A 230,686-nucleotide genomic window follows, 5' to 3' on the forward strand; every position below is an offset into this window, starting at 1 on the left:
TGGTACTTTATGCGTTGAGTAATATTTCCAAAAACATCGGTAGCTTCAATCAAACGATCAAATGAGTCATAATAATAGGTCATAAAATTGCCGTTAGGATATAACACATCTGTCAACTTCCCTGAATTTGTCCAATAATACCAGGATTCTGATTTTCTGGGATTATCACAATTTGCCTCCTGGTAACCCACGTATTCAGGATATCCTCCCCAGGAAACACCTGTTTTTGTTATAGATTTGTTATAGGGCTTATATGCAGAAACTTCATAGAATTTTTTCGAATAAGCCAAATAGGTTTCGATAGTATCCACAGATAAGTCTCGGTTAATTCTAATCTTCATAGATGGAACTGAAACGCTATCGTTAATCATCTTGTATATCGTCTGTTCTCCATTTATCAGAGTACTATTATAATAATTCTTCGTACCTATAGGTGACAAATTAAAATACTTTGTAGTTTGGTAGGCTGTTGCCGAAGCACGATAATCATCAAAAGGATATTCATAAACTGTTCTCTGTGTTTTTCCTAAACGACTTTTTGCATGACCTGATATGACGTTAATCCATGATCGATGACTATATGGAAGACTTAACGGCAGAGATTTTAATGTATATTCATAGTTGTCGGTATTTGTTTGCTGATGACTACCTATGTATGTCGTGGTTTCTTTTGCCAATAAGTTAAATTTAGGAATATCATAATAATATATGCTACCCGTGTAAAAAGGCGTAACATAAGAATTAGGCTTATTCCAGATTAAATCTGTTGTTTGTATTTTATCAATAATGGGATTCTTCGTATAGGAATAGACAGCTTTCTCTATTAACTTCCCGTCCGATGAGTAGGTTGATTCATCAAGGATCTTGCCATACAAATATGAATGGTCTGTTCGGGTAGGTGGTGTACTTCCCCAAGTTCTGCCAGGCATAATATTTGGATAGTCTGAAATATTCGAATAATGATAACAATTAGAGGAATGATCAGCTTCAGTAACTGTAACATAACTGTATCCTACATGAGGACCGAAAGTATTAGATAAGGGTACAACTGATGTATTCTTAGAAAAAGAAGTAGAAGTGCTAGCTCGAAATGAATAAAGCGGTAAAGCACACAACTGGCCACTTGATCTTTCTGAGCCGGGAATATTATATGAGAAGATACGCTTTCTTACCGGTGACTTATTCATGCCATCAAAATCGCATATTTCTTTAATTCTTAACCCTCCAGTAAAAGTTTTTTTAGCAGCAGGTTCAATTAAATGATTCGTATAATTATCACAATACGCTCCATAAGTATTATGTTCGAATAAGAATGTTGTATATCCACCAGTTGGATAATACAGAGTCGTTAACTGACCATTTGACGAGCAATCGTTTACTTCCTTATTAAAATTATTATAAGAATTACTGTTCATGCCATTATAATACCCCCAATGATCAGAAGCCTGTGACAAATAATCGTTTGGCAAATGATGAAAATTATTATACACCATCTGGTAACTCATAGACTCTTTTCCATAGATAATTTTTACTTCATCTAAATGCATTCGGTTATTATAATTATATTTCAATTCGATACTATACGTTGGAAATTTAATCTTGTCCAACACCTTTAACCTTGTGTATTTAAGAATGGTTTTATCTTTTATGGTATACGGTCCTCCGTATCTAAACTGAGAATATTTACTGCCATAGCCATTATAGCAAAGGTACATAAATAGTTCTAATCCGGAATTAGCCGGAGTTTGACAGACAGGATGATTGTTTAGGTTTAAGTTGGGATATAATTCATCTGTAGTCAGCGGAATATAACTAGATTCAAAAGTAGCTAAGGGCTCTGACTCACCAGGAATAATACTTTTAAGATATACGGGAGAATTTAACATGCCGCCATAGGGAAAAATAGCATTTGACTCGAGACTACTTGCAAACATAGTGCCCGTTAGTCCACCATATTCGGCATTATCATTCGTCAACAGAGAATTATATGAGTTGATAAATTGTGCAATAAAAGGCCCTCTTTCATAGTTGAAACGAAAAACGGTATTTCCATATTTGTCTTTTATTTTTGTTAAATACCATGTTTTTGCTATAAAAGAATCGTTTTGATTATCTTGTACTTGTGAGAAAAAATTAATTCCGTAATCGATGCACGAATTGTCACCACCAAAGATATAGACATAGCCTTTATCATCTCTCAGCGTAAAGCCCTTAATACACTTTGGTACTGCTTTTACAGAAGATTTGCAGGGATAGTTAGGTATAAATGGACTTATATAGTTACTTTCGTCTTTTACATCAAAAAGAACATCTATGTTATCTTCTGATATCACTTTCCATTGGCCATCATTACCATATATAAATTTACCGGTTTTGCCTTGAAAATTGAAAACGAAAACATCTGGCTCTAAATCGTACGTTTTAAAATCATCACTAAATGTTACATCACTGACAGGGTCGCCTTCATTGATACGATTAGGGTTTTCAAAATAATTATGAAATTCACCATACTTAGTACGTTTTTGCTGTTTCCACTCATCGGGTACATTTTTTTGGATTCTAGTGATAGAACCACCTGCTATCAATGTCCAGTTATGTCCAGTCCAGCCTGGAAGTGAATTAACTAAAACTCCACAGGCATCATATTGAAGGTAAATGGATAATGGATAACCTTTAAAATAATATGTATTTAGCGGTATACTTATATTAGGCTGGCCAGTAAAATATGAAACTGGTACTTCACCATATTTACCTAAATCGCTTGCGTTAGGAGTTGGTATATCACGAGTAATCACGTTCTGTGCATGTAATGATAAACAACAGAACATCAATAAAGAAAGTAGAATTCTAGCCATTATATATTTACTTTTTCACTATATATTTTTCCGTTTACATTAATATAGAGCACATATTGTCCTTGTCGTAGTCTGGAGCAATCTATGCTGGATGAGTATCCATTACCCAAGGATTTATTCCATTCTTTTCGCCTGTAAATAATACCCATAGAACTGGAAATCATAGTTACAATATGGGCATCATCATCCAAATTATAATTTAAAATGACTGTCCCATTATTGACATGGATAGAATAATGGAAAATATCTTTTGAGAGCTGGTTCTGGTGAAACTGCGTAACAGAATCAGAATGTAATATTTCCTTGTTGATGGAATCGTTTATTGTTCGTTGGTTTTCTGGCAGATAACAATACGCTTGGTATGTTGTTCCGATAGGCGACATGTTCGCATAGCTGGTACTGATTATGGTTTCTATCAAGGGATAACGATAACCTCGAGCATACCATTCATAATGCTCTTCGATAATTTGTTTCATCTTTGCTGTGTCCAAAGCTTCAGCATTCATGTCCATGCTCATGTAATATGACTTAATACTATTCAGTCGGAGTACATTTCTTATGGTATCATCCTCCGATAAAATTAATGAGCCGAAGGCATCTGCTTTAACAGAGACTGTTCCATCCTCCTTATAAAAATGATTACCACAATAGAGTCCTATACCAGAGAAGGTAGATCCTGTAGAATCGCCATAACATAAAGGATATTTTACTTGAAGAGGAGGTTTGCTATATATTATTTTTTTCAGTGGACTTTCATAACTAGTTAGGAATAAAGAATCTGAATGAAGTTGATAATACTTGATTTGCTTTTGATCCCTCTCATGAAAATATTGAGCAGAGTCTCTATAATGGTAAACTAGATTTTTCCTGGAGTAATCAAGATAATCCGAAATATTCCATAATTTATTTTCACCACCTTCACCTGGAGCAAAATAATCTATTGGTATCTTATTCAAACTGTCTGTTAGCATTAAGTGATTTTCACGGCACAAAACATTTTGGGCAGATAGTGAAGTACTCATTTTTCCTATTAGTAAAAATAGAAGAAAAAGGTACACATTGAGATGATGTAAAGTCTTCATATTAAATTTCATCCGTATTTTATTTATTCATGATTATTAAGTTTACAAAAACGGTAAATGTATTTTACGATAGTTATTTGCTTCAAAGGTACTACGTAAAGCAATATGTTGTACTTTTTGATTAGATATTTTTACCTATATAACATAAATTATACTCTATTGATATATAATGACTGATTCATATATTCGTTTTCGTACTGTAACTGCTCAGCATAGTTAAAAGCGTATACCTCATTGCTATCCTATCATGCAAGGATGGAGAAATATGTTAAAGAAACTAATTATTTAAAACATGATTTCTTGTTTAATATTTTTTTGTTATATTCGCAAAGAAATAGAAACTTTAGTAAACGATTAATGACTATGAAAAAGAAACTATTATTTTTTGTATTTCTTCTTGTTAGTTTACAAGGAAAAGCACAACAGACCATAACATGGGACAGCGATATCGATTCTGTAACACTTGCGTACCCTATTATATTTGTTGATGGTGTTGAAATTGGTGATGAAGATATGGCTAAAATAGATACAGCTGATGTTGTTTCTATAAATATATTGAAAGATGGACCAATCTATGACTTAGTAGCACCTCGCACGGGAAAAATAGTTATGGTAAAAACGAAATCTAAAATTTTTCTAAAGCAGTGGCTACTGAGAAAGCAGTTCATAGATGATATGTATAAGAGAAAACAAGAGAAAACACATCAGAAAGGAATTGTTATAAGGTAAACCATCTGAAACGAGATTAGCTGATAGCTTACTATGTTCGCTCAGATGATGTTGCTCATACCAAGATATGAATTAGAATGATTAACTTTTTTGGTACCCGTAGATTAATATTCGCATTTTTTTTGTATCTTTGCAGACTGAAAAGTCGAATAGGTTAGCTATTTAAGAGAAAAAGATGCAAGAAGGTAATGTACAAGAGCAACGGGGTCGCAGTTTCCAAGTGTGCCCCGCCAAGTTGGATGAGTTATGTTCCCAAGTAAAGTATGAACTATTAGCTCAAGAGAAGTATAAAGAACCAGATTACTCTATTGACAAATTAGCTTACGATTTGGGTACATGCACCAGATATGTCTCAGCGGTTTTCGCAGAGCGCTTTAACTGTAGCTTCAGATCTTTTCTCAATCATTGTCGTGTTGAGGCCGCAACAAGTCTCATGGAAGACGAGAAATATCAAGATAGTAAAGTGGGAGATATCTATCAATTGGTCGGATTTGCGAACCGACAGTCTTTTTACAACTGGTTCACCAAATTTATGGGGTTGACTCCTCGTCAATATCACTTGAAATGTTGGGAGTAAAATGACAAAAAGGTATATCAGATACGTCTGATATACCTTTTTTAGTGTTTCATCTTACTATTTTTTGATTTAAATGTTAACAGAGGTTAATATATGCATATTTCTGTGTATTTTGGTTGTTTGGTAGGTAAATAAAATATATATTTGTAAAAACACATCAATATATCGAAGAAATTTCGAGTTTTCGCAATCAAACAATCTAAAGACATAATAAATGGTTACAACATTAGTATTGATACAATTAGTTTTAGTGCTCGTCTGCATTTTTATTGGGGCCAAAGTCGGGGGCATCGGCATGGGTATCTATGGAATGGTAGGAACGCTCATCTTAGTTTTCGGTTTTGGACTGGCTCCAGGAGCTTTGCCAATAGATGTCATGCTTATTATCGTATCAGTAATAGTGGCTTCTGCTGCCTTACAGTCTACAGGTGGATTAGATTATCTGGTAGGCCAGGCTGCTAAGTTCTTACGTCATCATCCTGAACATATTACTTTCTATGGACCACTTTGTTGCTGGCTCTTCTGTTTGGTAGCCGGTACAGCCCATACCTGTTATTCGCTATTGCCTATTATCTCTGAAATCGCTCAAGCTAAGAAAATCCGTCCTGAGCGACCTCTGAGTGTTAGTGTCATAGCGGCGTCGCTGGGTATTACAGGTAGTCCGGTGAGTGCTGCTACCGCTGCCATTATCAGTGCAGATATATTAGGTGGTAAGGGTATCGAGCTCGGTGATGTGATTCTGGTATGTGTGCCGGCATCTTTTATCGCCATTGTAGCAGCTGCCTTCGTTCAGAACCATATCGGTAAAGAACTTGCTCAAGATCCTGTATATTTGACTAAAGTGAAGTCGGGCGAAATAGATCCAGTTGCAGATGAACAAAATCTGCATCAGGCAGAAACGCATCCGAACCCACAGGCGAAGTATGCTGTTTGGGCCTTTTTCTTGGGTGTAATAGCAGTCATCTTCTTCGGATTCTTCCCAGAATTTCGTCCTCATTATGTTGATGCAAATGGACAGTTGACTGTGGTTTCTACGAATCATATGATAGAAATGATTATGATGAGCGATGCTGCTCTTATCTTGCTTGTAGGAAAAGGCAGCATTCAGAAAACTGTTTCTGGCAATGTGTTTGCTGCAGGTATGAATGCCATGGTCAGTATATTCGGTGTAGCCTGGATGGGAGATACCTTCTTTAAGAATAATCAGGATTTCTTCGTCAACCATTTTTCGGGTCTTATCCAGAGTGTTCCTTTCTTATTTGCAGTCGTACTGTTTGTCATGAGTATTATGCTTTTCTCTCAGGCTGCAACTGTTCGTACCATCTATCCTTTAGGCATTATGCTGGGTATCAGTCCTTTATATTTACTTGCTATGTTTACAGCGTGTAACGGATATTTTTTCCTGCCTAATTATCCGACTGAGGTAGCAGCTATTGGCTTCGACAGAACGGGCAGTACTCGTGTGGGACGATATGTGGTTAACCACTCTTTCCAGGTGGCTGGGTTCATCACTACGGTCGTTTCTATCAGTGTTGCCTTCGTGATCATCCATTTGCTCTAATGGCCTATTATAAGACAGTATTATCTAATAGTATAAAAACTTAAAACTGCAAAATTATGAAACATTTACGTCTATTATTACTTATGGTATTTAGTTTTTTGGTGGTCATTGCTTTTGCCAAACCAAAAATTCATATTATTGCTACTGGCGGTACAATAGCTGGTGTTGCTACATCTGCTGCTTCTTCAGCTTATAGCGCAGGTCAGGTGGGTATACAGACATTGCTGAATGCTGTACCAGAAGTGAAAGAATTAGCAGATATCGATGGTGAGCAACTTAGTAATATTGGTAGTCAGGACATGAACGACCAGGTTTGGCTGAAATTAGCGAATCGCATTAACCAGCTGCTCAATCAAGAGGGATATGATGGTGTGCTCGTCACTCACGGTACTGATACGATGGAAGAAACCGCTTATTTCTTGAGCTTGACCGTTCACTCTGATAAACCTGTTATCTTGGTGGGTAGTATGCGACCATCTAATGCCATCAGTGCAGACGGTCCGGCTAACCTTTACAATGGTGTTGCTGCCCTTTGTACACCGGCCTCTAATGGGCATGGAGTTATGGTATGTATGAACAATGAACTTTTCGCTGCTAAAGATGTAATCAAGATGCATACGACTGATTGCGCAACATTCAAGGGCGGAATTAATGGTGAAGTCGGTTATGTCTATAATGGTAAAGCTGTATATCTCAAGGGTGCTCCGCTTACCAAGTGCGGTACTCGTTCTGAGTTTGATGTTACTCATCTTACCAAACTGCCACAGGTAGGTATCGTTTATGGTTATGCTAATGCTTCACCACTGCCGATGCAGGCTTTTGTAGATGCGAAGTTTGATGGTATCGTTTTAGCCGGTGTAGGCGATGGAAACTTCTATAAAGATGTATTCGAGGTAGCGCTTAAGGCTCGCAAGGCCGGTATCAATGTCGTTCGTTCAAGTCGTGTAGCTACAGGTCCTACCAATAAGAATGCTGAGGTTGACGATGATAAATATGAGTTTGTCGCTTCATTGGGGGCTAACCCACAGAAGGCACGTGTACTTCTGATGTTGGCTTTGACCAAAACCAGAGATTGGAAGAAGATTCAGACTTACTTTGATGAGTATTAATGGATTTTTTATTCGTATAGTATTGGTTCATCATCACATTCAAATTTGAAAATTATGAAAACGAGAAAATATTTTATGGTTGCCGCTTTACTAAGTTTAGCGATGACTGCTCATGCACAAGGTAATAATACTCGTAATGGTGGCCCTGATGGAGACTATGAAAGTTTGGCGGAACGAGTAGCTAAAATCGAGAAAAAAACGGATGCCTTCAATGTTTATTTTAACTATGCTGCCAGTGCACAGATCAATGACTTCTCGGGTGATACGGGCGACAAATGGGGAGCAACTTTTAAGAATAAACAGGCTCGATTAGAAATTAAAGGTAATATTACCGACAAACTCTCTTATCGTTTTCGTCATCGTCTCAATAAGAGCAATGCTGCTAAAGATGATAACTTTGCTAAAGCGACCGACATCTTGATGGTTGGCTATCAGTTTAATGATAAGATAGGTGTTCAGGCTGGTAAGATGTGTCAGATCTGGGGTGGCTTCGAATTTGATGAAAACCCGATGTACATCTATCAGTATTCTGATATGGTAGACTATATGGACAATTTCCAGGTTGGTGCTGTCGCTTCTTTCAAACCTGTACCAACACAGGAAATTGCGGTGGAAATATCCCGTACCGACAATGACCGTTTGGAAGATATCTATGGCGAAGGTGCTAAGACTTTAAGTACTAGGGGGTTACGCGATTTGAAGCAGGCTAAGACTCCACTTACTTATATTGTCAACTGGAATGGTAGTTTCTTCGGAGATAAGTTCCAGACCCGTTGGGCATGGGGCTTGCAGACGCAGGCAGAAGGTCATTACAGTCGTATGCTCACGCTTGGTCAGAAGTTAAATCTTGACAAGATACAGTGGTATTTCGACTATATGGGCGAGTTTGACGATCTGGATCGTTTGGGCATCGCTACTTCGGAATTGGTGACAGCGCCAGGTGTTCATCTCGGTAAAGTACACTACAACAGTTTTATTACCAAGTTAAACTGGCAGTTTGCTCCACAATGGAATCTGATGCTCAAGGGATGTTATGAGACAACCACAGTAAAGGGTGGTAATTTCGATAAATATCGTAAATCATGGTTATATGCGGGAAGTGTAGAATACTATCCTGTGAAGAGTCAAGATTTCCGTGTATTCCTGGCCTATATCGGAAGAAGCTGCAAGTATACCGAACAGGCGAAGGCTCTTGCAGATCTGGATAACTACAATACCAATCGAATAGAACTCGGTTTCATGTATAGAATAAAAGTATTTTAATTTGTACGAATAGAATTAGAAACTTTCAACATTATCAATATAATAATGAATAAAGAAATGACAAAAGAAAAAAAGTATCGTGTAGAGTCTGATTTATTAGGTGAACTTAATGTTCCTATAGATGCTTATTATGGCGTACAAACTCAGCGGGGTATTAACAACTATCGCATCTCGTGCATGAAGATGTACGACTTCCCAGATTTCATCGTATCTTTTGCTTTCGTAAAGAAGGCTGCAGCGATGGCTAATGCTGAAGTCGGTGCTCTTGATCCTCATATATCAGAGGCTATCTGTCAGGCCTGCGACGAAATTATCGGTGGCGCATTATGGAAGAATTTCCCTATCGACTTGATGCAGGGTGGCGCCGGTACTTCTGTGAATATGAATGCTAACGAAGTTATTGCCAACCGTGCCATCGAGATTTTGGGTCATGAGAAGGGTGAGTATCAGTATTGTATGCCTAATGATCATGTCAATTGTGGTCAGAGTACCAATGATGCTTATCCTACCGCTATCCGCTATGCCGTCATTCGCATGAATAAGAAGTTGGTGGTATCACTGGAGCGCCTCATTACGTCTTTCCGTAATAAGGCTGAGGAATTTAAAGATGCTATCAAGATGGGTAGAACACAGCTTCAGGATGCTGTGCCTATGACGTCAGGACAGGAATTTGCGGCTTTTGCGAATAATCTGGAAGAAGAGGTGCTCAATATTGCACGTAATGAAGTCTTGTTGCACGAGATCAATATGGGTGGTACAGCGATAGGAACAGGTCTGAATGCTGCTCCTGGATATGCTGATCTTTGTACAGCTCATTTGAGTGAGATTACGCATGAGAAGTTTGAAAAGGCTTCTGATATGATTGAGGCAACTCCTGATACCGGTGCTTATGTAAGCTATTCTGCCGCATTGAAGCGCTTGGCGGTCAAATTGTCTAAAATTTGTAACGACCTTCGACTCATGGCGTCTGGTCCTCGTTGTGGTCTGGCTGAAATCAATCTTCCGCCGATGGCTCCAGGTAGTTCTATTATGCCAGGTAAGGTGAATCCTGTTATTCCTGAGGTAACTAATCAGGTATGTTTTAAAGTTATCGGTAACGATACCACGATTAGTTTTGCTGCAGAAGCAGGTCAGTTACAGTTGAATGTCATGGAACCGGTTATTACTGAGTGTTTGTTTGAGAGCATTACTTGGTTGTCTCATGCCATGGATACTTTGCGTGAAAAGTGTGTAGACGGTATTACTATCAATGCCGAACATAATCTTGAGATGGTTCGCCATAGTATCGGTATTGTTACTGCCCTCAACCCATACATCGGTTATAAGAACAGTACCAAGATTGCGAAGGAAGCCCTTGCCACCGGTAAGAGTCTGGTTGATATTGTTCTCGAAAAACAGTTGCTCTCGAAAGAGCAGTTAGATGAAATTCTTGATCCTAAAGCGATGCTTCAGGTACACAAGAAATTTAAATAAAATGGTTATAACGATGAAACCTTTGGATTAAAAAAAAGGATAGGGCAGCGGCTCTATCCTTTTCTTTATGATGAACGAGAAAAAATTACTTTTTATTGCGAAACTCGATAGGTGTACACCCTAAATGTTTTTTTACATATTTACCAAAGAAACTCGTATTAGGGAAACCTACCGCATTACTAATTTGTTTCATGCTCATTTCTGTATTTTGTAGGTAATGCGTAATATCAGCCAGCGTATACTCGGTAATCCACTGATTAGGAGTTTTACCACTGTTCTTCTTACAGATTTGCGCCAGATATTTCGTAGAGATACAGAGTTCACTGGCATAATGCTCCACCGTCTGGTGCTTGATTTCAGCATGTTCAAGAAGTTCAAGGAACAAGTTAAAATAAGACGCATGATGGTGAGGCTTATCCACCAGCACATCCGCCTGTTTGCGAATCGCATTACAGAGCGACAACAGACAAGCACGCATCATACTTTTGAATATTTCGCGACGATAGCCATTCTCTATTTCATCATCCGTTTTATTCAGACAGTGCTTGAATATGTTGTCAAAGCATTTACTGCTGTTTTCATCATATTTCTCAGCATTCACGATACGTATTTTCTGTACATACGTAAACTGGTTCCATACATTCATATAAGACCCCAGGAAGAATTTAAGCATACGGTTAGATATGCCCATAGAGAAATATCGAATGTCGGGCGAAACCATAATATTCCCCAGTGTAATACCAGTAGGAAGAATAAGTACCTGATTATCGTGAATAAATAAAGTTTCCCCATTCACTTCTGCCTGCATTTTTCCTTCGACGATAAAGCAGATCACATTTCCATCGATACGTTGTGTGCCCGATTCTTCTAGAAATTTCACATTATTGATTAATACGAAGTCATCCTCGAAAAATTCTACACCGTCAATATCGGCTATCTTTTCCATGAAATCCGCTTTATCCTTAAATGTATATTCTCTTTTTACCATCTTCTAATTCCTTTTTGGTGCAAAAATACAAGTTTTTTTGCGATATTCTATTGCTCTTTTGCGAAATCTTTAGGTTGAAAAGGTATGAATGTATAAAATAGAACATATATTCGCACAATTAGAACATGCTTAATTGCATTTAATATATTACTTTTGCAACCGAAAAGGATATTATTGCGATTATATCGCAAACGTTAAATTTAATAATTTCCAACTTATGCAAGTACATTTTCTGTAAAAAATATAATTGATAATAGGAAAATATTTGCTATTTTTGCAGCAGATAAAAGAGGTGTATATTATATTGATTTAAAATTAGGAAGAATCAAACGATTTTGTAGTAATAATTATGCTAAGTAAGAAGGTTGGTTTAGTAGTTTTGTTTTTGTTGACAATACTGCAGATGCAGGCGCAAATCACAGGACAAATTTTGGATGGTGAGGACGGTTACCCTATACCTTACGCTTCTGTTTCATATAAAGGTCATCATGTTAGTGTAGTTTGTGATGCTGAAGGTAAATTTACGATTGAAGCCCATAAGGGATGGGTGCTTACTTTCAGTTCTATTGGTTATAAGTCTCAAACGCATACTGTTAATTTGGCTCAGGAGGAAATTAATATCAAGCTCAATGCTCAGGGTGTACAGGTGTCAGAAGTTGTAGTTCGTAGTAAACGTAAGCGTTACAGTCGAAAAAATAATCCGGCTGTAGAGTTAATGCGCCGTGTTATAGAGAATAAGAAAAAGGCTAATCTTGAGAACCATGATCAGTATCAGTTTATGAAGTATCAGAAGCTCACTTTTGCTCAGAATGACTTAGATAGTTCTAAGCTTGATAAGTCTTGGTATAAGCAGCAGATAGAGCTTTCACCTTATAATAATAAGTATGTTTTGCCTCTTACTGTCGACGAAACGGTAACACAGCATTTGTATGATAAGTCGGATGCTCGTAATCGTGATATCGTTCTTGGTTTGTCGAGTAAGGGTCTTAATAAAGTGATGCAGACGGGTGATATCTTGAATAATGTATTGAAGGAGGTATTTCAGGATGTCGATATTTATCAGGATTACATTCGTTTGGTACAATATCCTTTCCCGAGTCCGTTGGGTAGAACAGCGATATCTTTCTATCGCTATTATATCGTCGATACCGTAAAAGTGGCTAACGATAGTTGCTATCATCTTCGTTTCTTCCCGAATAACCAGCAGGATTTTGGTTTTACGGGCGAACTTTATATTATTAAGGATAGTACACTGCAGTTGAAGCAGGCTGTGCTCAATATTCCTAAGAAGAGTACGGTTAACTTTGTACGTGGTATGCGTATCGAGCAGGAGTTTGATCAGCTTTCTGATGGTCAGTGGGCATTGTCACGTGATGATATGTGGGCTGAATTAGCGATTGTTTCTTCTCATCCGAAATGGCTTGTATCTCGATACACCCGATTAGGTGATTATGATTTTTCTCCTATCGACAAACACTTGTGGAGGGGTAAGGCTGATAAGGTAGAATCGCCTGATGCACGTATCAGAAATGAGAAGTTCTGGGATGAATATCGTCCTATACCATTGTCGTTCTCAGAGCAGAATATGGATAAGTTTGTGGCTAACATGACCAAGCGTAAGGGGTTTGGCGTGGTGATTACTGCTTTGCAGTTGGCCATGGAGAATTATATCCAGACTTCTAAAATAGGTAAGCCGAGCATGTTTGATATCGGACCAGTAACCTCTATGCTCAGTAAGAACTATGTAGATGGTTATCGTTTCCGCCTGTCAGCCCGTACCACAGCCAACTTGCTGCCACATCTTTTCTGGGATGGTTATGTTGCTTATGGTAACCATAGTCATAATACCTATTATGGTACTACGATAACGTATGCGTTGAATGATAAGCAATACTCACACTTCGAGTTCCCTCGTCGTAATATCGTCTTTGATACCAGTCGTGATATTGCCAGTTTCGCCGATCGTTATCTTACCAATAATAGGGATAATATCTTCATGACGTTTAAGACACATCAAACAGAAAATATGTATCTGTATAATCGTCAGAAGGTATACTTTGAATACGAAACAGACTGGGGCTTTAATGCTCTCGCTGGTTTCAAGTTTGAGAGTAATCGTCCGGAGGGCTTAATGCACTTTATGCCGGTTGATGGAAGTCCGGAATTGTTCCGTCTTCGTACCACCGATCTGATGGTAGGGTTTAGTTTGGCTCCTGGTAAAACTTATGTCAATACCAAGCAGCGCCGTGTTCCTGTAAACCACGATGTGGCTGAGTTGGAGCTTACTCATGATATGGGTCTGAAGGGCTTTATGGGTGGCCAGTATGCCTCTAATCTTACCACATTCAAGGCTTATAAACGTGTATGGTTGGGTAGTTATGGTTATTTGCAGCTTTATCTCCGAGCTGGAGCACAGTGGAATAAAGTTCCATTCCCATTGCTGATCACTCCACCTACCAGTATGACGCTGTTCCAGGAGAATGTGAATTCCAACTTTAATTTGCTTCGCGATATGGAGTTCTTGAACGACCGTTATGTGATGTGGAACGCAGCATGGAATCTGAATGGTAAACTCTTTAACCGTATTCCGCTGATTAAAAAGTTGAAGTGGCGTGAGTATATCAGTGTAAAGGGTATGATCGGGCATCTTACCGATAAAAATAATCCATTTAAGAATCCTACAGATAGCCGATTGTGGCAATTCCCTTCGGGTAGCCGCATCATGGGCAATACACCATATTGGGAAATGATGGTTGGTGTTCATAACATCTTCAAGTTCTTTGGTGTTAACTATGTACGTCGTATCACGTATCGCGATTATAGTGGGGTTGACAAGAACGGTGTTCGTTTCTCCTTTATGATGTCTTTCTAAAATAAAACTTCTCTCAACGAGATAAATTCTATTTATGATTTGATGGGTCATCGAGCGTAGATGACAGAAAAGCATGTGTCAAGTGAATTTTTGGCGCATGCTTTTCTCCTTTTTGACGCATTTTGAAGGAAAAACGACTTGACATGAGGCGTTATTTTATATATATTTGTGATTGAAAGATAGCAATATTTGATGTTTTTAATAGACATATATTTTTGCATACAGACATATAAAATGGCTTAAAGCTATTCGCATCAGACTCTAAATTTCAAGAAGTAGTTAGTTGATTTAAGTGTTAAAAAGATTGTCAGGTAGAAAAGACAGTAGCTCGTACGAGCTCTGTCTTTTTCTTGTTCATAGCAGTTAACCGTTTTTTTTTTCTTGTTTTTTAATCCCTTTTCGATAAACCGTAGCCTTTTCTTTTCGATTACGTCGTCGAAATAAAGCTACGCCCTTCACCTTTCTTGCGAACTTCTATTTTCACAGGTATACGGTCGTAAAGCTCTTCACGGTGTGAGATAATACCGACACGGCGATGGTTTTGTCCTGCTATATCCTGTAGTTTTTCGAGCGTTTCCATAACACTGTCCAGACTCTTTTCGTCGAGCGTTCCAAAACCTTCATCGATAAAGAGAATATTCACATTCATATCTGGTCGATTCAGACTAGATAGAGCCAGGGAGAGTGATAAAGAAATCATAAACCGTTCACCTCCCGACAAGACGGTAGCACTTCTTACCTGATTCTTGTTATACCGGTCGAGAACCAAAATACTCAGTTGCTCGTTTTCCTCGCTGCAGGTTAATTCATATCGGTCAGTAATTTGGCGCAGATATACATTCGCATTATTGAGCAATGGGCGAAGGATATATGACTGTACCAATGTACGGAATTTTGTTCCACCGAAATATTTATTGATGATATCCCATTTTTTCAATCGTTTTTCAGCCTGTTGCATTTCTTGCGTAATCAGAGCAAGTCTTTCCCGATTTTCCTGATTCTTCTGTAGCGCCGTCTGAATACCTCCCATCTGTTCTGCCCGTTTCTGAATAGACGCAGACATATCATCACGCTGTTTTACAAGAGTAGACATATCCAGCCCTTGATATTCATTCTTCAGGATATCATTTACGGTGCGTACTCTTTCTGCATGCGATTTCACCAGAGCATAGAATTTTGTCCACACATTGATCATATCCTCAGTACCATACGATTTCGGTTCCAGGCCATCCGTATTCCAGTCAGCATATAGTATCGTTACGTCTTGTTGCGTTTTCAGTATTTGCTCCATGCAAAGTTGCAGTTGGTAAGATCTCGCGCGAGCGCGATCCAAATTCCCTTTTTTGTCGCCATACTCCTTGGCATCAGCTTTCAGGCGAAGCGTCGTTTCGTCTATCTGTGTCTGCCAGTCAGCATACCAACGATCCAGATGCGTATGCAGTTGCGTATCGAGCACTTCTACATCGTGTGTTATCGTTTCGATCTGCTGTTTCATATTTTTCAGCATCTCCAGATGTCGTGTAAGGGCAGTGACACATTCCCCCTGTTGAGCAATCGCTTTTTGATAGCCAACATCGAGCGGTTTTTTGTCCTCCTGGATTTGATCAATCTGCTTTCTTAACGATTCCACCTGTTTTTGTTGCTGCTTCAGCTCTTCCATCTTTCGATCCATTGCCGTTATCACAGATGGAATTTCGTCAGCCAGCGATTTTCCTTCAAGTGCACAAGACCGTGCGAGAGCTTTTATTTTTTCTTCCGTCGTTTTATTCGCCTGGTCAGCCTTATCGGCTGCAGTCTGCCATGTTTGCAATTCGCCATTTTGCCGGTCGTATACACCCTTTTCCCGAAGATATAGATCGTGCGCATACGACAAAGCCTGTTGAGCTGCTGCCTGATGCTGTTGCAGTGGACTGAGTATTTCGCTAAAATCAGTATCCATGAGATGGTCTGTCAGCGGTTGACCGCACAGCGGACACGTATCCGCATGTTCATCGTGCAATCTTTTTCGCAGTTCCATGATTTTATCGTCCATACTCATTTTCATGGTTTGCAGCAGCGTCTGAGCTTTTTTGTTATTCTCATCCGCAAGTGTATAATCCGTGTACGCTTGCTTCAACTTCTCTTTTTGCTTATCTATCTGTAGCTGTGCCTCATGCATACGAAGTTTCAGCTGCTGTGCTTCGGCACGGTCTTCCTGTAATCTATGGAGTAAGGTCTGCAACTGCTGGAGTGCTTCTTTGCGTTGATGAAGCGCATCCATCTGCTGTACGATCTCTTCAGGATGAAGAGCAGAGAGTTTCCCTTTCAGCTGATCGATAAGCTCTTGTAGCGCTTCCACTTTCTGTTTTGACGTTTTTAAATCCGAATCAGCCACATTTTTGGTACGTTCAAGAAGTGTCGTCTTTTTATTTTCAGCCTCCAGACCTTCTGCCAGTCGTCTGCCATCGTCTTTCTTTTTGCGCCATTGTTTTAGTCGTTCCGAGATCAGGTCTACCTGCGAATATACCCCTTCACGCTCTTCATGGTTTTTCAACCAGGTTTGAAGTTCTTGTATATATGAATCCGCTATTTGCAACTGTTGTTGGCGATACAGGATATCAGCAGAAAGTATTTTGAAATGGAGTCGGTATTCCGTCAACTGCTTATTCAGCTGCTCTTTTTCATCCTTTGCCGCCAGATAATTTTTCAGTACAGTAATTTGTCCTTCTAACTGTTGACGCTTTTCCGCCTCCGCTTTCTGCTGTTCAGTAAGTAGCTTCAGTTGATCGTTCAACTGCTTCACCTCATCCTCCGCCATGGTATGTTCTTTCTCGGCTTTCAGTTTCACCTCTACCGTTTTTCGGTTCGCTTTAGCCTGGTCATAAAGATTCTTGATGGCTTCACCATATTTCGAGAAATGTGCAGTATCCGTCAACTGTTCGAGTATAGTCTCACGCTCCGTCTTATCACCCGTGAGGAAAGCAGCAAACTGTCCTTGTGCCAGCATCGCCATCTGACCAAACTGTTTAAAGTTTAGACCGATAGCCGTCAGAATCGGTTCACCTGTGTTTTTATCGACATTCACCCAATCCTCAGAACCCATTTTCGCCTCCCATTTAGGCGTATTATGTTTCAGATGCCGTTGTCCATCGGCATCCGTTCTACCCAAATAAATGCCGAGTGTAAGGCGAGCGCGACATTCCAGCCCCTCATTACTCTCAAAGACCACCTCACTGTAACATTCATCTTTAGGCGAGATACCCAGACGCGTATACTGCTCAATACTATTCACACTGATATTTTCGCCATCCGTATTCGTATAGTTATTCTTGCTTCGATTCTTTACCCCCGCCAATCTTGGTGTATTTTTATAAAGCGCCATCGAGATACCATCGAGAATAGCCGATTTTCCGGCACCGGTATTTCCGGCAATCAGAAATGTACGAGCTTGTTCGCCTATGATAGGGTCTACCAGATCGTGTTCAAAATCAATATCCGCACGTTCGATAGATGCAATATTTCGTAAATGGAGTTGTTTAATTTTCATCTTTTCGTTTCATTTCCAATTTTACTTCTTCGAAAGCTTCACGCAGTTCTTCCAGGTCAAGGCCGGGATAGTTATCGATGGTTTGTGCGATAAAATGCATCGGATCTTTCATCTGTTGCAGTTCAGCGATTTCTATCTTAGGCCGGTTCGAATCACCCTCTTGCGCTGTAGGTTTCCCTATCCATATCAGTTTCGGATTATATCGTATCTCATCGTGATAGGCATCAATCACATCATATACCATTTGGTTAAAATTGGAAGGTAAAGCCACCTGATAATCCATTTTCAATCGAATATATCCCGACCGGTGGGTCTCAGCCCATTGCTTGATGTCGGCTATAGCGGCTTCTGCATCGGTGTAGCAGTCTTGGTCTTCGGGTAATATATAGAAGTGGCGAAGCTGGTCTATTCGCAATTGCTTGATATGTACTAGGCCACCGTGCTTATCGATATCTACCAGACTCACCGTATGCGGGTAAGATTCATCACAACTTACATGAAGTGCGCTGCCGCTATAGCGAACCACCGGGGCAGGGTAGGTAACCTCTTCCGTCATAGCATCCTCCTGATGCCCGATCGTTTGTGGCTTATGGATATGGCCCAAGGCCAGATAATCATAGCCTTCGCCCAACTGGTCTATTGACAGCGTTTTAAGCGTACCGATTTCAAAATCATGCCCTTTCAGATCCAGTCCAGCTACCGCAGTATGAGCCATCATCACCACCGGTAGATGCGCTATATTGTCAGTTTCAACGCAATGAAGCAAGTGTTGCCATTGCTCCTGTCTGTCACCAGCCATATATGGCAACGCCACCACATATCCAGTAGGCAGTTTTATGATATACTTCTGTTCCCACCCTTCTTGCGCATCGTAGGCAGGAGAATTTCCGATTAATACCGTCTGAGCCATATCCCAGATTACATGGTCAGCCTGAATGCGCGAAGCAGAATCATGATTACCAGCCGTCATGATAATTTTCATAGACGGACAGGAACGGTGTATTTCGGCGAAATACTGATTAAAGCAAGCTTTGGTTGCAGCAGAAGGCTGTTGAATATCAAATAGGTCGCCACTGACCACCAAAGCATCTGGCTGATATTGCAGACACCACTTTTTCAGCTGTTTGAAGTAATGATCGTGCTCATCTCTTCGTTCATAATTCTGATAGATAATTTGGCCCAAATGAATATCGGCCGTATGTAGTATTCTCATATGGATAATAGTCGTATCTTCCTTTAACGTCTGTTTTTAATTATTGCATCTATTTACCTCCATAATGGTTCCGTTTCCCATCCCTGCGGAAAGCCGAGAGCTTTTAAGTCAATTTCGGGAAACCGAATGAACAACCATGTTAGTTTGGATTGCATATCATTATTGGGGGATATAACATTAAGAAAGTACTTGATGATGCAAAGATCAAAGTAAGCACGCATGGAATCTGTTGGCTGCGTTATCCATTCTCCTGCGGGACTATTGGGAATTGCTGGCTGAATAGCATTCTGCTTGTTCCATACTCTTGAATGATGACCACAGGCATTTCGAGTAACAGCAATAACCGTGAGCCATGACTCAAACACATTGATAGGCAACCCAAAACGTTTGGCAATACGCTTGCGTATGCGATTTTGTTTAATGTTGCGATAAATGGCATTGACGTTTCCAATAGTAAGCAGTTCTCCTAAAATCCACGATGGTGGGTAAGGTTCTGAGTAGGTTCGTTTGAAATGGAGAATGAACTCCTCCTTGGATTTGCTATATTCCTTGGATATAGCTCGCATTGTTTCATTAAACTTTGAACTATCCAAGAAATAAGAAGAGTCAGTAAGCCAGAAAGGATTGCCTGTCATATCTGCTGTTATTTGCATCACCGCACGTCTGATAGCAATTTCAATCTTTTCTATTTCATTGAACATGAGCAGTCTCAGTTTCTTGTCAAAGCGATAAAGCATCATCACCTTTTTGAATGTTGAACCTTCCTTATACAAATGTGCTGTTTTGGGCATCTTCAACAAAGGATACATATAAGCAGACAATCTGTAATAACCAATGTTGTCAAGGTATTGTATGGCTTTGTTTCTATCACAAATTTGTAAACCTCGAGATTCAAGCAAATTAATGAGATTTTCAGAAGATTCAAACCGTTTTGTAAAGGGGATAAGATTCGCCATGTTCAAATGTGTATAAACAAAAAACGCCTCGCACGATTTGAGCATTGTTAAGAGGCTTGGCGAGGACTGACGCTGTAAAGATACGAATAATCATTGATAACACAAACTTTTTAGCAGAAAAATCACGCAAAAGTAGAATTCTTTGACATATTTATTTTTAATAATGTTAAATCGGACCTTGAAATCATACTTTACCAACCAAAGTGGTTTTCAAGGTAAAAGTATTATCTTTGTAACGTCTATACCCATACCGAAAGCCCCGATGGGCAGAGGTTGGGCAGACATACATATGGTAGCTTTTTTTATTTTCCCAAAAATATGATGCTTATAAACAGTAATATGGTGCAATTCTTGTACAAATCGTAGAAATATAGTAACTTTGCACATTGAGTAATGAATAGAAGAATTACACGTTAATATTTTAGTATATAATTTAAGTAAATGAACCTCATACTCCGTGAGGACTATCAGGTTCAGCAGCCAATTAATGATCAATGATTACCTTGAAATGACATCATAGACTCCTGCTTTAGCTGGGGTCTTTTTTCATAAATAGCTTTTTTTTCTCGTATTTTGCTTACATTTTTATAAAATACAAACGGCAATAATTACATATTGTAAGTTATGTAATATTTCTTGTATCATTTTGCTTGTTTATGTTGCAATATCTTGGCAATTTGTTTAACTTTGCATTTGTAAAAAAGCAATTAGACATACTTTAGTAAATAGAACTAACACAAACACTTCTTTTATTTATATTTGACTTTCAACGAGAGAGAAAAAAAAATTCTGAGTTACTTGATGGCGTAATGCCATAAGTACTCAGAATATTTATTACCATCCTTTTGGGCCTCTACCGGTATTACCGCCAAAACCACTCTGACCGTTACTGCTATAGGTGGAAAGGGATACGGTAGAACCGCCAGAAACCGATGCATCGAGTACTCCTGTACCGCCAAATATTTCAGTACCGCCAGATACGGTTACACCCGACTTGAGGGTTGGGGTAGAGGAGGCCGATACAACCATCGTAGTACCACCACTAGAAGGAGTCTTAAAGGCGAAAGTTGTAGAACCATAAGTCATGGCATACCAAGTGTTCTTGCTCCATGAAGAAGTAGAGTAACAACTCTGACTCAAACTGGCACCCGACTCAAGTCCGCCGATAGCAACAAGGGTACCACCAGTAAGATATACTTTCTTTTGCGACTCAGAGTTGGCATCGACAGCCAGTTCTGGAGAAGAACTACCGTTGGCAAAGATTAGTCCGCCCTTAATATACAGATTACCATTAGCGTCTATACCGTCATTATTGGTAGAGCGTGCATAGACATATCCCCCATTAAACGTCATATCTTGCGATGAATTGATACCATCATCATAAGAATTGACAGTAACATAACCACCATTTACCTCTATGGTATTCTTGCTCTCGATACCCTCAGCATTATAGCCGGACGTGGTAACATTGATGGTGCCACCACTGATAACGATTCCACCGGTAGAGGTATCACTGTCACCGGCCTTGATACCCTTGGCAGCACAGTAATAATCAGAACTGATATTATCCGTATTACCCGTATAAGCCTTGTTTTCAGTAGTACCATTATTATAATAGAGCGCACCGGTGGTAGTGACATCTACAGTACCGCCAGTGGTCGTGAAGATACCATCACACTTGATACCGCGACCGCCGGAACCCGTTGCTTTCATCGTAACAGTGCCGCTGGTTATCGTAATATCGCCATCAGCATTCAGACAAGATGTACCTTTGGCTTCGTTATCGTCACTGTCCCATGAACCACAGGCAGAAGAATTCACTGTAATCGTTCCGCCATTGATATAAGCATTACCGCTATCCTCATCTTCATGATCTGTCGTCTCACCAGAAGAAGTATCCCCATCAAGATCTACCTGAATGCCATCATCATTCGGATTATTGATATGAAGAGAACCACTCTCCATAAGGAAATACTGGGCACAGTTGATACCATCGCCGCCAGCAGCACCAAGAACATTTATCGTTGCATTTTTCAAAGAGAAGTATTCGCCCGTCTTAATGGCATGTTTCAGATTACCCGTTACATTAAGCGTACCCTTCTGTTTAAACTCCGCATGCCCCTTAATATAAAGAGCACCCTTCTGCGAACCGCTGGCTGCATCGACAAGTGTATTTTCGGTACCCGTAATCACCTTCACGTTGATACGCTTACCATTCTGAATATGAACAGCTGCACCGGAATATACGGGGGTAACATTGGTAAGCGTAATACCATCGAGTTCGATAGTAGCTTTATAACTGCCCTCCATATAAAACTCGCCGTCGGTAGATGTACCGGTAAGATTATAGGTGATTTCACCCACATTATCGTCAACCTCCTCACTCTGAACCAGTTTGACATGGGCGCCGCTTATCGTAGGAACAATATATTTGGCAATATTTCCTGACACCTTGACCGAAGCCGAAGAACCAGAATAAGACACCTGAACCGTATTATCTGTCACTTCACTGTCGTCTACATAAATACGACTGACATCAGCCAGCGTAAATGACTTGTCGACAATCGTAAGTGTACTACCATCGGTATAATTCATTTCACCAGCCTGAGTTGCCGGAAACATATAGGTGGTATTGCCGACGACTACATGAAGAGTCTGGGCTGAAAGATTTAATACCAGCAAAAGCAGGGATATAACGCATATTATTCTTTTCATTGTACAGCAACTTGAATAGATTTCTTGTTCGACTTGATAACATAAATTCCTTTGGTGAGAGCTTTCATCGCCTCTGTCTGCGATGCAAATTGACCGACATGAATACCGTTCATGGTATACACATCTACTTTCTGTGACTCCGTATCCGAGCTAATGTCGCTGATACCCGTAGATGAATTGGAAAAATACATCTTGACTAAGTCAGCAAGTTGAAACGATTTTGTTTCTTCTGCATTCGTGACAGAGAGCGTAGACCCTGACACTGTCATGGATAAAGATGTGACTGACATGGTGGTAGAATTACCATTTTGGGTTAAAAAGGTTAGAAACGGAAACGTTGTTTCAGCCTTAGTGTTTTGGAAAAAGGTTAACATCAGAATACATGCACTGACGACCTTACTGAATTTTTTCATAAGCGTATTTGTTATGTTAGATTGTACATTTCCCTCATGATAGGTAAGTTATCTCATGACACAACAAAATTACAATAAGCCCTTTGAGGTTACAATTATTTTCAGCAAAAGCTAAGTTTTCTTCAATAAACGCTCTGATTATTTGGATGTTACCAAATTGAAACTCTTACTATTTTGCCATCTTGTGGACAGCGTTGACAAAGGATGACAAGTGGCACTTCTACGGCTATGCGTATCTCCTTGCCTGTTTCCCAAGGAGTGAACGTTTGATAATCCAAACCTATCACTTCGTTGTCAGGAAACAGCGGCTTGTAGTGCTCACTTTCTGTTGCACTACCGCCTTTGCCGTGTATGTATATTACTGCGTTCATTTTTAATTATACGGTTTATCATCCAGCGGACGAGTACATCCCCAACTCTTGGCGAAGTCTTCAAAGCCCTTATTGACCTTCTTCAGGAATAGCAGGCTCACCATCTTACGTACCAGCCAAGGGTATTGCTCTGGGCCTGTGAACTTCTTTGCTTCTGGGATGAGGAAGTTGCCGTTCTGCGCAAACAGCCGTCCCATCTTTTCGTAAGGAGCAACAATCTTGGCTTTTACAGCATCCTCTCTGGTTCGGATGCCAAAACTACCGCCATGAATCAGCGTGCCGCCATAGCTGCAACCGAATTGTGCGGGCAGCTCTTGCAAGATACGCTCACAGAAACGGAACTCATTACCTTCTTCCATGCCTCCATGAAGGAGGAAAGACAACAGGGCAGGCTGCTTGCGCTCTGATGGCAGCGTTTCAAGAAATTCCAGCATCATACTGGGCATGCACTCCACATAGAGCGGGAAAGCAATGAGTATGTGCTTGTTTGTAAGGAAGGCTTCACGTGCTGTTTCCCATTCCTTGCGGCTGGATAGATTGTGAAGTTCCCAAGTGCTGCCTGCTTCTTCCAACCCTTTGACAAACGAATGAATAATCTTGTCCGTATTGCTGAACTTTGCCACACGTGGACTGCCGTTGATGATGAAGACATGCTTTGCTCGGCCAGTAATGACAGGCATTGCTTCCCTTTCACCAACGGATTGTTTCGCATTAATGCCGAGAGCTATAGCGCCAAGTGAATGTCCACCTATTTTTGCTGCCGTACGCTTGCACCAATCTTCCATTATCGCCTGATCGGCATCGCCTTTGTATAGGAGTCCGATGTTGAGTGGATGGTAACGCTCCTCATGACGCATCCTGCCATCGCGTAAAACTATTGTCATGTTCATCATGGGCATAATACGATCCATCAGCCGCTTGCCTTTATAATCCAGAAATCCGAAACGCGTATCGGATACGATCCACAGGTTTTCTGTCTCTACCAGTTTCTTGATAATCTCTTCGTAATCGTCTTTTATGGCACAGATGCCAGGCATCTTCAGCCAGCATTGGTTACAGCCCATGCAATGCGCAATCTTCATGCCCGAGGTATCGACGATCTCAATCTCTTTATCTTTAATCAGAGCCTTTATCTGCTCTGTATAGTCATTACCTAATGTGTTTAATACTAATGTTTTCATTTATCATTGAAATTAAAAAAGTCATTTATTATTCGATTGGTATCTGAATGACAGAGAGCCATTTCTCTGGGTCGTCTTGGTTCCAGGCACCATCGATGTAACAGATACGATGCTGGCCAGTTGCTTTATAACCATTTTCTTCCATATAGCGAAATAGCTCGGTGAAAGATTCGTAGAAATGTTCGTAAGGACCAACATGCTTCATACAGAGCACCTTGGGGATAGCAGGCAGACGTTTGAACTGGATGATGGAACTATCTGTACCCATTTCCTCAACTTGTTCGCAATACTCTATGTCGATATCGGTGGGGGTGTACTCCTTGTTGTGCTCCATAGTGAAGCAGTAACCTGGTGGCGGACACTTGCATCCTAAACGTTGCATTTCAGGACCAATCTTCTCGACACACATAGGGCTGATAGCGGCGTAGTTAGGAATTACTTCACGATGACTTGCCACGATGATTTCGGGCAGAGATTGAATACTAATCTTTTCCATTGTCTTCATTTCTTTGCGAACGTTCCTCCAGTCGAGCAGTTGGTTACGACGGGCAATCAGTAGTTTCAGCTCAGCCTCTGTTTCCTTTATTTTCTCAGTAAGCTGTCGGATGGTTGGAGTGTGAGAATATGAATCGCACAGGTCCTTAATCTCATCCAGCGAGAAACCGAGATGTTGTAGGTCACGTATGGTCTTAAGCCGTTGCATCTGGTCGATGCTGTAATAGCGATAGCCCGTCCACTCGTCCACCTCGTCAGGCACAAGTAGTCCCTTCTGCTCATAATGACGCAGGGTTTTAACTGTTACCTTCATCAACTGTGAGAACTCTCCGATTTTTAATTTCTTTTTTAAATTCATAATCGCGCGATGTATTTGCTAAGCGACTGCAAAGATAAGGCATGCCCTTAGGGACGAGTCAAGAGAAATGAATACTTAAACACGGATTTAACACATTTTTGCACTTTCTTTTACTCCCGGCCAGTAGCACCATGCGATAATGGCGGGAATGAGGGATGAGATACATTGTAGCCAGGTGAAATCATTGATACAGCTAATGCCTCCAGCCAGTAATAGATGGACGATGTAGGCTCCGTAAGCCCGAGCGGCACACCACTGCCAGAACTTACTGTTCCAATTGCCGTACTCACGAAACAGCCAGAGCAGTCCGAAACTAATGAATATGCAAAGTAACGACTCGTAGATGCCGAACCACTGAGCGACAAAGTCGTTTCATTCTTTGTTTCTAATTTCCAGTCTCAACACTCTAATTGGCCTATTCTCACCTTGATACTGATTCGCATCGATGCAGGTTCCACCTGTAGGGACGAAGCCACATTTCTCCATCAGGCATGATGGTGACCTGGCACTGATGCTGACAGATGAAGTCGTGACCTACTTCCTCGCTGACAATCAGATCCACTTCTGGGCGAAGGATGTAGGTAGGTGCAGCCCAACTTGTAATTGGGTTATTAACACCCCACTCGTAATAGTCGTCCTCACGCTGTGGCATTAGTTCAATAAACCGCTTCAAATGTCCACGAAGCTTTCTTGCTGCCATCATCAAGCACAGCCACGAATCACTCCCCGTTTCTCGCAGTAACATGGCGCAGATAAAGACCGCCATCAAAGGCCTATAATGAGGGCCTTACTCTTTACGATTTCCCTTATGAGAACCTAAGTTCAAGATAGAAGTGCATGCAGAAGAACTGATTATGACTTTATAGAATATGAAAGAAATGATAAAATAGGATTTGTTTCTACCCGTAGCCTTTCCCGCCTTTTTTTCTCCATATTATTATATCTTACAGACCGTCCATTGTGGCGGTCTTTTTGGGAGATAATACACAGAAATTCAAACTAAAAGGATGCTATATAGAAAAAGTTTTGTAACTTTGAACCCAAAAGTATATGAAGTATGAGAACGGAGCATTTAGACTTTATCACCTTCTGTGTTGGCAGCCTGTCGGATGCGCTTAATAAGAGTGCGTCGCAGGTGTATGGTGCGCTGCGGTCGTCGGGAGTACTGAACGACTATATTGTGCCCTGCTATGACGTGTTGCACACGTTCAGCAAGGACTATCTTGTAGAGGAATTGACTGAAGTGTTAAAAGAAAGGGGAGCGCTGGCATGAGACTCTATCACGCATCGACCTCGATAATTGAAAAGCCCGACGTGCTGCATTCACGCGACAAGTTGGACTTCGGAAAGGGGTTCTATCTGACAGCCATTGCTCGACTATGTGGCCATTTGCAGGAAGGGAGAGAAGCCGCAGCAGACGTATGATGCCGTGGCTGGCGGCGTAGCAAACGACAAGGTTTTTAATACCGTTGACCTCTATTTCGCGGGAGTCATTTCCAAGGACGAAGCGTTAGGCAGATTGAAATACGAGAAGCCGAACCACCAGTTGTGCATTCTGAACGGACTGATGCTTGACCGTCATCTTCATTTCATTAAAGCTGAAAGGATTTAACTATGGAAGCCAACAAGACGATACTTCAGATGAAATATGCAAGGATAGTGGCTATCTTTGCAAAGGAATCAGGCTTGTCGCTTGAGGATGCCTTGGCTTTCTTCTATGATTCTGACACGTATAAACTCATCAGTGAGGGTGTGGCCGACATGCATTGCCGCAGTGATGAGTATCTGGCTGACGAGTTGATGTTGGAATACAAGGAGCAGGTTTGCAGCCAGTAAACAAAAGAGCTTGAAAAGAACTGTCTTTTGAATATTATTGGGTTAGAGAATAGGATCAGTATTTAAACTTGACATTACATATACCGTTTCATTTCCTCGCCCTATTTTAACCTTTTCGATAGAGTTTGCAGAATACTTGTGGATATCGCTTTCAGTCGGTTTTGATGGTATTTCCAAAGGAATGCGGGCACGTCCTTTTGTCATGTCACAACCGTCTGCAATAAGAATGATACCAGCTTCAACGGAATGGATGGGATGAGTAGCCATGTGTCCGATGATGCCCTCTATTGCGATGGAACGGATGATAGTCCGCCTCAGGATATCACAGTCTTCAGGAAGGAGTTGCGTTATTAATGTGAATCCTGCATTTGTTATTTAATTGTAAGTAATCGTAGTATTATGTCTTAGCTTGTATGTTTTTAAATATAAATTTTATGCACTTAAAAAATAATTTATAGAAGGGAAATATGCAGGCACTCTGAAACTCTCACCTTCCCATAAAACTCAAATACTCTCTGCATTTTCCCAATAACAATATGTCGAGAGGGTTATCCTTCTTTCCGATTCCCTCGTGAGGGAGTAATGAGGGGGTAATGAGGGAGTAAATTTGTTCGCTGAACATTTATCTTTGGGAAAAAGAATTTCTCGCAAAGTACGCAAAGATATTAAAGAGTATGAAGCCTCTAAAAAATCTCTCCGTCTGTATCCAGAAAATAAGAGATATTCTTAAACTCTTCGCATCCTAAAACAGCTTTGCGTCTTTGCTCTCTTTGCGAGATAATTTACATCAACAGCTCTGTAGCTTGCTTATTCGTGACAGTTATGCAGGAGCAAGTATCTTTGTGAAAAAGAATTTCTCGCAAAGAGCGCAAAGACGCAAAGTCTGTAAGAATATGAAGTTTATCTGATCAATCCATATGTCTCTACAAAATAAGAGATATTTTTGAACTCTTCGCGCACTAAAAAAACTTTGCGTCTTTGCGCTCTTTGCGAGATAATTTACATCAACAGCTCTGTAGCTTGCTTATTCGTGACAGTTATGCAGGAGCAAGTATCTTTGGGAAAAAGAATTTCTCGCAAAGAGCGCAAAGACGCAAAGTCTGTAAATTGGGTAACAAAATAGTAACATTTCTGAAAACGATTTTAGATAATGCACCATATTGGTGATTGTGGGATGAATATAGTGAATTGCTTACACGCTTAGCCTCAATTGAACTAAAAAGCAAAGAAAATGGCTGCATTTTGTCATATTTTTGCTTATTCTTGCACGTTTTACATGAAAAATTAGTATTTTAGCTGCATTAAATTTTGTATAATGGCAAAAAAAGACCTCAACAGATTGAAAGTGGTGCTTGTTGAACAGCACAAAACAGCAAAATGGTTAGCAGAGCAAATGGGAAAAGACCCTGCAACTATTAGTAAGTGGTGTACCAACAAAGCACAGCCTTCATTAGAGACAATCAAAAAGATTGCAGAAATCCTACAGGTTAAAATGAGCGACCTTGTAAGCAATGAATAACCTTTATAATTGAAGCAAATGACTGAAAAGATAAATATTCGCAAACTGGAAGCTGACCTTTGGGAGTCGGCAGACTTGCTTCGTGCAGGGAGTAAACTGACATCGAGCCAATACTGTATGCCGGTATTGGCATTACTGTTTCTAAGATACGCCTATAGTCGCTTCAAGATGGTTGAAGCAGAATTGCTGAAGAATCGTCCAAGCCGTGGTGGTCGCGTAATGCCTGTTGAACCAAGTGACTTTGCGGCTAAAAGTGCGCTCTACCTTCCTCGTGAGGCTCAGTTTGACTATCTGGTAAATCTGTCGGATGACCAACCTTTGGGCGAAGCTGTCAATCGCGCTATGACTCTGGTCGAAGAACAAAGCGAACAGTTGACAGGTATTCTGCCTAAATCATACACTATGTTCAGCGATGAACTGTTGCGTGAACTCCTTCGTATCTTTAATAACAAGACACTCGACGAAATCGGTGGCGATGTTATAGGTCGTATTTATGAGTACTTCCTCAGCAAGTTTGCTAAGGCTGTAGCATCAGACGATGGCGTGTTCTTCACTCCTAAGTCTTTGGTAAAGATGCTCGTAAATGTACTGGAGCCAGAACAGGGTGTAATGCTTGATCCTGCTTGTGGCTCGGGAGGTATGTTCGTTCAAACTGGCGACTTTGTGAATGCTGGTGGTATGAATGCCAATACACAGATGACCTTCTACGGTCAGGAAAAGGTGGAATACAATGCCCAACTCTGTCTGATGAACATGGCAGTACACGGTTTGAATGGTAGGATTGTCTCTGGTGATGAGGCCAACTCTTTCTATCATGATGCACACAACCTTGCAGGAAAGTGTGACTACGTGATGGCGAATCCTCCATTCAATGTTGATAAAGTGAAAGCTGAGTCCGCATCTGCTGCTGGTCGTCTGCCATTCGGCTTGCCTGGTGTTAATGCTAAGACAAAAGAGATTAGTAATGCCAACTATCTCTGGATTTCATATTTCTATGCCTACCTCAACGACCATGGTCGTGCAGGATTCGTGATGGCATCATCGGCAACAGATAGTGCCAACAAGGATCGTGACATCCGTGAAAAACTTGTTTTAACAGGCGATGTGGATGTTATGGTAAGTGTGGGCAACAACTTTTTCTATACCCTCTCGCTCCCTTGCTCGCTGTGGTTCTTTGACAAGGCAAAGCGTTTAGAGAATAAGAATCGTGTACTTTTCATCGATGCCCGCAACTATTATACCGTTGTTGACCGTACTCTTAATGAGTGGTCAGAGTGGCAGTTGAAAAACCTGCAAGCTATTGTACACCTCTATCGTGGTGAGCAGGACAAGTATAAGGCACTTATCAATGAGTATTGGAATGCACTTAGCGAACATGCCGAAAGACATGATAGCGTAGCTTGGCAAGATCGTGACATGACTTTCGAGAAAGCCCTTGGTGTGCTCAACTCCGAGGAGGCGATGTACAAAAAATATATCAAAGACCAACAAGGTGCCCTCAAAAAGACAAAAGGGAAAAAGGAGAAGGATGAACTGAAAGCTATCATTGCCTCCAATGAGGCGGAACTTGCTGTTACTCTTGAAGCCAAGGATATGGTAAACGAAGCCATTTGGCTCACTTCAAAGTTCGGTCTTGAAGGCGAATATCAGGATGTGCTTGGTCTTTGCAAAATTGCAACCATCGATAAAATCAGTGAGAAGAACTATAGCCTTACCCCCGGTGCATACGTGGGTGTTGCCGAAGTCGAGGACGATGGCGTTGACTTCCATGAGCGTATGAATGAAATCCATACAGAACTCGCCTCTCTCAACAAAGAAGCCAACGTGCTGATGAGTGAGATCATGAAGGAATGGGAAACTCTTAACACGAAGTAAATCATGGCAAACGAGATAAAACCAATAATGTCAACCGAACGACAATTACAGAATATCTACGGACACAAAGGCTTTGATGTGAAAAGCTTGTATCGTCATATGCAGTTCGCAACCCTTTTTCCTGATTCTCAGTCTATGACTGAACTGCCTCCGCGCGATGTTCTCATGCAACAGATACAAAAGTCCCTTGAAGTTGCAAAAGCTAAATGGGGAAATGAAAGAAAGGAGGATGAGGTATGAGTGAGTTTTTGTTGAATGAAGTCTGTGAACTCATTGTTGATTGTCCTCATACAACAGCTAACGATGAAGGTAAAGGGTTCCCATTAGTTCGTACTCCCAACATTGGTAAGGGAAGACTGGTCTATGATGGAATGCATCGTGTTTGTGAGGATGTTTACAACAAAAGGAATGCCCGTGCCATTCCGCAAGAGAATGATTTAATCTTTGCCCGTGAGGCCACGGCTGGCAATGTCGCATTGATTCAAAAAGGAGAAAAGGTTTGTCTTGGGCAAAGGACTGTACTTATTAGGCCTAATCAAGAAAAGGTTAATCCAGCATTCCTAACCTATTTCCTTTTAGCCCCTAAACAGCAATATAATCTCTTGAGTACTGCAAATGGAGCAACAGTAGCTCATGTCAACCTTCCAACCATAAGAAACTTGAAGATTGACTTGCCAGAACTACCTACTCAGCACCGCATCGCCTCTATCCTTTCTCGCTACGACTCATTGATAGAGAACTATCAAAAGCAGATAAAGCTATTGGAGGAAGCAGCGCAGCGACTCTATAAGGAATGGTTCGTTGACCTCCACTTCCCCGGTCACGAAAACACCAAGATTGTTGATGGTGTGCCTGAGGGGTGGACTCCCTCTCAGTTGGGGCAGCTGGCTGAATTCAAGCGTGGAAAGACAATAACCAAGAAAGACGTTATTGACGGTGATATTCCAGTTGTTGCTGGTGGGCTTGAACCTGCATATTATTGCAATAAATCAAATACGGCTGAACGTGTAATCACCATAAGTGGTTCTGGCGCAAATGCAGGCTTTACAAGGATGTATTTCGAAAAAGTTTGGGCATCAGATTGTTCATTTGTTGATGCATCTGTAACTCCATTTTTGCATTTTGTATATTGTTACCTAAAAGACAATAAGACAACAATAGATAATATGCAGAAGGGAGCAGCACAGCCTCATGTATATGCAAAAGACATCAATTCGTTGGGTTTATGTATTCCCATCGAAAGCATTCTCAAATCTTTTGAGGGAAAGATCTCTAAGTATTTTGATTCAATATCTTCTCTCCAATCTCAAATCCGTCTCCTCATCGAAGCTCGCGACCGCTTGCTTCCCAAGTTGATGAGCGGAGAAATTGCGGTATAAAGAACTAATAGATATGAGTACTTACGAATTTATAACAATTACCATTGCAGTCCTCAGCATTATCGCCTCTGCGATATTGACCTTCTTTTCAATTAGGTCAAGCAATCAGTCTACCAAACTATTGACAAGAGTGATGCGAGAAAACAGTCGAATGACTAGCAGTGAACATCTTTCACTGTATCGAATAGAAGCATTTTACAATGCTGTGGCTATCAGAAATTTGGAGTTTGAAATCAAAGTTATTCAAGACAAATTACAAACAACTACTAATGACCATAAAGAATTGGAGATAAAGTTGAAACAATTGCAAATGAATCATCAATTCATGAAGATTCGAGAAATGCGACTTATTCAAAACGATTTTTCGCTTCAAAAAGAATTAAGTGAACTTCATAAAGAGGTAAAAGTATAGTTTCATTATGGCAAAAGACTATAGCGAGGATCAACTAATACAGAAATCAAGTTCGCCTCCTCACCGAAGCTCGCGACCGCTTGCTTCCAAAGCTGATGAGCGGCGAGATAGAAATATAAAAACGAATAATAACAAAAAAAAGATAAGGATATGCGTAGAGTTACTATTAACAATTTTCGCTGCTACGAGAGTAAATCGATAGATTTCCGTCGTGGCATAAATCTGCTTATCGGTGATAATTCCGTAGGTAAGACTTCTTTGCTACGAGCTTGCAACCTTGTCATGAATGCTTTCTTTTGCGGATACAGTGACGAGAACACAAAATGGAAAAGTGCCGAGGACGACGATTTCAGAGAAATCAAGAATGACGATGTGGCAACTGATGAATTGCCTATTAATATAGCATTCGAATTAGATGAAATAGATTGCCCTGAGATTACATTGGCAGATGGTTCTGTAAAACACCTCTATGACAATGAGCTTCTTTTAGGAGAATTTGGATATCCTGCATTATATATAGAGAAGAGATCTAAGAAGAATGCGCGTAATCTAGTCTCTGGACTACTCCCATTGAGAAATTATGCATCACTTCTTCAAAAGAATTCTCATTCCATTATTGACGGTACAGCTGTACAGCGAAATGCCTTACCACTATTTGCTTACTTCACTACAGAGGATATTCATACAATTCGAAAATTTGATAAAGAGAAAAGGTCTTTTAAAAAATATCCACAGAAACCTTCTTTTGGATACTTTGAAAACTTCGACTGTAAGGGATTGCTGGATTGCTGGCTTAAACGTCTGCTGGTGCTGAAAGAAGCTAAAAAGGGCGAACAGGAAATAGAATGTGTAAGGAAGGCTGTTGCTAGCGCATTGGGTCCTGATGGATGCAGTATTATAGAGGATATGGAGGTTAGAGATAACGACAATGAAGTTTACTTCATTTTCTGTGATGGCAGAGAGGTTCGCTCAGACCTTCTGTCTGATGGTTATCGCCGCCTCGTCAGCATTGTCATTGACCTTGCCTTTCGCTGTGCATTACTGAACAAAGTAATGTATGGTGACGAGGCATATAAACAGACTCACGGTACTGCTATCATTGACGAGATTGACGAGCATCTGCACCCTGCACTCCAAGTATGCATCCTAAAGGCTTTGCACAACACGTTCCCAAAGATTCAGTTTATTGTCAGTACTCATGCGCCATTGGTAATGTCATCTGTAGAAAATACTCCAGAGAACGTGGTGTATAAGTTGGAATACAAGGATGGCATATATAGTCACAAAGAACTTAATACTTACGGTTTGGATGCGTCTACCATCATGCAGGTCTATATGGACCAGCCCCCTCGCGATTTAGCTGTTGACAATGAAATAAAAAATATTGAATCATTGATTGATGCTGAAAAATACTCTGATGCCAGATCTGCATTAGAAAAAATGCAGGAGCGACCAGGAAGTGATGCAAATCCTGAACTGTCTAAAATTGACGCTACTCTATCTTTTTACGAAGACTGATTATGATACTTATTCAAAAGAAATCAGAACCCAAAAAGTGGCAGGAATATAGATGCACTCCTGGGGTTGATTATAACTCAATCCCGGAACTTGTTGATGCCCTTTTAGAAGAGCAAGGCTACATTTGTGCCTATTGTATGCGACGTATTCCTCACAAGGACAGACTATATAAGAAAGATGGTATAAACTATGTCCTTACAGATGAAGATCATCGAGTTGAACATATACAGAGTCGTGAAAATCATGACGATAAGAAATTGGATTATTCTAATATGGTGATTTGTTGCCCTGGTCATATTGGAAACGAGGAACATTGTGACCGACTGAAGGGTAGTAAGGATATTTCGTTTACTCCACTTGATGCAAATTTCATAGCAACGCTGTCTTATAAAATGGATGGGGAAATTGTTTCTTCAAACGAACAATATAATAAGGAAATCAACGATATTCTGAATCTCAACACCCCTATTCTTAAAGAGAATAGGAAGAACACTTGGGAAGCTGTAAAAAAAGAACTGATTGCACATAATGGAGGAAAGCCTTGGAACAAGGCTGTTCTTTCAAAGTATATTGAGAAATACAGTTCAAGGCATATAAAAGATGGAAAGTCAAGATTGATTCCGTATTGCGGCGTGGTATTGTTCTTTCTTCAAAAGAAACTGAAACAAATGGCATAAATCATTATTTTGGATAATTATGGCAAAGGACTATAGCGAGGATCAACTAATACAGAAATCAACAGCCGAACTCTTGGAAAAAGAGCTTGGCTGGAAGTCTGTGTATGCTTTCGACAATGAGGTACTTGGCGAACAAGGTACGCTGGGACGCAAGACACAGAGCGAGGTCGTACTGACACGGCATCTTCGCTTGGCTTTGAAACGTCTGAATCCATGGATGACCGACAAGCAGTTGACAGAAGCCATCGAGCGCATGACCAGCTACATGAGCTCGCAGACGCTGATGCAGATCAACGAGGAAAAGTATGGTTACGTGCGTGATGGTGTGCCTGTTACTCGCCTTAAACCGAATGGCGAGACGGAGTTGGTACGTGCCAAGGTTATGGACTTTGCCAATGTGGATAACAACGAGTTTATTGCCGTCAGGGAACTATGGATAAAGGGACCTATCCACAAGCGCAGAGCAGATGTGGTGTGCTTCGTGAATGGTCTTCCGCTTATCTTCATCGAATTGAAGAATCATGACCAGGACATACAGAATGCCTATACCGACAACTATCGCGACTACCTTGATACCATACCGCATTTATTCCACCACAATGCCATGATTATGCTGAGCAATGGCATGGAAAGCCGTGTGGGTACAGTGGGCGCAAAATGGGAGTTCTTCCATGAGTGGAAGCGATTGACAGAGTTGGATCATGGTAATATCGAACTGCCAACAATGCTGCGTGGTATCTGTAAAAAGGAGAATCTGCTGGATTTGCTTGAAAATTTCATTCTCTTCGACCACAGTGGAGGTTCAACTGTCAAGATTCTGGCACGCAACCATCAGTACCTGGGTGTAAACCAAGCAGTGGAGATGTATCGCCATCGAGAGGAAATGAAGGGTAAGCTGGGGGTGTTTTGGCACACCCAGGGCTCTGGTAAGAGCTATTCGATGGTATTCCTGGCTCAGAAGATCAGACGTAAGTTTGAAGGTTCACCAACGATTGTGGTGCTGACCGATCGCGATGAGTTGAACAAACAGATAAGTGACACCTTCGAGAATTGCGGACTGTTGGGAGGATTGAAAGCCAAGCAGTTCATTGCACATAGCGGTGATGATCTTCGGCAGAAGCTGACCGGCAATCCTTCGTTCATCTTTTCGCTGATACAGAAGTTCAACAAGGCAGATGCCGAACCAATCTATCCTGATCATGACATCATCGTGATGAGTGACGAAGCACACCGTACACAGAATGGTGTTTTTGCCGACAACCTCATGCACATGTTGCCAACAGCAAATCGTATTGGTTTCACCGGTACGCCTTTGTTGCGAGACGATAATATCACAACTCGTACCTTCGGGCAGTATGTATCTGTGTATGACTTCAAACGTGCCGTAGAGGATAAGGCAACGGTTCCTCTCTACTATGAGAATCGCGGTGAGAAACTTCAAGAGTTGAAGAATCCGGAAATCAATGCAGAGATTGCCGCTAGATTAGATGAAGAGGACTTGGACCCTTCACAGCAAGCTAAGCTGGAGCGTGAGTTTGCACAGGAGGTACATCTGTTGACCGCCGAGAAACGACTGCGAGTAGTGGCACAGGACTTCGTGCGTCATTATAGCGACTTGTGGACAAGCGGTAAGGCTATGATGGTAAGCTTCAACAAGGTGACTTGCGTCCGCATGTATAACTACGTGCAGGAGTATTGGCAAAAAGAGATAAAAGTTCTGCGCAAGCGTATAGAGCAAGATCCTTGTCAACAGGAAGTTCAGGAGATGAAGCGTAAACTGCAATGGATGGAAGAAACCGAAATGGCAGTTGTTGTATCGCAGGAGCAGAACGAGATACAGACATTCAAGAAATGGCAACTTGATATCACTCCACATCGTGAGAAAATGGAGAAAAGGGAGCTGGATAAGGAGTTCAAGGATGCCAACGGCAAACTGCGCGTGGTCTTTGTCTGCGCCATGTGGCTGACTGGTTTTGACGTAAAAACGCTGTCATGCCTTTATATTGATAAACCCATGAAGGCGCACACCTTGATGCAGACCATTGCCCGTGCTAACCGTGTGGCGGAAGGAAAGTCGAATGGTCTTGTAATTGACTATATAGGTATTGTGAAAGCACTCCGTCAAGCTCTGGCTGACTATACAGCTAATCCTGACGGCGGAGACGGCGGCAACGACCCGACAGTCAACAAGGAAGAACTGATAAAGAATGTTTGGGAAATCATAGCGACAGCGGAAACATTTCTGCATGATAAAGGTTTTGAATTGCAGGAACTCATTGATGCAATGTCATTTGAGAAACTGTCACTTCTGAAGAAGGCAGCAAACCAGCTTTGTGATAAGATTGAAACCCGTAAGTCGTTCTGCACATTTGCGACTACCTTGCTCAAACTTTGGAAATATCTCGATCGTGAAGATATAACTGAAGACATGCGCAAAAAGAAAGATGCTCTGGAAGCCATCTACAAGGAATTGCAGAAAAAGCGTAAGCACGCGGACATCACAGACCTGAGTGTAGCAATCAATGATATTGTCAATGAGCATCTTGAAATAGATTCCAATGCTGTGATGGTTGCTGATGGTGGTGGACGTAGATTTGACATCAGCGGTATCGACTTCGATTTATTGCGAAGAGAGTTTGCCAAGCGTGAAGACAAGAATCTCGTACTAAGAGACATTCAAGACTTACTTCAGGAACGTCTGGCTCGACTATTAGCAGAGAATCCATCCAGAATTAACTTTTACGAAAAGTATCAGGAGATTATTCAAGCGTATAACCAGGAGCAGAATCGCGCAACGATAGAGAAGACCTTCGAGGAGTTGATGCATCTGTCTCAATCTCTCAGCGAAGAAGAGAAGCGTTATGTACGAGAAGGATTCAAGAGTGATGAAGAGCTCTCGCTCTACGACCTCCTATTGAAAGACAATCTGTCAAAGACAGAAGTCAAGAAGCTGAAGGATGTAGCCATAGAGTTGCTTGCCAAAATAAAGGAACAGTTGGCTGGTATGGATCATCCATTTGATAAGCCAACGACTCGTGCTACTCTTATTATTACCATACGTGATGTTTTGTGGCAAGAACTTCCAGAGAGTTATAGCGAAGAAAGTATAAACTACTACCGAGATACCATTTACAACTATGTTAGTCAAAGATATGGTGGTGTGGTATAAAACTAAGATCGATCCGTCTGTATCTAGAAAATAAGAGATATTCTTAAACTCTTCGCGCTCTAAAAAAAACTTTGCGCCTTTGCGTACTTTGCGAGATAATTTACATCAATAGCTCTGTAATTGGCGAATTCATCGCAGTAATGCAGGAGCAAGTATCTTTGGACAAAAGAATTTCTCGCAAAGAGCGCAAAGACGCAAAGATATTAAATCAGCTTGAGCAAGAAAAAAAAAACATCGGATACATATCATTGATATGTACCCGATTGTCTTTCAAAGCACTGCTATGTCGACTTCATCCTCTCTCTTTGTCGACTTCATAAGCGAATATCGTGGAAGTACGATTTAATACACAAAGAATTTAAACTTCTTGATGCTCCCCGGTGCTCCTTGTTCTGCTCTTGGCAGATATTCCAAAGCCGATACCTGCTGTACCTGTCCCATGTCGATAACCAGGAGGTGAGGGAAACTGGCACTCGTTTCGGTTTGCCAATATGTCGATTCCTGTAAGTCAAACATCTTATCCAGCGTATGATTGCCGCGTTCACTGTCTGCATATTTCGCTACCCAGTTATTCCGATCGATACGTTTACCCGCAGCATCTTGTACATAGATTTCAGCAATAGCACTTGGCGCATTGGCGTCTTGATTACTTTCTATCTGGATAGCAAGGTAGCGACCTTTCACTGTGCCAGGCAATGCAAGTGTCTGCCAACCGTTTCCAGCTTTTACTTCAGTTTGTAAGACAGGTGTTTGAGAATTGAGGTCAGGACGGTCACCTATGTTATTATGCTTATTCGACTTCTCCAAGTTGAGTTTATCAAGTTCAGGTTTATCCTGTCCCCAGACATGAGATTTTTGCGGACCCGTGATATCGAGCACCACAACCTCGTTACGACCTTTCTTGAGCCAACAGCCTGGGACATAGAGCGTTTGCTGAGGACCAATAGACCAGATACGTCCCATGGCATGCCCGTTGACATATACCTGTCCCTTGCCCCATGTTTCGAAATCAAGGAACGTATCACCCACCTTCTTCAGGTTAAAATAACCCCGATAGTAGCCACGCTTGCCCATGATAGGGGTATCCTTTTCAGTATGCTTACGAGCAGCCGATAAGGCGCGTACAGCCGTCTCGTAGCTGTCGTCGATATAAGAACTTTGCCATCCCTTAAGCGTATACTGTATCTCATGCTTCCCCTGTTGGGTCGTAATGGTTACATCGTTCGTGATACCCTTGAAATCTTTAATGGCTCTACCAAAGTTGATACGGCCCATGGCTTCTACCAGAATCGTCAGTGTACTACCGGCCTTCACAGCAGGGAGTTCGATACTTTTCTCATTACGTACACGGTCTACTTTGCCGATATACTGGTTGTCAATCCATATCTGTCCGTAATCATGTATGTCGTTCAGATGAAGTGTAGTACCGGCAGGCAGTTCTGGCAGCGTATTGCGATATACAGCATAGCCCCATCCTAAATCGTGAGCCTCAAAGGTCAGATCGTCTGAGTGGGTTATCGGCGTTTGACCTTGATACGCTGCTTCGAGAGGAGCAAACTCCTGGAGCTGGAATAGGGGTACACGTATCAGTGGAGCAGGGGCTTGGGGTACTGCGGGTAGTCGTTTATCGCTATACTTCTGGAGCGTATTGCGCAGTAACTGATATTTTGCTGTAGCCTGTCCGTACTCATTGATCGGGGCATCATAATCGTAAGAGGTCACATCTGGCTGGAAACCTGGACTGTTGGCGCCTGCCCAATGGCCGAAAGAGGTTCCTCCATGTGTCATATATAGAGAAAAACTGATTCCTTTGCTCAGCATTTCATCGATATTGTTGACCATATCCTGGGCAGGACGTGTCTCGTGTCGGGCTCCCCATTTATCAAACCATCCACTCCAAAATTCCGAACACATCAGTGGTGCATCGGGACGAAGGCTTTTCAGTTTCTTAAATTGGTTATCGATATTGGCACCTGTACCAAAGTTCATCGTCCAGATGAGATCGTCCAGACCGTTATGGGTAAAATTGCTCGACCAGTCACACTGGAACATTTTAACATCGTTGCCCCATCCCTGACGAAGCATATCACGAATTTCACCGACATACTGTTTGTCGATGCCATAAGAACCATATTCGTTTTCTACCTGTACCATAATGATTGGTCCACCTCGCTGAATCGTCAGTGGAGCCAACTGTTCGGCCACTTTATCTTCGAATATTTTAACGCGCTCCATAAAATAAGGATCACGTTCGCGCAGTTTAATATCTTTCTTCTTGAGAAGCCACCATGGTAAGCCTCCCATTTCCCATTCTGCACAAACGTAAGGACCAGGGCGTACAATCACATACATACCGTTCTTCTGTGCCAAGCGACAGAATTCGGCAACATCGTTATTACCGGTAAAGTTGAACTCACCTTCTTTCTGTTCGTGGATATTCCAGAAAACATAGATACATATCGCATTCATACCTAAGGCTTTACACATCTTGATGCGATGTTCCCAGTAAGGACGAGGAATACGAGGATAATGCAGTTCGGCTGCCTTAACCGTAAATGGTTTACCGTTTAGTAAGAAGGTTTTATGGCCAATATCAAAAGACCCTTTGTCTGCACCATAACTTATCGTTGGTGCGCCTAAGGTAAGGGCTAACGACAAAAAAGCGATCTTTGCGAAAGTTTTTTTCATATGATAAATTGTATTACAGCGTTATCTCTTATTACTTAATGATTTCTAGTTGATGAATGATTTTTGTTGTTTCGTTCTTGATGTTACAGCGTTTCGGATTGTTTACTGCGCAACAAAAGTCGTAATCGATTTCGGTTCGAGTCGGGTGCTGTGGCTGATGGTGCCAACCGGTTTCAAACTTTCACCTTCTACATCGCTCGTGCGATATGCTTTCCACACTTGTTTTCCCTGAATACCATCAATGGTGAAGGATTGAGCAGATTCGCTATAATTGATGGCCACCATCACCCATGAACCGTCTATGTTGCGATATGCAGAAACCATGACACCACGCGGATCCGTTTCGCCATCCTGAACGATCTGTCGATGCTCATCGAGTAATGTCACCGGATATCGTGTAGCGCCAGGACGAATAAATCGACTGAAATTTCCTATGCACCACATCAGTTTGCTTGGTATAGCCTTACCGCTTTTCCAGTTATCGGTACTATATACACGGATAAGACCGTCTTTGTAATCACTTCCCATCGCGCGCCACCACGACCAACTTTTAGCCTGACCGTATACCAAGTCGTGGTGCATGATACGGGCTACATAGAGACCTGTACGCATCGAGAAGTCGTAATAGCCGCCACCACCAATTTCCTCGTCATTCCCCATGATACAGGTTTCGGTCTGCCAATAGTCTACCTGATATTTTTTTAATGTATCACGAAGTTCCTCGCGTATTTGGCGCATATAGCTTATAGGGGTATTGGTCCAGTAGCTGTGAGCCATGACCACGCGCGGTATACCGTAGCTTTTGCCCAGATAAGTCGCCGTGCTGTCCGGGTTCCAGAACGCACTCACCTCATAGCCCCGTTGCCAGTCGGTTTCGTGGGTACCTAAAAGACAGCGTAAGTCACTGCTTTCGTTGGTCATAATCTGAGTCGTTATTTTCTGTTTCTTGAATTCCTTGGAAATCGCTTTGGCCAGTCGGGCTACTTCGCGATTTGTCGCCGGCGACCCTTCTTGCTTGGGTCCCGTCCAGTTCCAGTGCCCATCCGGTTCGTTAACCGGACAGAGGTAATCGAAGTGAATCGAATCGTGTGCCTCGATACCCTTCATCGCTGTTGCTGCGAAACGGGCCACAGCATCGTAGCTATCATCTTTCAGGTTGATGGTACCCCCGCGCCCCGTATTCGTGGCCAGTCCGTTCTTGGTGAAATATACAGGGCACGAATTCATGAATGCGAGAAAATGCTTCACCCCACGCTGTTTCGCCAACTTCAGAAATCTGCGCTGACCTAACTGCTTGTTCCAGTCGTACGTACCATCTTGCTGTAGAAAGCATTCTGTACGAGTACCCGGTTGTATCTGTGAAGAATCGCCCTGTTCACTGCTACCAGCACCTAAATTGAAGCGCCATATCGACAATCCTATTCCTCGTGGTTGTCCTTGTGCATCGTTTTCAGAAGAGAAGAGCCAGTCTGCTATCTCCTCTTGTTGTGCTTGTGGCCATAGTCCTGTAAACTGCATACTCCAGGCATCTGAAGCTCCAAAGTGCAGGATTTGTTGTTGTGGGTTATCGGTATCAATGTGATAGATGCGTGTCTGCTGTGCTTGTGATGTCATCGTCATCAGCGACATGATGAATAGATGTGATAAACGCATAATTGATGTGATCGTTAATGGATAATCATTTTTTTACCTTGTTTGATATATATGCCTGCTGGCAACGATTGCAGACTTGTATCTGTCTTCTGTCCGGTAATCGTATATACGGCATCGTCTGCAGTGTGCTTGGTGTCGGCATCAGCTATCGTCAAGTGCTCTATTCCTGCGGTAGGACTGATGGATAATACGACCGTAGTAACCGTACCTTTGGCCACGTTGAAAGTCTCGTCAGCAGCGTAGCTAGCGTGTTCCAGATTCTGAGTTTCTGAAGTGGTGTAGGTATCTATATGGCTTATGCTATAACCGTCGATATCAAAAGAGAGGTTGCGTCGGGTATAGCCCATATTGACAAACACACAGACCATCTGGTCTTGGTTGGGTGAGAGATAGGCGGTGCCCATCAAACCGTTGATTCCCAGATTGCTGGCCTCCAGATTGATACGCTGATACCCCGGACGGATAAATCGACTATAATTGCCCAATACCCATAAACTCTTACTGTCTTCTATCGTACCGCCCTTGCGGATATCGCCATAGCTCTCACCACCATCCGTATCATCAGCATCAATCAGACGAAGCAGATAAAAACGGTTTTTCTGGCTCCATTTTTCCTGCGCCATAGCAGTCCAGTAACTCCAGGAAGTATTGTTGGCATAGACAATATCGCTATAGATGAGTTTACCCATATACAGCGCGATGTCCATATATGTGGCTGCATCATAACTGGCCGGGAACCCTGCTTCGGTAGAGGGCTCTGCATCGAGCATGCTCCATTCTGTCTGTGCTGTTTCAAGACCATATTCTGCAGCTTTAGTAGCCACTTGGCTTCGGATATTTTGCAGATCGTCGTTGGTACGGAAAGTCCAATAGCTATGTCCGGCAGCGATTTTTGCCAAATGAGCGACGTCGCCGATATACGTATCGGTATGAGCGGGATTCCAGAATGCTTCTATCTGGTTGCTCGCTCTGCCGTTATAGTCTGAGCACTGCTGATAAAGCCGGTCCCACGAGCTGGCTTCTGGTATTAAGATCTGTGTAGACAGATTACGTGAGGTCAGCGATTTATCCAGTTCACGTACCAACTTGCTTACCTCTGCATTTTGCCACGGTGTACCTTCCTGACCATCTGTCCAGTTGAAAGCCGGTTCGTTAACGGGGTCGATGTAGGTTATCGGATACCCCTTTTCCGTAAAGTGCTTCACACACTCCGCCAAGTATTCCGAGAAGTCATCATAATAGGCAGCACCGAGATTAGAGCCAGCGGCATTACTCTTATTATTCGCCAGTCCGTTTGTGGTGTAATAGATCAGTGGAGAATTAGTAAAGAGCAGGAAGTCATTTACGCCATACGTCTTGGCCTGATTCATAAACCACTGTTGCCCCGGACAATGATTCCAATTATAGGTTTGGCCGTCAGATTCCAGATAACAATCGGCGCGTCTTGTTTCGTCATCGATATTACTATTGGCACCCTGAGTACTGCTGCCAGCACCCAAGTTTACACGCCATTGTGATAGGGCAATACCCAGGGGATTTCCTTGAGCATCCACTTCAGACGAAAAGAGCCATCTTGCCGCATTTTGTCGTTGGGTATCACTGAAATATTGCGCCACATATTCAGCAGTCCAACAGTCGCTGGCGCCAAAAGAGCGCATAGTCTGATAAGTTTTAGAAGGGTTAATCGTTACCTTAGTATTACTCTGTGCACTGATTCCCATACAGAGCGAAGCGAAAAAAAGTGAAGGTAGTATTCTTTTCATATGTTAGTAGATTTAACAGATTTCATAGCTTATCTTTAGTTGGTGGAGGGAGACCACACTATTGGCTCCCCCCACAGTTATACCAATTAAGATTAATTATATCCGGGATTTTGCTTTAACGAACCATTCGACATAATAATCTCAGAATTAGGGATAGGATAGAGCTCATCTCTACCTTCTTTGAAATTAGCCCCCTTATCAGAGCTTTCTTTCTGATTACTTATCTCGTATTCGTCAGTACTCTGTTCCAGATTATACTTCACAAAACTACCATTGCTACCCATGACATTGCAGATGGCCTTCTTGCCATTGTCATCTGTCCAGCGACGCAAATCGAAAAGACGGTTACCCTCCAGAGCGAGTTCCAGACGACGTTCCTTACGGATAGCATCGCGAAGTGCTGTACCGGTAGAAGTAACATTTTTAAGTCCTACGCGTTTACGCACCTGGTTAAGTGCATCCTGAGCCTCGGCATCTTTCCCTAAGGCGTTCTCTACTTCTGCATACATCAACAGAACATCAGCATATCGCAGAATACGATAGTTCAGTGGGATATGAGGTGCATCGTATGGATCAGGACGCTTAGCCAGCGGTATATAGAGTTTCATGTTGGCACGTGCGCTCTTATGCTTACTTGGTGTAATGATATATGGATTATCCTCGTTATAGGTATCATCATTCGGAATAAAGGTCTGGTTATGGTGCAATATCGTCCATAATCTACGTACCGAGTCGCCTTCTTCCTCAAAAGCCTTCTCCAGATTGCTGGTAGGAAGTCCCCAGCTCCATCCTGAGTCATCACGGCTACCTACAACGACAGAGATACGTTCGCCCAGATTATAGCTGATATCACTATTGGTCTGATATTCGAAAAGACTCTCCTCAGAGTTGTTGTGATCCATGCTCCATACATCACCAAAGTTATCCAGCAGTTTATATTCCTTACTATTAATCACTTCTTGTAATTGAGCTTCAGCCTCTTTGTATTTTTCCTGATACAAATATACTTTTGCCAACATACCTTGAGCTGCTCCCTTGGTGATACGACCGATCTCAGCACTGCTCTGCTCTGAGCGGAGTGGGAGATTAGGGATAGCAGCCAACAGTTCCTGTTCGATAAACGCATAGGTATCTTCTGTTGAAGCACGCTCGATACCAGCCGCTTCGCTCGGCATTGTTATCGTCGTCAGAATAGGCATACCACCAAAACTTCTCACGAGTTCGAAATATTCGAAAGCACGGATGAAACGAGCCTCAGCCATCAGTCTGTTTTTCAGATTTTCATCCTGGAAGATGACTCCTGCAGAACGGTTAATAGTGGCATTACACTGGAAAATACCCTTAAAGCGATACTGATAGAAATTCTGCACACCATTACCAGCTTCTACCGTGTTACCCGTATAAAAAGCCAGCGGCTTATAGTCGCCTGGATCCTGTGTGGTGTTACCCATCCACTCATCGTCGGTAACGACATCGTTCATGACATAAAATTTGTAGATCTGCCACCAGTCATCGAAGGCGAGGGTCTGATAACAACCCGTTACTTGTTGTTCTACCTCTTCCTCTGAAGTATAGTAGTTTTCTATCGTCTGTTGTCCACGAAGAGGTTCTTCCAGGAAACTCTCAGAACAACCTGTCAAGGTTAGGGCGCCAGCGAGACAGGCGCTACCCAACCATAATCTTCTGTTCAGAAATATATTTGATTTTATCGTTTTCATATCCGTACAATTTAGAAGTTAAGATTCAAACCTAAGAGTATGGTACGAGGATTAGGATAACCTGTCCAGTCGATACCAGCCTCTGTTGCACTACCCATTGAAGCGGTTTCTGGGTCCATGCCAGAATAACCGGTGATGGTAAAGAGATTTTGAGCAGAGAGAGATACACGAAGTTGTACATTGCCCATGACACTCTTTGGGAGGGTATAGCCTATCTGGAGCAGTTTACAGCGGAAATAGCTTCCACTCTCTACAAAGTAACTGCTTGGCTTGGTATAGTTACCATTTGGGTCGTCCACACTAAGTCTTGGAATATCATAGCTGGTTCCTTCTCCATGCCATGCTGCATGGAGTGTGCCTGCCAATACATTCGAACCGTTCAGACCGAAATAACGTTCTTTATTCAGATTGTAGATGTCATTGCCAAATGTACCATAGAACTGTGCCTGGAAGTCGAAGCCCTTATAGGCTGCGTTCAGGTTGAAACCTACCATAAGGTCTGGGAACGGATTGCCGATATAGGTCTTATCGTTCTCATCAATCTTACCATCTAAGTTGATGTCTTTATATCTGAAGTCACCTGGCTGTGCGTTAGGTTGCATGGCCTCACCATATTCATTCGTATACGAAGTCACTTCGGTTTGGTTCTGGAAGAGACCGTCTACGACATACCCATAAAACTGGCTGATTGGGAGACCTTCTTCGTTACGGATGATATAGTCGCCATTGTGACTACCGGTATAGATATAGTTACCATTCAGATTCACAGCTTTGTTGCGTACACTTGACAGATTCAAAGAAGCGCCATAAGTGAAGTCTTTAATCTGGTCTTGCCAGTTGAAGCCGAGTTCCCATCCCGTAGCCTTCATGCTACCGATGTTTTCCCACATCCGACCGTTCCAGGCAGGAAGACCCAATACGAGCAGATTTTCTTTCTGCATCAACATATCATGGCTCTTCTTGGTATACCAGTCGGCGGTTACCTTCAAGCGATTTTTCAAGAAAGCCATATCCACACCGATATTAAAGTCTTCTACAGTCTCCCAGCGTACCTGAGTATTACCGATTCTGTTGACAGCAGTACCTACTGTGGTGGTTGCATCTGTACCAAATACATAACGTGTGGTACCTACCGAAGAAATATAGGCATCATTCGAGATATTCTGGTTACCTACCTTACCCCAACCGAGACGAAGTTTCAGGTCATCGAATACTTTCTGATTCTTCATGAAGTTCTCGCCGGAGATACGCCAGGCACCACTGACAGAAGGGAATGTGGCATATTTGCTGCCACTTGGGAATTTACTACTACCATCCACGCGCACACTTGCGGTAAGATAATAGCGCTCATCGTAATTGTACATCAGTCGACCGAGATAGGATACCAGTGAATTGTAGGAAGCGACACCGCTGACCTGCTGATTGGTAGTACCTGCGTTGATATAGCGCATTTCTTCGATAGAAGATGGCACATCGTCGCGACTGCCGTATAACTGATAGTCCTGGAAACGCTCTACGGTATAACCAGCCATGACATTAAGATTGTGCTTCTTATTGAAAGTCTTCATGTAAGAGAGCGTGTTGGTCCAGTTCCAGTCGATCCAGTTTTCATGCGAACTGGAAACGGTAGATGGATTCTGCTGTTCCAGGTTGTCGATGAAGAATTCCGGTACAAAACTGTTGGTCATGCGGAAACGAGCATTCACACCAAACTGAGTGCGGAAAGTAAGTCCCTTGATCGGAGAGATCTGTACAAATGGAGTAGCAAGGAGTGCATATTCGTCAGCACCGGAATCGAGACGATTCATAGAGGCTACCGGGTTCCATTCCTGGTTATTATGTGAGCGAGCATAGTTGCTATAAGGATTAGAAACCCATTTATCCTCATCATTCATAACAGGAGTAGTAGGGTCCATCGCCATGATCGCACCAAGCAGAGAAGGAGTATCATCCCAATTCTCATATCGAGGTGTAAAATCTATACCTGCTTTAACAATCTTATTGAAATTGTATTCCATCGAGAATCGGGCAGAGAGTTTCTGCCAGTTGCCCGTCTTATACTGTGAGTCTTGACGATAGTATCCGATACTTGCACTATAGATATACTTATCGTTACCGCCAGAGAAACCAAAGTTGTAGTTCTGCTGCAAAGCGACATCACGCATGGTTTCGTCCCACCAGTCTGTATTGCCCAAAGAAGAGCGACCGTCATCACTTGTCTCATTGAAAATACTGGTATGACCATCGTTGGTATAGCGGGTATTAAATACCTGACGATATTCGTCTGCCCCTGCGATATCTGGTTTAGAGAGGGTCTGGAAGCCCCATGTAGCCGAAGCATTAAACTTAGTCTTGCCTGCTGCACCCTTCTTGGTTGTAATCAGGATCACACCATTACTACCACGCGTACCATAGATAGCAGAAGCAGAAGCATCCTTCAACACCTGCATGCTTTCGATATCATTCTGATTCAGGAAGTTGATATTGGTACCTACAGGCATACCATCGACGACATAGAGCGGGTCAGAACCATTAATGGTACTGATACCACGGATGATAACGCGAGGAGAAGCACCCGGTCCACCGGCGTTACTAATCTGTACACCGTTCACCTGTCCCTGCAATGCATTCATGACATTACCCGTAGACATATGCTCCAGTTTATCACCTTTGATGGCAGAAATACTACTCGTCAGATCACCCTTCTTGACCGCACCATAACCGATGACCACCACCTCATTCAAGTCGGAAGCCTCGTCTTTCAGTGTAATATTAAGAGTATGACGATCCTTTACCGGAATTTCTTGAGTAGCATAGCCGACACAGGAAATAACCAGCGTAGCCTTACCACTGACCCCTTTGAGCATATACGTACCGTTTAAGTCGGTAACAGCTCCTGCTGTGGAACCCTTTACTTTGACATAAGCACCAATAATAGGCTCCTGGTCACTCTCTCCGATAACCGTACCTGTCACATCGATATTTTGAGCGTGAAGGCTAAAGGTAAGAAGAGATATAAATAGGAATAATATATATCGTTTCATATGATTAATGATATTGATTAATGTTTATTGTCGATTATTTCACCAAGGTAATCCGTGAACGTAAGAGGGCATAGTCGAACTCGAAGAGATATGTGCCATCTGTCTTTACGGTGACAGATTTCATGTTATCACCACCATTGAGCACGTTAGCCTCGTTCTCATCGCTACCATCAAAACGCCAGAATGGCTGTGGCCACCAACCCCACCAGTGTGTCTGTGAAATGGTAAACGAAAGGGTTGTTCCTGCCGTAAGCTTCATTTCGCGATAGAGTCGATATGGATTGGTCTTATCCTGATAGAGGATAAAGGCACCATTATTCTGATTCGTAGTCCAGTTGGCTGTACCTGGTAAACCTTCACCGGCGAGGCAGATTTGAGCAGGTTGGTCGCCTGAGTCATCTTTAAAGTTCACGGTAGTAGTACCATCAAGTGTCATCGCAGCAGTAGTAGGTGTCCACTTCTTCATATCCCATTCGCCCGTAACCGTATTCAAGGTAAACTCATAGTAGCCCGTCTCTTGGAGCTCTATTGGGTCGCCTGCACTCGGATCACTGGTTAGCAAGCCTGTATTAGGGTCTACACTGAAGCAAATAGGTTGGAAGTCTGTCTTCTGAGGGATAAAGCGAATCTTGGTACCAGCAGCCTTATTATAATAATGTGCGCGGTACTGATAAGCCCCTGTGTGCTCAATTAACATCGGTACGCCATACAGGTCGGAACTCAAGTCTGCGGCATCGTCTACATCAGATAAGTACATTCTACTGAAATCTGGTAGTTCGCTGACTTTAACCACGCTTTGAGTGCTTGTTGTGTTTCCACCTTTATCACCAATAGTAATGGTCATGTTATACTCTGCTTCTGTGGCAGGCAGTTCGTATGCCTTCTGCAGCGTATAACTTGTTCCGGTTAGCGCGATGCTGTCGTTGACATGGACAGCAGGAATAGAAATTTTAATGTAGCCGAGTTCCTTGTTGTCTGCTACGGTCGTGTTTAACGTTAGCTTCGGATTTTGAAGCAATACTGTAAGATTTGGAGACGGAGCAGTAGTAAATGTAGGAGCAGAGAAATCGCCTGCAGTGCTGACGTTTGCTGTTGTCGTGAACGTATGCCCCATTACATCTTCTACTGTAATTTGTATTGGGAAAGATTCGGTTCCTGTCCATGTTTTATCACCGTTATACCCATAGTTGAGGTGATATTCATGGAGTAGAGAGTCTGGATAATAGGTTAGGAAATCAATGGTCTTATCCAGATAAAGATCATCATTGACGAGTCGGATAGACTTTAATCCATCGGCATCCTTGGCGATACCTTCTATTGTGAAAGCACGTCCCGGTTCTGTGAGGATGGTCGATTGACTCAGCAAGAGAGTCGGATCAGCATTGTCAACTGCTGTGAAGTTGTCAGAATCGCTACAGGATTGTAGTGTCATCGTGGCAACAGACATCATACTGACGAGTGTTAATCCTTTTAGGTAGTTAGATATTCTTACCATAATTTTAGGTTTTAGTTGTTCTTCTTGTTAGGTTTCTAATTTAAAAAGTATCACAAATTTACTTATTTATGTTTAATAAGACAATAATAAATCGTTCAAAAAGGGTATATATTTCGTTCATCGAACGATTTGTAGTCCTATTTTGACTGAATTTCGTGTGTTTTTTTGTATCTTTGCGCTTAATTAAGATCTATTGAGAATATACATGATAAAATACATACTAATACTGACCTCTTTTATATTGGACTTATGTTTTCTTCAAGCCCAAACCATTCAGGTGAAACAACTTGGACAAGAACATGGTTTGTCTAGCGACTTTGTGATGAGTATGGCTAAAGATAAACAGGGATTTATATGGGTCGCTACAGAGCAGGGGCTAAATCGCTTTAATGGTTCTCAGTTTATCTCGTTATATAAAAGAGGTACTCAATCTATCTCTGGTAACGATCTTAATTGTTTGCTCGATGATCCGAAAGAAAAGAAGATGTGGATAGGTACACAGCGTAACGGATTAGATGTTTACGATTATGAGAGCAATACTTTTCGCTATTATCTGCACGATGCCAAGAATATTCATAGTATAGCTACCAATGATATCACGTCTTTGGCGCCTAGTCTGGATAGCAGTATCTGGATTACGACCTATTGGAATGGTATCGATTATTATGACCGGCAGCATGATCGGTTTATTCATTATAATCAGAAAACGGTAAAAGGTTTGCATACCAACAGCAACTGGTGTGTTCTCGATGTGGGGGGTGGACTGATTTATGCAGGTCATGTGCGAGGTGGATTCAGTATTATCGATACCCATAATCGTACTGCTCATACTTTCCGGCATCAGGCGAATGATCCTTATTCCTTGTCGGGCGATGATGTACATTGTATTTTCCGTGATAAAATGGGGAACATCTGGATTGGAAGTGATGGTGGACTCGATTTATTTGATGCTGTGCATGCCCGATTTGTACATTATGGTAAAGGGGTGGTTGGTAATTATTGTATCTTCGATATCAAGCAGTTGAGTGATGGGAGACTGTGGATAGCTACCGAACTTAATGGTGTGGTAATTCTTCATCTGCAGGCCATGTTAGGGGCAGGTATGCTATATCCACAATTTCAGTTTATTCGTGAGGGCGATTCCGATCATGATCTTTCGGGATCGAGTGTACGATGCATATTAGAAGATGACTATCATAATGTATGGTTGGGCTTATATGGTGGCGGCGTTAACTTTATCGCGCATCGTAAACCCTTATTTTCACAGATCCTTTATTCCCCTGTTAATCCGAAACAACATCTGTCTATCAAAGCGGTCATCGGTATGGCTTTCGACCGTCAGGGGCGTCTCGTTGTCGGAACGGATGGCGATGGGGTTAACGTATTTGATAAGAATGGCTATCGTGTAGCTTGTGATATCGACTTGCCAGGCCGGTCTGTTCAGGTGATTCATCGGGATAGACAGGGTAACTTATGGTTGGGTTGCTTTAATGATAATCTCTATGTGCAAAGTGCTCATGGAGGTGGTTTGCGACGCATTTTTTCTGAATCACAGGATATCCGGTGTATGTACGAACTGTCCGACAGGATGTTAGTGGGTACGAGCAATGGTCTTTTTGTGATTAAGAAAGCAAGCTATGAGGTCATCGCCAGGGCACAACTCACCGAAAGTTTGATTCGAAGTATCGACAGAGATCGTCAGGGTAACTATTGGATAGGAACTTTCGGAGGCGGTGTCGTGATTTGTTCACCGCAGTTCAAGCAGCTTAAAAACCTTACACTGCAAGAAGGATTACCTTCTAATACGGTCAATGACGTGCATCTCGCTAAGAATGGACACATGTGGCTTGCTACCAGCAGTGGACTGGTGGAAGTTAGTCATCCTGAAAAACCGCAGTTTGTGGTGTACAGCCATAACAATGGTTATGCCGATAATAATGTGCGGGCACTGGCTGAGGATAGTCGGGGGAATATCTGGATGAGTACGGTGAAGAGTATCAGCTGCAAATTGGCAGGTAGAAAGTCGTTGGTAAGTTACGATTATCGCGACCATATTACGATGGGCAACTTTAATCCCTCTAGTGTGGCCATATCTCCAAAAGGGTTACTCTTCTTCGGTAGTACACAGGGGATAACCTATTTTGATCCAACGCGAGTATTGCGAAAAGAACAGGCCCCACAGGTTTATCTTACGTCGATGCATCTTGCAGGCTGTAATGGGGTCGCTGATAGTATCGTTCTATTGATGAATAAGAAGGCGGTAGATCTGAGGTATACTGACAATACTTTTACCGTAATCTTTAACAGCCTCAACTATGCCCTGCAAGGCGAAGTGGAGTATGCTTATCGCCTGAAAGGCTTATCGGATGACTGGACGACGATAGCAGATAATCGGGTTACTTTCCGCAATTTACCTTACGGCAATTATACCCTTGAGGTAAAATGCAGATTACATAATCAGGAGTGGTCTCGTCATCTCTCTTCGATAGATATATGTGTTAATCCTCCGTTCTGGCTCTCCTGGTGGGCTAAGATGATATACTTGGTTATTTTCGTCTTGGCTGTCTTCTATATCGTCTATTCCTATCGTAAGAAAATTCGTCTGGAATATCTGTTATCGGCCGAACAGCATAAGCATGAACAGGAACAGTTGCTCAATGAGGAGCGTATGCGCTTCTTTACCAATATTACGCACGAGTTGCGTACACCACTGACCTTAATTATCGGTCCTCTTTTAGATATGAGTAAGAGCATCGATATTCCTATCAAGGAAAAACATCGCCTTCATATTATTCTCAATAGCGCCGAACGACTTCGTAAGCTGATTACCCAAATCCTGGAATTCAGAAAAACAGAAACGGATACGCGTGAACTCTCGGTAACAAAAGGTAATATCGTCGAGGCGGTAGAAAATATTACCCGGAAATATATAGAATTAAATCAGAACCATGAAGTCCAGATACGGTTTGAAGCTCCTGAGTCTGATATCGAAGCCTATTTCGATAGAGATATGTTGGCTATCATCGTTGACAATCTGATGTCGAACGCCTTAAAATATACGGAGCGTGGCTCTGTTATATCGCGTGTCGCGCGTCGTCGTGAGGGTAATCAGCATCTTATCGATATCATCGTAGCCGATACGGGGTATGGTATAGCAGAAAGTGCTCTGCCGCATATCTTTGAACGATTCTATCAGGAAAATGGTAAACATCAGGCTTCTGGTACGGGTATCGGTTTGTCGCTCGTCAAAAAACTCGATACCTTGCATCAGGGTACTATTCGTGTGGAGAGTAGTGTGGAGAAGGGGAGTACCTTTACTGTAACACTTGACGAAAACAATATTTATCCTTCTGCCATTCATGGTGTAGAACCCGCTGTTATGCTGGAGGATAAGACGAACAGCGACAGTTCTGCTGACACCGATAAGAAGCGTGACAAGGCAATCGAAACCGATGAAACCATTCTGGTTATTGAGGATAATGCAGGTATCCGCCAATACATCGCCGACTCCCTCTCTGATCGTTTCACGGTGTATCAGGCTGCCGATGGGCGGGAAGGGTTGGCCAAGGCCCTCGATCTGATACCAACCATCGTTATCAGCGATATCATGATGCCTGCTATGGATGGCAATGAACTCTGCAAGGCGCTGAAGACAGATATGCGTACCAGTCATATCCCTGTCATTCTTTTAACGGCCAAGGATAGTAATCAGGCGAAGGAAGAAGGGTATGAGGCAGGAGCTGACAGTTATATCACGAAGCCATTCAGCCGTTCGCTGCTTGTGACTCGTATCGATAATCTTATCGCCCAGCGCAAGCGTATTATTACATCATTTTCTTCGCAGTCGGTTGATAAGACATCGTCCATGGATGAAAAGCATAAGATATTCATGGAATCCATGAATAAGAATGACCAGCAGTTCTTTGAGCGTTTTCATGCTTTAATCGATGAAAATATGAAGGGTACACTCGATATGGATTATCTTACCGGCAAACTCAATATGAGCATTTCGAGTATGTATCGTAAAATTAAAGCGCTTACGGGTATCGGTACTAATGAGTATATCCGGCATTACAAGATGCATTATGCTGAAAAACTCCTGCTCGAGAATAAATATACGATTAGTGAAATCGCTTACGAAGTGGGGTTCAGTAGTTTACCTTATTTTAGAAAATGCTTTAAAGATGAGTTTGGCGTAAATCCTAGTGACTACTTAAAAAAGATAAAATCATGAGAAAAAGTCTGTTGACCGTATGTCTCTTGAGTGCGGTTTGTCTTACTGTATATGCACAGAAGCGAGAAAAATATGAGTTCAAGCGTAATCTTCCCGTTTATGCCGAACAGTTAATCGCTGATTTAGATTATCCTTTATCATGGGAAAATAGTGGTATCAAGAACTTTAATAAATGGCGAAAGAAAGCACGTCAAAAAGTGTTCGACTGTATGTTGATGCCTCCTCCTGCACCGTCTCATGGCTATGAGACGAAAGTGCTCTATGAAGAACAGCGTGATGGCTATAAGGCGAGAAAGATAGAGATTCGTTTATCTCGCTATTATACCGTGCCGGCTTATGTCTTAATACCTGATGGTAAGGGACCTTTTCCTGCTGTCAATGCCCTGCACGATCATGGGGCACACCTCTTTATCGGTAAGGAGAAGATGATTCGCCCCTTGGCTTGTGAGACGGATGAAGTGAAGCGTGATGCCGAAGAATGGTCTGCGGGATATGGTGGTCAATTCTTAGGCGACTATCTTGCCAAGCATGGCTATGTTGTCTATTCTGCCGATGCACCGATGTGGGGAGAACGTGGACAGATGGAAGGTGCCCGTCGTGATAAATATGATATGATAGCCGGCAACATGATGATGTATGGTATCGATCTCTCTGCCTGGATGACGTATGATGATATCTCTGGTACAGAGTTTCTGGCTCAAATGCCGGAGGTAGATAGCAAGCGTATAGGGTGTGTTGGATGGTCTATGGGAGGGTATCGTTCGTGGATGTTGGCTGCGTTGAGCGATCGTATTCAGGCGAGTGCCTCTGTCTGTTGGATGGTAACGACCGACGAACAGATGAGTTTTAAGTATAAGCGTACAGAGAATGGTGGTTTTGCCAACTGTCTTCCTGGTTTACGTCGTTGGTTAGACTATCCTGATATAGCCAGCCTTGCTTGTCCGAAAGCCATGCTCTTGATTAACGGAGAAAAGGATAAACTCTTCCCTGTTCCTGGTGTAAAGAAAGCATTCGACAAGCTGCATGCGATATGGAAAAGTCAGCATGCCGAAGATAAACTGCAGACTGAACTATGGGATATTCCTCACAGTTGCGATAAGAAAGCACAACAGACGATACTTGAGTTTTTTCAGAAACACTTGTAAATGGCGTGTTTCAATCTGTCGTCTTCATCATGAAAATACGGATTAATCAAACGGAAAAGCCTGATGTATTATCATACACCAGGCTTTTCATTTTTTCAAATAATCTGATAACCCAAATGTTTGCTGGCATCAAAAGTACCTTGTCCAAGAGTAGAAGCACAGTTGAATGCTTTCCATCGACTTTCGAGGGTCTTGGTGCGTGCCAAATCTTCCCATCGATGACTTTCGCCTATCAGGTCACGAATATGAAAGTTACCTATTGAGTACAAAAAAAAGTTAAAAAAATAAACAATGTTTCTAGTTTATATATAATTTTGTAAGAAAATTAATCACTTATTTTTTATATATCTGATTAAGTCGTATAACTTAATTCTATTATGGCCAAATGAATTATCATGAAAACAAAAAGATGGAAATATAAATTCTGGTAATCGTGGTGAATTTAAGGAGAGGTATAACGGCAAAGAATTTGACCGTTCGAATGGTCTTGATACTTATGACTATTTAGCTCGCATGTATGACCCTTCATTGGGCAGATTCAAGAGGAAATATAATCATGAATGAAACGAATGCGTTATATTAGGAAAGGATCTCAGAAATCCAAAAAACAAATAATATATTTAATCATTACAGGGTTGTCTTTAATATCTTGCAGACAGTCCCTTTTTGAAGTAATTACCCATAACAATGTTGGATATTGGTCACGATATGACAATGGAGTAATCACGGAGTATTCTAAAAGAGATTCTTCTGTCAAATTTCTTGATGATGATTGGACATATCATACGCATGTACCACAACTATGGGGCCTTAAATTCAAAATAACGAACGATACAATGTTCTTTTATACTATTAGAAGAGGAAATATAATCATGGTTGATACAACACATATTGTTGGTTATAATAAGAACACTTTATTTATAAAAAACAAATTATCAGAAGATGTCATATGGCATCGTAGAATTAAAAAAAGACAACGATGAACCCCGTCTTTTAATCTTATTACGGCTACCACGACTAAATGAAGCTTTGACCTATCATTACTAATGTCAAGGATCATTTTAATACACCTAAAATTTACAAAAGATGAAAAAAGTTTTATTTATATTTATTGGAATAGTAATAGGGGCAATTTGCACAACTTTTGTTTTCATGTTTAATTATAAGAAGGATATTTCTTGTGCAAATAGAACTTCTTTAATAGAAGATAGTTTAAAGCAACAAATTGTAAAATATGGTAATCATGATGCCTATTATGAATTATATGCATTGTGTTTTCCTGATGATGAATTATGTTTCCCAACCCAAAAGCATTATGATATTTTATTCTATGATTTGCTTATGGCAGAGAAATATGATGATATGTATGCATGTTATGAGGTTTATTATTTATTAGTCGGATATGAAGATAACATGTTCGCTAATAGTAAAAATACTGAGATAAAAGAATTGGCACTTTATTATCTTAGAAAAGGATCAGATTTAGGCCATTATAATTGTGCAGATATAATATATAATCTTCTCAAAGATAATAAACTTCCTCGCCAAGATTGGAAACCAATGCAATATTATAAGGAAAGAGCTGATTCTTTGCGTTCTGTAATGCTGTCCCCAGAAAATCTAGAATAGACTTCTAATTTGTTCACCGACCGTACCAGCCTTCGTGACATCGAGGCGACACAGAAAGCGTTCTCTGCTAAGCTGTATCACTCTGGCCTGAAGTTTATTCCTAAGTACACACTTGCGTATATGGACGAGACAAAGGACTGGCCTATTTAATACACCTAAAATTTACAAAAGATGAAAAAAGTTTTATTTATATTTATTGGAATAGTAATAGGGGCAATTTGCACAACTTTTGTTTTCATGTTTAATTATAAGAAGGATATTTCTTGTACAAATAGAACTTCTTTAATAGAAGATAGTTTAAAGCAACAAATTGTAAAATATGGTAATCATGATGCCTATAATGAATTATCTTACTTGTGTTTTCCTGGTGATGAATTATGTTGTATGCCAACCCAAAAGCAATATGATATTTTATTCTATGATTTGCTTATGGCAGAGAAATATGATGATATGTATGCATGTTATGAGGTTTATCGTTTATTATTCGGATATAAAGAAAACAACATGTTCGCTAATAGTAAAAATACTGAGATAAAAGAATTGGCACTTTATTATCTTAGAAAAGGATCAGATTTAGGCCATTTTAATTGTGCAGATATAATATATAATCTTCTCAAAGATAATAAACTTCCTCGCCAAGATTGGAAACCAATGCAATATTATAAGGAAAGAGCTGATTCTTTGTGTTCTGTAATGCTGTCCCCAGAAAATATAGAATAGACTTCTAATTTGTTCACCGACCGTACCAGCCTTCGTGACATCGAGGTGACACAGACAGGGGTGTGCTTCATTTGAAATTATTAACAATAAAATATCAACTTCTTTATTTTTACAAGAATGCGTTATATTAGGAAAGGATCTCAGAAATCCAAAAAACAAATAATATATTTAATCATTACAGGGTTGTCTTTAATATCTTGCAGACAGTCCCTTTTTGAAGTAATTACCCATAACAATGTTGGATATTGGTCACGATATGACAATGGAGTAATCACGGAGTATTCTAAAAGAGATTCTTCTGTCAAATTTCTTGATGATGATTGGACATATCATACGGAGGTATGGGGCCTTAAATTCAAAATAGCAAACGATACATTGTTCGAATATACTATTAGAAGAGGAAATATAATCATGAATGAAACAATACCAATTGTTGCTTATAAAAAGAATATTATTATTTTAAAAGGTGATACATCAGAAAATGTCATATGGCATCGTAGAATTAAAAAAAGACAACGATGAACTCAGTGCTTATCCAATTTAGACTCGTTATGCCTATCAGAAAAAACAGTCTTCTCTCAGCTGATGGATTTTGTTCCAAAGTATGAGTTGAGCTACGCTCTGTTCACCGACCGTACCAGCCTTCGTGACATAAATAGTTAGAAAATGAAAATTTTCATAAATACGATTGCCGGCATTGCTTTTATTGGACAATTGATAGCTTTCATATTTAATTGTCTGACTCTACAGAAACTAGAAAGTATTGTAGATGAATTATTTAACTATGCTCTATTTGCCGGATATTTATGTTCTTTATTATCTGTTGCTTTCTTTGTAATAATATATAATTTCAATCTTTGTTTTTTGCGGAAGAAGATGATCAATATACTTTTCCTAGCAATTGTATTACTGGGAGGATATGTTCTTATCTCCCAATTGTTTGTTCAACATGATTTTATTCTTACATCATGTTTGTTGCTATTATTTGATATATATATTGTTAGAAAAGTTCTTCATATCTTATGCACTGCGTCAACAAAATCCGGAAAAGCCTGATGTATTATCATACACCAGGCTTTTCTTTTTTCAAATAATCTGATAACCCAATGAATCAGTATGTATTCGATGATCGGGTATCCATACTACTAATATCCAGGATTTTGCATAGCTTCTTTTTGAGCGTCTGTCAGATTGCTGCCATCTTCATTTGTGATTCCGTCTAAGAACGACTGTGGAATCGGGCGATAGTAATGTTTGCTGGCATCAAAAGTACCTTGTCCAAGAGTAGAAGCACAGTTGAATGCTTTCCATCGACTTTCGAGGGTCTTGGTGCGTGCCAAATCTTCCCATCGATGACTTTCGCCTATCAGCTCACGGGTACGTTCATTCAGGATGAAACACATGACTTTGTCGTATTCTGACGATAGATCCAAAGCTTGATAGATAGGGGTGTCGGTAGGAGAATTCAGAATATCATCTATCGAATTCAAATGCATCTCGCTCTTGGTCGATTCGGTGGTTTCTGCGATATTGTTCGACTCATAATAGGTATTGGTCTCACAATAAATAGCAGCAGTGGTACCGCTACGACCAGCTGTTCCTCCAGAGCAGTATGGATTGTTTTTATACGCCTGTCCACCGTCTACATGCTTACTTCTATTTTCACCAGACGCATAGCCGGCACGGTCGCGCACCTTATTGAGGTAGGTGATGGCATTCGTATAGTCTTTCTGTCGGGCGTAGGCTTCTGCCACCATCAGCACATCGTCAGCTGAGCGGGCGATGATAGCATCTCGAGTACCAAACTGTGAACTGTAATCTACACGATAGCCATCACGAAATTTGCTGAGTGCTACTGATCGGTTAATGGCAGGCATCAGATTATAATAGTTACCCGTGGTATTGCTGCTCGAAATATTCCAACTGAAGTTCTCGCCTTTGTAGTAGCGTACAAAACAGTGCTGTGGAACGAGTTTGCCATCCTTGAGCACAGCATCTTCCGATTTCTTTCCGGTAAAATCGGTATAGCGAGTATCACCCGGATTGTTGACAATATACTTGATAGCGATATCACCCGAACCAAAGCGCTTTTCACCGACAGCTGTTCCTGCAGGAGCTACGCCAGCAGCCACGGCTGTAGAGTCATAGCTTGGTGCACCCGACGCACTGTTACAGTTATAGGTAGTGATGAAACTCTTCCAGAATCGGGAGTCGTTTACCCGATCGAACACTTGCATACTATACTCGGTAGCGCTGACATAGCAAAACTCACGGTCGCCGGATATATCACGAAGACATCCGCCAAGGTTTTGATATACACTTGGATAATAGAGGTGCATCTGGTTGCCATATCTTCCCCAAGTGTCGTTATCGTCAGAGAACTGTGCTGCCAATACGACCTCGCTTACATTTTCGTTATCACCATTCGGTGCCTTGTAATCCCAGAGTTCTACGAAGTCATTGCAAAGGGGATGAGCGTCGATGACTTCCTTGCCATATTTGATAACAGCCTGAAGGTCAGCTTCCTGGTAATTCGTATTCCAACTGCTGTACAGTTCTGAGGCACGGAATAGATGTGCTTTAGCCAGGAAGTGTGCTGCAGCGCTCTTCGTAATTCGGCCTGTAGCTTCGCCCTTCTCTGGTAACAGCTCATAAGCCTTTTCGAAATCAGAAATGATTTGCGCATAACACTCTTCTTCGCTGTTTCGGGTAAAGTAGGTTTCTACACCTGTAGAAGGATTGAGTTTGAGAGGTACACCACCAAACTGCTTGACGAGTTCGAAATAGCCATAGGCACGAAGGAAATAGCCTTCGCCAAGACGGGTGTTATAGGTAGCCGACGAGCTACTGTAGTATTGCGGTACATTGTTGATAATGATATTAGCCGGTTCTATCAGACCGTACATATTATCCCACAGCGGTTGGTTAGCGCCGGTCTCACTGGAGTTAAGACTGGTAGAATACGCATTCCAGCCCGTCATATTGTTAGCACCACTGGTAAATTCATCGACACCCATATTGTAGCACTCTATGCCCCAGATGTAGTTAAACTTAAATTTGAGTTTACTATACGCACCTGTTACCAGTTCGTCGATACCATCCTGTGTGGTATATACCTGTGTGCTTTTAGATGTCGTTAGATTTTCTTCCAGAAAAGAGTCTCCGCATGATGTTAAGGCTAATGCGGAAGTGAGCGCTATAGAAGCGATATATTGATAATGTAATTTCATGATGTTTTTTTTATTCACGTTAATAGGATACATGAAGTGGAGTAGTGGGTTAGAAACCGATGTTGAGGCCTACTACCCAACTGCGAATGGTGGTATACGAACCATAAGATGTGCTATTGTTATCATAGTTGATCAGGTCGGTATCCAGCCATTTCACCTTCTTGTAAATCGTAAAAGGATTTTGTGCCTGTACATACACTTTCAGACTGTTCAATCCGATTTTCTTGAGTTGACGCTGACTGAAGTTGTAACCCAAAGAGATATTACGCATCTTGATATACGAACCATCCTGGTAGTTCATGGATGAAGAGTAGGTATCAGCAGCACCGATACCGTTACTACCTGGTGCATAGTATTCAGCATCCTCGTTTTCACCTGCTATCCAGTAGTCCACATCACGCATCATGTACATACCGCCCAGTGTTTCTGCACCCTTGTTTACCGTGAATTTCCATCGGCTATAGATGAAGAAGCTCAGCTCCCAGTTTTTATAGTTGAACGTGTTATTCCAGCCAGCCGACCAGCGTGGACGTATTCGGCCTACTATCCGTCGGTCGTTGGCATCGATCTTGTCATCCTCGTTCATATCTTTTATCTTGATCTGTCCCGGTTTGCGGTCATACTTAGCCGCCTCTTCTGCCTCAGATGTTTTCCAGATACCATCGTATACATAGTCATAATATACACCGATTTCTTCGCCTACAAACCATCTGTTGTTGACATCCTCGGTTACACCATTCGCCAGCGCCGTAATCTTATTACGGTCGAGCGACCAGGTAAGTGTGCTGCTCCATGTAAAGTCGCGTGTCTTTACTGGTATCGCATTGAGCGACAAGTCGATACCCCAGCCGGAGGTAGCGCCCACATTGGCGTAAGTAGAGGTGTAGCCTGTAAGCGACGGTATCGTCATAGCCATCAGCAGGTCGCGCGTTCTGCTGGTATACACATCGAGCGTACCATTGATGCGATTATTCAGGAAACCGTAATCCAGACCGAAGTTCCATTGGTAGGTTCGTTCCCAACCCAAATCCTGGTTTGCCATCTTGTTCGGGCTCTTCGCTGAAGCATCCGATGGAACAGAACCGAGTGAGGAGGTGTCTGATCCCCAGTTATAATATAATGTCTGTACAGCGCCTTTGGTGCCATAGGCAGAAATCGCATAGTTGCCTGATATACCCCAACCTACGCGTACTTTCAGGTTGCTTACCCAGTCTACCTTGCTCATAAAAGATTCCTGGTCTACTCTCCATCCTAAAGAGAATGATGGGAAACTGGCCCATTTATGTCCTTCGGAAAGACGGGAACTGCCATCCCAGCGAATACTTGCCGTAGCCAGATATTTGTCTTTATAACTGTAGTTACCTCTTATCATATAAGACGCCAGCTGATCTTCGGATAGACCGGTAGAGTAGGTCAGTGGGTCGGCATTCGAACTCATATTATACCAGAGCTCTTCTGATGTAGCTACATTCGCCTTCAGCGTAGCGGTTTCATAATGCGAAGAAGAGGCACTTTGCAACAGCGTAAGACCCATCTTGTGGTGTTGAGCGAAGGTCTTGTTATAATAGAGCAAGTTATCCAGTGTCCAGGCTACACGCTGGTAAGGCGTATATTGCGCCACGTTGTTTCCTGCACCATTGATACCTTCTTCATCGTAGAATGTACCCTGGCGATAGTATTGCAATTCGGGACCAAACTGGATACGATAAGAAAGACCCTGGAGGGGTTCCCACATTTCACCGAAGTCAAGCTGTGCGAAAGCACTACCATTGATACGGAAGTTTTTACGTTTATTGGTCGTGTAATTGATCTCCTCGATAGGATTTTCGAGTGTTGCATTATAGGCGAATGGAGTCGTCACCAGATTGCCATTACTGTCATAAGGTACCGTCCATGGTATCATAGACCGCATCGCACTGTAGTAGCTGCCCGCACCCGTCGTACTCTTGGCATAGTTATAGCCATAATTCTGATCACCGTACGAAGCATTCATCGTAACTCCCATAGCAAACCACTTCAGCGGTTTGATATCGACAGAATTATTAAATGTAAATCTCTGATAAGACTGACCTATTTCTGTACCTTTCTGATTCAGGTAGCCGAAAGAGCCGTATGCTTTGATCTTATCCGTACCTCCCGACACACTCAGGGTATGCTCATGCGTTATACCCGTCTGTTTGGCTTGCGACGTCCAGTCATACGACCCCACCTTGCTGGCATCGTAGGTACCATTACTCCAGGCCTGTTCGATGTTTGACCATCCGGCAGAACTGCCAAAGAATTTGTAGTCCAGGTCGTAATCAGGTGCAAAATCGCTGCTCGAATTATAGCTGCCTGCATTATAATACGCATAGCGTGCATACTGCAACCATTCAGCAGCCGTCATCCAGTCTGCCACGTCAGACAGTGTCGAAACGGTGAGCTTACCAGAATAATTCACAGAAACCTTACCCTCTTTTCCTTTTTTTGTCGTCACGATAACCACACCGTTAGCACCACGGGCACCATAGACAGCGGTAGCCGAAGCATCCTTCAGTACCTCGATACTTTCGATATCGTTAGGGTTAATACCGTCAATACCATTATTCTGGATAATCATACCATCTACGACATACAGAGGCGAACTGCTTGCGCTGATACTGCGCTGTCCGCGAATCGTGATCGAGCCCACAGTACCCGGTCGTTGTGAGTTGGTAATGTCCACACCAGCCGTTTTACCCTGCATACCCTCTAAGGCATTACTCACCGGCATCGCTGTAAGATCCTTACTGTCGATATGAGCCAGCGCTCCCGTCACATCACTTTTGCGCTGTACACCATAACCTACCACAACCACCTCATCCAGAAGTTCGTTATCTTCTTTCAGGGTGATATTAATACTCGCACGACCGTTTGTAGATATATTTTGCGGTTTATATCCCACGTACGATATACTTAATGTAGCCTTGTCAGCTACATCTTTGAGGATGTATCGACCGTCAAGATCGGTCACCACTCCTTGAGATGTGCCTTTCACGAGTACGCTTGCCCCAATAATAGGCTCTCCATTCGTGTCAGTCACGGTACCCGATATTGTTTTTTGCGCCATAGCATAGCCAGGGCATAGCGTTATCAGGCTTAGCAAAGTTAGTTTGGCACCATAATGGTCCCAATTACCACAATTCAATTGCTTCATGTTTTTAGTACTTTTATTATTTTTATTTAGGTTTGAAAAACAAATCTTTTAATTAACCAATTATAAGAGAAATGTACTATCCGTCGCGGACATCAACATCTTATCTCAGAAATAAGAAGTTTGTGTTAAATAAAAATTCTGTTTATCTCAGTGTTTTTTATGGGATTATATCTCATTTTTGTGTTTCGATGCAAAAGTATCAGTTTATCAGGCATATCAACTTTGAATTATGATATTCAGTCTATAATATTTGATTTTTTTCTCTTGCCATAACACCACTCGGTGCAAAAGATGCTATTTATATTTTACATGGTAATTGAAAAGTGTACCACTTTCCAATCGTCAGCAAAAATACTTTTTTTTCAGTAAACGACCAAGTATAATCTATAAATACATAGTTTTCTGTTATTAAATTCCTGTTTTTCTTCAATCTGCGATTCTCCGTTCACTTGTGGTCATTGCCGACGCTCTGGCCAAACGTGGCCTTGCCACACTTCGCTATGACGATCGCGGTTTCGGGGAATCAAAGGGCGATCCGAGCGTATATGTCTTGTTTTATACACTGAAAACAAGACAATTATCATTTTTTTTCTTTTTTTTTTTTTTTTTGAAAAAAGATTAATTTTATTAATTATTTTTTATATATATTTGCAACAGAGATAATATTCGCAACAAACAAACTATTATTTAAATTCACATTCGCATCATGAAAAAACGGTTAAATCTGAATACTATCGGAGTAAAATCGATGGCCAAATTCCATTTGCTGTTTATAGCGTTCATGTCTATAGGCACGTTACCGGCCTTAGCCCAGGATAGCCTTCGTGACTATCAGCGTGGCTGGTATGTAGGTCTTGGTGGTGGCACCTCGTTTGGTCAGGCCACGTTCCGTAGCATCACCGAGAGGCAGACACATGTTGGTTTTCAAGCCGGTGTCTTTGGCGGCTATCAGTTCAGCCGCTTGTTCTCCTTAGAAGCCCTCGCCACGATGGGCCGTCAGAAACAGACCTCGCTCGATTGCGATCCGTTCTGGCTGTCTACCGACGGTGATATCAGTTTTGCTCCTGTCTTAGGCAAGCAGGGCAACTACTATCGTGACCTGGAGGCCAAGACCTCGTGGATACGCTTCGGTCTGCAGCCTAACTTCGATGTGTTGTCGCTTTTCACGAAGCCTACGACTAAGTGGTCGCTCAACCTCTCTCCACAGGTGTCAGCCGTTACAACCCGTACCAAGCATCTTGCTGAAGGATATGAGAACGAGTTCAAGCGTCAGTGGCATTTCGGTGTTGGCGGTCAGGGTTCCTTGGGCTACCGTGTTGCAGAGAACTTCGGTCTTCAACTCTATGGCGGTATTACGTGCCTCACTGGCGACCGATTCGACAATATTCCTAAGTACAAGCACAAGAGCAACCTGATCTATGAGGCAGGTCTGAAGTTGGCCTACCACTTTGGCAAATCGATCAAGTCTAAACCTGTATTCGAGGCTCCAGTCATCGCTACAGAGCCAGAACCGGTCGTAGAACAACTGCCTGTAGTCGAAGAACAACCGGGCATCGAGAAGCAACTTGTTGTGGAGGATCAGCCTGTAGAAAACGCTACACCGAAGGCTGAAGCTGCCGCCGATTTACCAACAATCTACTTTGCTCACAACAGTCACCGTTTGACACAGAAAGAGGCCGATAAGCTCAATGCTGTGGCAGAGATGCTGAAAGCACAGCCGGATGTAACACTGAGCATTAACGGATACGCCTCTGATACGGGTTCTGCGGGTTACAATCTTCGGTTAACCCAACTTCGTGCCGATACCGTTAAGATGTTGCTCAAGCGCCTTGGCATAGACGGTCACCGTCTGCATCCTGTCATCGGCAAAGGTATCGACCGCAAGGCACCAACCGGTAAGGAGGCCCGCCGTGTAGAATTGATGATGAACGAAAAATAACACATGAGCTTATGAAAACATCTATTAGAAAGAGAATAAAGACGGCTCTTATATCTAACATTTTAACTCCCCTTCTTTTGGGAGGGGTAGGGGGAGGTCTTCTCACTGCCTGTTATCACGACAAGCATGAGTTCCAGCCCAATGAGTACGACGGAGAGTCTGTGGGATATGTCACTCCCCAACTTCTTTGGGAAAATGAGTCCGACTCAGCAGCCATCAGTTCCATTGATCATCTTTCTTTCCAGATAAAGGGCAATAATGGTGTCACCCGTTCCCGCTCCTTCTCCTCTGTAAAGGGAAGTGCAGACTGGCTGCAGCAGTTGCCGGCAGGGGAGTATGATATTCTTGTCACGGCCGATATGGACGAATCATCCGGCTACCAGTTGGTCAGCAGCGGTTCTTCTTCATCCAATAGCCTCACTCCAACCAGCGTATCATTGCAGGATTTCGCCTCGTCTCCCCGCCAGTCGTGGTATGCCGTGACCCACGTCACCATCCTCGACGGGCAGATCACCGTGGCAGACTTTACGTTGCAACGCCTGCTGTCTACGCTCACCGTCAACGTGACGGGTGTGCCTTCAGGTACCAAGGTGGCTATTGCCGTGGAGAAGGTCGCAGCAAGTGTCATGCTCACCGAGAAAGATGCCAACGGGCGCTACGGTGTGCCGATGTCAGAGCAGACCATTGCCGACTTCGGCTCCCTTTCTCCTACAGCCGATGATGCCACCACGCTCCGTCTGGACGGCAAGCGCCTGCTTCCTACAGCAGCCGGCGAGAGCCGTACACAGTTTCGTATCACCACCACCGCTGCCGATGGCAATGTGCTAGTATCTACCGCCGACTGTCCACGTATGGAACTTGGCATGTACTACACTATGAACTTCGATTATGCCTCCCTTGCTCCTTATATGCGTTTCGAGGCTATGACCATCAACGACTGGCAGGAGGGCTGGAGTTTCACTGGCGAAATACTTAATCCAACTAATAATTTAAGATAACTAAAAGCATATAACAAAATGATTAAAGCTTTAAGAATTATCCCATTCGCTGCTCTCGGTCTGTTGACCGTGGCATGTAGCAGCGATGACGCGACTTCTGCTGGGCAGCAAGCCGCCAAGAATATCACCATCGAGGCGAATATCGGTGCTATGACCCGTGCCACGACCACAGGCAACACCACGGTGTTCGACACGGGTGATGGTGTCAGTATCTATGCCTGGACAGGCTCTGCCACAGCCGTTCCTGCCAACCGTGTGGTAGATGGTGTAGTAAACAGTCTCGGTGCCGACGGCAAGTGGACACCTGCCACGCCTATGCTTTGGGCCGACATGGTGACCGCCCACTATTTCCTCGGTATCTATCCTGCACGCACAGTGACCGACTTCACTGCCGACCTTTACACGGTGGACAACACCAAGTATGAGCAGAGCGACCTGCTTGTGGCACGCCAGATGAGCGGACTCGTGGCCATGCAGAACCCCGTTTCGCTGACCTTCGACCACGCTATGTCGAAGCTCTATGTCAATCTGAACTTCCGCAACCAGTGGGACGCAGCCCCTGAAGTGGCTTCCTGCGAGGCCACGGCTGCCAAGACCTGTACCATTGACTATCTGGCCAAGACCTACGCTGCCGGTGATCAGGCAGCTGTCGCCCTTGCCGCCAAGGACGCTGCCGAGGGCTATGCCCGCAGCTTCAGCGGCATCATGATTCCGCAGACGGGCTTCCGCACCGTCACGCTCACCATCGACGGTCAGTCCTTCACCTACACCCACGACGCTGACATCCCCCTCGAGGCCGGCAAGTATACCACACTGAACCTCATCGTTGGCCGCAACAAGATTGAGGTTGGCGAGGTGAGCATCAACGACTGGACCGAAGGCACCACCATCAGTGGCGGACAGGCACTTCAGTAAGAGCCCCACTTTTGCCTCTCTGGCGAGGAGGGCTCCCATCTACAACAATTCAATATTTTTAATTTAAAGCAATACCATTATGAAAATCAAAAACATTTTCTTTGCAGCTGCAGCAGCTATGGCGCTGACGGCATGTTCCAGCGACGATGCTATCGAGACCGTACAGCAGCAGTCGCAGTTCCCTGAGGATGGTGTAATCCGCTTCACCACCAACTTGAATGATGCTGCAGATGCAGAAACCCGCGCCAGCATCACCAGCAGTGATGTGAACCAGAACGGTCAGCAGTTCCAGGTGAAGATAGTCAACCCCGCATCGGCCACCTACAGCTACTTCAATACCGTACAGTACGACGGCACTGAGTGGACACCCATAAACCGTATGCTCTGGCAGAACGACTATCAGAGCATCTTCGTGACCGCTGCCTACAAGCAGGGCAAGACATTCACCGACGGAGAGTTCGTCAACGGTGCCAGCCTCACCGTGGCTGCCGACCAGAGCACCGAGGCCCTTCTGAAGCAGCAGGACTTGTTGACCATGCCGACTAAGACCATTGCCAACCCTTCTATCGAGCAGACACTGCTGCAGAACGGCAAACTGGTCATCAACTTCTATCACGCACTGGCGAAGCTCGACGTGACGCTCGACCTGGCCAACGAGTTCTATAAGGTAGATCCGAAGCTGAACAAAGCCACCGACATCACCGAGTTCACCATCAGTGGCACCAACGCCGGCTACCAGTTCAATGCCATGGAGACTGCCAACGAGAACTACGGCACCGTGACCGCTGCCACCACTCCCGTTGCTGCCGACATCCTCGCTAACCAGAGCGCTTTCACTGCAGCCACCGAGACGAACCAGCACAGCACGGCCACCTACGAGAGCATCGTAGTGCCACAGCAGATTGCCGCCGGTGCCCTGACCATCTCGTTCAAGATCGGTACACGCTCGTTCTCTTGGACCAACATCGAGGCCATCACCCTGGAGCAGGGCAAGCACTACACGCTGCCTCTCACCGTAGGCTATGACACCGTGACCCTCAATGCCCTCGCCTTCAGCGCCAGCCCATGGGAAGACCAGCTTGGCGATAACCTCGGCACAGAGTAAGTTTTAACAGGTCAAAATGTTGTGATAACGATATAACGTAATAACGAAAAAAGAAACAATCAATATGAAAGCAACAAAATATCTTTCCATGGCAGCCCTCGCCCTCATGGGTGTACTCGCTAGCTGCCAGAGCGACGATGAGGCTGTTAGCATCACCCGTCCGAATAATGCCGTGAGTGTTAACTTCTCCGTAGGCTCGCTCCAGGGTACTACCCGTAGCAATGCCGCTGCCACCGACGACACGCAGCGCCAGTTCAACCAAGGCGACCAAATCAGCGTCAGCACCAACGATCAGGAGGCCGTCATCTTCCACTGTACGTCAACCGAAAACCAGACTTGGACTGAGGCCGAGGCCAATAAGTTCCTCCTCTGGACACAGCCTATGCTCTCCTTCTCGGCTTACTATCCTTTAACCACTGGCACGTCGATGACCGGCTTCACCCTGCCTACCGACCAGAGCAGCGTGGAGAATATCGCCCTCGCTGACTACATGACCCGCCAGAAGATCATCTCCCGTCCTGAGGGCGGCAGCGACATCCAGATGCAACTGGAGCGCAAGATGGCGCGCGTCATTGTCCGCATCAGCGGCTTCGGCGACCAGTACGATGACGACGAGAAGACCGTCAGCAACGTAAGTATCTACAGCGAAGCCAGCGGCATTGAAAACGGCTATCCCACGGGCAGCAGCACCGAAATCCTGCCATACGCACAGGGCAACGGTGGCTTGAACACCACCTACACCGCCCTCGTCGTGCCTGGCTATGGTGACGGCTCCGCCGACTTCATCGCCCTGACCGACGGCGAAAGCAGAACCCTCCTCGTGAAGGGCATCCCTGAGATGCAGGCAGGCCATAGCTACACCTTCGACCTCGTAGTGGGTAAGAACAAGATTGAGGTGGCAAGCGTCACCGTACAGGACTGGGCCACCGGCGAGATACTCGCAGGAGGACAGGCTGAAGAAGAGGTCAGCGTCATTGTCCCAGCCACCATCACCGTAACGTGGAACAAAGATGATATAACCGGAACCGGCTATGGAAAATCTTTCACCAAGGACGGTGTCACTATAACTGCCGAGGATATAGACTTCGAGTATAAGAATTTCATGCATGGCGGAACAATCTCCACCACCCTCGGCAACTTCACCAAGATTGAAGTAACAGCTGATGATATTCATGAATTTTCAGGCACAGGCTGGTCGGGCAGCAATAAAAAACAGACCTGGACCGGCACTCCTGCCTCCAGCGTATCGTTCAGCGGCAATATTATAGGTATGGTGCCGTATAGCGGCAATATTAATTTTGTGTTCACCATTGAGCCGACGAACTGAACGCTCCCCGCTCGGGTTCTGTACCACGCGTGAGGTAAACGATATCGTTCTTTGAACAAATGTGACAGATTCTTGCAAGCACAATACCGTCTGACGGCACAGGCTCGCCAGACGGTAAGGGCAAAGTCACAGCGTGATGTGGGAGCAACCCTCACATCACGTGACCATAGCAAGCACGACCAAGCCGCTCGGAAGTCCTCATGAGAAGATTCCCGGGCGGCTTTTAACAAAATGATTAAAGCTTTAAGAATTATCCCATTCGCTGCTCTCGGTCTGTTGACCGTGGCATGTAGCAGCGATGACGCGACTTCTGCCGGGCAGCAAGCCGCCAAGAATATCACCATCAGTGCCGGACAGGCACTTCAGTAAGAGTCCCACTTTTGCCTCTCTGGCGAGGAGGGCTCCCATCGACAATAATTCAATATTTTTAATTTAAAGCAATACCATTATGAAAATCAAAAACATTTTCTTCGCAGCTGCAGCAGCTATGGCGCTGACGGCATGTTCCAGCGACGATGCTATCGAGACCGTACAGCAGCAGTCGCAGTTCCCTGAGGATGGTGTAATCCGCTTCACCACCAACTTGAATGATGCTGCAGATGCAGAAACCCGCGCTAGCATCACCAGCAGCGACCTGAACCAGGCCTACCAGCAGTTCCAGGTGATGATTATCAACCCTAACTCGGGCATCTACAGCTACTTCAATACCGTAGAGTACGATGGCACGGAGTGGACGCCCCTGGAGCGTATGCTCTGGCAGAACAACACGCAGAGCATCACCGTGACCGCCGCCTACAAGCAGGGTAAGACATTCACCGACGGAGAGTTCGTCAACGGTGCCAGCCTCACCGTGGCTGCCGACCAGAGCACCGAGGCCCTTCTGAAGCAGCAGGACTTGCTGACCATGCCGACTAAGACCATTGCCAACCCTTCTACCGAGCAGACACTGCTGCAGAACGGCAAACTGGTCATCAACTTCTACCACGCACTGGCGAAGCTCGACGTGACGCTCGACCTGGCCAACGAGTTCTATAAGGTAGATCCGAAGCTGAACCACGCTACCGACATCACCGATTTTACCATCAGCGGCACCAACGCCGGCTACCAGTTCAAGGCCATGGAGACTGCCAACGAGAACTACGGTACTGTGATCGTCACCGCTTCGACCGCTGTCGACATCCTCGCTAACCAGAGCGCTTTCACTGCAGCTACCGAGACGAACCAGCACAGCACGGCCACCTATGAGAGCATCGTCGTGCCTCAGACCATCGCCGCCGGCCAGCTGACCGTATCGTTCAAGATCGGTACACGCTCGTTCTCTTGGACCAACATCGAGGCCATCACCCTGGAGCAGGGCAAGCACTACACGCTGCCTCTCACCGTAGGCTATGACACCGTGACCCTCAATGCCCGCGCCTTCAGCGCCAGCCCATGGGAAGACCAGCTTGGCGATAACCTCGGTACAGAGTAAGTTTTAACAGGTCAAAATGTCGTGATAACGATATAACGTAATAACGAAAAAAGAAACAATCAATATGAAAGCAACAAAATATCTTTCCATGGCAGCCCTCGCCCTCATGGGTGTACTCGCCAGCTGCCAGAGCGACGATGAGGCTGTTAGCATCACCCGTCCGAATAATGCCGTGAGTGTTAACTTCTCCGTAGGCTCGCTCCAGGGTACTACCCGTAGCAATGCCGCTGCCACCGACGACACGCAGCGCCAGTTCAACCAAGGCGACCAAATCAGCGTCAGCACCAACGATCAGGAGGCCGTCATCTTCCACTGTACGTCAACCGAAAACCAGACTTGGACTGAGGCCGAGGCCAATAAGTTCCTCCTCTGGACACAGCCTATGCTCTCCTTCTCGGCCTACTATCCTGTGACCACCGGCACGTCGATGACCACCTTCACCATGCCCGCCGACCAGAGCAGCGAGGCAAAGATAGCCCTCGCCGACTACATGACGCGCCAGCAGAACATCTCCCGTCCTGAGGGCGGCAGCGACATCCAGATGCAACTGGAGCGCAAAATGGCCCGCGTCATCGTACGCATCAGCGGCTTCGGCAGCCAGTACCGTGATGACCAGAAGACCGTCAGCAACGTAAGCATCTACAGCGAAGCCAGCGGCATTGAAAACGGCAATTCCACGGGCAGCAGCACTGAAATCACCCCATACGCACAGGGCGACGGTGGTCAAGGCTCTACCTACACCGCCCTCGTAGTGCCTGGCTATGGTGACAGCGGCGCCCGCTTCATCACCCTGACCGACGGCGAAGGCAGCACCCTCCTCGTGAAGGGCATCCCAGAACTGGAGGCAGGCAACAGCTACACCTTCAACCTCGTAGTGGGTAAGAACAGGATTGAGGTGGCAAGCGTCACCGTACAGGACTGGACCACCGGCGAGATACTCGCAGGAGGACAGGCACAGGAGGTCAGCGCCAGCGTAACCGCCATCACGCTCAACAAGACCGAGACGCAGCTTGGCGTGGGTAATACTGAAACGCTCAGCGTGAGCAGCGTTACGCCTGACAACGCTACCGACCAGACCGTGACATGGTCAAGCGACAACCCTTCCGTCGCCACCGTTGATGCCTCGACGGGCGAAGTGACTGGCGTGGCCAAGGGTACGGCCAACATCACCGCCACGGCCAACGACGGCAGCGGCGTATCGGCCACCTGTGCAGTCAATGTCTCCACACTGGCTGCTGCCTTCGTCAACGGAGCCGTCATCAAGGTCTACTTCAAGTGGGACGGTAATATCGCAGGTGATTACGTCCAGGGCACCTATGGCTATGGTTCGTTTGAAGCCGACAAGGGCGGCAACAAATGGAGCCTTGACGACGACGCCGTCTACAGGGTAGTGAAGAGCGGCAATAACATCACCATCAGCGCAGGCTTTTATGATTATGAGTATGAAGGCATGGAGTGGACGTTCAATGCCGCCAGCGACACCTATACCTATACTCCTGGTCTCTATGTCAGCTCAGAGCCTAACGACTATGGTCTCATTTCTGTCACACTGAACGGCATTGACATCACCGACAAGCTGACGAAGCAGTGATCCCGCTCGGTCGGATTTGCCGCTCCAGCTCTGCTGGCTTGCTACCGAAGGGACGCAAGAATCCGACCGCAGTGAATATAAGTATTTGAAATGCGATTTTGCGGACTGTAAGTCCTGATACTCGTAGCAGTCGGATTTCAAATCCGACTGAACCAAACCCAAGGTGGGCGGCCCCGTCGCCACGGCGCACGGACGGCCGTCCTCCCTTCTGAATAGCGACAAGAACAGCGTTCTTTGGGCTTCGCCCGAAAAACACCATCGCCTCAGCATAGCGCGAGCAAGCTCGGCTCTGCATTGGATAAATCGCTCACGCTCGGCAATTTGAGAGCGCGCTCTCACTGCCCTCGCTTAATCGCGATTTTCGGCTCAAGTGTTCTTTGAATAAATGACACAGATTCTTGCTGGGCACAATACCGTCTGACAGCACAGGCTCGCCAGACGGTAAGGGCAAAGTCACAGCGTGATGTGGGAGCAACCCTCACATCACGTGACCATAGCAAGATGCAACGACGCCGCTCGGGAGTCCTCATGAGAAGGCTTCCGGGCGGCTTTTTCGTGTCTAAGCGTCACAGCTGCTTCGTCTTGACGAAGACACCTTCCATGCGCTGACGATAAACACCAGTAGCATACAGCTTCACGAAGAAGCCATCCCTCACTTAACTCTCTAAAAAGTGACAACCTTTTTCCGTTAAGGTCATAGGATTTGACACATTCGTTTGAAAAAATGCGTTGAGATAGTGGTTATTCGTTTGAAAAAATGCGTTGAGATAGTGATTATTCGTTTGAAAAAATGCGTTAAATAGTGATTATTCATTTGAAAAAGTGCGTTAAGATAGTGATTATTCGTTTGAAAAAGTGCGTTGAGATAGTGGTTATTCGTTTGAAAAAGTGCGTTAAGATAGTGATTATTCATTTGAAAAAGTGCGTTAAGATAGTGATTATTCGTTTGAAAAAGTGCGTTGAGATAGTGATTATTCGTTTGAAAAAGTGCGTTGAGATAGTGATTATTCGTTTGAAAAAGTGCGTTGAGATAGTGATTATTCGTTTGAAAAAGTGTATCCAGACATCACTGGGCTTCCGATGGAAGGCAATGCCAAGGACAATGTTTTCAAAGTCTATATGTCCGATATTGGCTTGCCTTTCGTATAGAAAATATGGGATTTTACTGAGAAAAAATGGCTTTCCGCTGAAATTGCAGCTTTGTCCATTTTACTTTTTCATCTTTTTCCGGTCTAATAGATTGTAAGCCGCAAGCATACGGCACAATGTATTCACGTGTATTTATAAAATGAAAGGAAAAACGATGATGAAAAAGATGATGTTAACAATGGTAGCTCTCGCTACAATGACGATGGCAATGGCACAAAACGACTTCAACGGAGATAACAATAAGTCAGGCCGTAAACCGTTTACTGTAAAGCAGCATACGGAGATGATGGCTGAAGTGCTGAAACTCTCGGATGACCAGAAAGCACAACTTTTATCGCTGAATGAAGCGTATAAGGATGTAATCAGTAGACCCGGTAGAGGAGGCGGTCGTCCTAAAATGGATAATACATCCAACTCTGAGCAACAGCGTCCTGAAATGACGGAAGAGATGAAGGCTAAGATGAAGGAGATGAAAGAGAAACGTCAGGAGTATGATACGAAACTCAAGTCTATCCTTACCGAAAGTCAATACAAGTCTTACCAGGAAATGCATCAGAAACGTGGTGGCAAAAAACACGATAAGCGTAACGATGCTTAATGATTCCTGTGGAAAAACAGCGCATCGGTTATCGCTCCGATGGCTGTTTTTCTCCATTAATATATACGTTATCTAATAAAATATTTCTGGTACCGATAATCATGTTGTGTTCAGGCATTGATACGTTATCAAACCTGCAATTTTTCATGTAGATATTTTCCACTTGGGCTGTACCCTCATGGCCGTCGATATGAAGCGCATATTTACTGCCACTGCTTTTCACATTTTCGAAATAGAAATCATGGAAATAAGGCATATAAGGACCAGTAGGAGTATACCAATATTTCTGTTCGATACCCAGTACAGCTAAGTCGCAGACACCTACTTCTACATTTCTGACATATAGATTTTTCACTTCACCGCCTCGTTCTGGATTCGATTTGATACGGATCACACGAGTCAGATTCGGACTGTCCATTTTACAGTTTTCCACCCAAACATTTTCGCATCCGCCGGTAATCTCGCTACCGATACCTACACCGGCATGTCCATCCTTCATTTCGCAGTTGCGAATAATGATATTCTTGCTGGGTATATTCCATACTCTACCGTCTTCATCCTTACCACTCTTAATCGCAATACAATCGTCGCCTGTGTTGAATCGGCAGCGCTCTATCAGTACATTTTCGCACGATTCCGGATCGCAGCCATCATTATTTCGGCCGTGACTATCGAGGTTGACATCGCGTACGATTACATTCTTGGAGAGTAGCGGATGGAGTATCCAGAATGGAGAACGATTAAAGGTAGGTCCTTCGATCAGTACATTTTCGCACTTATAGGTATTCACAAACTGAGGGCGCATACCCATCATTCCCTCGAACCGACGCTGTTCTATCGGGGTGCGGTTCACCTTATATTCTAAGAGCAGGTTTCGCTCACCGATTTTTCCTTTACTGTCCTTTTGAATATTACGACGTTCCTTCTTTTGCCAGTTGGTTTCGTCAGACTGTCCGTCCATAATACCTTTACCCGTGATAGCGATATTTTTTTCGCCATACGCATAAATCAGCGGTGAAATATTATAACAGTCGATACCTTCTTCGCGGGTCAGTACGGTAGGGAAGATGCGGGGATCGGTCGAAAAGAGGAGGTGAGCCTTATCGCTCAAATGCAAATCCACATTCGATTTCAGTCTAATCGGGCCTGTTTTCCACGTGCCGTCAGGGATAATGACATGACCACCCCCTTGTTGAGAACAGGTATTAATCGCTTCGTTAATTGCTGCGGTATACAGACTATCTGTACCGTTATAATAATCGAGCATCTGATATTCCCGATTCGGAAATTTTGGTTCATGGATAGCGCGAAGCACTTTCTTCATCTGCTTAAAAGGATTTTTAAGCTGACTTTTGGCTGATAGTTGCAGCGTAGTTAATGCTAATGCTAACACGAGTATTGTCGTAATCTTTCTTTTCATAACTTATAGACGATTCTCTTGCGGTTTTGTCCTCAAATCTATTGGATATTGGTCGAATGATGAATGTTTTTGTTTGCTTTGTGTATTTATATATTTAATTATTTATATTACACCCTGTTTTCGCCAAGGATGCCAAGATACTTGTTCCAGTACAGCTATGTCGAATAAATAAGTTACAGAGTAGTTGATGTAAAATATCACGCAAAGAACGCAAAGCCGCCAAGTTTTTTTAGTGCGCGAAGAGTTTAAGAGTATCAAATCTCACGCCAAGTACGCAAAGACGCAAAGTTATTTTAGAGCGCGAAGAGTTTAAGAGTATCAAATCTCACGCCAAGTACGCAAAGGCGCAAAGTTTTTTAGGATGCAAAGAGTTTAAGAGTATCAAATATCACGCAAAGAACGCAAAGCCGCCAAGTTTTTTTAGAGCGCGAAGAGTTTAAGAGTATCAAATATCACGCAAAGAACGCAAAGACGCCAAGTTTTTTTTAGGATGCAAAGAATTTAGGAATCTTTTTTTGTAGAGGCTTCATACTCTTTAATATCTTTGCGTCTTAGCGTACTTTGCGAGAATTTTTTTGTCCAAGATACTTTTTCGGCATAGTTGCGTCGAATAAATAAGTTACAGAGCTGTAGATGTACTAAATCTCACGCAAAGAACGCAAAGACGCCAAGTTTTTTAGGATGCAAAGAATTTAAGAATCTTTTTTTGTAGAGGCTTCATATTCTTTAATATCTTTGCGTCTTAGCGCTCTTTGCGAGAAATTCTTTTTCAATGAGGATGAGTATTGATCATTTAATTACGCGCTGCTGTTCTTTTGATTTCAGTACACGGGGCATAACAACCTTGTTGTTTTCTCCTGTTACAAGTTCTGGCAATATGGGCATTTTATAGCCGTATTTCTCTCCGAGATGCTCATAGTCTGCCGTTGCCCAGAAGATATTGGCTCCTGTGGTATGGTCACGCAATAATGCCTCCAACACTTCTGCGCCAAGTGTCAGGATGTCATTCTCGTTTATGTTAGGTTCAAAGTTCACGTTACAAATTGTTTATACTATGGCAGCGGCACGAAAACAGTCCACGCCAAGCTTATCTTCTATTTCCGCAACTGATTTGAAAGAGAAGTTTACCTTCCCCGATAAAATCTTGCTTACATATTGTGGGCTGACCGCCAGACGCACAGCCACGTCGTTACGTGACAGACCGTTGTCCTGCATATAGTCAATGATGGCCAGAGCGACACTACGAGAGCGTTTAAGCCACGCTTCGTTCTCTCTCCTCCATTGAGCATCAGCCTCAAACGTGGATTGCTCGCCCGACTGGTGAGCCTCCAAAAATTGTACTGCTCTTGACTTCATAATTCGTCCTCCTCGGTTAATGATATAAAACTATCTGAATCAAAAACACCGTTGTCCACAAGGAACTGTCGGCAGGCATTGAGCCTGTCAAGCTGTTCCTGGGTATGGGGGCGTTCCTGCATCGTTCTTGTCAATTTGATGGCACCACCTGTTATAACGAAGACATTTTTCTCCAGACGGATTGCATAGATACGCAGCCAACTGGCATGTCCCATTCTGTCCCAGTTACGTGCTTTCTCCCTCGTCAGTTCCCTGATGGTCATATCGGTTTGGCCAAGTGGTTTGAACAACTCATCAAGATTCTCTGTGTAGGGTATGTTAAGAATAAGCCTCTCCAATTGCTCTGCATCATCCATCGTATCATCGATGGCATCAGAGATACGTTCGATGTGAAAATATGATTTCAAATCTTCAAGGTTATCCATGAAGAAGTCCATAAGGTAGCCGAAGTCATTCCACGAATCGAACAACAACGCTAATTCATTCTTGGGCTTGCTCATGTCACGTACAGCCCAAAGGTGGTCTTTCCCTTCAAGGATTCTTTCAAATACCATATATCGCTATCGCTTTACTGCTGTAAAAGTACGATTTTATTCTCAATTACGCAACTTTTAAGTTGCAAATTTTAATTAAATGCCTTGTTTTTACACAGATTTAACTTTTCAATGGGATTTTGCTATCCCTAATAGGCAAAATTACATTAGTAGAAGCCCATAATTGACGAAAGACCAAGTTACTTTTATCTCTTACAACGAGAAAAAAGATGCTATCTTGGCTCAAACTGGGAACAACTTGCCCTACGAAATATAAAATACCTACTTATAATCAACACTTTAGGCTATAGTCGATTCATGCAAGGTCGATGAACAACCCCTTTGAACACGTTTTCAAGCCCATCTTTCTTCTTTCCCTTTCTTCAATCATGGAACTTACCCCATGAAGGACGAAAGTAGGGAAGAAAAAATAGTGTGCCATCACTCAACATTTTGAGGTTACGGAACATGAACAATCGGCGAAAAGTTGCTTCGCCATCATATTGCAATGACATCGCCATTATTGAAACTCACCTCCTGTGTCTGGTAGGGAAAGGGGGCTACTGGCGTTTGTGGACGCTTGCGTTTCATCGTTCCAGGTTTTAGGGTCAGTGGAAATGACATCCCACGCTGTTTAAATATTCCTGTGATGGAGTCAACTTTATTTATACCTTCGTAGCTGGCATTGATTGAGGAAACGGAAACTTTGATACCTGTCTCTGTGCGCTCCAATTTAGCAGGAACGCCCTTGATGCCTTGGTCTGGTGAGTCTAATGTACAGTTTTCATCGTTTAGATGGAACACGAGTGTTAGTTTCTGGCCAAATACATTCAGCTGTCCTGACCATTCACCTTTTGCATCGCCACTTTGTGCTTTGGTAGCGATAGTGGTGATACAAAGTATAAATAATAAAAACAGTTTTTTCATAATTTCAGATAACTCTTTAACGATTCAACATACTCCTCAAAAGCTTTCAGACCAGCTGGAGTGATGCGGCAGAGGGTACATGGCTTCTTGCCTTTGAAAGTCTTCTCCACCTCAATGTATCCCGCTGCCGAGAGCTTGTCTATCTGCACACTCAGATTGCCCGCTGTAGCTCCCGTCTGTTCTTTGATGTAGGGAAACTCAGCTTCTTCGGCACTGATAAGCAGCGACATCACAGCCAGTCGCAGTTCGGAGTGGAGTAGTGGGTCTAATGGTTTGAACATGATAGTTCCTCCTTATTTTTGATTTTGCAAGAGAATTGCCAATCCAGGTACAATCAATCCAATAATTGCCACGACAGCCATCACATAGAGTTGTGCATGACTTGGGAAGTGCAAAGCTCCGAAGAATCCGCCGATGCCCGCTACAAGACCGCACACCTGAATGACGCGGTTTCGGATGACGAGACCCGTGATGGTTGTGCCCATTCCAAAACAGAGCGAGATAATGCTTGTGATGCAGCCGAAGATATACACCTTGGGCATAATTAGTTCCATCGGTAGCATTCCGCTACCGATAAAACCGAATATCATGCCTACGCCACAGCAAAACACACCAAATGTTGCCCATACATGTCCGATGGTCTTCCCTACAAAGGTTGTCGGTACGCGCTCTCTTCGCTTGTCAATGAGCCAGTTGCCTGCATATCCTACCAGCCACAATACAGCCCATAGCATATTCCATACTGGTCCACCATGATTATTCCACAGGTAAGCGATAATTAACGAGAATAAGACAACGCAAATTCCCCACCAAATGAGTGGTATTGCAGAGTTCTTGTTGATAGTACGCTGGCTTCGCTCAATAGATTCCCTAATGATCTCCAGACTGCGCTCGGCAGTCATATTATACTTTTCTTCCATTGTTTTTTCATTTTTTTAATGATGTTCTACTTTTGGTTTACTACTCTCTGGCCTTATCCGTGCTCCTGCAGAAAGCACATCAAAGTCCAATCGTGTCCGGTTCACGGTGCAAATATAGAGAAGTTTATAATATAAACAAGATTATATCGTAAATATTTTGCTTTAGAAGCTGATATTTAATATTTATTAAGAGATAGTGTAGATGTAATAGGGTGATTTTGATATATTCGAATTCTTTCTATAGTGAAAGAGATTGCGGGATATGTTTGTCCAAGATACTTTTTCGAGCATAGCTATGTCGAATAAATAAGTTACAGAGTTGTAGATGTACTAAATATCACGCCAAGAACGCAAAGACGCAAAGTTTTTTTAGTGCGCGAAGAGTTTAAGAATATCAAATCTCACGCAAAGAACGCAAAGACGCCAAGTTTTTTAGGATGCAAAGAGTTTAAGAGTACTAAATCTCACGCAAAGAACGCAAAGACGCCAAGTTTTTTAGGATGCAAAGAGTTTAAGAATCTAATTTTTTATATTCTTCATATTCTTTAATATCTTTGCGTCTTAGCGCTCTTTGCGAGAATTTTTTTCAACGAGAATCTTTTATGATATTATATATAAGATACGCGAAGCACATTAATAATTTAATCGCTAAATTAAACTAAAACTTTATAGAAGTGTGAGTTGTTCAGATGGAAAATGATTATTTTTGCAGTATAAACACGTATTGATTGATAATAATAACGATATTATGGCATTATTTGATCAGATTAACGAGGACATTAAGTCTGCGATGAAGGCTCGCGACAAGGTGCGTCTGGAGACGCTCCGCAACATTAAGAAAGTGTTCCTTGAGGCAAAGACGGCTCCTGGAGCTAACGACACATTGGCTGATGCTGATGCATTGAAGATTATCTCAAAACTGGCTAAGCAGGGCAAAGAGACAGCAGCAACCTACACTCAGGCAGGACGTCAGGACTTGGCTGATGCTGAATTGGCACAGGTAGAGGTATTGGAGAGTTATCTGCCGAAACAACTTTCCCAAGAGGAGATAGAGGCAGAGGTGAAGAAGATTATTGCTGAAGTGGGAGCCACAAGTATGAAGGAGATGGGAAAGGTAATGGGCACAGCCAGCAAGCAGTTGGCAGGAAAGGCTGATGGCCGAGTCATCTCTGAGATTGTGAAGAAACTCTTGGCATAAACTTTAATTCTATGTCAAAATTAGTGGCACAATATTGGCACAATGTGCTGTAACTCGCTGTGAATCAGTACATCCTTTAAACTTCAACGAGGATGAGTATTAGAGCCTCGTATTAGGCTTAGACCATCTAAACACCAGCGTGATAAACAATAATTGTTTGTCTCGCTGGTGTTTTTATTTGGGTATGTTGAAACCAACCTTTGCTAATATTTGCACAAGTTAGTTAGGTGTGTATTGACAAAAAATGCGTATTTACGCAAAAAAAGTAAGTGAATTTTAGTGCGCGAAGAGTTTAAGAATATCAAATATCACGCAAAGAACGCAAAGACGCCAAGTTTTTTTAGTGCGCGAAGAATTTAAGAATATCTCTTTTTTAGAGGCTTCATACTCTTTATTATCTTTGCGTCTTAGCGCTCTTTGCGAGAAATTCTTTTTCAATGAGGATGAGTATTAAAGGATAGTTTTTTATCTAATCAATTAAATATCAGCGAGATAAGCAAATGTTATGTCCGTTATTGCTTGTCACGAAGTCTTTCTCCTGTAAGGTAGAAAGACTTCTTTGCACGGCACTGGCAGAGTTGAGATGATATTTTCTGATAAACTGTCAATATTCCAATTATACAAATCTGCGTTACGCATTTTTGTATAATCAGCAATAATAATAAGGATTATGCTAATCGTTCGGAATATCCGATTGGTCCAATAGTGTTTCCTCGAAAGATATCACTCCTCCAGCCAGACTTACAACGAAGTCCACTTTGCCTTCTGCTGCCAGTATGAGTCCGATGGTGCCGCCCTCGCTATCCTTGCAACAACTTTCCCTATGTGATCATTTAATTTTCAAAACAAGTCGGGAAATGTCGCTTTTGATGCTCGAAATGCACTTTAAACTATAAAAGTTTGGATAATTGGAAATATATTTTTACCTTTGCAACAACAGTTCCCGCCACGCCTCTTAACAATGCGTACCACGGCGGGACTTCGTCATTTTAATAGTTATGAGATACAGCAAACAGCCCACAGACATACCAGACCAGTTGGCTTTGCTGAAGCAGCGTGGGATGATTGTCAATAACGAGAATGCCGCTCTTAGACAATTCAAAGAGAAGTTGTTGAGACTTATCGATGCTTATCCAAGTGTAAGTCTAAAGCAGATGGGCTTTCCAAGAGACTGGAGACAGCAACCACTTTGGCTGTGATAATGGTATTATATTCTAGATACATACGGATCTATTTTTTATAGGCTTCATATTCTTAATGACTTTGCGTCTTAGCGCTCTTTGTGAGAAATTCTTTTTGTCCAAGATATTTTTCCAGCATAGCTATGTCGAATAAATAAGTTACAGAGTAGTTGATGTAAAATCTCACGCAAAGAACGCAAAGACGCCAAGTTTTTTAGGATGCAAAGAGTTTAAGAAGCTAATTTTTTATAGGCTTCATACTCTTTAATATCTTTGCGTCTTAGCGCTCTTTGTGAGATTTTTTTTAGCATGAGATTTTCCACACTGGTATTTTGTTAAATCATTTGACAAAAAACAGGGTCGCGAAAAATCGTCATCTAGCTCAAAATATTCAACTTTTGGTCAGCTCATTTGGTATCTGTCGACAGTAGTTTATGCCCGCCTCCGGCAAAACCCAAGCTCCTAGGGTGTAAAAGCTTAGGGTTTATCTCGTAAAGTCATAGGTCTTATCGAGTAAACTCTAAGGTTTCGACCCCTAGGAGCTTGGGTTTTGCCACCCATTTTCCAATTGGTTAAAACAACATGGTGTAACCTGTTGATAATCAAGTAGATATAAACTACTGCAAAATTCGCGTATTTAAGTCATTCCAGCACAGCTGCGACAAATTCGCTAATTACAGAGCCGTTCATGTCAAAAATTCTCGCAAAGAGCGCAAAGACGCCAAGTTTTTTAGGATGCAAAGAGTTTTAGAGTATCAAATCTCACGCAAAGTACGCAAAGGCGCAAAGTTTTTTTTTAGAGCGCGAAGAGTTTAAGAGTATCTCTTTTTTGTGGATACATACGGATCTCTTTTTTATAGGCTTCAAACTCTTTAATATCTTTGCGTCTTAGCGTACTTTGCGAGAAATTCTTTATCCAAGATATTTTTCCAGTACAGCTATGTCGAATAAATAAGTGACAGAGCTGTAGCTGTAATAAATCTCACGCAAAGAACGCAAAGCCGCCAAGTTTTTTTTAGAGTGCAAAGCGTTTAAGAATCTAATTTTTTGTAGAGACTTTATACTCTTTAATATCTTTGCGTCTTAGCGTACTTTGCGAGAAATTCTTTATCCAAGATATTTTTCCAGTACAGCTATGTCGAATAAATAAGTGACAGAGCTGTAGCTGTAATAAATCTCACGCAAAGAACGCAAAGCCGCCAAGTTTTTTTTAGAGTGCAAAGCGTTTAAGAATCTCTTTTTATAGTCTTCATACTCTTTAATATCTTTGCGTCTTAGCGCTCTTTGCGAGAAATTCTTTATCCAAGATATTTTTCCAGTACAGCTATGTCGAATAAATAAGTGACAGAGCTGTAGCTGTAATAAATCTCACGCAAAGTACGCAAAGACGCAAAGTTTTTTAGGATGCAAAGCGTTTAAGAATCTATTTTTTTATAGACTTCATACTCTTTAATGACTTTGCGTCTTTGCGTTCTTTGCGAGAATTTTTTATCCAAGAGACTAGTTTGTGAAAAAAAGAGTGAAAATATTGCAAAAATTCCGAGTTTATTAATTCTGTTTTAAGAAAAATAGCTAGTTTTGTAAACCAAACTTTATAAAATAGCACAATTCTTATTAAGTATAGTTTATATGAGTATCAGTAAAGAGGTTATCAAACAGTGCTTGATCAGTAAGCAACGCGAAGTGGATGAGGCGGTAATAGTGAACCGTCCCACAGACTTTGAAGAGAACGGCAATTATGTGATAGTTGGCGTGAGACATGCTGGTAAGTCGTACCTGCTGTATCAGCGTGTACGTCAGTTGCAGGCTGCCGGAATGGGATGGGACGAGATATTGTTTGTAGACTTTGAGGATGAGCGTTTGGCGGAATTCCAGACGGAAGACTTCAACAGTTTGCTGGAGGCTCATCTGGAACTGTATGGTAAGAAGCCAGTGGTGTTTCTGGACGAGGTGCAGAACATTCCGTACTGGGATAAGTTCGTGCGGAGGTTGGCTGATGCGAAATATAGGGTGTATGTAACGGGAAGCAATGCGAAGATGCTGAGCAAGGAGGTGGCAACCACATTGGGCGGCCGGTTCTTTATCTATGATGCGTACCCATATTCATTCAAAGAGTATCTGGCAGCGCAGCAGGTGGAACTGAGGGAGCATTGGGAGTATGACACGATTCAGAGAAGTGAGGTGAAGCGACATCTGAATGAGTACCTCTATTACGGCGGTCTGCCAGAGATTCTGTCGTTCAAAAATAAGCGGGCTATGCTTTCGAGCTTGTACCAAAAGATCTACCTTGGTGACATCTGCGCTCGAAACAACATTAAGAATGACAGGGTGTTGAACATTCTGATCAAGAAGATGGCAGAGAGTGTGAAGCAACCGCTGTCGTATAACAGGCTGAAAAATGTAATCGTGGCAACGGGAGCGCCCATCAGTGTGCCTACTACAATAGACTATGCGGGTTATGCCGCTGACAGTTGGCTGATACTGCCCATGGAGAACGAGGTAGGAAAGTTGACGGAGAAAGAGATGCAGAAGAAGTATTACTTTATCGATAACGGGTTGCTGAACCTGTTCCTAATGAACTCGGAAACTTCACTGTTGGAGAATATGGTTGCGGTGGAACTATTCAGGAGATACGGCAAGGAGAATGTGTATTATCTGAATGCTGATAAGGAGATAGACTTTATAGTGCCTGATGTGAAGCTAGCCATTCAGGTGTCGTATAGCATCAAGGAGGATTCGACCTACAACAGAGAGGTGCCGCCACTGGCGAAATATGCCAAGGCACACGAAGACTGGAAGTGCCTGCTGATTACGTATGATGAGGAGGGCATGGAAGAGGGAATACCCGTTGTTCCAGTTTGGAAATGGCTAGTTTTATAAACCAAACTTTATAAAATAGCACAATTCTTATTAAGTATAGTTTATAAGAGTATCAGTAAAGAGGTCATCAAACAGTGCTTGATCAGTAAGCAACGCGAAGCGTTTAAGAATCTAATTTTTTATAAGTCTTCAAATTCTTTAATATCTTTGCGTCTTAGCGTACTTTGCGAGAAATTTTTATCGTTGTTTTGAATAATTATAATTCAATGAAAAGTAGCGATGCCCAATAGTTGAACATCGCTACTTCCTCATTTCATTATAATCAGGTTCTTATCTGTCCCAAATGCTGCTACCACCACCTTGATCGCTAAGATCGAGTTCATCTTCCAGATCTTCCCAGCCACTTGATTGCAGACCTCTCAGATTACCACTTCCAGCCAGAAGCTGTGTCGAGTGTTGTAACTTAATAGCCTTCATGGAAGGCTTTATATATTCTTTTTTCATATTGCTTACTTGATAAGTATTTTTTTACCTTTATTGATATACATTCCGCGTTGTGTCGGTTTTCCATTCAGACGCACACCGTCCAATGAATACCATATATCATCCTTCACATCATTATTTTCAGAAACTTCAAGAATGCCTGTCGTTTCATTGCCGCCAAAGTTCAATACAAACGAACGCGCCTTAGCTGCTGTGTGTCCATTGATGTAAGGCACAGAGAAATAGGCACGACATGAGCGAATCTGACGGTCTGTGCTGGAGTAGTACAACGTGTTTGCGTCACCCAAGAACAGGATGCTCTTATCATTAGCTGTCACACTGACAGGCGAGTATGTACCCACCATCTGTATCGTCTCCAGCCCTGCGGTCTCACTCGCCAAAGTCTGAGCCGTTGAGTTGCTGAGGGTCACGTTTTCGAATACAGGATTATTGATGTCGTAGTTTGCTTCATTACCCTCGTAGTCCGTTGCCTTTTCCCATTTTACCAAATAAGGCACTCCTGCCTCAATTGCCGTTGCCGATTTGAAACACAGATACAACGTCCCGTCTTCTGCATTGAAGCCGTTCTTCTCAGTCACGTCCATAGTCATCAGCGTAGCACCTGCAAAGTCCGCATTGGCAGCAATCTGCGCTGCACTCAACGAGAATGGAAGGCACAGCGTGTTCCAATTACCGTCCTTGTAGAGCGTGCGATCAGCGAGCGTCACGTCGGCTTTACTATCATAGTTAGTAATGATGCTGTTAATGTCGTCGGTGTTGTCAGCATTGTCGGCTAACGATGCAGCATAATTGACAATGGTCGCCTCGACCGTAGCAGCATTCACCGCATCCCAGTTGTCGCTGCCCTCCACCTTATAATATATGGTATAAGTTCCAGCATCAGTCGCTGTTGGAATGTCTTCAGAATAGTTCTGGCCGTCAAGGCTGTAAAGCAAGGTACCAAAGTCTGTATTGCCTGCATTCACAAGCGCCTGTGCCGAGCCGTTATATGTAAGGTTTTCAACAGCAGTCGGAGCTGTGACAGCGGGTGTTGCCTTTGCTATGGTGAACTCCTTCTCCACAGAGCCCAGCGATGCATAGTCGCCTTGGAAGGTAGCTATAACCTTAGCCGTGCCGACATTTTCATTGTTCTCGTAGGAATATACATAATCCGTGCCTGGGGTGAGGCTGAGCGATCCTGCCATAACCAGCGGCTCTGGAGTAATGGCACTGCCTGTGTAGGTCTGGTCGGGAACATCGGCAATGGTTGGAGTGACTTTCTGCACAATGATGCGGCGGTTGCCGTTCTCAATGATAGTGAAGTAGTCGGCCTTGCTGTCGGTCACATCGGTTTCGTCATGCTTATAGACGATGCTTCCGCTATTCTTGATGCTCGATGCATCCACTTTGTCAATGCCGTCGTAAATCGTCACCGTACCGATGGCGTTCGTACATGGAGAATAAGTATAGCCCGTGCCGATGCCGTCTGCTGATGTGCCGCCCGTTGCCTTTACAGTGCCACCCTTGATGGTGATATTGCCGATTCGTACGGTCTTTGCGCTGCCGTTACCATAGATAACGCCCGTGCCGATGCCTGCGCCCCACTGACCGCCGCCGTTGGCTGTGATGTTTCCGCCCTCGATGATAATATCGCCACCGATGACGTTATCATCAGGATCCCACGCACGGCTCAGACCGATTCCTGCAGACTGAGCACCGCCGTTTACCGTCAGTGAATCGTCGCCACGGATAGTAAGCGTTGTACCTGAGCCGCCAATCTGAATACCGGCTGTGTTAGTAGCTCCGCTCACGCTGTTCGTGCCGACAAGGGTAATTGTTGCCGAACCCTCGCAGACTATGCTACCGCTGATAGCAGCGTCGTTTAGAGTGATGCTTGCTCCATCGGGGATGGTAACGGTATGTCTTATCGAGCCTGTTAGTACATCGCCGTCAGCATTGCTTTGTGCGAATTCTGCCGTCACGGTCACATCAGCCGCCGGCATCGTAAATGTGTACTGGATATCGGTCATAGCAGTCAGTTCAACTGCACCATTATTTACTTTCAATGTCGAGGCATCGATCAAGTCGCTGACGTAAAGCGGGATGGTTTCACCGGCAAGAGCCTGACTGAAATCGCTTGTGACAAGTTCGCTGATGCTGCCGTCAATCGTGATAGTGCGGTAAATCTTAGTCTGCTCCTCGGTTATCTCCGTGGTGTAGCCCTCGTCGCTGAAATACTTGCCGCACATAGAGCATTGCCAATACTCGATGTTCACATCCGTAGCCTCGTGGTGTTCGCCTGTGTGGGGAATCATCGGGGCAATGACATCAGACTCGGCAAGTTCGGTCGCTCCCGTCTCGTCGGTGAAATACTTGCCGTCACTGTTGCGTCGGTAGCAATCCACCTTGATGCCCGTCGCTGTGCAGGTAGCGGCTTTGACAGTAAGATGCGTGTAAGTCGGCAGTAAACCGTAGAACTGCAATTCGTCCAAGTCCACTATGGTTGTTACACCGACTTCGTAAACCTCAAAGCGGAAATACTGATACTTGTTGTTTCCGTCGTTGCTGCAAGGTATCTCGAAAGTCTTACCGGCACCAAGCGTTGTATTGGAGGAATGAATGGTTGTCCAAGCGTCGCCCTCGTTCAGTTTCGCCTTGAGCGCCCACTCCACGGGTTTCCAAAATCCAGCATTCTGATGGTCGCAGGTCAGGACGTAGCCCTTCGGAATGATAGGCGCATCGGCGTGGAACTCCACAAATGCTGGGTCTCCCGTGCCACCCGCAAAGTCGCCGGTGGGAGCGGGAGGGGCATCGGGGTCAGGGTCGGGCTCCCCAGGCAAAGGGGTATCATTTCTTGTTTTCTCTGCTATCCAATCGGTGGAGGTATTGCCATCCACAAGATTAGCCCAGTTTTTGCCGTTTCCGTCCGTAGCGGTGAAGCCCGTGAACAGTGTGTAGTCCGTGCCGCCCACGTTGATAGTTGATGTCGTCGTCGCCCACGCCGCCTGCGTCATCGTGAGCAATAACACTAAGACTATGCACGCAAGATATTTACTTATCTTCATTTTGTCGCCGTTCTGAACGGCCGTGATAGGGATAGAAATCTCTGTCATAGTTACTATTTTAAATTGTTAAAGTGAATAATATTCTGATGATGCATTATTTTTCAAAAGAATTTTTTTTATGAGATTTATGTTGTCTGCGTCCTTTTTGGATGTTGTGCCAGCAGGCACGGAAAAACAGGAACGTGCCCAAAACGACAAGTCCGATGAGGATGTATTCCAGGGGAGTGAGTGATAAAAGTTTTATCATATATTTTTTCTAATGATTACGGCTGCAAGGACGGTGCAATTTGAGTACTATGGAGTGTACGTCAATCACCGATATACAGCTTTTGCTCTCAAATTTGTTTACAAAGTTACAAAGGCTTAGCGAATTTTGGCATGTCAAATTATACTTACGCATTACAAATGGTGCGTAAGTTCATTACATCTGAATGCAAGATACATTACAAATTGTACAAAAAGTATAAGAAACTATGTAAGATTTTGTGCAAAAGGCTCATTTAGTCCAAAAACTTTATCATTTGTATCATTTTTTGGGCAACTATATAGAATTAGACCGCAATAATTGAGAAATGTAGTCAAAAATGAGTACATTTTTTTGCGTTTGATATTTATAAATAAAAGCGGTGAAAACTTGATAGGGATGTTAATGCTGCGGTTAACATGAAGAACATTGCCTTCGACAAGCAGAACCTTGTCGAAGTTTAAAGATAAATAAAGCCCATTGGCAAGTGGGTGTAGTGCTTGTGGAGGGAAGAGGTTAAGCAAGAAAATTATACGTTTCGACCATTGGGGTCAAAAAGTATAGTTGTCTTTTTTTGTATTTGGACTTAATCCTTCGTCTTCAAGTTTTTTCTTAGCGCGATAGTAAGCCGTGTATGACGAAAAGCCCGATGCGAGGGCGGCAGATTCCTTGGTTTCTTCAGGGTGTTGAGACTGATATTGCTCATAGTGAGCCAGTCGGAGACTGTTCACATAGTTGGCGAAAGAACTGAAACGGCGCCGGAAGGTAAGTGAGACAAAGGTGCGGCCTAGATGCGTGTGAGCCACGACATCATCGATCTTCAGGTGACAGTCAAGATAGGCACGCTGGCCTTTGACGTATTCCTCTATCTCCATAGCGGTTTGTTCTATCTGTTCATTCTTGTTATCATCAGTCGGTTCTTCGTGGCATTCGGTGATGTCGGCTTCCGAAGATGAGAGAATAACTTTGCGTCGCCAGGCAGGCATGACGTTGAGCAGCAATAGGATGTTGGATGCTGCCAGGAGCACGTTATCGATAGCCATCCACAATGGCGAGTCCCAAATGTAGGCGGGCCAAAGCAGTGGCGTGAAGAGTATGGGGGCGAGCCAGACACGACGGGCATAGTCAGCAGGGAAGTCATCGGGGTTGGAATAGTTCTGGTCGCGGGCCTCGTCCATCCAGTGTTTCACTTGCCACATGGCAAGCCCGGAATAGACCATCATGATGATGCTCTCAATGAGTATCACGTCGTTCCAGATGCGCAATCCTTGGGCATTGAGAATTCCTGAGGGAAGCCAGGCATCGAGGGCGGGTACGAGCATGGTGGCGACAACGATCAGCGTTGCTGCCCAACTTACGGTTTTCCACTGGTTCCATTGCTTTACCGAGCCGAAGAAACAGAGTAGCAGCACGCCACAGTAGAAATAGTAACAGGCTGGGAAGTATGATTTTTCCAGCATCCATGCCGACGGACTAGTCGGATTGATGATGTATGGTAGAAGGATGGTGGGGCATAGGTAGACAAGACACTGTAGTTTGCGGTCTGGCCAGATATATTGGTGACGTTCTTTGGGAGCGCCACAGGTGTGGAACCATCGTACTGCTGAAAATGTCCAGCAGGTGGTCAGGTACATCAGTGCTGCTAATCCGTAGAAGTAGTATTCGTTCATGGTCTTTTATTTTTCTTTGTTGGGTGACGACTATCCATATGTGTATAAAGAAAGTGTTGTCCCGACAGGAGAATTGAGTAATAAAAAGATGAGTATTCTATGAAATCGGTTACAAAATTACAATAATTTTGGGAAATATCGCTTGTTTTTGTCATTTTAATGTTATTCAAGGTCATTTTTGTGGCATTTTGCCACAAAATTCTGTGTTGAATAAGCAAGTTAAAGGGTTGTTGATGTACTAAATCTCACGCAAAGAACGCAAAGGCGCAAAGTTTTTTTAGAGTGCGAAGAGTTTAAGAGTATTAAATCCCACGCAAAGAGCGCAAAGACGCAAAGTTTTTTAGGGGATGCAAAGAGTTAAAGAGTATCAAATCTCACGCAAAGAACGCAAAGACGCCAAGTTTTTTTAGTGCGCAAAGAGTTTAAGAATATCAAATATCTCGCAAAGAACGCAAAGGCGCAAAGTTTTTTTAGTGCGCAAAGAGTTTAAGAGTACTAAATATCACGCCAAGAACGCAAAGACGCCAAGTTTTTTTAGGGATGCAAAGAGTTTTAGAGTATCTTTTTTATAGGCTTCATACTCTTTAATATCTTTGCGTCTTTGCGCTCTTTGCGAGATTTTTTTTGTCCAAGATATTTTTCCGGCATAGTTGCGTCGAATAGGCAAGTTACAGAGTAGTTGATGTAAAATCTCACGCCAAGAACGCAAAGACGCCAAGTTTTTTTAGTGCGCGAAGAGTTTAAGAGTATCTCTTTTTTATAGACTTCAAACTCTTTAATATCTTTGCGTCTTTGCGTACTTTGCGAGAATTTTTTTTGTCCAAGATATTTTTCCTGCATAGTTGTGTCGAAAAGGCAAGTTATAGAGTAGTTGATGTAAAATCTCACGCCAAGAACGCAAAGACGCAAAGTTTTTTTTAGTACGCGAAGAGTTAGAGAATATCTTTTTTTGTAGAGACTTTATATTCTTAATATCTTTGCGTCTTTGCGCTCTTGGCGAGATTTTTTTTTGTCCAAGATATTTTTTCCAGCATAGTTGCGACGAATAGGCAAGTTACAGAGTAGTTGATGTAAAATCTCACGCAAAGAGCGCAAAGACGCAAAGTTTTTTAGGATGCAAAGAGTTTAAGAGTATCTCTTTTTTCTGAAAACAGAATAATCAGTCTTTTTATAGACTTCAAACTCTTAAATATCTTTGCGTCTTTGCGCTCTTTGCGAGAATTTCTTTTATCCAAGATATTTTTCCGGCATAGTTGCGTCGAAAAGGCAAGTTATAGAGTAGTTGATGTAAAATCTCACGCAAAGTACGCAAAGGCGCCAAGTTTTTTTAGTGCGCGAAGAGTTTAAGGATCTCTCTTTTTATAGGCTTCATACTCTTAAATATCTTTGCGTCTTTGCGCTCTTTGCGAGAATTTCTTTTATTTAACAAAAAACTTGCATTTTTAGAAATTATTCTTTATATTTGCACAATATAGTCGTCATCAAACCGGCAGTTGAAAAACGTTGAAACAATTATATTCACATTATAACTTTGCTATTATGAGAAAACTATTACTCTTCATCATGTGTATCATGGTCCAGATAGCTTCAGCTAATCATGCTGACCCTACACCATTCAGCGGCAAACTCGCTGATGGATCTTTGGTCACCCTGCACCTCGTAGGTGACGAAAATGGCCATTATTACGCTACAGCTGATGGTACTCCGATGGTACTGAATGCACAGGGATTCTGGGAACGTAGCCCTCAGTCTGCTTCCGAATTACAAAAGGCAAGACAGCAAAGGCTATCTGAACGAAATCAAAACAGATTAGCGAGGTTGAAGAAATTTGCCAATGCCAACCGTGAAGTTCGTGCCAAAGGTAATGTGCCTGTTGTGAATCATAAAGGATTAGTTATCCTAGTCAACTTTGCCGATCTGGCCTTCTCAATAGACCAGCCGTTACAGACCTACCAGCAGATATTCAATGATGAAAACAATCCGTACGATAAAAATATCGGTTCTGTACATGAATATTTTCGTGATCAGAGTTATGGTCAATTCAATGTCACATTTGATGTCGTAGGCCCAGTAACCGTTTCTCACGACATGGCTTACTATGGTGGAAATGATGCATTAGGCTATGACACTGCAGTTCATCGCATGGTCAAAGAAGCGTGTCTACAGGTCGATGATCAAGTTAATTTCAAAGACTATGACTGGAATGGCGATGGAACTGTAGACCAGGTTTATTTAGTCTATGCAGGTATGAGTGAGGCTTATTCAGGCTCAGACCCTAACACGATATGGCCACACGAATGGGATTTGTGGAGTGCATGTGGTGAGACACTTACCCTTGACGGCGTCATCGTTAATACGTATGCTTGCAGTAATGAGATTTACGGTAGTCCGCGATTCGTAACCGACGAAAATAAAAGACTGGAAGGCATAGGTACTGCTTGCCACGAATTTTCACACTGTCTGGGTTATCCTGATATGTATGATACCAATGGACAGCATTTTTATGGTATGGGTACCTGGTCAATCATGGCCGAAGGAGACCGTTCAGCAGGTTTCGAACCAGCTCCTTACACCGCTTATGAACGTATGATAGGTGGTTGGCTTACTCCTATCGAACTGACATCTCCTCAAATCGTGTCATCTATGCCGGCAATAGCCAACGAGCCAGTAGCATATATCATATATAATGATGCCAACCGCGACGAATATTACCTGCTTGCCAATCATCAAAAGGACAATCGATGGGAGAAAGCTACTCCAAGTCATGGTATGCTTATCATGCACGTCACCTATGATGAAGAAGTATGGAAGAAAAATAGAGTAAACGCTACAAGTTTTCAGCATATCACATTCATACCAGCTGATAATACGATTTCGGCATCTACTGCGTCTACAGACTTGTGGGATGGTGTCAATGGCAATGCAACAGAGCTTACAGACGAATCGACTCCTGCTGCCACCCTTTACACTCCTAATTCGCAAGGCAAATACTTCATGTCTAAGCCGATTAGTTGTATCAAGGAAACAGATGGCTTGATCCGTTTTGTTTACCTCAAACAGGATGTCGTCGATGTACCTGCTGACCTGAAGGCAGAAGCGGCAGCAAAAGACTCTACAGTAGCTCTAAGCTGGTCGCCAGTATCAGGGGCTGAAAAATATCGTGTACAGTATCAGGGAACCGATCCTAATTTCGAATTTCCACCAGAATTCGAACTGTATGATGATTTCTCTTATTTCGAAGATGCCCCTAAGAATACTGACCTTGCTTCTGAACTCCAAAATTATATGATAGATTTTGGATGGGATGGTAAGCATGTTTACAAAGCAGAAAATGGTTATTTGGCTATCGGAACCGAGTCTGAAGCAGGTGAGTTAGAGACACCGCTCATCGATAAACCGGAAAATGGTAACGTGACCCTGTCGATTATGGCTTATCAGTATAACACGGCTGAGAACGAAATAACGATAGAGTTGACCGATGACAATGGAACACAGGTGAAAGTGCTTCAGAACTTGACGGATACCACCAATCATGTTACAAATATCGTTAATTTTGAGAATGTAAAATCAGATTATTCTGTAACGATACGAGGTAAAAATCGAGCTTTATTGAGTGAGATCATTCTTTATAACACCAAGACCACGCTCGATGAGATTCTCAAATTCCCAGAACTTTATCCGAAGGGCTATTTTAGTGGTGATGAGAATAAGACTCCTGTCATGTACGTAGACGATATCACAGATGCCAATACGGTTATCGGTGGACTGAATGCTCACTGGAACTACTCATTCCGTGTACGTGCTTTTGGTGCAGATAATCTGTATAGCCTATGGAGCGAGCCGGTTACCTTTGTCATACCAGCTGCAGCCTCGGGTATCCGTACCATCGAAAGCGATTCGCTTGACTTCCGCCGTCAGCCTATCTATGACCTCATGGGTCGTAGAATGCCAAATTCATGGGAGAGTCTTCCTAAGGGAATTTACATTATCAATGGCAAGAAGATAGTCAAATAAAGAGTTACTCCTCGGTGGCATCGGCTATTTTCACGGTCGTATCGTAGGTCACACTACTATAGGCAGAGAAATAGCCTAAAGCCCCATTGGTAAAGTTGGCTATAGGATTTGTAGTTGTATTATCCATAATCTGAAGAGAATACAGATAGTTGTACACATTCTTATCGATTGAACGGACTTCGATATGAAGCTGGTCACCATCGTGAAGTACGTCATCATCTGTATTCTCTTCCATTTGTCGCTTCGTCATGCAGTTAAACAGTTGACGGAGCTCACCTCCAGGATTTTTGTCGTCTCTTACTACCGACCATCGGTAACCTATTCCGTTGCGATAGATGTGTATGAAATAATAGTTGGGCTCATTAGGTATATCCTGTAGCGTTACAGCGATATAGAGCATTTTTTCGGTGAGTATTTTCTGCCATACCATTTCATACTTAGTTATCGTTGGCGGTTGTTGCATGACTGATGTCGACTGATAGGTTGTACCGTCTACAGTTACATCAAGCCCGTATTTTTCGCCATAAAAACCGATTTGATCGCCTTCGTAATACCCATTGCCCTTATAGCGTAAGGTATCCGGAGGGAAGATGTCTGATGTGAGTACTACCGTAGCATCGGATACGATGCGGTTAGCCTGTTCGGTGACATCGCGGGTTGTCGTTACGCGAACCCGGGTGTTCTCATCATTGATACTTCCCTCGATGACCACAATAGGGTCGGTATCGTGGTAATCGATATCAAGCGTTTTCTCACACCCCGTTAGGGTCAGCAGCGCGAAAAAAAGTATGCAACAAGTCTGGATTTTCATCATCATCATGACTTTAAAAAGAGCTCACATAGGAGCGGTTAAAACTTAATAGTAAAGGCCACAGAAGGTACAATGCCAAACAGACTATACTGAGTAGCCTTGGTGCGTGCCCCGTCTGCACTATCCTCAAAACGAATAAGATAAGGATTATAGCGGTTATAGAGATTATAGATGCTAAATATCCACTCGCGCGTCCACTTACCATGATGTATCGGTCGGGACCATGTGGCACTTACATCCATACGATGGTTGGCAGGAGCACGATAGCTGTTACGTTCCGCATAGTAATAGATATAATTATCGATCAACTCATATTTACCACTTGGAGCCGTGAAGGCTTGTCCGGAATTATACACCCACACCGCATGGAGAGTCCAGTGCGGGTTGAGCCTGTATATCCCTACGATATCAATATCGTGCCTTCGGTCATTGTTGGCATCATACCATCGCCCGCCATTGATACCGTCGATACGAGTCTTCGACCAAGACAGCGTATAGGAAAGCCATCCGGTAAGTTTGCCGGTATTCTTGCGGGCACACATCTCGAGACCATACCCTTTGCCTTCACCAGCAAGAACGAGCCGCTCTATTTCTATCTGCGAACTGAATGAGATACCGTCACGATAATCGAGTACATGATTCACATGGCGAAAATAACCCTCCAGTGAGAAATCGTAGGTCTGTTGCGGGGTCATCGCAAAGATACCCAGACTCACCTGATCGGCTACCTGTGGTTTTACCAGATTACTGCTTATGGTATAGCGGTCGAAGGGGGTAGAGGTATTCTGATTACGTAGCGCATGAATATTCTGGGCACTCCGTGTATAGCCCGCCTTGATACTCCACAGATGAGTAGGCATAAATACGAAACTGGCACGTGGCTCGCATGTAACCTGTGTATTCACGATGCGATTCTTGCGCGTCTTATACATCCAGACGATATTACCGTCTTCATCGATTTCGTAATAATGAGGGCCACCTAAGTTAGAGAATGTTCCCAGTCGGAAGCCTAAAGAAGCCGTAACTTTCGGATGGAGCTGGTAGGTATCGTTGATCCAAAAACTGTTTTCCCACGCTTTACGCTCTTCGCGTTCGTGCTTGTTGACATTACGCCATTCAGCCGATTTGACATCAAGAACCATCGACTGCAGTCCCATATCCAACTGATGTCTGCCTAAGGCATAACGGAAATTCTGTCGGATACCATACTGTCGGATAAAGCCGGAGAACGAAATATCCAATCCCAATACCTCCACACCGTCGGTGGTGGAATAGTTGGAATAGATAAGCGACGTCTTCGACGTATTGCCCTCCTTCTGAAAATGATGCAGCCAAGACAACGTGGTAGCGATATTCGACCATTTCAGATTGAGCTTATCCTGAAGTCCGATTTTATCGTTACTGGCGAAAAACGACCAGAATAGCTGGTTATGCGTATTCCATCGCCAGGAAGCCTTCGCATTTACATCATAGAAATAGAGCGTATTATCCTTGAAGTCGTTGATCTGTTTGAGAAAGAGATCGAGATAGGATCTCCGGGCTGTAACGAGAAAACTACCCCGATCAGAAAGAGGTGCTTCAAAGGTACCTTTAGCAGAAAGCAGTCCGATGGAAGCCTGTCCATGACATGCCGACGGGTTGCCCGATCGACTATTGATATCCAGATAGCCAGCTGTAGCACCACCATACTGAGCAGGAATCAGTCCCTTATAGAGCGTAGCAGTAGCCAGTGCGTCATCATTAAAAGCAGAAAAGAGCCCGGCTAGATGACCCACATTGTAAACAGGCGCATCATCATACACGATACTGTTTTGAGCAGACGTACCACCCCGGACCTGAAAACTACTAGATCCTTCATTTTCAGATTTGACCCCCGGCAAAAGTTGGATAGAACGCATTATATCGTTCTGACCAAAGAGGGCAGGAGTCTTCGAAAGTTCCTGGAGGTTAAGAAATTCAGAACCGATCTGTATAGTTTCCACACGTTGGCGTGCAGAATGAGAAGTAACAATCACTTCCTGTAACCTTTGACTTTTCAGTCTTGTAGAATCCTCCGACGTATTCGTGTGTTGCGCCCAAACAGTAGTTGGCAGAAGCGCTATCGCCCCCAGCATTGTAGGTCGTATATACTTGGCCATATCAGGCATTCTATTATTAGGGTTTGTACAAAAAATAGCATTGTACCTACAAAAGTATAAATAAAATCAGAAATCCTTATCTTTTTTGCTAAAAAAATCGCCAAAACGTGTTTTCAGCTGGGAGCGCTGGCATAACCATACAGTTTTCTATCGGCTATTTTTTAGGGCTTCGATGAAACCGTCAATCTTTTCTTGAGTAACATGCTGCATCACCACAATATGTGCCAGTTCGCCTCCGAAATGCTCATCGTATCCTTGAGCCAATGTGTATAAGCTGACAATATCTTGAGAAGGTCTGCGGAAGAAAACGGTGTTGCTATATTCGTTTACCCATGCAGGCCATCCAATCTTGTCGAGACTCTTCTTGAGATATTTCGTACATTCCAGCATTTGTTGGGCTTGCTTCGACCATTTTTCTGCACCGACTTTTTGTATGAGCCACCAAAATTTTAATGGTTGCACGGCATCGCGTGAACAGTTGATCATACGCATGTTACTGTTGAGATAGGTAACATTAAAGTTGGTTTGGTTGTCATACGTGTCGCGGGTGCATAGAAATAGTCCCGAAGGCGAATCAAAACCAAAGAATTTGTGTCCACTGATGGCTATCGATTCAAAGTGCATAGCCTGTTGACTCACCATATTCCTGTATTGGGTGAAAGGAAGATAGCCGCCAAAAAGTGCGGCATCGACATGTCTGTAAACAGCTGGTATCTCCGGGTGACGATCGAGTACCGCGTTAAGGGCTTCCATATCGTCAATGGCCCCCTTGAATGTTGACCCCATGGCATATATCATCAGTACCGGGCGTGAGGTATCCAGATTCTTTTCCAGTTCTTCAGCAATCATTCTTCCCATTTTGTCGCTTTTAATCAGGCGCGTTTCTATGTTTTGTAAATGAGCCAAGCGCATATTGGAGTAATGGGCTTCGTCGCTTACATAAAGGATAGGTTCCATTTTGGTTTTGTTCTTCAGATAGTTGGCACCAAAATATATACCGTGGTTGTTGCCATCGGTGCCACTATGCGTGACGATTCCCCATACTTGGTTGATGTCGAAGCCATAGTAAGGGGCGAAATATTCGATAACCTCGCGTTCAAAGGCTTGTGACGACATTTTCCATGGCTCGTCAGTCATAGGGTCTCCGGCATTATTCAGATTAATCACCTCCATGCCTGTGGTAAGATACCATTCGTAGAAGTCGTGTAGTTCCGACTTCTGGTTGATTGGGTAGCCAAAATAGGTTTGTAACCCTGTTTTCCATGTGTCCACCCATTTGTCTAGTTTCTTATAGCCTGATGGCTGGGCATACATATACTGTGCACTGAACAATAGTGTTGCTAGAATAAAACAAACTCTTTTCATACGTTTTTCTTCGTTTAAAATGATGGCTAACAAATGTTTGATCTTTTATTTTCAAATATAAGAAAAAAATGAATACCATATGTCCTATTTTTTGAATTAATTCAAGTTTACTTGATGTTTTTTTGTTGGATTCAAGAGAAGGGTGTTGGAGCCCCCAAAAAGTGCTAAAGTGTGTTTTCTGCTTGATGAATAGCCGATTTGACCGCTTATGCGCTTGACTCGCAAGTAGTACCTCATTTTGTTTTTTTGCCCTGAAAAGCGAGCGATTTTCCTTCAACCATAACTTCTTTTTATGCTCGTATCACTCTGATTTACAGCATGAAAGCGATAATGCTATGAATTGAGAGCATTCCTTCGAAAAGCACCCTTGTCAGCTCGGTCAGCCCGATTTTGCATGAAAAAAAACTGGAAATAATTTTGCACATGTTTTGTGTTATTTTTAACTTTGTATTGTCACAATAAGATGAGCTGCTAGTTGAAGTATACGAAGCATAACTCACCTACATCTTGTGGAGTAGAAATCAGTTGCAACTGTTCTGACACTTGATAGTGAACTATAAGAGATGTGCACCTTCTATGAATGGTGCACGTCTTATTCATGGGTTGACTATACTGTGTGTCCTGTCGGTTGTAACTGATTTGGAGTTATGCACAGTTTTAGTCCGCCTTAACGTATAATCTAATTTCGATAAAGATAAATGTCTGCATGGCAAAAAGGCGGAGCGAGTATTCTATAGAAGACCTCATTTTAATAACCCAGGATGCGTATCATCTTGTATCGCATTTCGATTATTCCGAGTTTCAGATTATTGATCGGGTATATCGGTCTATTAAGCAACTCCTGGCGAAATATATTAACGAAAAGACGGGTGATATCGATTGGGCGGATCAGGATGAAAACTCCATGGAGTTTTTTTCTTTCCCACAGTACGTTTTATACAATCGGTCTCATCTGAAGCAGTTGCGTGACAAGTTACAGCATATCTCTATAACGCCTGTTTATTTTGCCGACTCGTCGGGTTATCTGGCTCGTGACAGCAAGCCACACGTGATGTTTAACGTGCAGTTGAATGTACCCCGACAGGATAGGTTTAAGATGGTTAAACTGGGTATCACGAAAGAGATGCTTATGCGCATGATCAATCATCATCCAGGTTATTTTTATGTACCACGCCATGAGTTCCAGCTGCTTGGCAATCATGCCTCGTGTGGACTCTGGTGCGTGTTGCGCCGGTATTGGTCACATCGGGAGAGCACGATTCAGTCTGACGACTGTTATGTTGCCGACAACGGTCTTATGGAGGACGATGAGATGGTCATCAATATGTCGCCACAGGAATTAATTCATCACATGGCGGTGTATGGCAAATATGATAATTTCCATGACTTTAATCATGATCTGCTCGAAAAAGCCTCTGAGGCGATTAACAGTTACCATCAGCAGGGCATGTTACCTTTTGGGGTGTCGTATTCCCTGATTGGCAAAAGCTATCTGCCTCAGGCTGTCCGGTTGATCATAACCCGGCGATGAACGTCAATAATTGGATCACTCAAAAATAAAAAAAATAAATTTTAAACGTAAAAAAAAATGAAAGCAGAAAAAGTAGAAAACTGTATGGATGTAATACCCGGTGTTATGGGTTTTGCAATGGCGAATTGGTCTAAGTACAGTATCATTATGGCAGTGAAGGCGCTGGATAAGTTGCACGATCTGTTTCTGGCTTCGATGAACTATCATAAGACGGGCCTATACTCGTCCGATCTTGCTGCAATCAGTCGGATGAAAGAAGGCGACACGTATGCGGTCAGTCTGACGTATCATGAACTGCAATTTGTGGCCGCCCATTACTGCAGAGTAGAGAACTGTGCGCGCGAATTGAGCGAAGTACCAATAGCGATGCCCTTGAGCAATCCGAACACCAAGAAGGTTGATTACATCAAGTTTCCCTGTTTTGCTCACGTGGTAGATCATGCTGATAATCACACCGTTACCTTTCAGTTTAGTAGAGCAATACTGTTTTATCTGCTCCGTTGTGAATATGGTCTCCACAGTATCGATACATCGGCACTACTCCACATGAAAAGTTTGCATGCCATGCATTTATATATCTTCCTTTCCTGTTGGGTGGCTGCAGGCTACTGCCATTGCACCTATCTGCAGCTGATGCATATCCTCTGTCCGGGTAAATCAACGAAAGACTTGAAGTATGCTCGAATGTCGACCGTTGATCGAGCTGTCACTGAGCTTGATGAACTGCTTAAGCATCATATTTCGCGTTGCAGCTGTTCGTATAAACTGAAAACCATCAAGGATAAAGCAACCAAAAGACGTAGGGTATCATCGGTGAAGTTTTTCCTAATTTTTCGGAAAACACCAGTCGAGGAGGAGCACGATGCCTTATTAAACAACATCAGCCGAAAACGAGTTAGCACCAGACTAATCACGCTGTTAAATTTTACCGAAAAAGCTGCTGCCAGATATACCCAAAGTATGTCGTTCGAGAAAGAGTCACAGGTGATGCATGCCATCAACAATGCATTGCGCAAACAAGCAGACTGCAGTTTGCGTGGTGTCAGTTTTAATCCCTATGCATATCTTCGCTCAGCCTTCAGAAATATTTTTGGCCATGATATTTAAATCTTACCAAGTCGATCCGTTAGCCCTCAAAAATGTTACCAAGTCGATACGCTAGGACTTACCAAGTCGATCCGTTAGAAGGTTTTTGCTTAACCAAACCGATCCGCTACCCTTACCAAGTCGATCCGTTACACATGCGCTCAAGCCCGATAAACACTGGGCTGAACGGGGATTGTAAAATATTTAAAATATTATATATATATAACCAAGTGATAGAAATATTATTTAGAAATATTGCAATAAGAGCAAAAAATGTTGTTTTGAATTTAGTAGACATGAACCGCCTTATGGTTCGCTTATTTGCTGCTGGTGTATTACAATGGCTTTGGAAATGAAAAATAGCAGAATGATAGAAGAAGCATTGCGCAAGATGCATGAAATCGAAGGGATGCTCAGACCGATGCTGGGAGAAACGGCTGCAGCAGAGCGTTATCCTGCTGAGTGTGCCACAGGCAGCGCCTCGAAGCCTATAACCGAAGACCCATTGCTAGCAGAACTGCTCAGTATGGCTGAACCCAGAAGACACCAACTGATATGCGACAATTATCGGCGAGACTTCCGGCAGCATATCAAGCTCGTATCCTGTCAGGGCAAAATACTGGTGCAGTTTATCAACGATAAAGACGGTCTGTATACGAAATATTTTCACCGCAATTTTCTGTTGAGTCTACGAGACGACATCCTGCCGTATTTAGAACCCGAAAAATCGCACAATCTGGTGTTTCTGTATCATCGGTTGAGCCGTCATTTTGTGCATCCCTGCAAACTCACGTATTTCCTCCGTGTGGTGTAAGTTGGGTTATTTCGAGTGTTCCTCCGGGCGATCGTATCCATACACGAGGCCGTACTTCTCATGGAGCTTTCGCAAACTGCCATCCGCTTTCATCTGGGCAATGACAGCATTCACCAGCGCCAGGAGATCGTCCTGTCCCTTACGCATCAGCACGCCGATTTCACCGTGCGTAAAGGGAGTACTGAGCAAAGGGGCAGCAAGTCGTGTATCGTTCTGCACATACCAGGGAGCCTCCGTGATTTCAGTAATCATCACGTCGGCATGGCCCTCCGCCACCTGCGAAGGTATTTCCTCGTTCTGCGGATACACGACGATTGTAGCGTGCGACAGCTGCTCCCGGGCAAATTTCTCGTTGAGTCCGCCCGGATTTACCATCACGCACACTTCGGGCCGGTCGATATCAGCCAACGACTGAAACCGCTGGGCATCGCCGGCACGGCACAGAATAGTTTTGCCATTGCATAGATAACCATCGCTCATCAGCATGGCAGTCTTACGGGAATCCGTAATAGTGATGCCCCCGATAGCGAAGTCGAAGGTCTGCGGATCGGCCATCACGTCGGCAGAAAGGGTAGGCCATGAGGTTGGCACGAATGTGATGTCCACGCCTATACGCTGCGCTATTTTTTCAGCCATCTCAATGCCGAAGCCCCAGTAGTTGCCCTCTGCCTCGCGGTATGACAACGGGCGATAGTCGCCCGTTGTTCCCACCAGCAACTTGCCACGCTCCACGATCTGAGCAATCTTCCCGGTGCGTGGTACGTCAGTACCCTCCTGATCGTGCACCCCACTATCGGAAGTCGTACAGGAGGCCAAGGCAGATAAACTGCCCAGAACCAGCCATACGGTAAGAACCCAAAGTTTATATCTTTTCATCTGCTGCTTATGGAATAAATAGACCAGTCGTCGTATTACTCGACGAACTCAAAATGTTGATAATCCTTGACGGTAGTCCAGTCACCGCCCCATTCGAAGCCCGCCTCAGTGAAGAGTTTGAAGCAGAGGTCATCGTGAGTAATCTTGTACGGGAAGTCCCACGAACGGTCGCAGTACGGTTCACCCGTAGCAGGTTCGATGAGAAGCGAACCGCTGGAAAGGGTTTTGATGTAAGGATTATAGAGCGTGTTGATATCCACAGCCAGTCCACGGGCATGCTTCGACAGCGTACTGGAGGCGGAGATGTTACGGTAGCAGAAGCACGATGAGTTATTGTCTCGCATCTGAGTCTCGTCGTCCGCATTATACACGTCAGGTAGGAGCATCCGCTGGATAGGATACTTCGCCTCAAACAACTGGCGCAGGATGGTTACGAGGCGATCGGCAATCTGCTTGTTGCACACCATCTCGCCGACGTGCATCTGCTGATCGTAGTCCCAGTGCAGTGCGCGGATATGGCGCAGGTCATCCCGGCCGATGTAAGGATTCTCCTTGTAGGTTTTGCCCTGCATCCGAGCCCACACACCGTCGGGAATAGGTTCTGCAGCAAAGCACTTGTCGATACCGCCGAAAGCATCCACATCAGCCTGACTGACGGTGCGACCAGCCTGCCACTCCGTGAGGGCACGGGTATCGACAGGGAACGTGAAGTCAGTCTTCACCACACCGTCGCCATAGATGGTCTTGAAGTCATCCCGCATAGAGATGACATGATAGCCGGCTGCACGCCACTGTTCAGCCAATCTGAGCGCTTTGTCCCGGTCAGCATGGTCGCGCTGGTCATCATCGGCAATCAGCATGAAAGCCGCCGTCTTATACTTTGTATTCCCCAATGCATAGTTGTGCATGGCAGCGTCGCCCCCGCTGTTGCCAAACGAGAGTACAGGCACCTTGCCGATCTCCTGGGAAATCTGCAACACCTTATTCGTCTTCAGGTTCTTGATGATGAGTTCGTCGGTGCGTACCAGATCCTCCTCGCGGCCTATCGTATAGTTCACCCCTTCCGCTGTACCCTGACTGGTAGAATGCAGTTTCACATCCATACCGATGACACGGTTGGGTTCGATGCCGATAGCCTCGACCAGGGCACGACTGATGAAGCGGTCAGAACCCGTGACCACGTAATACGTGAACCCATTAGCCTTGAGATAGTTGAAAACCTCAAGCATCGGTTTATAGAAACTCTGTGCATAAGTCATGCCCGTGAAACCGTTGGCAGGCTGTTGGGCATAGTCCTTCACGTATTGGTCAAACTCAGCCAGTGTCATGCCACTATAAGCCTTAGCGGCAGCATAGGCATGTTTCAAGTCAAACTGATCAGGCAGTTTCTTACCCGTCCGCACGAAGTCGCGAATCTCCTGAGCCGTTTCCATCACCTCTTTCGGTGCCTCGTAGGTTGTATCGTCCAGGCCTCGGTGCTCCAGCAGGTTATACTCGAAATACGACGGGTAGAGTTCGCCGATGAACGTGCCGTCCATGTCGAACGTGGCAATGCGGTCTTCCTCACGGATAAAGTTCTTCGAGGTAGGGTCAGTCACATCCTTCACATAGTCCTGCAAGGCCGTCAGCGCCTCACACGAGTTCCACAGCGTGAAGTACTCCTTCGGCTGTGGATTAACTATGCTGTTATCGTCGTCCTTGCTGCACGATGTCAGCACGCCTACGCTGCAGACAAGGAAGAAAGCGATCATCCAAGATCTTGTCAGTTTCATCATAACAATTCTATAGGTTTATAACGTCTTTGAATTATTTTTTGATTTGCTTCACCGGGAAGGTGAAATACGTATCCGGGAACGGTTCGTTTTTCAGGGTAAAATGCCACCATTCCGTATCAAACGGTTTGAAGCCGTGGCGCATCATCGCCCGACGAAGGATCATACGATGCTGAAACTGTTCTGGGGTAATGCTACGTTTCGGTTGAGCCGGACTCTTGGAGTTATTACCGGTATACTGTCCTGTTTCAGGATTGCCACAGAAGTCGGGATGACTTTCCGGACCAAACCAGTCGAAGGTACCACCCATATCCACTTCTTTCTCTGTTTTCATATCAAAGAGAGTCAGGTCGAGGGTACTGCCACGGGTATGTCCACTCTTCAAGCAGATATATTCTCGCGGAAAGAGTACGCTCTTATCGAGGTCAGGATAGAAGTAACTCTTCATCAGAGTATCGTTGACATTTTCGGCCCAACGCACGAAGTGATCGACACCTTTCTGTGGGCGGTAAGCATCAAATATTTTCAAGCGATAACCCTGTTTGATCAGGTCATCGCTGACCGCCTTCAGACTGTCGGCCGCCTGTCGGGTGAGCAACGCTGTCGGTTCTTCGTAGCCATCGATACGGCTACCCACAAAGTTGTACGTGCCGAAGTAACGTATCTCCAGAATCGCATCAGGCACGACATCTGTGAGCGTCACAAACTGACTGTTGTCTTCTGTCGAAGCAACCTTTACTTGTGCCTTATCTTTGCAGCTCTGGCAGATTGCAAGCATACATGCACCGTAGAGGAGAAGGATGACGGCTGGCATCCATAGTGTTTTCTTAGTCATCATGATATTTATTCTAATGGTATTTCCGGATGTTGTACGGCGAGTTGTTGTCCCTTCTGTGAGAGATAGAACATATAAAGGATAACGGGTTTATTTCCACGGTTTTCGCCGTGGTGTATCGTATTTACCATCTCTACGACAGCTTCACCCTCGTGCACGACTTTCTCCTTGCCGTCCTGTCCGATAATGGTCAGTTCGCCTTGCACTAGAATGCCATAGTTCATCACCGGGTGATGATGCCATCCCAGTTTTTTACCAGCAGGGAATACATATTTAACGGCAACGAGTTCGGGGCGTCCCTGGAAATAGTCGGGCAGTTCTACGCCATCCCAACTTTGTGAGGTACGTATCAGTTCTTCGCTCGATACCTGTTGTACGGGATTGTCATCTTGTGCGCGAGCCTCTTCACAACTCGTCAATATTGCAAAACTGCAAATTATAGTTGCTGCAAACAACCATGGTTTCATTATTTTCATAGATTTTTGATGCTTTATATGATTAATAATAGTATGTTTAACTTGGTATTTGCAAATATACAAGAAAATTCGTTAAAAACGTTATTTTTGGTGAAAAAAAAGGGAAAAATGTCCTTTTTTTATGTTCAAATGCTTCTTAAACCCTATAAGTGCAGGATAGAGTAGGGCTTATTTTTTTGATCCAAGATACTTGTTCCAGCAATAAGCAAGCTACAGAGTAGTTGATGTAATAAATCTCGCAAAGAGCGCAAAGACGCCAAGTTTTTTTAGAGTGCAAAGAGTTTAAGAGTATCAAATATCTCGCAAAGTACGCAAAGACGCTAAGTTTTTTTTAAGAGCGCGCGAAGAGTTAGAGAATATCTTTTCTTGTAGAGACTTTATATTCTTAATAACTTTGCGTCTTTGCGCTCTTTGCGAGAAATTCTTTTGTCCAAGATATTTTTCCGGCATAGTTGCGTCGAATAAGCAAGCTACAGAGTAGTTGATGTAATAAATCTCACGCAAAGAGCGCAAAGACGCAAAGTTTTTTTTAGTGCGCGAAGAGTTTAAGAATATTTCTTATTTTCTGGAAACAGAATAATCAGTCTTTTGATAGACTTCATACTCTTTAATATCTTTGCGCTCTTTGCGAGAAATTCTTTTTGTCCAAGATATTTTTCCAGCATAGTTGCGTCGAAAAGGCAAGTTACAGAGTAGTTGATGTAATATATCACGCAAAGAACGCAAAGACGTGGGATTGAAATGCATTCGCTGAACAAGATGTATTAATGACATTAGTATTGGCAGGCAATTATCTACATATCGACGCCATTCATCGCCAATTCGTCAGGACATCAAAGGTTTTGGTTTTCGCTTGACTTCCGCTTGCAGGGTTTTGAGATGCCTTTCGGCCTTGCTGTCGTCAATGTTAGCCACAGCTTCGTCCGGATAGTGGGTGTCGCTGTATCCTCCGTCGGTAATCTTTATGCCTGTAGCGGCACAAAGCCTTCAGAGATTGAAGCAGTCGAAAAAAGCTAACGCTTATTTTTGTTTTTCACGAAAGCTTTGGCCTTTTCTATCATTTCACGATTGTCTTCTGTATCTTTTAAAGATGAAGAGTGTTTCAGAAAGAGTTTGTAGTAGTTCGCCATACCGACTGGATCTTTCAGACCGCTGTACATCTGGGCTATGTTATAATAGGTAATGGCTTTTGTTGGCTGACATTTCGAGGCTTTCTGAAAAGCAGAGATGGCATGTTCATAGTCATGAAGATAGAAGTAGGCCTCAGCCAAATCATTATACATGCCGAACAATGTTAGGCTATCGGGAACGGAAAGTTCGATGGCTTGCTCCATGTATTCTGCACTTTCCTTTGGCATTCCTATTTTCATACAATTTTTGGCCAGCAACTTGAGTATAAGTATGTCTCTGCCATTCTTTATTTGGTTGGCTCTTACAAGATGGTCGTATGCATTGTTGGCATCATTCATTTCGCCATAGCAAACGCCAAGTATAAAGCTTACCTCCAAACCCTTCCATCCTTTACGGTAGAGCTTGAGATAAGAACGTTGCGCCTCGGCGTAATCGCCTAACAAGTAGCACGAATAGGCGTATTGTCGCCATACATTTAAGTTGGTAGTATCAGTCTCTAAATAACGCATTGTAAGTTGTCGAGCCGAATCTATTTTGTTCTTCTGCATCAGGTCTGCTGCAACTGATGTAATGATGTCAGCATCATAAGGATACTGCTGAAGAATTCGTCGCCCCCATGTTTCCATGGCCATTGAATCTTGTGTGTAGGAGTGAGCATAGTAGAGCTGTCGCATATCGTTGTGTGTCAAGCTATCTGCCGGTATGCGCAATAAGGTGCGACTTTCTGATTGGTAATCGCCCAGTTTGTTGTAGCACCGGGCCAAACGTCTGAACACGGCGACAGAATCGTAACCCCATTGTAATCGGGTGTATAGCGATGCTGCTGCCGAGTAGTTGAAGGCCGAGAAAAGACTATCGGCAACGTGAAGATTCTTAATTTGGCCTTTAACTCCAATGGTGGATAGACAAAAGATGATGACGGCAAAATATCTCATAAATATTGTTCATTTTCTGGTTTTACTGAATCTTACAGGTAATGTGTATTTGATGTCGGTAGCTGTGCCATTTGCCAATCGGCCCGGAGCCCACCGTGGGCATTGTTTTAAGAGGCTAACCACCTGTTGCCCGAAAGCCTTGTCTTGTGGCTCTTGCAATATCTGTATATCGGTGATGGATCCCTCTTTGCTAATAGTGAACGCTACTACTACTTCGGCATTCTCATTCTCATGCCCGTGTGGATATTTCAGGTTTTTGCCAACCCATACGAGAAACTTTTGAAAATTTTGATTACCCATAAACTTAGGAGCAATGGCATCCTTTGAAATAACCTCAACTTCTTCTAACGATTTAGCCTGTGAAGTTTTTTGGGGGGAAGTCTGTTTGTTGTATAAATATACACCTACTATCACGCCTAATATTCCAACAACTAAGAATGCAATAATAAACAACATTTTCTTAATATACTTAGTGTGTTGTATATACTTAGTGTGTTGTCCAATAATGTACACACGGTCTTCGTTGTCTACCTTATGAATCATATCTTTTTACGTTTAAAGTTAAAGTATCTCTCCATGATGTCCTTTAGACTCTTCACAGCATCCTTAGATGCCCCGACTGTAACTTTGCATCTTAGTTCACTGTCAGCCAATGTGATTTCTTTTCGTTGAATATCTATCATGAAGACAAAGTCTCGATTAATAATTAAACTTTTTCCAACCCTTATAAATCTTTCCGCCTCCAATCCCAATTGGGACTCTAACATCTTCTCAAAAGTATGCAGATTGAACGAAAAAGTATATTTTGTTCCATCAATGAGATTGAAAATGGAGTAGCTGCCATCAGATGTTACACATAGTAAACAATCTAATGGAATTTTTGCCATCTGAGATGTATTTGATATAATTATGTTATGTTGTCTCATTGATATAATTTTGGTTGTTGCAAAGATACAATATTTATTAGTTAAATTGTTTATTTTATTTCCTGTTTTTTTGCGAAATGATGGGGTTATTTTACGTAATGTTATTTAGCGATTCATTTCTCTCTAATTTTTCTTTTATTTTAGCGAATATGAGACTTTTATAAAGCCAAATATAGGTTTCACACATCAAGCAGACTTTTATAGTGATGGAAAAAAAATATCTCATAACTTTACACCAAGCTCGAAAAGTTCGAGTGGTTTAATATAAACATAACATAGACAAACCCAATCTGACTTATGGAACGACGCAGATTAAAAATTCTTAGTAGCAGGTTATTAATAAAATTAATTCTACCGTTTCTTTATATGTTCATTGCTGTCGGTAGCAAAGCCCAAAAACAATTATCAGGCCTTGTCGTTGACACCAATGGACAGCCTGTTATGTCTGCATCTGTGATTATTCAGTCAAGTGATTCAGCTGAGCATAATGTACAGATTACTGTAACTAATGTGGATGGAAAATTTCTCTTCCATTCCGTTTCATTTCCATATCAACTTATCATTCAGCATATGTCGTATTCAGATTCATATGTGAATGACAGTGTGTCTAATGTTCGTGTCGTATTAAAGGAAAAAGACAATACATTAGGAGAGGTTGTCGTCAAAGGCAACCGTCCCATGGTGAAAACAACAAGTGATGGTGGAATTTCATTTTCAGGCAATCAAATCAGGCAGCGCAGACTGGTCGAAACAGTCCTTGATATGATAGAGGCACTTCCAATGATGATGAAAAGTGGAGAAAGTCTTATGCTTATGGGGGCGACTGAAACTTCAATTCTTATTAATGGAAAGAAAAAAATATTGTCTGATGAGCAATTAGCAAACTACTTGAAAACCATACCGGTATCAGAGGTGAAGTCGCTTGACGTATACTATAGCACGCCTCCAAAGTTCGGTGTGCGAGGTGCTTCGGTCAACATTGTTATTTCTGCTCCGAAACATGAAGACTTGCATTTTCGCGGCGAAGGTTTCGTGTCGGCCAATTATAGTAACAGCATGAAATTTGATGGGGGCACCAACTTTAGTTTGTCATCCAAAAAATGGTCGATGAATGCTGGATATACGGAAAGCAATGCTGCCAAGCTTCGCAATCAAACTCTCGAAACAGTGCATACTCTTGATGGTGTGAATCATCATATTTTGCAGACAACCCAAACATCGTCCATATCGAAAGATAAAACGGCTGTTATGAATCTGACAATCAGTCCAAATGATAATGTGGGTGTGGATGTTGATTATGCTTTCTTGCATAAGTCACCGCGAAATAACATTAATTTTAATTCATTGATAGATCAGCAATGTATTAATGGTAATACGTTTAGCCGATATGGTTCGGATACTCACAATGTCAGAGTAGCCTTGACGTATAAAGACATAGAGTTTGGTGGAGAATATGAGCACTTCCAAGAAAATGCAGACCAAATTGTTGTGCTCGACAAAAATCAAAATATAGACAATGACCACAACCAATCGTATAGAGGGTTAAATGTATATCTCAATGGTGAGTCTGAGTTGTTCAATCATACAATAGAATATGGTATTGACGGAACACTGAGAAACACCACCAACTACGTAGGCGAAAACGGGAGTTCAGAATCGTTGATGAAACAAAACGAACTTGAAACGACAGCTTATCTGGGAATTCGAATTCCACTTGGTAAGAAGGGATTCATCAATACATCCATACAGGGTGAGTTTATCAATTCTACATATAAGCGAAACAATGGATATAAGGAAAAATTATGGAGAGATTTTGACATATATCCCACATTCATGTTGATGTATAGGTTCACTCCCCTACATATTATCCAAGCCAGCCTGTCTTCCACTAAATACTATCCTTCTTATTGGGCCAATGCAAGCTATAGTTCGTATATTGATAATTACAGTAGGATAGAAGGTAATCCTCAACTGAATCCATCAAGAAAATATGCGCTCAACGTAAACTATATTATGAGGAGTAAGTATATCATTGGGTTGTTTGGTGAAAGTCACCAGAACTACTTCACTCAACTGTTGAAACTGAAAAAAGATGAGATAGCAGCAGTCTACAAATATTACAACATACATAAGAGTCAAAGGTTTGGGGTTATGGCAATAGTTCCGCTAAATTTGATACATGGCTTTGAAAGCAAGTTTACTTTAATGGGGTTTTATATGCATCAAGAAGGAAGCATTGATGAAATTACATTGGATAAAACAAAGGTCTCTGGAAGGGCGAGCATTTCTAATACTATCAATTTATTAGGTAACAAATTGATGGCAGAGATTGATGGATGGGTGCAGCTACCGGTTATTCAAGGACTTTATGACGTTAAGGCTATGTGGAATATAACATCAAAAGTAAGCTGGAAAACTCCTATCAAAGGAATGTCGGTTTCCATAAAGGTCGACGATATGTTTAATACGCTCAGAAGTCGAGTTCAATCGAATGTTCTCCAACAGAGGTTTTCTTTCCGTAGTTATGGGGATAGTCGCATTTTCAGTCTTAGGCTAAGTTATATATTCAATGGATATAAAGCAAAAGAAAGGAAGACGATTGTGAATGATAGATTAGGATTTTAGTAGAATGAAGTTTATTCTTCAACATGACTCTATGCAGTGTGGTATAGCTTGTCTAAAAATGATTTGCCAAAATTTTGGAAAGGAAGTGTCATTTAGCTTTCTTTCAAATATGTGCAGTTGTACAAATGAAGGAACATATTTACTTAGTATATCTGAAACAGCAAAAAAAATCGGTTTAAAATCAATTTGCTGCAAACTTTCATTATTTTCCTGCGCCGCCGCAAGGTGCTGGACTACGAGCTCTTCGAGCAGCAGGCCATCAACAACAACAAGACCTACGCATATCGACGCCATTCATCGTCAATTCGTCAAGACATCAAAATATACGGATCTATTTTTTATAGACTTCATATTCTTTAATATCTTTGCGTCTTTGCGCTCTTTGCGAGAATTTTTTTGTCCAAGATATTTTTCCGGCATAGCTATGTCGAAAAGGCAAGTTACAGAGTTGTAGCTGTAATAAATATCTCGCCAAGTACGCAAAGGCGCAAAGTTTTTTTAGAGCGCGAAGAGTTTAAGAATATTTCTTATTTTCTGAAAACAGAATAATCAGTCTTTTTATAGACTTCATATTCTTTAATATCTTTGCGTCTTTGCGCTCTTTGCGAGAATTTCTTTTGATCCAAGATCGCTGAATAGTTATCGTAATACATTTTAATGTTTAAATATTGTAAAAAAAAGCACTTTGTTTCAAAAAATATATTACTTTCGCACTCGGAATACAAAATGTAAGCAAATAATTGCAATTTGCTTTCGTTTTGGTGTAATTATTCCAATAACCTTTGCGCAAGGTCAAAACAGCCCCGTCTGGGTAAAAAGGCGTAACTTCTAAGACACGTAGATTCCTAGGCAGTTAACAGTTTGTTTAATTTTAAAACAGTAAATTATGGACAAAGAAAAAGCAGCTGTTTGTCCAAAGTAAAATCTCATATCATGCAACGAATCGTGTTTCGAACATTCATGCTATTGAGCAAATTCCTATAACATCCTCACCTATGGATGTTGAACTTCTATTGACCACACAATTATGCCTTTAATCTTCCTTTTCTGAAGATAAGAGATTTAAAGACAGAAACTTTGCAAGACATTTGGGAGAAAGAATCAGCGTGGCAATTGATGCGAGGTGGTATAACAATTTCGCAATTGTCTTATAGACAAAGTAGAATAATATGAGAAAGTATTTTGAATTACTAATAATGTTCTTAGGGTTATGCCCAATGCTGATGGCACAGAACATTCAAGGGGTTGTGACAGACGCAAAAGGTATGCCAATTTCATTTGCCAATGTTGTGGAACTGCTACAAGCAGATTCTTCTTTCGTTAAAGGAACGGTTAGCAAGGAAGATGGAACTTTCATGCTTGAAGATATAAAAACTGGCAATATCATTCGAGTTTCTCTCATCGGTTATGAAACACAATATATAAATTATACTGGGCAAACTACCGTCACCTTAAAACTTAAGGAAAGCACTAATATGCTTGGCGATGTTGTTGTCAAAAGTTCGTTGCCAAAGACCATGCTGCGAGGAGAGGGAATGACAACAAATATAGAAGGCAGTGTATTGGAGAAAACTTCCAATATGGAACAGTTGCTTTCACGCATTCCTAATGTGTCTGCCAAAGATGGACAAATAGAAGTGTTTGGTCGTGGCACACCTGTAATATTTATCAATGGTCGGAAGATGCAAGACCAAATGGATTTGCAACGTTTGCAACCAAGCAACATAAAGAAAATTGAAGTAATCAACAACCCTGGTGCACGATATGATGCCAATGTGAAGAGTGTCATACGCATTACCACAAAGAAGACGCAGGGCGAAGGCTTCAGCTTTGACAATAAAACTACGTTTTCGGTCAATGAAGAAAAACGTTTGAGCTCTTATGAGTCGTTCCAAGGAAATTATCGAAGAGGAGGATTGGATGTCAATGGGTTCTTGTATGGTGCATATGCTCACACTCCAGAAAACAAACAGGTGACTCAATATTCATACATCACAGATACTTGGCAGCAGAATATGAACGTCAATCAAGAATTCACAAACATCAACCCATACGCACGCTTGGGGGGTAGCTATATGCTTGGCGAAGAAAGCAATTTGGGTATCAGCATCAGCTACAATCGTTTCGCAAAGGACAATGGCGAAGGAACTCAGACGTTCAATATAATGCAGAACAATGTACAGAAGGAATCGTCAATCGTTGATTATCTTAGTCCAGGTCAGTCAACGACTTATTCCGCCAATGCTTATTATGTTGGCAAGATAGGAGGGCTGAATGTGGATTTCAATACAGATTATTATTGGTATGGCAAGAAGCAATGGATGGACTTACACGAAATGGTGTTTGACGAATATTGCCAGGCAGAGACGGAAAAGTCAGATGTCTGCTCTTATCGCAACAATCGCAACTCTTTGTTGGCATCCAAACTTGTCCTTAGTATTCCTTTGTTGAATGGCACTTTTTCGTTGGGCGGTGAATACAGTCATGTGAATCGAAGAAGTCACTACCAAGTGGAGCCTGAAGTGGTTGATAACGAGAACGAAAAAGTCAAGGAGTCAATGACTTCTGCGTTCGTTGACTATAGCCGTAAATTCGGGCAATTGACGATGCAAGCAGGGCTTCGCTATGAATACATCAACTTTGACTATTATTACAATGATTTGTATATAGCAGAACAGAGCAAGACTTACGGCAATTGGTTTCCGTCTTTGGCTCTCTCGCTTCCTGTTGGCAAGACACAGATGCAACTGACGTATGCCACAGACATCTATCGTCCAAGCTACAACGAGCTTAGAAGCGGTGTGCAGTATGACAACCAATACACATACGAGTCGGGCAATCCATTCCTCGTTCCTTCAATTACACACAATCTTACCTACGGACTCTCTTGGGAATGGCTCAATCTGCAATTGGTTTATTCGCATATCTCAGATGAGGTTTGTACGATGACGCAGACTTATCGTGGAGATCCGATGAAGTCACTCGCTCGCCCAGAGAACATCAATAGCTACAACTCTTTCCAAGCAGGCCTGACGCTGAACCCTACCTTTGGCATTTGGCATCCAACATTGGAAACAATGCTCTATAAGCAATGGCTCAAGATGAATACGCATGTGGGCAATAAGCTTGACAATCCTGTGGCAGTTTTCCAACTTACCAATGCGTTTGACTTCAAGTTGCTGACGGCTTCATTTGTAATGACCGCACAGACCGAAGGTAATATGGGTAACAAATGTATCCGCCAAGGCTATTTCAATACAGACCTGTCACTCTACAAGTCGTTGCTCAAGAATCGCCTTACGTTGACACTTGACGTTTCAGATGTATTTGGAACGGGGAACCAACATCGCACATTCTATTCAGGTGCGCAAAGAACAATGTTATATGACCTAAATTCCACAAGTACCATTACCTTTAGCATCCGCTATCGCTTTAACGCAACGAACAGCAAGTATAAAGGAACTGGTGCAGGTCAAAGCCAGAAGAACAGAATGTAATTAAAGAAATAGACATCCTTTATTTGCTGCATTGACAATTTTTGCCTAAATTCCAGACTCATGAATAACAAAAGTCTTATCATATTACTTGTGTTGGCTGTGTTTCTTGTTACGGGTTGCAAGGAAAAACACAACAAAGCTATTGACATAGCATACCAACTAACGGCAACAGCACCGGATAGTTCCTTGTCGGTACTTAATGGAGTTAACCAGGCAAAACTTGGTAAAGCCGAAATGGCGCGGTATGCCCTTGTCTACACCATAGCACAGGACAAGAGCGGGCTGGATGTTGACAACGATTCTTTGTTAAGGACAGCCTACACCTATTATAATAATCAAGAGGATGACTCGCTCTATGCCAAGTGCGAGTACTACATGGGCAAATACTACATGCTCAACGACAGCACAGAACTGGCTATGGACTGTTTGCAGAAGGCAGCAGATGTTTCTGAAAAGAATGGGGATAGATATACACAATGTATGGCATTGGAAAAATACTCTCGAGTGCTAAGGCAAACAAATCCTCGAAAGGCTGTAGAAGTGGCAAGGCATGCAGAAACGACATACTCAAGTATACCAGAAGCCTCAAAGTCAAATATAGTTTACACGAAACTAAACGTAAGTATGTGTTTACTTTTCGCTGATAGTGTAAACGAAGCGGAGAAGAAATGCAAAGAAGCCATGTCTGTAGCCTATGAGGTAAAAGATTCAGGCATCCTTTCTGATGTTTATCAAGACATGGCTTCTGTTTTGGCAGAAAAGAAGAACTACAAAGAATCTTTATGGTACTCCTATCAATCGTGCAAACTTGACAATGCAGATCAATCATCCAAAATGCTAAATCTGGCTTGGTCTTATCTGAATGCTGACTCAATTAAACAATGTAATGCCCTTCTGAACACAATACAAACAGAAAATCTCTCAGAGTTATACACAGCTTATTATATACGACATTTAGCTGCGATAAAGGAGCACGATTATTCTAAAGCTGTTTCATTGGCGGACTCTGCATATCACTATATAGAAGAAATGTATGGAAAAGAGCTTAACGATAAGGAAAAGTACAATAAATCCTTGGTTGTTGCTCAATACGAAAAATGCATCAGCGAGGGGAGGGCTCATCTGCTTACATGGCTCGTTTCTTTGATCGTTTTTTCAGCAATCGCAGTTATAGCTTTTATTTTATATGCATATCGACAGTATAAACAGAGAGCAGAATGGAAGATTCAACGTGAGCAAGAAAAGCGTGAAATGGAGGAGAAAATGTATGAGGAAGAAATGCATCATAAGGAAATTCAGCTTTCAACGATGCGCAGCTATCTGCTCAAGAAAATCAATATAGCACAAAGGATAGAAAAAATTCGTGGAAACAAGAAGAACATCGTCGTTCTAACGGAGGAGGATTGGGAAGAAATTAAGATGTTTGTTGATAATGTGGAGGGTAATTTCATATCAAGGCTAAAGAAGCGATATCCAAAATTAAGCGATGAAGATATTAAGTTCATGATTCTTATTCGCCTCAAAATGTCTTCCAAGGCTATGGGATTGATTTACAATATCAGTGAAAAGTCAATTCGTCAGAAGCTGTTCGTGTATAAGTCAAAAGTTGGCTTGGAGGGTAAGAACAGCCCATCATTGAGGTCTTTTATTGAAGCTTTTTGAAGCCCTAAAATGAAGAAATAGACATCGAAAACAGGGGGTGGTATAGTTAATTTGCTGAATATCAATACTTTTTGTTGATTTTTATAATTGGAGAAATAGACATAAAATATTTCGAGGCTTAGAATAAACAGTCTAACTTTGCCAATCGGAAACAATAAACACGGACAATTATGAAAAAGATTATTCTATTTCTGTTGATGTTGCTGGTCATATCTCCTTGCCAAGCAACTGGCATAAACGTAAAGAGGGAAGCAACAACTTCTAAAGGTAGTATGCGCATGCCGTCTATAACGCGTGTATCTGCTGACTATGAGAATGGACTTATAACTGTAGATGTGAAAGGGTACACTGGTGGAGTTCAGGTTTTCGTTAGTGATCCCCAAGGCAATGTTGTGGGGTATACAATATCATCAGTTACTAACAATGGAATTGTAACACTGAACTTAGGATCTCTTTCAGAAGGGGACTATACTTTAAACATAGTCTTGGATAGTGCAACCTATTACGGACAATTCGATGCGTAGCATTTAATCTATTTAGCAATAAAGGTTAATAGTCAATATAAAATGAAGGATTCTACATTATACTTACTAGATATAGTTAGATATTATTTGAAGGTTACAAGAAAGGCCTTCAATGATACCGAATTATGCAAAATATTGTTGTCGGATCCAACTTTTCCTAGCCTCGCTTCGATCTGCCGGACTTTTGAATTCTATGGTTTCAAAACGGAAGCTTATAAAACTGATAAGACGGATATAGATCAGGTAAAAGATAGAATCATCCACACTTCAAGTCATGGAGGACATTTCTTTATTGTTCTTAATGTGGGTGAGAATGATGTCACTTTGTTTGATAGTAAGCGATATGTAATATCCAAAGTTCAGTTCTTGAGTCTTTGGGATGGCATTATGTTGGTGATTAATGCGTCAAAAGATAATAAGGCTAACATAGTGTCGAATGACTTTAAGCATACTTTTATAGTCTTATTATCAATCGTCGTATGCGTAAGTTTCATGCTTCTTAGTAGTTCATTACTAACTGTAGTCAATATTTTTCTTGATGTTGTCGGGATATATTTGTGTAGGATCCTGATTCGCCGTCGAATTGGTTTTCCACAAAGCAGTGAATTTTGTAAAATAGGAGAGAAATTTGATTGTGATTATGTCTCATCTAAGCAACCACTATATAATAAGATACCAATTAGCCTAGATGAACTTGGCTTATTCTATTTTGGGGAAAACTTATTAGTTGGTCTGATAAGCGAGAGTAATATCTTTAACGTTTCTATGTCTTTTATTGCAGCTTTTGTATCTAGCTTGCTTGCTGCTTATCAAATTATAGGGATAAAGAAATATTGCATATATTGCTTTTGTATTTATGTGATTTGTTTCACGGAAGGATTCTTTACTTACTTTACTATAGGTAACCTTTCAGAGTTGGACTTTCCTAAATCTTTGACAATAAATTTGCCTGAAATTCTAATTGCTATAGTAATATGTGTTTTATATACGAAATTGGAATGGACAAAGTATAAAAGCTTAGAAAAAAGCATAGAACTATTAAAGATTAAACGGATACCAGACGTATATAGGGCATTGTCTGACAAAAGACCGATATTGGATAAAAATCCGTTAAGTGGACTTAAGTACGGAAATGATAAGGCTGCTTGTGAAATAGTTATTTTTGCTAGTTTAAGTTGTAAATATTGTAGAGAAACCATTAAGGAAATATCTATACTCATAGAAAAATTCCCCGAAAAATTCAAATGTATGGTTATCTTGACAAAATCTACAGTAGATGGAATTGATTATAGCAAGGAGTTGTCTTTGGTAGAAGATTATCTTCAAGGACACGTAAACATTAATAATCTTCTTACGAAAGAGTTACCAATAAAAAGGACAGAAGAGATATCTAATACGGCGAAGAGCTTTGTTGCTAGTATGGATACAGAAATTAGTAATTTCCCAATAACTTCTATTCCGTTTGTTGTTATAAATGGATACAAGATGCCAAATACATATAAATTAACTGATTATCAATATATTAACTCCGGAGTATATAAGTAATGATCAGTAATATAATAAACATTGTTAAACATAAAATTTAAAGAAATGAAGAAGTTAGAAATCTCTGAAATGGAAGGAGTGTTTGGAGGCATGAGTGTCGACTGTAAGGCTCTGCAGGCACTTGCAGATGCATATGCAAAAGACGGTGCGACAAACAGACAGTGGGACGAATGGTGCGATGCATATGAAGCTCACGGTTGTTAAATGATTTTGTATCACTCCTGAACTATCTATGGCTCGGGGGTGATATTTCTATTTTGTTAATTATGTACTATGACCCATACTAAGATAATAGTATTGATATTGCTCCTTTTCCCAATGGCCTTGATGGCACAGCAGACGCATGTACTGGAGCCAAGCATCATGGAAGTGGCTTACCATGAAATATCCGGCAAATACAATGATGACTACGCGTTGCGTGTGGGACAATCAATGAGCCAATATTTCAGTTATCATAAACTGCGCGATGACTCATTAAGCAGCAATGCACAGACCTCCATGATCATTCTTCAGGAATTGCTTGATGAGGCAAACAACAGAAATGATGCCTCCAAGCAAAGGGCGAGTGGTCCGGACCACGGCGACTATTTCTATAGAAGCCAAGCCAACAATACCTTTGACACATATACCAGTTTTATGGGACAAGGGTATAAGATAACTGAACCTATAACCGTACAGGATTGGAACATCGTCACGGACAGCACACGCCAGATTCTTGGCTACAACTGCTGCATGGCTACGACAACCTTCCGTGGCAGACAGTGGACGGCTTATTATACAGAGGACATTCCCGTGCCGTTAGGACCTTGGAAGCTGGGTGGTCTGCCAGGATTAATATTGTTTGCGGAAGTCAAAGGATTCATCACAATTGAAGCTTCTGGCATTAAGACCAAGAGTACATCGCCCGTCACTTTCTATAACTTCCTGAACAAAAAATACGAAGCCATTCAGCGAGACGTTTACATCAAAAAAAGAAGCAATCCCAAGGCATACCCCAAGAACACGATTGTGACCCCACAAATGGAACTGCAATGAAGATGTTGAAGATTATCTGTTTGCTCATCTTTCTGTCAGCCTTGTCAGTTTCCGCACAGACTGTTGTCACAGGCAAGATCGTGGATAGCAATGGGGAGGCAGTACCGTCAGTGATAGTTAAACGTTACATTGCTGGTCACAAGATGCGTGGATATACCTGCAGTAGCAGTGATGGTTCGTTCTGTATTAAGGCGGAGATTGGCGATATGCTGGAATTCAGCATGCTCGGCTTCAAAAGCCAACGTATTGAGATAGAGGGTGGCATGAAGCCTCTGATTGTAAAGATGAGCGATGATGCAATTAAATTAAAAGAAGTTACTGTAAAGTCGGACAAAGTGCACGAGCATGGCGACACCATATCTTATATTGTAGGTGCTTACGCCAACGGCAATGACCGGAGTATCGGCGACGTGATTGCGAAGATACCCGGTTTCGACGTGGACAAGTCAACAGGAAAAATCTCTTATGAGGGCAAGCCGATCAGCAAGTTCTATATAGAAGGCCTTGACATGCTTGGCGGTAAGTACGGTACAGCCACCAACACGCTACCGCAGGGCGAGGTGGGCTCTGTGCAGGTCTTGCGCAACCATAAACCCATCCGAGTACTGGAAGACTTCACGTTTACGGACGATGCCGCCGTGAACATCAAGATGAAGAGCAGTGCCAAGAGCCATTGGGTGACATCGTGGAAGGCCGGCGGAGGATATGGCAGTGCACACGACGGCTATGACAAAGGCAGATGGCTCTTCGAGGGATTCGGCTTGAGGTTGAAGTCGGACCTACAGACGATGCTGACCTACAAGACCAACAATACGGGTACGGATGTCAGCCGTGAGTCGACAAGCCTATTCAGTCTTGACGAATTAATGGGTGAGCAACCTAAGAGTTTCATTAGGCTCTCCGTTCCCACAGCGTCAGGTCTTTCCCGTGAACGCAGTCTGCTGAACCGTAGCCATGCCTTTACGGCGAATGTCATGAAACGTATCAGCGAGGATTCACAGATAAACTTCCAACTTGTCTACAACAACGAGCGGGACAAGGCATGGGGAAGTCAACGGACGGAGTATGTCCTGACGGATGGCAACCGTATCATCAACAATGATCTGTCGTGGCGGTCGAACAGCAACAATTTTTATGCCCTGCTGAAATACGAGCATAACTCTGCGAAGAGCTATCTTCGCAACTCGCTCTCCAGCGACATGACGTGGCTGTCGCAGCATCTCAGTGAGACAGGTACGCACTCGCATGCTCAGCACTCACTGCTGCCGGTGTTTGACTTCCGCGACAATCTCTACGTCATCCGCCGGTATGGCAACACGCTCGTCTCCTTCTACTCCAACAACAGTGTTCAGCAGCGTCCTCAGCATCTGTATGTCGACTCCACCAAGCAGCAGAACTTGTTACAGCGGTTCTACTCCACCGACACGTATGCTTCCGGTGGATGGAAGTTGGGACTGCTTAGCCTAAGCATGAAGTTTGGTGTAAAAGGTTTGCTGCGCTACCTCACAGCCAATGCCTACGGCCTGCCGGACTCCATTGGCACGACAACCGGAAAGAGTCATTTTGGCTATGCCAAGCTATATGCCAGTCCGCAACTGGAGTACAACGCCAATGATTTCAAATTATCTCTTTCCGCACCTGTTGAAAGCTCGCATTACAAATACAGTGAGGACACAGGCAGAAACCGATTAGACATTTCTCCGTCGCTGCATATCCGTTGGGATGCCACCTCTCGGATCACCATGAACGTTCACGGCAGCTATAGCGTAGAGCCGCTGGACTTCAACCGCTTCTATGGCTCACTGATCATGCAGGACTATCTCTATCTTAACCAAGGCTATGCCGGATATGATGTAGCCAAGAGTAAGACGGTAAGCTATTCGCTATTTTACCGCAACAGCTTGAAGGGCACGCATTTCATGGGTCGCGTCTCCCGCTCGTTCGACACCACGCCGTATACCTTGTCGCGCGAGTTCTCCGGTGAATATATCATCATAGGAACGATTCCCGTCAAGACGAACAGCAACAGTTGGAACTCTACGCTGATGTATCAGCAAGGACTGTCCTTCCTCAACGGAAAGTTCACCTTTCGCGGACTCTACAGCCACACGGACTTGAAGATGTATCAGGACGGTAGCGTTTCGCCGGCAAAATACAATGCACTCAGCACCAAGGCATCGCTGTATCTTTCCCCTTACACCGGCATGTCCATCGACTATTCTGTGCAATACGCCTACGACGACATGCTGCCTGAGAACGGCAACAAATCTTCGTTCAACAACTGGCAGCACACGGCAAAGATCATCATACCCGCCGGCAAACTGCGTTTTACCCTCAAGGGTGAATATGACCACAATCAGCTGATGCCGTCGAAATACAAGGACATCTTCTTTGCCGACGCAATCATCGGACTCACATCCAGACATATCGACTATGAATTGGGCCTGAGTAATCTGCTTAACGAGAAGTCCTATGTCCGTTCCACCGTTGCCAACCTCACAAAGATGCGCTCTGAGACCATCCTTCGAGGTCGGGAGTTATTACTGACACTTGTGTATAAACCATAATATATGGAACTGATAAAACAATACGATTCCATGCAGTGTGGCATTGCATGTCTGCAAATGGTTTGCAGACATTATGGCCGGAGTTATTCATCGAAACAAGTATCCTCGTTGTGTTTTCCTACCAGAGAAGGTGCTTCTTTACTCGGATTGAACGATGCTGCCATTACTTTGGGATTTCATACTGTTAGTGCAAGGGCTGAAGTGAATGAGCTCTGTAATCAGCCATTGCCTTGCATTCTTCATTGGAATCAAAACCACTTTGTGGTTCTCTATAGAGTCAGTAAAGGCAAGAAGTTCTATGTCGCTGACCCTGGCAAAGGCCTTGTAAAATATAATCTTGAAGAGTTCAAAAGCCACTGGATCAGCACACGGTCTAACGGGGAAGAGAAGGGTATAGCTATGTTCTTGGAGCCAACACCTGCTTTCTACTCACACAAGAACGAGGAAGAAAAGGAAGAAGATAAGAATCCACGGTCGTTCCGCTTTCTCTTCGGCTATGTGAAGAAGTACAAGCGCTATTTCGGACAAATAGTGCTTGGGCTTATCGTGGGCAGCCTCTTGCAGCTCGTCCTTCCGTTCCTCACGCAGTCCATCGTCGACGTGGGCATCAAGAACCAGAACCTTGGCTTCATTTGGCTGATACTGCTCGGTCAGCTGATGCTCACCTTCAGCCGTACGGCCATCGACTTCATCCGCCGATGGCTGTTGCTGCATATCTCCATGCGCATCAACATCTCGTTGGTGAGCGACTTCTTTATCAAACTGTTGAAACTGCCGATGTCTTTCTTCGACACTAAGCTCATGGGCGACCTCATGCAGCGGATGAACGACCACAGCCGCGTGAACAACTTCCTCACCAGCCAGGCACTGAGTGTGACCTTCGCCATGCTCACTTTCGTAGTATTTACGGTGGTGCTGCTGTTCTACAACAAACTCATCTTTGCCATCTTCCTTGCGGGTAGTCTGCTCTACGGCCTTTGGATGACACTTTTCCTGCGCCGCCGCAAGGTGCTGGACTATGAGCTCTTCGAGCAGCAGGCCATCAACAACAACAAGACCTACGAGTTCATCACGTCCATGCAAGAAATCAAGCTTCAGGACTGTGAACAGCGCCGTCGGTGGGAATGGGAAGACACGCAGGTAGACCTCTTCAACGTGCAGATGAAGTCGCTGAAGCTGCAGCAGACGCAGGAGGCCGGCAGTATCCTCATCAACGAGGTGAAGAACATCGTCATCACCGTAGTGGCAGCCGCTGCCGTCATCCACGGACAGATGACACTCGGCATGATGCTCGCCGTGCAGTATATCATCGGGCAGCTCAATTCGCCCGTTGAACAGCTTATGAACTTTTTCTACTCCCTGCAGGACGTGAGAATCAGCCTGGAGCGCATCAATGAGATCCACCGCGCCGAGGACGAGAACGGGAAGAATGACCTCAGAACCTCGCTGTCCGACAACAGCAAGGGCATCGACATCGAGGGCATCATGTTCAAGTATGACCCTCACGCCTTGCGCAAGACCTTGGACGACGTGACGATACGCATCCCCGAGGGAAAGGTGACGGCCATCGTCGGAGCCTCGGGCAGCGGCAAGACCACGCTCGTCAAGCTTATGCTCGGATACTATCCCGTCTTGGAGGGTCAAATCAATATTGGAGGCACGGACATCAACACGCTCAACAAGAAATGGTGGCGCCGCCAGTGCGGTGTGGTCATGCAGGACGGTGTCATCTTCTCGGAGTCTATAGCAAGAAATATCGCTGTTGACGATGGCGACATCGACAAGGAACGTTTGTTGAAGGCCGCACGGATAGCGTGCATCCACGACTATGTGATGTCGCTGCCACTGAAGTACAACACGAAGATAGGCCGTGACGGCGTGGGACTGAGCCAGGGGCAGCGGCAACGCATCCTCATCGCCCGTGCGGTGTACAAGAATCCCGACTACATCTTCCTCGACGAAGCCACCAACTCGCTTGATGCCAACAACGAGCGGGCCATCGTGGAGAACCTCGATACGTTCTACCGTGGCAAGACCGTCGTCATCGTCGCCCACCGCCTGAGCACGGTCAGGAATGCCGACCAGATTGTCGTCATCGACCATGGCAAGGTCGTCGAGACGGGCAACCACGATACGCTGACAGCAAAACGCGGTGCATATTATAATCTTGTCAAGAACCAGTTAGAATTGGGGAACTGACGAAAGTCATCTGCTATCGCTTAGCAGAAGAGCAAGCGAAAAAAGATACAACCAACCGCAACGAAGATTTTAAGATATGGACAACAACAAGAATGAAACAGACAACATAGAATTGCGGAGCGAGAAGGTGCGTCACATCATCGGGCTGGTGCCTCCAGCCCTTGTGCGGACCGGCACGAAGGTCATTACCCTTGTCGTCATTGCCCTTGCCATCGCTTTCTACACCATCCGCTATCCCATCACGATTGAGGCGCAGGGAAAGGTAACGAGCAACGATTCGGTAGAGTTCCTTGTTCCTTACAAATACCTCTATCTCTTTGATGAGCCGCGCACGGCACGCATCACCTTAGAAGGGCAGGACAATGACGATGCCCCAATTGTGTGTCCCATCACCAGCCACAACGACAAGCTGCTGGTCGTAGACGGAAACCATTATTTTACCGCTAAGACCCACATCCCTTCTAATGGCAGCAACTCTCAGTCAGAATTGAAGGTCTCTGCCCGTATCGTTATCAGCGACAAGACGCTGTGGCAGCAAGTATTCAAGTAAAGTTGTGCAAATTAAAGAAATAGACATCCTTTATTTTCTGCATTGACAATTTTTGCGTTTTTTGCCTAAATTCCAGACTCATGAATAACAAAAGTCTTATCATATTACTTGTGTTGGCTGTGTTTCTTGTTACGGGTTGCAAGGAAAAACACAACAAAGCTATTGACATAGCATACCAACTAACGGCAACAGTACCGGATAGTTCCTTGTCGGTACTTAATGGAGTTAACCAGGCAAAACTTGGTAAAGCCGAAATGGCGCGGTATGCCCTTGTCTACACCATAGCACAGGACAAGAGCGGGCTGGATGTTGACAACGATTCTTTGTTAAGGACAGCCTACACCTATTATAATAATCAAGAGGATGACTCGCTCTATGCCAAGTGCGAGTACTACATGGGCAAATACTACATGCTCAACGACAGCACAGAACTGGCTATGGACTGTTTGCAGAAGGCAGCAGATGTTTCTGAAAAGAATGGGGACAGATATACACAATGTATGGCATTGGAAAAATACTCTCGAGTGCTAAGGCAAACAAATCCTCGAAAGGCTGTAGAAGTGGCAAGGCATGCAGAAACGACATACTCAAGTATACCAGAAGCCTCAAAGTCAAATATAGTTTACACGAAACTAAACGTAAGTATGTGTTTACTTTTCGCTGATAGTGTAAACGAAGCGGAGAAGAAATGCAAAGAAGCCATGTCTGTAGCCTATGAGGTAAAAGATTCAGGCATCCTTTCTGATGTTTATCAAGACATGGCTTCTGTTTTGGCAGAAAAGAAGAACTACAAAGAATCTTTATGGTACTCCTATCAATCGTGCAAACTTGACAATGCAGATCAATCATCCAAAATGCTAAATCTGGCTTGGTCTTATCTGAATGCTGACTCAATTAAACAATGTAATGCCCTTCTGAACACAATACAAACAGAAAATCTCTCAGAGTTATACACAGCTTATTATATACGACATTTAGCTGCGATAAAGGAGCACGATTATTCTAAAGCTGTTTCATTGGCGGACTCTGCATATCACTATATAGAAGAAATGTATGGAAAAGAGCTTAACGATAAGGAAAAGTACAATAAATCCTTGGTTGTTGCTCAATACGAAAAATGCATCAGCGAGGGGAGGGCTCATCTGCTTACATGGCTCGTTTCTTTGATCGTTTTTTCAGCAATCGCAGTTATAGCTTTTATTTTATATGCATATCGACAGTATAAACAGAGAGCAGAATGGAAGATTCAACGTGAGCAAGAAAAGCGTGAAATGGAGGAGAAAATGTATGAGGAAGAAATGCATCATAAGGAAATTCAGCTTTCAACGATGCGCAGCTATCTGCTCAAGAAAATCAATATAGCACAAAGGATAGAAAAAATTCGTGGAAACAAGAAGAACATCGTCGTTCTAACGGAGGAGGATTGGGAAGAAATTAAGATGTTTGTTGATAATGTGGAGGGTAATTTCATATCAAGGCTAAAGAAGCGATATCCAAAATTAAGCGATGAAGATATTAAGTTCATGATTCTTATTCGCCTCAAAATGTCTTCCAAGGCTATGGGATTGATTTACAATATCAGTGAAAAGTCAATTCGTCAGAAGCTGTTCGTGTATAAGTCAAAAGTTGGCTTGGAGGGTAAGAACAGCCCATCATTGAGGTCTTTTATTGAAGCTTTTTGAAGCCCTAAAATGAAGAAATAGACATCGAAAACAGGGGGTGGTATAGTTAATTTGCTGAATATCAATACTTTTTGTTGATTTTTATAATTGGAGAAATAGACATAAAATATTTCGAGGCTTAGAATAAACAGTCTAACTTTGCCAATCGGAAACAATAAACACGGACAATTATGAAAAAGATTATTCTATTTCTGTTGATGTTGCTGGTCATATCTCCCTGCCAAGCAACCGGCATAAACGTAAAGAGGGAAGCAACAACTTCTAAAGGTAGTATGCGCATGCCGTCAGCTACACAAGTAGCAGCAGACTATGAGGATAGAGTCGTCACAGTTGGTATTTCGCGTTACACCGGTAATGTTCAAGTCTACGTTTACGATGCGAACGGTATAGTTGTCGGCTATACTGTCTCCAGCATATCAGGTAGTGGCACTGTAACCTTGGACACAAGCAATCTGCCGCAAGGGGATTACACGCTATGTATAATCTTGGACAATGCCACATATAGTGGAGAATTTCTTATTTAAATAGATGTTTTTCACAAAATGAAGTGGAGTAGATATAATATTATTTTTAAGATGCATATGGGAGATGAAGTTCTTCTGTATAATACATTGTCTAATGTTCTACTTAAATTAGGCAAGAATGATGCTGAGAGCTTAATGAAAATTAAGTCCGGCAAGATTTCTGTAGATAGTTTAGAAGAGCAAACAAAGAAGGCTCTAGTAGACAACAAAATCCTCATAAGTAATGATGATATAGAATTAGCCAAATTTAAATTGTTAAAGCAATACAATAGGATGGATGATTCTGTTCTGGCATTAACCATTGCACCGACCTTGGCATGCAACCTACATTGTGCATATTGCTTTGAGCAACAACACCCTTCTGTCTTTATGAATGATGACGTTGAGAATGATATAATCAGCTTCATTAAGGGACACGTTAACGCTAAATATGTCCATATTACGTGGTTTGGGGGAGAACCGTTACTTTACTTTAAAAGAATCGTAAGCCTAACGAAAAAGATTAAGTCTATACAAGGCATTGAGAAATATGAGGCTGAGATAATCACAAATGGTGTAAACATGAATGAGAAGATTGCATCCAGTCTTCGCGAATTGAATATCAATACCGTCCATGTAACAATTGATGGGTTAGACTCAGCCAATAACGAAAGAAGAATCGGGTTAAATCATGAAGACACCTTTGCCAAAATAGTTAGAGGATTGGATCTTTTAGCAAAAGATGACAATATTTCAAAGACCGTAAGAGTCAATACGGATAAGACAAATTCAGAGCAGTTTGTTAAAGTCTATGATTTTGTTCGCAAAAGATATTGTGGTCTCAACTTTAATGTCTATGCTGGATTTATTAAGGATTCATACGGATGTGGCAATTCTTGTGTCGGATGTCTTAATAATACTGAGCAAGGTAAGTTTTTGATTAAATCTTATAAAAAATTAGGTGTGCCCACTGAGACTTTGCTTCCTCCACGATATAACTATGAATGTATTGCACGCTTAAAGAATGGCTATCTTATAGGACCCAAGGGAGACTTATATAAGTGTTGGACTGATCTAGGCAACTTATCTATGTGCTTAGGTTATATAAATGATTTAGACAACATTTCGATAGATTTGCTGTCTGAATACATGGTAGGAAATGACCCATTCTGTGATTCAGAATGCATGAAATGTGTCCTATTCCCAATTTGCGGTGGAGGTTGTCCACATTCCCGAATAATGAATCAGTTTCACGGTGCTAAAAACGATAACTGCTGTTTTGCAAAAGAGAATATAGAGGAATTCATTGAAACCTATTATCATTTGCAACAGTCTATTAATAACTTTTAAATAATTAAGTATGGTAAAATTATCAATTACTGTATTAAGGACTTCGCGTCCTTTAGAGATCGATGCTAAGTCTGCTATGTGTCGAACTATGAGTCCAGAGATGCAGGCAAATATTTTGGGAGGAAAAGCATCTGTCGATAATGTTGACAATGCGCAGATGTGTGATGCCGTCTGTTATCCTTCGGAAATGGGGACTTGTCATTGTTACCAGAACCTATGCTAATTAATTATGAGTCGTGGCTTGACAGTTTCGAGTCACGGTTCTGTCTTTTGAATAAATTTTCTTATGAGATCTTTTGTTTTTTGTTTCTTTCTATGTATGTCCATTTTGCCAATAAGAGCTCAAATCGACACACTGAACATACAACACTTGAAAGGTGTAACTGTAAATGGTCAATATATACAACAAGCAGCCGACCATTACAATTGCATTCCTACGTCGAAACAGCGTAAACATTCGCACTCAGGTTATGAACTTGTAAGAAGCATGATGATACCGGGTGTTGACGTGGACACAGAAAGCGGGAAAGTGTCAACTCCTGCCGGTGCTGCCACTCTCTATATAAATGGCCGCGAGGCAACCTTTAGAGAAATACAAAGTCTGAGGACGAAAGATGTCGTACGTGTAGAGTATTACGATATGCCGACAGGAAAGTACGCTAAGGATTTGGCAGTGCTAAATTATGTTGTCAAGCAGTTCAAGTCAGGAGGCTACACGCAGTTGGACGCGCTGCAAGGCTTGGGCTACAAGTGTGGAGACTACAACATCACTTCCAAATACAGTTTTGGAAATTCTAACGCAAACCTATGGGCTGGCTATAGCAACGCCAATCCAAAGGAAGACATGGTCTCAAAGGAAGACTACCTGCTGCCTGATGCTGTTGCAAAGGGTTCTTCATCCAGTGGCAATGACAAAGAAAACATCGGAAAGTACATAACAGCAAGCATTAGTAACATGACACCAAAACAGACGTGGATGCTTCGGGCAAGTATTGAGGCCAGTAAACAGTGGGATAATATTATGAATGGCAAAACGGAATATGCTTCAGAATATGGAAATTTGGCTTTTGACAAGACGCAATACTCACGAAGCAGTACTGTAAAACCTACATTATACGCTTACTTTCAAAAGCAGATAGGATCGAGCCACAACTTTGACGCAGTCCTCGATTGCTATTATGCCGACAACAAATACAACCGTGACTTCCTTGAGGGCGGCAGGTTTGTAAGTGATGTCGATGAGGACTATTTCTATGGAAAGTTCAATGCCAACTACAGCATCGCCCTGCCTAAGAGTAATAACCTTACGTTCAGTCTTCATGAGTATATGCGAGTCTCTCAAGACAGCTACGGAGGTTCTGCCGATTATTGGCAGCATCTGCATTCATCAGAGACAATATTCTTTGTGGACTATAACAAGAGGTGGAAGAAAGTGATGCTTGACTTCAATCCCGGTCTGTCGTATCTTGTCTACAGACTGCATGGCGATGATGCGGTAAAGCACGTCGCTCCACGTCTTCAACTCTCATCGTCATGGATGCCAGACAAGTTACAGCGTGTCCGTTTGTTCTTCTCCTTGGGTAATACATTTCCTTCATTGAACACTGTCAACAATGTGAGTCAGCAGATTGACCGCATCATGATACGTCGTGGTAATCCGGATATGGACAACTCCACTTTGCTCGGTCCCGGCTTTACCTACTCCCTCAATTACAAACAGATTTCAGCAATGCTATCATGCTACTACATGTATATGAGCAATGCCATCGTAAACACTTACTCTGTTGAAGGCGGTAACATAATAAACACATTCTCAAGCGATGCGCGAAGTCATCAGACTTCCACATCGTTGTCCGTTACATGGAAACCGTCGGCAAGTTTCAACGTCAAGATGGATGGCAACTTCACATATGCGAGAGTGACTATGGCAGATGAAGAGCAGCAGAGAGGATGGCAGATGGGCTTGCAAGCCAACTACTATGTTCGCGACTTCTCCTTCTCAGCTTCTTGCAAATCATTGACCCGTTCACTAAACAATTATCAATACCATATCCGTCAACCGTGGCAATACGGTCTGTCTGCAGAATGGAGCCACAACAATCTTGCTGTGGTGTTGGAGGCGAAGAACCTTTTCATACAGGACAACGTTTTGAAACGGTCATTATCGGCAGAAATTTACAACCTTTCTGAGCAATTCCGCCGTGAGAGGGACAATTCCTATGTTTCTTTAAAGCTTATCTGTTCAATCGATTATGGAAAGAAAGTGAGCCGTTCCCTAAAGTATGAAACAAAGAATGCCGATAGTACTATAATGAGATAATGATTATTCATAAAGGTAAAACTTGACTTAACAATGAGATCCATAAAGAAGACTCAAATAATAGTTAACTTGTAAAAACAGATGGAATACCTTTTCCGGCATAGTTGCGTCGAATAGGTAAGTTACAGAGTAGTTGATGTAAAATCTCACGCAAAGTACGCAAAGACGCAAAGTTTTTTTTAGTGTAAAGAGTTTAAGAGTATCATGTTTGCAGCGCTACAGCGAATATCGTTTCATTCCACGACATCTACTTTCTGCCATTCGGCTACCAACTCCGCTACATCGACCTTGGCCTCTTCCGCTGTCACGTTGTATTCCTCGCAGAGCCTTTCTGCCAGTGCCTCAATGGTGAAGTCGCCCATGTTCTGAGCCTGCTGCCAAAGCCATGCAGCCGTCTCGTTCAGTGTAAGCAGTTTACCAAAGTTAATGGCGCCAAGTCCTTCGCCCATAATCACACGTTCGCCGCACACCTCACGCAGCACAAATCCTTTTTTCAGTTTCATAATCGTCTGTATATTGCCAATAAATATCTTCTTATGGGGCGCAGCCAAAACCAGATCTTAGCAGCTGACTTCCGCCACCTATTATATAAATAAAATGTTCTCTCCCTGGCATCTACCACATGGGTTGCTATGGCCTTGATGTCATGGAGGGTACACTGTTCCGTACCCATCAGATTACCATCGCCCATGAGCGTCACCTGATGTCCATCGATACGGATAATGCGATGTACCACCCATCGACCAGGTGATGCCCATGCCAGCACCACGTCGCCGACTTTCGGAAGTTCCGGCTGTTGTAAGATGACACTTTCCTTGCCCCCAATGATAAACGGCAGCATACTGTTGCCATTCACGGGCAGCGTCACGCTCACACCTTCCTTGACCAGTCTGATGGCTTCTTCTATGATTTCACTATCTGTCATGGCGTAATCGTTTCGTTACACAGTATTGCCGCTTCTTCGTCGGGCAGACATTCCAGATGCCAAACGGGGATAGAAGATGCCAGTGCGTTCTCTGTCTGGTGCAAACCGTCGGCTATACGCTCATCCCATCGCTTGCCACTGATACTCTCTATGAGAGCCACATATGCATAGACACCACTCAGACGCTGTATCTTGTTGCAGTCTGCCTGACTCAGCAAGACGATGGCTCCCAAAGGATAATGCACATTCCGATAGCAAGGTGTCTTTCCGCTCCAAGGCGATCCATACACCATTGCGGAGCCATCCTCGTCGATACGCACCACAGGATTATCATCGTTCACCAATGCCGTGCCCGCAATATGCTGCAGCCACAGACTGGCATGGGTGCTCTTCCCTGTACCGCTTGGGCCGAGAAATATATATCCCCGACCTTCATAGCTCACTACAGCTGCATGGAATAGTACTGTATCCTTGTCTGCCGTAGCCAGGGCGAACATAATCATCAGCGCATTGTCAATCGCCATTTTCTCGTATCTGCCCGTCGTGACAAGTCGTCCCTCGCTGTAGTTGTTGGAGCAGACGAGCCATCCCGCCGTTACACCCCGCCAATGGAACTCGAACACCGCTTCACCTGCAGTCGTATGTCCGCAAATGATGACCTGTCCCTCTTCCTCCTGTCGCATTTCCTCGGTATATTCAGGAGCATCACCGCTTTCTACATCTAAGGCAAACACTGTCTCACCATCAGCACACGCAAACGGCTGGTAGTTGGCCAAGCCATCTTTCTCGCTGCTGACGCAGAACCGATGTCCAGCCACTTCGTAATATCTCTTTTTTTTCATCTCTGAAAGTCTCTTAATGATAGTTTTCTGTACCTGATGCGTGTAGGGAGAGTCCACACAATGTTACTCCAGTATTTCACCTCCAGCCAGAACGCCTCCCAGAAGTCAAACTTCATCAGTCGCAGATGCCGCCGTTTATTCTCGTACACCCGCCGCAACAGTCCGAACCGTTGTCGCTGTGCATACCACCCGAAATTGCCGTCGGTCATCATCTCGCGCAACAACCAATTGCCGCGATAACTGTCAGGAGCGGTCAGCATAAGCGATTTATCTAACCGAAACACCTCACCGAGTACCCACATCAGTGCCATGGCGATATGGTATAGACCAAATTTCCTTAATACACTCGATACGATACTTCGATCTTCAACAGTGGAATGTTGCAAAAGCCAATAGTAGTCACAGACATGCCGCAGTCCGATACCTTCACTGAGGAAATGTCGCTGGATATGCGCCAGCTGCATCACGAGTGCAAACTTGACAGACGGTACACGAAAGTTTTCCTCCACTTGTGCTGCAAGAAGGATTTCTCGTTCCAACCACCGTTGCAGTCTTCTGTTAGTCATCGGATTGAAGTTGCCCGACGATGGACGGAAATGTACCTCCACAGTCACGCCCTGCTTGTTCACTGGCAGATGCACATGGTGATATATAGCCTTCGAATGCTGGGGCAGCAGTGCCAATACACAATCCTTTCCACCTTCCACCCAGATGTCAATATCCCCGGGCTGTCGCGCAAACCTATCAGGATAAAGCCGCGCATTGGCCTGTCCCTTCAGTATCGCCGTGCGGTGTCCTTGTTCTTCAAACTCCCGTGTCAGTCGTACGGTCTCCTGGTATAGCAGTTCATTCATCCCTTTGATGCTTTCTGCTTCGCAAGCCCACTGCATGGCAATCTCTACAGGCGGCTTACAGTCCTCTGGCAACAGACAAATACCTTTATAGCAGACACCAACGAGCGACTGCCGTAATGCCATCTGATACAAAAGTCGCCATCCGTGGGCATCCATCTTCGCAGGAAGCTCCTGCGTCAGTCCCAATGACAGGCGCAGGAGTTTAAAGAAATCGTCATCGGGACGTGGAATTGATGATAACTTTGTCATAATTCGTTATAACTTTGTCGTAACTGGTTATAATTTCAGAAAATTATACACACTCTATTCAGGCTTTAATCAGCTGTGGCATCATTAAAGAACAGATGTTTTTTAATGCGATAATAGGTTTGTCGATTTTTGAAGCCTGATTTAATAATGGACTCCTCCATAGTGACTTCCGGATGTTGCTTGGCATAGTTATCGACGTGGCGACAACGAAGCAAATTCACATAGTCGTAAAATCCACCATATTGTTCTCTGAGCACTCTCGATACGTATGCCTGACTATAGCCACAGCCCTCAACGACCTCCTTCAGACTAAGGTTGGGATTCAGATAGAGACGTTGCTGTACCAGTACCCTTTCAATACCGTCGGAAATCCTTTTACGAGTCTGCTGTGGAATCTCTTTAAGTTTGCGCTCTGCCTTTACGGCTTTTTCTATGCAACACGTGTGAGGCTGCTCTTCAGTAGGTGCGTAGTCAAAAAGATTCCCTTTGCGCTTTGATGGCAGTATGGATATGAGAAAGATAACATGAAACCACCGCACAGCGGCGAACATTAAACATGTTACCACGTATGCAGAGCAGGCTATACTATATATAAGTTCTGGTTGCGAATACATTTTATGCGTATTAGAGAATTAATCAGGTACAAAGGTAATTACCTTTGTTAATATATTGAAATTTTTGAACTTTTTGAGTTTGTTATTTAAGATTATTTAGGAAGAAATCAACGTTTTGTGCGTTGACTCCATCGTTTTGAAGCCTATATTACTCAAGTTCTTGTACGATTCCATTGAAGCAGATGTTCCTGCCTGAAAAGTTGCAATTGCAACACATGCAAGCTTATCCGTCAACTTTACAGTTTGAACTTGTTTCTAATTCATGTGGAAGTGTTTTGGGCTTTCGCAAGTATCTGAAACACAGATAGAAATACAATGCCACGAAAATTGAAGGTCAAACGTCCCAATGTTTATGTGTCGCTAGACAGGTAATCTTTGGTACAAAATGATTCAAAAAAGGCAGGGAAAAGAAAGGTTGAGATGGCACTTTGAGGCAAGAAGGGAATTTCTTCGGCTGCTTTTATTCTTTTTCTTCAAAAAAGTTTGGCTATTCCAAATAAAAGCAGTACCTTTACACCACGAGAAACCGCCAAGCCTCTTCACAATGCTTAAATCGGCGGGTCGTTTTTTTTTATACAATGAGCAACAGAATCCCATGCACTTCTTGCCGACTTCCCGTCCATTGACATCAACGCAATGGGCTTCCCTCGTGGTTGGGAGAGCGAACCGCTATGGCAATAGACACAATTATACAAGACGGGCGAGGATGGAAATAAGGCATCCTCGCCCGATTTTGTTGGAAAAATACCCCAAAATAAAGAAATTTGAGTTTGAACCAGAAAATAATCGCATTTCTGCTTTACATTTTCTTCATCTGAACTGTATTATAAATGTATGACACGAAAAGAAATGACGAATGAGCGAGTGCAGAGTGATGTACGCATCAACTCTGCCGAGCGAGGAGGAATTGGACGGAGTCAAATCGAAAGTCTGTTCAAGACACACTACACGCAGATGTATCATCTGGCACTTACGTTGCTCTTCGATGAGGCAGAGAGCAAGGACGTGGTGAGCGATGTGTTCGCCAGCCTGCTTAGCGGTCGGGTAGTGATGAGAGCAGTCAACGCAAAGGCATTTCTCTTGGCGAGTGTGCATCATCGTTGTTTGAATGCGTTGCAGCATAAGCAGGTGCAAGAACGATTTGCACGCCTGCTTACCGAGGATACTGATACACTTGTTAGCGACAATACCACGGAAGAGCAAATGCAGATGAAGGAACTGATGCGCTACGTGCGGAAGAACCTGTCACCGATGGAGCAGGAAATCTTCCGACTGCGTTACCTACGAGAGATGACCTGTCAGGAGGTGGCGGAAGCACTGAACGTCAGCCGCCAAACCGTCCACACCCACCTGAAGCAGTCGGTGGGGAAAATAAGAAAGTATTTCAATTCAAACTCAAAAGCAATATGATGACCGAAGAAAAGCGTATAGAGTGGCTTCTGGAATTACAGGAACACCCCGAGCAACTGACTGACGAGCAGTTGCAGCAGATACTCGCCGATGACGAGATGCGTCAACTCGTGCAGCAACTTGGATTTGCCAAGCGTGCCTTCAAGCACGACGCGCTTAAAAACGACACCCCAGATGTGGACGCCGAATGGGAGAAGTTTGCAGCCAGCCATTCAGAAGAGTTGGAAATCCTCGACGAAGGAGAATATAAGCCCCGGCTTCGCGCTTACCTCGCACCTCGCAAGATTGCTGCATCTTTTATCGGTGTACTTTTAGTTTCGGGCATTGCCTTTGCCGCCATCCAAATTGTGCGAAACATCAGCACACCCAAACCGCAACTGCCCTCTACGGAGCAAGTGATAGACACGAAGCCAGTCACCTCCCTGCCTGCAGATACAGTAAAGACCGACACAATCCCTACCGAGCCTTACGTTTTCAACAATGTGCCGCTTGACTCCATGCTCACAGCCATTGCAGTAGCCCACAATATGCAGGTGGAGTTTGAGAATGAAGCGGCCCGCCACCTTCGTTTCCACTTTGTATGGAAGCGTGAAGACAGTCTCTCGCGTGTAGTAGAAAAGTTGAACACCTTCGAGGCCGTGAACATCGTCGAGGAGGACAAAACGCTGGTAGTAAGATGAGACACGCATTATATACTTTTGTGCTTATGGCCTGCATCCTCTGCATGCCCCTTGATACGTTCGCCCAGCGCATTAGCCATACCTATAATAATGTATCGCTCAGCAAGGCCCTGCTCCAGTTGAATAACGAGCAGACGGCATACGTCATCAATTTCCTCTACAACGAACTGGAGGACTTCCGCGTCACCGCCACCATCAAGAACAAGCGTCTGCCCGATGCCATCCAGCAGATGATAGGTTTCTATCCCGTCCGCATGACCGTGAAGCCCGACGACCGAGAAATCTATGTGGAGTGTACCCACAAGACCGACCGCCACCTGACGGGCACCATCATCGACGAGCAAGGATTGCCGTTGGAATACGCCAACATTGCAATTCTCAATCCAGTCGATTCAACGTTGCTCGGTGGTGGAGTTTCCAACGAGAGTGGATATTTCGCCATTCCATACGAACAGGCGAAAGTCCTTGCACGCATCTCTTACGTCGGATACAAGACCATCTATAAGATTTGCAGCAAGTCTGAAGTGGGAGTCATACGATTACAAGTGGATAACCATGCTTTGAAAGGCGTAACAGTGAAGGGCCATGTTCCACAATATCAGATGGGCAGTGAGGGTTTGGTAACCAATGTTGAGAATACCGTATTGAGCAAACTCGGCACTGGTGAGGACGTGCTGGCTCATGTGCCTGGTATCACGAAGAAAGACGGTGCCTTTGAGGTGTTCGGCAAGGGCGCGCCACTCATCTACATCAATGGGCGGTTGATGCGCGATGCCTCGGAACTCGACCAGTTGAAATCAGAGAACATCAAGAGCGTAGAACTCATCACCAACCCAGGTGCTAAATATGATGCAAGCGCTAAGGCTGTAGTGAAAATACGCACAAAGGCGGCACAGGGTGAGGGCTTCGGCTTCGACGTGCGCTCCAGTTACTACCAATCGGAAAATACCGACCTTATAAAACAACTGAACTGGAATTACCGCCACAACAACCTCGACGTGTTCGGTACAATCTATTATGGGTTGAACAATGGTCACTACCCAAGCAACACGACTACAATTGTGGAAACTGATACGCTTTGGCGGCAAAATTTTGTACAGGATTACAAGCCAAAGAAACAATCATGGCGCAATACCGTCGGTGCAAACTATCTTCTAGATGATAATAATTCCATAGGAATGCGATATACGCTGACGCTCCGACCCGACAACCACACCAACACCTCACTCAACAGCGATGTGACTGCCGATGGTGAATATTTCGACCATCTCGACAACACAGTACACGCCGATGTCAGCTATCGTCCGGCTCATCTACTGAACGTATATTATAAAGGTAAGATAGGTAAGGCCGAAATTGACTTCAACACCGACTATCTATATAACCGTGAGAGCGACCATGCTGTCTATACCGAACAGAGTACAAGCCAGGAAAATCGTGTTGTCAATTCTGAGAACCGTGAGTGCAACAAACTCTTTGCCTCGAAGCTCAATGTTGACTTCCCATTGTGGGGCGGAGGGCTAACCGTGGGCGCAGAGTACACCTACACCAACCGTAATGATGACTATATCAATCCAGAGCATTATGTTCCTACATCGTTTGCCAAACTGAAGGAGTCACACATAGCCCCTCTTGTGGAATACAACAGGCAGATTGACCGTTTCCAATTCTCTGCGGGAGTCCGCTATGAATGGGTGAGTTTTGATTACTTCGAGAACGACTTGCACCTTGACGAGCAAAGTCGCTCATTCGGCAATCTGTTTCCAAGTTTCTCCGTCGGAACTCGAATAGGCAAAACGCACCTTCATCTCGGCTATTCAGCCAAGGTCCGTCGCCCCACATATCAGCAGTTGAGCAACAACGTCACCTACGGCAACCGTTTTCTACTACAGTCGGGGAATCCATTCCTTAGGCATGAGTATATCCACGACCTTTCATTGACGGGTGTGTGGAAGTTCCTGCAATTCGCCATTAGCTACAACGATCGGCGTGATGCTGTCATCTATTGGGCTGAGCAGCAGGCTGAAAACACCGCCGTGACACGTGTTACGCAGACCAATATCCCAACACTGAAGAGTATCATGGCGCAGGTGGCCATTGCCCCTAAGTTTGGCTTTTGGTCGCCAGAACTGAGCGTTGGGATGCAGAAGCAGTGGCTCACGCTCCACACCGATGTGCGCACCTACCAGATGAACAAGCCCATCTTCCAACTGAGCCTCGATAATGCTTTTGATTTCGGATACGGATGGGTAGCTTCAGTGGAAGCTTATCTGACCACGAAAGGCAATGATGAGAACGTCTATTGCTTTCGCAACAAAGGAGCAGTCAATGTCAGCCTTACCAAATCGCTGTTGAACGACCATCTCTCCATCCTTGTTCAGGGGAACGATCTTTTCCACACTGAAAAGCAGGGCATGCTGTTGTATGCAGGCTGGATGCATAGCGAACAGACAAGCTGGTATGACAGTCGTGAATTTGTGCTAACACTCCGTTATAACTTCAATACTACACGCTCTAAGTACAAGGGCACTGGTGCCGGTAATGACGAAAAGAACCGACTATAAATCTCTCTCGTTCCGATGGGCAGCCGTCGGCCTTAAGTGCCGACGCTACCCACTTCAAAGAATAGAATATCGATTTAGAACATTTAACGCCCGACGATGCAGGAATTTCCGACAATTCGCATTTATATAAACAGGTACATTAATAACAAATATCGAAATGAGAACAATGCAACTTTGGAGGATTGCATTTGTGATGCTTGCAGCTTTCTCCCTCGCCTCTTGCAGCAGCGACGACAATGTGGAGAGACGGCTAACGAACACACAAAAGGAAACATACGGGCAGAATATATCCGGCGAATATCCTGGTGAGTATATCATTATATATAAGGACAAAAATTGTACGGATATGACGGACGAGAAGGGGCGACACATAATAACAAAAGCCCATGAAGCAACATTCGGTGACGTGCAACTTGAAGTGTCCGACTATAAGATGCAGCATGTATTCTTTCAAGACTTCCCCGTATCGCTGATTTCAAAGGTCGTAGATGCAGACAAGGAATTGAGCGACGCGCTTGCAGAAGCAGCTCCACAAGCCATCACTGCCCGTTACGACCTCGGCTACGACACGGACTATGAGCAAATCAAATGGGCTTTTACGCCAAATGTAATGTCGCTATATCTGGTCTATGGCGGAGCCGACCATCATATCCGCATAGAGTTCAATAGCAACTATAATTATATCTGCGCAGCGGATGAACTGACACAGCCAAACTCTTTCCTATCACTGGCAAAGACTGGCGTTGCCCTGCAACTGAAAGCCATCTACGACGGCTCTAATCTTATCCAGCGTTTCGGAGCAGAAGAAGGAAACTATATGCATATTATTTTCAAGGCATCCCCATCATGAAAAAGGTAATATTCATCCTGTTTGCTCTTGCTTTGGTTTCGTGCCGCCCCTCATCAAACCAGTCGGCCTCGGAATCATCTGCAAGTGATTCTGTAGAATTAAAGAAGCAGGATGCATGGAAATCAATTTCTGCCATTACGACACTCTCTTCCTTGTCAATGGAAGGGGAGACAGTCTGGCTGGCCATAGGCCGACATCAAGACATGTGCAAGCCAATCCGTCAACTTTACAGTTTGAATTTGTTTTTAATTCATGTGGAAGTGTTTTGGGCTTTCGCAAGTTCACAATAGAAGTGCAATTTTCTGAGGTGTAGTGGTATGAAAAACGGAATGAATAAAAAGCAGATTGCAACTGCAATAAAAGTGAGTCAAAGTAGCATTTCACGCGAATTGAAGCGTAATTGTGGTGCTCATGGTAGATATAACTATGAAACTATTAGTCCAACCCTTTCAGTTTCTTCATTAACCTTCCGAGCTCCGAGTAAGTATAATCTCTATCACTCTTAAGTTTCTCTTCCACAGACCGATTGGCATTGGCCATAGCATTTTCGAGACTGCCACCATTGCGTTCAAAGTAACCATGAAGTCCTTTGGTCTTGATGAAGAATTCTATTGTCTTCCGATACTCCACACATTGATTCAGGTCTTTGAGTAAAGGCTCTTGTGCTTCGTATGGACGTGAGGTGTAGCGGAAATAGTATAGGAAGAACAGTTCTGTGCAGCGGTGAGTCTCGAAGAACTCCACCTCGCAGTAGATACCTTTCTTGGGCTTGTTGATAGGCTTGGCATACTTTGCCTTTAGTTTCTGATATTGTGAATGCTCTGGCTCCTTGTCCTTCGTGTCCATATCGATGATGCAGAAGATATGGTTGTAACCCATTGCCACGCCCTCTGCTATCTTGGCTTCCAGTTCCTTGAGGTTGGTATGCTTCGGATAGTCGGGTTTAATGGTCAGACGTTTGAACATGTCGCATAAGGACTTGAAATAGAAGAACTCCGTTGGCCCTTCACCCAGGATGAGTGCTGTCTGTCGTTGCTTTCCCATATCAGTCCTCCAAGTTGATAAAGATACTACCCAGTTCTGGTTTGGCTCCCAATCTACCAATGCGGTATGAATTGTAAAGCGAGAGATTCTTGTGCAAGCCGAAGGAGTCGCCACGAGCATATTCGGATGAAGCTGTCTCTTTGTTCTTCTCGACAAACCACACCACACCTCGATTCTCATTTATCATATCCTGTGACAGAAGGGTGGTTTCCTGGCTCGTGATAATCAGCTGCGACTTATCGGAGTTGAAGATGAAGACGTTGAGATAGTAGTACAGCAGGTCATTGTGCAGATCCTCGCCCAGTTCATCAAGATAGTACACATGAGGACTCGTTATCAAGTCGTACAAGGCATCCAATATGCGGATATACTTCTGAGTACCCTTTGACTGCCATCTAAGAGGAATATCAAAGTCACCATTGTCGGAATGGTTCAAGAAGGTGATGGAATCTGTGGTTGGCTTCAAAAGCACATCTTTCATCTCCTCGGGGATGTTCTCTTTCTGGATGCGCTCGCGGAAATCATTGGGCACAATGCGGTCCTCCACAACAGGACGATATTCCAGAATGTTCAAGTCGGCCTTCTGGAGCATGGTGTTATAGAACTTACGCTTCTTAGAATTGCTATAAGCATCCTTCAAGATCTCAACAAGTCCCTTTTCTACATTGCCGTCCACATCGTGATAATTGGCCATAATCCAAGCGTGAAGTGTGTTGAATGGAGCTATGTCTTCTTTCAAGGCAGCCTTTCGGCATACAGATAATACACTGTGATTATTTAAGGTGTTTTCTCGGATGCTTTCCTGTGTCTTGACTTGCAGTTTGAGACTCGCACCGAACTTGATGTCTGCCTGTACATTCTCGCCCACAAAACTACGCTCATAGAACAGCGATTTCGATTTGTTTGGATAATAGTACAAGGCTTCACTTAAAATGTGCTTGCCGTTGAATTTGACATCGTAGTCATATCGGGTGCCATCGGCATAGAATGACACGTACATTTCCGTTGGTTCATCTTTGGTGAGTACAAAGGGTATGTAACCGCCAATTTCGACTGTCGCATCCGATTTAGGCATGACCAACAGACGGAATACCTCATTCATGGCTATCAGCATATTCGACTTACCCGAAGCGTTTGAACCATATAGGATGCCTAACTTATACAAGAACACACCATCAGCAATTTCGGTGACAAGTTCCGAAGATGGTCCCTTGGCCACGAAGCTTAATTCCTGCTTGTCGCGAATGGAAAGATAGTTCTTTACCCAAAACTCTCGTATCATACCGCAATATTTTATCTATTATCGTAATTTTGCTACGAAAATACAAATAACATTTTATAAAGACAGCACATCTATCTCTGATTTTCGTAATTATGATACGTTTTTATACATATTTAACTACAAGATAGATATTGAGATAGCAAATTGGCACCGATTTGTGCTCCGAAGTAGTTATCCGATATATTATCCTTTCGGTACGCCGTTTGCCCATGAAAATACCAACATACAGCCCTTGAAGTATAATGGCAAGGAGTTAGACAAAGTGCATGGACTGAACGGCAATATCATAGATACTCAGTCGGGGAGATTTTATTCATCGTTTTTTGGTTATTCCGATATATTCAACCAGTTGTTGGATATATCGGATATTTTTTTGACCCATACTTATCGTATCTTTGCAACCGTAATCAGAAACATATACACAAACACAAAATGAATATGAAAATAAAAATTGCACGTGTGGCCCGTAAACCTTCTTATACGATAGGTCACTTATTTATCGACAGGCATTACTTCTGTGATACCCTGGAACCGCCAGACCGCTCATTGACATCGGCATCGACGTATGATGATATCCTTCTGGCGAAGTGCAAAGGACCGACAGCGATACCTCAGGGCATCTATCACGTGACACTCACGAAGAGTCCGAAGTTTGGCTGTATCTTACCTCAGCTGATGGCTGTACCCGGTTTTGAAGGCATTCGTATCCATGCCGGCAATCGGCCGAATGATACACGAGGCTGTGTGCTGGTAGGCTTCAACAAGTTGAAAGGCATGGTGATCAACAGTACATCTATCCTCAGAATACTGATCGACCGAATGAATGCAGCCATCGCCAGAGGTATGGATGTAGAACTCGAAATCAGATAATTACAATTCACATAAACACAAACGAAGTGGAGAAGCAACGCTTCTTCTGCCGACAAAAAACAGAAAAGTCGGAATGCTCTCTGTAAATATATGTCAGTAAAATATCGATTGGTACAAGAAAAGCGAAAAAACGCAAAGAACCTAGGTAAATGGTATGCCCGTGCTGTTGCAGTAGGCATGGCAGACACAAAAGTATTAGCGAAGAATATCGGACTTCGATGCACCGTGACTTATCCGGATATCCTGGCCGTTATATCTTCTCTCGTGACCGAAATCTCATTACAGCTTCAGGAGGGAAAACGTGTTAAGTTGGATGGATTAGGCAGTTTTAAGATTGGATTAAAAACCTCTGCAGCCGAAACGGCTTCTACGTTCTCCCCGGCTGCTAACATTCATGGTTTACATGTACTATTCAGTCCAGAAGTAACCGTCGACAGTTCAAATCACATGCGTCATAATCCGCTGATAGAGGGTATTCGTGTAGAGAATCTGGCCGACTATCAGGATGCGGGTACCCAGATTGCCGTAAATGAGCGTAAAAGTAAGAATGCTGGTAACGGTGCTGCAGCAGGTGACGATAAACCTGCAAGTGGCAATACTGATAATAATAACTCTGGTAGCAATACCCCAGGAAGCGGTTCAGGCAGCACTGGCGACGACAATAAGGAATTTTAGTAGTAAAGAAACGGAGGTATGCTCTTGAAAAAGAATGAAGTAACGCTTCTACTCAAGATACTCGCCACCCTGATATCGAGTATTCTCGGTATCGTGGGTGCGAGCAACGTGGAAGACTCGGATGAGTAAATATGCTCATCTTCCTCGTAGTAACATATGGCGATGGTTATCGCTCTTCCGCATAATCATACAGTGGATTATTTTAATGGTGATGTTGTTATCATCATGTTTATGAAAGTTAAGGGGATGGACCTGGTATTATCATTCAGGTTCATCCCCTTTCAAATTTTTAGGTTTGATGAAGTGAATGGGTATGTTAAGTAAACTGTTAAATGCAGAAAAATATTTTATAGTTTAAGATAAATGATTTACTTTTGCAATAAACTATAAAATCAATTTTTATCATAAAACCTTATAAATAACGTACAAATGAAACGTAAATGGCTTATTGCAGCAGGAATGTTGCTTTCTTTTGCCTTGACAACACATGCCCAGGACAAAAATTTCCATATCTATCTATGTATCGGACAGTCGAATATGGTAGGTGCTGCTAAAGTGCAGCCAGCAGACTCTGTTGTGGATGCTCGTTTCCAGTCGCTTAATGCAGTCAATGATCAAGACCGAACCATGGGCACCTGGCGTAAGGCAGTGCCACCACTCTGTCGCCGTTATGCAGGTATCGGTCCAACGGATTTCTTCGGCCGACAGATGGTGAAGGTTTTACCAGAAAAAGTTCGTGTGGGTGTCGTACACGTGGCTGTAAACGGATGTGCCAGTGACCTCTTTCACAAGAATCTTTATCAAGACTATGTGAAGAATGTTACAGCCGACTGGATGAAGAAGGAAATCGAATATTATAACGGTAATCCGCGTCAGCGTCTGCTCGATATGGCTCGACAGGCTCAGAAAGAGGGTGTGATTAAAGGTATTCTTTATCATCAAGGCGAGACGGATGCTTGGAATGAGGGATGGTTAGATAAAATGAAATTTATCTATCAGGATATCTTAAGTGAACTGCATCTGAATGCTAAGCAGGTACCTTTACTGGTAGGTGAGGTTGTGGGCAACGATCAGCATGGTGTATGTGCCGGAGCAAATAAAATGATCGACCGCATTCAGGAGGTTATCCCTACTGCCCATGTCATTTCATCATATGGATGTCAGGTTGGTCCGGATAATCTACATTTTGCCCATGAGGGCTATGAGGAACTGGGCAAGCGTTATGCGCTGAAAATGTTAAGTCTGGAGGGCTATCAGGTAGATGCTTCTGCTGCTTCCATTGCTACGACGAAGTCTGAAGGAGCATCCTTTAAGCTTACGGCTACGCTGAAAGGGAATAAGGCGATAGTTACATCAGACCAGCCACTGAAGTCGCTCGAAGTAGTCAGTTTCTCAGGTCATGCTGTACGCCAGCTTACACTGAAGGGTGAGAAGAAAGTGGAAGTCAACCTGAAAGGGTTGAAGGAACCTGTACTTGTCTTTGTTGGTACAGCAGTGAATGGGGCTAAAGAAACCTATAAGATTTATATGGAGAAGAGTAAGCAGTAAATCTGTCATGTGCAGATTCATATGTTTGAAAGATGATAATACAGTCGAGGGTGTGCTCAATCGTTTGAACACACCCTCGATCTTTTTTGGTATATACGTTTTTAATCGTTTTATTGAGAGACCTTGACACTCCAGTAATCTTCATCGACCGTAGCTTCGACTTGTCGTTCGATAGCATCTGGAAGATTACAGAAGAAATCGATACCCGTACGACGTTCCAACTCATCGATGGTAATATATTCAGTTGTAGAATTGCTCTGATGTGGCGACCAGATTCCAAGCGCATCGTAGCTATTCAACTCTTTGTTATAAGCCAGTAGAGCCATGTAGAAATATTTCGGAATAATCATATGGAAGTATGAATCAGAGGCTTCACCATTGCTCTTGGATGTATATCCGAGGATTTGGTCTTCGTTATCAATGGTGGCAGCCTTAACAACGTAAAGGGTATCGCAGATAGATGACCATACATCGTGTACTTTCGTTTCCAGATTAGCCCAGACACCGCCATTGTGATCCTGGTTTTGAGGTTGCATATTGCTCAGATAGAAGGTTTGGTCGTTAGACTCTCTTGAGCAAAGACGATCGTAAGAAGGGCAGAGGTGGCCTCGAGAGTAACCGGTATTCTTGTAATCGTTGAGCGTGGTGCGACAATCGGCATCGATAAGCGAATCTTCGCGGAAATTGTCGCTTCGACCAACGGCCTTTTGGAGAACCTTATCGTACATTTCATAGCAAGTCCATCGGTTGGCTCTCTTATCGCCGTCCCATTCGAGCGAGTAGTTTACGCCAGCGACATCAGAATAGTGACTGATTTCGAAAGTACGATTAGAGCCCTGATAGAAACGAGGGAATTCCAATCGCCATCCCTCCTTATTCTTTGCCAAGTCAGCTTCGTTATTACGGTTTAAGTTTTCACCAGCAGCTTCGCCATCGCCCCAGAATACGACATACTTAATCTGTGAGTACAAGTAGTCGGCAGACTCTTTGCCACGGACATACACCTTGATACCCAGAGAGTCGCCTTCTGGCGTATAGATGATACGGGTAGAGTCGAGCTGATTATAGTCAAAAGAAACCGTAACCCCATTCTTAAGATATATAGAATGAGCGAGTTTCTCAGTTGTCGTCTGAGCCATAGCCACCCAAGCAGACAGGAGGCAGAGGCTTAAAGATAAAAATTTTTTCATGATGCTTACCTCCTTTATTTAATCGTTATTTTGTTACCATTGAGAATATACACTCCTGCAGGCAATAGCGCTTGATTGGTACCACGGTTGACACCGTTAAGATCGAAGAAATATCCCTGATGGCTGCGAGATACAGCTTCTATCTGCAGGATAGCCGTTTCTACATTCGATTCCGTTACAGGGTCAGCGATGAGCAGCAGATATGTGCTGGTCTTCTTGATACCATCGAGAACAGACAGACCATCCTGAAAATTCTTCTTGCCAATGATATAGCCCGCAACATGCTGCTGAACCTTCATCGTAGGATTCTTGGTGAAACCACGCATGATGAGGACATCACCCTTGTCATTTTTGAGAGTAGCCTGATCGTCTTCTACAGCGATGACACGTGCATTCTCGCTATCGGCGATATAGAGTTGAGCGATAGTTCCATCAGCCAACTCATTCCACTCACTGATACTCTTTACCGAAGCCGTAACAGCCTCATCGGTCTGATCGCCTGTTGTCGGATTATCTGTTGACGGATCTGTAGAACCGGCAGCCTCACCATCTACGGTGAGCGTTACATCATCGAGGAAAAAGCGGTTTTTACTCTTCTGAGCAGCAGCGAAAGTAATCTTAACCCCATTGCTCGCACCAATAAGTTTGATAGTATAAGTTTTCCACGTTGCATCGCCCAACTCCACAGAAGTCTGTTCGAGCGTACCACTACTGGCACTGATTTTCAACGTCTTGCTATCATTAGCCCAAGCACCAGCTCTGAAGGATACCCAGGTCGTGTCCTTGACACCATTAATAGCAGGTGTAACTGCAGAGCCCAATGAAGAATTAGCTCCGAACTTGAGACACTGAGATGCACCATAAGCCTTTGTCAACTCCCATCCTTCGTTATCGGTCTTTACGCTGTTATTATTAGCAATAGACCCTGTCCAGGCGTCGTCATTGCCACCAGTACCCGAATTCTCATTAAAACTCTCGTAAAAAATTTGCGTTTGAGCAAACGTCGATAGTGGTAATGCCATCAGACATACCATAGATAAGATTATCGACTTCATTCTGTTTTGTGTCATTTTATCTTTAACTAAATCTTTTTCTTTGGAAAAATAATATCTTCTCTAATACCCTGAACTTCTATATATACGAAATCTGTTATAGAATTATCTATATACGATGCAAATATACAATAATTTTATCGATTCCTATTAAAATAGAGCCTTAAATCGTTGGTTTATACCTGTATTTTTAGTATATTTGTATACGAAGTAATTCATTTTGAGCTTGAAGTAATATATTGAGCCGTCGCGTGTTCTATTTTCGCATTGTTAACTTTAAAACACCTATTGACTATGATTCATTTTGATAATTATCCCTTCATTGATATCTCTGAAGTGAACAGATGTTTACTTTGTCATGATGCACCTTGCACGGCTTCTTGCTGCAAGCAGATGCCAGTAGGCGATATCCTTCGTTCGATATATTTCTCGAATGGTATGGGTGCGATAAACAGGATGGATGGCAAGACCTGTGCTACCTGTGAAGCCCCTTGTGAGCAGGCCTGTGTCTTGAATCAGCACACCTATCCGGTGCCGATCAAGTCTATTCTGAATCATCTGACAGAAGGGTCGCTCTCGCAATATGAGGCGTTGACCTCAACCGCTGACATGCCCGATATCTCTACCGATATCTGTGGTGTAAAATTAGAAAATCCATTCATGCTCAGTTCCTCTGTGGTAGCGAGCAATTACGAGATGATAGCCAATGCTTTTCGGGCAGGATGGGCAGGTGTATCGTTTAAGACGATTTGCAATTTCCCTCAGCATGAGGCTTCTCCACGATTCAGTACAATCAGTAACCATGCCAATGCCTTCTGTGGATTTAAGAATATCGAGCAGTTGAGCGATCATAGTGTAGACGAGAATATGGAAGTGTTCCGTCAGCTCAAGGCAGAATTTCCAAATAAGGTGATTGTGGCCTCTATTATGGGACAAAATGAGGAAGAGTGGACCACACTCGCTCGAAAATGCGAGGAAGCTGGCGCGGATGTCATCGAGTGTAACTTTAGTTGTCCGAATATGGAAAACGATAAGTTGGGTATCACGATCGGACAGGATGCTACACTGATAGAACGCTTTACTCGTGCTACACGCTTAGGTACGAATTTGCCGATTCTAGCCAAGATGACGCCGAATATCACCGACATGGTACCGATGGCGATTGCGGCTAAACGTGGCGGTGCCGATGGTATAGCGGCCATCAACACGATTAATAGTATCACAGGGGTAGACTTAGAGAGTCTGGTGGCCAAACCTGAAGTACACGGCTACTCAATGGTAGGCGGCTATTCCGGACAAGCCGTGAAGCCGATAGCACTGCGCTTTATCAGCGATTTGGGCCACAGTGAAGAACTTGCCGATATGCATATTAGTGGTATGGGCGGTATAGAGAGTTGGATAGATGCCGTAGATTTTCTCGCCTTAGGAGCTAACAGTCTACAGGTAACGACTTCAGTTATGCAGTATGGTTATCGTATAGTAGAAGATATGATCAGTGGTTTACAGTTTTATCTGAAAGCCATCCACATGGATCAGTTGAAGAAACTGAGCGGTGTAGCACGGAAAACGGTGGTCAGTCATACCCAGGTAGAGCGCGATACCATACTGTATCCGCACTTTAATCACGAACAGTGTATCGGTTGTGGGCGCTGCTATGTGGCATGTATGGACGGTGGACATCAGGCTATCGCCTTCGACGCCAAGAGACGGAGACCAAAACTGATTGGTAGCAAATGTGTGGGATGCCACCTCTGTCGACTGGTATGTACCCGTTCGGCTATCGGAGTAGCACGAAAGCGAGTAATCCCTAACCAGGCATAGCGTATTTTGTAAGTATATATAAGGATGCAGGTTGCATCATTTAGAAGAATCAATACGAATAAAGGGCGGCATCTGTTCTGTTTCTGTAGAACATGATGTCGCCCACATTTGATCATTTCATATACAATGATCAGATCTGGTTATATAGGAAATACGCTTACTTTTTACGATGGTCTTCTATCGTATACCCCTTAAAGTTAGCAGCAGGGTAGTGGAAGATAGAATCGTGAATATTGCCAGCTTTGAAATCGAAAATCTTCACGGTCGTCCAGAAGAAGGCCACTTTGATACGCAAGTAAAGCGGGTAGTGAGTTTTCTTATCGATTACCCCAATTGCCTGACGGATACCAAAGATTTTACTCGATTTCGGTTTCAGACAGATCTGAATACCATCCTTGCAATAAGACCAGCTATAGATATAATCGTTGAGATCATATTTAAACTTAGACAAATATTTATCTTTGCTGTCGTCGTCAGCCCGATAAATACCTACAGTCTTCTTTTTCTTATCTACCTGATAAGCCGTTACACCATTATTCCACGACATATATCGGGCTTCGGTATAGCGACTCTTCTTCCCCTTATACCAGATGGTGCCTTTCGTCTTATATAAACCGATGATATTGACATCATAGCTCAGTGTGGAACCTTCAGGACCGAATACCATATGGTATACACTGTTAAAGAGTTTCCGGGCTTCTTCTGCATTATTATCAGCACGCATCGTGGTGCCCGAAAAAAATAAGAGCAACAATATGCAAGTATATTTGGTTCGTAGAAAAAGCCATTTCGTGCGAAAAGTTTGATAATAATTGTTTGTGTGTAATTTCATAAGCTAAAACCAATTATTTAATACTGAATGACAGCCAGTTTGCCATTCTTAAAATATAGATAATTACCCGTACCATAAATAAACAGTTCCCACCAGCCATTATCGGTTACGGTGCTCGTCTTGTCTCTCGGCATACCCCACGCTGCCTCGCACATCGGTTTGGTAAAGTCTGGTTTTACCATACCCTGTACAATCCATTTCGCATTTTTGTCGCCATATTTGTCGGCGAGGATGTCGAAATAATGCTGCTTTTCGCTTTTATCCAATACACCCGAAAGCGGATGTCCGTCAGCAGGTTGCAGATAATACGCCAACGAGTCGCTCGTCAAGGCGATGCCTTTGTAAGGCTTAAACGCATCATTATCTTGAAGAACGAGGTAGGGTATATAATAGTAATTGCTCCCTTCGCCGGGACGAAGAACCGGGCGAATGTCTACTACTTTATAATAGCGATTAGAGATTTGTCCACCTACGTAATCGTTCATTCCTGCCAACTGCTGATTTCTCGCGATAACCGGCATATACTTCTGTTGTGGCAATTGGCGAATGTAAAATGTCTTCCCCTTGAGCTGGTTGATATGACGATACAAACTGTCGCCAGCATACGCTTGGAGGCACTGTCGGGCATAATCACTTGGTGTGGTGATATGGTCGAAAGTACTCTCGTTTTCGATTTCCAGATAGCGTTTGATACGATAATCATCCATCGAAATAAACTCAGCTACGAGACGGTCGCGATTAATCGCCTTGTATGGCTGAATATGGTAGACGATATGAGGATCTTTCTCATAGTCTGTAAAACTGGCATATTTATCAAGATACGAAAAACCGCGGAAGGTGAGGTCGCGCATGATATGAGGTGTGCGAGCTAACCATTGGTGCACATTAATAAAGTACAGATGATGGTAATAGGATTTGGCTTTTTCGAAAAGTCCAAAGGGCACCTCGTGCAGCCGAATAGCAAAAGGTGTATAATAGTTGGCGATAATCTCTCCCTTGAGCGATTTATCGGTATCATACGGTTTCTGGTAAAACAAATCTTCAAGAATCTTGGCAGCATTGCCATCCTTTCGATGCAAATAGAGGGGCAGATGCAAAATGACATCCTCCAGTTCATCATCCACCCGAATACGAAGATTGATCGAAGAAGTCTCCACCTTACCTGTGAAGATATAACGATATTCTTGCACTACGACCTGTCTGCCCAGAATATCAGTGGAGACCTGCTCATCAGGAGTAAAAATACCATCATTCCATGCATCAGAAACATAGACATATTTCAAGTTACGATTGCCATTCTCGTAGGTAGGAATTACAATCGGTTTGCCAATCAACGATTCTAAGTAGTTGAATGATTGTGTGCCATGGCCCCAAGTATGCAATGTATATAGAAATAAAAAAAAGGTACACAGTAATAATTTCATCATATCTTCCGTTTTCTCATGCGAAAATACGAATATTATTTGGAAAACAAATATGTTTGCTTGAAATAAATGATGTAATGATGGTAGATTTTACTGAAATGACGATTATTCTATCGGATGAGCTTTACAATCTTATCGACATGCTCTTGCACAGCGCGGGCTGCAGCTTCAGACAAATGCCCCGAACCAGCATTGAGTAAACCTCCAGTAAAGACGCCACCTAAATATTCCATATTACAGAAGACTGCGCTCACCTTAAAGCGATTCAGGATATCCTGATCGGTTATACCCAAGTTACCACCCTGATAGATTTCTGTAGGAGCGCCAGCAGTAATGCCGAATATAATCTTCTTACCTTTGAGTGCTGTTCCCGTGCTGCCATAAGCCCACCCGTGAGCGAAGGTTTCTTCCCACCAGCGCATCGTAAGTGCTGACATCGAATACCAGAATAAAGGTGACTGTACGATGATAATATCAGCTTGCAGCAGTTTCTGCTGTTCAGCCTGAATATCAATTTTGAAGTCAGGATAAAGTTCTGCGAGATTATCCACTTCTACACCTGGAATAGCTTCTGTAAGTTGCTTAACGATTTCCTTGTTTGCTACTGAATAGTCTTGATACGAGTGACCGATTACCAATAAAACTTTTGCCATAATATAGTGTTTTAATGCGTAATATAAAAAATAACTTGTATTGCAAATATACGATTTTAAATTGATAAAACAAGAAAACCGCTCTTTTATTACCGAAAAAATGTGGCTTAAATGGATGGCACACAGTCGTTTTAGCTATAAAAATTAAAAATACGATTCGAAAAATTAAAAATCATGTTGCGGTTTCAATTTTTATTGTATCTTTGCAGCCAGTTTTCAGGTAGATCAATATTAGCGTATTTATGTATGAAGAAGTTTCTTTCTGTGTTAGTTGCAGTTTTGGCAACTATTTCTATTTCAGCCTCTAATGGCTTTACAGTTAGTTCAGTTTCATCTATTTCATCAGGTAAAAAGATTATGTTATGGACCGACTTACATGTCATGAATCCTGCTTTGCTGGTCAATGCCGGTAATGCATGGCAGAATTATCTGGCATCCGATCGAAAGATGGTCGACAAGAGTTGGGAGATTTTCGATGGGATGGTTGATTTCGCTTTGGCTGAAAAGCCTGATATGTTGCTGGTTGCTGGCGATTTGACGAAAGACGGTGAAAAGCAGAGTCATGTTTATGTGGCTACAGGCTTGCAGAAACTGGTGGATGCCGGTATTCAAGTGTATGTCGTTCCAGGCAACCACGATCGTGGTACGAATAGCAATGCGGTAGCTTATGATGGTGATGTGGTTACTCCAGTAGAGGTGGCTGATGATTCATTTTTTGAACAGACATATGCTACGATGGGGTATCAGCAGGCTACTGCACGCGACGAACATTCACTCAGTTATATCGTTAAGCCTTTTCAAGGGCTCACGTTGCTCTGTATAGATTCACGTCAGGGTAAATTAGCTGACGGCACTCTACTTTGGGCTTATCAGCAGGCTGTTGCTGCGCGTAAAGCGGGTGAGAAGGTCATCGCCATGATGCACCATGGACTCATCGAACATTTCTATAAGGAAGACTTTTTCAATAGTACGGCTTTGGCAGAATATCACGAAACGATAAAGGATTCACTGCTCAGTGCAGGTGTACATGCCGTATTCACAGGTCATTTCCACACCTCCGATATTGCTAAAGACTATGTCGACAGCGAAAAGAATTCAATCTACGATATCTCAACCGGCAGTTTGATATCTTACCCTTGCGACTTTAGAGAAATGGTACTCAGTGATGATTTGAGCACTTTAACCATACAAACTCGCATGGTAACAGGATTGGCTTCTGAATCTGATTTCTCAAACTATGCCAAAGGACGTTTCCAGTCGAGTGTACGAAAGATTTTCGAAGCTCAGAATCCGCTTTCTGCATCCATGAAACAGTTGATGGCTTCAAGTTTAGAAACGATCTATAACAGACTGATAGAAGGAGCTACCCTTCAGGCTGAAGGGAATGAAAATTTAAATGAACGTTCTGAAGGGGTGATTACCGATTTGACCGCTACCTTAGGTGCCATTAAGAATTTGTTAGGTGAATCAGCTGCGATGTTCCCACTTTTTGTGTATGGTGAAGATATGATAGCGAGTATGCTTACCGACCAGTCACCATATCTTACCGACCGCGTGAATGTAACTAACGATCGGGAACTTTCGATAGCTTTAGACAATACGACTACGGGAATCACTTCTATCGCAGATACTACGACGGCAAACTCTGATGATCTTTGGTATACTGTTCAGGGTGTACGTGTTCAGCAACCTACACGTGCCGGTGTATACGTAAAAAATGGGAAAAAGATGCTGGTCAAGTAATTAATATGCCGAGGAAAAGAGGATTGTCGAGGAAAAGAAAGGCCTCAAATAAACATGGATAGTTTCGTCAAAAAGACAATCCCATAAAAAGGAATAAGTGCAATTCACGAGGTATATGAAAAAAATAAGTAGTTTTTATGAAACGGATAAAGACTACTTCTTTTTTTTCTTAATCAAATCATTCTCTATACAATAAAGTATAATCAGGAAACTTCCGAGAACAATATCGATAGTATTCCAAATCGGTTTATCAAATTTAAACTTGAAAAAAGGCTGAAAAAGGATAGCCAGTCCCGTAAAGAGTGTTCCCAGAACATTCTTATTATCTTTAAAATAGAAGAATGCATAATAGACAAAAAATACCGCTGACGCTAAACGAATGAATTCGTAATAACCATGTTGCATGTCGAGCGTAGCAATAAAGAGGACAAATCCCCATATGAGTTTCATATATTTCATGGTTTAACTCCTTTTACTATAATCCTATTATCGTTCTATGATGATGTTTTTATATATTATTCACGTTTCTAAAAAAATGGTCTCAATGTGCCTTATTTATGTGCAAAGATACAGATTTATATTTAAAAAGCAATAAATTCTTATATTTTTTCCAGTAAAAAAAAGTTCTGACCGATATCCCATCGGTCAGAACTCCATCTCTTAATCTGTTAAACTATATTTCTATTTAAAGTCATATCCTGGATTTTGATATGCAGCTTTCTCTTCAGGAGTCATCTGGAGAGCATTTAGTGTACCCTGTGGGATAGGAGCGAGGTACAAGTGCTTCTCGATAAAGCGTGTGTGAGTCTCAGGAGTATGGAAACCAGGTTTGTCACCGCAAATACGATACGTCTTAGCTTTATCCTCCCAAGTCTGGGTACGAATCAAGTCGAAACGACGCTTGCCTTCACCAAAGTATTCGCGCATACGCTCATCCAATATATAATCGATAGTGATGACCTGAGGAGTAGCGTCAACCATCTCTTTACTGTAGTCGGCACTTACTGGTTTGTTATCGTTTACGTTATATACCCATTTACCAGCACGAGCACGAAGTGTATTCACCAAGTCGCGTGCAGAATAGTTGGCTTCTGTAGTAGCCCCCTTCACAGCAGCTTCTGCAGCGACGAGATAGAACTCAGAGAACTTCAGAATGTTGAAAGGACGAGTACTACCAGCATTTGGCTGACCTAAGGTGTTACCGTTGTCTGTACGGAAAGGACCCTGTTTGTACAACATAGGGTAGCACAGACGGCTAATACCCTCAGTACCGATAACATAGTCTGCACGACCAGGGAGAGTACCTGCGCCGATACCATCTTCTCCAGGATTACCATCCTTCTTCTGATCATCCGTAGAAATGGCAGGATAGTTGATGGTTTCGCCTTGTGGCTCATCGATGAAGCTCAAAATAACATCACCAGGCTTCACAGTCATGCCGTTCGCATTAACCACCTCAGCATCTTCTATACCACCTTTATTCCAGTTGCCATGGAAGCGAGTGGTGAAAGTGCCATCATAACGAGAATCGTGTACTTTATCCTTAAACTCGTTTTGGAAGATATCGATAGGAGTAGCCATACGAGTCCATGGGCGACCCAATGCCTGAACAGCTTCACGCTGAACAGGGTTCATGTTACTGCCATCTTTCTTCTTACATACCATAACGGTATAGTTCCAGCAGCCCATCCATGATACGAAGTTATCAGGAGCACCACCGCTACCATACGTGAGACTACCCTGATTATACTGTTCGCTGGTCTCGGTATGGTCAGCATACAACATCATCTCCTTGTTGCGATCATATTCACCCGAAGTAGTCTCGTAGTAAGTATCCATCAGGCCATAGATACCAGGATTCTTAATACCTTCAAGAGCCGTATCGTAAGCCTTTTGGAAATAATATTTCGCATCGTGTCCATCAGGATCAGTACGTGAACACTCAGGATAGGTAGCGATATTATTAGGATTTTCGAGCCACCACGCATAAGTAAGGTATGCCTGAGCCAAAACTAATTTAGCGACATTCTTGGTAGCGGTACCGGTGAGGCGAGGTGTCTCAGGAAGATTCGCCACAGCCTTCTCCAAATCAGGGAAGACGGCACGGGTATACACCTCAGGTACAGTGTTACGAACAGAAGTACGAGCCGTAGTGGTATTAAATTTCAATTCGCCTGCACCCAGATCCAATGGTACACCACCGAAGGCCTGTACCAGCTGGAAGTAATAGTATGCGCGGAAGAAATAAGCCTCACTGATCAGAGCGACATCCGCATTGTTTTTTTCACCGTTCTCAATAACACCACTGGCACTATTGATATATCGGAAAGCAGTGCCCCACAAGGCGTCAGAACGGCTTGTACCAGCCTGGATACTCCCCTTGCTCGTCAGGTCGGCATCCTTAAAGTTACCGTCTGCACTTTGTGCATAGGTATATTCGTCAGTACCTGTTTCGCAATAGTTAAAATAATACGCATTACCATAGAGATCGCGAAGCGATGAATATAAGGCAGTAAGTCCACCCTCAACACCCGTAGTACTTTCGAAGAAACCAGGGTCATAATCACTTCTTGGCTGTTCATTGAGCACATCGCTACATGAGCTTAATACCGCAAGTCCCATGAGAACCGTGCTGACAGTTGATATTTTGAAATATTTATTTTTCATGTTTGTTAATCGTTTAGAAGGTTAAGTTAATACCGAACAGGATGTTACGTGTAGATGGTGTGTTATAACCGATTACAGGCATCTTATGTGCTCCAGTCCATGAGGTAACGGCTGATGTACTACCATCGTTAGCGAAGGTGTTGGTTTCTGGGTCAAGACCACACTCGTTGGTATAAGGAGAGAAGAGTACGAATGGGTTTTGGATAGTAGCATAGAGGCGGAGACGGCTGATACCGAAATCTCTTACGGCTCTTAGCTTATCAAAGTTGTATCCCAAAGTGATGGCACGTACTTTAAGATAACCTGCACCGAAATAGCCTAATGTGCTGGCATACTTAGGGTTATCGCCACTTGTTATACCACCTGGTTTAGGGTATTTAGCACCAGTATTCTCTTCTGTCCAGTAGTCTACGTCGAGGTTACCGCGACGACCTGACAACATATTGAGATAACCATTACCACTGTGTATAGTAGAGATAACCTTACCACCAATCTGGAATGCACCGATAACCGTGAGATCAAAGTTCTTATAACCTACAGTTGTATTGAAACCACCCATCAAGTCTGGTTCCATGCTGATGATTTCACGGTCGTTATCGTTGATGGCGCGGGTAGGAGAGCCGTCTTCATTATATTCACCATGGTAAGCCACCTTAATCATACCGACGTTACCATTAGGCTCGAGGATATTCAGATAAGGATCACCCTCTTGCCACAGACCAATCTTATTATAGTCGTAGATACAGTCGATAGGATGACCAACGAACCAGTTGTTGCCTTCATCGCGATCAGCCCCTGAAGCCAAAGCTACCAGTTTGTTTCTATTCTGATAGAGGTTGATACCCATATCCCAGTTCCAACCATTCTTATTATCGATGATGGTTCCGTTCAATGATAATTCCCAACCTTTATTTTGTGTCTTACCGATATTACCCGTATAACTGTCTACACCCGATGTAGAAGGGAGAGATACAGAAAGCAACAAGTCGTTGGTTTTCTGGGTGTAATACTCGAAGGAACCTGACAAGCGGCCACCGAAGAGGGTGAAGTCGAGACCAAAGTTCCAGGTAGAAGAGTACTCCCAACCTAACTCCGTATTAGGTAGTGTAGATACATAATATCCCGTTTTGTAGGTAGTAGGACCGAAGTTATATGCACGTGTACTCAAAGCACCTAAGGTAGAATAAGGATTAATACTCTGGTTAGAGGTTTCACCATAACCTACACGGAGCTTCAGAGCATCAATCCACTTCAAATCTTTCATGAAGTTTTCTTTCGCAATATTCCAACCTGCAGAGATAGCTGGATAGGTATGCCACTGATGTCCTTTGGCCAAACGGGAAGAAGCATCTGCACGGAAAGCGACACTCAACATATATTTGTCGGCATAAGAATACATCGCACGGCCCATCCATGATACCAGACCACTCTGCCAATAGCGCTGATTACCCGGATTTACGGTTATTTCACCAGCTGCTGCACCAATATTATAATACTGGAAGTATTCTGCTGGAATCTGCTGACCAGACATATTGGTCTGTTCGAAACGGGTCTGTTCAGCTGAATACATACCTACGAGATTCAGTTTATGATCTTTTGCAAAGGTATGATCGTAAGTAATCAAGTGCTCGATAGCCCAGTTCTTCGTAATATTATTGAGTGTAGAAGCGTTGTTGGGACTGGTTGCATTATCGCTGCCTATACCAGTACCGGTAAATGCACCATTCTTAGACTGTTTGTAGTTTAAACCGACATTTACGCGATAGCTTAAACCATCTACCCAAGGGCATTTCACTTCGGCAAACATGGTGTTGTAGCTACCGAAAGCTCGTGTCTCATTGACATAAAGTTCATCGAGATGTTCTACGACATCACGGCTGAAAATATAGGTATGGTCGATAGGCATATTAACGACACGCTTTGGATTACCATTTTCATCGTAAGGTGATGCCAATGGGCTCATACTCAAAGCATTGTACATACCTACCTGTGAGCCGTTCGTGATATTATAATTATTGTTGGTCGTCAAACCGACATGGAAGTATTTACCTACATTCTGATCGAAGTTAGCACGTACGGAATAACGGTCGTAACCCTGGGTAGGGAGAACAGACTCATCGTGATAATAACCAGCACCAATAGAATAGCTACCACCCTTTGTACCACCACTTACACCCAAGTCATGACTTGTAGTGACACCTGTGCGGAGCAACAGATCTTGCCAGTCAGTGTTCGTATTATCGTCTTCCTCAATCGTATTCTGATATTTACCAGCATACTTACGCATCGCAGCAAATTTCTTTCCATCCATCATTGGATACTTTTTGAAAGTATTCTTGAAACCGACGTAAGCATTATAGGTAATTTTGGCTGGAGCACCCTCGTAACCCTTGGTGGTGGTAATCATAATAACACCGTTGGCACCACGAGAACCATAGATGGCTGTTGCAGATGCATCTTTCAAGATATCGATACTCTTGATGTCTGCTGGGTTGATATCACTCATGGTTCCCATGAAAGGTATACCGTCGAGTACGATCAGAGGGTCGTTACTTGCGGTCAATGAGCGCTGACCACGAATTCTGATCTGCATTTCAGCACCTGGTTTGGTAGAGGTCTGTGTCATCAGCACACCGGCAACTCTACCTTGTAAAGCCTGTGCAGCATTGGTAGCAGCAATCTGATTTAACTTTTCACCATTTACATTGGCTACAGAACCGGTTACCGCTTCTCTTCGCTGGGTACCATAACCAATAACGATGACATCATTCAAGCTGCGACCTTCTTCTTCCAAGGTAACTTGAACTGAATTTTTGCCGCCTACTTGTACTTCTTTGGTTACATAACCGATATAAGAGATGACAAGCGTAGCTCCTGATTTGACATTGAGCGTAAAGTTACCATCTAAATCGGTTACAGTACCGTTATGAGTGCCTTTTTCTAAAACTGTGGCACCAATCAGTGGACCTTGTGAATCATTGATAGTACCTGTAATCTTTTTAGCTTGTTGTACGGATTGCGACATATTAACACCTGTCTCAGCGTACACTCCGAGTGGATTAACAAGTCCCAATGTGGCACCTAATCCAAAAATTAAGGTTGTTTTGCTAAAGTTTTTAGACATGTTATTAAGGTTTATGTAATTAGATTATTTTGTTAACTTGCGGACAAATATATGGAATAGAACAAAAAAGTACTTTGCAAAACGTATCATTTACTTTGCAAAACGTATTATATTGCATAAAACTACTATAAAGGCACGATTTACGAGTGTATAAGCGCTTTTTCTTAGGTGTATAAGGTTAAGATATGGAAATAAAAAACCCTTGATGATAGAATATCACCAAGGGTACATGAAAAAAAATATTGTACTTTGCGAACTATTAGAGCAGTTCTCTGTTAAGCCATTTTAATGAAAGTGCCCGTAGGACATACAAATCGACAGTAAGGTCTCGGCACGAAATAGGATAATAGGATGAAAATAGCTGCTAATATCAAGACGACTACTGATGCAGAGGTAAAGATAAATGCGCTGAAGATTTCATAATCCATCCATTCAAATCCGATACCGCATAACATCAATACGGTTAGCGCAGCCCATAATATTTTTCTGAATCGATTAAGCATCACGATATACTTGGACTTGATCTTCCACTTCTTCTTAGAAGTCTTTCCTACCAGTTCTTGCAAAGATCCACATGGGCAGATATAGTTGCAATAATAATTCTTTTTGCCGAAAAGTGGATATATGAAAGCCGTAATCAGCATGATGATCGGTATTATGGATACGTACCAGTTGATACCATTCGACGCATAACTCAAGAAGAGGGTATAACTTAAGAAACTACCACTCCAAAAGCCGAGTACGATTGTATTGAGTATTTGTTGTATCGTACGATACTTTTTGCTCTTATAATATAAAGGTATAATAGCAGCCATCAAGACAACGATGAGTCCTGCTATCGTCTTTATACTTAGGTCGAACTTTTCCCAGATAGATGGTTCTTTGGCATTTTTTGCAGCATAAGCCAATCCCACTTTCATATTCCCGATAATAGCTCGAGAAGAAAAAGTAGCACCACTCACAGCGTCTACCTTTAAGGCCAAAGCCTCTTCAGGAGTCTTGCCATTCCATTTTGTCAGTAGAGCTTTTGCTTCATTAAAGAATTCAGGTGTTTCTGTATTCTTTAGAGCCTTTACCTGAACGATTTTTCCCTCTTGACTGAGATATATTTCCAATGGCACTCTACCGGCATATCCTGTGATATCTTTGCCTAACGTAGAGGTATTGATCACTCGAGTGCCATCATCCAGCGTGCGCATAGGTTCTGCCGCCTGGATAGTATCTTGTGTTGTTGTTGTTTGCTCTTTGCCGAATATTCTCCCGTCACGTTGATAAGCTGCACCCATCACTAAAATGATGCAAACGAGCAGAAGAGCGATTTGCTTTACTTTTTTCATGCTTTTAATTCATGTTTTTTAATATATATAGCTTCAACCTATTTTTCAAAGCAGTAATCATACGGTGCTGACTGACTTCGGTTTATGATTTGAACCGTACAAATGGACTTCTAGGAAATGGAATTTTGTGATTTTCATCCCTTTAGTCCATCGGCAGATCTTCCACTAAACTCGCTCTTCGCTCAGAAGAGTATCATCATCAGTTCTGCACGTATGCGATGCAAAGATAACGAAAAATCACCAGAAACATTTTTTTTGGGCAAAAAAATTGTTGGTATCGAAAATAATTCCTATCTTTACAATGTCATTATAAAATGAGATCGAGATATGCCAGAAGTATTTAGATTCTTTGGATTCTCCTTCTTCTTTTACAGTAAGGAGCATGAGCCTGTCCACGTTCACGTTGAAGGGAACGGTGGCATGGCTAAGTTCGTATGGAACGGAAAATAGTTAATAAAGGGGGATACGTTATGAAGATTACAAAGATTTGGTTTACTGCTGATCATATATTCGGCAGAGACGAAGAGGGAAAGGAGTACAGCCAGTCGTTGCTCTGGTACCCTAAGTTGAGGACAGCATCCGATGAAGAACGTAGCCAATACACCTTTGGCTATGACGGCATCCATTGGCGGAGTCTCGATGAAGACATCAGTTTTGAGAGCTTTACCTATGAAGATTCAGAGCCTTCAGCCCTTCAGCGTTTCTTCCTGACCCACAAGGAAATCAACGTGGCAGAATTTGCCCGTTCTATTGGAATGAACGCCACACTACTGCGTAACTATATTAATGGCTTCAAGAAGCCTTCTGCTGAGAGGGAAAGAGAAATCCTCGCCCATATTCATAAACTAGGTAAGGAGATGATTGCTGCCTGTTTCTAAACTATAGTGTATTCCAGCAAGAAATTATGAAGGATGTAATTGCACGACTGAAAGAACATCAGTCGCCCACACCTTCCAAATGGAGGGAGAGGGCAGAGTGGAGGATGCAGAACAAGTCGTGGCTGCGTCATTCCCAGCGTATTGCCGTGAAAATGCTGGAGAAAATGGATGAACTCAGCATGACCCAGAAGCAGTTGGCTGATATGATGGGGTGCAGTCAGCAATACGTTTCAAAGGTTCTGAAAGGTCAGGAGAATCTTTCTCTCGAAACCATGTCGAAGATAGAAGACTGTCTGCACATTTCTTTTCTCAAAGAAGAATTGGAGATGGCATAAGTAACCATAACCTTAAGGGAAAGGAATATGATTATGAACATTCAGAACCATACAGCCTCGTAATGTTTAACCGAGACGGCATGAGACAGCCATCCGTGTCGCCTCATAACATTTACGAGACAATGAGCAGAAGTAGAAAGCGAATGCCAGGCAGCACATGGTGCTGCTGCAAGTCGCAGAAGAAAGGAAAGCAGGCGAGTAACCGTAAGTTCCGCCGTACGGCGCATGTGTTGTTACATCAGGGAAAGACGCATCTTCTTCCCTTAAAGTCCTTCGAGATAATGAGTCCTTGGGATTTAGGTGGTGATGGAAAGCATTTCTGTGGCTTCCATCCTGAAGAAGAGTGGTTTGTCAAGCTGATGAGGAAGTAGTTTATAGAGTTGGATAACTGTTGTTAACCAGACTATTAGAGAGGCTAACAACAGTTATTTTTTGCAGATTCTTGCAATTGCTGTGAAGCGAGTGAAGTGTGTATTGCCGAATCTATATAACTGTACAAAACTACTACACTTCTGTCTAATAGTAGTATGTTTGTACATAATAGTGTTATAAAACTTGATTTAGTCAAGGGGTAATTTCAGCCAGTTCCATGATGTCTAACATCTTGAATAGGACTCCATCAATAGATGAATGCCAGCTTTGATGAAAGTGACCGTAATACCAATGTGTAAGTGTCTCGGGCACTGCTCTCAATTTGGTATAGATTGCATCCATTGTCTCACGTTCCTTCTGTACGTCATCTAACAGACTGTTGTCATATATTGCCCATTGCAGTAATCCGTCTTTGTTCTGTAGTTCACAGAAAGATGGAGCACTATGCGTCACTACTGTATCTATCTTATGCCAGTTGGTTATCTCAGATAATAAGTCGTTGTTGAAAACAGGAGCTTCACCTTGCCAATAATAGTTGGGTGAAAGAAGTTCATTGTCAGAAGAGTTATGGCTGTACCTATATGCCTTTCTTTGATTGTGTTTCCATGCATCTATTCTTGGCTGACGGTCAACAGATATTGCTCCACCAACACAGAGTATGGTGTGACCATTGGCTTTGACTACAGAGTAGTCGGGAATACAAGTAAACCTTTTATGCCGGAATGTCTTTCCGTCAAAGTAAGCTGGATTGTCATGGTTGCCACGGATGAAAAGAAACCAGTTGTTGGATTCATTTACTCGCTTGGTATTGCGCTTGACAATATTCTCATAGTACCCTTTTCTTTCAAAGCCAAAGCCGCAATCTCCTGCTACAATGACCAGAGTATCTTTCATCTGATATTGCACACAAACTTTATTCACGAGGAGATTGAAGTCCCCGTGAATGTCGCCACAGATGACAATGCTGTAGCAGTCTGGGAAATCGTATGTATGGTACTTATTCATGTGCCAGAATCTCCCAATAAGGGCGTAAAGTGTCTTGTATGTGTGTCACAACTTCAGAGAATGACATTTCCCCTTTCTTTGTGATTTTACGCAAGAATGCCTGCCATCGAACTTGCATTTGCTGGTTGTTGGCAAAATCATCGCGGAAAAACATAGTGTCAGCATCATATGAAGTATGCCTGTTCTCAAATGTATGCACAATAGCTTCTTGTAGTATCTCACTGTCATATTTTTCTTTTGACAGCAGATGATACAGGTCGTAATAGTCTTTCATGCGGCTGCTTTGGTCTGCCAGATCAACCACTGCATGGAATTTCTCTGCAATAACTGTTTCAAGCGAGTAAGCCAGAATGTTTACAGCTGGCAGACTTTCAAGCAGAGTAGGATAGTCTAGTTCTATTGGACTTGGGGTGACAACATCACCAAAGCCGATGTCCATCGTCAATACTTGTGAAATTGTGTCCATTCTAACTGGTATGCTCAGTCGTATACCATGATAATCCTTGAACTCTGTGATGTTCTGTGATGTAATATTTTCGATGTCATAGATAACTCCGTCTTCATCGCATGGAACGGAACAAATCTCTTTGAATGCTGCAACGATTGAAGTTCCTTCATTACTTATATTTTTTCCAAGGAAGTCTATATCCAATGTTGGGCGCGCTGCAAACTTTTCGTATGCATACATCAAAGCACCACCTTTCAGATAGAAGTTGTCGCGGTATCTTGTCTGTGACATTCTGTATAGCAGACGTTCCTGAAAGAAACGAGTCAGGATGGTCTGATGGAAGACATCTTCCTTTTTGGAAATGTTCAATAGTTTGCTGCGGATAGATTTTCCGTAATTTTTTATTGTTTCGTTACTCATAGTTTCACTTGCAGATATTGTTCAAGAATCTTTCCCACTCTCAATCTTCGGGCATAGTCCATCAACTTGCTTAGGTTTCTGTCTGGACGTTCAAGATAGTTATTGATGATTTCGGAGCAGACATCCATACCTACTTTATTGCGAAACTTTACCGCATCGCACACACATCGTTCAACATCGTAGAGACGAATATTGAAGCCATCAATTATCATCGATATTACACCAATTTTTAGAAGGTCTTCCGTATAATGATGAACCTCCATTCTTGGAAAAGAAGGAATAGAGACTTTTCGCCCTCTTTTGATGGCGATATGAAAAGCCTGTGGCATGGAAGTGGTAAGCTGATGAATGCTCCATGCTGACCAAAGGCATAGAATGCCTTCAGGAACAACGGCATTGATGTCAATCATGTTGCCACTGAGTTGGTCTATATTGGCATACACACCACGACGGACCTGGATAAGCTCTCCTTGCTTGGCACTCTTCAGCATCTTATAGTAAGCTGTTCTCCCTTGCTTTTTTACAGAGGCGGAAGAAAGATATGTATTCCGTTCTTTCATATTCTTATCTTTGAAAATCGGTACAAATATACTACAAATATTTTTAATTGTAGTACTTTTGTACGACAATTTGCTAATTTAGGTTATTTTTTATGCTTTATACATACTTTTTGCTTTAAAAATCATGTAATCTTAACATTCTATATTGGTTTATGTTACAATGAAAAAGGTCTCTTTTTGTCTTGTTTATGATTAGATTCACTAAAAATATTATATCTTTGCAGTCGCAAAAATGAAATATATCTTTTACGACAAAAGATACATAAGATTAAGAGACAAAAACATTTAAACACAAAAAAGGAACAAGAAAGATGGAACAAGTAACATTTGAAACTTGCGGAACATGCGCAAAGGCTATTCAGTTCGAACTAGACGATGAACTCTGTATCCACAATGTACAGTTTATAGGTGGTTGTCCTGGTAATACCGTTGGTGTATCGCGAATGGTAGAGGGCTTAAAAGCCGACGAGGTGATGAAGCGACTTCGTGGTATTCATTGTGGTGCGAAAGGCACTTCTTGCCCAGACCAACTGGCTCAGGCGATCGAAAAGGCGTTGGCAAAGCATGGTATAGCCTCATGATTTTACGATAACTGCAAGACTGATTTATAATTTTGAATCAGTTATAGCATCCCCAATAGTGCTGAACAAAATGGTTTTATGATCACGATTTTTCGATGAAGCCATTCTGTTCAGCACTTATTTTTTCTAATTCCTGATATTAACCATAAAAACTGCCACCTAGTAACAAACGGCATGAGGTGTTGAGATTAAGCAAAGTTTTTTTTCTCGCAAACCGACAGAAAACATCGTTTAGTGTTGTAACCCCAAAAAAATTTGGAGCTTAATACTTTTTTTTATATATTTGCAATATTAAACATATATTATTTTCAAACGTAATATTAGAATGACTTTATATTATTTTGTATTACTTTCAACTTATAATAATATTAGTGCACGTTATTTGAGTACCATGACGATTCATATGAAACCTGCAAAACAACTCATGGGCTGGCAGCATTGGCTCATTATAGGTCTTGTGGCTTGTATACTTTTATTACTGGCCTATATAGGAACCATTCATGTAAAAAAGCACACACTTCATAAGGATAAACAGAATCATTTTTTTTCATCAGGTTTAAGTGATCCGTATGCATCGAAAGCCGTTTATCCGAATCAACAGGATAGAGATGGGCAGGTCACAATTCAGCAGAAACAGGTCGCGGAGCCTAACGATTCTCCTACTGTTATGCCCACTATGAAACAGGAAGAAAAGGAATATGACTCTAATGAATTAACTCAAGAACAAATTCTTGAAGCCCGCCAACAGTTGATTTTAAGTCAAGAAGAGAAAGATGCCAAGATATTCAAAATGCTTCAAGAGCTGATAGAGGGCGAAAAACTGTATCTTAATCCCTCTCTTTCCAGAGCCATGCTATTAAATAAAACGCATATCCAGAAAGCCCAATTCAGTCCGATAATCAGGAAATTTACGAATAAGTCATTTCCCCAATATGTAAACGATCTTCGCTTAAAGCATGCGATAGAGATGATGCGTGAACATGAGGACTATACGATAGATGCCATCGCCATGGAAAGTGGTATGGGATCGATCCAAACATTCTATCGAATATTCACGGAGCGATATGGTATCGCTCCTAATGAATATCGAAAAATTTTAAATGCTAAAAAAGAACAGAACTAAAATGGAAAAGCTTTAAAAATTCTTTTCCATTGTCCATCCTTTTCTTTGTAATAGTAATGGTGAGTTACCAGTAAACCATTTCGCTGCTTCCTGGTCGCCCTTCAACTGCCAGTTAAGCCATGCGATAGCAGGAAATCTGAATTCGCCACCATGCGCTTGGCGATAAGTGCCACCATGACCTACAGGGTAGTTGATGGCAATCGCCTGAACATGATTGATACGATGGTAATCGTCCATACCATTGTTATAAGCGATATCTTCTTTTCCACCTAACATATATAATATAGGTGCATGTATCTTTTTCAGTTGATCCTTACTTGGCATAGGCATATTAGGAATTGTCAAAGAAGCATCGGTAAACAGTCCACTGTTACAGATCAGATAAGCAGAAATGCGAGAATCGGCACCATTGTATAGCGTCTGTAATCCACCGCATGACATCCCCGATGCACAGATTGCCTTCGTATTGATTTTGTGATACAAAGGACTCTTCTTGTCTTTATTTTGTGCCAAAGCCCAGTCTATCGATTCTATCTGCTGTTGTGCGGTAGACATATCGCCATGATAAACCTCATCGTTCTTAGGAAGATAGCCGGTTGCAATCACTAAGTACCCCTGTGATGCGATTTCATTCAGAAACTTATAATGTTCCCATGGTGAGTTAGAGCAGGCTCCATTTCCCCACACCAACACAGGCAACGGATTATTTTCATTGAAGGCAGACAAGTCTTGTGGCATAAACACGGTATGCGCCTCTAACCCTTTGACTTCGCTCATGATAGCCGGATACTTACCGGTACCACCATTTTCTACTATACGCGAATAGGTCACGTGACCTACGGGTTCGTTATCCATTTGCCACCAGTCAAGATTCATCAGACTCTTACCTGCCTTGCCTTTGAATACCAAATATAAATCGTGTACACCTTCTACAGCCTTCAGTCGGGTTTCGAACGTGCGATAGGTTTCTTCACTACCGGTAGACATGATATTGAGAGTACCCAGCAAGGTTCCTTTTTTGTCGTCGATTCTCACCTCGATCTGTCCACCGAGCACAGCAGCGGCATTCATCTTCATGGTATGAGCAGCCTTTCTACCAAAGTCAACCGCCTTGAGCTGGATATATTCGTTGGCATTCACATCGGTAACGACGATATCTTCAACCCCTCTCTTGATCGTTTTCAGTCCATATCCCCAAGCCATAGTTTCAGCCTGAACCTTTTGATACGGATTAAAGGTATTAGCAGGTGCGACAACCACATCCTTGAAATAAGGAGATTCTACGATTGTGCCATCTTCACGATAGTGGAGTGGGAAAGCACCGACAGAGCGACGTTCTTTATGTTCTTTAATACTGATGTTTTTCAGATCATAATTTAATCCAAATCCATAGCTCTTACCTCTGAAGTCGATGATACCAGGATGGTTACCACGGGTACGATCAGTAGGAGCCATAACGTAACCCTTGAATTTCCAAGGACCGAGAGCGTTATCACTCATCGCATAACCGATACCTTCAGGACAGCAGGTAGAGGCGTAAGCCAGATAATAATGGCCATCGCGCTTATAAAACCAAGGACCTTCCTGATAATGTTCCGGCACATCGTGTAGTTTCATCACGTCACTCTTGCAGCTGATCATGTCTTCATTCAGCAAGACACAGTATACATTAGGATTACCCCAGTACATATAAGCCTGTCCATCATCATCGATAAACACCGATGGGTCGATATCATTCCAGTGCTCTTTCTGCCATACCAGCGGTTTGCCGATAGGGTCTTTAAATGGACCATAAGGACTGTCGCTGACGAGTACACCGATACCATGACCGTGTATCGGACAGTACATATACCACTTACCGTTACGTTCAACGACACATTCCGCCCAAGCGCCATTCTCCTTATCATTCCAGGCAAAATCTTTCAGCGATGCCACCGCACCATGATCCTGCCAGTTTACCATATCGGTAGAAGTATAAAGCAGCCAGTCGTACATTTTAAATCCTTCAGCATCATCCTCATCGTGCGTGGTATACAGATAGATGGTATCGCCATGCACATAAGGAGCAGGGTCTGCCGTATATTTAGTTTGGATGATAGGATTCTGAGCCTGTACACTCAGTACACTGCCAGCAAGCAGTGGGAAAATAAGCATTCTCTTCATTTTAATAGGTATATTAGATAATATGGTTTAGTTATTCTTGGGCAAAGATACGATATATGAGAGAAACTTATTTTGTCGTAAATACCATTTTTTTTACTTTTTGTACAGTTTGCAGGTAAATCCACTCAAGTCGACATCTGCGTTTTTGATCATTAAAGGTTTTTTGACTTTGATAAGGCAATTTTCAAATCGTATGGCATCACGCTTGATGGGAGCATCAGGGTATCCTTCTATCACTCCGGCATTATCTGCTGTACCCGTAATATTCCTGATAACGATATTTTTCAATTGGGTGAGTGGTGAGTATGCCGGTTCATCTTCCCCCTTCATTCGCCACGCCATCTGTACACTGATCATATTCTGTGCTTTAGCGATAGCGATGTTGTCGAAGGTAATATTTTCGATAACACCACCTCTGGAAGGTTGACTCTTGAAGCGGATAGGATTCCAGTTTTCACCTTTCATGTCGCAGTTGGCTACGAGTACATCTTTAATATCTCCGCTTACCTCACTACCGATGGCTACACCGCCGTGGCCATAGTCAAAGTGGCAATTTTCGATTTTTATCTGACCGGCATATTGGTTGATTCGTCTGCCATCCACACCTTTACCGCTTTTGATAGAAATACAGTCGTCGTAGGCTTTAATATGACTATCGGTTATCGAGATACCGGTAGAAGAGTCGATATCAATTCCATCGCTACTTGGTATATAATCTTCGGCATCGATACGAATACCATGTACTGTAAAGCCATGCGTATATAAGATATGTAAGCACCAGAACGATTGATTCCTGAAAGCAACATCACGTAGCTCACCGCCATCGCAACGGTTAAAACAGATCACTTTAGGTCTGCCATATACCGACCAACCTATTTTCTTCCATTTTAATCCCTGGGCATCGATGAGTCCCGGTCCATACACCCTACAATCTTCGTTATCATCTACATTGATGAAAGCCGCTCTCGCTTTTTTCATTCTACCTTCCCATCGGGTTTCGATAATCGGATAAAGAGTCGTGTCTACGATACTCGTCAGCACAGCACCTTTCTCGAGTTTCAGGTCAACCCCTCTGGTCAGAAAGATGGCACCGCTTTGATATTTTCCCTTAGGCACAACGACGACACCACCACCATCAGTATGTGCCTGGTCGATAGCTTGCTGAATAGTAGCATATTTCTTGAGGTTATATTCCTGGGAACGTCTTTTAACGACGATGATTTTACTGCCCCAACCTTCAATAGGGAGGTTGATACGCATCTTATTGCCAACTACAGTAGCCGATAATGCTGTCGTTTTACCCGTTATAGCATCCCAAAGTTCTACATCACCCATACAGTTGAGTTCGAGCATCAGGTTTTCATCTTTTTGTCGCTGATTCATGACAAAGAAGATATGATTTTTACCTACTTTTCTCGATGTATACACGATACTGTCGTTGGCTTCGCCGATAATCTGTAACTGTGCAGCTGGCAAATAATTACGCAGTTGATCCGTCCAAACCGTATCCTTCAATTGAAGAGCAGTCTGTATCGGTTGAATAGCTGTAAGTTCCTGAAAGTTGCGAGTCGACATCTGAGTAGGGATATCCCCCCAATAGACCACCTTTCCGCCACGCGCCGCAAATTCCTTGATTTGTCGCCATGCTTTAGCGGTGATAACATCAGCCGTCGGTATGATAAGCGTGTGATACTGCTGTCCACTCTTGTTGATCAGTTTACCATTGACAGGAGTAATCGCCTCATCCAGCGCATCGTCGGTAACGAAGTCGAAGTCATACTGGTGAGTTGTCAGCAGATAGCCGATTGCTTTCATCTGGTCGTATGCCTTATTGTTACCCATCCACAGGGTAGGGATAGGCACATAAAGAGCCACCTGGGCATTTGCCTTACCCAACTGCATCATATAGGTAGCACGATTAACATAATCGTTGAGTGCTTTCATACCCGGTTCTGCCATATATCCATGCGCACCCGACTTGCTCATCCAGAACATAAACTCAAAGAAGTTGATACCTCGTGCTATCTGATAGTCTACTACATACTTCGCTGTTCGGGTATCCAGAGGAGCTCTCCAAGCTGCAAAACTTTCACTGAAAGCCCGCTCCTTATTATATAGGTGTGCCGTAGACGAAGCCAGACGAGGAAATTCAGTGTCAGGATTACCAGGCCATATTTGCGTCCAGATGACGTCGATACCCGGTATTTGTACCTTATTTAATAGTCTGAACGGTTCACCCGATAACTTGATACACCACGGCAGATCATCATCTTTATCCAGATGGGTAATCGATTTTACGCCATGCTGCTTACACCATTCCGCAGGCTTTGCAAAGAAGTTATTCGCAAATCGTTCACTCCATACATCCCAATAATCCGCTTTAGCTGCTTTAATCTTAATAATCTCATTCTCAGACAGTTGACGATTCTCTTTTAAATTACTTTTTAGGTATGGGAAAGCAATAGACTGTCTTTCGTTTTGAATGATATAGCTAAGATAAGGGGTAGGGTCATATCCCTTTTTTGCCCGAAATATATCGATAATATCTGTGGTCCAAGGCACCCTTTGAAAGGCTGGTTCATCGCCTCTGAATCCTAATACAGTGGTACCCAATAGCGGACCCAATGTGCGTTTGTACTCTTCGTGTGTCCACGCGATAAACTGGTCAACCGCTTTTGGATCGAGATAATCACAGAGCGAATTCTTTTCATCCTTTCCGCCCGTAGGATTATTGACGCAGCGCGTATTCGAAGAACGTCGCACCGCCTTCACACTGTCGCCATCTTTCACCAAGGCTTGCATACACAGATCAGGACGCAATTTAGAAAATTTACCACCAGCCATACCACTAGGATATTTTCCCTCATCGATAATCCACATTTTCATATTTCTGGCCTTACAAGCCTCTGCCATCATCTTGACGTTAGCAAACCATTGTTTGCTAAGATATTCGATGCCCATGTGATACCCCGGTTCAATAATCACGTTACGAAATCCTTTGGCTTGAATTTCGTCCAGATCCTTATGGATTACCTGTTGATTGATTTCTCCATCCCAACCCAAGATAACATGGTTACACTTATCAGCAGGAGGATTGATAAAATCGTGTAGGTTTTGAGCCTCAGCACAAACAGCAGAAGCAGACAACAGGCATCCAAGAATAAATTTATGCAAATAGTTTTTCATCGTTTTATCTCATCATCACATTATACGCGCAAAAATAAAAAATATCAAAAATCTTTAACTTTAATTTTTGATATTATACCTACAAAAAAATCCTCCTTCGAATAAACGGAGGGGGATAAACATTCAATATCTGAGATTAACTATATTATTTCCTAGCTTCACAGCCAAAAAATAATCGCCTGCAAAGGTACAAACTATATTTTACCTGTGCAAGCGATTATGCATCTTTTATGCAGAAGGTCTACTGACGTTTCGACATTTTATCTCTGCAGAATTATTTTTTCTGATTGAATTCCTGCTGATAACCTTCTGATGTAATCAAGTTATTGATGAAATTCTTATCGAGATTCAGGTTAGGATTATCATAAGCATTGATAACCATACCCGCATTTTGAATCTTCTGCTTATATTCCTCAGGAATCTTGTTTTCTGTCTCCTGTGCAATATTAGTCTGAATATGCTGTGTCATCGCCAAAGCATCCTGGAAACTCATAGGCAACATGACACTTGCTTCTATCTCAGTCTCTGCACCGGCACTTTCTTTCATCTTTTCGATATACGTATTGTAAGAGCGATGGTCGGTAAAAAGTGGGAACATCATCGCATCATCAGAAATCAGCCATTTCACATCGAGAGTCCATCCCCCCTTAATACCATGCGCCTCGTTAACGATCTCCTGGGTCAATACTTTACCCTCTTCGTCTCTTACGATAACAGGAGCAACATAGATATTATGGCATAACATGAACGAAACGATATTCATGTAGTTAGGATCCTGATTGAGGAAAGGTACATCACGAATCAAACCCTTCAGGAATGGATTTTCTACATCGTTTGGACTCTTGATAATCTTCATTGGTGGAACATTAGTAACAACCATAAGTGGAGCTACCAACTGCTTATTCTTGATACCCTTGATCACGATTCTCGCAGCTTTATCCTCTAAGTGCTGAGCAGAAATCTGACTATTATCCTCAATATGAACCACTTTCGCCTTCATGACACCACTAGGACAGCAGATATATACCTCGTCATTGATTTCTATCTTGCCATGTACATTACCATTAACTTCTACCTCATCATCCTGAAGCGGAAGGGTTTTTAAGATAACCATCGTAAATTTATGGTCCATCGTGTCGATATCTATATCGGCTACATCTTCCATTTTAATAAAGTCTTCTGGCATATGGAACTGAGGTTGCTGTGGCTGAGGTTGAGGTTTGGCTTCAGCAGTAGCATTTTCTAAAGGTTTTGTTTCCACTGTTGCTGCAACAGGCTGTTCTATCTTTTCTTCCGCTTTAGTTTCTTCAACTTTAGTTTCTTCTGCCTGATTCTCTTGAGCAGGAGTATTCTCATGAACGTTAGAGGTTACTTCGGGATTTACATTTTTAGGTTGTGAATCATTTTCTTCATTTTTACCAAACAATTTCTTAAAAATATTCATATTTCTTCGATTTTTTAGGTTTATATTGATTACGATTTATAAAACATTCACAAAGGTATAATATTTTTTTAAAAATCATGAAAGGTTAGCCATGTTTTTCTATAAAAACTACAATAACGTGGGTTCGACGAATTCAAAATAAAGCAAGTTGCGTATCAATAGTTCTTATTTCATGATTATGCTTTAATTCCACAAATGACCGAATGAAATTGCTACTAGTTGGCGGTGGCGGTTCCACAAGTGAACTTACCAACTGGGACGGCACGAAGAAAAAGACTGGATGGGGAATTTAAGTGGTGTCTTTTCACTCACAACCACATTGGCGAAACGCCAATGTGGTTTAACCTCTGGTAGAGATTGGTCGTAAATAAATTCGTCAGTTTTGACTGACGAATTATTTCAATACTATTCAATTCCTACACCATAATACATGTTTATCGTTCAACAGTATATGATCTGTAACTTTTTTCAGAGGTCATAGTACCCCTTGAATTTTGTGCCTGTTGTACTACTAATCTTGTCATCGAACCATGGTGCATGGTAAGCATAGCTCCATCCTTTAGATGTGCGTTTTAGATTATCTACTATCAGGAATCCAAATCCTCTGCGCAACATGAAAATTTTATCATGCCAAAGGGAGAATTCCTCTATGGGTGTTTCATCATTCAAATATACGGCAGCAATACTTCTAATTCTATCTATACTTTTCTGATTCAAAACTTCAGCATTTAATATTTCAATCTGGCTATCCATCAATGGTAAAATATCATTAATTTCTTCTTGCCCCTTCCATAGTTCGAACGTATTGAGAACCAGCTGTGGCATAAGACAGTCCTGTTTGTCATATCCAAAGAAGCATAAGACGGTTAGCAAGTCAACAGTAGCATCGTTGAGTAATTCACGGATTTTTCGGTTTCTCAACGTGTCAGCATCAGGAAGCTTGTTCGAATATAACGAAAGGAAGTATCCTGCACATTTTATGAAAAGTTCCCTTACTTCGGATGGTTTTTTGACGACTTGACCATATTTATTCATCATAAAGATGATTGCTCGTGCTGCCACAGCAATAGATGAAGCTGCATTGAGGCCAGGGACAGCTTGTAGGCATTGGCGACTAACGGCCTTGCTATAATCTCCAAAGATGCTATTATCTTTTGTTTTCTCTTGCAGGAAACTTAGCATCTTCTTTAAAAAACAAACGACATCATTTCGCATCTTCGTAGCATCACTTACTTCAGAAGATTTACGGTCAAAGTCTTTTTCTTTCTCATCATCGTCTTTAGAGCCCTCGTTGTCAATTGTAAGAAGGTCATCATCTGTATCATCTATTTCTTCATTCTTAAATAAGATTTGCCGCAGATACCCGAGAATCCTTATTCCAGAATGCATACTAATACTCAGTGTGCTATCTTTCAAAGCATTAAATCTGTCACTGGTTACGGTGATATCTTCTTTTTCTTCTAAGGCAGTTTCGTCTGTGGCTTTCATCGATTTTGACTTCTTTTTAGAATCGTCAAATTCGATGTAGCCAAGAATATGACTTAGGTTCTCCAACAGGTCAGGATCGTCAAGCAGTCTTGAAAGTTTCCTCCGCTTGGGATCGGGATTACCTCGTTCTACATTCACCTCTCGGACCACTAGCAGTCGGTTAGATATTTCAATTCCATTGTTCATCAGGACTGCCATATTCAGATTAGATATGTCCACTTCAGCAATACTAATTGACATGTCCTGTCTGGTGATGATATTCTTTTGGCAAATTATGTTTTGGTGGCTGTCAAGCAAAGCAAGTTTGCCCTTTATTCCGTCCTTGCTAAATTGGAGTATCAATTCATCATTCTGCTCTTCACAGTACACGAACTTTACTTGCAGCTTATCTGGTTGTTTTTCAACTTGCTTAGGTTTAATAATACTCTTTTTCTCTTCTTGAGTGAGAGCGGTGTATTTCAGACCCAATTCCGCTATATAATTTCTCTGTGAATTACAGTGAAGAAGAATACATACTTCATCATTGAATGCATAATGACCTGTACCAAGTGCCATGTTACCAGCATTCGCGCTACCGCAAAGCAACCACGTTTCATCTTCTGCTTGCACCTCAAAGATTTTTGCATGTAGAGGATTCGGTGAGTCCGCCTTACAAAAAACAATAGATGTATTTGTTTTCAATAAGGAGTAAGGAGCGCTTTGTCTTTCCAAGTCAAGAATGCACAGCATCTCTTTAGGTACAAGTTGTTTATTAAGCGCAGACAAAGCGTCGCCTTCAGCATCGTAAAAAGGGGCAATAACTCTAATGCTGACAATTTTCTTATCACCTATTGATAACAATAACTTATCCAGAATAGTAGATTCTGCCGTGTTATAGAGCAAAGTACATTCCTCTCCAGATGATAGCAAGACGGTACTATCAGTTGTCTCTTGGTGTAGCCAAGGACTTTGTTCCAACATCCAGTCTATTTGTCGCGACACTAAAGAAGATGTTTGATTTGCGGACTTAGAGAGATACTTCCACGCCTGATAGAACAAAGGATAATGAATCGAATTATTACCTTGGATGTGAAAAGCGTTCCAAATCTCATCATTATTGGCAAGTCCGCTATATGTAAGGTTTCCGCTACCGACAATCAAAGTGCCCTCTTCCTCGCCAAAAAGGAGTACCACTTTAGGATGAAACACACCAGAATGAAAGCTCTCCTTCCTAACGAGTGTGTAATTATACTGAGAAACGCGATGGCATTGATAGTTTGAATCAGAAAGAAGCTGGTCATACATACTTGCATCCATCAACACAACTACATTGGTTATACCCAATTTTCGCAACGTCGAGAGATATACAGCCTCAAAATATATTGGGTCGAAGCTATATGTGGTTAGCAAGGCCGAATGATAGATATTGGTTCGGTCTCCCAGTAGTTTTATTATATTCTGTCTTTCAATCATCTTGCAATCGTTCTAATAGTTCTAGCCCTTTGTCTGTTACCTGGTAGCCATCAATCAGGCCTAGGTCTGTCGCATAGTTTCTCAACGTATCAATACGTGGTGAACTGTGAGTCGCGCTATATGTAGCAATGCCTCGTACATAGCCATTTTCAATTGTCAATTTCTGAGTAGGAATGCCATTCTGACTAAACTTCCTCATAGACTCAGAATAATGGTTGTATATGATATTCTCAGTAAGGAATTTCTTAATGAAGAGGAAGGTGCTGCAACTCAGATTTTTCTCTGTATCATCAAAGGCATCCAATGCGTCGTTGCTTACACTTCGGAAGAAAGATCTGATAATGGACTTGCATTCCTTATACGAAGGGTTCCTTTTGTAGTTGTCCAAAATAACGTAAAAGGCATGTGCCATTTTTTCTTCTGGCTCTTCTACAGAATCCCATCTGTTGAGCAGTTCACCAATTGAGGAGTTAGCAGCACCGAGGTTCTCGCAGACTTCGGCAGCAAGTGTGGAAGAAAAATCATCAATATTCTCCCATTGACCAGGCTTAGTGCTTTCATGCAATCTGTTAAGAAGCACGTCAAAGATATTCAAAGCTTCATATTGGCGGCTGTCATTCAGGTAATAAGCATACCAACCAACAGCGGCAGTACTTCTTTCTGAGCCTTTGTTATAGCTGTCATACACATATTTGGCAAATTCCAATTCTGAGAAATTGCTCAACGAGAAAGCTTTCATGTAGGACAACAAAAGTCTTAAACTATCCTTGCGAAGTTTACTTTCGGTAAGAGACGAAGGCTTGTCATTTTGCAGCAGCAGATTAAGTAAGAGATTGCGCTCATTGTTATCAGTCATGTTGTGACTCTGAAAAACTGGCTCCAACAAAGCAAGTTGTTCCCTTGTCACTATTCCTGAGTGGACAGAATCAAAGAACAACTTACTCATTTCCAAACCTACACTTTGTTGAAAAACATCGGCCAAGTCCTCTCCACTGATATAATCTTCGGATTTAGGTGTAACATTGTAAAGGCTTGTATTATCCTCCAATGGCGCTATAATTCCCATTTCCTGCAAAGAAGTCGCATAGTATGTGCCAAATGCTCCATAAGAGCCTTTCCAGTAACCACCTATAGGTTTCCCTTTAGGCATAGCATCTTCGTTGAAATTGATGACATCTTCTCCTTTCCCAATGATTTCAGAAGCACGAGTAATGCCCGGTACGCCACCACTAAAGTTGCTTTGGGCATGTATTAGGGCCATCAATAGCTCAGACATTCTTATGTGTCGTTGAAGGTCTGCTTTTTTAGCCTCAGTCCGTTTGGCATAGAATGATTTGAGAAGCCAACAATAGAAACTATAGTAACGAATTCTTAGTGTCACGACGTTAAGTCCAGGCAACAGCGTTGTAAACAGTTGCTCAGATGCGGTACGAATACCAAGTGGATTCAGCCCTACACTAAGTGGTTTGTTGTCACCCATAAAGGGAGCATAGCACATATTACTTTTTAACATCCCAATTAGAAACAGATTGTTGTTTAGTAGTACATCTCTATATAGCTGTAAGCTTTCTCGAAAACGTCATTATCCTTAATCTGGTACTTGATCCAGAGAATAGAGCGAAGTTTCTTCTTAATCTCACGTCTGGCGGTAATGCTTTGGAATGCATCATTGAACTGGCGAATGATATTGACCACTTCATTGTCAATGTCGTTCACCACTTGTTCAACAATGATAGGCGTTTCCTCCGACTTGATACTCTGGAAGAGATCTGTCAGCGCAGCTCTTGCCTGAGCCCGCTTGTCCATCGGCTGCTCAATCTTCTTTTCTGCTTCCAGCAATTCACGAGCCATCTGCAACAATTGCTTCAAGAAGTCAATGCTTGAAATCAAGTTCTGTTCCATGCGCTCACGCAATTCATCCAGCTTGTCTGCAAATTTCTTGAACTTCGGATCGCCTTTATGCTCGCCAAGTCGAATCTTCAGCATCTTCTCAACCTCGACAATCTTCTTCTCACGTTTCTTTTCGTCTTCCAAAACGGAGTCGATGATGTCTGCATCTACAACGAGGTCTTCAAGTGGAGTGCCTATGTCAATGGTGTCAATATTGTTATGGATTATCTCTATGGTCTTAGCTCCAAGCAAAGTCCAAATCAGGTTTCCGCCACTTACAGGACGTACACTCTGATATACCTGAGCCAGCCAAGTGTAATCACTTGAATACGGAGCGAGGAACTCATCAGGCGAAATTATCTCCCAGGCTTTTGCCAGACGTGCAAAGTGGCGTGCAAAGTTTGTCTTCACGCCTTCTTCCTTCAGGCATTGCTGAGCAGCTGTCAGACCTTCCCAACCACCAATAGTGCGGTCAACACCTGGGAAGAATTGCAGACACTCCTGCATGAATGTAGGAATGACAGCCTTTATCTCATCCATATTCTTGATGATAGTCTTCACGCTTTCCTCGTCGAATGCAAGGCTCTTGGCTACATCCTCAAACACACCGACGAAGTCAACAATCAGACCGCACTTTTTGTTCTCGTTATAAGTGCGGTTAGTACGGCAGATAGCCTGTAGCAGCGTATGATTCTTCATAGGCTTGTCAAGATACATACACTGAAGGATTGGTGCATCAAAACCTGTCAGCAGTTTGCTGGTCACGATGACGAACTTCAAAGGTGACAACGGGTCACGGAATTGATCGAGCAGTTTCTTTTCCTCATCGCGACTACGCTTATATGCCTTGTATTCATCAGCTTTATCACCCGCAGTATGCATAACGATGGTTGTCTGGTCATCCGTACCAAGCAAGGCATCTAATGCTTTCTTGTACTTCACGCAGCAGTCACGGTTATATACCACTACCTGAGCCTTCATACCTGTTGGCTCCACATACTCACGGAAATGGTTTACGATATATTTACATACATCATTGATACGCTTTTCTGCCGTAAAGAACGCCTCTACACTTGTGCGTCGAACAAGTTCTTGTTTGTCTTCCTCGCTTATCTGGTCGGTCAGTGCATCAAACTCTTCCTGAAGCTTAGCCTCGTCAAGATGCATTTCCACAGGAACAGTTTGGAAATTCAACTCCAAGGTGGCACCATCATCGACAGAGTTTTGGAATGTGTACTTAGATATATAACCATATTCGTCTTCTTCGCTGCCGAAGCAAGCAAAGGTATTATGGTCATTGCGGTTGATAGGTGTACCTGTCAAACCGAAGAAAAATGCATTAGGCAGTGCTGTTCGCATTTTCTTTCCGAGGTCGCCTTCCTGTGTGCGGTGGGCCTCGTCCATGAGCAGGATGATGTTGTCGCGGTCATCTATCACCTCGCCATCGTTCAGATCACCAAACTTGAATATTGTAGTGATGAGGATCTTGCGCTGGTGTATCTTCGTTTCCAGTTCTTCCTTTGAAGATATTCCATCTACGTTCGGAATCTCAGCACGGGTAAAGTCACCCGTAATCTGGTCTTCAAGGTCGATGCGGTCATCTACAATGACCACAGTCGGAGCCTTCAGGTCATTCTGACGGCGTAATTTCTGAGCAGCGAACACCATCAGCCATGATTTACCAGAACCTTGGAAGTGCCAGATGAGTCCTTTTCTCGGGCCCTTTCCTGCACGGTATGTGCCCAAAACGCGTTGTACGATGGCTTCACCACCAAGATACTGCTGATAACGGCATACAATCTTTATCTTTCTGCCACCAGAAGTACCCGTAAATACCGTGTAATAGCGATAGATGTCAAGCAAACGTTCTGGCGTAATCAGTGAAATATAGTTATGCTCCACATCTTCAAGCGTACCATGCCTACGTTCCTCATCAGCAAACCAAGGGCCCCATTTATCCACGGGACAACCAATGCCTGCATATTGTAGTTCTCGTCCTTCGCTGGCGAAAGTAAGGATGTTCGGTACAAACATTTCTGGGATGCTCTTCTGATAGTGAAGAATATCCGTTGCACCATCAGCCCATGTAACTGAAGACTTAACTGGTGTCTTGGCTTCACCTATTACCATAGGTATTCCATTGATGATATATACCAGGTCAAGACGCTTGCCACCTTCCTTACTCTTGCGAGGGAACTCCCATTGATTGGTGACTACACATCGATTCTCAGAAGGTTTATCGCTGAAGAAGCGGATGTTGATATTCTCTCCATCCTCGCCGAAAGGATAGGAGTTTTCCTCAAACAACAAGCGACGGAAACGGTCATTAGCGTTTATCAACTCTTCAGGATTAGTGCTAATGCTACATGCAGCACGAAGTCTGTAAACCACCTGTGCTGCTTGGTCTTCAGTGATGGGGTTAAGCCGTCTCAGTGCTGTGACAAGCCATTCTGTCACCAGTACTTCGTCAGGCAATCGCGGAACTTCCTGTGGCTCCACATAAATCCAGCCACACTTTCCTGCGGCATTGATGAGCATCTGCTCAACGGTATTTTCTTCATTAAAGTATGCCATAATATATTGTATTTTTTATTTTCATTTAACATGCAATCCTATATTGCAAGACAGATCCTGATTTATCGGTCTGTTCTGCAATTCGAACGAACTTCTTTTGCTCATCCATATTCGGAAGAATAGCCTTGATTCTTCCAAAGTCTTTTACAGAGAAACTTGCTTGATTAACAGCAGGCTTCGTTATGTTGGCTATCTCATTTTTAATTATATTGGAACGTAACATATGAATAGCAAATACAGGATTCATAATTTCACACTTAGGTCTCAAGCACAACAAGTTCATACCATGAATTATAGTCTCATTACCTGTTTGAGAATATAGAGCACACTTTCCGATGTGCTTTAGACTGTTGATATGAGAAATGAGAATGTCATTATTTTGTAAATAATAAGGCTTGTATTTGTCATCAATAATTCCTGCATATCCCATTTTCGCACGGTCTACAATTTCCTCGGAAATCGTTTCTATTCTTGTAATAGGAATTCCGCCTTCAATTTGGCCCTGTTTAATGTTCGCTCCATTTCTGATTACAGAAAAGCACTCATTCATGTCATTGATTAATGGAGACTGTCCAAACATCTCGATAAATTGCGATATGAGCCCGTCAAATCCTGATTTATCGGCCTGTTCGGCAATTGACACAAACTTATTTTGGAGTTCAATTGATGGAAGCAAAACAGGTATTTCTTTCATCTTCTTTTGTGTCAACTTTAACCTTGTTGTTCCACTAACGTAAGGCATCAAATCTGTTATCTTCAAATATTGATGAAGATATTTTATTTCACAGCATTCTTTAGCCTTAACTAGGTGAGCATGGTTGTTAACCCATGCCTTGCCGTTAATGATATAGGAACTATCTTCGCCTGCTTTATAATTACCACAATCTTCTGCAATACAAAGAAGTTCTTCGTCTGTGATATAGTCATTAATATAGTCGACAACACCTGTTGCGCCATAATATGGGTACAATTCTCCTTCCTTCATAGAACCGCGAACTCCGTCATTGATAGGCTTTCTACAATCATCTTTTACAACAACTACATTCTCCAATGGTTCATAGTTGTCTTCGCTTTTGAACATCTCGATAAATTGCGACATACTATCCAATGAATTTATGGTGAGATAACTTAACATTGTTCTGATTCACCATTGCGTACTGCAATGTTGTGTCGAGACTTTGATGACCTAACAGATGCTGGACTTGCTCGATGGGCATGCCTTTATCTATAGCCATTGTAGCAAGAGTACGACGGAACTTGTGAGGATGAACTTTTGGAATGTTCAACTCTCGCCCAAGTCGCCGTAGACGGATTTCTACACCGCTAATTTCTAAGCGGTTATTTGGGGACAATAATGACACAAAGAGCGCATCATTTGTGTCAGTACGGCTATTAACATATTTCTGAAGGTGTATCTTGGTACGGGCATCGAAGTAAACCTTTCGCTGTTTATCTCCCTTACCCGTAACGATACACTCTCTATTCTGATAGTCAATATCGTTTTTGTTGAGCCTTACCAATTCGCCTACTCGCATTCCTGTGGAAGCGAGTAGGTCTATTAGAGCAAGATCACGTATATTCGAACAATGGTCACGCATCTGCTCTAAGGCTTCATCGGTATAGGTTTCCTTAACGGTCTTGCCAACTTTCACTTTGTGTATTCGCCGTACAGGACTCTTTACTATGTAGTTCTCCTCTTCAAGCCAAGAGAAGAAACTGGATAAAATGCGCCGGATGTTATCAACCGTCACTTTACTTGCACCACTTTCTTCCTGATATTGGTTCAAATAACCTCGCAAGTCATCGGTGGTGATATGCACAACCTCTTTCTTAATTTTAACAAGAGCATTATTTATTGTACTCTTGTAGTAAGAGATAGACTTATCAGAGCAGCCTTCAACTTTCTTGGCAGCTATGAAATTGTCAATAAGAGTCTGGTTGTTACTTTCTGTATGTACAGATTCTTTCTTAGTCACGGAAATATTGCGAAAGGTGTAATCAAGCACCTTTCGCAACTGGCTTAGCTGCTCATTATCAAGAACATTGAGCATCGCCTGTTCTATTTCATTAATTAAATTGTCAATCATATCTTTATATGTTTTGTTGATTTAATTAACGTGTGACCTTCGTTTTTTTTAGCCGTTTATCAGACTTTTTATCACATTATCAATCGCTTCTATTGATTTTCTGATTTCAAATCCTGATTTATCGGCCTGTTCGGCAATAGTAACAAAGTGCTTTTGGTCTTCCAAAGATGGAATTGGAATTTCTAAATTATATATATGCTCTGGTTTTATATTTAATATATTCGAGCCAGAACCGAGAAATTCGATAACTTCTCTATATTTCGGAGTTTGGAAATAGACGGAAAGATATTCTGGGAGAATAGACTCCTTACATCTAATTCCTAAACAAAAAGCACCGAATGATGTACGGTAAGATGGAATTGTATTAATCATCGCTGCCTTGCCAACAAGCTTTTTACTTCCATTAGAGCCGCACATCACAATATCACCTTTAGACAGAACCTGCTCTGTTGTTACTCTTTTATTATCGACATATACAACATCGTCAAAATTAATTTGACCATTGATGATATTATTTGAGCGTAGAATAACAGAAATACTATCGGAAGTTTCTTCTTTGATATCTACCGGTTTATACGAAACACCTCTTATAACATCTATGTGTGTTTTAAGTTTTTGAAGAGGATATTTTTCGTTATAGAACATCTCGATAAATTGCGATTTCACCATTTCTTCGGTTGCAGCAAGAAGTTTCTTGTATGACTCTTTCAGGCGATATGCCGCCCAAAGTTTATCTGCAAGAACTTTTTGTTCTGCGAGAGAGGGAAGAGGAAACTCCTGTTCACGAAGGTCCTTCCAATTGATGGTTGGTGATAGTCCTCCAACAGAGATTTGAACGGCTCTTTCCATAAATAAGTCGGAGCTCATGAAGAACGGGAAGTAGTTTTTGTCTACAACTTCTTCGTTTGGTCGAAGCACCATTCCATGAGCTGAAAAAATGCCATCAAAAGGCGCAATGGCAAGTTTTCTTTGGTATGCTCGTCTTTTGCCAAACAAAATATCGCCCTTTTTCATAATTAACTTTTCACCTATAGGAGCAACATTAGAACCCCAGCGAGTGATTTCTAAACACTCGCTATCAATGTGCTCCAATCCGATGTAATGTTCCTTGTCAGATTCGGTAGGAGTTTTCTTTGCAGTGCTATTGAAAGCTATTTTGTCAAATCTATAGTTCATGAGCCTAACATTCCAATTAGTGTATCTACAGAGTTTACCAGCAATGAGTGTTGCCTTTCCCAAGATGCCAAGGCATCTTCGGCAGAAACTGCTTCCGCTTTATTTATCTCACTAATGTAAACATATTTTTGTATGCTTAGGTCAAAACGGTTCTTTTCAATTTCTTCAAAGTCAACCAACCGCTTGAAATCTGCTATATCGTTTACACTTTTATACGCTTCTGCTATTTTCTTGATATGAGAATTTTCCAAGAAGCTTTCAGCATTCTTACGTGTTACTTCATACTTGGCATTAATGAAAATAACCTTGTTCTTTAGTTCTTTTGCCTTGCGATTATTGCATATCAGGATACACGCCTCCATTGGGGCATTATAGAAAAGATTAGGGCCAAGACCTATCACGGCCTCTATCTTATCGGAGAGGACAAGTCCTTTTCTGACTTCTGATTCCTCATTTCTGAATAATATACCATGAGGTAAAAGAATCGCACAACGCCCATGATCGTTATTCATAGATGCTACAATATGTTGGATGAACGCATAGTCGGCTCTCCCTTGCGGAGGAGTCCCCCACATGTTACGTCCCCATTTGTCATGTTCAAAGGCAGACCTATTCCATTCGCTAATGCTATACGGCGGATTTGCCAACACGATATCGAACTTGCGCAAATGGCTACCATCAACGAAAGCAGGATGTGCAAGCGTATCTTCACGAACAATGCTGAAATCCTCTACGCCATTCAAGTAGAGGTTCATGCGTGCGATAGATGCAGTCAGAGCATTGATTTCCTGTCCGAAAACCTTGACTCCCTGCCAAGGCAGACCTTTCTGACGAAGGAAGTCGAGACACTTCACAAGCATACCTCCACTACCACATGTTGGGTCATAGATGCTCTCGTTTGGCTGTGGCTGGAGAATCTCTGCCATCAGTGTTACCACCGTTCGGTTGGTATAGAACTCCTGTGCGGTATTGCCTGCATCGTCGGCAAACTTACCTACAAGATATTCGTATGCCTGGCCCATCTCGTCGGCAGGACAGGAAGACAACCCCAGGTTATAGCGAGAGAAGTCTTCGATAAGGGAAGTGATGATGTGGTCTGGCATCTTATTCTTGTTGGTCCATCCGTCTTTCGGACCAAAGATACCGTCCAATCCACCTATGACACGCCCATCCGCTTCTTCTCCCGGGTTAGCCTGTTCTATAGCGATAAAAGCTTCAACCAAGCGCTGGCCAACATTCTCCGTTACTTCGCGTACATCACGCCAATGAGCACCATCAGGAATACGGATGGCCAGTTCTGCTGCTTGCATACCAGCATATTCCTCACCTCCTTCTGCTACAAAACCATCAAACTGCTCATCATATACATCGCTGATGCGCTTGAAAAACAGCAACGGGAAGATGTATTCCTTATAGCCAGCAGCATCTATCTGTCCGCGCAGACGGGTAGCAGCACTCCATAGGAACGATTTCAGTTCGTCCAATGAGATTGTCTCGTCTGCTCGACGGTATTGTGTATTCTTATGTTCTTCCTTCATGTTGTTCATTCTTTATGAACTTGGGATTGTTCTCTTGCTATAGCGATGGCTTTCTTCAATTTGGCTGCCAAAAGCTTCTTATCGGGAAGTTGGGTGTAATATTGAGCAACTTTTATAGGACTGTTTTCATCCAGCATGAGATATTCAACGTGCTCAGTATTTCCTTCCGAACACAGAATAAGACCTATAGGCGACTCTTCCCATGGTTTCTTCTCGTTTTGATTGAGATACCTGAGATAAAGCAACATTTGTCCTTCATGTTCTGGTTTGAATTTACCTAGTTTCAAATCGATGGCAACTAGGCGTCTCAATTCCCTATGGAAGAATAGCAGATCGATGTAATAATCTACAGCATCTACAGTAATACGCTTCTGGCGTGCTACGAATGTAAAATCGGAGCCTAACTCTTTGATGAAGTCTTCAATCTGCGTGATAATCGCGGTTTCCAGGTCGCTTTCCGAGAACACATCTGGCAAGCCAAGCATGTCAAGTATATAGCTACTCCTAAAGACCATATCTGGTAGTAACTGATTATTGTTCCTTGCTTCCTGAAGCTCTTTTTTAATAACTTCTTCTGGTTTTCTGCTTATGGCTGTGCGCTGGTACAGCTGCTGATCTATCTTCTCGTCCAAGGTACGGGTATCCCAATGTTCTATCGTACACATTTGTGCATAGAACTGTCTTTCAAGGGAATCTTTCACACCCATGAGGGAACGAAGATGTGTCCAGCTTAATTGTGTACGAGTGGCGTACACAATTTCATCTTCAGTAAAAGTGTACGCAGCGCGTACACAATGTTGCAGTTTGTAGATGCTCCAACCACTTCCGTACTGTTCGGTTAATCTTTTGGAAAGATTTTTGAGTATCTGTTTTCCGTATTCGGCTCGCTGATTATATAGCACATCTTCCTTAATACGCTTACCCACATACCAGTTGGTAAGGCATACCTCTGTATTGACGTATACTGCAATCTTATTACGAGTCTGGTCTATAATGTTACAGACATCGTTGAATAAGACTATTTCGTTGTTTTTATTAACAATCTCTTCCATCAGCCTAAGCATTTATTATTTTTCTAAATTCTGCTTCGCGAAGTTTCACTTCTTCGTAAGCAGCCTTGAACTCTGCCAGTACCTCGGTATAAGGCTTGATAGCCTCACGGTGGTACTGTACGTATTTATTGGGCGATAGGTCATAACCCTTTGCTGCAATATCGTCGAGTGTTACCACCTGTGAGAAGTCTTCCACGTTCTCATAGTTGACATATAACTCGAATAATCGGTCAACATCCTTCTGTTCCAATATGTTTTGAGCTCGTTTCGGAGTCAGAATCTTGGTGCCGTCTATCATCAGGATACGCGCACTATGTGCAGCGGGCTTCATCTTGCGAATAATCAGGAAGCATGGTGAAAGGCCTGTTCCATAGAAGAGCTTATCACCAAGGGTAACAACAGCCTCTACCATATCACTTTTCACCAACTTTTCACGGATGTGTCCTTCTTCTTTGCCTCGAAAGAGTACTCCCTGCGGCATTACCACAGCCATGCGTCCCTTGCCTGGAGCCATCGATGCTATCATATGCTGAATCCATGCATAGTCACCGCACGAGTCGCTGGGCGTTCCCCAGATGTTACGACCATACTTGTCTGATGACCATTCCACCGAGCCCCATTTCTTCAACGAGAATGGGGGATTGGCTATCACACAGTCGAACTTTGCAACCTCTCCACCTTGCAAGATTTTCGGATTGCGGAGAGTGTCACCCTGCATAATGTTGAAGTCGCTTGCGCCATGAAGGAAAAGGTTCATCTTGGCAATAGCCGAGTTAACCACATTCTTCTCCTGACCGAAGATGTTTCCACAACAGAGGTTACTATGATTCATGTGATGTACGGCCTCAATAAGCATACCACCAGAACCGCAAGCAGGGTCATAGACACTTTCACCAGGTTGAGGATCGAGGATGCGTACAAGTAACTGTACTACAGAACGAGGAGTATAGAACTCACCAGCCTTTGCCTTTGAGTCATCAGCAAATTTCTTCAGCAAGATTTCGTAGGCATCGCCCATTAGGTCGGTAGGATAGTCATTGTTTCCAAGTTTCCTTGTACTCAGATGTTCTATCAGGTCACGTATCTTTCCGTCTGAAAGGTTCTTCTTGTCCGTCCATTTCTGAGCACTGAACATACTAAGCACACCATAAAGCGTATCAGGGTTGGCTAACTCTATACCACGCATAGCACCAACGATGGCCGCGCCAAGATTCTCGCTACGTTCACGTACATCCTTCCAATGACAACCATCAGGAATAACAAAGCGATGCTGTTCTGGTAATGTCGCATATTCCATGTCGCCACCACTTTCTTCCAAAGCCGCCTCAGTCTCTTCATCGTACACGTCAGAGATACGCTTGTAATAGAGAATAGGCGTTATATAGTCCTTGAAGTTGTCCTGACTCACAGGTCCTCGTATGATATTGCACGCCTCAAACAAGAAGTTGTACAAATTCTGCACACCTTCCAGTTTCAGCTCCTGTGGTGTCTTCGGAGCATCAAACAAATCAGAAGACTTCTTTTTTGCTTTTTTTGCCATATCTTGTTTTCTTTTCGTTTGCAAATTTACCTATAATAGGTTCAATAGATGTGAATCAATCAGGAAAACTTTATAATTTATCAAATTTAGCGAAGTAGGGATACTTCATTTTGCTCTCTCGCGTATTCAGCTGCGCATCTTTCAGTCGCATTTTTCTTCCTGGTATCCATTCTCTGATAGCAACCATACACTCTTCACAATGCCAGACACCATCTTCATCTTCTTCTGGCTCCAATTCACGACCGTTGTAAGATGCAGCATCCTTGGGAAGTTCTTTGCAAAAGAACAAGTTGATCTCTTTGTCGTTATGCTTAGAAATATAATCGGCCATCCATGTGATGACTTCACATATTTGCATGGTCAGCCCGAAAATGATATATCTAGATTTCTTTGAGTGGAAGATGGCCTCAATCTTTTTCTGATCATCAGCAGACAGCTCAACAGTATGAGAATGCGTATTACCGAAATCAAGAATGGAGCGGATAAAGGACTCGATATAGTCAGGAATAACTCTTTCTCCAGGCTCTCCATATCTTACTCCTGCTTTATCTGCATTCTTGCCAGCCAAGTACAAAGAGCATTGATTCAGGTTAACGTTTGTTCCCTGCATACATTTGTCCGGAATAAGTCCAACTTTATTGCAGGACCTAAAAATATATTCCAGGACCTGCCGAAGTTGGTTGAAATGATGCACAGGTCTGAAACTAGGGTCATTAGCAGGGAAGTGCATCGGGACCAAAATATCAGTGAGGATGTACTCGGTGGCTGGAAGTATTTCTAAAGTTTTCAACGCTTCAAACATATCCCTATACAGGGTGTGAACTTGTGTAATGTCAGAATTCTCTATGGCCTTGGTGATGTCATCAATAAGTTTCACGTCATCTTTTCCCTTCTCATAATAATCACCATAAGACTCTTTGAAGTCCTCACTTGACAATAATCCCGGTTGGCCAGTTGAGATAAAGTAGGGAATGTTCTTTTTCAACTTTAACTCATCCAGCCTTTGTTTTGCTTTTGCTAATCCTTTAAGACTAGCTCTTTCGTTTTCACTTTCATCAAACATCTTTGCATCAAGAAGTACTGCATCCCATCTGTCGAGATCCTTTTCTAATGCTTCAATGCCTGCTTTTCTTGTGCGGAAGGGTACAAGAAGCAAGTCATGGAATTCTTTGCATTCGTCTTGGAATGCTTTCATCTTATCCCATTCGTCGTCAATCCAAAGTATGTTATACATTTTGTCCATTGCTTTTTGAAATTGGTAACAAGATTCTAACCACCGTATTCTCACCATCCATGAAGATGTCATAGTCTCCTTTGTAGTGTTCTACGATGGATTTTACTATATGACCACCTTGTCCTGTTCTGCCAGTAACACCAGCCTTTTCTCCTAACAAGCCATAGCTTTTTTTGTCCATGCCAGACGGTAAAGGAATACCATTGTTTGAGAAATCTATCTGGAACATATCCCTCTCAGGGTCAACTGTGAGGGTAATGTCGATACAGTAATCTATTTTCTCTGCATCAATGAAGCCATGTTGCACGGCATTGTCAATAATGTTGTGAACTACTCTGTCTAAATCCAGAGGTGCTATTTCAACAAACAGCTTTACAGGCTCAATAGACTTTGAAATTTCAGCCTCGAAGGATATAAAACCATTCAACATCGAGAAATTCTTTTTCTTGATGTCGTGCGCTGGCAATCCATAAGCCTTAAGAGCATTGTCATCGCAGTAATACTCTACGCTAAAAGCTGATGACCTATCGTCGTATTTTCTTGCCAATTGGCGAAGGAAAGCATCGATATTCACGACTTCAGGTGTGCCAAATTTATTTTCTTGGCTGAACACATCCACCAAAGCAGACAAACCATTGAAAGCATCATCAAATTGCGAGAAAAGGTTTGCCATCTTCGATTGCAACTCTGGAGAGCCATACTTACCGATATAGCCACGAATGGAGCGAGATACAGACCCCAGTTCACGCATATAAGGCATCATATCGTGCTTTCTTGTTCGCACGGTGTTGATGTATTCGGCCTTCATCGACTCAATGAGACTTTGAAGTCCAAACTCTTTAGCCTTTGCCAATTTAGCATTGTTGGCTGCCTCCTTGTAAAGGTTGTTTTGTTCTTCAAAACTCCTTTGCAGTCCAACGGAAGGGACGGCAATTCTCATTCCCAATAAATCTCTTCGTCTGATACGTGGAATGACATTTCCTGCTGCCTGAACAAACCTCCTGGAAATCTCTAGGCAAAGGTATGTCGGAGAAACCCAACCTTGTGTAATCCTACAAGCCCAAAGATTAGGATGCAAGAATAACGGCTTTTCTGGTGAAGCCTCGCAAAATGTGGGTCTCAAAAGCCGGATAGATGATAGAAGTATCACAGGTTCTGTAATCTTTGTAGCGTGTGCCAAATTGCGTGATGTCTCGAAGAAATCCACTGTACGAACACAATCCTCTCCTTCAGGAGCCAAGTCTGCGATTTGTGCAAGATGCCCGCTCTTCTCTTCAAAGTGACGCTCACCTCTGATAAGTTCGACCACATCCCCTAATGAGATGACTTCGTATCCTTCCGGGAAAGACTCTCTAATAGGATTGAGATATTTTTCTACGCTCCAGATGTAATCGCCATGCCTGATGTCGTCTTGTGTAACAAAGACGCAATTGTCATGTTTAGGATTGTTGAGACAATTTACAACAGCTTCTACATCAAGAATCGGTTTTTTCTTGTCACCCTTGTTGAATTCAGAGGCATCAAGCATTTTGATTGGTGCATTTTTATCTCTGCCCTTTTTTAAAAGGACGGCCACAAGGGAAATTGATGTGTATGGGCGCATCAGGTTTGCAGGCAAAGAAATTACCGCATCGAGATAGTTTTTCTCCGTGAGTTCATGGCGAATCTCTCTTGCGCGTCTAGAATCAAACAGAACAGATGGTACAACAAATGTAAACAGCACGCCATTATCATTTGTTAGGCTTTCAAAGTTCTTCAGGCAAAAACATTCTGAACGAATCGGACGGTTTTCGTCCTTCACCGATATTGGTACTCCGATAGGTGGAGTAGAGACAATTATATCATACGATATTTTAGACCAATCTCGAACGTCTCCCGGAATACAAGAAGCCTTGTCTTGAATACCTGCGAGGTGTGTTCTAAAGATACTAATGTCTGCAATGAAAGGATCACGCTCCACTCCTGTGAAGGATGCGTATTCTTTCATTGCCGTAGCAAATGACATAAGCCCAGAAAATGGGTTATAAATGTCTTTACCTCTCGATTCAACCAATGCAGAAGCCAACTCTGCAAATTCGACAGGTTGTGTGAATTGACCCGCAGAGTGATTAGACGAGAACTTCGATAAAGCAATATCTAAAACCTGGAGATAGTATAAATCACCCTCCTGATATTTTAAAATAGTTTCGACAAACTCAAAGATATATGCAGGCTCTCCAGACATTCTGTCTAAGAGGGAAAGGTACTTTGAAATAGTGTCAGCTAATGAGTCGTCTTTTGGGTAGTCAGATACAATTGCTTTATTGGAAATACCAAGAGATTTCCATTCGACGTAGTGACGTTTGCTTGTTATCTCCATATAAGATAAGTCCATCAAGGAGATAATGTCTGTAGAATCCTTTTGGACATTTGTCTGTATTGAGACATAGCCCTTCTTCATTAGATAGAGAAGGGCTGCTATCAGTCCAATAACAGGATATTCATTTGGAATTTCTATTCTTGACCAAAAGGCAGAAAAGAATTTCCAAATGGCTTCAGTAACACTATTTCTTGTTTGCTCACTCATGTTCCAATTCGTCATATGCACAAAGTTGAAAGGTTAGACATTCATTTTCGGCTGCAAAATTACTGTCTATATATTCAATCTATCTGAACCTATTTGTATTTTTCGATGTTTTTTTTAATTCTTGCTAAAATTTTCTCTCTCAGTGAAGCTGGAGATAGTATTTCAAATCGTTCTCCGAAGGAAAGAAGCAACTGTTCCAACTCGAAGTTCGGTATCACCTCAATAGCTATTACGGCGCTACCATCTTCATTCTCTTCAATCACTGTCTGTGATCTGTGAAGAGGCTTAGAGAGAGTGTAGGGAAGTTGCTCTTTATCTACCCATATCTTAACAGTCTGGGGAAATTCATTAGACTTGACACTAACACCAACTACATTATCGAAGTAATGTGAGAAATCAATATCTGTATTGGGAATGAATTTGGCTGAAGACTTCCCCACAGCCTCAATACGGTCAAGTGCATATATAGACAAGTCCTTGTACTCGTTATTAAGGGCGAAGAGGAACCACCTCTGATTGTACTCTTTCAAATAGTAAGGATGAACGACGCCATCAATCACCTTATTACTCCTATAGGTATAGTACTTAATCTTGATGGCTTTCTTTTCTGCAATGGCATTGAACAGTGGCGTAAAGAACGACATACCTTTAAGTTCCTTGTTCTCATCAAAACCAATAACTGGCTCTGGACTGGCACTGACTGTTTCTTGCATATGGGCACTCATCTCTTCTACCCACTCAAAGCCTGGCATCCCCTCGAAACGGCGAAGCATGGAAACGGACTGAGTAAGTTGGGCTATCTCTTCTTCATTCAGCGGTGTGTTGAAAATAGAGAAGTGGGGGTCTTCATAACGATACCTGATTTCACGGCCACTTCGAATCTGTTCCACCACAATATGCCAACGGTTCTCAATGGATAAGATATCGTTACGAATGGTGTTCAGAGCACTGATGGGCAGTTCTCCGCGACGTTCTAAGGCATCGTTGCACTTGTCAAATATCTCCTGAGTGGAATAGCCCCTTCTACTTTGGAGACACCTGTCAATTATACTTTCTCTGAATGATCCGTTTTTTACGTTTGCCATTATTCTAAAGGACGTACTAGTTCGTTTACATTTACTTCCAGTACTTTTGCTATTAGCAATAGCATCTCCAAATTAGGTTGCGTTGTATTTGTAACCCACTTGGAAATGGTAGCTTGGTCTTTACCTAATTGCTCAGCCAGCCATTTATTACTCTTATCTTTTTCAGCTAAAACGACCTTGATTCGGTTGAGATGCTTACTATCCATACTATATATATAATGTATATTCGAGTACAAAGGTACTGTTTTTTTGCCATATATGTTCTTTTATGGATAAAAATGAACAAAATCTGCAAAATATTTGAAGAAAACGCAAAAATGGCAACTTAGAAATGCAATAATCATGGGGAAATATGCTTTTTTAGCGAAAACATTTCTTGAACTCACAAAAAAATTACTCTACATTTCAGAAGGTTACGAAGGGTCACTTTTGCTCCAAAAAGGTCACCTGAAGGTCACCGACAAAAGAAAAAGCACTTGCGAGAAACTCGTAAGTGCTTGATTTTTAGTGTGGACCAGCCAGGGCTTGAACCTAGGACCTCCAGATTATGAGACCAATATAATGATATTCCGTGATAGTCTATAATTTGTAACTATACTGATGGTCAAAGAGTTATATCTTTGCGATTTTCACTGAAACTCACAAAATACCCCTAACTGAAATAGTTTGTTTACGCATTGTTTACGCAAATGGTCTCCAGACTAATAGTCTATAGTTATAAGTGGCGACTATCATTCATGCTTTAATTCCACAAATGACCGAATAAAATTGACATTAATCACCGAAAAGAACGTAAAACTATAGTAGAAAGCATATAAAAATGTTAAATGTCACACTTTTTATATCAGAACGCATGTAATTTGCAAATAATATTGTAATATTGCATTCGAAAGAATATAATTTGTATGGAAAAGACAAAGTTATCGAAGGTGGTTAAGGATTTGCGCAAGGAATATGGCCTTACGCAAGAAGATCTGGCTATGAAGTCTGGCGTAGGCTTGTGCTTTGTACGCAATCTGGAACAGGGAAAGCCGACACTAAGAATGGATAAGGTCAACCAGCTACTTGATTTGTTTAACTACGAACTTACAGCAACTAAAAAGCAATGAGACAAGCTGAGATTTATCGAAAGGATGTCCTTGCTGGCATCTTGACAGAAGATGGTGGAGAATACCGTTTCTGTTATGATGAAGCGTACCTCAAACGTAGAGATGCGCAACCTGTAAGTCTGACACTCCCATTACAAGCGGAGACATTCGTAAGTCCTATACTATTCCCGTTCTTTGACGGGTTGATACCTGAAGGATGGCTGCTTGATGTGGCACTTCGCAATACCGACATTAGTATTCTTGACCGGATGTCACTATTATTGTTATGCTGTAAGGAGTGTATCGGTTCTGTCAGTGTAGTTCCTATAAATAAGGAAGGAGGTGACAATGTGTAAATGTCTGTACTGTTATAAGGAATTGAAAGAAGGTCAGAAAGACTTTCATCCAAGTTGTGCCCGAAAATTCTTTGGAACAAAGGATGTGCCCTTGCTGGAGTACAAACATGAAGAACTCGACCAATTAGCCGAGCAGATAATTCGTGCTCAGACATCTCTGACAGGCGTCCAACCCAAATTGTCTCTGAATCTCGACAAACACGATGGATGTAGCCGACTGACTATCGTAGGACTTTGGGGAGATTACATCTTCAAGCCCCAAACGGAGAATTACGAGCAGTTGCCCGAAAACGAGGATTTGACGATGCATCTTGCGGAAGCCGCAAAGATTAGTGTGGTACCTCATAGTCTTATCCGTTTGGCTGATGGAAAACTGGGGTACATCACAAAGCGTATTGACCGCACCAAGAATGGCGAGAAGATAGACATGGAAGACATGTGTCAACTCACGTTGCACCCTACGGAATACAAATATAAAGGATCGCATGAGCAGATAGCAAAGACAATCTTGCAGTACAGCAACACACCAAAATTCGATCTCACGAACTACATGCAGTTGCTACTCTTCTGTTTTGTCACAGGCAACAATGACATGCACCTGAAGAACTTCTCGCTTTACCGACCTGCTGAGGACTATCGACTGACGCCAGCTTATGACCTGCTGAATGTTGCCATTGCCAATCCGAAGGACAAGGAGGAATTGGCACTTACTCTTGCGGGAAAGAAGACGAAACTCCGTTTGGCAGACTTCCTTAATGCCGCAAAGACAATGGGACTGGAAGAAAATGTTGTACAGCGTCTCGTTGCAGGGCTTCATAAGGTGTTTCCAAAATGGCAACAGCTCATAAAAGATTCCTTCCTCAGCGATGAGCAGAAACAAACGTATGAGGAACTTGTAGTTACCCGACTGGATAGATTAAAAGCGGGACAAGTGGGCAAAAACGAATCTAAAAAATAGAGTAAGTAGGTTCTTAAATGCACGAAAGTCGAAAAGACCCAACTGAGTGATTTTGCTCACGAAATTATTTTCGTGAGCAAATTGTAACTTAAAGTCTTTCAGTAGATTACCTTTACATAAAAAGTAACCATTGTGCTTCAACTCATCCTCATGTGAAGATAGATAATTGTCAATGGTTCGTGAATCCACTTCATAGAAATCTGCCACCATTTATTTGGTAAGATAATACTTTCCTTCAAAATGATATGCTTCAATATCCAAAGCATTTTGGATACGAGGTATAGCCAAATTATTATTCAGAAAGCACTTACAGGCAGGGGTTTTACACTTTTCAATAACTTTTGATGGCAAAAAGCTACACTTTTCAATGATAAATGTCAAAACTACACTTTTAAAATTGTGGCGTTATTATGTAAAATATCGCGTTCTAAAACGTCATTTCTTGTAAAATATCGTATTCTGATGCTATGTTTTTATGTAAAATATCGCATTTTCCAATAGAAGTTTCTGAGCTAATAGGAAAAACGAATAGTTGAGTTATTTCAAAATTGCAGTATGCCCTTTACTTTGGCTTTTCTATATGGGGTAGAAACACGTCGCCTGAATGAGCAGGTAAAACGTAATATAGAACGATTCCCTAGCGACTTCATGTTCCAATTGACCAAAGAGGAATTTGATTTTTTGAAGTCGCAATTTGCGATGTCAAATATTACCGATAGTCAGGACAACAAGAACTTGAAGTCGCAATTAGCCCTGCAGAACTTGGCTCTGCTTGTCACAAAGACTGTCTATGTCTATTCGCTCCTGTTTGTACCCGAATACCTTGAACAACTTTACAAGCGTATTGCCGTTGAAGGTGAACCTCTCGCCTACAGCATCTACTTCTTCGTCACATTCGACCACGGGCTTCGCCAGATGGCAGATGTATTCAGCAAGCAGATGGTAGACGGTCAAAGTACCAGTTTTACAGCCGAAATGTTCAGGATGTGTCTGCGGGCATTCATAGCGCATAGCCTAACCAGTAGGACTGACACGAAGGAAGGCTGGCAACAGTTGGCCAACGAGACATCAAGCGATGACTGTTGGAAAGAAATCATGTTCACCTTGCGTTCCTGCCAGTCTCATGATGGCCAGCAGAAGGACAGCCGGACACTTGATGAATTGCTCATTGCCGTTCGGGACTTTACTTTTCACGATGCTCTCAGAAGGTTGCCGATGACGATAGACAATCGGAAGCTGTGGCACGGATTCAGCCAAATACTCTTGCCAGAAGGGAAAGGAAGATTTTGCTTAATCCGTACCGAATACCGAGGTCATTCGACAGCTGCGATTTACCTTTGCATCGCTGAAAAGTAATGGATACGGACGGCCACAGGAAATGCATCTACAAGCCTTGTGAAAGTCATTTTCCTGAAAAAACACTTTATACTCAATTTTTAATTTGTATCTTTGCACAATAATTCAATTATTCGTGTTATGGTGTGGTATATACTTATATATTTGTTCGCAAGTCTTATAATAGGCATTCGCATTCTCTGCTACGATAAAAAAAAGAAGCGAGATTCTGAAAGGACAACACTAAAACAATTTTTGATCACATTAGTTGTGGGACCCTTTGTCATAGCAATTTTACCATTCATAGTCATTGGATATTTCTTTAACGATATGTTTGGAAAGATCAAGAAAAGAAGAAAGCTGAAAGAAGAAAGAAAGTTTAATGCATCTCTGGGGTTAGGCCCAGATGAACATTATCTTTGCTTTTCAATGATGCGTGGTGCCGGGGTAATCAAATGTGCCGATTGTGGTTATGAAGAGGAAATAACTAGTTTTACTCATGGGATAATGTCATGCACGATTGGCAGGCAATGTCCTAATTGTCATGCCTTTGCTTGCGAGTATAACGAAAGTAAAGAGTACCACACCTTTGGAAAAGCAAAAGAAGATTTTGTATGCCCACAATGTGGCACAATAATAAGAAAAAAGGAGGAATCAATATTTAAAGGTCATAATGACCCGCTATTCTGCCCTAAGTGCCATAGTGCTCGACTACGCTATCACATGAATTATATCACATAAAGAAAAGAGAGATGGATAATAAGATAGAAGAACGATACATTTTTCTCGATTTTGACGGTGTCCTTAATACAATGGAATACCAAACAGCCTTACAATGGAAAGGTGAACCGGGGTATGATGAATATGGTACGCTTTTTGATCCGTATACAGTGGAATATTTAAAACATATCATAGACAGAACATCAGCGAGACTAGTTATTTCATCATCATGGCGACTTGACGTCCTCCACTATGGCAGAGATCTTGTCACGAACCACATCGTCTGATGAAAAGTTGCAATAATATTTAATTTTACACTTCTTCAGTTTCATGCTACGAGTTTTTGAGTCAGAGGCCCTGTCAGCTATCTGCAATCAGAATTTTGAAAGAAGCAGATATTCTCGCCCTTCTCGTGGTATTTAACATTTTCTGCAGTTATGCGGATTTTGTGAACGGTTCTGTCATCGTGACGAACATTATAGTCCAGCATCAAAATGAATGCACCCATTTTCTGATTGCCATATTGTTCTGTCATATTTTCGATATGACGAATCTTAACCTCCTTGTCATCGATGAATGCTTGAACCTGAAAATTTTCGAGCTTCACAGAATAGTCTATTACTCCGTTGTTATTATCTCGGTAGAGTTTCTCATCGTATTTCATAGCCTCTGTAGCACTCATCGGGCGGGTATAAACCATCAGAGCTTTAGTTCCCGTAGGGCAGAAAGCTGTCGTGCCATACAGTTCAAGCCTATGGTAGCGAGGATTGATAATCATGTCCTTGTCGGCAATGATATTCCAAGCCCAGAATTCCAGTCGTCGATCTTGTTCAGGAAGTTTACTGAATCTTACATACTCATCCCACTTGATAGCAGTAAGAGCCATGTATTTTCCAGGCTTAATTCCGTTCATCAGATAGAATCCAACGCTGTCGGTTACTACACTGTCAATTGCATTAAAGCGCCCATCCATGAGCATGACTGTACAATTACTGATAGGCTTGTCATTGAAATCGGTAACTCTGCCTGAAATTTTAATTGTTTGCTGTGCAAAAGTTGAAAGACTGGCCACAGTCAATAAAAAGGAGAATAATAGTTTCATATCTTTTTTTTTGTATATTTCGCCTTGACTACCTTGTATGAGTTTCGAGTCAGTTCCTTCAGCAGCTCATCAGGTGCGCATGGTCTGCATTCCCTCGGTGTCCTGTGTTGCCTCACCTGGTGCTAAGCCGTAGGCGACGTTCCAGATCTGTTCAGCTATCAGATATTTCGTGAATTTTTTACTCTCTCATTCAAAATTTCGCACAAGTCCTTTGGCTTGATCGTCAAACCATCTGCGGGAGAGCTTCTTGTGAACCAGCCACACTCTTGTTGAAGCGGCGAACGGCACGCCCAGCCATGCTAGCATCTTCAATTTTCTGCAACTCTATGCTTTCTTTGTATTGTATGCCTATCAACGTTGTCTTTCCCCTTACTGTTCCCACTTTCGTGAGATAGAAGCATTCTACATCTGTAAAGTGAACTTCATAAGTCTTTAAACCACTGTTCATGATGATGCCATCGTCCGTAATCATATAATATGGTGTGTGGGTTATTCTTTCTTTCAGTATGAGAAATAATACGAAAAGTCCACCTCCGCCAAAGAATAAGATGCCAGACCATACAGTGAATGATTGTTCTCCATGTAGAAGTATGAAAATTCCCATTGCAACAAACGCAAAACATACGGCCATTAAGGCTATGTTTTTCCAAATTGAATGATATATTCTGATATCTTCCATAAATTCCAATTTATCTGCCTTATTATTAAACTTTGTTGCAAAATTAGTCATTTCTGATAAATATCAGAGATAAATTCGTAATTTTGTGCCTGATTTTAGGATGTTTCATGAATATAGTATGACACTCAGGGAACTACTACAGTCTGTTGATGCAGAAGCATACGTGGCATGTCCTATCGATGTGGCACCAGACCTTACAGAAAGTCGTGTACTCCGAATCGTTCGCGAGTCTGAGCGAAAGCTCCAGTTCAGCGATGAAGCAATATCCATTTGGAAATATTTATATAGGAAATGAGCAATATCAAGATCATACGCGGTGTATTTGACACCAAACAGGAACTGCAACATGCAGGGGTGAAGGCGGGGTTTCCTTCACCTGCCGAAGACTATATCCATGAGACGCTGGACTTCAACCGTGACTATATCCGTCATCCTGAAGCCTCGTTCTATGGTGACGTAGAGGGAGATTCGATGAAGGATGCAGGACTGTTGGACGGTGACCGTGTGATTATTGACAGGGCTGTAGAGCCACATGACGGTTCCATCGTCGTGGCATGGTGGGACGGTGGCTTCACGATGAAATTCCTTGACCTGACACATCGGAAAGACGGCTACATTGAACTGCGTCCTGCCAACCCTGATTATCCAGTCTTCAAGGTCAAAGATCCAGAGAACTTCCAGATTTGGGGAACTGTGATTCATCTGATAAGGACTTTTGAAAAGATATAAAACAGATGTATGGTATAGCTGACTTGGACAACTGTTACTGCTCATGTGAGAAGGTTTTCCGTCCTGACTTGGAGGGGAAGCCAATTGTTGTGCTGTCGAATAATGACGGCTGTGTGGTGGCACGTTCCAACGAAGCCAAAGCGATGGGTATCAAGGAAGGTACACCTTATTTCCAACTTGCCCAGCAGTTCCCCAACCAGAAGATAGCCGTTTTTTCCTCTAACTACGAACTGTACGGCGAATTGACAGGTCGAGTGGTGAGCATCATCCGCCAAGAAACTCCTGCCTATTTCCGCTACTCGATTGACGAGTGCTTCATGTATCTTGACGGCATAGCGTTGGATCAGTTGCAGACGTGGGGCGAAAACCTGCACAAGCGAGTGAAGCGTGAGGTGGGCTTGCCTATCAGCATCGGACTGGCTCCCAACAAGACACTGGCGAAGATCGCCTCGAAGCTCGCCAAGAAGTTCGAGGTGTATAAGCACTGTTGCATGATCGATACGGACTACAAACGGGAGAAGGCACTCGAATGGTGTCCGATAGAGGATGTCTGGGGCATCGGCAGGCGCTATGCTGCCAAACTCCAGTCATTAGGTTGCAAAACGGCCCTCGACTTTGCCAAGCATCACAAGGATTGGGTACGACAGACGTTCAATAACATCAACATCGTGCGCACGTGGCAGGAACTGAACGGCGAAGATGCTGTGCCGAATGAGGAACTGGCTAAGAAGAAGAGCATCTGCACCAGCCGATCGTTCAACGGTATGATCAGCGACAAGGACACCCTGCGCACTCACATTGCCAACTATGCTGCCCGCTGCGCAGAGAAATTGAGAACTCAGAAGACCGTGGCCACTATTGTTGGCGTGTTTGTCAATACCAATGCCTTCCGTGAAGACCTTGCACAATACTGGAACTTTCAGGAACTGCGCCTTGTCACTCCAACCAGTTCAACGATTCCCATTGTTCAGGCTGCTCACGACGTCCTTGACCGCATTTTCATTCAGGGCTACCAGTATAAGAAAGCAGGTGTCATTGTGATGGGTATCTCACCAGACTCACCCATACAGCAGGACTTGTTTGACCTGAATGCCGAGCAGATTCAGAAGATGCGTCGACTCGATAAGGTAATTGACCGCATCAACCGCATGCACGGCTCAGAGACTATTGTTATCGGTGCCCAGCAGTACACCCAGAAGAATGGTAAGGGAAAGGCAGAAGTCTTTGCCAATGCCATCAAGCACGATTTTAGAAGTAAGAATCCAACCACCCGCTGGAGTGACATTATAAAACTACGCTGAAAAAGGAAGGAATATAAAAAAATAATCATAGAAGTAAGCCATCGAAAGGCAATTCTTTTCGATATAACCAAAGGTTATACAAGATATTTTTTGTAATTTTGTAGTCAACAAGAGCCATAATTTATAACGGAGTTGCCATGCTTAGTAGCGTGCTGAGGTCACAGACTGCAGTTGGTGTCAACGCCAAAATTGTAAAAGACATTGGCACAGGACTATATGCAGTCACTAAATTAACAACATCACCTGAAACAATCTTAGATATGGTGAAATGATGAATGACGTAATATAACAAAGCAACATGGAGTTTCCTAAAGATATGCATGATATGTTTCAAAAGATAGCTGAGCACCACAATGCTCAGTTCCGACTTTGCAAGACATTGGTGGCGGGTTTTAAGGCGACCAATGAGCAGGATCTTTCATACATGGATAACTACATGGATACTCTGTTTGATTTCATGGACCCAGGTGGTGACACGGAGGCTGTTTATCGTGATTACCTAGCTCATGTAGCGACTTTTAATCCTCAAAAGGCTAAGAAGTACGAAGAGTCTTTAGATGAGCATTTGGGATATAAAATTCATGTTGTATATGCAGCGGCCTATGTAGCCAGAGATTTACACCAAGGGCAAAAAGACAAAGGAGGTAATGACTACTTTAGTTCTCACTTACTTCCTGTAGGAAAGAGTGGATATGATTGGAAAGAACAGGTGGTGGGATTACTGCATGACGCAGCGGAAGACACGACCAACGACATATCCACGATTATACATTTAGTAAAACAGAAATTAGAGACATGGATGAACAATCCAGACGACAAATCATGGATTGATGACTTTGAAGAGGACTTCTTTCAATATCCAGCGGAACAGTGCCATATGCCTACCGAGGAAGAGTGGGATGAAATTGCCACCGCCCTTCAATTGCTCAATCACCACACAGCACCAAACAGGGAAGAATACCTTTCTCGTATATGTGTTAATAAACTTGCTCTCAAAGTGAAGTTGAATGATCTTCGCAACAATATGGATATCAGCCGCATTGCAGAGCCAACGGAAAAGGATTTGGAAAGGCAAAAGCGCTATAAACTTGAATATGAGAGGCTGATGAATGCCTTTCAAGAACATATTAACGAAGAAGATCGGACAAATCGTACATGAAGTAATACGAATAATAGCATTATATGGCAAAGAAAAAGAACGAAAATACAACCTCGATAGGTTTTGAAGAAGTGAATGGTCTCCAGGCTAATAGTCAATAGGTATAGGGTACAACTATCATTTATGCTTCAATTCCACAAATGGCCGAATGAATTTGCTCTATTTCGGCTATTTTTTGAGTATAGCGATTATAATATGACAATAAATGTGTAATTTTGCAATCACAAGGCTGAATGAAACCTATATTATAATAAGGTATGAAGAAAGAGGAGCTGAAGAATAAGATACGCTGTGGTGAGACGAGCCGAGTGCAGTTTAAGCAACAGTTCACTACGCAGAAGGAGATTGCCGCCGAAATGGTAGCCTTTGCCAATAGTGAAGGTGGAGAACTGTTGTTTGGAGTGAAAGACAAGACTGGCGAGATTCTTGGTCTCGACTACGATGCTATCCAACAGACAAGCCGCGAACTTGGCAACACCGCCAACGAACAAGTACGCCCAACCATCTACATCCAGACAGATGTTGTGGAAGTGGATGGAAAGATGATTCTGGTGGCTACCGTGCAAAGAGGGCGTAATAAGCCCTACAAAGACCTGGCTGGTCATATCTGGGTGAAGCAAGGTGCCGACAAACGCCGGGTGACTGAGAACAGCGAACTGTTAAGCCTCTTTCAAGATTCAGGCGAGTATCACGCTGACGAAGCCAGTGTGAAAGATACGTCGGTGAGAGACATTGACACGTTGGCTCTTGACCGTTTCTTCCAGAATGTCTATGGCAAACCCATGACAGAGTTTGACGTGCCGCAAGATCAGTTGTTGCACAATCTTCATATTACGGATTCGGAAGGAAGGCTTACCACAGCAGGATTGTTGTTCTTTGGTCAACGCCCGCAACAGTTCAAACCTATGTTTGTTATCAAGGCTGTTTGGTTCTATGGCAACAGCATTGCTGGTACGGAATACCGTGACAGTCGTGACATAGAAGGTACCATTCCTGAAATGTTCGAACAGGCTATGATGTGGCTGAAGTCATGCCTTCGCCGAACACAGAACGGACAGTCGTTTAACTCTATCGGACAGTTGGAGATTCCTGAAACCGTACTGGAAGAGTTGCTCCAGAATGCTCTTGTACATATCGACCTGCTGAAAACAGCTGCTATCCGTCTGATGGTGTTCGATGACAGATTGGAAATAGTGAATCCTGGCTGCGTGATGGGTGGTCATACGATAGACGAGGTGAAACTGGGCAACTCGTATGCCCGCAACCCTTTGATGGCCAACTTCTGCGCCAAGACCATGCCTTATCGTGGTTTAGGCTCAGGCATCCCTCGCGTATTGGCCGAAGACAGCCATGTGGAGTTCATTGACAGCAAGGAGGGGAACCAGTTTACCGTTCGTGTGAGCCGTCCACTTGCTGCCTCAGAGGCAGGGAGTAACACAGAAAAGGCAGTAAGTAATGATGAAAAGGCAGTAAGTAGCGGCAAAAAGGCAGTAAGTAATGATGAAAAGGCAGTAAGTAGCGGCAAAAAGGCAGTAAGTAATGACGAAAAGGCAGTAAGTAAGAAAGAGAAGAATGAGCAAAAGCTCCTTGCTTTCTGCAAAGAGCCAAAGACTTTATCTGAAATTTGCGAGCACCTTGGTATGACCGACAAATATAAAGTCAAGAAAAGGTATATTGATCCACTTCTAAACAAGTCTCTTCGAATGACAGAGCCGGAATCGCCGAAAAGCCCTACTCAGAAGTATGTAGCTATATAACAGAAAAGGAGCAAGCGATATGGAAGCATATGATTTTCTCCATGAGTGGGTGAAACCTATCATCAAGGGCGACTTCAGGACTTCAGCTCAAAGAAAGTCGAGGGTTATTCTCTCTTTGTCTCTGAGTATAAGAAACCGCATGTACAAGCGATGGTCAAGGCTGATGTTCTGGAACTACTGCACAACATAGTCCTATGTTGTGCTTTTCTTGATATTTTCTGCAAGAAGGATGTAATCCATATAAGTTATTATAAGTTATGGAATAGTTTTCCTATTGTTTTCATTATTCAAAATGTGGTTATAATCATAAAAAGAAATATTAGTAATCTAAGCCAAAATAATTCGTAAAGAGACAAACTCTTGCTGGTATGTGTATCCTTTGACAGCAGCGCAGAACCTGTACCACCTTTGTGGTCTCGAATATGAAAGTTACCTATTGAGTACAAAAAAAGTTAAAAAAATAAACAATGTATCTAGTTTATATATAATTTTGTAAGAAAATTAATCACTTATTTTTATATATCTGATTAAATCGTATAACTTAATTCTATTATAGCCAAATGAATTATCATGAAAACAAAAAGATGGAAATATAAATTCTGGTAATCGTGGTGATTTTAAGGAGAGGTGTATGAGATTTTTATTAATATTTATAATGTTTGCTTGTTCACTATCAGCTTTCAGCCAAAATATAAGCTCACAAGTAGATAGTGTTGTTATAAAGTATGTATCATGGAATCTAATTACGGACATCAGTGTTGATTGTACAAATTACGAAGCTTGTATAGATTATAAGACTTATTCAGAAAGTACTCCTCATGGACTTAAAAAGTTAATGAAAGAACTAAATAAACTCAATATGTCTTCCAAAAGTGGTGAGGATATAAGATGTAAACTTGTATAACAATCTCATCATTGATCATGATTTGAATATTATCGTATCATGTAATATTCATGGTGGAAAAACTGTTGAAGTAAGATTTTCGAGAGATAAAAATCAGGCGAAGGTTATTATACCTGAGCAAATCACTTCAGCTATAAAGGATATACTATATCAAAAAATGGTATGGGATACACCTTCTAATTATAAAGCACAATGGATATCATTCAATGTTATAATAAAGGCAAATAAATCCTTAAATTCAAAATAACGAACGATACAATGTTCTTTTATACTATTCATGATGCCTATATTGAATTATATACATTGTGTTTGCCTGATGATGAATTATGTTTCCCAACCCAAAAGCATTATGATATTTTATTCTATGATTTGCTTATGGCAGAGAAATATGATGATATGGATGCATGTTAAGAGAAAAACGGAGGAGAACACCTTGATTCGGGTTCACCTCCGTTTACATTTTATATTATCCGATAAGTTCACGCATTTAGCGCAGATGCCATTTTCATGCCCTTATCAGTGTCATGGCCTTAATACCCATTGGTACCATACTCATCAGCATTCGAAATCTGATTGAGGAAGTCGTATGAAATCGGACGGAGATAATGTTTAGACTCGAATGATGCAGCGGCACGAGGATTACCTTTCGCTAACTGTGTCTCGAAAGCATGATGACGTTTCAGAAGAGCCCAACGGTTAAATTCGCCGCAAAGCTCACGAGCGTACTCATCGAGTACATCCTGCTCTGATGCGGTATCGAGCTTCATATAATTCTCGTAATCTGATGCATGACGACAAGCACGCTTACGCAATACATTCAGATATTCTGCTGCCTTGGTGCCATTACCCAACTGCTGTTCCGCTTCGGCTGCAATGAGGTATACTTCTGCCATACGCATAATGGCTACATCACCATTTCTACGCTGCAAGTTGCTGGTGAAAGCTCCATCGTACATCCAACTGAACTTATTGAGTGCTGGGAACATCTGATAGCAGTTGGTGCCATCAGTAGAGTTCTCAATATATTTACCTTCACTGTCAAAGAGGTCATCGATATTGATGGTAACATATGCACGTCTAGCCTTCTCTTCGGCGGTAAGCTTGTCTTTACTGAGATAGATAGAGAAGCGATCTTCGTCTTCAGGAAGAGGATACTCTGTAGCGTAGATATTCTTCACCTCAATAAGGTTGGCTACATTACCCGAGTGATCACCCTTAGGCCATACCTTAGCCGGATACTGATTGCCATTGGCATTGGTAGAATTATAAGCCAGGTCAGCATAGGCATAAATCGTCTTGCCTACATTAGAATCTGCGATACCATATTTCTGACAAATTTCAGCAGTCAGTGTACGGTTCATTGAGGCATACGTACCCCAGCCAGCCTGTACCATAGACTCTTCGCCAAACGCAGTGGTAAAACAGTTATCCCAACGGGTATCGTGTGGAGCATCGAAGAGATCGATAAGATACTTAGATGGCGCCATGATATTGTTGTTGATACGACCGTAAAGATAGTTAGACTTGTCGGCTGTCTTATAGATATCACTCAACTTGTAAGGGTTAGGATACATATAAGTGAAAATATTGCTGCTGGTATAATTAGCAGCATCCTTGCTGGCCGGTCCGGCTGCAATAAAGAGCGACTCCTTGTTGTTCTTATTATTGGCATTAGCCCATACATCCGCAACATCGGTATACATATCAGCTCCGTATGCAGCCTGATTCGTAATCAGATCTTCTGCAACTTCGGCAGCGCGTTTCCAGTAGCTTACACCGTTCTCTGTAAGTCCTTCGCCTGCACCCTGAGCGTATACACGAGCCAGCAAACCTAAAGCGGTCTTCTTGGTTACACGGGCATAATCACCGTTATAGGGCGTTACATTCAAGTCGGCAGCAGCCTCAGTCAGGTCTTTGACCATCTGGGTATAAAGAGCCTCGTACGTAGAACGTTGTGGCGATAGATTACTACCCTCAGAAGAAGGCTTCAAGTTGAGCGTAATGTTACCATAATAAGTTACCAGGAGCGAGTAGTAATATGCACGAAGACACTTGGCCTCTGCTGTGAGCACCTTGATATTTTCTGCGTTACCATCGGCTACATCGTCGGCACCTTCGATAACAGCGTTACAACTATTAATCTGTGAGTAAGCCTGCTTAAACAGTTTATTGGTATAGTTCGTGTTGGTAGTCAACCCCTCATAGTAGAATACCTGCTGCCCCCATGTACGGTTGTTGGATGTAAGGAAAAGGTCTGTACCACCTTCAGCCACAGCGAGGAAGTCGAAAGAAGAGAAGAGCTGACCGTAAAGCGGTTCATAGCAATACGTTTCCATGCCCGACCAGCCCTCGAAAGTAGCCAGTTTATCGCCACCAGTACCACCGGCAGGGTTATATTCATCTAGTCCACAAGAACCCAGCATGAGCGATGCACTGAGCCATGCGCATACCTGTAATTTTATCTTTTTCATTGTGTTTCTGTTTAATAAAGTGTTAGAATGTTAAGTTTATACCAAATACCAACTGGCGGGTAAGTGGATAGTTCAGACTGCCCCCCATTTCAGGGTCATAATCTTTGACGAGACTACTCTTGGCAATAACGAGCGGATTGGTAATGGTACCATATACACGACAGTTGCTCAGACCGAGTTTGGCAAGCGTGCTCTTTGGCAGTGTGTAGCCCAGTGTGATATTCTTAACCTTGAAGTAAGAACCGTCTACATAGCCCAATGAGTAGTAACCGGTATAGCTATTGATAGAACGGCTGGCATTGATAGCAGGGAAGTAGTTAGACGGATTACTTTCTGTCCAATAATCGAAGTAGGTAGGGAAGTTTCTTACACCTGTTGGATCATAGTCACTAAGCAGACTATAGTACATCGTCTGTCCATAGCGCCAGTACATGAATATGCTCAAGTCGAAATTCTTGTATCGCAGCGTGTTCTTGAAGCCAAGAGTCCAGTCAGGAGAAGCGTGACCAAGAGTCTGATAGTCGGCCGAACTGACGGTATAGTGATTATCAGCGTTGTAATAAACCTTTTCGCCAGTTTCCTCATCAATCTTATAATATACCCCTTCACTTTCGTGAATCAATCCTGGAACATTAATCTTCAAGTCACCTGGTTGCATACCAAATACAGCAGCATCAGCCTCTTCACCCTTTTGCCATACACCGTCGAGTTTATAGTTATAGAATGAGTTAACCGGTTCACCTATGGTGAGTGTATACTGTCCGTTGGTAATATTATTAGCCGTATTACCGGTGAGCGCTGTAATTTCCTCGTGGTTAGCACTGAAAGTGATATTAGAATCCCATGAGAAATCACGTGTCTTGATATTACGCGTTGTCAAGGCCAGTTCGATACCATTATTCTTGGTCTCACAGATATTCTGAGCCATGGTATAATAGGTCGTAGAATTATATCCACCATCGGTAATCGGCAATTCACGAGTCCAGATAACGCCGTTGGTCTTCGTCCAGTAATAATCAGCGGTGAAATCGATTCTACCATTTAAGAATGTAGCATCGACACCGATATTAGTATTGTACGATTTCTCCCAACCCAGATTCTTGTTGGTATACTCTTGAGAGAAACGATAGATGGTCTCTGTATTACCACTGAAAGCGAGTGTACTCTGTTCCAGATTAGAAACGGTAGAGTAGGGATCAATGCTTGCTGTACCGGTAACACCCCAACCGAAACGCACTTTCAGGTTATCGAGCCAAGAACGAGTGTTCTTCATGAAGTTTTCGTCAGAGATACGCCAACCCAGCGAGAATGCAGGGAACGTATCCCAGCGCTTTTCTTCAGAGAGTCGAGAGCTACCATCGTGACGTACAGAGACACTTGCCAAATATTTACCCTGATAAGAATAAGCAAGACGCTCCACGAAGCCTAAGCTCTTAGACATGGTATAACCCGATGTGATGGTGCTCTTGCTACTACCGTTGAGACCCATATTATGCCACAAGTAAGCATTATCGGTGATGCCCGTTTCCTGCTGCATCGTAGCTTCGTTCTGATTGTGATCCCATGAACTTACACCGGTAAGGGTAAAATCATGATCATCAGCGATCTTAAAGTTATATGTAATCACGTTTTCCCATTTATAATTATAAGTGTGACTCTGGGTAACGCGTGCGATAACATTATCGTCGGTGATATCAGTCTGACCACCGGAATTGTAGAATCGATATGAATTGATACCCTGGAAATAGTTTGTTCGGCTATAACCGATATTGGCTGAAACGCGTGAAAGAATCGTGAGACCCTTCACCGGATTAATCTCGATATATGGATTGAAATAGAGATTAAATCCCTGGTTGTTGTTACGATAGTTGCTATAGTTATTCAGCAACAGATTATAGTTGCTACTGGTTAGGGTAGGGTTCACCTTAACTTCGCCAGCCTCGTCATAAACGGTACCCAATGGTTCCATACGGAGAGCTGTTTCCAGATCTGAGAAAGCACGATTACGATAAGTATAGCTCATCTGCGAATTGATACCTATCGACAACCAGTCTTTGATCTTATGCTTCACACGAACATTGCTTGAATAGATCTTGTTGTTATCGTTCTCATACTGACCCTTTTCATCTGAATAGTTCAGCGAGAAATAGCTCTGTGTACGTTCGGTTCCACCAGAGATAGAAGCACTGTAATTCTGAGTAAAACCAGTCTTGAGCAGTTCATCAGCCCAGTTGATATACTGGCCATTTTTATGATAATTCCAAGCGCCATCACCCAGCACATTATTGAAAACCGTCTCGTCGTCTGCCGTACTATTCCAGTTGCCAACAGCCTGCTGTGCATCTCTGATACCCTGTAGGTAACTCTCGCCCGAACGCATTTCAGGAAGTGATGACCATCCATTTACACCAAGGTAAGCATTAAAGTCAACTTTCGTTTTACCTGCCTTACCGCTCTTCGTCGTGATGAGTACAACACCATTGGCACCACTGGCACCATAAACAGCGGTAGACGAAGCATCTTTCAGCACCTCGATACTCTCGATATCATTCGGATTCAGTTTGGTGTAATCACCTGGCATACCATCGATAATGAAAGTAGGAGTACCACTGGCAGTAAACGAACGGGTACCGCGCAACTGCATATTGACCCCTTCACCGGCAGCACCGCTGGTACGAGTAATATCAAGACCAGCAACTTTACCCTGAAGAGCTTCCATCGGATTACTACCAGGGTTAAGGGTAAGGTCGGCACCATTTACAGTAGTTATCGCACCAGTAAGGTCACGTTTTTTCTGTTGACCATATCCGATGACAACCACATCGTCAAGACCGAGCACATCAGGCTCCATAGCAGCGTTACCACCAGCAGTGATAACTTTATCCTTATACCCCGTATACGAGAGCTTCACTTTAGCCCCCCTTGGTATCTGCAGAGTGTATTTACCGTCAAGATCAGTTACAGTAGCTTTGTTGCCATTCAGGGCTCTTACCGTAACACCGATAAGCGGTTCGCCATATTCATCAACGATACGACCTTGTACGCTCTGATTTTGTTGGGTTGAAAGACTAGTGCTGCTTTCATTGTTCGCTAAAACATCTGCAGAAGCAGGCACGGTTAATGTTAACGCAAGTAGTGTTTTTATGGGTACACTATACCTGACACTCTTCAAAGACTTTCTCATAAATAAGTCTACTTTAGGTTTTTAGATTAATAAAAAGTTTTTCAAGAAAATATACCCTAAAGACGATGGCTTTTATTTTTTGTAATGAACTTTATTTTATTTTTTTTAATTATTGCAAAAATCGGTTCAATAGATTAAATTCTAAAATGTTAAGATAATATCACAAAATCTGTTACATTTCAAATGGACCATCTAGAAAAAAAAATTGAGATATTACCATACCACAAAATACATTTTTTTTTAGACCGACTCCAAAACCCAAGCTCCTGACCTCCAAAACCTAAGGGTTTATCCGACAAAACCTAAGCTCTTACACGATAAAATATAAGGTTTTAGAGGTCAGGAGCTTGGGTTTTGGCGCCTTTAGCCTTAAAATAATATAGCCCGTAAATCATCATGTTGCAACTCACTGATTGACAGACACTTACAGCTTCGTTGAAATTCACGAATTCAGAGCACGTTATAGGATTCCTGACTAAAACGCAAATCTCACAACACTTTTTGTCGGAATAATTCTAAGTAAATATCATCGTAAGCGTCCAATTTCGACCTAACAATATAAAAATATAGGCTGAACCGCGATTCTAAAGCGATTCAGCCTATTTAGTATTTTTTGTTTTTTTTGCTTTTTTATGATTCCTGACAGAGTTTTGAAGGTGTCATCTGGTCCCATTCAATTCCAACACCATTTGTCTTTGCTATGATATCAAAGAAGCGTTCGAAGTATCTTAATGGTGATATATTGTTCTTCTTACATGTTTCGACTAAGGTCATATAGAGACACAGATTCTCTACACCGCTCTCACTTCCGAGTATCGGTGCATTCTTTCTGTTCACAGTTAATGGCCTGATGCAGCGTTCAGCTTCCAGGTTATCGATTTCGTAATTACCATCTTCACGGAAGGTGAAGAACTTCTTCCAACCGTTACTCAGGTAATTGAGTGCTTTCGTCATCAATTCGCCCTTGATAGAGTCATCCTTCTGAAGTTCACACATTCTTGAATATATCTTAACGATGCATTCAGTAGTTTCAGAATCGTTTCTTCTTTTCTTGATTTCCGCAGGTGAGAGATTCTGTTTTCTATAGGTTTCCTCTCTGCCGTAAAGCCATCCAAACCAGTCCAGGAAGTCCTTTGCTCGATAGTCTTTACCTCGCTCATATGCATAGAAGAACTTTGACCTGGCGTGTGCAATACAATACAAATGAGTAATATCATTATCCTCCCGATCAAAGAAGTTATAACCACAATAAGAATCTGTCTGTATTGAGTTGATATTTGAAGAACCGATGAAGTTCTTGATAACATCCTGGCCTCTACTTCCATTATCGTAGAAGAAGTATACAACCTTGGTTTCCTTATTGACGACACACCAGATGTATTTCTTAAGAACCTTGTTGTAGATCCTGACTCTGCACCAGGTTTCATCACAATGGATATTGGCTCCATCCTGAAGTAGATTATTCTTAAGATATGGAAGAACCAGTTTGAGATATTCTGCGCCTATACCAATATAATTTGTAAGTGTCTGGCGGCATATGCTGAATTTATCTTCCATCATGCGGATGATCTCTCGGTAAAGAGGAGTATCCATTTGGTATTTGTTCATTGTCAGACGAGAAAGGAACCTGCTTGTTACATGGGTGTGTGGCACAACACTCAGTTTCTTGTAATCCTCTTCGATTTCCTCATTACCAGGAAGGGTAAAATGAACTGTGATCGGATCTTGTCCAGGAAGTTTGTAGACTATGTAATGTACTTTGTGTTCAACAATGTAGCTGACCTGATCATAGATACTGCGAGTAAACCTACGGATTATCTTGGCACCATCAGGTATTTTGGTTTCATCACATTTATAATCAATAACCATGTCAGCACCCATAGTATTATATTTCATGCCAACCTTGCATTGATTGTCTACTTCCTTCTGGTCTTCCTTGCTTGGCTCTTCATCGGAAGTTGCTGAGGGTAGGGAAGCAGCAGTTCCATCAAAGTCATCCTTTGCTTCCTGACGACTGACAGTAGTAGTATTGCCTCCTCTGTTATTCCAGACTTTCTTTCCATACAGATTTGCCTTGTCAACCATTGACTGATTGATCAGATTCTTTATCTGGTTCTGAAGGGATTGTATCTGTTTCTGGTTTCCTTCAAGTTGAGTCATCAGGCGATTGATGGTATCGTGAAGTGTTGATTTCTCCTTATCGCTCTTCTCAAGCATAGCAGCAACACGATCAAGTCTATCCTGTATCTTCTTCTGATTCTCCAATGACTCCTGGAGCATCTGACGATACTGCTCAACATCACGCTCAAGGATGCTGATATACTTGTCTTTATCAGCTGAACTCATAGAAGCATGGGCAGATTTTACGACAGGATTATCCTCTCGTGAATTGATATATTCCATAAAGAATTTTCTTTTTTTGAATTCTTTTTCTTCCATGCTTTTACTTGCTTTTGTACTTACAAAGGTACAAAAAAAATCGCAAAAACACGAACAAAATAACACTTAAATAACTGATATTCAATAAATTAAATTCAAATGTATAAGCACTGATTACTGAAGTTCAGATCATAATCTCAGTACCGAAATAACAGGATTTTCAAGCAAAGTCAGGAGATCTTTCCATTCTATACTGTATACGGTTTTCTGATCTTTGAATTCAACTTTCATAAACCTGTAATCTTTATTATAGAATGTTTTCTCGTTCATATAATAAGCCTGTTTATCATAATAGATAAGTCGTACGCGTCTACGATTTCTGGACATAAAGATGAATACATCACCTTCATGAGGAATGACATGGCATTCGTCAGTCACAAACTCTAACAATCGGTAAAATCCCCAGCTCATATTTACATAACCTGGCACGTAATAGAAGTGTTTAAACTCAGATAAATCTAACATGGATCCTCCAATCTATCTATGATATCCTTGACATCAGAATAACAATTACTTTTTATGCTTACAACTGTACCATTTTCCAACTGTATAACAGCTGATACTTTAGCTTTCATTTTTGGGGAATTTCCAGCCAATTGGTCGCATGCTTCTGAATTTTGAATTTTTCGAGGACGACCACGTTTCTTTTGAGGCACAGGAAGGCCTGTTATAGTTACTGGCTCAATTTTATTCTTGATATGCTCATTGGCATATCGATCAAAAAGATAAAAAGGCACTCCGCGACTAACACAGAACTCTATAAGCGGAATATTATTTGGAGCACCTTCCATTTGATACAGAAACCATAATCGTTCCAGTTCTGCATCTGAAATTGTTCTTTCGTCTGTTTGCATAATCGTTTTATTTATTGACCATGCAAAGTTAAAAAGGGTCGTTTTTTACCACAAGGGTCGAAATTGGACGCTTACTATCATCGTAAGCGTCCAATTTCGACCTAACAATATAAAAATATAGGCTGAACCGCGATTCTAAAGCGATTCAGCCTATTTAGTATTTTTTGTTTTTTTTGCTTTTTTATGATTCCTGACAGAGTTTTGAAGGTGTCATCTGGTCCCATTCAATTCCAACACCATTTGTCTTTGCTATGATATCAAAGAAGCGTTCGAAGTATCTTAATGGTGATATATTGTTCTTCTTACATGTTTCGACTAAGGTCATATAGAGACACAGATTCTCTACACCGCTCTCACTTCCGAGTATCGGTGCATTCTTTCTGTTCACAGTTAATGGCCTGATGCAGCGTTCAGCTTCCAGGTTATCGATTTCGTAATTACCATCTTCACGGAAGGTGAAGAACTTCTTCCAACCGTTACTCAGGTAATTGAGTGCTTTCGTCATCAATTCGCCCTTGATAGAGTCATCCTTCTGAAGTTCACACATTCTTGAATATATCTTAACGATGCATTCAGTAGTTTCAGAATCGTTTCTTCTTTTCTTGATTTCCGCAGGTGAGAGATTCTGTTTTCTATAGGTTTCCTCTCTGCCGTAAAGCCATCCAAACCAGTCCAGGAAGTCCTTTGCTCGATAGTCTTTACCTCGCTCATATGCATAGAAGAACTTTGACCTGGCGTGTGCAATACAATACAAATGAGTAATATCATTATCCTCCCGATCAAAGAAGTTATAACCACAATAAGAATCTGTCTGTATTGAGTTGATATTTGAAGAACCGATGAAGTTCTTGATAACATCCTGGCCTCTACTTCCATTATCGTAGAAGAAGTATACAACCTTGGTTTCCTTATTGACGACACACCAGATGTATTTCTTAAGAACCTTGTTGTAGATCCTGACTCTGCACCAGGTTTCATCACAATGGATATTGGCTCCATCCTGAAGTAGATTATTCTTAAGATATGGAAGAACCAGTTTGAGATATTCTGCGCCTATACCAATATAATTTGTAAGTGTCTGGCGGCATATGCTGAATTTATCTTCCATCATGCGGATGATCTCTCGGTAAAGAGGAGTATCCATTTGGTATTTGTTCATTGTCAGACGAGAAAGGAACCTGCTTGTTACATGGGTGTGTGGCACAACACTCAGTTTCTTGTAATCCTCTTCGATTTCCTCATTACCAGGAAGGGTAAAATGAACTGTGATCGGATCTTGTCCAGGAAGTTTGTAGACTATGTAATGTACTTTGTGTTCAACAATGTAGCTGACCTGATCATAGATACTGCGAGTAAACCTACGGATTATCTTGGCACCATCAGGTATTTTGGTTTCATCACATTTATAATCAATAACCATGTCAGCACCCATAGTATTATATTTCATGCCAACCTTGCATTGATTGTCTACTTCCTTCTGGTCTTCCTTGCTTGGCTCTTCATCGGAAGTTGCTGAGGGTAGGGAAGCAGCAGTTCCATCAAAGTCATCCTTTGCTTCCTGACGACTGACAGTAGTAGTATTGCCTCCTCTGTTATTCCAGACTTTCTTTCCATACAGATTTGCCTTGTCAACCATTGACTGATTGATCAGATTCTTTATCTGGTTCTGAAGGGATTGTATCTGTTTCTGGTTTCCTTCAAGTTGAGTCATCAGGCGATTGATGGTATCGTGAAGTGTTGATTTCTCCTTATCGCTCTTCTCAAGCATAGCAGCAACACGATCAAGTCTATCCTGTATCTTCTTCTGATTCTCCAATGACTCCTGGAGCATCTGACGATACTGCTCAACATCACGCTCAAGGATGCTGATATACTTGTCTTTATCAGCTGAACTCATAGAAGCATGGGCAGATTTTACGACAGGATTATCCTCTCGTGAATTGATATATTCCATAAAGAATTTTCTTTTTTTGAATTCTTTTTCTTCCATGCTTTTACTTGCTTTTGTACTTACAAAGGTACAAAAAAAATCGCAAAAACACGAACAAAATAACACTTAAATAACTGATATTCAATAAATTAAATTCAAATGTATAAGCACTGATTACTGAAGTTCAGATCATAATCTCAGTACCGAAATAACAGGATTTTCAAGCAAAGTCAGGAGATCTTTCCATTCTATACTGTATACGGTTTTCTGATCTTTGAATTCAACTTTCATAAACCTGTAATCTTTATTATAGAATGTTTTCTCGTTCATATAATAAGCCTGTTTATCATAATAGATAAGTCGTACGCGTCTACGATTTCTGGACATAAAGATGAATACATCACCTTCATGAGGAATGACATGGCATTCGTCAGTCACAAACTCTAACAATCGGTAAAATCCCCAGCTCATATTTACATAACCTGGCACGTAATAGAAGTGTTTAAACTCAGATAAATCTAACATGGATCCTCCAATCTATCTATGATATCCTTGACATCAGAATAACAATTACTTTTTATGCTTACAACTGTACCATTTTCCAACTGTATAACAGCTGATACTTTAGCTTTCATTTTTGGGGAATTTCCAGCCAATTGGTCGCATGCTTCTGAATTTTGAATTTTTCGAGGACGACCACGTTTCTTTTGAGGCACAGGAAGGCCTGTTATAGTTACTGGCTCAATTTTATTCTTGATATGCTCATTGGCATATCGATCAAAAAGATAAAAAGGCACTCCGCGACTAACACAGAACTCTATAAGCGGAATATTATTTGGAGCACCTTCCATTTGATACAGAAACCATAATCGTTCCAGTTCTGCATCTGAAATTGTTCTTTCGTCTGTTTGCATAATCGTTTTATTTATTGACCATGCAAAGTTAAAAAGGGTCGTTTTTTACCACAAGGGTCGAAATTGGACGCTTACTATCATCGTAAGCGTCCAATTTCGACCTAACAATATAAAAATATAGGCTGAACCGCGATTCTAAAGCGATTCAGCCTATTTAGTATTTTTTGTTTTTTTTGCTTTTTTATGATTCCTGACAGAGTTTTGAAGGTGTCATCTGGTCCCATTCAATTCCAACACCATTTGTCTTTGCTATGATATCAAAGAAGCGTTCGAAGTATCTTAATGGTGATATATTGTTCTTCTTACATGTTTCGACTAAGGTCATATAGAGACACAGATTCTCTACACCGCTCTCACTTCCGAGTATCGGTGCATTCTTTCTGTTCACAGTTAATGGCCTGATGCAGCGTTCAGCTTCCAGGTTATCGATTTCGTAATTACCATCTTCACGGAAGGTGAAGAACTTCTTCCAACCGTTACTCAGGTAATTGAGTGCTTTCGTCATCAATTCGCCCTTGATAGAGTCATCCTTCTGAAGTTCACACATTCTTGAATATATCTTAACGATGCATTCAGTAGTTTCAGAATCGTTTCTTCTTTTCTTGATTTCCGCAGGTGAGAGATTCTGTTTTCTATAGGTTTCCTCTCTGCCGTAAAGCCATCCAAACCAGTCCAGGAAGTCCTTTGCTCGATAGTCTTTACCTCGCTCATATGCATAGAAGAACTTTGACCTGGCGTGTGCAATACAATACAAATGAGTAATATCATTATCCTCCCGATCAAAGAAGTTATAACCACAATAAGAATCTGTCTGTATTGAGTTGATATTTGAAGAACCGATGAAGTTCTTGATAACATCCTGGCCTCTACTTCCATTATCGTAGAAGAAGTATACAACCTTGGTTTCCTTATTGACGACACACCAGATGTATTTCTTAAGAACCTTGTTGTAGATCCTGACTCTGCACCAGGTTTCATCACAATGGATATTGGCTCCATCCTGAAGTAGATTATTCTTAAGATATGGAAGAACCAGTTTGAGATATTCTGCGCCTATACCAATATAATTTGTAAGTGTCTGGCGGCATATGCTGAATTTATCTTCCATCATGCGGATGATCTCTCGGTAAAGAGGAGTATCCATTTGGTATTTGTTCATTGTCAGACGAGAAAGGAACCTGCTTGTTACATGGGTGTGTGGCACAACACTCAGTTTCTTGTAATCCTCTTCGATTTCCTCATTACCAGGAAGGGTAAAATGAACTGTGATCGGATCTTGTCCAGGAAGTTTGTAGACTATGTAATGTACTTTGTGTTCAACAATGTAGCTGACCTGATCATAGATACTGCGAGTAAACCTACGGATTATCTTGGCACCATCAGGTATTTTGGTTTCATCACATTTATAATCAATAACCATGTCAGCACCCATAGTATTATATTTCATGCCAACCTTGCATTGATTGTCTACTTCCTTCTGGTCTTCCTTGCTTGGCTCTTCATCGGAAGTTGCTGAGGGTAGGGAAGCAGCAGTTCCATCAAAGTCATCCTTTGCTTCCTGACGACTGACAGTAGTAGTATTGCCTCCTCTGTTATTCCAGACTTTCTTTCCATACAGATTTGCCTTGTCAACCATTGACTGATTGATCAGATTCTTTATCTGGTTCTGAAGGGATTGTATCTGTTTCTGGTTTCCTTCAAGTTGAGTCATCAGGCGATTGATGGTATCGTGAAGTGTTGATTTCTCCTTATCGCTCTTCTCAAGCATAGCAGCAACACGATCAAGTCTATCCTGTATCTTCTTCTGATTCTCCAATGACTCCTGGAGCATCTGACGATACTGCTCAACATCACGCTCAAGGATGCTGATATACTTGTCTTTATCAGCTGAACTCATAGAAGCATGGGCAGATTTTACGACAGGATTATCCTCTCGTGAATTGATATATTCCATAAAGAATTTTCTTTTTTTGAATTCTTTTTCTTCCATGCTTTTACTTGCTTTTGTACTTACAAAGGTACAAAAAAAATCGCAAAAACACGAACAAAATAACACTTAAATAACTGATATTCAATAAATTAAATTCAAATGTATAAGCACTGATTACTGAAGTTCAGATCATAATCTCAGTACCGAAATAACAGGATTTTCAAGCAAAGTCAGGAGATCTTTCCATTCTATACTGTATACGGTTTTCTGATCTTTGAATTCAACTTTCATAAACCTGTAATCTTTATTATAGAATGTTTTCTCGTTCATATAATAAGCCTGTTTATCATAATAGATAAGTCGTACGCGTCTACGATTTCTGGACATAAAGATGAATACATCACCTTCATGAGGAATGACATGGCATTCGTCAGTCACAAACTCTAACAATCGGTAAAATCCCCAGCTCATATTTACATAACCTGGCACGTAATAGAAGTGTTTAAACTCAGATAAATCTAACATGGATCCTCCAATCTATCTATGATATCCTTGACATCAGAATAACAATTACTTTTTATGCTTACAACTGTACCATTTTCCAACTGTATAACAGCTGATACTTTAGCTTTCATTTTTGGGGAATTTCCAGCCAATTGGTCGCATGCTTCTGAATTTTGAATTTTTCGAGGACGACCACGTTTCTTTTGAGGCACAGGAAGGCCTGTTATAGTTACTGGCTCAATTTTATTCTTGATATGCTCATTGGCATATCGATCAAAAAGATAAAAAGGCACTCCGCGACTAACACAGAACTCTATAAGCGGAATATTATTTGGAGCACCTTCCATTTGATACAGAAACCATAATCGTTCCAGTTCTGCATCTGAAATTGTTCTTTCGTCTGTTTGCATAATCGTTTTATTTATTGACCATGCAAAGTTAAAAAGGGTCGTTTTTTACCACAAGGGTCGAAATTGGACGCTTACACTATCATCGACCTGATCAGTACTACCACTTTTATGTGATAATCAGTGTTATGATAAATAGGAGATTTTGGACAGTAAGTGTACGACACTCTCGTTGCAGCTCTATTAAAATGCACGATAATGAGTATATGAAATCAGGCTTGGGATGTTATCCCTGACTGATTTCATATAACTTTCACCATAAGACGCGACAAAAACACAAATTAAAAGGGAACGATATACCTGTTGGCAGTAGTTCCTTATCATGCATCTTTTGCTTAAAAATCAGCGAAAACGAGAAAATATTTTTAAATTTCGCTGATTTTTAAACATGAAATCTATTCAAAATGGAAGTGATAGTCACCCTTGTCTGGCACGTCTATCACGATGCTTCCTGTATCAGGCAGAAACTTGAAATTGCGGATGCTGTCAAGTTCTATGTCTCTCATCACGTCTGGAAACATCCTCTTGATAAAGATGGCGCGTACTTCGCCCGTGTAGTTTTTCTTGCTGCCCAGTCTTTCGGCTATATTCCAGACAAAGTGCCGTAGGTCAAGGGTGGTAAGAGTGGACTTCAACCTGATGGGTACAGGAATATGCTGCCAGCCATCGGCCCACTTTCTTATTGCATCAAGGAGTTTTTCCAACTCATCATTATCATAGATATCTGACTCTTTTGGTAGGGTTACCCATTGATTTAACATTGATACTGGTATATATTCTTCAAGATTCCTGTCGAGACGTGCTTCTGTTTTAGAATCCAATGGACTCAGGAATTCAACCTGTTCTTTCTTTTTCTTGCGCTCTACAAGAATCTGAGAAACGGCTTTATCGAGATCACTACTATAGAGAGTTGAATAATTAATGTTTAATTTAATGTCCAACTTTTCGGGGTCACATCATTCATTGACACATGCTTTTTAGATTAAATAACCATTTTCAAAAAAACTATCTATTTTATAAACCTAAAGTAATAAGTGTTCTAAACTGCATAATGCCAAGATGATTGCAATCCAACTTTTCCACATCTTGCAGATACTGCTCAGCATGCTTTTGGTCTCCAAGTCCATGATAACCCAAAGCTAACATGTACTTACAGTGAATCGCATTTTTAAGATCAAGAGAATCATCCCAAATCAGAAGATCAGGCAGAGAAACGGCGAAGTAATCCATCACAACATGGTCAAAGAGATGATTCTTACCATAAGTGATGAGCTTATAGAAACGGCTATGCGCCTCTCCTACTCTACCTAATCGGAGTAGTGCCTTACCCTGATAGAATATTTTATCAGGCTTGGCGTCGTTATAATACATCGCTGCTGCCGGTTCTTGATGACCTTCAGATGCTTTCTCCCAACAAACACGGGCCTTATCCTGATTACCCAGTCCTTCATAGGCAAGACCGAGGAAATAATAGAAATCGTTTTCCTGGGCACCGTAAAGTTTACCTTCTCCCAAATGATGTGGGTACACCAGGCACTCCTCCAGCCACTTCACCGCTGACGGATAATCTTTATTCACAAGAGCCTTCTTCGCAAGTTCTGTACGACAAATTTGGTACTGACCGCTGACCTTGCCTTCACCACCCTCCCATGGATGGAAGATATGACCATCAAGTAACGACATCGCCTTTTCGTAATTACCGGTTTGGTTGTACAAGGTAATCAGTTCCAGCAAAAGATCGTCACGCTGAGCAATCAAGTCTGGATATTTCTTCAGAAAAGCCAGACGTTCTGCGGGAGCACGCTGCAGACGTTTATAGAGCTGGTCCAGTTCCATCAAGACACGGGCATCATTCTGATTCAGAGAGAATGCACGCTCCATATATGCGAGTGCTGTATCATGGTCTGCCAACTTGTTGGCGTAATAGAGGGCAAGGTTGCGCCATACTGTTGGATATTCAGGGTTACACTGAGCAGAAAGTTGCCAGTTTTGCTGAGCCTGACTGTACTGACGCTTGTCAAAATAGAGACAACCTAAATAATAAGGAGCAAAACTACCCTTATCGTTGAAATGTTTGGCTGTATTTAAAGCAAGAATCGCCTCCAAACGATTAGGGAAACAATAAGCAGGGTTAATGGTCTCTGCCGTCTTAAAAGTGGCAACGGCAGTCATCTCATCACCCATCTTGAAATAAGCCCAACCTTTATAAAAATAGGTCATTGCATCAGCGGCTCCTTCACGAACAGCAAGATCGAGAACAGCGATACACTCCTTCCAAAGTCCAGCCTGTGCATAGTCGAGTGCCAGTTCCTGATAGTTATTGCTATTGCCATGCATCAGTTCGATAAGTTGGTTGAGCACATGCTCATCGCCAGTAAAAAGGTATTTCTCGTACAGAATACCATAATTGAAAAGGTCGATCTGAAGGCTCTCCTCTATAAATGCCTTCACCTCCTCATACGACTTGCCGGCATATCTGAGCACAGCCACCTTCAAGGCACGAGCCTTGTGATTATGACTGTTATTGATAAGAGAACGCTCTACTTCGTCAAGGGCATCATCCAGACGCTGCTGACCTATGCTGATCTGTGCTGCTGCAAAGTAGCCAGCATCTGCCCACCCCTTATTCCAGGTAGATTTCCAAAACCACTGATAGGCTTCGTCCAGTTTTCCCTGATACTTCAGTGAGACACCCAGATTGTACAATGGCTCCCCATCGTATGGATTAGGATTACGCTTGTAAAGTATATGTTGGGCTTTACGTAAATACTCTTCAGCTTTTTTGAAACGACCCTTACGAATATACCACAAACCCATAGCATTGTTGCAACGATAATCATCAGGATCTCGGCGTAAGGCCTCTTCATAATAATCAAGCGGACTATACGTAGCATGACGATACTGTTCGATGTGTAAACCGGTAAGATACAGTTGCTCATTAGTCTTTATATGCTGTGGCAACAGAGCTGCTTCTGCAGGGTCTGGAATCGGGCGGACAGCATCAGGCTCCGGCATCCATTCCATCTCCAGGGCATTACGCCCTTTTTCCCGGTTATAAGCCATGAAACGGATATTCTGCCATGCACAACCTTTCATATCAATGGTGGTGTCGAAGATTTCCTCTGGTGAAAGTTCTACCACCTCATCGAAAAGGATTTCATCGTCCTGACCGAAGAGTACGATGCGATAAACAGACTTCCTCGTAGCCTGAAGCATCAAGTGGGCACCCACAGCAGTCTCCTCGATATTCATCACGAGATTCTTACTTGCATTCTTCACAATACCCAACTCCCGATAAGGCATGAAGTACTGCGTAAAATGCTTTTCCTCATACGGCATCAACCAGGCAAAATCAGGTTGATTTTCGGTATAGACACCAGCCATGAGTTCGATGTATGGACCATCTTCATCGGTAAGGTTACGATCCCACGCCCGACCGAAATCACCATTACCCCATGTCCACTGCTTCTTACCAGGCGACAGATGATGACTGGCTACGTGCAGCATACCACCATGAGTATCATTCTCATAACCACCCTCGAAGTTATATTTCGAGTTAACAGCCATATAAGAGGTTGGCACCTTGATATTCTTATAGTTGGAGATGTCTACCCCTGCACTATAATCCATCTTGTAGTAGGTACCCGTGGCAATCGGAAAACTAGAAACAGCACGTTTACCATGGTCAAACACGGCATTAATATCAGGTGGAAATACGCTCTGATAATGATCGTTCACCGAAACAGCCGGGTTAGCCCACCACAGAAAAGTCTGTGGCAAGTCGGTACGATTGTAGACCATTCCCTGTATTTCCAGATAGGCACAACCAGGTCGCAAGGTAAACCCCGCAGCCCCCTTTTGGTGGAACATTTTCTCCTGTTCATTTACCCATACCGTGACCGATCCATCTGCATTTTCCTTGATGGTGCTATCTACCGGAAGGAAAGTGGATGGACGGTGATGTTGTGGCCAGTTGAACTCGATACCACCTGAAATCCATGGACCGGTGAGCCCTACAAGGGCTGGTTTGATGACATGGTTATAATACACAAAGTGGCGCTTTTTTATCTTGTCGTAAGCCATCTGCACACGCCCGCCAAGCTGTGGCAGAATCATGACCTTAATATATTCATTTTCAATCCAAATCGCCTGATAGTCTACATCTTCCTTCTCATCAGAAATAGATTCGATGACAGGATAAGGATATACGACACCAGAAGATCCCTGATAAACTCGTTTTTCAAGGAAGATCGGATTCTTTTCAGGTTCTCCAATCTGATACGTTGGAATCGTTACAATTTCTCTCCAAGCTTTTACCATAGTATCTTATTTCGTATATTGATATCTTATTTTACTAATTCCTTCTCCAGTTCCTCTAATGATTTATCCTTCGTTTCCGGCAATCTGACCAGGAAAAACAGGAAACCACACAGACATACACCACTATAAATCCAGAATGTACCATAACTACCCAAACACTGATTAAGGAATGGAAAGGTATATGTCAATGTGGATGAGCCTACCCATAACATAAAGGTGCAAGTAGCCACAGCAACAGCACGAACTCGATTCGGGAAAAGTTCGGCGATGAGCACCCAGGTACACGGCCCTAAGGTCAGCGCATAACAAGCGATGGCTGCAACAACGAGGATGACCATTCCGAATCCTGTTGCTCCGAAATAGTAGCATATACCGAGGATAGCATAAATCAGACATAAGCCACCTGCTCCTAATAACATTAACGAGCGCCGCCCCCATTTATCCACCGTAAAGATGGCAAGAATCGTAAACAGTACATTGGCGATACCCGTCACAACGATATTGAACAATACATCGCCTACCTCATAACCAGCACTTTGAAAAATCTCTTGCGCATAATTGAAGATGACATTAGTACCACACCACTGTTGGAAAACAGCTATGATGATACCCAGCACAAGCACAAACTTATATTTTTGAGAAAACAGGATACCAAGTCCTGCCGTCTGTGTGGCCTCAGCTTGGGCAGCCCTGATAGCATCCATCTCGCGCTGCGCATATTCCTTTCCGCCGATTTTCTCAAGGATAGCAAAAGCCTTGGTAGCATGGCGGGTACTCAGCCATCTCGGACTCTCAGGGATAAACAATGCCAACACAAAGAAGGCAAACGAAGGAACAGCTGCGGCCCAAAACATCCACCGCCAAGACATTTGAGCATTCCAACTCTCTAAAGTGATTATTCCACCAGGAATATCATCTGCTATGAGCCAGTTCGTAATCTGAGCACAGAGAATACCTAGTACAATGGTCATCTGGTTGAGACTTACCAACCGGCCACGAATAGCCGATGGTGCCACTTCTGCAATATACATCGGTGACAAACCACTGGCAACACCAATTCCGATGCCACCGAAGAAACGCGCAACCAGGAATGCTGTAAAAGTATGAAAAGCACCTGTTGCTATAGCAGAAAACAAAAATATTAATGAAGATATAATAAGTAAATTCTTTCGACCGATTCGATCAGCTAACGTGCCACATAATGTAGCGCCAATCATACATCCGAGGAGGGCCACGGTCATGGCCAGTCCCTGATCGGCAGCGCTATCGGTAATACCGAAATAAACCTCATAAAACGGTTTGGCACCACCAATAACCACCCAATCGTAACCAAAGAGTAGACCTCCAAAAGCAGCTACAACACAGATGAAATAAATAAATCGTTGGTTTAATTTTTCCATGTTTCGTATAGGTTATTAGATTCGACTGCAAATGTATGAAATATCAACCCACTTTACAATAGAAAAAAAACATAAAAACATGGATTATTTTATGATTTCTTGGTATTTTTGCGCAAAATAAGGAAAAAAATACCATGTTGAAACGAAAAGACGGTTTTACAGGAGAACGCTGTATCGTTCTACCCAAGATGATTATAGAGATGGAAAAGCAAGATCCGTTGGTGTCCAGTCTTTACATTACAGATATCGGCTATTATCCCGTAGCCAACTTTCATTATCGCGAACGCGAGGATCCTATCGAGCAGAATGTACTTATCTATTGTGTAGAGGGAACAGGCTGGTATCAGATAGGGCAAGGCAAACGTCAGGACGTCGGAGCAAACCAATACTTTATCTTACCAGCAGGTATACCTCATAGATACGCATCATCAGAAAACCACCCATGGACTATCTATTGGATTCATTTTTGTGGCAACCACGCATCATATTATGCTGAAGGAGCTGCTACCCCCCAGAGTATTACGCCTGCCATGAATTCTCGTATCAACGACCGAAACCATCTCTTTGAAGATATCTATTTCACATTGGCAAACGGCTATACACGAGAGAATTTGCGCTATTCATCTTCACTTCTACACTATTATCTGGCCTCCATGCGCTACCTCGGCCAGTATAGAAGCAGAGAGATACATCAGAAAAATAAGGAAAAAGTAGCAGAAAACGAAATCGTAAACGCTTCTGTACATTTCATGAAGGAAAATCTGGAGAAAAAAATCTCGTTGCAGCAGATGGCACAATATACAGGCTACTCCAGCAGCCACTTCTCTATGCTCTTTAAAAAGGAAACCGGTCACAGCCCACTCAACTATTTTAACCTGCTCAAGATACAGTATGCCTGCCAACTGTTGTCGAGTACCAACATGAAGATAAACCAAATCAGCTTTAAGGTCGGCATTGATGATAGCTTTTATTTTTCTCGCCTCTTTACCAAACTAATGGGTATGTCGCCCAAAGACTATAGATTGCACATTCAAGAAAAATAGAAAAAATATGAAATTAATTTATAATAGTTTTGCATGTTTTACTTATAATTTGTACTTTTGCAGCCATTATATCATTTCTGTTTATAATAAAACAAGGATATACCACAGATATTTAGTATTATTAGAGAACTTATAAAATATAATTAAAGATTTTTCATTATGGGTAAGAAGCGAATCATGTTACCAATTCTGCTTTCTTTATGCACAACCACAATTACCACTTCATGGGCTTCTACACCTCAAGGGGTAACTACTACCAAGGATGATGGTATAGTTAGTGGACAAGTTTTGGATGAAACAGGACAACCTCTTCCTGGAGTAACAATCCGCATTGACGGCTCCAAAAACGGTGTGGCATCTGATTATGACGGCAGATTCAGTATACAGGTTGCAAAAGGTAAATCGATTAACATAACGTGTAGCTATATTGGTTGCAAAACACAGAAACGAACCTTAAAGTCGGGCGAAGATGATGTTATCATCTTTATGGTGGATGACAAAGCTACTCTTGAAGAGGTGGTCATTACAGGTTACCAGCAGATTGACCGTAGAAATCTCACCTCTTCTGTTACAAGCGTTAAGATGGAGGATATCGCAAGAGCCGGTATTTCGTCGGTCGATAAAATGTTGCAAGGTCGTATTCCTGACCTGGTACTGAGTAACAATAGTGGAGAAATCAATTCGACACCTAAAATTCGTATTCGTGGTACATCAACGCTCATTGGTAACCGTGAACCACTGTGGGTGGTTGATGGTATTATTATCAACGACCCTGTAAACTTGAAGTCGGATGTTATCAACGACCCTGACTATGTCAACCGCATTGGTAACGCTATTTCGGGCATTAACCCACAGGATATAGACCGTATTGACGTACTAAAGGACGCCGCTGCCACTGCTCTCTATGGAACACGTGCTGCCAATGGTGTCATCGTTGTTACTACTAAAAAAGGACGTGCAGGAAAGCCTGTCATCTCCTACTCTTTCACAGGAACATTACGTCAACGCCCAAGATATACTGACTCAAAGATAGACCTGATGAATTCGAAGGAACGAACTCAGGTTTCAAGAGAACTTGCCAATATGCATTACAGTTTCCCTAGCGATATGTCGTATGTTGGCTATGAGGATGCTTTGCAAAAATACTACAGCGGAGTTTACACACGTGAAGAATTTGAACAGGCTGTCGCTAAAGCTGAAACACAGAACACAGATTGGTTTAAACTCCTCACTCATGATAGTTTCTCGCAAGATCATAGTGTGAATATCTCTGGTGGTGCCGACAAATTCCGCTATTATGCTTCTTTAGGTTATACGGGTGACGATGATGTAATTAACAACAACACAGGCAAGCGATATACAGCAGCTACCAACCTGGATTTCACCCTTAGTGATAAGATTCAAGCCAGTTTGAACCTGTCTATGTATACCAATAAGAAACATTATAACCAAAGTGAGCTGTCACCTATTGACTATGCCTATAACACTTCACGTACTATCCCAGCATACGATGCGGATGGCAACTACTATTATTATAAAAAGAACTCTGTAGGCTCTGGAGCATACGACTATAGTTTTCTCAACGAACTTGACAACAGCTATGTAAGCCAAAGAACAAACGGTTTTAAAGCTACCATCAACTTACGCTATGTACCTAAGGAATGGTTAAACTTTAATGCTATATTTGCATATAGCGGAACGAACACCAATATTGAAGGGTGGTATGGCGAACGCAGTTTTCATGCTGCTGCTTTGCGCATGAGCCAATATGGTGTACCTGCACCAACAAACTCTGAAATGCCTTTCGGTGGTGAACTTTCAGAGGATAACACCGAATTACATGACTGGACTGCCCGCCTACAGGCAAACATCAACAAAGATTTTGGCGCCAATAAAGAGCACAACATCAACATTGCCGTCGGTATGGAGGCAAGCTCAAGTAAATATAAAGGCAACCAATTTACACAGCGTGGCTATTATGCCGATCGTGGACGTAAATTCACTACATCCATCCCAAAGAAGTATACAGCTTATCTGAGTTGGTTAGCAGGAAATATGCCTACCATCACAGATAACATTACCAATCTGGCTTCTATTTATGGTACAGCCTCTTATAGCTATAAGCAGTATTTCACCATAAATGCCAACACACGCTACGATGGCTCTAACCGCTTCGGTGATCGAAGTAATGAAAAGATCCTACCTGTATGGTCGGTGTCTGCAAATGCTAATCTGAAGGAAATAGCACACATCAACGCCAACTGGCTGGACGCCCTTACCTATAAGGTGTCTTACGGTGGCCAAGGAAATATGCTTGAAGGACAAACGCCAAAACTCACGATTACCAAAGGAGCCTACGACGCACACTATGATGAGATGGTTTCTACTGTAGATAAGTTTGCCAACCCTGACCTGAAATGGGAAAAGACGCAATCTTTCAATATGGGTATCGAGGGAGCA

At 42.6% G+C, this 230,686-nt stretch carries 179 protein-coding genes and 4 pseudogenes (2 of these 183 running past the window's edge); 87 read left to right on the forward strand and 96 right to left on the reverse strand.

Going from position 1 to position 230,686, the window contains the following annotated elements; genetic code table 11:
- On the reverse strand, positions 1 to 2,855 hold the 5' portion of the coding sequence (locus L6469_RS12495) for an RHS repeat domain-containing protein (protein WP_039869290.1). Its footprint begins 22 nt before the window's first position; only the first 2,855 of its 2,877 coding nucleotides appear in the window; its start codon is at positions 2,853 to 2,855; the stop codon falls past the left edge of the window.
- Positions 2,855 to 3,877, reverse strand: coding sequence for a hypothetical protein (locus tag L6469_RS12500; RefSeq protein ID WP_143067225.1), 1,023 nt, complete (start codon positions 3,875 to 3,877; stop codon positions 2,855 to 2,857). Before L6469_RS12500 ends, L6469_RS12495 begins: the two co-directional genes overlap by 1 nt.
- Positions 3,878 to 4,300: 423 nt before the next feature.
- Between L6469_RS12500 and L6469_RS12505 the strand changes: the two genes are divergently transcribed.
- From L6469_RS12505 to aspA, 6 genes are all read left to right on the forward strand, one after another.
- Complete coding sequence (locus tag L6469_RS12505; protein WP_006281142.1) at positions 4,301 to 4,666, forward strand: hypothetical protein; 366 nt, start codon at positions 4,301 to 4,303, stop codon at positions 4,664 to 4,666.
- A gap of 175 nt (positions 4,667 to 4,841) precedes the next feature.
- Positions 4,842 to 5,243, forward strand: coding sequence for a helix-turn-helix domain-containing protein (locus L6469_RS12510; RefSeq protein ID WP_051214727.1), 402 nt, complete (start codon positions 4,842 to 4,844; stop codon positions 5,241 to 5,243).
- 214 nt (positions 5,244 to 5,457) lie between these two features.
- The gene (locus tag L6469_RS12515; RefSeq protein ID WP_006281947.1) at positions 5,458 to 6,804 is read left to right on the forward strand and encodes an anaerobic C4-dicarboxylate transporter family protein; all 1,347 of its coding nucleotides are present in this window, start codon (positions 5,458 to 5,460) and stop codon (positions 6,802 to 6,804) included.
- 56 nt (positions 6,805 to 6,860) lie between these two features.
- Entirely contained in the window at positions 6,861 to 7,913 is a 1,053-nt protein-coding gene (locus L6469_RS12520; RefSeq protein ID WP_006281946.1) for a type II asparaginase, read from the forward strand.
- Between the two features lie 54 nt (positions 7,914 to 7,967).
- Positions 7,968 to 9,176, forward strand: a complete 1,209-nt coding sequence (locus L6469_RS12525) for a porin (RefSeq protein ID WP_039870065.1) — start codon at positions 7,968 to 7,970, stop codon at positions 9,174 to 9,176.
- A gap of 57 nt (positions 9,177 to 9,233) precedes the next feature.
- Positions 9,234 to 10,649 carry an aspartate ammonia-lyase gene (aspA, locus tag L6469_RS12530; protein ID WP_039870072.1) on the forward strand — a complete coding sequence of 472 codons (1,416 nt, stop codon included), beginning with the start codon at positions 9,234 to 9,236 and terminating at the stop codon, positions 10,647 to 10,649.
- Between the two features lie 85 nt (positions 10,650 to 10,734).
- Here aspA and L6469_RS12535 read toward each other — a convergent pair whose 3' ends face one another.
- Complete coding sequence (locus L6469_RS12535) at positions 10,735 to 11,637, reverse strand: helix-turn-helix domain-containing protein (protein WP_006281943.1); 903 nt, start codon at positions 11,635 to 11,637, stop codon at positions 10,735 to 10,737.
- 349 nt (positions 11,638 to 11,986) lie between these two features.
- Between L6469_RS12535 and L6469_RS12540 the strand changes: the two genes are divergently transcribed.
- Positions 11,987 to 14,509, forward strand: coding sequence for a DUF5686 and carboxypeptidase-like regulatory domain-containing protein (locus L6469_RS12540; RefSeq protein ID WP_006281942.1), 2,523 nt, complete (start codon positions 11,987 to 11,989; stop codon positions 14,507 to 14,509).
- Positions 14,510 to 14,936: 427 nt separating this feature from the next.
- Here the strand turns inward: L6469_RS12540 and L6469_RS12545 are convergent, their stop codons facing one another.
- From L6469_RS12545 to L6469_RS12585, 9 genes are all read right to left on the reverse strand, one after another.
- Positions 14,937 to 18,035: an AAA family ATPase gene (locus tag L6469_RS12545; protein WP_006281941.1), complete on the reverse strand. Its 3,099-nt coding sequence runs from the start codon at positions 18,033 to 18,035 to the stop codon at positions 14,937 to 14,939.
- Positions 18,025 to 19,248 (reverse strand): metallophosphoesterase family protein, encoded by a 1,224-nt coding sequence (locus L6469_RS12550; protein ID WP_006281940.1) that lies wholly within the window; start codon positions 19,246 to 19,248, stop codon positions 18,025 to 18,027. Before L6469_RS12550 ends, L6469_RS12545 begins: the two co-directional genes overlap by 11 nt.
- A 53-nt stretch (positions 19,249 to 19,301) precedes the next feature.
- A complete protein-coding gene (locus L6469_RS12555) occupies positions 19,302 to 20,204 on the reverse strand; it encodes an Abi family protein (RefSeq protein ID WP_039870063.1) in 903 nt (300 codons plus the stop codon).
- 834 nt (positions 20,205 to 21,038) lie between these two features.
- The gene (locus L6469_RS12560; RefSeq protein ID WP_081456320.1) at positions 21,039 to 22,919 is read right to left on the reverse strand and encodes a carbohydrate-binding domain-containing protein; all 1,881 of its coding nucleotides are present in this window, start codon (positions 22,917 to 22,919) and stop codon (positions 21,039 to 21,041) included.
- The gene (locus L6469_RS12565) at positions 22,916 to 23,332 is read right to left on the reverse strand and encodes a hypothetical protein (RefSeq protein WP_143067226.1); all 417 of its coding nucleotides are present in this window, start codon (positions 23,330 to 23,332) and stop codon (positions 22,916 to 22,918) included. Before L6469_RS12565 ends, L6469_RS12560 begins: the two co-directional genes overlap by 4 nt.
- A 149-nt stretch (positions 23,333 to 23,481) precedes the next feature.
- Complete coding sequence (locus tag L6469_RS12570; protein WP_006281937.1) at positions 23,482 to 23,703, reverse strand: hypothetical protein; 222 nt, start codon at positions 23,701 to 23,703, stop codon at positions 23,482 to 23,484.
- Between the two features lie 2 nt (positions 23,704 to 23,705).
- Positions 23,706 to 24,884: an NAD(P)H-dependent oxidoreductase gene (locus tag L6469_RS12575; RefSeq protein ID WP_006281936.1), complete on the reverse strand. Its 1,179-nt coding sequence runs from the start codon at positions 24,882 to 24,884 to the stop codon at positions 23,706 to 23,708.
- Between the two features lie 28 nt (positions 24,885 to 24,912).
- Positions 24,913 to 25,737 (reverse strand): MerR family transcriptional regulator, encoded by an 825-nt coding sequence (locus L6469_RS12580; RefSeq protein WP_006281935.1) that lies wholly within the window; start codon positions 25,735 to 25,737, stop codon positions 24,913 to 24,915.
- A 421-nt stretch (positions 25,738 to 26,158) separates the two neighbouring features.
- Positions 26,159 to 26,482 carry a hypothetical protein gene (locus L6469_RS12585; protein WP_143067227.1) on the reverse strand — a complete coding sequence of 108 codons (324 nt, stop codon included), beginning with the start codon at positions 26,480 to 26,482 and terminating at the stop codon, positions 26,159 to 26,161.
- Positions 26,483 to 26,794: 312 nt separating this feature from the next.
- Here L6469_RS12585 and L6469_RS12590 point away from each other — a divergent pair, with 312 nt between their 5' ends.
- From L6469_RS12590 to L6469_RS12600, 3 genes and pseudogenes are all read left to right on the forward strand, one after another.
- Positions 26,795 to 27,010, forward strand: coding sequence for a DUF3791 domain-containing protein (locus tag L6469_RS12590; RefSeq protein ID WP_027454057.1), 216 nt, complete (start codon positions 26,795 to 26,797; stop codon positions 27,008 to 27,010).
- Positions 27,007 to 27,349 (forward strand): annotated as a pseudogene (locus L6469_RS12595) (DUF3990 domain-containing protein). Before L6469_RS12590 ends, L6469_RS12595 begins: the two are co-directional and overlap by 4 nt.
- Positions 27,350 to 27,351: 2 nt before the next feature.
- The gene (locus L6469_RS12600) at positions 27,352 to 27,573 is read left to right on the forward strand and encodes a DUF3791 domain-containing protein (protein ID WP_027454058.1); all 222 of its coding nucleotides are present in this window, start codon (positions 27,352 to 27,354) and stop codon (positions 27,571 to 27,573) included.
- A 42-nt stretch (positions 27,574 to 27,615) separates the two neighbouring features.
- Here L6469_RS12600 and L6469_RS12605 read toward each other — a convergent pair whose 3' ends face one another.
- Positions 27,616 to 27,840, reverse strand: a complete 225-nt coding sequence (locus tag L6469_RS12605; RefSeq protein WP_074803347.1) for a hypothetical protein — start codon at positions 27,838 to 27,840, stop codon at positions 27,616 to 27,618.
- A 1,048-nt stretch (positions 27,841 to 28,888) separates the two neighbouring features.
- On the opposite strand from L6469_RS12605, the gene L6469_RS12610 reads away from it, so the two are divergent.
- From L6469_RS12610 to L6469_RS12645, 8 genes are all read left to right on the forward strand, one after another.
- The gene (locus L6469_RS12610; protein WP_074549051.1) at positions 28,889 to 29,092 is read left to right on the forward strand and encodes a helix-turn-helix transcriptional regulator; all 204 of its coding nucleotides are present in this window, start codon (positions 28,889 to 28,891) and stop codon (positions 29,090 to 29,092) included.
- Positions 29,093 to 29,110: 18 nt separating this feature from the next.
- On the forward strand, positions 29,111 to 30,967 hold the full coding sequence (locus L6469_RS12615) for a type I restriction-modification system subunit M (RefSeq protein ID WP_074803349.1): 1,857 nt from the start codon (positions 29,111 to 29,113) through the stop codon (positions 30,965 to 30,967).
- A 3-nt stretch (positions 30,968 to 30,970) separates the two neighbouring features.
- The gene (locus L6469_RS12620; RefSeq protein ID WP_074803352.1) at positions 30,971 to 31,207 is read left to right on the forward strand and encodes a hypothetical protein; all 237 of its coding nucleotides are present in this window, start codon (positions 30,971 to 30,973) and stop codon (positions 31,205 to 31,207) included.
- Positions 31,204 to 32,346 carry a restriction endonuclease subunit S gene (locus L6469_RS12625; RefSeq protein ID WP_074803355.1) on the forward strand — a complete coding sequence of 381 codons (1,143 nt, stop codon included), beginning with the start codon at positions 31,204 to 31,206 and terminating at the stop codon, positions 32,344 to 32,346. Before L6469_RS12620 ends, L6469_RS12625 begins: the two co-directional genes overlap by 4 nt.
- A gap of 13 nt (positions 32,347 to 32,359) precedes the next feature.
- The gene (locus L6469_RS12630) at positions 32,360 to 32,758 is read left to right on the forward strand and encodes a hypothetical protein (protein ID WP_074803358.1); all 399 of its coding nucleotides are present in this window, start codon (positions 32,360 to 32,362) and stop codon (positions 32,756 to 32,758) included.
- A gap of 150 nt (positions 32,759 to 32,908) precedes the next feature.
- Positions 32,909 to 34,276, forward strand: a complete 1,368-nt coding sequence (locus tag L6469_RS12635; RefSeq protein ID WP_074803361.1) for an AAA family ATPase — start codon at positions 32,909 to 32,911, stop codon at positions 34,274 to 34,276.
- Between the two features lie 2 nt (positions 34,277 to 34,278).
- Positions 34,279 to 34,953, forward strand: a complete 675-nt coding sequence (locus tag L6469_RS12640; protein ID WP_074803364.1) for a hypothetical protein — start codon at positions 34,279 to 34,281, stop codon at positions 34,951 to 34,953.
- Between the two features lie 19 nt (positions 34,954 to 34,972).
- Positions 34,973 to 38,122 (forward strand): type I restriction endonuclease subunit R, encoded by a 3,150-nt coding sequence (locus tag L6469_RS12645; RefSeq protein ID WP_074803367.1) that lies wholly within the window; start codon positions 34,973 to 34,975, stop codon positions 38,120 to 38,122.
- Between the two features lie 342 nt (positions 38,123 to 38,464).
- Here L6469_RS12645 and L6469_RS12650 read toward each other — a convergent pair whose 3' ends face one another.
- The 6 genes from L6469_RS12650 to L6469_RS12675 form a co-directional block, all read right to left on the reverse strand.
- Positions 38,465 to 40,810: a beta-galactosidase gene (locus L6469_RS12650; RefSeq protein WP_006281857.1), complete on the reverse strand. Its 2,346-nt coding sequence runs from the start codon at positions 40,808 to 40,810 to the stop codon at positions 38,465 to 38,467.
- 102 nt (positions 40,811 to 40,912) lie between these two features.
- The gene (locus L6469_RS12655) at positions 40,913 to 42,463 is read right to left on the reverse strand and encodes a glycoside hydrolase (RefSeq protein WP_006281856.1); all 1,551 of its coding nucleotides are present in this window, start codon (positions 42,461 to 42,463) and stop codon (positions 40,913 to 40,915) included.
- Between the two features lie 14 nt (positions 42,464 to 42,477).
- Complete coding sequence (locus L6469_RS12660) at positions 42,478 to 44,226, reverse strand: glycoside hydrolase (protein ID WP_006281855.1); 1,749 nt, start codon at positions 44,224 to 44,226, stop codon at positions 42,478 to 42,480.
- 92 nt (positions 44,227 to 44,318) lie between these two features.
- Complete coding sequence (locus L6469_RS12665) at positions 44,319 to 45,944, reverse strand: RagB/SusD family nutrient uptake outer membrane protein (protein ID WP_006281854.1); 1,626 nt, start codon at positions 45,942 to 45,944, stop codon at positions 44,319 to 44,321.
- An 11-nt stretch (positions 45,945 to 45,955) separates the two neighbouring features.
- Positions 45,956 to 48,988, reverse strand: coding sequence for a SusC/RagA family TonB-linked outer membrane protein (locus L6469_RS12670; RefSeq protein ID WP_237851153.1), 3,033 nt, complete (start codon positions 48,986 to 48,988; stop codon positions 45,956 to 45,958).
- A 34-nt stretch (positions 48,989 to 49,022) separates the two neighbouring features.
- A complete protein-coding gene (locus L6469_RS12675) occupies positions 49,023 to 50,483 on the reverse strand; it encodes a hypothetical protein (RefSeq protein ID WP_223918723.1) in 1,461 nt (486 codons plus the stop codon).
- 205 nt (positions 50,484 to 50,688) lie between these two features.
- Here L6469_RS12675 and L6469_RS12680 point away from each other — a divergent pair, with 205 nt between their 5' ends.
- Positions 50,689 to 54,717 (forward strand): hybrid sensor histidine kinase/response regulator transcription factor, encoded by a 4,029-nt coding sequence (locus tag L6469_RS12680; protein WP_074803372.1) that lies wholly within the window; start codon positions 50,689 to 50,691, stop codon positions 54,715 to 54,717.
- Positions 54,714 to 55,862 (forward strand): dienelactone hydrolase family protein, encoded by a 1,149-nt coding sequence (locus L6469_RS12685; RefSeq protein ID WP_006281850.1) that lies wholly within the window; start codon positions 54,714 to 54,716, stop codon positions 55,860 to 55,862. The genes L6469_RS12680 and L6469_RS12685 overlap by 4 nt, the downstream gene beginning before the upstream one ends.
- A gap of 95 nt (positions 55,863 to 55,957) precedes the next feature.
- Here the strand turns inward: L6469_RS12685 and L6469_RS12690 are convergent, their stop codons facing one another.
- Positions 55,958 to 56,131: a hypothetical protein gene (locus L6469_RS12690; protein ID WP_223918722.1), complete on the reverse strand. Its 174-nt coding sequence runs from the start codon at positions 56,129 to 56,131 to the stop codon at positions 55,958 to 55,960.
- A gap of 148 nt (positions 56,132 to 56,279) precedes the next feature.
- Between L6469_RS12690 and L6469_RS14845 the strand changes: the two genes are divergently transcribed.
- The 4 genes from L6469_RS14845 (at position 56,280) to L6469_RS12705 (ending at position 58,211) form a co-directional block, all read left to right on the forward strand.
- On the forward strand, positions 56,280 to 56,426 hold the full coding sequence (locus L6469_RS14845) for a hypothetical protein (protein ID WP_143067230.1): 147 nt from the start codon (positions 56,280 to 56,282) through the stop codon (positions 56,424 to 56,426).
- 522 nt (positions 56,427 to 56,948) lie between these two features.
- The gene (locus L6469_RS12695; RefSeq protein ID WP_006281849.1) at positions 56,949 to 57,491 is read left to right on the forward strand and encodes a hypothetical protein; all 543 of its coding nucleotides are present in this window, start codon (positions 56,949 to 56,951) and stop codon (positions 57,489 to 57,491) included.
- A 9-nt stretch (positions 57,492 to 57,500) separates the two neighbouring features.
- Entirely contained in the window at positions 57,501 to 57,641 is a 141-nt protein-coding gene (locus L6469_RS12700; protein ID WP_006281848.1) for a DUF4372 domain-containing protein, read from the forward strand.
- 21 nt (positions 57,642 to 57,662) lie between these two features.
- On the forward strand, positions 57,663 to 58,211 hold the full coding sequence (locus L6469_RS12705; RefSeq protein ID WP_006281847.1) for a hypothetical protein: 549 nt from the start codon (positions 57,663 to 57,665) through the stop codon (positions 58,209 to 58,211).
- A gap of 1,145 nt (positions 58,212 to 59,356) precedes the next feature.
- Here the strand turns inward: L6469_RS12705 and L6469_RS12710 are convergent.
- A complete protein-coding gene (locus L6469_RS12710; RefSeq protein ID WP_074803188.1) occupies positions 59,357 to 61,441 on the reverse strand; it encodes a RagB/SusD family nutrient uptake outer membrane protein in 2,085 nt (694 codons plus the stop codon).
- Positions 61,442 to 61,490: 49 nt separating this feature from the next.
- A complete protein-coding gene (locus L6469_RS12715; protein WP_050787953.1) occupies positions 61,491 to 64,616 on the reverse strand; it encodes a SusC/RagA family TonB-linked outer membrane protein in 3,126 nt (1,041 codons plus the stop codon).
- Between the two features lie 961 nt (positions 64,617 to 65,577).
- Here L6469_RS12715 and L6469_RS12720 point away from each other — a divergent pair.
- From L6469_RS12720 to L6469_RS12760, 9 genes are all read left to right on the forward strand, one after another.
- Entirely contained in the window at positions 65,578 to 66,555 is a 978-nt protein-coding gene (locus tag L6469_RS12720) for an OmpA family protein (RefSeq protein WP_162091558.1), read from the forward strand.
- A gap of 11 nt (positions 66,556 to 66,566) precedes the next feature.
- A complete protein-coding gene (locus L6469_RS12725) occupies positions 66,567 to 67,553 on the forward strand; it encodes a FimB/Mfa2 family fimbrial subunit (RefSeq protein WP_006283266.1) in 987 nt (328 codons plus the stop codon).
- Positions 67,554 to 67,571: 18 nt separating this feature from the next.
- Positions 67,572 to 68,468: a fimbrillin family protein gene (locus L6469_RS12730; RefSeq protein WP_006283267.1), complete on the forward strand. Its 897-nt coding sequence runs from the start codon at positions 67,572 to 67,574 to the stop codon at positions 68,466 to 68,468.
- Between the two features lie 79 nt (positions 68,469 to 68,547).
- Positions 68,548 to 69,573, forward strand: a complete 1,026-nt coding sequence (locus L6469_RS12735) for a fimbrillin family protein (RefSeq protein ID WP_006283268.1) — start codon at positions 68,548 to 68,550, stop codon at positions 69,571 to 69,573.
- Positions 69,574 to 69,637: 64 nt separating this feature from the next.
- Positions 69,638 to 70,900 (forward strand): fimbrillin family protein, encoded by a 1,263-nt coding sequence (locus L6469_RS12740; protein WP_006283269.1) that lies wholly within the window; start codon positions 69,638 to 69,640, stop codon positions 70,898 to 70,900.
- Positions 70,901 to 71,131: 231 nt separating this feature from the next.
- Positions 71,132 to 71,269 (forward strand): hypothetical protein, encoded by a 138-nt coding sequence (locus L6469_RS12745; protein WP_006283270.1) that lies wholly within the window; start codon positions 71,132 to 71,134, stop codon positions 71,267 to 71,269.
- Positions 71,270 to 71,348: 79 nt separating this feature from the next.
- Entirely contained in the window at positions 71,349 to 72,371 is a 1,023-nt protein-coding gene (locus tag L6469_RS12750) for a fimbrillin family protein (protein ID WP_006283271.1), read from the forward strand.
- 64 nt (positions 72,372 to 72,435) lie between these two features.
- Complete coding sequence (locus L6469_RS12755) at positions 72,436 to 73,962, forward strand: fimbrillin family protein (protein WP_006283272.1); 1,527 nt, start codon at positions 72,436 to 72,438, stop codon at positions 73,960 to 73,962.
- Positions 73,963 to 75,250: 1,288 nt separating this feature from the next.
- Entirely contained in the window at positions 75,251 to 75,709 is a 459-nt protein-coding gene (locus L6469_RS12760) for a DUF4890 domain-containing protein (protein WP_039871005.1), read from the forward strand.
- Between the two features lie 28 nt (positions 75,710 to 75,737).
- Here the strand turns inward: L6469_RS12760 and L6469_RS12765 are convergent, their stop codons facing one another.
- The 7 genes from L6469_RS12765 to L6469_RS12795 form a co-directional block, all read right to left on the reverse strand.
- Positions 75,738 to 77,129: a glycoside hydrolase family 28 protein gene (locus L6469_RS12765; protein ID WP_006283274.1), complete on the reverse strand. Its 1,392-nt coding sequence runs from the start codon at positions 77,127 to 77,129 to the stop codon at positions 75,738 to 75,740.
- A gap of 789 nt (positions 77,130 to 77,918) precedes the next feature.
- Positions 77,919 to 78,164, reverse strand: coding sequence for a hypothetical protein (locus tag L6469_RS12770; protein ID WP_006283275.1), 246 nt, complete (start codon positions 78,162 to 78,164; stop codon positions 77,919 to 77,921).
- 12 nt (positions 78,165 to 78,176) lie between these two features.
- Positions 78,177 to 78,485 (reverse strand): helix-turn-helix domain-containing protein, encoded by a 309-nt coding sequence (locus L6469_RS12775; protein WP_039871007.1) that lies wholly within the window; start codon positions 78,483 to 78,485, stop codon positions 78,177 to 78,179.
- Entirely contained in the window at positions 78,482 to 79,039 is a 558-nt protein-coding gene (locus L6469_RS12780) for a hypothetical protein (RefSeq protein WP_006283276.1), read from the reverse strand. The genes L6469_RS12775 and L6469_RS12780 overlap by 4 nt, the downstream gene beginning before the upstream one ends.
- 477 nt (positions 79,040 to 79,516) lie before the next feature.
- Positions 79,517 to 79,945, reverse strand: a complete 429-nt coding sequence (locus L6469_RS12785) for a hypothetical protein (RefSeq protein ID WP_006283277.1) — start codon at positions 79,943 to 79,945, stop codon at positions 79,517 to 79,519.
- Positions 79,942 to 80,226, reverse strand: a complete 285-nt coding sequence (locus tag L6469_RS12790) for a winged helix-turn-helix domain-containing protein (protein ID WP_006283278.1) — start codon at positions 80,224 to 80,226, stop codon at positions 79,942 to 79,944. The genes L6469_RS12785 and L6469_RS12790 overlap by 4 nt, the downstream gene beginning before the upstream one ends.
- A 12-nt stretch (positions 80,227 to 80,238) precedes the next feature.
- A complete protein-coding gene (locus tag L6469_RS12795) occupies positions 80,239 to 80,865 on the reverse strand; it encodes a hypothetical protein (protein WP_006283279.1) in 627 nt (208 codons plus the stop codon).
- A 748-nt stretch (positions 80,866 to 81,613) separates the two neighbouring features.
- On the opposite strand from L6469_RS12795, the gene L6469_RS12800 reads away from it, so the two are divergent.
- The 3 genes from L6469_RS12800 (at position 81,614) to L6469_RS12810 (ending at position 86,124) form a co-directional block, all read left to right on the forward strand.
- Positions 81,614 to 82,063, forward strand: coding sequence for a GatB/YqeY domain-containing protein (locus L6469_RS12800; protein WP_006283280.1), 450 nt, complete (start codon positions 81,614 to 81,616; stop codon positions 82,061 to 82,063).
- Between the two features lie 998 nt (positions 82,064 to 83,061).
- Positions 83,062 to 83,262, forward strand: coding sequence for a hypothetical protein (locus tag L6469_RS12805; protein ID WP_039871009.1), 201 nt, complete (start codon positions 83,062 to 83,064; stop codon positions 83,260 to 83,262).
- Positions 83,263 to 84,873: 1,611 nt separating this feature from the next.
- Positions 84,874 to 86,124 carry an ATP-binding protein gene (locus L6469_RS12810; protein WP_006283282.1) on the forward strand — a complete coding sequence of 417 codons (1,251 nt, stop codon included), beginning with the start codon at positions 84,874 to 84,876 and terminating at the stop codon, positions 86,122 to 86,124.
- Between the two features lie 270 nt (positions 86,125 to 86,394).
- Here the strand turns inward: L6469_RS12810 and L6469_RS12815 are convergent, their stop codons facing one another.
- The 4 genes from L6469_RS12815 to L6469_RS12830 all read right to left on the reverse strand — a co-directional run bounded on the left by L6469_RS12815 (position 86,395) and on the right by L6469_RS12830 (position 92,366).
- The gene (locus L6469_RS12815) at positions 86,395 to 86,568 is read right to left on the reverse strand and encodes a hypothetical protein (RefSeq protein WP_006283283.1); all 174 of its coding nucleotides are present in this window, start codon (positions 86,566 to 86,568) and stop codon (positions 86,395 to 86,397) included.
- 5 nt (positions 86,569 to 86,573) lie between these two features.
- The gene (locus tag L6469_RS12820) at positions 86,574 to 89,660 is read right to left on the reverse strand and encodes a hypothetical protein (protein WP_006283284.1); all 3,087 of its coding nucleotides are present in this window, start codon (positions 89,658 to 89,660) and stop codon (positions 86,574 to 86,576) included.
- Between the two features lie 747 nt (positions 89,661 to 90,407).
- Positions 90,408 to 91,526 (reverse strand): helix-turn-helix transcriptional regulator, encoded by a 1,119-nt coding sequence (locus tag L6469_RS12825; RefSeq protein ID WP_006283285.1) that lies wholly within the window; start codon positions 91,524 to 91,526, stop codon positions 90,408 to 90,410.
- A 552-nt stretch (positions 91,527 to 92,078) separates the two neighbouring features.
- Positions 92,079 to 92,366: a hypothetical protein gene (locus tag L6469_RS12830; RefSeq protein WP_237851154.1), complete on the reverse strand. Its 288-nt coding sequence runs from the start codon at positions 92,364 to 92,366 to the stop codon at positions 92,079 to 92,081.
- Between the two features lie 699 nt (positions 92,367 to 93,065).
- Here L6469_RS12830 and L6469_RS12835 point away from each other — a divergent pair.
- On the forward strand, positions 93,066 to 95,540 hold the full coding sequence (locus L6469_RS12835) for a M6 family metalloprotease domain-containing protein (RefSeq protein WP_006283286.1): 2,475 nt from the start codon (positions 93,066 to 93,068) through the stop codon (positions 95,538 to 95,540).
- 4 nt (positions 95,541 to 95,544) lie between these two features.
- Here the strand turns inward: L6469_RS12835 and L6469_RS12840 are convergent, their stop codons facing one another.
- From L6469_RS12840 to L6469_RS12850, 3 genes are all read right to left on the reverse strand, one after another.
- Positions 95,545 to 96,360, reverse strand: a complete 816-nt coding sequence (locus tag L6469_RS12840; RefSeq protein WP_006283287.1) for a DUF4249 family protein — start codon at positions 96,358 to 96,360, stop codon at positions 95,545 to 95,547.
- A 29-nt stretch (positions 96,361 to 96,389) separates the two neighbouring features.
- Complete coding sequence (locus tag L6469_RS12845; protein WP_223918721.1) at positions 96,390 to 98,489, reverse strand: TonB-dependent receptor plug domain-containing protein; 2,100 nt, start codon at positions 98,487 to 98,489, stop codon at positions 96,390 to 96,392.
- Positions 98,490 to 98,636: 147 nt separating this feature from the next.
- A complete protein-coding gene (locus tag L6469_RS12850; protein WP_006283289.1) occupies positions 98,637 to 99,854 on the reverse strand; it encodes an aminotransferase class V-fold PLP-dependent enzyme in 1,218 nt (405 codons plus the stop codon).
- 706 nt (positions 99,855 to 100,560) lie between these two features.
- On the opposite strand from L6469_RS12850, the gene L6469_RS12855 reads away from it, so the two are divergent.
- From L6469_RS12855 to L6469_RS12865, 3 genes are all read left to right on the forward strand, one after another.
- Positions 100,561 to 101,385, forward strand: coding sequence for a hypothetical protein (locus L6469_RS12855; RefSeq protein ID WP_039871014.1), 825 nt, complete (start codon positions 100,561 to 100,563; stop codon positions 101,383 to 101,385).
- Positions 101,386 to 101,469: 84 nt separating this feature from the next.
- Positions 101,470 to 102,492 (forward strand): RepB family plasmid replication initiator protein, encoded by a 1,023-nt coding sequence (locus L6469_RS12860; RefSeq protein WP_162091559.1) that lies wholly within the window; start codon positions 101,470 to 101,472, stop codon positions 102,490 to 102,492.
- Positions 102,493 to 102,838: 346 nt separating this feature from the next.
- A complete protein-coding gene (locus L6469_RS12865) occupies positions 102,839 to 103,285 on the forward strand; it encodes a hypothetical protein (RefSeq protein WP_143067166.1) in 447 nt (148 codons plus the stop codon).
- Between the two features lie 6 nt (positions 103,286 to 103,291).
- Here L6469_RS12865 and L6469_RS12870 read toward each other — a convergent pair whose 3' ends face one another.
- The 7 genes from L6469_RS12870 to L6469_RS12900 form a co-directional block, all read right to left on the reverse strand.
- Positions 103,292 to 104,161, reverse strand: coding sequence for a transporter substrate-binding domain-containing protein (locus L6469_RS12870; protein ID WP_006283292.1), 870 nt, complete (start codon positions 104,159 to 104,161; stop codon positions 103,292 to 103,294).
- A gap of 35 nt (positions 104,162 to 104,196) precedes the next feature.
- Entirely contained in the window at positions 104,197 to 105,936 is a 1,740-nt protein-coding gene (locus tag L6469_RS12875) for a M15 family metallopeptidase (RefSeq protein WP_006283293.1), read from the reverse strand.
- Between the two features lie 31 nt (positions 105,937 to 105,967).
- The gene (locus L6469_RS12880; protein WP_176759767.1) at positions 105,968 to 106,747 is read right to left on the reverse strand and encodes a M15 family metallopeptidase; all 780 of its coding nucleotides are present in this window, start codon (positions 106,745 to 106,747) and stop codon (positions 105,968 to 105,970) included.
- Between the two features lie 29 nt (positions 106,748 to 106,776).
- Complete coding sequence (locus L6469_RS12885; protein WP_006283295.1) at positions 106,777 to 107,244, reverse strand: cupin domain-containing protein; 468 nt, start codon at positions 107,242 to 107,244, stop codon at positions 106,777 to 106,779.
- A 1,013-nt stretch (positions 107,245 to 108,257) separates the two neighbouring features.
- A complete protein-coding gene (locus L6469_RS12890) occupies positions 108,258 to 109,310 on the reverse strand; it encodes a tetratricopeptide repeat protein (protein ID WP_006283296.1) in 1,053 nt (350 codons plus the stop codon).
- Between the two features lie 9 nt (positions 109,311 to 109,319).
- Positions 109,320 to 109,853, reverse strand: a complete 534-nt coding sequence (locus L6469_RS12895) for an energy transducer TonB (RefSeq protein WP_006283297.1) — start codon at positions 109,851 to 109,853, stop codon at positions 109,320 to 109,322.
- Complete coding sequence (locus tag L6469_RS12900; RefSeq protein ID WP_039871020.1) at positions 109,850 to 110,236, reverse strand: LytTR family DNA-binding domain-containing protein; 387 nt, start codon at positions 110,234 to 110,236, stop codon at positions 109,850 to 109,852. The genes L6469_RS12895 and L6469_RS12900 overlap by 4 nt, the downstream gene beginning before the upstream one ends.
- 366 nt (positions 110,237 to 110,602) lie before the next feature.
- On the opposite strand from L6469_RS12900, the gene L6469_RS12905 reads away from it, so the two are divergent.
- The 16 genes and pseudogenes from L6469_RS12905 to L6469_RS12975 all read left to right on the forward strand — a co-directional run bounded on the left by L6469_RS12905 (position 110,603) and on the right by L6469_RS12975 (position 132,295).
- Entirely contained in the window at positions 110,603 to 112,861 is a 2,259-nt protein-coding gene (locus tag L6469_RS12905) for an outer membrane beta-barrel protein (RefSeq protein ID WP_039871022.1), read from the forward strand.
- A 4-nt stretch (positions 112,862 to 112,865) separates the two neighbouring features.
- Positions 112,866 to 113,048: pseudogene (locus tag L6469_RS14850) on the forward strand (cysteine peptidase family C39 domain-containing protein); the annotation flags it as partial.
- Positions 113,049 to 114,030: 982 nt separating this feature from the next.
- Positions 114,031 to 116,358, forward strand: a complete 2,328-nt coding sequence (locus tag L6469_RS12910) for a TonB-dependent receptor domain-containing protein (protein WP_039871025.1) — start codon at positions 114,031 to 114,033, stop codon at positions 116,356 to 116,358.
- 60 nt (positions 116,359 to 116,418) lie between these two features.
- Positions 116,419 to 118,020 carry a hypothetical protein gene (locus L6469_RS12915; protein ID WP_006283300.1) on the forward strand — a complete coding sequence of 534 codons (1,602 nt, stop codon included), beginning with the start codon at positions 116,419 to 116,421 and terminating at the stop codon, positions 118,018 to 118,020.
- 278 nt (positions 118,021 to 118,298) lie between these two features.
- The gene (locus tag L6469_RS12920; RefSeq protein ID WP_162091560.1) at positions 118,299 to 118,544 is read left to right on the forward strand and encodes a DUF3244 domain-containing protein; all 246 of its coding nucleotides are present in this window, start codon (positions 118,299 to 118,301) and stop codon (positions 118,542 to 118,544) included.
- Positions 118,545 to 118,586: 42 nt separating this feature from the next.
- Positions 118,587 to 120,089 (forward strand): cysteine peptidase family C39 domain-containing protein, encoded by a 1,503-nt coding sequence (locus L6469_RS12925; protein ID WP_006283301.1) that lies wholly within the window; start codon positions 118,587 to 118,589, stop codon positions 120,087 to 120,089.
- Between the two features lie 45 nt (positions 120,090 to 120,134).
- Positions 120,135 to 120,293: a hypothetical protein gene (locus L6469_RS12930; RefSeq protein WP_006283302.1), complete on the forward strand. Its 159-nt coding sequence runs from the start codon at positions 120,135 to 120,137 to the stop codon at positions 120,291 to 120,293.
- A gap of 69 nt (positions 120,294 to 120,362) precedes the next feature.
- Positions 120,363 to 121,124, forward strand: a complete 762-nt coding sequence (locus L6469_RS12935; RefSeq protein WP_039871028.1) for a GLPGLI family protein — start codon at positions 120,363 to 120,365, stop codon at positions 121,122 to 121,124.
- 2 nt (positions 121,125 to 121,126) lie between these two features.
- Positions 121,127 to 123,691: a hypothetical protein gene (locus L6469_RS12940; protein WP_143067167.1), complete on the forward strand. Its 2,565-nt coding sequence runs from the start codon at positions 121,127 to 121,129 to the stop codon at positions 123,689 to 123,691.
- A 3-nt stretch (positions 123,692 to 123,694) separates the two neighbouring features.
- Positions 123,695 to 125,890 carry a peptidase domain-containing ABC transporter gene (locus tag L6469_RS12945; RefSeq protein WP_006283305.1) on the forward strand — a complete coding sequence of 732 codons (2,196 nt, stop codon included), beginning with the start codon at positions 123,695 to 123,697 and terminating at the stop codon, positions 125,888 to 125,890.
- A 76-nt stretch (positions 125,891 to 125,966) separates the two neighbouring features.
- Positions 125,967 to 126,440, forward strand: a complete 474-nt coding sequence (locus L6469_RS12950) for a hypothetical protein (RefSeq protein ID WP_006283306.1) — start codon at positions 125,967 to 125,969, stop codon at positions 126,438 to 126,440.
- Positions 126,441 to 126,520: 80 nt separating this feature from the next.
- Positions 126,521 to 128,122 carry a hypothetical protein gene (locus L6469_RS12955; protein WP_074803143.1) on the forward strand — a complete coding sequence of 534 codons (1,602 nt, stop codon included), beginning with the start codon at positions 126,521 to 126,523 and terminating at the stop codon, positions 128,120 to 128,122.
- A 278-nt stretch (positions 128,123 to 128,400) separates the two neighbouring features.
- Entirely contained in the window at positions 128,401 to 128,646 is a 246-nt protein-coding gene (locus L6469_RS12960) for a DUF3244 domain-containing protein (RefSeq protein WP_162091561.1), read from the forward strand.
- A gap of 18 nt (positions 128,647 to 128,664) precedes the next feature.
- Positions 128,665 to 129,975, forward strand: coding sequence for a radical SAM/SPASM domain-containing protein (locus L6469_RS12965; protein WP_143067168.1), 1,311 nt, complete (start codon positions 128,665 to 128,667; stop codon positions 129,973 to 129,975).
- A 10-nt stretch (positions 129,976 to 129,985) separates the two neighbouring features.
- Entirely contained in the window at positions 129,986 to 130,198 is a 213-nt protein-coding gene (locus tag L6469_RS12970; RefSeq protein WP_074803145.1) for a hypothetical protein, read from the forward strand.
- Between the two features lie 63 nt (positions 130,199 to 130,261).
- Complete coding sequence (locus tag L6469_RS12975) at positions 130,262 to 132,295, forward strand: hypothetical protein (protein ID WP_143067169.1); 2,034 nt, start codon at positions 130,262 to 130,264, stop codon at positions 132,293 to 132,295.
- A 233-nt stretch (positions 132,296 to 132,528) separates the two neighbouring features.
- On the opposite strand, the gene L6469_RS12980 is transcribed toward L6469_RS12975, so the two are convergent.
- From L6469_RS12980 to L6469_RS13000, 5 genes are all read right to left on the reverse strand, one after another.
- Complete coding sequence (locus tag L6469_RS12980) at positions 132,529 to 132,798, reverse strand: PqqD family protein (RefSeq protein WP_006283311.1); 270 nt, start codon at positions 132,796 to 132,798, stop codon at positions 132,529 to 132,531.
- The gene (locus L6469_RS12985) at positions 132,795 to 133,220 is read right to left on the reverse strand and encodes a S24/S26 family peptidase (protein ID WP_006283312.1); all 426 of its coding nucleotides are present in this window, start codon (positions 133,218 to 133,220) and stop codon (positions 132,795 to 132,797) included. Before L6469_RS12985 ends, L6469_RS12980 begins: the two co-directional genes overlap by 4 nt.
- Positions 133,217 to 133,744, reverse strand: coding sequence for a hypothetical protein (locus tag L6469_RS12990; RefSeq protein ID WP_223918719.1), 528 nt, complete (start codon positions 133,742 to 133,744; stop codon positions 133,217 to 133,219). The genes L6469_RS12985 and L6469_RS12990 overlap by 4 nt, the downstream gene beginning before the upstream one ends.
- Positions 133,745 to 134,058: 314 nt before the next feature.
- Complete coding sequence (locus L6469_RS12995; protein ID WP_006283314.1) at positions 134,059 to 135,165, reverse strand: nucleotidyltransferase family protein; 1,107 nt, start codon at positions 135,163 to 135,165, stop codon at positions 134,059 to 134,061.
- 65 nt (positions 135,166 to 135,230) lie between these two features.
- Positions 135,231 to 135,779: a hypothetical protein gene (locus L6469_RS13000; protein ID WP_006283315.1), complete on the reverse strand. Its 549-nt coding sequence runs from the start codon at positions 135,777 to 135,779 to the stop codon at positions 135,231 to 135,233.
- Between the two features lie 834 nt (positions 135,780 to 136,613).
- Here L6469_RS13000 and L6469_RS13005 point away from each other — a divergent pair.
- The 4 genes from L6469_RS13005 to L6469_RS13020 all read left to right on the forward strand — a co-directional run bounded on the left by L6469_RS13005 (position 136,614) and on the right by L6469_RS13020 (position 141,283).
- Positions 136,614 to 137,189: a sigma-70 family RNA polymerase sigma factor gene (locus tag L6469_RS13005; RefSeq protein WP_050787957.1), complete on the forward strand. Its 576-nt coding sequence runs from the start codon at positions 136,614 to 136,616 to the stop codon at positions 137,187 to 137,189.
- Positions 137,186 to 137,869, forward strand: coding sequence for a DUF4974 domain-containing protein (locus L6469_RS13010; protein ID WP_039871038.1), 684 nt, complete (start codon positions 137,186 to 137,188; stop codon positions 137,867 to 137,869). The genes L6469_RS13005 and L6469_RS13010 overlap by 4 nt, the downstream gene beginning before the upstream one ends.
- Entirely contained in the window at positions 137,866 to 140,433 is a 2,568-nt protein-coding gene (locus L6469_RS13015) for a TonB-dependent receptor domain-containing protein (RefSeq protein WP_371262735.1), read from the forward strand. Before L6469_RS13010 ends, L6469_RS13015 begins: the two co-directional genes overlap by 4 nt.
- A 157-nt stretch (positions 140,434 to 140,590) precedes the next feature.
- Positions 140,591 to 141,283, forward strand: a complete 693-nt coding sequence (locus L6469_RS13020) for a DUF4840 domain-containing protein (RefSeq protein ID WP_006283319.1) — start codon at positions 140,591 to 140,593, stop codon at positions 141,281 to 141,283.
- Here L6469_RS13020 and L6469_RS13025 read toward each other — a convergent pair.
- The 3 genes from L6469_RS13025 to L6469_RS13035 form a co-directional block, all read right to left on the reverse strand.
- Entirely contained in the window at positions 141,264 to 141,419 is a 156-nt protein-coding gene (locus L6469_RS13025; RefSeq protein WP_006283320.1) for a hypothetical protein, read from the reverse strand. The genes L6469_RS13020 and L6469_RS13025 overlap by 20 nt on opposite strands.
- 299 nt (positions 141,420 to 141,718) lie before the next feature.
- Positions 141,719 to 142,327, reverse strand: a complete 609-nt coding sequence (locus tag L6469_RS13030) for an RloB family protein (protein ID WP_074803154.1) — start codon at positions 142,325 to 142,327, stop codon at positions 141,719 to 141,721.
- 1 nt (position 142,328) lies between these two features.
- The gene (locus L6469_RS13035; RefSeq protein ID WP_074803157.1) at positions 142,329 to 143,609 is read right to left on the reverse strand and encodes an AAA family ATPase; all 1,281 of its coding nucleotides are present in this window, start codon (positions 143,607 to 143,609) and stop codon (positions 142,329 to 142,331) included.
- Positions 143,610 to 144,047: 438 nt separating this feature from the next.
- Here L6469_RS13035 and L6469_RS13040 point away from each other — a divergent pair, with 438 nt between their 5' ends.
- The 3 genes from L6469_RS13040 (at position 144,048) to L6469_RS13050 (ending at position 146,702) form a co-directional block, all read left to right on the forward strand.
- Positions 144,048 to 144,479: a DUF5675 family protein gene (locus L6469_RS13040; protein ID WP_006283121.1), complete on the forward strand. Its 432-nt coding sequence runs from the start codon at positions 144,048 to 144,050 to the stop codon at positions 144,477 to 144,479.
- A gap of 90 nt (positions 144,480 to 144,569) precedes the next feature.
- A complete protein-coding gene (locus tag L6469_RS13045; protein WP_006283120.1) occupies positions 144,570 to 145,154 on the forward strand; it encodes a putative DNA-binding protein in 585 nt (194 codons plus the stop codon).
- Positions 145,155 to 145,583: 429 nt separating this feature from the next.
- Positions 145,584 to 146,702 carry a sialate O-acetylesterase gene (locus L6469_RS13050; RefSeq protein ID WP_006283119.1) on the forward strand — a complete coding sequence of 373 codons (1,119 nt, stop codon included), beginning with the start codon at positions 145,584 to 145,586 and terminating at the stop codon, positions 146,700 to 146,702.
- Positions 146,703 to 146,812: 110 nt separating this feature from the next.
- Here the strand turns inward: L6469_RS13050 and L6469_RS13055 are convergent, their stop codons facing one another.
- Together L6469_RS13055 and L6469_RS13060 are read right to left on the reverse strand one after the other, a co-directional pair.
- On the reverse strand, positions 146,813 to 147,892 hold the full coding sequence (locus L6469_RS13055) for a DNA/RNA non-specific endonuclease (protein ID WP_006283118.1): 1,080 nt from the start codon (positions 147,890 to 147,892) through the stop codon (positions 146,813 to 146,815).
- Between the two features lie 14 nt (positions 147,893 to 147,906).
- Complete coding sequence (locus tag L6469_RS13060; protein ID WP_143067171.1) at positions 147,907 to 148,947, reverse strand: hypothetical protein; 1,041 nt, start codon at positions 148,945 to 148,947, stop codon at positions 147,907 to 147,909.
- A gap of 291 nt (positions 148,948 to 149,238) precedes the next feature.
- On the opposite strand from L6469_RS13060, the gene preA reads away from it, so the two are divergent.
- Positions 149,239 to 150,765 carry an NAD-dependent dihydropyrimidine dehydrogenase subunit PreA gene (gene preA, locus L6469_RS13065; RefSeq protein ID WP_006283116.1) on the forward strand — a complete coding sequence of 509 codons (1,527 nt, stop codon included), beginning with the start codon at positions 149,239 to 149,241 and terminating at the stop codon, positions 150,763 to 150,765.
- A 157-nt stretch (positions 150,766 to 150,922) separates the two neighbouring features.
- Here preA and L6469_RS13070 read toward each other — a convergent pair whose 3' ends face one another.
- From L6469_RS13070 to L6469_RS13080, 3 genes are all read right to left on the reverse strand, one after another.
- On the reverse strand, positions 150,923 to 151,516 hold the full coding sequence (locus L6469_RS13070) for a hypothetical protein (protein WP_143067172.1): 594 nt from the start codon (positions 151,514 to 151,516) through the stop codon (positions 150,923 to 150,925).
- A gap of 98 nt (positions 151,517 to 151,614) precedes the next feature.
- The gene (locus L6469_RS13075) at positions 151,615 to 153,024 is read right to left on the reverse strand and encodes a hypothetical protein (protein ID WP_074803160.1); all 1,410 of its coding nucleotides are present in this window, start codon (positions 153,022 to 153,024) and stop codon (positions 151,615 to 151,617) included.
- Positions 153,025 to 153,131: 107 nt separating this feature from the next.
- On the reverse strand, positions 153,132 to 153,674 hold the full coding sequence (locus L6469_RS13080) for an NAD(P)H-dependent oxidoreductase (protein ID WP_006283114.1): 543 nt from the start codon (positions 153,672 to 153,674) through the stop codon (positions 153,132 to 153,134).
- Between the two features lie 246 nt (positions 153,675 to 153,920).
- On the opposite strand from L6469_RS13080, the gene L6469_RS13085 reads away from it, so the two are divergent.
- The gene (locus L6469_RS13085; protein ID WP_006283113.1) at positions 153,921 to 155,417 is read left to right on the forward strand and encodes a metallophosphoesterase family protein; all 1,497 of its coding nucleotides are present in this window, start codon (positions 153,921 to 153,923) and stop codon (positions 155,415 to 155,417) included.
- Between the two features lie 153 nt (positions 155,418 to 155,570).
- On the opposite strand, the gene L6469_RS13090 is transcribed toward L6469_RS13085, so the two are convergent.
- The 4 genes from L6469_RS13090 to L6469_RS13105 form a co-directional block, all read right to left on the reverse strand.
- The gene (locus L6469_RS13090) at positions 155,571 to 155,867 is read right to left on the reverse strand and encodes a DUF6804 family protein (protein ID WP_218144111.1); all 297 of its coding nucleotides are present in this window, start codon (positions 155,865 to 155,867) and stop codon (positions 155,571 to 155,573) included.
- A gap of 231 nt (positions 155,868 to 156,098) precedes the next feature.
- A complete protein-coding gene (locus L6469_RS13095) occupies positions 156,099 to 158,084 on the reverse strand; it encodes a RagB/SusD family nutrient uptake outer membrane protein (RefSeq protein ID WP_006283111.1) in 1,986 nt (661 codons plus the stop codon).
- Between the two features lie 13 nt (positions 158,085 to 158,097).
- Positions 158,098 to 161,109, reverse strand: coding sequence for a SusC/RagA family TonB-linked outer membrane protein (locus L6469_RS13100; protein WP_223918756.1), 3,012 nt, complete (start codon positions 161,107 to 161,109; stop codon positions 158,098 to 158,100).
- A 374-nt stretch (positions 161,110 to 161,483) separates the two neighbouring features.
- Positions 161,484 to 162,545, reverse strand: coding sequence for a 4Fe-4S binding protein (locus L6469_RS13105; protein WP_006283109.1), 1,062 nt, complete (start codon positions 162,543 to 162,545; stop codon positions 161,484 to 161,486).
- Positions 162,546 to 162,662: 117 nt separating this feature from the next.
- Here L6469_RS13105 and L6469_RS13110 point away from each other — a divergent pair, with 117 nt between their 5' ends.
- The 5 genes from L6469_RS13110 to L6469_RS13130 all read left to right on the forward strand — a co-directional run bounded on the left by L6469_RS13110 (position 162,663) and on the right by L6469_RS13130 (position 164,129).
- The gene (locus L6469_RS13110) at positions 162,663 to 162,863 is read left to right on the forward strand and encodes a hypothetical protein (RefSeq protein ID WP_039870906.1); all 201 of its coding nucleotides are present in this window, start codon (positions 162,663 to 162,665) and stop codon (positions 162,861 to 162,863) included.
- Positions 162,864 to 162,872: 9 nt separating this feature from the next.
- Entirely contained in the window at positions 162,873 to 162,995 is a 123-nt protein-coding gene (locus L6469_RS13115) for a DUF4160 domain-containing protein (RefSeq protein ID WP_081456342.1), read from the forward strand.
- A gap of 20 nt (positions 162,996 to 163,015) precedes the next feature.
- Positions 163,016 to 163,423: a DUF2442 domain-containing protein gene (locus L6469_RS13120; RefSeq protein ID WP_006283108.1), complete on the forward strand. Its 408-nt coding sequence runs from the start codon at positions 163,016 to 163,018 to the stop codon at positions 163,421 to 163,423.
- Between the two features lie 26 nt (positions 163,424 to 163,449).
- Complete coding sequence (locus L6469_RS13125; protein WP_006283107.1) at positions 163,450 to 163,758, forward strand: helix-turn-helix domain-containing protein; 309 nt, start codon at positions 163,450 to 163,452, stop codon at positions 163,756 to 163,758.
- Positions 163,759 to 163,880: 122 nt separating this feature from the next.
- Positions 163,881 to 164,129 carry a hypothetical protein gene (locus L6469_RS13130; RefSeq protein WP_006283106.1) on the forward strand — a complete coding sequence of 83 codons (249 nt, stop codon included), beginning with the start codon at positions 163,881 to 163,883 and terminating at the stop codon, positions 164,127 to 164,129.
- Between the two features lie 193 nt (positions 164,130 to 164,322).
- On the opposite strand, the gene L6469_RS13135 is transcribed toward L6469_RS13130, so the two are convergent.
- Genes L6469_RS13135 through L6469_RS13145 form a run of 3 tightly spaced genes read right to left on the reverse strand, consistent with a single transcriptional unit; the run spans position 164,323 to position 166,563 of the window.
- A complete protein-coding gene (locus L6469_RS13135) occupies positions 164,323 to 165,135 on the reverse strand; it encodes a metallophosphoesterase (protein WP_006283105.1) in 813 nt (270 codons plus the stop codon).
- Positions 165,128 to 166,003 carry a nucleotidyl transferase AbiEii/AbiGii toxin family protein gene (locus L6469_RS13140; RefSeq protein WP_006283104.1) on the reverse strand — a complete coding sequence of 292 codons (876 nt, stop codon included), beginning with the start codon at positions 166,001 to 166,003 and terminating at the stop codon, positions 165,128 to 165,130. The genes L6469_RS13135 and L6469_RS13140 overlap by 8 nt, the downstream gene beginning before the upstream one ends.
- Positions 166,000 to 166,563, reverse strand: a complete 564-nt coding sequence (locus L6469_RS13145; protein WP_050787948.1) for a type IV toxin-antitoxin system AbiEi family antitoxin domain-containing protein — start codon at positions 166,561 to 166,563, stop codon at positions 166,000 to 166,002. The genes L6469_RS13140 and L6469_RS13145 overlap by 4 nt, the downstream gene beginning before the upstream one ends.
- A gap of 311 nt (positions 166,564 to 166,874) precedes the next feature.
- Here L6469_RS13145 and L6469_RS13150 point away from each other — a divergent pair, with 311 nt between their 5' ends.
- Both L6469_RS13150 and L6469_RS13155 read left to right on the forward strand, forming a co-directional pair.
- Positions 166,875 to 167,144, forward strand: a complete 270-nt coding sequence (locus L6469_RS13150; RefSeq protein ID WP_006283102.1) for a TIGR03905 family TSCPD domain-containing protein — start codon at positions 166,875 to 166,877, stop codon at positions 167,142 to 167,144.
- A gap of 325 nt (positions 167,145 to 167,469) precedes the next feature.
- Positions 167,470 to 168,267, forward strand: a complete 798-nt coding sequence (locus L6469_RS13155) for an AraC family transcriptional regulator (protein WP_006283101.1) — start codon at positions 167,470 to 167,472, stop codon at positions 168,265 to 168,267.
- Between the two features lie 849 nt (positions 168,268 to 169,116).
- Here L6469_RS13155 and L6469_RS13160 read toward each other — a convergent pair.
- The 16 genes and pseudogenes from L6469_RS13160 to L6469_RS13235 form a co-directional block, all read right to left on the reverse strand.
- Positions 169,117 to 170,430, reverse strand: a pseudogene (locus L6469_RS13160) (glycoside hydrolase family 43 protein); the annotation flags it as partial.
- A 93-nt stretch (positions 170,431 to 170,523) separates the two neighbouring features.
- Positions 170,524 to 173,616: a glycosyl hydrolase family 28 protein gene (locus tag L6469_RS13165; protein ID WP_006283099.1), complete on the reverse strand. Its 3,093-nt coding sequence runs from the start codon at positions 173,614 to 173,616 to the stop codon at positions 170,524 to 170,526.
- 274 nt (positions 173,617 to 173,890) lie between these two features.
- On the reverse strand, positions 173,891 to 175,060 hold the full coding sequence (locus L6469_RS13170) for a hypothetical protein (RefSeq protein ID WP_074803174.1): 1,170 nt from the start codon (positions 175,058 to 175,060) through the stop codon (positions 173,891 to 173,893).
- 468 nt (positions 175,061 to 175,528) lie between these two features.
- On the reverse strand, positions 175,529 to 178,000 hold the full coding sequence (locus tag L6469_RS13175) for a hypothetical protein (protein WP_039870900.1): 2,472 nt from the start codon (positions 177,998 to 178,000) through the stop codon (positions 175,529 to 175,531).
- Positions 177,993 to 179,513: a hypothetical protein gene (locus tag L6469_RS13180; RefSeq protein WP_143067173.1), complete on the reverse strand. Its 1,521-nt coding sequence runs from the start codon at positions 179,511 to 179,513 to the stop codon at positions 177,993 to 177,995. Before L6469_RS13180 ends, L6469_RS13175 begins: the two co-directional genes overlap by 8 nt.
- Before the next feature lie 23 nt (positions 179,514 to 179,536).
- The gene (locus L6469_RS13185) at positions 179,537 to 182,464 is read right to left on the reverse strand and encodes a type I restriction endonuclease subunit R (RefSeq protein ID WP_006283095.1); all 2,928 of its coding nucleotides are present in this window, start codon (positions 182,462 to 182,464) and stop codon (positions 179,537 to 179,539) included.
- 25 nt (positions 182,465 to 182,489) lie between these two features.
- Positions 182,490 to 183,563, reverse strand: a complete 1,074-nt coding sequence (locus tag L6469_RS13190) for a restriction endonuclease subunit S (protein WP_162091556.1) — start codon at positions 183,561 to 183,563, stop codon at positions 182,490 to 182,492.
- A 1-nt stretch (position 183,564) separates the two neighbouring features.
- Positions 183,565 to 184,551, reverse strand: coding sequence for a site-specific tyrosine recombinase/integron integrase (gene xerA, locus L6469_RS13195; RefSeq protein ID WP_006282654.1), 987 nt, complete (start codon positions 184,549 to 184,551; stop codon positions 183,565 to 183,567).
- A gap of 48 nt (positions 184,552 to 184,599) precedes the next feature.
- Positions 184,600 to 185,727: a restriction endonuclease subunit S gene (locus L6469_RS13200; RefSeq protein WP_006283001.1), complete on the reverse strand. Its 1,128-nt coding sequence runs from the start codon at positions 185,725 to 185,727 to the stop codon at positions 184,600 to 184,602.
- A complete protein-coding gene (locus tag L6469_RS13205; protein ID WP_006283000.1) occupies positions 185,724 to 187,265 on the reverse strand; it encodes a type I restriction-modification system subunit M in 1,542 nt (513 codons plus the stop codon). The genes L6469_RS13200 and L6469_RS13205 overlap by 4 nt, the downstream gene beginning before the upstream one ends.
- A gap of 5 nt (positions 187,266 to 187,270) precedes the next feature.
- Positions 187,271 to 188,317 carry a PDDEXK nuclease domain-containing protein gene (locus tag L6469_RS13210; RefSeq protein WP_039870842.1) on the reverse strand — a complete coding sequence of 349 codons (1,047 nt, stop codon included), beginning with the start codon at positions 188,315 to 188,317 and terminating at the stop codon, positions 187,271 to 187,273.
- A gap of 4 nt (positions 188,318 to 188,321) precedes the next feature.
- A complete protein-coding gene (locus tag L6469_RS13215; protein WP_006282998.1) occupies positions 188,322 to 189,857 on the reverse strand; it encodes a type I restriction-modification system subunit M in 1,536 nt (511 codons plus the stop codon).
- 70 nt (positions 189,858 to 189,927) lie between these two features.
- Positions 189,928 to 191,100 (reverse strand): hypothetical protein, encoded by a 1,173-nt coding sequence (locus tag L6469_RS13220; protein ID WP_039870837.1) that lies wholly within the window; start codon positions 191,098 to 191,100, stop codon positions 189,928 to 189,930.
- Positions 191,084 to 193,672 (reverse strand): N-6 DNA methylase, encoded by a 2,589-nt coding sequence (locus L6469_RS13225; RefSeq protein ID WP_074803182.1) that lies wholly within the window; start codon positions 193,670 to 193,672, stop codon positions 191,084 to 191,086. The genes L6469_RS13220 and L6469_RS13225 overlap by 17 nt, the downstream gene beginning before the upstream one ends.
- A gap of 74 nt (positions 193,673 to 193,746) precedes the next feature.
- Positions 193,747 to 194,742 (reverse strand): helix-turn-helix transcriptional regulator, encoded by a 996-nt coding sequence (locus tag L6469_RS13230; protein ID WP_039869913.1) that lies wholly within the window; start codon positions 194,740 to 194,742, stop codon positions 193,747 to 193,749.
- Positions 194,742 to 194,948: a helix-turn-helix transcriptional regulator gene (locus L6469_RS13235; RefSeq protein ID WP_074803185.1), complete on the reverse strand. Its 207-nt coding sequence runs from the start codon at positions 194,946 to 194,948 to the stop codon at positions 194,742 to 194,744. Before L6469_RS13235 ends, L6469_RS13230 begins: the two co-directional genes overlap by 1 nt.
- A 699-nt stretch (positions 194,949 to 195,647) precedes the next feature.
- On the opposite strand from L6469_RS13235, the gene L6469_RS13240 reads away from it, so the two are divergent.
- Genes L6469_RS13240 through L6469_RS13250 form a run of 3 tightly spaced genes read left to right on the forward strand, consistent with a single transcriptional unit; the run spans position 195,648 to position 197,144 of the window.
- Positions 195,648 to 195,851, forward strand: a complete 204-nt coding sequence (locus L6469_RS13240) for a helix-turn-helix transcriptional regulator (RefSeq protein WP_006281918.1) — start codon at positions 195,648 to 195,650, stop codon at positions 195,849 to 195,851.
- Entirely contained in the window at positions 195,848 to 196,186 is a 339-nt protein-coding gene (locus tag L6469_RS13245) for a HipA N-terminal domain-containing protein (RefSeq protein ID WP_006281917.1), read from the forward strand. The genes L6469_RS13240 and L6469_RS13245 overlap by 4 nt, the downstream gene beginning before the upstream one ends.
- Positions 196,179 to 197,144, forward strand: a complete 966-nt coding sequence (locus tag L6469_RS13250) for a HipA domain-containing protein (protein ID WP_006281916.1) — start codon at positions 196,179 to 196,181, stop codon at positions 197,142 to 197,144. Before L6469_RS13245 ends, L6469_RS13250 begins: the two co-directional genes overlap by 8 nt.
- Before the next feature lie 6 nt (positions 197,145 to 197,150).
- Here the strand turns inward: L6469_RS13250 and L6469_RS14765 are convergent.
- Positions 197,151 to 197,444: pseudogene (locus L6469_RS14765) on the reverse strand (DNA-binding protein); the annotation flags it as partial.
- A 255-nt stretch (positions 197,445 to 197,699) separates the two neighbouring features.
- Here L6469_RS14765 and L6469_RS14725 point away from each other — a divergent pair.
- From L6469_RS14725 to L6469_RS13265, 3 genes are all read left to right on the forward strand, one after another.
- Complete coding sequence (locus L6469_RS14725) at positions 197,700 to 198,500, forward strand: ORF6N domain-containing protein (protein WP_006281914.1); 801 nt, start codon at positions 197,700 to 197,702, stop codon at positions 198,498 to 198,500.
- A 309-nt stretch (positions 198,501 to 198,809) separates the two neighbouring features.
- Positions 198,810 to 199,220, forward strand: a complete 411-nt coding sequence (locus tag L6469_RS13260) for a hypothetical protein (protein WP_143067174.1) — start codon at positions 198,810 to 198,812, stop codon at positions 199,218 to 199,220.
- Positions 199,221 to 199,231: 11 nt separating this feature from the next.
- Positions 199,232 to 199,486, forward strand: a complete 255-nt coding sequence (locus tag L6469_RS13265; RefSeq protein WP_006281912.1) for an HAD domain-containing protein — start codon at positions 199,232 to 199,234, stop codon at positions 199,484 to 199,486.
- A gap of 77 nt (positions 199,487 to 199,563) precedes the next feature.
- On the opposite strand, the gene L6469_RS13270 is transcribed toward L6469_RS13265, so the two are convergent.
- Together L6469_RS13270 and L6469_RS13275 are read right to left on the reverse strand one after the other, a co-directional pair.
- Entirely contained in the window at positions 199,564 to 200,301 is a 738-nt protein-coding gene (locus tag L6469_RS13270; RefSeq protein ID WP_006281911.1) for a carboxypeptidase-like regulatory domain-containing protein, read from the reverse strand.
- Between the two features lie 223 nt (positions 200,302 to 200,524).
- Complete coding sequence (locus L6469_RS13275; RefSeq protein ID WP_039870024.1) at positions 200,525 to 201,031, reverse strand: STM3941 family protein; 507 nt, start codon at positions 201,029 to 201,031, stop codon at positions 200,525 to 200,527.
- Between the two features lie 67 nt (positions 201,032 to 201,098).
- On the opposite strand from L6469_RS13275, the gene L6469_RS13280 reads away from it, so the two are divergent.
- The 7 genes from L6469_RS13280 (at position 201,099) to L6469_RS13310 (ending at position 207,241) form a co-directional block, all read left to right on the forward strand.
- Positions 201,099 to 201,275, forward strand: a complete 177-nt coding sequence (locus tag L6469_RS13280) for a hypothetical protein (protein WP_155815421.1) — start codon at positions 201,099 to 201,101, stop codon at positions 201,273 to 201,275.
- A gap of 59 nt (positions 201,276 to 201,334) precedes the next feature.
- Positions 201,335 to 201,709 (forward strand): LexA family protein, encoded by a 375-nt coding sequence (locus tag L6469_RS13285; protein WP_306432720.1) that lies wholly within the window; start codon positions 201,335 to 201,337, stop codon positions 201,707 to 201,709.
- A gap of 5 nt (positions 201,710 to 201,714) precedes the next feature.
- On the forward strand, positions 201,715 to 203,010 hold the full coding sequence (locus L6469_RS13290; protein WP_006281908.1) for a Y-family DNA polymerase: 1,296 nt from the start codon (positions 201,715 to 201,717) through the stop codon (positions 203,008 to 203,010).
- Between the two features lie 298 nt (positions 203,011 to 203,308).
- Positions 203,309 to 204,169 (forward strand): hypothetical protein, encoded by an 861-nt coding sequence (locus tag L6469_RS13295; RefSeq protein WP_006281907.1) that lies wholly within the window; start codon positions 203,309 to 203,311, stop codon positions 204,167 to 204,169.
- 257 nt (positions 204,170 to 204,426) lie between these two features.
- A complete protein-coding gene (locus L6469_RS13300) occupies positions 204,427 to 205,926 on the forward strand; it encodes an RNA-binding domain-containing protein (RefSeq protein WP_006281906.1) in 1,500 nt (499 codons plus the stop codon).
- Between the two features lie 19 nt (positions 205,927 to 205,945).
- A complete protein-coding gene (locus L6469_RS13305) occupies positions 205,946 to 206,116 on the forward strand; it encodes a hypothetical protein (protein WP_155815420.1) in 171 nt (56 codons plus the stop codon).
- A 972-nt stretch (positions 206,117 to 207,088) separates the two neighbouring features.
- A complete protein-coding gene (locus tag L6469_RS13310) occupies positions 207,089 to 207,241 on the forward strand; it encodes a hypothetical protein (RefSeq protein ID WP_155815419.1) in 153 nt (50 codons plus the stop codon).
- A 119-nt stretch (positions 207,242 to 207,360) separates the two neighbouring features.
- On the opposite strand, the gene L6469_RS13315 is transcribed toward L6469_RS13310, so the two are convergent.
- The 14 genes from L6469_RS13315 to L6469_RS13380 form a co-directional block, all read right to left on the reverse strand.
- Positions 207,361 to 209,301 carry a RagB/SusD family nutrient uptake outer membrane protein gene (locus tag L6469_RS13315; RefSeq protein ID WP_006281905.1) on the reverse strand — a complete coding sequence of 647 codons (1,941 nt, stop codon included), beginning with the start codon at positions 209,299 to 209,301 and terminating at the stop codon, positions 207,361 to 207,363.
- A gap of 22 nt (positions 209,302 to 209,323) precedes the next feature.
- On the reverse strand, positions 209,324 to 212,485 hold the full coding sequence (locus L6469_RS13320) for a SusC/RagA family TonB-linked outer membrane protein (protein WP_039870014.1): 3,162 nt from the start codon (positions 212,483 to 212,485) through the stop codon (positions 209,324 to 209,326).
- 630 nt (positions 212,486 to 213,115) lie between these two features.
- Positions 213,116 to 214,924 (reverse strand): IS66 family transposase, encoded by a 1,809-nt coding sequence (tnpC, locus tag L6469_RS13325; RefSeq protein WP_006282801.1) that lies wholly within the window; start codon positions 214,922 to 214,924, stop codon positions 213,116 to 213,118.
- A gap of 129 nt (positions 214,925 to 215,053) precedes the next feature.
- On the reverse strand, positions 215,054 to 215,389 hold the full coding sequence (gene tnpB, locus L6469_RS13330; protein WP_039869440.1) for an IS66 family insertion sequence element accessory protein TnpB: 336 nt from the start codon (positions 215,387 to 215,389) through the stop codon (positions 215,054 to 215,056).
- Entirely contained in the window at positions 215,383 to 215,778 is a 396-nt protein-coding gene (locus tag L6469_RS13335; RefSeq protein ID WP_006281293.1) for a hypothetical protein, read from the reverse strand. Before L6469_RS13335 ends, tnpB (L6469_RS13330) begins: the two co-directional genes overlap by 7 nt.
- A gap of 181 nt (positions 215,779 to 215,959) precedes the next feature.
- Entirely contained in the window at positions 215,960 to 217,768 is a 1,809-nt protein-coding gene (tnpC, locus tag L6469_RS13340) for an IS66 family transposase (RefSeq protein WP_006282801.1), read from the reverse strand.
- Between the two features lie 129 nt (positions 217,769 to 217,897).
- A complete protein-coding gene (gene tnpB, locus L6469_RS13345) occupies positions 217,898 to 218,233 on the reverse strand; it encodes an IS66 family insertion sequence element accessory protein TnpB (RefSeq protein ID WP_039869440.1) in 336 nt (111 codons plus the stop codon).
- The gene (locus L6469_RS13350) at positions 218,227 to 218,622 is read right to left on the reverse strand and encodes a hypothetical protein (protein ID WP_006281293.1); all 396 of its coding nucleotides are present in this window, start codon (positions 218,620 to 218,622) and stop codon (positions 218,227 to 218,229) included. The genes tnpB (L6469_RS13345) and L6469_RS13350 overlap by 7 nt, the downstream gene beginning before the upstream one ends.
- A gap of 181 nt (positions 218,623 to 218,803) precedes the next feature.
- Positions 218,804 to 220,612: an IS66 family transposase gene (gene tnpC, locus L6469_RS13355; protein ID WP_006282801.1), complete on the reverse strand. Its 1,809-nt coding sequence runs from the start codon at positions 220,610 to 220,612 to the stop codon at positions 218,804 to 218,806.
- A gap of 129 nt (positions 220,613 to 220,741) precedes the next feature.
- Complete coding sequence (gene tnpB, locus L6469_RS13360; RefSeq protein ID WP_039869440.1) at positions 220,742 to 221,077, reverse strand: IS66 family insertion sequence element accessory protein TnpB; 336 nt, start codon at positions 221,075 to 221,077, stop codon at positions 220,742 to 220,744.
- Complete coding sequence (locus tag L6469_RS13365; RefSeq protein WP_006281293.1) at positions 221,071 to 221,466, reverse strand: hypothetical protein; 396 nt, start codon at positions 221,464 to 221,466, stop codon at positions 221,071 to 221,073. The genes tnpB (L6469_RS13360) and L6469_RS13365 overlap by 7 nt, the downstream gene beginning before the upstream one ends.
- Positions 221,467 to 221,858: 392 nt before the next feature.
- On the reverse strand, positions 221,859 to 222,404 hold the full coding sequence (locus L6469_RS13370) for a hypothetical protein (protein ID WP_006281292.1): 546 nt from the start codon (positions 222,402 to 222,404) through the stop codon (positions 221,859 to 221,861).
- A gap of 73 nt (positions 222,405 to 222,477) precedes the next feature.
- The gene (locus L6469_RS13375) at positions 222,478 to 225,783 is read right to left on the reverse strand and encodes a tetratricopeptide repeat protein (RefSeq protein WP_074803409.1); all 3,306 of its coding nucleotides are present in this window, start codon (positions 225,781 to 225,783) and stop codon (positions 222,478 to 222,480) included.
- A gap of 26 nt (positions 225,784 to 225,809) precedes the next feature.
- Complete coding sequence (locus L6469_RS13380) at positions 225,810 to 227,183, reverse strand: sugar porter family MFS transporter (protein WP_006281697.1); 1,374 nt, start codon at positions 227,181 to 227,183, stop codon at positions 225,810 to 225,812.
- 134 nt (positions 227,184 to 227,317) lie between these two features.
- Between L6469_RS13380 and L6469_RS13385 the strand changes: the two genes are divergently transcribed.
- Positions 227,318 to 228,226, forward strand: a complete 909-nt coding sequence (locus L6469_RS13385) for an AraC family transcriptional regulator (RefSeq protein ID WP_006281698.1) — start codon at positions 227,318 to 227,320, stop codon at positions 228,224 to 228,226.
- Between the two features lie 159 nt (positions 228,227 to 228,385).
- Positions 228,386 to 230,686 carry the 5' portion of a SusC/RagA family TonB-linked outer membrane protein gene (locus L6469_RS13390; protein ID WP_223918717.1) on the forward strand. Its footprint extends 1,041 nt past the window's final position, so only the first 2,301 of its 3,342 coding nucleotides appear in the window; the start codon lies at positions 228,386 to 228,388; the stop codon falls past the right edge of the window.

The sequence above is a fragment of the Segatella baroniae B14 genome (assembly GCF_022024235.1).
GTDB lineage: Bacteria > Bacteroidota > Bacteroidia > Bacteroidales > Bacteroidaceae > Prevotella > Prevotella bryantii.

Excerpts from the sequence above, each read along its gene's own strand:
- L6469_RS13010 (WP_039871038.1), top strand. The coding sequence starts at position 137,186 with ATGATGACCGAAGAAAAGCGTATAGAGTGGCTTCTGGAATTACAGGAA.
- L6469_RS13240 (WP_006281918.1), top strand. The coding sequence starts at position 195,648 with ATGGAAAAGACAAAGTTATCGAAGGTGGTTAAGGATTTGCGCAAGGAA.
- L6469_RS12735 (WP_006283268.1), top strand. The coding sequence starts at position 68,548 with ATGAAAATCAAAAACATTTTCTTTGCAGCTGCAGCAGCTATGGCGCTG.
- L6469_RS12515 (WP_006281947.1), top strand. The coding sequence starts at position 5,458 with ATGGTTACAACATTAGTATTGATACAATTAGTTTTAGTGCTCGTCTGC.
- L6469_RS13110 (WP_039870906.1), top strand. The coding sequence starts at position 162,663 with ATGGAATTTTGTGATTTTCATCCCTTTAGTCCATCGGCAGATCTTCCA.
- L6469_RS12970 (WP_074803145.1), top strand. The coding sequence starts at position 129,986 with ATGGTAAAATTATCAATTACTGTATTAAGGACTTCGCGTCCTTTAGAG.
- L6469_RS12585 (WP_143067227.1), bottom strand. The coding sequence starts at position 26,482 with ATGTTACTGCGAGAAACGGGGAGTGATTCGTGGCTGTGCTTGATGATG.
- L6469_RS13270 (WP_006281911.1), bottom strand. The coding sequence starts at position 200,301 with ATGAAACTATTATTCTCCTTTTTATTGACTGTGGCCAGTCTTTCAACT.
- L6469_RS12575 (WP_006281936.1), bottom strand. The coding sequence starts at position 24,884 with ATGAAAACATTAGTATTAAACACATTAGGTAATGACTATACAGAGCAG.
- L6469_RS12760 (WP_039871005.1), top strand. The coding sequence starts at position 75,251 with ATGAAAGGAAAAACGATGATGAAAAAGATGATGTTAACAATGGTAGCT.
- L6469_RS12795 (WP_006283279.1), bottom strand. The coding sequence starts at position 80,865 with ATGGAAGAAAAGTATAATATGACTGCCGAGCGCAGTCTGGAGATCATT.
- L6469_RS13215 (WP_006282998.1), bottom strand. The coding sequence starts at position 189,857 with ATGGCAAAAAAAGCAAAAAAGAAGTCTTCTGATTTGTTTGATGCTCCG.
- L6469_RS12995 (WP_006283314.1), bottom strand. The coding sequence starts at position 135,165 with ATGACAAAGTTATCATCAATTCCACGTCCCGATGACGATTTCTTTAAA.
- L6469_RS13250 (WP_006281916.1), top strand. The coding sequence starts at position 196,179 with ATGTGTAAATGTCTGTACTGTTATAAGGAATTGAAAGAAGGTCAGAAA.
- L6469_RS13120 (WP_006283108.1), top strand. The coding sequence starts at position 163,016 with ATGAAGATTACAAAGATTTGGTTTACTGCTGATCATATATTCGGCAGA.
- L6469_RS13020 (WP_006283319.1), top strand. The coding sequence starts at position 140,591 with ATGAGAACAATGCAACTTTGGAGGATTGCATTTGTGATGCTTGCAGCT.
- L6469_RS12620 (WP_074803352.1), top strand. The coding sequence starts at position 30,971 with ATGGCAAACGAGATAAAACCAATAATGTCAACCGAACGACAATTACAG.
- L6469_RS12945 (WP_006283305.1), top strand. The coding sequence starts at position 123,695 with ATGGAACTGATAAAACAATACGATTCCATGCAGTGTGGCATTGCATGT.
- L6469_RS12635 (WP_074803361.1), top strand. The coding sequence starts at position 32,909 with ATGCGTAGAGTTACTATTAACAATTTTCGCTGCTACGAGAGTAAATCG.
- L6469_RS12965 (WP_143067168.1), top strand. The coding sequence starts at position 128,665 with ATGAAGTGGAGTAGATATAATATTATTTTTAAGATGCATATGGGAGAT.
- L6469_RS13150 (WP_006283102.1), top strand. The coding sequence starts at position 166,875 with ATGGAACAAGTAACATTTGAAACTTGCGGAACATGCGCAAAGGCTATT.
- L6469_RS13380 (WP_006281697.1), bottom strand. The coding sequence starts at position 227,183 with ATGGAAAAATTAAACCAACGATTTATTTATTTCATCTGTGTTGTAGCT.
- L6469_RS13365 (WP_006281293.1), bottom strand. The coding sequence starts at position 221,466 with ATGCAAACAGACGAAAGAACAATTTCAGATGCAGAACTGGAACGATTA.
- L6469_RS12935 (WP_039871028.1), top strand. The coding sequence starts at position 120,363 with ATGACCCATACTAAGATAATAGTATTGATATTGCTCCTTTTCCCAATG.
- L6469_RS12715 (WP_050787953.1), bottom strand. The coding sequence starts at position 64,616 with ATGAAGCAATTGAATTGTGGTAATTGGGACCATTATGGTGCCAAACTA.
- L6469_RS12565 (WP_143067226.1), bottom strand. The coding sequence starts at position 23,332 with ATGAAAAAATTCAGTAAGGTCGTCAGTGCATGTATTCTGATGTTAACC.
- L6469_RS12695 (WP_006281849.1), top strand. The coding sequence starts at position 56,949 with ATGAAAAAAGTTTTATTTATATTTATTGGAATAGTAATAGGGGCAATT.
- L6469_RS13265 (WP_006281912.1), top strand. The coding sequence starts at position 199,232 with ATGGATAATAAGATAGAAGAACGATACATTTTTCTCGATTTTGACGGT.
- L6469_RS12615 (WP_074803349.1), top strand. The coding sequence starts at position 29,111 with ATGACTGAAAAGATAAATATTCGCAAACTGGAAGCTGACCTTTGGGAG.
- L6469_RS12625 (WP_074803355.1), top strand. The coding sequence starts at position 31,204 with ATGAGTGAGTTTTTGTTGAATGAAGTCTGTGAACTCATTGTTGATTGT.
- L6469_RS12910 (WP_039871025.1), top strand. The coding sequence starts at position 114,031 with ATGAGAAAGTATTTTGAATTACTAATAATGTTCTTAGGGTTATGCCCA.
- L6469_RS12600 (WP_027454058.1), top strand. The coding sequence starts at position 27,352 with ATGGAAGCCAACAAGACGATACTTCAGATGAAATATGCAAGGATAGTG.
- L6469_RS13320 (WP_039870014.1), bottom strand. The coding sequence starts at position 212,485 with ATGAGAAAGTCTTTGAAGAGTGTCAGGTATAGTGTACCCATAAAAACA.
- L6469_RS12505 (WP_006281142.1), top strand. The coding sequence starts at position 4,301 with ATGAAAAAGAAACTATTATTTTTTGTATTTCTTCTTGTTAGTTTACAA.
- L6469_RS12915 (WP_006283300.1), top strand. The coding sequence starts at position 116,419 with ATGAATAACAAAAGTCTTATCATATTACTTGTGTTGGCTGTGTTTCTT.
- L6469_RS13055 (WP_006283118.1), bottom strand. The coding sequence starts at position 147,892 with ATGAAAAAATTTTTATCTTTAAGCCTCTGCCTCCTGTCTGCTTGGGTG.
- L6469_RS12805 (WP_039871009.1), top strand. The coding sequence starts at position 83,062 with ATGAGATACAGCAAACAGCCCACAGACATACCAGACCAGTTGGCTTTG.
- L6469_RS12610 (WP_074549051.1), top strand. The coding sequence starts at position 28,889 with ATGGCAAAAAAAGACCTCAACAGATTGAAAGTGGTGCTTGTTGAACAG.
- L6469_RS13105 (WP_006283109.1), bottom strand. The coding sequence starts at position 162,545 with ATGAAAAAAGTAAAGCAAATCGCTCTTCTGCTCGTTTGCATCATTTTA.
- L6469_RS12790 (WP_006283278.1), bottom strand. The coding sequence starts at position 80,226 with ATGTTCAAACCATTAGACCCACTACTCCACTCCGAACTGCGACTGGCT.
- L6469_RS12545 (WP_006281941.1), bottom strand. The coding sequence starts at position 18,035 with ATGAAAATTAAACAACTCCATTTACGAAATATTGCATCTATCGAACGT.
- xerA (WP_006282654.1), bottom strand. The coding sequence starts at position 184,551 with ATGATTGACAATTTAATTAATGAAATAGAACAGGCGATGCTCAATGTT.
- L6469_RS12730 (WP_006283267.1), top strand. The coding sequence starts at position 67,572 with ATGATTAAAGCTTTAAGAATTATCCCATTCGCTGCTCTCGGTCTGTTG.
- L6469_RS12755 (WP_006283272.1), top strand. The coding sequence starts at position 72,436 with ATGAAAGCAACAAAATATCTTTCCATGGCAGCCCTCGCCCTCATGGGT.
- L6469_RS13140 (WP_006283104.1), bottom strand. The coding sequence starts at position 166,003 with ATGAGTAACGAAACAATAAAAAATTACGGAAAATCTATCCGCAGCAAA.
- L6469_RS12980 (WP_006283311.1), bottom strand. The coding sequence starts at position 132,798 with ATGAAACTGAAAAAAGGATTTGTGCTGCGTGAGGTGTGCGGCGAACGT.
- L6469_RS13235 (WP_074803185.1), bottom strand. The coding sequence starts at position 194,948 with ATGGATAGTAAGCATCTCAACCGAATCAAGGTCGTTTTAGCTGAAAAA.
- L6469_RS12890 (WP_006283296.1), bottom strand. The coding sequence starts at position 109,310 with ATGAGATATTTTGCCGTCATCATCTTTTGTCTATCCACCATTGGAGTT.
- L6469_RS12850 (WP_006283289.1), bottom strand. The coding sequence starts at position 99,854 with ATGAAAAGAGTTTGTTTTATTCTAGCAACACTATTGTTCAGTGCACAG.
- L6469_RS13375 (WP_074803409.1), bottom strand. The coding sequence starts at position 225,783 with ATGGTAAAAGCTTGGAGAGAAATTGTAACGATTCCAACGTATCAGATT.
- L6469_RS13050 (WP_006283119.1), top strand. The coding sequence starts at position 145,584 with ATGAAACGTAAATGGCTTATTGCAGCAGGAATGTTGCTTTCTTTTGCC.
- tnpB (WP_039869440.1), bottom strand. The coding sequence starts at position 218,233 with ATGTTAGATTTATCTGAGTTTAAACACTTCTATTACGTGCCAGGTTAT.
- L6469_RS13300 (WP_006281906.1), top strand. The coding sequence starts at position 204,427 with ATGAAGAAAGAGGAGCTGAAGAATAAGATACGCTGTGGTGAGACGAGC.
- L6469_RS12870 (WP_006283292.1), bottom strand. The coding sequence starts at position 104,161 with ATGAAAAGATATAAACTTTGGGTTCTTACCGTATGGCTGGTTCTGGGC.
- L6469_RS12900 (WP_039871020.1), bottom strand. The coding sequence starts at position 110,236 with ATGAGACAACATAACATAATTATATCAAATACATCTCAGATGGCAAAA.
- L6469_RS13085 (WP_006283113.1), top strand. The coding sequence starts at position 153,921 with ATGAAGAAGTTTCTTTCTGTGTTAGTTGCAGTTTTGGCAACTATTTCT.
- L6469_RS13035 (WP_074803157.1), bottom strand. The coding sequence starts at position 143,609 with ATGATACGAGAGTTTTGGGTAAAGAACTATCTTTCCATTCGCGACAAG.
- L6469_RS12550 (WP_006281940.1), bottom strand. The coding sequence starts at position 19,248 with ATGAGAATACTACATACGGCCGATATTCATTTGGGCCAAATTATCTAT.
- L6469_RS13080 (WP_006283114.1), bottom strand. The coding sequence starts at position 153,674 with ATGGCAAAAGTTTTATTGGTAATCGGTCACTCGTATCAAGACTATTCA.
- L6469_RS12765 (WP_006283274.1), bottom strand. The coding sequence starts at position 77,129 with ATGAAAAGAAAGATTACGACAATACTCGTGTTAGCATTAGCATTAACT.
- L6469_RS13180 (WP_143067173.1), bottom strand. The coding sequence starts at position 179,513 with ATGTTAAAAAGTAATATGTGCTATGCTCCCTTTATGGGTGACAACAAA.
- L6469_RS13040 (WP_006283121.1), top strand. The coding sequence starts at position 144,048 with ATGAAAATAAAAATTGCACGTGTGGCCCGTAAACCTTCTTATACGATA.
- L6469_RS12930 (WP_006283302.1), top strand. The coding sequence starts at position 120,135 with ATGAAGAAGTTAGAAATCTCTGAAATGGAAGGAGTGTTTGGAGGCATG.
- L6469_RS12955 (WP_074803143.1), top strand. The coding sequence starts at position 126,521 with ATGAATAACAAAAGTCTTATCATATTACTTGTGTTGGCTGTGTTTCTT.
- L6469_RS12990 (WP_223918719.1), bottom strand. The coding sequence starts at position 133,744 with ATGGCGATTGACAATGCGCTGATGATTATGTTCGCCCTGGCTACGGCA.
- L6469_RS12815 (WP_006283283.1), bottom strand. The coding sequence starts at position 86,568 with ATGAAAAAAGAATATATAAAGCCTTCCATGAAGGCTATTAAGTTACAA.
- L6469_RS12810 (WP_006283282.1), top strand. The coding sequence starts at position 84,874 with ATGAGTATCAGTAAAGAGGTTATCAAACAGTGCTTGATCAGTAAGCAA.
- L6469_RS12800 (WP_006283280.1), top strand. The coding sequence starts at position 81,614 with ATGGCATTATTTGATCAGATTAACGAGGACATTAAGTCTGCGATGAAG.
- L6469_RS13205 (WP_006283000.1), bottom strand. The coding sequence starts at position 187,265 with ATGAAGGAAGAACATAAGAATACACAATACCGTCGAGCAGACGAGACA.
- L6469_RS13045 (WP_006283120.1), top strand. The coding sequence starts at position 144,570 with ATGTCAGTAAAATATCGATTGGTACAAGAAAAGCGAAAAAACGCAAAG.
- L6469_RS13015 (WP_371262735.1), top strand. The coding sequence starts at position 137,866 with ATGAGACACGCATTATATACTTTTGTGCTTATGGCCTGCATCCTCTGC.
- L6469_RS12975 (WP_143067169.1), top strand. The coding sequence starts at position 130,262 with ATGAGATCTTTTGTTTTTTGTTTCTTTCTATGTATGTCCATTTTGCCA.
- L6469_RS13335 (WP_006281293.1), bottom strand. The coding sequence starts at position 215,778 with ATGCAAACAGACGAAAGAACAATTTCAGATGCAGAACTGGAACGATTA.
- L6469_RS13170 (WP_074803174.1), bottom strand. The coding sequence starts at position 175,060 with ATGAATATTTTTAAGAAATTGTTTGGTAAAAATGAAGAAAATGATTCA.
- L6469_RS13135 (WP_006283105.1), bottom strand. The coding sequence starts at position 165,135 with ATGAATAAGTACCATACATACGATTTCCCAGACTGCTACAGCATTGTC.
- L6469_RS12590 (WP_027454057.1), top strand. The coding sequence starts at position 26,795 with ATGAGAACGGAGCATTTAGACTTTATCACCTTCTGTGTTGGCAGCCTG.
- preA (WP_006283116.1), top strand. The coding sequence starts at position 149,239 with ATGATTCATTTTGATAATTATCCCTTCATTGATATCTCTGAAGTGAAC.
- L6469_RS12660 (WP_006281855.1), bottom strand. The coding sequence starts at position 44,226 with ATGAAAAGAATACTACCTTCACTTTTTTTCGCTTCGCTCTGTATGGGA.
- L6469_RS12670 (WP_237851153.1), bottom strand. The coding sequence starts at position 48,988 with ATGAAACGATATATATTATTCCTATTTATATCTCTTCTTACCTTTAGC.
- L6469_RS13385 (WP_006281698.1), top strand. The coding sequence starts at position 227,318 with ATGTTGAAACGAAAAGACGGTTTTACAGGAGAACGCTGTATCGTTCTA.
- L6469_RS12540 (WP_006281942.1), top strand. The coding sequence starts at position 11,987 with ATGCTAAGTAAGAAGGTTGGTTTAGTAGTTTTGTTTTTGTTGACAATA.
- L6469_RS12885 (WP_006283295.1), bottom strand. The coding sequence starts at position 107,244 with ATGAAAATAATGAAACCATGGTTGTTTGCAGCAACTATAATTTGCAGT.
- L6469_RS13225 (WP_074803182.1), bottom strand. The coding sequence starts at position 193,672 with ATGACGAATTGGAACATGAGTGAGCAAACAAGAAATAGTGTTACTGAA.
- L6469_RS12560 (WP_081456320.1), bottom strand. The coding sequence starts at position 22,919 with ATGAAAAGAATAATATGCGTTATATCCCTGCTTTTGCTGGTATTAAAT.
- L6469_RS12845 (WP_223918721.1), bottom strand. The coding sequence starts at position 98,489 with ATGGCCAAGTATATACGACCTACAATGCTGGGGGCGATAGCGCTTCTG.
- L6469_RS12580 (WP_006281935.1), bottom strand. The coding sequence starts at position 25,737 with ATGAATTTAAAAAAGAAATTAAAAATCGGAGAGTTCTCACAGTTGATG.
- L6469_RS12825 (WP_006283285.1), bottom strand. The coding sequence starts at position 91,526 with ATGAACGAATACTACTTCTACGGATTAGCAGCACTGATGTACCTGACC.
- L6469_RS12750 (WP_006283271.1), top strand. The coding sequence starts at position 71,349 with ATGAAAATCAAAAACATTTTCTTCGCAGCTGCAGCAGCTATGGCGCTG.
- L6469_RS13165 (WP_006283099.1), bottom strand. The coding sequence starts at position 173,616 with ATGAAAAACTATTTGCATAAATTTATTCTTGGATGCCTGTTGTCTGCT.
- L6469_RS13000 (WP_006283315.1), bottom strand. The coding sequence starts at position 135,779 with ATGTATTCGCAACCAGAACTTATATATAGTATAGCCTGCTCTGCATAC.
- L6469_RS13190 (WP_162091556.1), bottom strand. The coding sequence starts at position 183,563 with ATGTCGCAATTTATCGAGATGTTCAAAAGCGAAGACAACTATGAACCA.
- L6469_RS13090 (WP_218144111.1), bottom strand. The coding sequence starts at position 155,867 with ATGAAACTCATATGGGGATTTGTCCTCTTTATTGCTACGCTCGACATG.
- tnpC (WP_006282801.1), bottom strand. The coding sequence starts at position 220,612 with ATGGAAGAAAAAGAATTCAAAAAAAGAAAATTCTTTATGGAATATATC.
- L6469_RS13295 (WP_006281907.1), top strand. The coding sequence starts at position 203,309 with ATGGAGTTTCCTAAAGATATGCATGATATGTTTCAAAAGATAGCTGAG.
- L6469_RS12780 (WP_006283276.1), bottom strand. The coding sequence starts at position 79,039 with ATGGTATTTGAAAGAATCCTTGAAGGGAAAGACCACCTTTGGGCTGTA.
- L6469_RS12960 (WP_162091561.1), top strand. The coding sequence starts at position 128,401 with ATGCCGTCAGCTACACAAGTAGCAGCAGACTATGAGGATAGAGTCGTC.
- L6469_RS13260 (WP_143067174.1), top strand. The coding sequence starts at position 198,810 with ATGTTTGGAAAGATCAAGAAAAGAAGAAAGCTGAAAGAAGAAAGAAAG.
- L6469_RS12830 (WP_237851154.1), bottom strand. The coding sequence starts at position 92,366 with ATGCAGGAAAAATATCTTGGACAAAAAAAATTCTCGCAAAGTACGCAA.
- L6469_RS12920 (WP_162091560.1), top strand. The coding sequence starts at position 118,299 with ATGCCGTCTATAACGCGTGTATCTGCTGACTATGAGAATGGACTTATA.
- L6469_RS12675 (WP_223918723.1), bottom strand. The coding sequence starts at position 50,483 with ATGGTAAGAATATCTAACTACCTAAAAGGATTAACACTCGTCAGTATG.
- L6469_RS12860 (WP_162091559.1), top strand. The coding sequence starts at position 101,470 with ATGGATGTAATACCCGGTGTTATGGGTTTTGCAATGGCGAATTGGTCT.
- aspA (WP_039870072.1), top strand. The coding sequence starts at position 9,234 with ATGACAAAAGAAAAAAAGTATCGTGTAGAGTCTGATTTATTAGGTGAA.
- L6469_RS12775 (WP_039871007.1), bottom strand. The coding sequence starts at position 78,485 with ATGAAGTCAAGAGCAGTACAATTTTTGGAGGCTCACCAGTCGGGCGAG.
- L6469_RS12535 (WP_006281943.1), bottom strand. The coding sequence starts at position 11,637 with ATGGTAAAAAGAGAATATACATTTAAGGATAAAGCGGATTTCATGGAA.
- L6469_RS13095 (WP_006283111.1), bottom strand. The coding sequence starts at position 158,084 with ATGAAAAATAAATATTTCAAAATATCAACTGTCAGCACGGTTCTCATG.
- L6469_RS12745 (WP_006283270.1), top strand. The coding sequence starts at position 71,132 with ATGATTAAAGCTTTAAGAATTATCCCATTCGCTGCTCTCGGTCTGTTG.
- L6469_RS12555 (WP_039870063.1), bottom strand. The coding sequence starts at position 20,204 with ATGGCGAATCTTATCCCCTTTACAAAACGGTTTGAATCTTCTGAAAAT.
- L6469_RS13100 (WP_223918756.1), bottom strand. The coding sequence starts at position 161,109 with ATGTCGCAATCCGTACAACAAGCTAAAAAGATTACAGGTACTATCAAT.
- L6469_RS12740 (WP_006283269.1), top strand. The coding sequence starts at position 69,638 with ATGAAAGCAACAAAATATCTTTCCATGGCAGCCCTCGCCCTCATGGGT.
- L6469_RS12950 (WP_006283306.1), top strand. The coding sequence starts at position 125,967 with ATGGACAACAACAAGAATGAAACAGACAACATAGAATTGCGGAGCGAG.
- L6469_RS13310 (WP_155815419.1), top strand. The coding sequence starts at position 207,089 with ATGTTCTTTTATACTATTCATGATGCCTATATTGAATTATATACATTG.
- tnpB (WP_039869440.1), bottom strand. The coding sequence starts at position 215,389 with ATGTTAGATTTATCTGAGTTTAAACACTTCTATTACGTGCCAGGTTAT.
- L6469_RS13305 (WP_155815420.1), top strand. The coding sequence starts at position 205,946 with ATGGAAGCATATGATTTTCTCCATGAGTGGGTGAAACCTATCATCAAG.
- L6469_RS12630 (WP_074803358.1), top strand. The coding sequence starts at position 32,360 with ATGAGTACTTACGAATTTATAACAATTACCATTGCAGTCCTCAGCATT.
- L6469_RS12520 (WP_006281946.1), top strand. The coding sequence starts at position 6,861 with ATGAAACATTTACGTCTATTATTACTTATGGTATTTAGTTTTTTGGTG.
- L6469_RS13230 (WP_039869913.1), bottom strand. The coding sequence starts at position 194,742 with ATGGCAAACGTAAAAAACGGATCATTCAGAGAAAGTATAATTGACAGG.
- L6469_RS12680 (WP_074803372.1), top strand. The coding sequence starts at position 50,689 with ATGATAAAATACATACTAATACTGACCTCTTTTATATTGGACTTATGT.
- L6469_RS13155 (WP_006283101.1), top strand. The coding sequence starts at position 167,470 with ATGACTTTATATTATTTTGTATTACTTTCAACTTATAATAATATTAGT.
- L6469_RS13290 (WP_006281908.1), top strand. The coding sequence starts at position 201,715 with ATGTATGGTATAGCTGACTTGGACAACTGTTACTGCTCATGTGAGAAG.
- L6469_RS12665 (WP_006281854.1), bottom strand. The coding sequence starts at position 45,944 with ATGAAAACGATAAAATCAAATATATTTCTGAACAGAAGATTATGGTTG.
- L6469_RS13245 (WP_006281917.1), top strand. The coding sequence starts at position 195,848 with ATGAGACAAGCTGAGATTTATCGAAAGGATGTCCTTGCTGGCATCTTG.
- L6469_RS13125 (WP_006283107.1), top strand. The coding sequence starts at position 163,450 with ATGAAGGATGTAATTGCACGACTGAAAGAACATCAGTCGCCCACACCT.
- L6469_RS13200 (WP_006283001.1), bottom strand. The coding sequence starts at position 185,727 with ATGAACTATAGATTTGACAAAATAGCTTTCAATAGCACTGCAAAGAAA.
- L6469_RS12785 (WP_006283277.1), bottom strand. The coding sequence starts at position 79,945 with ATGAAAAAACTGTTTTTATTATTTATACTTTGTATCACCACTATCGCT.
- L6469_RS13280 (WP_155815421.1), top strand. The coding sequence starts at position 201,099 with ATGACACTCAGGGAACTACTACAGTCTGTTGATGCAGAAGCATACGTG.
- L6469_RS12840 (WP_006283287.1), bottom strand. The coding sequence starts at position 96,360 with ATGATGATGATGAAAATCCAGACTTGTTGCATACTTTTTTTCGCGCTG.
- L6469_RS12880 (WP_176759767.1), bottom strand. The coding sequence starts at position 106,747 with ATGCCAGCCGTCATCCTTCTCCTCTACGGTGCATGTATGCTTGCAATC.
- L6469_RS12705 (WP_006281847.1), top strand. The coding sequence starts at position 57,663 with ATGAAAAAAGTTTTATTTATATTTATTGGAATAGTAATAGGGGCAATT.
- L6469_RS13030 (WP_074803154.1), bottom strand. The coding sequence starts at position 142,327 with ATGGGAAAGCAACGACAGACAGCACTCATCCTGGGTGAAGGGCCAACG.
- L6469_RS12925 (WP_006283301.1), top strand. The coding sequence starts at position 118,587 with ATGAAGGATTCTACATTATACTTACTAGATATAGTTAGATATTATTTG.
- L6469_RS12570 (WP_006281937.1), bottom strand. The coding sequence starts at position 23,703 with ATGAACGCAGTAATATACATACACGGCAAAGGCGGTAGTGCAACAGAA.
- L6469_RS12725 (WP_006283266.1), top strand. The coding sequence starts at position 66,567 with ATGAAAACATCTATTAGAAAGAGAATAAAGACGGCTCTTATATCTAAC.
- L6469_RS12685 (WP_006281850.1), top strand. The coding sequence starts at position 54,714 with ATGAGAAAAAGTCTGTTGACCGTATGTCTCTTGAGTGCGGTTTGTCTT.
- L6469_RS12940 (WP_143067167.1), top strand. The coding sequence starts at position 121,127 with ATGTTGAAGATTATCTGTTTGCTCATCTTTCTGTCAGCCTTGTCAGTT.
- L6469_RS12865 (WP_143067166.1), top strand. The coding sequence starts at position 102,839 with ATGATAGAAGAAGCATTGCGCAAGATGCATGAAATCGAAGGGATGCTC.
- L6469_RS13315 (WP_006281905.1), bottom strand. The coding sequence starts at position 209,301 with ATGAAAAAGATAAAATTACAGGTATGCGCATGGCTCAGTGCATCGCTC.
- L6469_RS13275 (WP_039870024.1), bottom strand. The coding sequence starts at position 201,031 with ATGACTAATTTTGCAACAAAGTTTAATAATAAGGCAGATAAATTGGAA.
- tnpC (WP_006282801.1), bottom strand. The coding sequence starts at position 217,768 with ATGGAAGAAAAAGAATTCAAAAAAAGAAAATTCTTTATGGAATATATC.
- L6469_RS13185 (WP_006283095.1), bottom strand. The coding sequence starts at position 182,464 with ATGGCATACTTTAATGAAGAAAATACCGTTGAGCAGATGCTCATCAAT.
- tnpB (WP_039869440.1), bottom strand. The coding sequence starts at position 221,077 with ATGTTAGATTTATCTGAGTTTAAACACTTCTATTACGTGCCAGGTTAT.
- L6469_RS13075 (WP_074803160.1), bottom strand. The coding sequence starts at position 153,024 with ATGATGAAATTATTACTGTGTACCTTTTTTTTATTTCTATATACATTG.
- L6469_RS12835 (WP_006283286.1), top strand. The coding sequence starts at position 93,066 with ATGAGAAAACTATTACTCTTCATCATGTGTATCATGGTCCAGATAGCT.
- L6469_RS13060 (WP_143067171.1), bottom strand. The coding sequence starts at position 148,947 with ATGAAGTCGATAATCTTATCTATGGTATGTCTGATGGCATTACCACTA.
- L6469_RS13175 (WP_039870900.1), bottom strand. The coding sequence starts at position 178,000 with ATGATTGAAAGACAGAATATAATAAAACTACTGGGAGACCGAACCAAT.
- L6469_RS13350 (WP_006281293.1), bottom strand. The coding sequence starts at position 218,622 with ATGCAAACAGACGAAAGAACAATTTCAGATGCAGAACTGGAACGATTA.
- L6469_RS12895 (WP_006283297.1), bottom strand. The coding sequence starts at position 109,853 with ATGATTCATAAGGTAGACAACGAAGACCGTGTGTACATTATTGGACAA.
- L6469_RS12640 (WP_074803364.1), top strand. The coding sequence starts at position 34,279 with ATGATACTTATTCAAAAGAAATCAGAACCCAAAAAGTGGCAGGAATAT.
- L6469_RS12855 (WP_039871014.1), top strand. The coding sequence starts at position 100,561 with ATGGCAAAAAGGCGGAGCGAGTATTCTATAGAAGACCTCATTTTAATA.
- L6469_RS12650 (WP_006281857.1), bottom strand. The coding sequence starts at position 40,810 with ATGAAAAAAACTTTCGCAAAGATCGCTTTTTTGTCGTTAGCCCTTACC.
- tnpC (WP_006282801.1), bottom strand. The coding sequence starts at position 214,924 with ATGGAAGAAAAAGAATTCAAAAAAAGAAAATTCTTTATGGAATATATC.
- L6469_RS12500 (WP_143067225.1), bottom strand. The coding sequence starts at position 3,877 with ATGAGTACTTCACTATCTGCCCAAAATGTTTTGTGCCGTGAAAATCAC.
- L6469_RS13210 (WP_039870842.1), bottom strand. The coding sequence starts at position 188,317 with ATGGAAGAGATTGTTAATAAAAACAACGAAATAGTCTTATTCAACGAT.
- L6469_RS14725 (WP_006281914.1), top strand. The coding sequence starts at position 197,700 with ATGCCCTTTACTTTGGCTTTTCTATATGGGGTAGAAACACGTCGCCTG.
- L6469_RS12510 (WP_051214727.1), top strand. The coding sequence starts at position 4,842 with ATGCAAGAAGGTAATGTACAAGAGCAACGGGGTCGCAGTTTCCAAGTG.
- L6469_RS13220 (WP_039870837.1), bottom strand. The coding sequence starts at position 191,100 with ATGGACAAAATGTATAACATACTTTGGATTGACGACGAATGGGATAAG.
- L6469_RS12655 (WP_006281856.1), bottom strand. The coding sequence starts at position 42,463 with ATGCGTTTATCACATCTATTCATCATGTCGCTGATGACGATGACATCA.
- L6469_RS12985 (WP_006283312.1), bottom strand. The coding sequence starts at position 133,220 with ATGACAGATAGTGAAATCATAGAAGAAGCCATCAGACTGGTCAAGGAA.
- L6469_RS12820 (WP_006283284.1), bottom strand. The coding sequence starts at position 89,660 with ATGACAGAGATTTCTATCCCTATCACGGCCGTTCAGAACGGCGACAAA.
- L6469_RS13115 (WP_081456342.1), top strand. The coding sequence starts at position 162,873 with ATGCCAGAAGTATTTAGATTCTTTGGATTCTCCTTCTTCTTTTACAGT.
- L6469_RS12875 (WP_006283293.1), bottom strand. The coding sequence starts at position 105,936 with ATGATGAAACTGACAAGATCTTGGATGATCGCTTTCTTCCTTGTCTGC.
- L6469_RS12525 (WP_039870065.1), top strand. The coding sequence starts at position 7,968 with ATGAAAACGAGAAAATATTTTATGGTTGCCGCTTTACTAAGTTTAGCG.
- L6469_RS12905 (WP_039871022.1), top strand. The coding sequence starts at position 110,603 with ATGTTCATTGCTGTCGGTAGCAAAGCCCAAAAACAATTATCAGGCCTT.
- L6469_RS13130 (WP_006283106.1), top strand. The coding sequence starts at position 163,881 with ATGAGCAGAAGTAGAAAGCGAATGCCAGGCAGCACATGGTGCTGCTGC.
- L6469_RS12645 (WP_074803367.1), top strand. The coding sequence starts at position 34,973 with ATGGCAAAGGACTATAGCGAGGATCAACTAATACAGAAATCAACAGCC.
- L6469_RS13025 (WP_006283320.1), bottom strand. The coding sequence starts at position 141,419 with ATGGCAGAAATTGATTTCCATGCATCCTGCTTCTTTAATTCTACAGAA.
- L6469_RS12710 (WP_074803188.1), bottom strand. The coding sequence starts at position 61,441 with ATGAAATTACATTATCAATATATCGCTTCTATAGCGCTCACTTCCGCA.
- L6469_RS12605 (WP_074803347.1), bottom strand. The coding sequence starts at position 27,840 with ATGGCTACTCATCCCATCCATTCCGTTGAAGCTGGTATCATTCTTATT.
- L6469_RS13145 (WP_050787948.1), bottom strand. The coding sequence starts at position 166,563 with ATGAAAGAACGGAATACATATCTTTCTTCCGCCTCTGTAAAAAAGCAA.
- L6469_RS13005 (WP_050787957.1), top strand. The coding sequence starts at position 136,614 with ATGACACGAAAAGAAATGACGAATGAGCGAGTGCAGAGTGATGTACGC.